The 204,527-nt window shown below is 56.7% G+C and carries 163 protein-coding genes, 3 tRNA genes and 1 other RNA gene; 79 read left to right on the top strand and 88 right to left on the bottom strand.

Going from position 1 to position 204,527, the window contains the following annotated elements:
• The 4 genes from ACN080_RS02110 to ACN080_RS02125 all read right to left on the bottom strand — a co-directional run.
• Positions 1–1,610: PP2C family protein-serine/threonine phosphatase (locus ACN080_RS02110; RefSeq protein ID WP_419112924.1), on the bottom strand; the 1,610-nt coding region annotated here is incomplete at its 3' end.
• Between the two features lie 3 nt (positions 1,611–1,613).
• Positions 1,614–2,105 carry an FHA domain-containing protein FhaB/FipA gene (locus tag ACN080_RS02115; RefSeq protein WP_419111189.1) on the bottom strand — a complete coding sequence of 164 codons (492 nt, stop codon included), beginning with the start codon at positions 2,103–2,105 and terminating at the stop codon, positions 1,614–1,616.
• A 3-nt stretch (positions 2,106–2,108) separates the two neighbouring features.
• Positions 2,109–2,915, bottom strand: coding sequence for an FhaA domain-containing protein (locus ACN080_RS02120; protein WP_419104995.1), 807 nt, complete (start codon positions 2,913–2,915; stop codon positions 2,109–2,111).
• 221 nt (positions 2,916–3,136) lie between these two features.
• Positions 3,137–3,436 carry a YrhK family protein gene (locus ACN080_RS02125; RefSeq protein WP_419100772.1) on the bottom strand — a complete coding sequence of 100 codons (300 nt, stop codon included), beginning with the start codon at positions 3,434–3,436 and terminating at the stop codon, positions 3,137–3,139.
• 135 nt (positions 3,437–3,571) lie between these two features.
• Between ACN080_RS02125 and ACN080_RS02130 the strand changes: the two genes are divergently transcribed.
• Positions 3,572–3,658 (top strand) — tRNA-Leu (locus ACN080_RS02130).
• Between the two features lie 258 nt (positions 3,659–3,916).
• Here the strand turns inward: ACN080_RS02130 and ACN080_RS02135 are convergent.
• Positions 3,917–4,312 carry a type II toxin-antitoxin system death-on-curing family toxin gene (locus ACN080_RS02135; protein ID WP_419100773.1) on the bottom strand — a complete coding sequence of 132 codons (396 nt, stop codon included), beginning with the start codon at positions 4,310–4,312 and terminating at the stop codon, positions 3,917–3,919.
• Positions 4,313–5,372: 1,060 nt separating this feature from the next.
• Between ACN080_RS02135 and ACN080_RS02140 the strand changes: the two genes are divergently transcribed.
• From ACN080_RS02140 to ACN080_RS02150, 3 genes are all read left to right on the top strand, one after another.
• Positions 5,373–5,642: a hypothetical protein gene (locus ACN080_RS02140; RefSeq protein ID WP_419104994.1), complete on the top strand. Its 270-nt coding sequence runs from the start codon at positions 5,373–5,375 to the stop codon at positions 5,640–5,642.
• A gap of 3 nt (positions 5,643–5,645) precedes the next feature.
• Positions 5,646–7,880: an alpha/beta hydrolase gene (locus ACN080_RS02145; protein WP_419104993.1), complete on the top strand. Its 2,235-nt coding sequence runs from the start codon at positions 5,646–5,648 to the stop codon at positions 7,878–7,880.
• Between the two features lie 123 nt (positions 7,881–8,003).
• On the top strand, positions 8,004–8,456 hold the full coding sequence (locus ACN080_RS02150; RefSeq protein WP_419112925.1) for a hypothetical protein: 453 nt from the start codon (positions 8,004–8,006) through the stop codon (positions 8,454–8,456).
• 306 nt (positions 8,457–8,762) lie between these two features.
• Here ACN080_RS02150 and ACN080_RS02155 read toward each other — a convergent pair whose 3' ends face one another.
• The gene (locus tag ACN080_RS02155) at positions 8,763–9,701 is read right to left on the bottom strand and encodes a DUF808 domain-containing protein (RefSeq protein WP_419100352.1); all 939 of its coding nucleotides are present in this window, start codon (positions 9,699–9,701) and stop codon (positions 8,763–8,765) included.
• A 178-nt stretch (positions 9,702–9,879) separates the two neighbouring features.
• Here ACN080_RS02155 and ACN080_RS02160 point away from each other — a divergent pair, with 178 nt between their 5' ends.
• Positions 9,880–10,956 carry an alkene reductase gene (locus ACN080_RS02160; protein ID WP_419104990.1) on the top strand — a complete coding sequence of 359 codons (1,077 nt, stop codon included), beginning with the start codon at positions 9,880–9,882 and terminating at the stop codon, positions 10,954–10,956.
• 90 nt (positions 10,957–11,046) lie between these two features.
• Here the strand turns inward: ACN080_RS02160 and ACN080_RS02165 are convergent, their stop codons facing one another.
• The 9 genes from ACN080_RS02165 to nhaA (ACN080_RS02205) all read right to left on the bottom strand — a co-directional run bounded on the left by ACN080_RS02165 (position 11,047) and on the right by nhaA (ACN080_RS02205) (position 23,936).
• On the bottom strand, positions 11,047–12,111 hold the full coding sequence (locus tag ACN080_RS02165; RefSeq protein ID WP_419104989.1) for an NAD(P)-dependent alcohol dehydrogenase: 1,065 nt from the start codon (positions 12,109–12,111) through the stop codon (positions 11,047–11,049).
• A 59-nt stretch (positions 12,112–12,170) separates the two neighbouring features.
• Positions 12,171–12,458, bottom strand: coding sequence for a PLDc N-terminal domain-containing protein (locus tag ACN080_RS02170; protein ID WP_419112926.1), 288 nt, complete (start codon positions 12,456–12,458; stop codon positions 12,171–12,173).
• A gap of 244 nt (positions 12,459–12,702) precedes the next feature.
• The gene (locus ACN080_RS02175; RefSeq protein ID WP_419112927.1) at positions 12,703–15,132 is read right to left on the bottom strand and encodes a 5'-nucleotidase C-terminal domain-containing protein; all 2,430 of its coding nucleotides are present in this window, start codon (positions 15,130–15,132) and stop codon (positions 12,703–12,705) included.
• A gap of 136 nt (positions 15,133–15,268) precedes the next feature.
• Complete coding sequence (locus ACN080_RS02180) at positions 15,269–16,726, bottom strand: TIGR01777 family oxidoreductase (RefSeq protein WP_419112928.1); 1,458 nt, start codon at positions 16,724–16,726, stop codon at positions 15,269–15,271.
• Between the two features lie 30 nt (positions 16,727–16,756).
• Complete coding sequence (locus tag ACN080_RS02185; protein ID WP_419104985.1) at positions 16,757–17,197, bottom strand: hypothetical protein; 441 nt, start codon at positions 17,195–17,197, stop codon at positions 16,757–16,759.
• A gap of 227 nt (positions 17,198–17,424) precedes the next feature.
• The gene (locus ACN080_RS02190) at positions 17,425–18,927 is read right to left on the bottom strand and encodes an APC family permease (RefSeq protein WP_419104984.1); all 1,503 of its coding nucleotides are present in this window, start codon (positions 18,925–18,927) and stop codon (positions 17,425–17,427) included.
• Positions 18,928–19,182: 255 nt separating this feature from the next.
• Entirely contained in the window at positions 19,183–20,733 is a 1,551-nt protein-coding gene (locus ACN080_RS02195) for an alanine/glycine:cation symporter family protein (protein ID WP_419104983.1), read from the bottom strand.
• Between the two features lie 304 nt (positions 20,734–21,037).
• Positions 21,038–22,399, bottom strand: a complete 1,362-nt coding sequence (gene nhaA, locus ACN080_RS02200; RefSeq protein WP_419100343.1) for a Na+/H+ antiporter NhaA — start codon at positions 22,397–22,399, stop codon at positions 21,038–21,040.
• 187 nt (positions 22,400–22,586) lie between these two features.
• Complete coding sequence (gene nhaA, locus ACN080_RS02205) at positions 22,587–23,936, bottom strand: Na+/H+ antiporter NhaA (protein WP_419111179.1); 1,350 nt, start codon at positions 23,934–23,936, stop codon at positions 22,587–22,589.
• Between the two features lie 321 nt (positions 23,937–24,257).
• Between nhaA (ACN080_RS02205) and ACN080_RS02210 the strand changes: the two genes are divergently transcribed.
• The 3 genes from ACN080_RS02210 (at position 24,258) to ACN080_RS02220 (ending at position 27,291) form a co-directional block, all read left to right on the top strand.
• On the top strand, positions 24,258–24,788 hold the full coding sequence (locus ACN080_RS02210; protein ID WP_419100341.1) for a MarR family winged helix-turn-helix transcriptional regulator: 531 nt from the start codon (positions 24,258–24,260) through the stop codon (positions 24,786–24,788).
• A gap of 781 nt (positions 24,789–25,569) precedes the next feature.
• Positions 25,570–26,202 carry a superoxide dismutase gene (locus tag ACN080_RS02215; RefSeq protein ID WP_419100340.1) on the top strand — a complete coding sequence of 211 codons (633 nt, stop codon included), beginning with the start codon at positions 25,570–25,572 and terminating at the stop codon, positions 26,200–26,202.
• Between the two features lie 165 nt (positions 26,203–26,367).
• Entirely contained in the window at positions 26,368–27,291 is a 924-nt protein-coding gene (locus tag ACN080_RS02220; RefSeq protein WP_419104982.1) for a thermonuclease family protein, read from the top strand.
• A 40-nt stretch (positions 27,292–27,331) separates the two neighbouring features.
• Here the strand turns inward: ACN080_RS02220 and ACN080_RS02225 are convergent, their stop codons facing one another.
• Both ACN080_RS02225 and ACN080_RS02230 read right to left on the bottom strand, forming a co-directional pair.
• Positions 27,332–28,192: a thermonuclease family protein gene (locus ACN080_RS02225; RefSeq protein ID WP_419112929.1), complete on the bottom strand. Its 861-nt coding sequence runs from the start codon at positions 28,190–28,192 to the stop codon at positions 27,332–27,334.
• A complete protein-coding gene (locus ACN080_RS02230) occupies positions 28,189–29,019 on the bottom strand; it encodes an NUDIX hydrolase (protein WP_419100337.1) in 831 nt (276 codons plus the stop codon). Before ACN080_RS02230 ends, ACN080_RS02225 begins: the two co-directional genes overlap by 4 nt.
• 370 nt (positions 29,020–29,389) lie before the next feature.
• On the opposite strand from ACN080_RS02230, the gene ACN080_RS02235 reads away from it, so the two are divergent.
• Positions 29,390–30,589, top strand: a complete 1,200-nt coding sequence (locus ACN080_RS02235; RefSeq protein ID WP_419112930.1) for a hypothetical protein — start codon at positions 29,390–29,392, stop codon at positions 30,587–30,589.
• 91 nt (positions 30,590–30,680) lie between these two features.
• Here the strand turns inward: ACN080_RS02235 and ACN080_RS02240 are convergent, their stop codons facing one another.
• Complete coding sequence (locus tag ACN080_RS02240) at positions 30,681–31,001, bottom strand: putative quinol monooxygenase (RefSeq protein ID WP_419100331.1); 321 nt, start codon at positions 30,999–31,001, stop codon at positions 30,681–30,683.
• Positions 31,002–31,198: 197 nt separating this feature from the next.
• Between ACN080_RS02240 and ACN080_RS02245 the strand changes: the two genes are divergently transcribed.
• From ACN080_RS02245 to ACN080_RS02255, 3 genes are all read left to right on the top strand, one after another.
• Positions 31,199–31,414 carry a helix-turn-helix transcriptional regulator gene (locus ACN080_RS02245; protein WP_419100330.1) on the top strand — a complete coding sequence of 72 codons (216 nt, stop codon included), beginning with the start codon at positions 31,199–31,201 and terminating at the stop codon, positions 31,412–31,414.
• A 2-nt stretch (positions 31,415–31,416) separates the two neighbouring features.
• The gene (locus ACN080_RS02250) at positions 31,417–31,905 is read left to right on the top strand and encodes a hypothetical protein (protein WP_419112931.1); all 489 of its coding nucleotides are present in this window, start codon (positions 31,417–31,419) and stop codon (positions 31,903–31,905) included.
• Between the two features lie 133 nt (positions 31,906–32,038).
• On the top strand, positions 32,039–33,100 hold the full coding sequence (locus tag ACN080_RS02255; protein ID WP_419100325.1) for a zinc-dependent alcohol dehydrogenase family protein: 1,062 nt from the start codon (positions 32,039–32,041) through the stop codon (positions 33,098–33,100).
• 82 nt (positions 33,101–33,182) lie between these two features.
• Here ACN080_RS02255 and ACN080_RS02260 read toward each other — a convergent pair whose 3' ends face one another.
• From ACN080_RS02260 to ACN080_RS02280, 5 genes are read right to left on the bottom strand one after another with little or no spacing between them, the layout of a single operon-like run.
• The gene (locus tag ACN080_RS02260; protein WP_419104974.1) at positions 33,183–34,043 is read right to left on the bottom strand and encodes an anchored repeat-type ABC transporter permease subunit; all 861 of its coding nucleotides are present in this window, start codon (positions 34,041–34,043) and stop codon (positions 33,183–33,185) included.
• Positions 34,040–34,762, bottom strand: a complete 723-nt coding sequence (locus ACN080_RS02265) for an anchored repeat-type ABC transporter ATP-binding subunit (protein WP_419112932.1) — start codon at positions 34,760–34,762, stop codon at positions 34,040–34,042. The genes ACN080_RS02260 and ACN080_RS02265 overlap by 4 nt, the downstream gene beginning before the upstream one ends.
• Complete coding sequence (locus tag ACN080_RS02270; RefSeq protein ID WP_419112933.1) at positions 34,759–35,772, bottom strand: choice-of-anchor M domain-containing protein; 1,014 nt, start codon at positions 35,770–35,772, stop codon at positions 34,759–34,761. Before ACN080_RS02270 ends, ACN080_RS02265 begins: the two co-directional genes overlap by 4 nt.
• Positions 35,773–35,815: 43 nt before the next feature.
• Positions 35,816–37,393 (bottom strand): anchored repeat ABC transporter, substrate-binding protein, encoded by a 1,578-nt coding sequence (locus ACN080_RS02275; protein ID WP_419112934.1) that lies wholly within the window; start codon positions 37,391–37,393, stop codon positions 35,816–35,818.
• Complete coding sequence (locus ACN080_RS02280) at positions 37,386–39,536, bottom strand: TIGR03773 family transporter-associated surface protein (protein WP_419112935.1); 2,151 nt, start codon at positions 39,534–39,536, stop codon at positions 37,386–37,388. The genes ACN080_RS02275 and ACN080_RS02280 overlap by 8 nt, the downstream gene beginning before the upstream one ends.
• 157 nt (positions 39,537–39,693) lie before the next feature.
• On the opposite strand from ACN080_RS02280, the gene ACN080_RS02285 reads away from it, so the two are divergent.
• The gene (locus tag ACN080_RS02285; protein WP_419112936.1) at positions 39,694–42,516 is read left to right on the top strand and encodes a choice-of-anchor M domain-containing protein; all 2,823 of its coding nucleotides are present in this window, start codon (positions 39,694–39,696) and stop codon (positions 42,514–42,516) included.
• Positions 42,517–42,704: 188 nt separating this feature from the next.
• Entirely contained in the window at positions 42,705–43,940 is a 1,236-nt protein-coding gene (locus ACN080_RS02290; RefSeq protein WP_419112937.1) for an NRAMP family divalent metal transporter, read from the top strand.
• Positions 43,941–44,059: 119 nt separating this feature from the next.
• Here the strand turns inward: ACN080_RS02290 and ACN080_RS02295 are convergent, their stop codons facing one another.
• From ACN080_RS02295 to ACN080_RS02305, 3 genes are read right to left on the bottom strand one after another with little or no spacing between them, the layout of a single operon-like run.
• On the bottom strand, positions 44,060–44,752 hold the full coding sequence (locus ACN080_RS02295; RefSeq protein ID WP_419112938.1) for a GntR family transcriptional regulator: 693 nt from the start codon (positions 44,750–44,752) through the stop codon (positions 44,060–44,062).
• A 21-nt stretch (positions 44,753–44,773) separates the two neighbouring features.
• Positions 44,774–46,528 carry an acetyl/propionyl/methylcrotonyl-CoA carboxylase subunit alpha gene (locus ACN080_RS02300; protein WP_419112939.1) on the bottom strand — a complete coding sequence of 585 codons (1,755 nt, stop codon included), beginning with the start codon at positions 46,526–46,528 and terminating at the stop codon, positions 44,774–44,776.
• A gap of 8 nt (positions 46,529–46,536) precedes the next feature.
• Positions 46,537–48,300: a carboxyltransferase domain-containing protein gene (locus ACN080_RS02305; RefSeq protein WP_419112940.1), complete on the bottom strand. Its 1,764-nt coding sequence runs from the start codon at positions 48,298–48,300 to the stop codon at positions 46,537–46,539.
• Positions 48,301–48,465: 165 nt separating this feature from the next.
• Between ACN080_RS02305 and ACN080_RS02310 the strand changes: the two genes are divergently transcribed.
• A complete protein-coding gene (locus ACN080_RS02310; protein WP_419112941.1) occupies positions 48,466–49,419 on the top strand; it encodes a DUF559 domain-containing protein in 954 nt (317 codons plus the stop codon).
• A gap of 22 nt (positions 49,420–49,441) precedes the next feature.
• Here the strand turns inward: ACN080_RS02310 and ACN080_RS02315 are convergent, their stop codons facing one another.
• Positions 49,442–50,203 (bottom strand): LamB/YcsF family protein, encoded by a 762-nt coding sequence (locus tag ACN080_RS02315; protein ID WP_419112942.1) that lies wholly within the window; start codon positions 50,201–50,203, stop codon positions 49,442–49,444.
• A gap of 88 nt (positions 50,204–50,291) precedes the next feature.
• Between ACN080_RS02315 and ACN080_RS02320 the strand changes: the two genes are divergently transcribed.
• From ACN080_RS02320 to ACN080_RS02335, 4 genes are all read left to right on the top strand, one after another.
• Positions 50,292–51,530, top strand: a complete 1,239-nt coding sequence (locus ACN080_RS02320; protein ID WP_419100312.1) for an MFS transporter — start codon at positions 50,292–50,294, stop codon at positions 51,528–51,530.
• A gap of 462 nt (positions 51,531–51,992) precedes the next feature.
• Positions 51,993–53,429: an efflux RND transporter periplasmic adaptor subunit gene (locus tag ACN080_RS02325; RefSeq protein WP_419112943.1), complete on the top strand. Its 1,437-nt coding sequence runs from the start codon at positions 51,993–51,995 to the stop codon at positions 53,427–53,429.
• Positions 53,430–53,433: 4 nt separating this feature from the next.
• The gene (locus tag ACN080_RS02330) at positions 53,434–54,276 is read left to right on the top strand and encodes an ABC transporter ATP-binding protein (RefSeq protein WP_419111159.1); all 843 of its coding nucleotides are present in this window, start codon (positions 53,434–53,436) and stop codon (positions 54,274–54,276) included.
• Positions 54,273–55,571: an ABC transporter permease gene (locus ACN080_RS02335; RefSeq protein ID WP_419112944.1), complete on the top strand. Its 1,299-nt coding sequence runs from the start codon at positions 54,273–54,275 to the stop codon at positions 55,569–55,571. The genes ACN080_RS02330 and ACN080_RS02335 overlap by 4 nt, the downstream gene beginning before the upstream one ends.
• Positions 55,572–55,663: 92 nt before the next feature.
• On the opposite strand, the gene ACN080_RS02340 is transcribed toward ACN080_RS02335, so the two are convergent.
• Positions 55,664–57,313 (bottom strand): thiamine pyrophosphate-binding protein, encoded by a 1,650-nt coding sequence (locus tag ACN080_RS02340; protein WP_419100305.1) that lies wholly within the window; start codon positions 57,311–57,313, stop codon positions 55,664–55,666.
• Between the two features lie 177 nt (positions 57,314–57,490).
• Here ACN080_RS02340 and ACN080_RS02345 point away from each other — a divergent pair, with 177 nt between their 5' ends.
• A complete protein-coding gene (locus ACN080_RS02345; protein ID WP_419111156.1) occupies positions 57,491–58,507 on the top strand; it encodes a hypothetical protein in 1,017 nt (338 codons plus the stop codon).
• A gap of 98 nt (positions 58,508–58,605) precedes the next feature.
• On the opposite strand, the gene ACN080_RS02350 is transcribed toward ACN080_RS02345, so the two are convergent.
• Complete coding sequence (locus ACN080_RS02350; RefSeq protein WP_419112945.1) at positions 58,606–60,027, bottom strand: sodium:solute symporter; 1,422 nt, start codon at positions 60,025–60,027, stop codon at positions 58,606–58,608.
• Between the two features lie 173 nt (positions 60,028–60,200).
• Complete coding sequence (locus ACN080_RS02355; RefSeq protein WP_419112946.1) at positions 60,201–60,734, bottom strand: HXXEE domain-containing protein; 534 nt, start codon at positions 60,732–60,734, stop codon at positions 60,201–60,203.
• 300 nt (positions 60,735–61,034) lie between these two features.
• Here ACN080_RS02355 and speB point away from each other — a divergent pair, with 300 nt between their 5' ends.
• The 3 genes from speB (at position 61,035) to ACN080_RS02370 (ending at position 64,038) form a co-directional block, all read left to right on the top strand.
• Positions 61,035–62,087, top strand: coding sequence for an agmatinase (gene speB, locus ACN080_RS02360; RefSeq protein WP_419111153.1), 1,053 nt, complete (start codon positions 61,035–61,037; stop codon positions 62,085–62,087).
• Between the two features lie 12 nt (positions 62,088–62,099).
• A complete protein-coding gene (locus ACN080_RS02365; RefSeq protein ID WP_419112947.1) occupies positions 62,100–63,368 on the top strand; it encodes a PLP-dependent aminotransferase family protein in 1,269 nt (422 codons plus the stop codon).
• A gap of 94 nt (positions 63,369–63,462) precedes the next feature.
• Positions 63,463–64,038, top strand: coding sequence for a hypothetical protein (locus tag ACN080_RS02370; protein ID WP_419104956.1), 576 nt, complete (start codon positions 63,463–63,465; stop codon positions 64,036–64,038).
• A gap of 15 nt (positions 64,039–64,053) precedes the next feature.
• Here ACN080_RS02370 and ACN080_RS02375 read toward each other — a convergent pair whose 3' ends face one another.
• The 6 genes from ACN080_RS02375 to ACN080_RS02400 all read right to left on the bottom strand — a co-directional run bounded on the left by ACN080_RS02375 (position 64,054) and on the right by ACN080_RS02400 (position 66,959).
• The gene (locus tag ACN080_RS02375) at positions 64,054–64,551 is read right to left on the bottom strand and encodes a hypothetical protein (protein ID WP_419104955.1); all 498 of its coding nucleotides are present in this window, start codon (positions 64,549–64,551) and stop codon (positions 64,054–64,056) included.
• A 5-nt stretch (positions 64,552–64,556) separates the two neighbouring features.
• A complete protein-coding gene (locus ACN080_RS02380; protein ID WP_419104954.1) occupies positions 64,557–65,783 on the bottom strand; it encodes an MFS transporter in 1,227 nt (408 codons plus the stop codon).
• Positions 65,784–65,855: 72 nt separating this feature from the next.
• On the bottom strand, positions 65,856–66,047 hold the full coding sequence (locus ACN080_RS02385) for a hypothetical protein (protein WP_419104953.1): 192 nt from the start codon (positions 66,045–66,047) through the stop codon (positions 65,856–65,858).
• Positions 66,048–66,270: 223 nt separating this feature from the next.
• Positions 66,271–66,459: a hypothetical protein gene (locus tag ACN080_RS02390; RefSeq protein ID WP_419112365.1), complete on the bottom strand. Its 189-nt coding sequence runs from the start codon at positions 66,457–66,459 to the stop codon at positions 66,271–66,273.
• 24 nt (positions 66,460–66,483) lie between these two features.
• Entirely contained in the window at positions 66,484–66,705 is a 222-nt protein-coding gene (locus ACN080_RS02395; RefSeq protein ID WP_419104951.1) for a hypothetical protein, read from the bottom strand.
• Positions 66,706–66,752: 47 nt separating this feature from the next.
• Complete coding sequence (locus ACN080_RS02400) at positions 66,753–66,959, bottom strand: hypothetical protein (RefSeq protein ID WP_419112366.1); 207 nt, start codon at positions 66,957–66,959, stop codon at positions 66,753–66,755.
• 282 nt (positions 66,960–67,241) lie between these two features.
• On the opposite strand from ACN080_RS02400, the gene ACN080_RS02405 reads away from it, so the two are divergent.
• The gene (locus ACN080_RS02405; RefSeq protein WP_419100294.1) at positions 67,242–68,012 is read left to right on the top strand and encodes a glycerophosphodiester phosphodiesterase family protein; all 771 of its coding nucleotides are present in this window, start codon (positions 67,242–67,244) and stop codon (positions 68,010–68,012) included.
• A gap of 112 nt (positions 68,013–68,124) precedes the next feature.
• Positions 68,125–69,618, top strand: a complete 1,494-nt coding sequence (locus ACN080_RS02410) for a DUF1846 domain-containing protein (protein WP_419100293.1) — start codon at positions 68,125–68,127, stop codon at positions 69,616–69,618.
• An 89-nt stretch (positions 69,619–69,707) separates the two neighbouring features.
• Here ACN080_RS02410 and ACN080_RS02415 read toward each other — a convergent pair whose 3' ends face one another.
• The 3 genes from ACN080_RS02415 to ACN080_RS02425 form a co-directional block, all read right to left on the bottom strand.
• On the bottom strand, positions 69,708–70,091 hold the full coding sequence (locus ACN080_RS02415) for a cupin domain-containing protein (protein WP_419100292.1): 384 nt from the start codon (positions 70,089–70,091) through the stop codon (positions 69,708–69,710).
• A 106-nt stretch (positions 70,092–70,197) separates the two neighbouring features.
• The gene (locus ACN080_RS02420; RefSeq protein WP_419100291.1) at positions 70,198–70,815 is read right to left on the bottom strand and encodes a lytic transglycosylase domain-containing protein; all 618 of its coding nucleotides are present in this window, start codon (positions 70,813–70,815) and stop codon (positions 70,198–70,200) included.
• Positions 70,816–70,952: 137 nt separating this feature from the next.
• A complete protein-coding gene (locus ACN080_RS02425; protein WP_419112948.1) occupies positions 70,953–73,817 on the bottom strand; it encodes a multicopper oxidase domain-containing protein in 2,865 nt (954 codons plus the stop codon).
• A 97-nt stretch (positions 73,818–73,914) separates the two neighbouring features.
• Here ACN080_RS02425 and ACN080_RS02430 point away from each other — a divergent pair, with 97 nt between their 5' ends.
• The 5 genes from ACN080_RS02430 (at position 73,915) to ACN080_RS02450 (ending at position 78,740) form a co-directional block, all read left to right on the top strand.
• On the top strand, positions 73,915–74,418 hold the full coding sequence (locus ACN080_RS02430; protein ID WP_419112949.1) for a DUF456 domain-containing protein: 504 nt from the start codon (positions 73,915–73,917) through the stop codon (positions 74,416–74,418).
• A gap of 21 nt (positions 74,419–74,439) precedes the next feature.
• Positions 74,440–74,922 (top strand): hypothetical protein, encoded by a 483-nt coding sequence (locus tag ACN080_RS02435; protein WP_419112950.1) that lies wholly within the window; start codon positions 74,440–74,442, stop codon positions 74,920–74,922.
• 6 nt (positions 74,923–74,928) lie between these two features.
• Positions 74,929–76,263, top strand: a complete 1,335-nt coding sequence (locus ACN080_RS02440) for a glycosyltransferase 87 family protein (protein WP_419112951.1) — start codon at positions 74,929–74,931, stop codon at positions 76,261–76,263.
• 88 nt (positions 76,264–76,351) lie between these two features.
• Entirely contained in the window at positions 76,352–77,416 is a 1,065-nt protein-coding gene (locus ACN080_RS02445; protein WP_419112952.1) for a lysostaphin resistance A-like protein, read from the top strand.
• 10 nt (positions 77,417–77,426) lie between these two features.
• Positions 77,427–78,740, top strand: coding sequence for a M18 family aminopeptidase (locus tag ACN080_RS02450; RefSeq protein ID WP_419112953.1), 1,314 nt, complete (start codon positions 77,427–77,429; stop codon positions 78,738–78,740).
• Between the two features lie 314 nt (positions 78,741–79,054).
• On the opposite strand, the gene nadE is transcribed toward ACN080_RS02450, so the two are convergent.
• On the bottom strand, positions 79,055–79,876 hold the full coding sequence (gene nadE, locus ACN080_RS02455; protein ID WP_419112954.1) for an ammonia-dependent NAD(+) synthetase: 822 nt from the start codon (positions 79,874–79,876) through the stop codon (positions 79,055–79,057).
• A 184-nt stretch (positions 79,877–80,060) separates the two neighbouring features.
• On the opposite strand from nadE, the gene ACN080_RS02460 reads away from it, so the two are divergent.
• On the top strand, positions 80,061–80,783 hold the full coding sequence (locus tag ACN080_RS02460; RefSeq protein WP_419112955.1) for a DUF4870 domain-containing protein: 723 nt from the start codon (positions 80,061–80,063) through the stop codon (positions 80,781–80,783).
• A 203-nt stretch (positions 80,784–80,986) separates the two neighbouring features.
• On the opposite strand, the gene ACN080_RS02465 is transcribed toward ACN080_RS02460, so the two are convergent.
• Positions 80,987–81,412, bottom strand: a complete 426-nt coding sequence (locus tag ACN080_RS02465) for a low molecular weight phosphatase family protein (protein ID WP_419112956.1) — start codon at positions 81,410–81,412, stop codon at positions 80,987–80,989.
• A gap of 297 nt (positions 81,413–81,709) precedes the next feature.
• Here ACN080_RS02465 and ACN080_RS02470 point away from each other — a divergent pair, with 297 nt between their 5' ends.
• Both ACN080_RS02470 and ACN080_RS02475 read left to right on the top strand, forming a co-directional pair.
• The gene (locus ACN080_RS02470; protein ID WP_419112957.1) at positions 81,710–81,892 is read left to right on the top strand and encodes a hypothetical protein; all 183 of its coding nucleotides are present in this window, start codon (positions 81,710–81,712) and stop codon (positions 81,890–81,892) included.
• 172 nt (positions 81,893–82,064) lie between these two features.
• Positions 82,065–82,766: a hypothetical protein gene (locus ACN080_RS02475; RefSeq protein ID WP_419112958.1), complete on the top strand. Its 702-nt coding sequence runs from the start codon at positions 82,065–82,067 to the stop codon at positions 82,764–82,766.
• A 110-nt stretch (positions 82,767–82,876) separates the two neighbouring features.
• Here ACN080_RS02475 and ACN080_RS02480 read toward each other — a convergent pair whose 3' ends face one another.
• Positions 82,877–84,853 (bottom strand): M13 family metallopeptidase, encoded by a 1,977-nt coding sequence (locus tag ACN080_RS02480; RefSeq protein WP_419112959.1) that lies wholly within the window; start codon positions 84,851–84,853, stop codon positions 82,877–82,879.
• 263 nt (positions 84,854–85,116) lie between these two features.
• Between ACN080_RS02480 and ACN080_RS02485 the strand changes: the two genes are divergently transcribed.
• The 3 genes from ACN080_RS02485 (at position 85,117) to ACN080_RS02495 (ending at position 88,560) form a co-directional block, all read left to right on the top strand.
• Positions 85,117–85,908: a hypothetical protein gene (locus tag ACN080_RS02485; protein ID WP_419111134.1), complete on the top strand. Its 792-nt coding sequence runs from the start codon at positions 85,117–85,119 to the stop codon at positions 85,906–85,908.
• Between the two features lie 158 nt (positions 85,909–86,066).
• Positions 86,067–87,563 carry an MDR family MFS transporter gene (locus ACN080_RS02490; RefSeq protein WP_419105257.1) on the top strand — a complete coding sequence of 499 codons (1,497 nt, stop codon included), beginning with the start codon at positions 86,067–86,069 and terminating at the stop codon, positions 87,561–87,563.
• 10 nt (positions 87,564–87,573) lie between these two features.
• On the top strand, positions 87,574–88,560 hold the full coding sequence (locus tag ACN080_RS02495) for an aldo/keto reductase (RefSeq protein WP_419100275.1): 987 nt from the start codon (positions 87,574–87,576) through the stop codon (positions 88,558–88,560).
• Positions 88,561–88,585: 25 nt separating this feature from the next.
• On the opposite strand, the gene ACN080_RS02500 is transcribed toward ACN080_RS02495, so the two are convergent.
• Positions 88,586–89,530 carry an Ltp family lipoprotein gene (locus ACN080_RS02500; RefSeq protein WP_419100274.1) on the bottom strand — a complete coding sequence of 315 codons (945 nt, stop codon included), beginning with the start codon at positions 89,528–89,530 and terminating at the stop codon, positions 88,586–88,588.
• A 423-nt stretch (positions 89,531–89,953) separates the two neighbouring features.
• Between ACN080_RS02500 and ACN080_RS02505 the strand changes: the two genes are divergently transcribed.
• Positions 89,954–91,246 (top strand): adenylosuccinate synthase, encoded by a 1,293-nt coding sequence (locus ACN080_RS02505; protein ID WP_419112379.1) that lies wholly within the window; start codon positions 89,954–89,956, stop codon positions 91,244–91,246.
• A gap of 3,257 nt (positions 91,247–94,503) precedes the next feature.
• Positions 94,504–95,535, top strand: a complete 1,032-nt coding sequence (locus ACN080_RS02510) for a magnesium and cobalt transport protein CorA (protein WP_419100269.1) — start codon at positions 94,504–94,506, stop codon at positions 95,533–95,535.
• Positions 95,536–95,545: 10 nt separating this feature from the next.
• On the opposite strand, the gene ACN080_RS02515 is transcribed toward ACN080_RS02510, so the two are convergent.
• Together ACN080_RS02515 and ACN080_RS02520 are read right to left on the bottom strand one after the other, a co-directional pair.
• A complete protein-coding gene (locus ACN080_RS02515) occupies positions 95,546–97,090 on the bottom strand; it encodes an MFS transporter (RefSeq protein ID WP_419112960.1) in 1,545 nt (514 codons plus the stop codon).
• 47 nt (positions 97,091–97,137) lie between these two features.
• Complete coding sequence (locus ACN080_RS02520) at positions 97,138–97,731, bottom strand: TetR/AcrR family transcriptional regulator (protein ID WP_419112961.1); 594 nt, start codon at positions 97,729–97,731, stop codon at positions 97,138–97,140.
• 92 nt (positions 97,732–97,823) lie between these two features.
• Here ACN080_RS02520 and ACN080_RS02525 point away from each other — a divergent pair, with 92 nt between their 5' ends.
• A complete protein-coding gene (locus ACN080_RS02525; RefSeq protein WP_419112962.1) occupies positions 97,824–98,540 on the top strand; it encodes a GAP family protein in 717 nt (238 codons plus the stop codon).
• On the opposite strand, the gene ACN080_RS02530 is transcribed toward ACN080_RS02525, so the two are convergent.
• Positions 98,537–100,192, bottom strand: a complete 1,656-nt coding sequence (locus tag ACN080_RS02530) for an alpha,alpha-phosphotrehalase (RefSeq protein WP_419112963.1) — start codon at positions 100,190–100,192, stop codon at positions 98,537–98,539. The two genes, ACN080_RS02525 and ACN080_RS02530, sit on opposite strands and share 4 nt — an antisense overlap.
• A 155-nt stretch (positions 100,193–100,347) precedes the next feature.
• Complete coding sequence (gene treR / locus ACN080_RS02535) at positions 100,348–101,082, bottom strand: trehalose operon repressor (RefSeq protein ID WP_419100267.1); 735 nt, start codon at positions 101,080–101,082, stop codon at positions 100,348–100,350.
• 187 nt (positions 101,083–101,269) lie between these two features.
• On the opposite strand from treR, the gene ACN080_RS02540 reads away from it, so the two are divergent.
• The 3 genes from ACN080_RS02540 to ACN080_RS02550 all read left to right on the top strand — a co-directional run bounded on the left by ACN080_RS02540 (position 101,270) and on the right by ACN080_RS02550 (position 104,950).
• The gene (locus tag ACN080_RS02540; protein ID WP_419105252.1) at positions 101,270–101,446 is read left to right on the top strand and encodes a hypothetical protein; all 177 of its coding nucleotides are present in this window, start codon (positions 101,270–101,272) and stop codon (positions 101,444–101,446) included.
• A 258-nt stretch (positions 101,447–101,704) separates the two neighbouring features.
• A complete protein-coding gene (gene ilvD / locus ACN080_RS02545) occupies positions 101,705–103,543 on the top strand; it encodes a dihydroxy-acid dehydratase (RefSeq protein ID WP_419112964.1) in 1,839 nt (612 codons plus the stop codon).
• 201 nt (positions 103,544–103,744) lie between these two features.
• Positions 103,745–104,950: an RNase H family protein gene (locus ACN080_RS02550; RefSeq protein WP_419112382.1), complete on the top strand. Its 1,206-nt coding sequence runs from the start codon at positions 103,745–103,747 to the stop codon at positions 104,948–104,950.
• 88 nt (positions 104,951–105,038) lie between these two features.
• On the opposite strand, the gene ACN080_RS02555 is transcribed toward ACN080_RS02550, so the two are convergent.
• Entirely contained in the window at positions 105,039–105,668 is a 630-nt protein-coding gene (locus ACN080_RS02555) for a DedA family protein (protein WP_419100263.1), read from the bottom strand.
• Between the two features lie 911 nt (positions 105,669–106,579).
• On the opposite strand from ACN080_RS02555, the gene ACN080_RS02560 reads away from it, so the two are divergent.
• The 4 genes from ACN080_RS02560 (at position 106,580) to ACN080_RS02575 (ending at position 109,913) form a co-directional block, all read left to right on the top strand.
• Positions 106,580–107,434 carry an NlpC/P60 family protein gene (locus tag ACN080_RS02560; protein ID WP_419112965.1) on the top strand — a complete coding sequence of 285 codons (855 nt, stop codon included), beginning with the start codon at positions 106,580–106,582 and terminating at the stop codon, positions 107,432–107,434.
• A 200-nt stretch (positions 107,435–107,634) separates the two neighbouring features.
• On the top strand, positions 107,635–108,459 hold the full coding sequence (locus tag ACN080_RS02565) for a transporter substrate-binding domain-containing protein (protein ID WP_419112966.1): 825 nt from the start codon (positions 107,635–107,637) through the stop codon (positions 108,457–108,459).
• Positions 108,460–108,493: 34 nt separating this feature from the next.
• Complete coding sequence (locus ACN080_RS02570) at positions 108,494–109,171, top strand: amino acid ABC transporter permease (protein ID WP_419111114.1); 678 nt, start codon at positions 108,494–108,496, stop codon at positions 109,169–109,171.
• Positions 109,164–109,913 carry an amino acid ABC transporter ATP-binding protein gene (locus ACN080_RS02575; protein WP_419112967.1) on the top strand — a complete coding sequence of 250 codons (750 nt, stop codon included), beginning with the start codon at positions 109,164–109,166 and terminating at the stop codon, positions 109,911–109,913. Before ACN080_RS02570 ends, ACN080_RS02575 begins: the two co-directional genes overlap by 8 nt.
• 111 nt (positions 109,914–110,024) lie before the next feature.
• On the opposite strand, the gene ACN080_RS02580 is transcribed toward ACN080_RS02575, so the two are convergent.
• The gene (locus tag ACN080_RS02580) at positions 110,025–110,546 is read right to left on the bottom strand and encodes a hypothetical protein (RefSeq protein WP_419100256.1); all 522 of its coding nucleotides are present in this window, start codon (positions 110,544–110,546) and stop codon (positions 110,025–110,027) included.
• Between the two features lie 87 nt (positions 110,547–110,633).
• Here ACN080_RS02580 and ACN080_RS02585 point away from each other — a divergent pair, with 87 nt between their 5' ends.
• The 9 genes from ACN080_RS02585 (at position 110,634) to ACN080_RS02625 (ending at position 121,977) form a co-directional block, all read left to right on the top strand.
• Positions 110,634–111,053 (top strand): GNAT family N-acetyltransferase, encoded by a 420-nt coding sequence (locus tag ACN080_RS02585; protein ID WP_419100255.1) that lies wholly within the window; start codon positions 110,634–110,636, stop codon positions 111,051–111,053.
• Between the two features lie 267 nt (positions 111,054–111,320).
• Positions 111,321–111,527, top strand: coding sequence for a cold-shock protein (locus ACN080_RS02590; RefSeq protein WP_419100254.1), 207 nt, complete (start codon positions 111,321–111,323; stop codon positions 111,525–111,527).
• A gap of 298 nt (positions 111,528–111,825) precedes the next feature.
• Positions 111,826–112,104 (top strand): WXG100 family type VII secretion target, encoded by a 279-nt coding sequence (locus ACN080_RS02595; RefSeq protein ID WP_419100253.1) that lies wholly within the window; start codon positions 111,826–111,828, stop codon positions 112,102–112,104.
• A gap of 135 nt (positions 112,105–112,239) precedes the next feature.
• The gene (locus ACN080_RS02600) at positions 112,240–114,060 is read left to right on the top strand and encodes an RDD family protein (RefSeq protein ID WP_419105238.1); all 1,821 of its coding nucleotides are present in this window, start codon (positions 112,240–112,242) and stop codon (positions 114,058–114,060) included.
• A gap of 773 nt (positions 114,061–114,833) precedes the next feature.
• Entirely contained in the window at positions 114,834–116,114 is a 1,281-nt protein-coding gene (locus ACN080_RS02605) for a hypothetical protein (RefSeq protein ID WP_419105237.1), read from the top strand.
• Complete coding sequence (locus ACN080_RS02610; RefSeq protein ID WP_419112968.1) at positions 116,114–120,439, top strand: FtsK/SpoIIIE domain-containing protein; 4,326 nt, start codon at positions 116,114–116,116, stop codon at positions 120,437–120,439. Before ACN080_RS02605 ends, ACN080_RS02610 begins: the two co-directional genes overlap by 1 nt.
• A gap of 30 nt (positions 120,440–120,469) precedes the next feature.
• Positions 120,470–121,255 (top strand): hypothetical protein, encoded by a 786-nt coding sequence (locus ACN080_RS02615; protein WP_419105235.1) that lies wholly within the window; start codon positions 120,470–120,472, stop codon positions 121,253–121,255.
• Positions 121,256–121,642: 387 nt separating this feature from the next.
• Positions 121,643–121,828 carry a hypothetical protein gene (locus tag ACN080_RS02620; RefSeq protein WP_419105234.1) on the top strand — a complete coding sequence of 62 codons (186 nt, stop codon included), beginning with the start codon at positions 121,643–121,645 and terminating at the stop codon, positions 121,826–121,828.
• Between the two features lie 5 nt (positions 121,829–121,833).
• Positions 121,834–121,977, top strand: a complete 144-nt coding sequence (locus ACN080_RS02625) for a hypothetical protein (protein WP_419105233.1) — start codon at positions 121,834–121,836, stop codon at positions 121,975–121,977.
• 234 nt (positions 121,978–122,211) lie between these two features.
• On the opposite strand, the gene cls is transcribed toward ACN080_RS02625, so the two are convergent.
• Entirely contained in the window at positions 122,212–123,711 is a 1,500-nt protein-coding gene (gene cls, locus ACN080_RS02630; RefSeq protein WP_419112396.1) for a cardiolipin synthase, read from the bottom strand.
• Between the two features lie 97 nt (positions 123,712–123,808).
• Between cls and ACN080_RS02635 the strand changes: the two genes are divergently transcribed.
• Together ACN080_RS02635 and ACN080_RS02640 are read left to right on the top strand one after the other, a co-directional pair.
• The gene (locus ACN080_RS02635; RefSeq protein ID WP_419112969.1) at positions 123,809–124,513 is read left to right on the top strand and encodes a TetR/AcrR family transcriptional regulator; all 705 of its coding nucleotides are present in this window, start codon (positions 123,809–123,811) and stop codon (positions 124,511–124,513) included.
• 22 nt (positions 124,514–124,535) lie between these two features.
• The gene (locus ACN080_RS02640) at positions 124,536–125,498 is read left to right on the top strand and encodes an NAD(P)-dependent oxidoreductase (protein WP_419112970.1); all 963 of its coding nucleotides are present in this window, start codon (positions 124,536–124,538) and stop codon (positions 125,496–125,498) included.
• 243 nt (positions 125,499–125,741) lie between these two features.
• Here the strand turns inward: ACN080_RS02640 and ACN080_RS02645 are convergent, their stop codons facing one another.
• Positions 125,742–127,496 carry an ABC transporter ATP-binding protein gene (locus ACN080_RS02645; protein ID WP_419112971.1) on the bottom strand — a complete coding sequence of 585 codons (1,755 nt, stop codon included), beginning with the start codon at positions 127,494–127,496 and terminating at the stop codon, positions 125,742–125,744.
• A 77-nt stretch (positions 127,497–127,573) separates the two neighbouring features.
• On the opposite strand from ACN080_RS02645, the gene ACN080_RS02650 reads away from it, so the two are divergent.
• Positions 127,574–128,194 carry a PH domain-containing protein gene (locus tag ACN080_RS02650; protein WP_419100365.1) on the top strand — a complete coding sequence of 207 codons (621 nt, stop codon included), beginning with the start codon at positions 127,574–127,576 and terminating at the stop codon, positions 128,192–128,194.
• A 103-nt stretch (positions 128,195–128,297) separates the two neighbouring features.
• On the opposite strand, the gene ACN080_RS02655 is transcribed toward ACN080_RS02650, so the two are convergent.
• The 9 genes from ACN080_RS02655 to purS form a co-directional block, all read right to left on the bottom strand.
• Positions 128,298–129,485 carry an ABC transporter permease gene (locus ACN080_RS02655; protein WP_419112972.1) on the bottom strand — a complete coding sequence of 396 codons (1,188 nt, stop codon included), beginning with the start codon at positions 129,483–129,485 and terminating at the stop codon, positions 128,298–128,300.
• Positions 129,485–131,017, bottom strand: a complete 1,533-nt coding sequence (locus ACN080_RS02660) for an ABC transporter permease (protein WP_419112399.1) — start codon at positions 131,015–131,017, stop codon at positions 129,485–129,487. Before ACN080_RS02660 ends, ACN080_RS02655 begins: the two co-directional genes overlap by 1 nt.
• Positions 131,018–131,176: 159 nt before the next feature.
• Entirely contained in the window at positions 131,177–132,925 is a 1,749-nt protein-coding gene (locus ACN080_RS02665) for an ABC transporter substrate-binding protein (protein ID WP_419112973.1), read from the bottom strand.
• Between the two features lie 351 nt (positions 132,926–133,276).
• Positions 133,277–133,756 (bottom strand): GNAT family N-acetyltransferase, encoded by a 480-nt coding sequence (locus ACN080_RS02670; RefSeq protein ID WP_419100369.1) that lies wholly within the window; start codon positions 133,754–133,756, stop codon positions 133,277–133,279.
• A gap of 285 nt (positions 133,757–134,041) precedes the next feature.
• Complete coding sequence (locus ACN080_RS02675) at positions 134,042–136,141, bottom strand: glucose PTS transporter subunit IIA (RefSeq protein WP_419112974.1); 2,100 nt, start codon at positions 136,139–136,141, stop codon at positions 134,042–134,044.
• A gap of 271 nt (positions 136,142–136,412) precedes the next feature.
• Complete coding sequence (locus ACN080_RS02680; RefSeq protein ID WP_419112975.1) at positions 136,413–138,959, bottom strand: HAD-IC family P-type ATPase; 2,547 nt, start codon at positions 138,957–138,959, stop codon at positions 136,413–136,415.
• 495 nt (positions 138,960–139,454) lie between these two features.
• Positions 139,455–141,761 carry a phosphoribosylformylglycinamidine synthase subunit PurL gene (gene purL, locus ACN080_RS02685; protein WP_419112976.1) on the bottom strand — a complete coding sequence of 769 codons (2,307 nt, stop codon included), beginning with the start codon at positions 141,759–141,761 and terminating at the stop codon, positions 139,455–139,457.
• 26 nt (positions 141,762–141,787) lie between these two features.
• A complete protein-coding gene (gene purQ, locus ACN080_RS02690) occupies positions 141,788–142,597 on the bottom strand; it encodes a phosphoribosylformylglycinamidine synthase subunit PurQ (RefSeq protein ID WP_419100373.1) in 810 nt (269 codons plus the stop codon).
• 3 nt (positions 142,598–142,600) lie between these two features.
• A complete protein-coding gene (gene purS, locus ACN080_RS02695; protein WP_419100374.1) occupies positions 142,601–142,852 on the bottom strand; it encodes a phosphoribosylformylglycinamidine synthase subunit PurS in 252 nt (83 codons plus the stop codon).
• 232 nt (positions 142,853–143,084) lie between these two features.
• Here purS and ACN080_RS02700 point away from each other — a divergent pair, with 232 nt between their 5' ends.
• The 3 genes from ACN080_RS02700 to ACN080_RS02710 all read left to right on the top strand — a co-directional run bounded on the left by ACN080_RS02700 (position 143,085) and on the right by ACN080_RS02710 (position 148,288).
• Complete coding sequence (locus tag ACN080_RS02700) at positions 143,085–145,970, top strand: S-layer homology domain-containing protein (protein WP_419112977.1); 2,886 nt, start codon at positions 143,085–143,087, stop codon at positions 145,968–145,970.
• 118 nt (positions 145,971–146,088) lie between these two features.
• Positions 146,089–146,763: a hypothetical protein gene (locus ACN080_RS02705; protein ID WP_419111087.1), complete on the top strand. Its 675-nt coding sequence runs from the start codon at positions 146,089–146,091 to the stop codon at positions 146,761–146,763.
• A gap of 85 nt (positions 146,764–146,848) precedes the next feature.
• Positions 146,849–148,288: a PepSY-associated TM helix domain-containing protein gene (locus ACN080_RS02710; RefSeq protein WP_419112978.1), complete on the top strand. Its 1,440-nt coding sequence runs from the start codon at positions 146,849–146,851 to the stop codon at positions 148,286–148,288.
• A gap of 107 nt (positions 148,289–148,395) precedes the next feature.
• Here the strand turns inward: ACN080_RS02710 and ACN080_RS02715 are convergent, their stop codons facing one another.
• From ACN080_RS02715 to ffs, 5 genes are all read right to left on the bottom strand, one after another.
• Complete coding sequence (locus ACN080_RS02715) at positions 148,396–149,352, bottom strand: 3-methyladenine DNA glycosylase (protein WP_419112979.1); 957 nt, start codon at positions 149,350–149,352, stop codon at positions 148,396–148,398.
• Between the two features lie 573 nt (positions 149,353–149,925).
• The gene (locus ACN080_RS02720) at positions 149,926–151,218 is read right to left on the bottom strand and encodes an aspartate kinase (protein ID WP_419100379.1); all 1,293 of its coding nucleotides are present in this window, start codon (positions 151,216–151,218) and stop codon (positions 149,926–149,928) included.
• Between the two features lie 139 nt (positions 151,219–151,357).
• Entirely contained in the window at positions 151,358–152,437 is a 1,080-nt protein-coding gene (recR, locus tag ACN080_RS02725) for a recombination mediator RecR (RefSeq protein ID WP_419112980.1), read from the bottom strand.
• 12 nt (positions 152,438–152,449) lie between these two features.
• Positions 152,450–155,146: a DNA polymerase III subunit gamma and tau gene (locus ACN080_RS02730; RefSeq protein WP_419112981.1), complete on the bottom strand. Its 2,697-nt coding sequence runs from the start codon at positions 155,144–155,146 to the stop codon at positions 152,450–152,452.
• 161 nt (positions 155,147–155,307) lie between these two features.
• Positions 155,308–155,404: signal recognition particle sRNA small type (ffs, locus tag ACN080_RS02735), an RNA gene on the bottom strand.
• Positions 155,405–155,565: 161 nt separating this feature from the next.
• Here ffs and ACN080_RS02740 point away from each other — a divergent pair.
• The 3 genes from ACN080_RS02740 (at position 155,566) to ACN080_RS02750 (ending at position 158,745) form a co-directional block, all read left to right on the top strand.
• Positions 155,566–155,650, top strand: a tRNA-Ser gene (locus ACN080_RS02740).
• A gap of 402 nt (positions 155,651–156,052) precedes the next feature.
• A complete protein-coding gene (locus ACN080_RS02745; protein ID WP_419112982.1) occupies positions 156,053–158,347 on the top strand; it encodes a S8 family serine peptidase in 2,295 nt (764 codons plus the stop codon).
• A gap of 68 nt (positions 158,348–158,415) precedes the next feature.
• A complete protein-coding gene (locus ACN080_RS02750) occupies positions 158,416–158,745 on the top strand; it encodes a type II toxin-antitoxin system VapB family antitoxin (RefSeq protein WP_419100385.1) in 330 nt (109 codons plus the stop codon).
• A 229-nt stretch (positions 158,746–158,974) separates the two neighbouring features.
• Here the strand turns inward: ACN080_RS02750 and ACN080_RS02755 are convergent, their stop codons facing one another.
• Positions 158,975–159,643: a TetR/AcrR family transcriptional regulator gene (locus tag ACN080_RS02755; RefSeq protein ID WP_419105468.1), complete on the bottom strand. Its 669-nt coding sequence runs from the start codon at positions 159,641–159,643 to the stop codon at positions 158,975–158,977.
• Between the two features lie 276 nt (positions 159,644–159,919).
• Between ACN080_RS02755 and ACN080_RS02760 the strand changes: the two genes are divergently transcribed.
• A complete protein-coding gene (locus tag ACN080_RS02760) occupies positions 159,920–160,600 on the top strand; it encodes a queuosine precursor transporter (RefSeq protein ID WP_419112983.1) in 681 nt (226 codons plus the stop codon).
• A 7-nt stretch (positions 160,601–160,607) separates the two neighbouring features.
• On the opposite strand, the gene ACN080_RS02765 is transcribed toward ACN080_RS02760, so the two are convergent.
• On the bottom strand, positions 160,608–161,063 hold the full coding sequence (locus ACN080_RS02765) for a hypothetical protein (protein ID WP_419112984.1): 456 nt from the start codon (positions 161,061–161,063) through the stop codon (positions 160,608–160,610).
• Positions 161,064–161,583: 520 nt separating this feature from the next.
• Between ACN080_RS02765 and ACN080_RS02770 the strand changes: the two genes are divergently transcribed.
• On the top strand, positions 161,584–163,890 hold the full coding sequence (locus ACN080_RS02770; RefSeq protein ID WP_419112985.1) for an N-6 DNA methylase: 2,307 nt from the start codon (positions 161,584–161,586) through the stop codon (positions 163,888–163,890).
• A 105-nt stretch (positions 163,891–163,995) separates the two neighbouring features.
• On the opposite strand, the gene ACN080_RS02775 is transcribed toward ACN080_RS02770, so the two are convergent.
• From ACN080_RS02775 to ACN080_RS02805, 7 genes are read right to left on the bottom strand one after another with little or no spacing between them, the layout of a single operon-like run.
• Positions 163,996–164,406 carry a DUF6262 family protein gene (locus ACN080_RS02775; protein ID WP_419112986.1) on the bottom strand — a complete coding sequence of 137 codons (411 nt, stop codon included), beginning with the start codon at positions 164,404–164,406 and terminating at the stop codon, positions 163,996–163,998.
• A complete protein-coding gene (locus ACN080_RS02780) occupies positions 164,399–165,349 on the bottom strand; it encodes a hypothetical protein (protein ID WP_419112987.1) in 951 nt (316 codons plus the stop codon). The genes ACN080_RS02775 and ACN080_RS02780 overlap by 8 nt, the downstream gene beginning before the upstream one ends.
• On the bottom strand, positions 165,342–167,522 hold the full coding sequence (locus tag ACN080_RS02785; protein ID WP_419112988.1) for a tyrosine-type recombinase/integrase: 2,181 nt from the start codon (positions 167,520–167,522) through the stop codon (positions 165,342–165,344). The genes ACN080_RS02780 and ACN080_RS02785 overlap by 8 nt, the downstream gene beginning before the upstream one ends.
• Before the next feature lie 5 nt (positions 167,523–167,527).
• On the bottom strand, positions 167,528–168,694 hold the full coding sequence (locus tag ACN080_RS02790) for a tyrosine-type recombinase/integrase (RefSeq protein ID WP_419112989.1): 1,167 nt from the start codon (positions 168,692–168,694) through the stop codon (positions 167,528–167,530).
• A gap of 15 nt (positions 168,695–168,709) precedes the next feature.
• Positions 168,710–169,951 (bottom strand): XRE family transcriptional regulator, encoded by a 1,242-nt coding sequence (locus ACN080_RS02795; protein ID WP_419112990.1) that lies wholly within the window; start codon positions 169,949–169,951, stop codon positions 168,710–168,712.
• Positions 169,911–170,342 (bottom strand): hypothetical protein, encoded by a 432-nt coding sequence (locus tag ACN080_RS02800; RefSeq protein ID WP_419112991.1) that lies wholly within the window; start codon positions 170,340–170,342, stop codon positions 169,911–169,913. The genes ACN080_RS02795 and ACN080_RS02800 overlap by 41 nt, the downstream gene beginning before the upstream one ends.
• A 36-nt stretch (positions 170,343–170,378) precedes the next feature.
• Positions 170,379–170,642, bottom strand: a complete 264-nt coding sequence (locus ACN080_RS02805; protein WP_419112992.1) for a hypothetical protein — start codon at positions 170,640–170,642, stop codon at positions 170,379–170,381.
• 982 nt (positions 170,643–171,624) lie between these two features.
• Here ACN080_RS02805 and ACN080_RS02810 point away from each other — a divergent pair.
• From ACN080_RS02810 to ACN080_RS02820, 3 genes are all read left to right on the top strand, one after another.
• Entirely contained in the window at positions 171,625–173,082 is a 1,458-nt protein-coding gene (locus ACN080_RS02810; protein ID WP_419112432.1) for an amino acid permease, read from the top strand.
• Positions 173,083–173,279: 197 nt separating this feature from the next.
• Positions 173,280–174,650, top strand: a complete 1,371-nt coding sequence (locus ACN080_RS02815) for an amino acid permease (protein WP_419100440.1) — start codon at positions 173,280–173,282, stop codon at positions 174,648–174,650.
• A 137-nt stretch (positions 174,651–174,787) separates the two neighbouring features.
• Entirely contained in the window at positions 174,788–175,228 is a 441-nt protein-coding gene (locus ACN080_RS02820; RefSeq protein WP_419112993.1) for an acyl-CoA thioesterase, read from the top strand.
• Positions 175,229–175,341: 113 nt separating this feature from the next.
• Here the strand turns inward: ACN080_RS02820 and ACN080_RS02825 are convergent, their stop codons facing one another.
• The 6 genes from ACN080_RS02825 to ACN080_RS02850 form a co-directional block, all read right to left on the bottom strand.
• On the bottom strand, positions 175,342–175,845 hold the full coding sequence (locus tag ACN080_RS02825) for an SRPBCC family protein (RefSeq protein ID WP_419100390.1): 504 nt from the start codon (positions 175,843–175,845) through the stop codon (positions 175,342–175,344).
• 2 nt (positions 175,846–175,847) lie between these two features.
• A complete protein-coding gene (tgt, locus tag ACN080_RS02830; protein ID WP_419112994.1) occupies positions 175,848–177,347 on the bottom strand; it encodes a tRNA guanosine(34) transglycosylase Tgt in 1,500 nt (499 codons plus the stop codon).
• Between the two features lie 167 nt (positions 177,348–177,514).
• Positions 177,515–178,000 carry a TspO/MBR family protein gene (locus ACN080_RS02835; protein ID WP_419112995.1) on the bottom strand — a complete coding sequence of 162 codons (486 nt, stop codon included), beginning with the start codon at positions 177,998–178,000 and terminating at the stop codon, positions 177,515–177,517.
• 17 nt (positions 178,001–178,017) lie between these two features.
• Complete coding sequence (locus ACN080_RS02840) at positions 178,018–179,286, bottom strand: glycoside hydrolase family 76 protein (RefSeq protein WP_419112996.1); 1,269 nt, start codon at positions 179,284–179,286, stop codon at positions 178,018–178,020.
• A 261-nt stretch (positions 179,287–179,547) separates the two neighbouring features.
• Positions 179,548–180,681: a pseudouridine synthase gene (locus ACN080_RS02845; RefSeq protein WP_419112997.1), complete on the bottom strand. Its 1,134-nt coding sequence runs from the start codon at positions 180,679–180,681 to the stop codon at positions 179,548–179,550.
• A gap of 446 nt (positions 180,682–181,127) precedes the next feature.
• Complete coding sequence (locus tag ACN080_RS02850; RefSeq protein ID WP_419112998.1) at positions 181,128–182,012, bottom strand: DNA-formamidopyrimidine glycosylase family protein; 885 nt, start codon at positions 182,010–182,012, stop codon at positions 181,128–181,130.
• Between the two features lie 277 nt (positions 182,013–182,289).
• Here ACN080_RS02850 and ACN080_RS02855 point away from each other — a divergent pair, with 277 nt between their 5' ends.
• Positions 182,290–182,424 carry a hypothetical protein gene (locus ACN080_RS02855; RefSeq protein WP_419100396.1) on the top strand — a complete coding sequence of 45 codons (135 nt, stop codon included), beginning with the start codon at positions 182,290–182,292 and terminating at the stop codon, positions 182,422–182,424.
• A 90-nt stretch (positions 182,425–182,514) separates the two neighbouring features.
• Here the strand turns inward: ACN080_RS02855 and ACN080_RS02860 are convergent, their stop codons facing one another.
• From ACN080_RS02860 to ACN080_RS02875, 4 genes are all read right to left on the bottom strand, one after another.
• Positions 182,515–188,139, bottom strand: coding sequence for a DEAD/DEAH box helicase (locus ACN080_RS02860; protein WP_419112999.1), 5,625 nt, complete (start codon positions 188,137–188,139; stop codon positions 182,515–182,517).
• 25 nt (positions 188,140–188,164) lie between these two features.
• Positions 188,165–188,926, bottom strand: coding sequence for a DUF4232 domain-containing protein (locus ACN080_RS02865; protein ID WP_419113000.1), 762 nt, complete (start codon positions 188,924–188,926; stop codon positions 188,165–188,167).
• Positions 188,927–188,931: 5 nt separating this feature from the next.
• Positions 188,932–189,252, bottom strand: coding sequence for a 2Fe-2S iron-sulfur cluster-binding protein (locus tag ACN080_RS02870; protein WP_419100399.1), 321 nt, complete (start codon positions 189,250–189,252; stop codon positions 188,932–188,934).
• Positions 189,253–189,435: 183 nt separating this feature from the next.
• Positions 189,436–189,508: transfer RNA gene (locus ACN080_RS02875), tRNA-Arg, on the bottom strand.
• Positions 189,509–189,964: 456 nt separating this feature from the next.
• On the opposite strand from ACN080_RS02875, the gene ACN080_RS02880 reads away from it, so the two are divergent.
• Positions 189,965–191,791 carry a phosphoenolpyruvate carboxykinase (GTP) gene (locus tag ACN080_RS02880; protein ID WP_419113001.1) on the top strand — a complete coding sequence of 609 codons (1,827 nt, stop codon included), beginning with the start codon at positions 189,965–189,967 and terminating at the stop codon, positions 191,789–191,791.
• A 298-nt stretch (positions 191,792–192,089) separates the two neighbouring features.
• Positions 192,090–193,577: a sugar ABC transporter ATP-binding protein gene (locus ACN080_RS02885; protein ID WP_419111072.1), complete on the top strand. Its 1,488-nt coding sequence runs from the start codon at positions 192,090–192,092 to the stop codon at positions 193,575–193,577.
• Between the two features lie 97 nt (positions 193,578–193,674).
• On the opposite strand, the gene ACN080_RS02890 is transcribed toward ACN080_RS02885, so the two are convergent.
• Entirely contained in the window at positions 193,675–194,043 is a 369-nt protein-coding gene (locus ACN080_RS02890; protein WP_419100402.1) for a hypothetical protein, read from the bottom strand.
• 326 nt (positions 194,044–194,369) lie between these two features.
• Here ACN080_RS02890 and ACN080_RS02895 point away from each other — a divergent pair, with 326 nt between their 5' ends.
• From ACN080_RS02895 to ACN080_RS02910, 4 genes are all read left to right on the top strand, one after another.
• Positions 194,370–194,849, top strand: coding sequence for an RrF2 family transcriptional regulator (locus tag ACN080_RS02895; protein WP_419100403.1), 480 nt, complete (start codon positions 194,370–194,372; stop codon positions 194,847–194,849).
• A 121-nt stretch (positions 194,850–194,970) separates the two neighbouring features.
• Positions 194,971–196,155 (top strand): FAD-binding oxidoreductase, encoded by a 1,185-nt coding sequence (locus ACN080_RS02900; protein WP_419105333.1) that lies wholly within the window; start codon positions 194,971–194,973, stop codon positions 196,153–196,155.
• A gap of 348 nt (positions 196,156–196,503) precedes the next feature.
• Positions 196,504–196,995, top strand: a complete 492-nt coding sequence (locus tag ACN080_RS02905) for a hypothetical protein (protein ID WP_419100405.1) — start codon at positions 196,504–196,506, stop codon at positions 196,993–196,995.
• A gap of 97 nt (positions 196,996–197,092) precedes the next feature.
• Positions 197,093–197,830 (top strand): Abi family protein, encoded by a 738-nt coding sequence (locus tag ACN080_RS02910; protein WP_419100406.1) that lies wholly within the window; start codon positions 197,093–197,095, stop codon positions 197,828–197,830.
• A 145-nt stretch (positions 197,831–197,975) separates the two neighbouring features.
• Here ACN080_RS02910 and ACN080_RS02915 read toward each other — a convergent pair whose 3' ends face one another.
• A complete protein-coding gene (locus ACN080_RS02915; RefSeq protein WP_419100407.1) occupies positions 197,976–199,379 on the bottom strand; it encodes a phosphomannomutase/phosphoglucomutase in 1,404 nt (467 codons plus the stop codon).
• A 137-nt stretch (positions 199,380–199,516) separates the two neighbouring features.
• Between ACN080_RS02915 and manA the strand changes: the two genes are divergently transcribed.
• From manA to ACN080_RS02930, 3 genes are all read left to right on the top strand, one after another.
• Positions 199,517–200,722, top strand: coding sequence for a mannose-6-phosphate isomerase, class I (manA, locus tag ACN080_RS02920; protein WP_419113002.1), 1,206 nt, complete (start codon positions 199,517–199,519; stop codon positions 200,720–200,722).
• A gap of 100 nt (positions 200,723–200,822) precedes the next feature.
• Positions 200,823–201,092 (top strand): ACT domain-containing protein, encoded by a 270-nt coding sequence (locus tag ACN080_RS02925; protein WP_419113003.1) that lies wholly within the window; start codon positions 200,823–200,825, stop codon positions 201,090–201,092.
• Positions 201,093–201,105: 13 nt separating this feature from the next.
• The gene (locus ACN080_RS02930; RefSeq protein ID WP_419100410.1) at positions 201,106–202,464 is read left to right on the top strand and encodes a PFL family protein; all 1,359 of its coding nucleotides are present in this window, start codon (positions 201,106–201,108) and stop codon (positions 202,462–202,464) included.
• Between the two features lie 114 nt (positions 202,465–202,578).
• Here the strand turns inward: ACN080_RS02930 and ACN080_RS02935 are convergent, their stop codons facing one another.
• Both ACN080_RS02935 and ACN080_RS02940 read right to left on the bottom strand, forming a co-directional pair.
• Positions 202,579–203,691 (bottom strand): alginate lyase family protein, encoded by a 1,113-nt coding sequence (locus tag ACN080_RS02935; protein WP_419100411.1) that lies wholly within the window; start codon positions 203,689–203,691, stop codon positions 202,579–202,581.
• A gap of 62 nt (positions 203,692–203,753) precedes the next feature.
• Positions 203,754–204,527: hypothetical protein (locus ACN080_RS02940; RefSeq protein WP_419113004.1), on the bottom strand; the 774-nt coding region annotated here is incomplete at its 5' end.

The raw sequence follows: 204,527 nt of genomic DNA on the forward strand, positions 1-204,527 counted from the left end.
GAGGGAACCTGCTCCCGAAGATTTTTTACAATCTGTTCGGCATCAGCCTGATTCCTTGCAGTAATCGTGCTGGTGAGCCTGGTCTGCGAATGTTCGGGCAGCGAACTGACCTCAATATCAGTTTCCTCAACCACAGAGTGAAGAGTGATAGGCCCAAGGGTCTGGTTAATACCGTTAAAGACCGCGACGTGGTTGTCTTTAACCCCCACGTAGTACTGTTCACCGGTCCAGGCGACAAAGCTCCAGACAGTAGCAAGAGCGACAGCCAGGGTTAGTACAACCACAAAAATGCGCATGGGCCAGCGGTGGGGGGAAGGTTCCACCAGACTACTGAGGGCAGCCCGGTACTCCTCGGGTAGCTCAGCGGGCTCCACAGACTGGTCCTCTGCCGGATGCGACAGAGTGCTCAGTGTTTTCGCTGTTCGCGCGGTAACCGCCGGAATCATGCCGGTCTGGGTAGCGTTCGCAGCTGATCCCACCAGGTCGTGGGGGCGCTCAGAAAGTTCCTGACGAAGAATAGAAGCGGGGGTCGGCACATCCTCGGCACCATCAGTTACCGGGTGCGAAGTATCCACGCCGGCTTTAACGCTCATAGTATTGAGCACGCCGTCTGTAAAGGACTCACCACGCCACTTACCATGACGCAGGGCGTTGTGTACCTTAGCGTGCTGCGGCATCCGCCGCCGCCAAGGAGCCTGATGGCGAGAACTGCCCCCGTTGATACTGTCATCGGTGTTTACGTTTGTTTCTTCGACGGTTTGCTCAGATAGCTGAACACCAGATTCCTGCTCAAGGGTGGGATGAACACCCACAAGCTTGCCGTCAGCCCCGTACTTACGCACCGGAATAATCGGTTGTGGTGCAGTGACCGCCGCCGACAGGGAGTCCTCATTAATGACCGACAGGGCGACAACGGTGACATTATCGGGGGCACCGCGCTCTAGGGTCATATCAACCAGCACATCAACCATCTGGCGCAGGTCACCGGTTGACCGCATAACAGCCTCAATCTCCTGGACTGAGACCACAGCATCCAGCCCATCGGAACTCAAGAGCCACTTCTCGCCCACCTGGGCATCTAAAGTGCGAAGCTCCAGCTCAGGGGAGGCATCGACATCGCCCAAGACGCGCATAATCACATTCTTGTGCGGGTGAAGCTCAGCCTCATCGGGGCTAATCCGCCCCTCCTGCACAAGACGTTGAACAAAAGTGTGGTCGGTCGTGATCTGCTCAAAAATGCCGTCACGCAAACGGTAGGCCCGCGAGTCGCCGATATGAGCCATCTCAATCTGGTCACCGTCAATCAGCAAGGCCGTGCAGGTGGTCCCCATGCCGGCCAGCCGAGGGTTGAGGCCCACTAGCTCATTCATGATGATATTGGCGTTCACAATCTCATCGGCCAGGTAGATTCCTGCATTGCCCTCAAAACCTGCACGGTCAAGCGGAGCCAAATCGAGGACCGTAGTAGCAGATGCGACATCGCCACCAACATGGCCGCCCATACCGTCGGCAACTACCGCTAGGTAGTGCCCGGCGTAGCCGGAGTCATCGTTCTTAGAGCGCACACGACCCACATCGGATCGAGCCGCAAAACGGAAAGCGATACTCATTAACTAGTCTTTCAACTGCATGGTTGTGCGACCCACACGGAAAGGCTGCCCCACCTGAACAGGGGTGGCGCGGGTGAGTCGCTGATCGCCAATAAAGGTGCCGTTGGTGGAACCCATATCCTCAAGGAACCATCGGGACCCTTGCGGAAAGAGACGGGCGTGACGACCCGAAGCGTAGTCGTCCTGTAAAGAAACCTCAATGTCGGTGGCACGACCGATCGTCACCGGGGAATTACCCAGTCGCATGCTGGCACCTGCCTGGGCGCCGTCAACAATAGTCAAGAGTGAAGGTCGAACCGGGGGTACTGTGGGAGCTGGGTGGGCCGGGGTCGGCGGGACAGCCGCCATCGGCGCGTCCATCTGGGCTCGGGTAGTACGAACATTACGCCCCACACCCAAATCACGGCGAGAAGCGGCAAGCACCATAAAGACAAAAAGCCACAGCAGAATAAGGAAGGCAAAACGCAAAACCGTCACGGTTATTTCAGATGCCACAAGCTACCCCTTACGGACCATGAGACGGAAAATGATACGAGCACGACCCATTTCAATCACCGCGCCGTTTTTAATTTCAACGCGGCCAATCAAACGCCGCCCATTAACGTAGGACCCGTTGGTTGACCCCAAATCAACAGCCAGGTAGGTGTCATCCTGCTGAACGATTTCAAGGTGACGGCGGGAAACGCCGGTGTCCTCAACAGTAATATCGGCATTTGAGCCGCGCCCCAGAGTGACGGGCAGATCCTTTACAGCAAGGCGCTCGCCGTTAATTTCAAGCACAACCTGTGGCTTGGGGGCCGGTCGCTTGGGCTGGGGGAGCTTGTGAGCCGGGACTGGCTCGGTAGGAGGTGGAGCGGCTGGCTTGCTGATACGCGAGGGCAGGGAATCTTGGGCAACAGCAGGCGGAAGGTGCTGTGCCGGGGCCTCCTGGGGGGAGGCAACCTTCTGCTGGGAACCCGTGACTTCAAAATCACCGGGTTCTAGCTGCTCACCCAGGGTGAACGTCACGCGCACAGAACCGCGCAAGGAATAGCCCTGGTCGCGGGCGTGGCGGATAACAACATCGCACAGCTCCTCAGCTAGGGGCACACCCCACTGCTGGGCCCGTGAAAAATCGGGGGCTGAGAACTCTACGGTAAAAACGTTGGGTGCCAGGGTGCGGCCATTGGATACGGCGTAAGCCTTGTTGTCCATTTCGGTACGCAGACGGTTAGCGATATCAACCGGCTCAAAGGTGCCACCCTTGCCGAAGGTGCCGCGCACGGCCTTTTCTAGGCCCTGTTCAAGTTTGTCGATGAACCCCATGCTTGCCTCCTTCAACATCACATATCAGGCTTACCACCCTGAAGATAGCGGGCGCTCTGAAACTGGTTAATACGCAGGGTTAGCGTATAGCCTAAGCATCTAGTCTAGTGGATAACCGTAAAAACTCCCCGAGACAAGCTGGTAAATACCTGCTACTTACCCCTCTTAAATCTGAGGGCCCTATGGGGTTATAGCCAGGGTGGCTGGTCACCCCCATCTCATTAGTTATCAAAAGCTCCGGGCTGAGTCGCCTGTAGCCCACTGGGTGTCCCATGAAGTTTTTTGAGATGGATTCTCCTGCTGATCCGTATGCAGGGGCGTACGAGCATGAGAGCTGAGCCGACAACAAAAAACCAGGTCCCTGTCTCAACGGTTTCTTGCGAGAAAAAGAGAAAGGACCCGATGAGGAAAATAAGTCCGATGAGGATATCGTTACAGATTGAGAGCGTTTCGTAGCGGCCTTGAATAATGAGCTCGTCACGGCCGAAAGTCAGTCTTATATCCTGGGCTGAGTCATTCATTGTTCCATCATTTCACGCCTTACAACCAGAAGGCCCCTAATGTGCTGGATGCCATAAGACCCTCAAGTAGACGTGTCGGTCTCTAGCGTGTATAGTTATCTTCGTTGCCCATTGAGCAACTCAAAAAAGAATAATGCGCAAGTGGCGGAATTGGCAGACGCGCTGGCTTCAGGTGCCAGTGATCGCAAGATCGTGGGGGTTCAAGTCCCCCCTTGCGCACCACGAAAATAAACCCGTTTCCCCAGGTGAGAGCCAGGGAAAACGGGTTTTTCTCTGCCCTAAAACAGCTCTGTGATACTGATTTGATACTCGTTTGCCCAGCAACCCTGTATCAAAGCAGGTGAGAACCAGGGCTAGAGAACCCTGCCCGATGCCAACAAGGGGCCTATCTTAGAAGCCTGCGAGCGCTGGGAACTGTGGGCTGGTGCTCATGGCTCCCAGATTAACAGAGACCCACAACACGATGGGTCAGTTCTTGGTTTACCTGCTACGAGGCACTGACCAGCTTTCTAGTTGCTGGGCTATCTGCTCAAAGGTCAGGGCGTGCTCTGCTACCTGAACAACGAACTGGGCCTGCTGGCTGTCTTCTAGCTCCTGCGGGGAAAGAATATCCCAACCGTTCAGGTACATGAAAAGGACGGTGCAGGTGTAGGCAGTGCGCTTATTGCCGTCCGTGAAAGGGTGATTCTGGACCAGTGCTTCTAGGAGAGCTGCGGCCTTATCGAAGATACCAGGGTAGAGTTCGTGCCCTGCGTAGCTGGTGGCTGGTCGGGCGAGAGCGCTTTCTAGCAGATGTTCCCCACCAGGTTTTAGATGCTGTCCGGGTGCTAGACGGGCGTGGACTGTTAGAGCATCTGTGAGGGCTATGTACCGCATGAGAGGGGCGGCTGGGCTACTGGGTAGCCAGGATAGCGTTTACTCCTTCCAGCCTGTCGAGAACTGTCTCTAAGGCTTCTTGGAAGTCCTGGCTGGTGGTGGTTTCTGGTGCGATGGTAGTCATGTTGGTGTGCCTTCTAGCAGGCTAGGGGTTGGTGGTCTCCTTGTGAGATGTGCTTAAGCCTAGCGTTAAGGGTGGCGATGTGGCTAGGGGTTGGTGGTGTGTTGTCGGTATCTGCGAGAGCTCGCAGTGATGCTGAGGTTGCACCTAATAATGAGCTTGGGGTGTCTTGGTGCCTGGTGAGTTTTTCTCTGGGGTGGGTAGTTATTCCTATGTCTATGTCTTTATCTATACGGCGTGACGTTATCTATGGGGTGGCATAAAAAGAGAGAGCAGACGGTTTAGGTCTGCCCTCTTGGTTATTGCAAGATTCCCCCGCTGCCCGGTGTGGCTGTGGCCCATTGGGAGTGTGGGTTATACCCTGGCGGGTAATCTCCTATCCCGGTTGTGGGGTTTGTGGCCTCTGATGGTAGGAAGTTCTCTGCTTGGTCTTGCTCTGCCTTTTTCTGTTTCTCTCGCTCTCTGTCAAAAGCACTTTTCAGGCTTTCATTAGGGGGTCTATAGGGGTTCAAGTCCCCCTGCGCACCAAGAGCCTTTATTCAAAGGCTGTAAACCCGGGTTCGAGAGTTTTTCTTGGGCCCGGGTTTTGTGTTCTAGGGGCATTCAATGATGGGCGCCTTGGGCTTTCTCGAGTAGCTACAGGGTGTGTGCAAAGAGGTCTTACTGTATGTTTCCTCTTGTTTTAGGCTCTTTGGGGGTGGCTGGGGTGGCGCGTGTGCTCGTGGTACGGTGGTGCTGATGTTCTGTGTGAGTTGACCGTTTCTGGCGAAGAGCTAAGCGTATATATAGATATAGCTAAGACGCGTACTACCTGAGCGCTTTGATAAGAAGTGCATGGTGGTGGTTCCTCAACCTGAAACTGGGCTTGCTCCGGCGGGTGATGATGAGCTAGATGCTGAGCGCCGGAATTAGCTTCGGGAAGACAATAGAAGGATTGGTATGGCTGATATCAGATTCAGTTATGAGCTTTTGCAAGAACTCATCGATACATTCGGGGACCTTAAAACAGTGTTCGAAGGCTACGGTACATCAACGGCGGGTACCGTGGATAGTGATGACCCAGTAGCTCATCATCATGCTGATGTTGTGAAGGGCCAAGAGGGTCAGTTGATGGCGGCAACTGTAGCTTCGTTGGGTAATGCTCGTGATGGCGCGCAAGCGGTTTTCGATGATTTTAAGAGCGCTGATTTAGCGGGAGATGGGAAGTAAAGAATGAGCACTCGTCCTTCTGACTGGTCCCCCTTAACTGGTGGGGACCCATGCCCCGGTGATCCTGCAGCGTATACATCAGTGATTTCTCATTGGCTAGAGCGTGCGACGGGTGCCCAGGCACAGGCTAATAAGTTGCAGGGTATTACCTCTGTTGATGCTGAGTCGAATCGTATTCGCCGTATTGAGCAGGTTGCTGCCGAGGGGCAGGTGGCTTTGGGGAACATGGCTGATACTTTTGTTGCGGTGAGGGATGTGCTACAGGGGTGGCAGACCACATTAAGCGATTTGCAGGCGCGTGCCGACGAGGCCTTGGGTAAGGCACAGAGAGCGCACACGACTGTGGTGGATTCTTCTGCTCAGATTGGGACTTTAGGCGCTATTGCCGGTAAGCAGAGTGAGCAGGATCGGGTGAGGATGGCTTTACTGCAGCAGGAGGTAGCTGTTTCTCAGGGTGTGATTGCCTCAGCGCAGCTTGAGGTGGATGGTATTCGTGCTGAGTATGCGCGGGAGTCTGCTGCTGCGGTGGCTGCGTATGTGTTGAATGTTGAGGGCCTGTGGACTGCCGGTGGTAGTGCGTCTTCTAGTGGGGGTGGCTTTGGTTCTTCAGTGGATGATGTGAAGGGCACTTTACTGGGGGATTTGAGTGATGAGCGGGTGCAACAGTTAAAGGATTTGGCGGCGGCTGCTAATAACGGGCCGGTTGAGTTCGAGGCGTTTTTGGGAGCGTTGTCGGAGCTGGATGCAGGTTCTATCGCTGAGTTTTTTGGTGAGTATCCTGAGCTGGCGCGGTACCCGTTGGGTGGTACGGGTGATGATGTGTGGGATGCTGCGGTGTCGAAGTCTTGGTGGGCTAGTTTGGATGCTGATCAGAAGGCTGCCCTGGCGCATAGTGCTTGCGGTATGGTGGGTAATTTGAATGGTGTGCCGTATTCTGACCGGAATGTGGCCAATCGTTGGTTGTTGGATGATTTGTTGGCTGATGAGTCTTTGGATGATGCGACACGTGCGGCCTTAGTGCAGTTGCAGGAAGCGTCAGCTTATAAAAAGGGCAAAAAAGCTCCTCGCCTTATTCTTTCGTTGGATATATCGAACTCTCGTATTGATGATGGTTTTGATGAGAATAATGTTCTGGCAGTTGTATCTGTTGGAGACGTAGATTCGGCTGATGCTACGACTGTTATGGTTCCTGGTATGGACAACAGTGTGGGGCGTAGTATCAAGGATTTAACGCTGAACGCCCAGGATATGCACAGGCAACAAATGGATGGTTTACAAGTGGGGGATTACCAAAAATCCCAGAAACGCATAGCTGTAGTCGCGTATTTAGGGTATGACACGCCAAATATTGAATCAACACTTGACGGCAGGTCTGATTCAAGTGGATATCGAGAGCGAAGCGCAGCTATGCGAGGGGTCCCAATTTCGAAAAAGCCAACACAAAGTGTGTTAAGCCCTGAAATGGCTCAGCAGGGCGGTCAAAAACTTGCTAGTTTCTATGACGGCTTGAACGTCACTAAATCTTCTAACACTGATATCCCTGAATACGGGGCGGGCAAGACGGACGCTTATAACGACCCATTTGTTTCTATTAACGCCCATTCCTACGGTACGACCACAAGTGCGGAAGCGCTTGGGCTCTCTCAGACAAGCGTGAACAATGCGGTGTTTTATGGTTCCGCTGGTTTAACGTGGGATGCCGTGAGGAAAGCTAACGCTGGTGAGTGGATGCTAGAGCGTGATGCCCAGGGGCAGCAACACCTGTCGTATGTGCATTCTCCGCATGACTGGCTGGCACCTATCGGTGCTTTTGGCGCTGGGCGTAAGGGGCCTGGTGATATTGATTTTGCGCAGGAGTTTAGTGATGCTGCGGTTATCGATAGCGAGGGTAATTATTGGTATAACGTGGAGCATCATCCGGTGAATACTACTACTCAGAGTTGGGGTTGGAGCTTGGTGACAGATCCAGGGTTTGGTACTCAGCGAGGCTATTGGTCTAATGATTCTGCGACTATATTGTTTGGGTCTCAGCGTTCTTTGGGCGGTCTAATATCACAGAGTGACTTGGTGACGGTAGAGGCTTTTTACACGGTCAAGGGTGACGGTACTGGTTATGGTTCTGACACAGTGAGTGTACGTATTCCTGTATCTGCTTGGCAGTGGGAACATGCTTCTGATGAGGAACGTAAGGAGTTATTGCAAAAGATGATGGCCTCGCAGGGAATTTCTGGGCAGTAGGTAGTTGGGTAGGCTGATGATGTGGTTTTGCTGTTCTTATGAAAGGGGCCTGTAATGGTGTCTTCTATTATTCGGTTTTGTGCCGTGTTAGGTATGGTTTTTCTTATGACAGGGTGTGGTTTTATGCAGGGTTCTTCTCGGGTTGCTTCTGCTGAGCAGCAGCGTGTGATTGTGGATGAGTTTTGGTCTTTGTTCCCTGGTACGGTGGAGGCTACGGGTACTGATCCTTCTCATTTTGTGTATGCCGGTGGGGCTATTTACACTGCGGAGCGTATTGCTGAGCGTGGTCTTGATTATCGGTCGTGTTCGAATGATGTTGATGGGACGTCTTTGTATATGTTGTCTGCTTTGGTGAGGGATACTTCTCAGCGTAATTCGAAGGATGAGTATCAGCAGAAGGTGCAGGGGATGCGTGATTTGTGGGAGTCTCAGGGGCATGAGGTTTTGAGTGTGGGGCCGGTGAGTGCTGGTGCTGAGATTAAGTTTGTGACGGATGCTGGTACTGAGGTTCGTTATAGTGCGGGGGAGCACGCTGAGATTATCCAGGTTCAGACGGCGTGTGTTTTGTCGAAGTAGTTGGTTTGGGGCGTTGTTGTTTGTAGCCCGGGGGTGGCTGTGTCTTTTCTGTTTCTTGGGTGTTTTGGTGGGGGTGTCTGTGAGCTGATGGGCAGATGGTTCGTTGGGGGTCTTTGTTGAGGGGTTGTGTACCTGGGTTTGAGAGTGTTTTCTTGGGCCCGCCCTTCTACCAGCCTGAACCACCGCTGTGCTGCCTGATGACCTAGCTTTTAGATACACCGCGGCCCCGCACCTTCTGTGTGAAGTGTGCGGGGCCGCAAAGCATCGGAAAGGGAGAGTAACCTACCCTCGGTATGCCTCAGCAGGCTAGTGGTGCTTCTTACCTATCGGCAGGAAGTGCATAACCAGGGCAATGAAACCGCCCCAAATCGTACCCAAAACCATGGAGCAGAAAGTATTAATGCACCAGGTCAGCGCACCGCTCAAAGCAGGAACCAGGGTGCCATAGTGCTCCAGGTGGTGAACAAAGCCGTAAGGAGCATGCCAGCCCAGCTCATCCAGGCCAACCAGAATAATGTGGCCACCCACCCACAGCATAGCGAAAGTACCAACAATAGAAATGATGTTCATCAGGACCGGCATGGCCTTGACCAAGCCCAGGCCAAACTTCTGGGCACCAGCAGACTTGCTCTGAGCCATATGCAGGCCGATATCGTCCATCTTGACCAGCAGGCCCACCGCACCATAAACCGCTACGGTGATAGCGACACCAACGATCGCCAGAATAATAGCCCGCGACCAGAAACCCTCACTAGCAACCTCATTGAGCGCAATCACCATGATTTCCGCGCTCAAAATAAAGTCGGTGCGTACCGCGCCGGAAACAACCTTCTTCTCGGCCTCCGGGCCTGCAAGGAGGACTGGAGCCTCAGCCTCTATGTCTTCCTTCGGGGAAAGTAACTCAATAACCTTCTCAGCGCCCTCAAAGCACAGGTAGGTACCGCCGATCATGAGTAAGGGAGTGAGGGCCCAGGGCAGGTACTGGCTGAGTACAAGAGCCGCTGGCAGAATAAAAATCAGCTTATTCCGCAGTGAACCCACCGCGATCTTCCGAATAATCGGTAGCTCACGTTTAGGCTCAACACCCTGCACATACTGAGGTGTTACTGCCGCATCATCAACCACCACGCCAGCAGCCTTAATGCTGGCTCGACCGGTAGCTGCCACAATATCATCGGTGCTAGCTGCCGCCAGCTTAGCCAGAGCGGCAACATCATCAAGTAAAGCGGCTAAACCACCGGCCATAGTAACTCCTTGGAAAAAGTGAATATCTGCCTCTAAGAATAGTGCCCCACCTGCGAGAACCCACTAGGGCCCTGGGCACATTTTCGCTCCCGGGGTATCTTATGCCAGCTCTGAGGGAATAAGCGTGGCATGAAAACAGTTATGCACTGCGTACATTAGACTCACGAAAGGCACCCCATTGACCACCCTCTTTGAACCAGCACAGGCTGGCTCACTTACCCTCAAGAACCGCATCACCATGGCCGCCCTCACCCGCTCCCGCGCGGGACTAGACGGGGTGCCCAGCGACCTACACGTAGAGTACTACACCCAGCGAGCCAGTGCTGGCCTCATCGTCACTGAAGGCACCCGCACCAGCCACGTTGGTCAGGCCTTCCTCGGCCAACCCGGTATCCACACCCAGGACCAGATCGCTGGCTGGCGCCGTGTAGCTGACTCCGTACATTCCGCCGGTGGTACCATCGTCATGCAGATTATGCACGGTGGTCGCCTAACCCTGCCCACCATCAACAAGGGTGAACAGGCTGAAGCGCCCAGTGCCATTGCCCCCGGCGTTACCCTGCACGGTGCTAACGGCCGCGAAGACGTACCCACCCCACGCGCCCTTGACTCAGATGAACTGCCCCGCATTGTGGAAGAGTTCGTGACAGCTGCCCGCAACACTATTGAAGCCGGTATGGACGGCGTAGAAATTCACGGTGCCAACGGCTACCTCCTACACGAGTTCCTTGCCCCCTCAGCCAACCAGCGCACTGACTCCTACGGTGGTTCACCCGAAAATCGTGCCCGTCTGGTTATTGAGGTGGTCCGCGCCGTTGCTGATGCTATTGGTGCCGACCGCACCGCCCTGCGTATCTCACCCGAGCACAACGTCCAAGGCAACATTGAAGATAACCGCGCCGAGACTCTAGCAACCTACGACGCTCTCCTGGCGGGAATCAGCGACCTGGACCTGGCCTACCTCTCAATCCTGCACGCAGATATTGAGGGGGACTTTGTTGCCCACCTGCGCCAGGCCTTCGGTGGCTTCACCCTGCTCAACAGCGGGTTCGCTGAGGTAACCGACCGTGCCGAGGCAGAGCGTATCGTTGAGGGTAACCTAGCGGATGCCGCAGTAGTTGGCCGCCTGCTCATTTCCAACCCGGACCTGGTACGCCGCTGGCAGGCAAACCTAGAAATCACTGCTCCCGACATGGCAACTTTCTACACCCCCGGCGCTCAGGGCTACACCGACTACCCCTTTGCCGGCTCGTAAATATAACTATTCAGGCATATAAAAGAGCCGCCCTCTTTCCCCTTGATATCAAGGGGAAAGAGGGCGGCTCATGAGATCTGAGCAGACGTGCTAGGCGCTGACTTCTGCCTTCTCAAAGGTTGCCGTATCAATGACTACGCGAAACTGGACATCGCCCGCGGCGACACGTTCGTAGGCCTCATCGACCTGATCGACACCGACCTTCTCAATCACAGCGGCAATACCGTGCTCGGCGCAGAAATCCAGCATCTGCTGAGTCTCGGGAATACCGCCGATATTGTTGCCGGTCAGTACCTTGCCGCCGCCAATCAGACGGTTCATGTGGAGGGAGAGAGCCTCCGGCGGCAGGCCCACCACGCTCATAATGCCACGGGGCTTAAGTAAGCCCAGGTAGGAATCCAAATCAATGGGGGCAGAAATAGTGTTGAGGATCAGGTCAAACTCCCCGCGGTGCTCCTCAAAGAAACCTTCCTCGCTGGTTGCCAGGGTACGGGAAGCGCCCAGCGCGGCGGCGGCCTCAGCCTTCTTCAGATTGCGGGAGAGAACCGTTACCTCAGCACCCATGGCGGCAGCAATCTGCACACCCATATGCCCCAGCCCCCCCAGGCCCAGAATAGCGACCTTAGCGCCGGGCTTAAGGCCCCAGCGAGCCAGAGGCGAGAAGGTGGTGATGCCAGCGCACAGCAGGGGAGCGGCCACATCGAACTCAAGAGCATCGGGAATATTCAGCACAAACCGCTCATTGACGGTGATCTTCTGGGAATAACCACCCTGGGTGATAGAGCCGTCAACATCCTTGGAATTGTAGGTTCCCACGGCCCCGTTCAGGCAGTTGTTCTCAAACCCGGCGGTGCACTGCTCGCACTCACCGCAGGAATTGACCAGACACCCCACACCTACGCGGTCGCCTACCTTGAACTTGGTAACAGCCGAGCCTACCGCCTCAACGGTGCCGGCAATCTCATGCCCCACCGCCAGGGGGAAATGGGCTTCACCCCACTCGTTATGAATCGTGTGAATATCGGAGTGGCAGATACCTGCTGCCTCAATCTTGATGACAACATCATCTTCACGGGGGTCCCGGCGCTCAAGCTCAGTGACCTTAAAAGGCTGGTCGGGGCCAAATTTTTGCAGGGCTTTGACGGTATAGGGCATAACTTTCCTTTGTGTGAATCTGCCAGGTTAGCTCTAACTCTACGCCCTGCTCGAGACTTTTAGGCCTCGAGTTCACCCTCAGAGTGACCAGGTGCTGCCAAGAGCTGCTGCCGGTCGGCCCGCAACCGCAACCAGTAGGCCAGCGGACCCACCAGGGGTAGGAAAAGGGTGAAGAGAACCCACTTGAGCTTCTGTATCTCGGTCAGGTGGCTCTGGCGGTGAATAGTGAACACACAATACAGGGCCAAACCTAAAGACAGAAAAAGAATGGGGTAGAAGAACCAGCCGAAAACACTGACGGTGGAGCTGGTTTCTGCGGCAAGAAGGGTCACGGTGGGGTGAGGCATACCCACCATTGTAACTACCGGGCTTAAAGAAAGCGCGGGTGCCCGCTCCGCTGGGGAGAGGGCACCCGCTAAGGGTTTACCTCAGAGGGCCTTGGCAGGGGGCCTATTCCTAAGGTGCTCCAGGATCACATCGAAGTTGCTGGCTCCGGGGCTGGCGTGAATCACCTTGTGAACGCTAGCGAACCAGGTGAGAGGGCCAGCAACGAGCCTGAGCCTGCCTTACCTACCCCTGATGAACAAGCCTCTATGCCTTGCGGCGACCTGCCCGAAGAACAGCTACACCAGCTAGCAGAGCCAGGCCGCCAGCGGCGGCAATCAGGCTGGCGGTAAAGCCGGTGTTAGCCAGGCGGTTTGACGAAGCAGAGCTTGATTTAGTAGCGCCAGATGAGGCGTTCACCGTGCTACCGTCCTCTGCCCTATTGGTGTAGTTGGGGTTCAGCTCGCACCCGAGCTGGTCACCATCGGCGTCCAATCCCTTGTGGAAACCGGCTTCGTCGGAGCCAATGGGGCGACCTAGCTTATCCCAGACAGCGGCACAGTTCTCGTAGGTAAAAGGGGTTTCAGGAGCGGTGGGGGCCGGGGCGCTGCTTGTCTTCGGAGCCGGGGTTACTGCCCCTTGACTGGGGCTAGGAGCCGGCTGGTCTGTGGGCTCAGCGGTGGGAGTAGGCTGAGGGGGCTCAACCGGTGCAGGGGGCTCAGCGGAGGAGCCTGTGAACTTGGCGCTCAGGCGAACAAGGGTGCCTGTGACATCGCTGGGATCGGCCAGTTCAATCTCATGCTGCCCGGCGGTAATGCCCTGACCCGCCAAATCTAGAGCTACAGTTGCGGTGCCGTCTGTGGCTACCTCAACGGTGCCCACCTCAATACCATCAATGGTGACCTTAAGTTCGGTCAGTGCAGGGACGCCGAAGCTCCTTACATTCAGGTCAGCCAGCGAGAACGTGAGCTGGCCATTGACGTCGTAGCCGGCTGCCAGGTCCTGGACCTTAACAGCCTGCTTGGCATAGTTGGGGTTCACGGTTCCGTTTGCCTTGAAATAATTCACGAAGGCATCAGAATCCACCAGTGCCGTATCCTTGGGGTTGGTGCCCTGGGCAAAAGTACTGAAGTTATCGCCGCCACCGAGCAGGAAGCTGGGGATAGCGACGGTAAAGGTATCGGTATCTTCTACCTTCTTACCGTTCACATACACATCGAGGATATTTGAGCCGCGAGTTGCGTACCCGGCTGCATCGGTAGACCCGGTGTAGGTGTAGGTGACGTTGGACGAGAAACCTAGCTGCAGGTAGGGGCGGTTAGCCATCTCGCCTGCGGCGTTCTGCTGCCACTGCTCTTCCAGCACAGCCTTAAGCTGTTGGCCGGTCAATTCGGTGGTCCACAGGTTGTTAGCGAAGGGGGTGACATTGACGATATCCATGACCCGCACGTTCTGGTTAGCGGCCAGACCCAGGCTGGTGCGCAGGCCACCGGGTAGCTCATCGCGCAAGCCACCGGGGTTGACAATGCCGATATCGGCGGGTGTGCGACCGGTTGAGTTCGCGGCTGCCAGGTACATATCGGCAACCAGGTGGCCCATAGTGGATTCGTAGTTGCGCATATCGAACCCACCCCGCGCCTCCTTGCCAGCATCGAAGCCAGTGGTAATAGGGGCGCCGACCTGCCCAGCAAGGACTGAGCCTTGCTCAGTTGCATAAGAATTAGCTTGGCTGACAATAGTGTTAACCTGGGCCAGTACCGGATCAGCGGCAATCTGATCGGCAGTGGGCGCATCCATACGTTTGACCAGCTCAGAAGAATAGGCTGTTACCTCACCTGCATCATTCAACCTCAGGACAACCTTACCCAGGTTATCACCATAGTTACCGGTCTGGACCACGGGGCGAGTCTTGCCCGGCTGCCCGGGAACAGCGCCGTCAATCACGTACTCCTGGTGCGTATGGCCTGTGAAGATAACATCAACATTTGCGCTGGTCTGGTTGATAATGGCATCACCGGCAGGATCAGCAGTATTGACACCCTCATGGTACTCGGCAACAATGACTTGGGCCTCACCATTGGAGGGGTCCCCGTCAGAGAGCTGGGCGGCGTATTTATTGACCGCAGCAACCGGGTCGGTGAACTGTAGAGAGGCAAGCTGGGACGGGTCAGTCAGCTGAGGGGTCTCGGTAGTGACTGCACCAATCACAGCAACAGAGGTGCCGTTGACCTCGGTGATGTAATAGGGTTCCAGGGCAGGGGAGCCGTCCGTCTTGAGGACGTTAGCGCCCAGGTAAGAAAAAGATGCGGCGGGGATAATGCGGTTGAAGAGATCCTGAGCGCCGGCATCGAACTCGTGGTTACCTACAGCGCTGGCTCTGAGGCCGAGGGCATTGAGGTACTCCAGGGTGGGCTGATCCTTTTGTACGCTTGAAACATAGAGGGAGGCACCCACGTTATCACCAGCGGCGAGCAGGAGTGAACCCCCGTGCGCTTTCGACCGCTCAGCCTGAACCGTGTTAGCAAGGCCCATAGCGATGCTAGTAGATACACGGCCGTGGAAGTCGTTGATGTTGAGCAGGGTGAGAGTTGTTGAATCTGCGGCACCAGCACCCGGTAGGGGAGCTACAACCAGGGCAAGAACAGTGGCACCGGTTGCGGTAATACCGGCAAGGCGGCGTGACAGAGAGGAAGCCATGCTTATCTTTCGTGTGTTTTTGGGAGTGTGCTACACAACAGGATAGCCCGAAGTGGCGCACAAGCCCGGCAGAAGGCAGTGACTTTTAGATGAAATGCCATTGCCGGCAGGCGGTCTATGGACTTCTTGGGGGAAACTAGGAAGCCAGTTCGTGCTCAAGCGCCGTGCGGAGCTCTGGCTCAAAAAACACATAGCCACTCGCCAGGAGCTTTTCTGCGCTAGCGTTCTGGCTTGCTAGGGCAAGCTCCTGTGCGCCCTCGGCTCCCAAGAGTAAGGCTGGGCCGAACTTTGGGACAGGCAGGAAAACCGGGCGTTTGAGTGCCGCACCCACTGTCTTAGCAAGCTCCCGGGCCGTAACAGGGTCTGGAGCGACCGCATTGACCGGCCCCCTGAGCGACTCGGTCATCACCGCGTGCACATAGATACCGGCAATGTCATCTAGGCTGATCCAGCTCTGCACCTGCTGACCGTTCCCAACCCAGCCACCCGTCCCGGTTGCAAAGAGAGGTAGCTGGAGGCGTAGCATACCGCCCAATACCGACTGCACCAGGCCTGTGCGCACATTGACCACGCGCACCCCGGCATCCCGGGCGGGTTGGCAGGCAGCCTCCCACTGCTGACATACCTCGGCCAGGAAGCCGTTCCCAGCTGGCATATCCTCAGTCAGTAGCTCATCACCCCTGCCCAAACCGTAAAAACCGACAGCCGACGCACACACAAAGACACGCGGCCCCCTGCCCTCAGCGGCCAGCCGAGCAAGAGTCTGCGCCAGCACCGTTGTAGAGCCTACCCGTGACTGAAGAATCGCTTTTTTATTCTGCGCCGTGAAGCGCTGGCTAATACTGACACCGCCCAAATGAATCAGCGCATCGGCACCCTCAAAAACAGCCTCATCAATCTGCCCGCTCTCAGGATCCCAAGCAAACTCGTTCTCGCTGGTTACGTTACCGCGCACCAGCGTGCGGACGGTGTGCCCACCGCCGGTCAGCAGGGCTGTTACCTGCTTGCCTACCGTGCCGGAGGCCCCAGCTACCACCACGGTCATCGGCTCCCTGGCATAGCGCTGCTGAAAGCTTAGGTCGGCGGTGATACGGCGCTCGCGGGCGGTAAAGACACGCTCTAGCTGACGCTCAATAGCAGGTCCGGTGACCTTCTCGCCCCCGCCCAAGATAGCCTGAAGTGCCGAGTCCGCGCCCGTGAGCACTCGGTTACTACCGTCTGAACCAGCAAGGCTGTAGTCGGGCAGAACCCGGAACTCAACCGCGTCACGAACCAAGGTACGCTCATGACCTGCGGAGAAACTATGAGTATGCTCCCACAGAGTAAAAGGCCCGCGAGCCATCTCATCTGTAAAAGAGTTGGCTTCAGCAGCTGTATGGCGGGCCTGCCAGGGAAGGGTAAGCAGGCCATAGGTCAGTGGTAGCGCAACGCTAGTACGCGCTATGCTCCCCGGAGCCTGAGGGTTACCTTCCTGCTGAACCTGACCAGCCCAGTGAGGGGTTGCTCGGGTCAGCGCGCCCGGGCGATGAAACCAGGTACGCACCGTCTCAAGATCAAAGGGATAGGTTGAGGTATAGCTAAAATTGCCGGTCATGAGGACTCCTAAAATGGTCAATAAATGTCTTTAGAGAGCTAGCGCCCTCAGCTTGGCCTCAACCTCTTCAATCAGGTCAGCCAAAGTGGTGATGTAATACTTCTCAGCCAGAGTGATCGCGTTCTCACTCGGTAGGCCATCAGTGGCAAATGAACCCATAGCAAAACTATGAGACTGCCCCAGGGAGCTCCTTGCTTCTTTGCTAAAACTTGCCCCAAAACTAGGTGCCTGAGGGGCGCTCGCAGCTTCGCGGGTGAGGGTAAATCCGTAGGCCGTGCTATCTGCATAGCTGATATTGAGGACGTACTCCACCTGGGTGCCGTCCTCTGGCCGCTCAATGGACAGGTCAGCATCGTCAAGGAATTCGCCGTCCAGTTCTAAGCCACCGTTGTACTCTAAAGCCCAGCCAAACTTACGGGCCAGTGCGAAAGCGGTTTCTTTAATCTGGGTATTGTTTGGGTCGATAGCCACGGTTCTCCTTCTGGGCGGGTTTGTCTTATGTCTTCAACTGTACCCGCCCCGCACCTAGGAGCCACCCAGCAGAGGTACTAGTAGCGCCTTATTTCACCATGGCAAGGAAAAATAAGTACTTAAGCCTGATGAGATGGCCAAAAACTTGGCAAATACACCAGCTCTTGGCATCTTGTGAAAAGACAGACAGGGCCTATCTGGGTGAAACCAGCGCTAGAGTTACCGGCCTAGAGCACCTCATCCAAATCGACAGACTCAGGCACCTTCACACCGGTATTCATGTTCAGAGTCTCCCCCCTGAAGAAAGGCTTAAACTCATCCCGCCTCATGAGAGCAACCATGAGCGCAAAACCAATAGCGAAAGAGGTCACGGCAGTAATAAAGACCCCGCTGGTCCCCAGCATCTTGGTGTAACCGTAGTCGGGGTCAGCCATATTGAAAAGTGAGACAGCCAGAATACAGGTCATCATGAGCCCGCCGGCTAGCGGGATAATCAGGCGGAACACTACGTTACGGGCGCTTGTAAAGATACTGCCACGGTAATACCGAATACAGGCAAAAGATGAGACCGCATAGTAAACAGCTACCGCTACGCTGGCAGCTTCGATGGTGTCAGCCAGCATGTTCTCACTGATGTAGGTCATTCCCGTATAGAAGACCGCGGAGCAGACACCCATATAGATGGTGGCAGTCTTGGGCGTCTTAAACTTGGGGTGCACATCGCCAAACTTTTTGGGTACAGACCGGTAGACGGCCATAGCAAAAACACCCCGAGAAGAGGGCAGGATAGTGGTCTGACAGGTAGCCAGCGCAGAAACCGCAACCGCCAGGATAATAACCCAACCCCAGGACCCGAGAGCGGCGTCCTTGAAGGGGGTAAAGACATCATCGGAGTTATCTGGGTTAGCGAGGCCAATCCCTTCGGATCCCGCACCCGCGTACATTAAGGCCACGACGGTTACAAAGACGTAGGTGACCACCAGAATAGAGCTGGAGAGCACTGCTGCGCGGCCGGGTGTGCGGTGGGGGTCTTTGGTTTCTTCGCTAATAGCTAGGCAGGTGTCCCAGCCCCAGTAGATGAAGATTGAGATGAGCACCGCCTGCACCATACTGCTGAAGCTGGATTCAAAGGGGTTGAACCAGCTCATCTCAAACTCATACCCGCTCGTGGCCCCGGAGGCTAGCGCCTTAAAAACACCCAGGGCGAGCAGAGCAATAGCAAGATACTGGATTCCCACGAGGAGCCACTGGGTCAGCGAACCCGCTTCGATATTGCGGTAGGAAATCCAGGTGGTTAGAGCTATGACCAAAACACCGGTGAGCACCACTATGTGCTTATTGTGGGCAAAATCTTCCCGCCCCAAAAAAAGCCAGAGGTAGATAGCTGCAATCTGGGTCTGATTAGCCATAGCTATGACACCAGCAACAATAACTCCCCAGCCGGAAATCCATCCAACCTTGGGGCCAAAGGTTTTTGTTCCCCAGGTAAATATGGTCCCGGAGTCGGGGACAGCTTCGTTGAGTTCCTTGTAGGACAGCGCTGTAATCAGCATGGGGATAAAGCCCAAGACAAGGGCGATAGGGGCCTGGTAGCCAACAGCTACCACGATGAAGCCAACAGATGCGGCCAGTGAGTACATGGGGGCGGTCGAGGCTACCCCGATGACGGTTGAAGAAGCCAGCCCCAAGCGCCCCTCGGCAAGGCCTTTATGGTGAAAGTCTTTGGTCATTATCGCTAAAGATCATCCTCTGCAGGGAGGCACGCACCAACAGCCTCCACACCCCGCAGCTCAGGGGAGGTGACGTGCAGGTGGATAGCTGGGTGGGGCCTTCAGACGGTAGGTAAGAATAAACAAAGTCTCAGTATAGGACTCAATTACCTTAAAGACGAAAGGACCGGCTCAATCAGAGGGTGCACTTTATGCTCTTGTCTCTGATCTGCCGGTCCTTTGTCGTGGCTCTAACCCCTACAGGGTATAGCCTGTCTACTTGCGCCTTGCCGCTTGTTTTTCAAGCTGTAGACGGTCGTAGTTTTCCCAGTAGCTACGCTGGGTCAGCTGGTCTGTGCCATCCCAGGCATCCAGGTTCTTGATTTCGGGCAGATCACTGGCTTGGAAGACGGGTTCCAGGCCGGCCTTGCGCTGAGCCTCGTAGTTGCGAAGTAGCTTCATGACGTTGGGCATGAGCAGGCAGACAGCGGTTAGGTTGACAATGACCATGCCGCCGTTGAGTAGGTCAGCTAGGTTCCAGAGCAGATCCAGTGATGCAATGGCACCGAAGAAGACGAAGCCGATGACAATCACACGGAAGATATTCATGGGCAGGTGCTTCTCAGTCACAAAACGGATGTTGGACTCACCGTAGTAGTAGTTACCGATAATTGATGAGAAAGCGAAGAGAGCGATAGCCACAGTCAGGAAGTGAACGGCCCAGCCTCCCAGGTGGGTGGAGAGCGCGGTCTGAGTGAGGGTACCTGCCTGGCTACGGTCCCCGTAGGGAACATTGCCCGCAACCAGTACGATAAAGGCGGTCACCGAGCAGACCAGAACGGTATCGAAGTAGACACCCAGAGACTGAACAAAGCCCTGCTTAGCGGGGTGGGAAACAGAGGCGGTTGCGCCGGCGTTGGGGGCTGTACCCATACCTGCTTCGTTGGAGAGTAGGCCTCGGCGCATGCCCTGGGTAATCACACCGATGACGCTGCCGGTGACAAATTCACGGATACCAAAGGCACCGGTAATGATTTCAGCAATAACATCGGGTACGGCACCAATGTTGAGCACAACTACAATCAGACCCAGCACCAGGTAGAGTACGGCCATGAAGGGCACGAGAATTTCGGTGACCGATGAGATGGCGCGGATACCGCCGAAGATGATGAAAGCAGAGAGCAGGGCGATCACCGCACCAATCGCGATACGGAAGCCCATACCGTTGGTTTCAGCAATATCAACGTTAAAAGAACCCGCTACGGCACCGACAATCGCGTTGGTCTGAACGGCAACAAAGACGAAAGCGTAGGTGATAACAATGAAAGCAACAAAGATCAGGCCGAGCCAGCGGGCGTTCAGGCCGCGAGCCATGTAGTAGGCAGGGCCACCGATATAGGAGTCCTCACCTTTACGTTTGTACAGCTGACCTAGGAGTGATTCTGCGAAAGCAGAAGCTGCGCCAACAGAGGCGATGACCCACATCCAGAAGACGGCACCGGGGCCGCCCATGGTGATAGCCAGGGCTACACCGACGATGTTACCGACACCTACTCGGGAGGCCGCTGAGACGGTGAAAGCGCGGAAGGCTGAGATACTTTTCTTGCCGTTGTATTCGGTGCCCGCCGGATCCTTGAGGGTGCGGAACATCTCACCCAGGGACCGGAACTGAACGCCACGGGTTGCGATGGTAATGCCCAGACCTGCAAGGACCAGGGCATACATCAGGAAGTTGGTCCAGAGGGAATCTGAAATTGAGGTAATGACCTCTGTGGCCCCAGCGGTGGATTCATTAATCCAGTTCACTGCGTCGAGCAGAAAATCCATGCGTGCTCCAAATCGTTAAAGGGTACAACTGCTCTGATGTGTATGGGCTGGCAGCTGTCCCTGGTGGTTGACTACCTGTTGCGGCACGGGTGGGCAACAGGAGCGGGCTTTCACCTGCTGTATGGTGCGGTGAATACTCAGGTAATTCTCACAGGTCGTGCACCAATCTGCAAAATACCCGCAAGTGTGATGTTGCCGGGTCGCTGCTTGGCACAGCTGTCTCAGGGCCGGAAACCCTAAAATTTAACCCCACCGACAGGCTAAGCCTTGGTATTGGCCTGGGCCCTGTCGGTGGGGTTCATTCTTACTTGGGGCTTGGCGCTGGTGCCTCGGTGTTGTCGCTGAAGACATCGGGGATGCCGTCGTGGTTGGCATCCAGGCTTTCTTTCTGCGCAATGAGCTTGTAGTTCTTATTGCGGATGGAAAGAATGATGGCTCCGAGAACAGCAGCAAGAAGCGAACCAATCATAATGCCAATTTTGGCGTCTTCCGTGTGCATGCTCCCCTCTTTAAAGGAGAGCTCGGCTACCAGCATAGAAACTGTAAAACCGATACCGCCGGTGACGGCTAGGCCTACAACATCAATCCATTTGATATCGGGGTCAAGATTGGCGCCGCGGAAGCGGGTAATCAACCAGGCTGTGCCTGTAATGCCTACGGTCTTTCCAAGAACAAGACCTAGCATGATGCCGATAGCTACAGAGTCAGCTAGTGCGGTGGTGAGCCCCTCCCAGCCGCCGATAGCGACACCAGCCGAGAAGAAGGCAAAGAGGGGTACACAGATGCCGGTGGATAGGGGGCGGAGGCGGTGTTCAAGGGTTTCAGCCAGGCTGGAATCTGCATCTACCTGATTGGCCTGAGCTGTCATCCGCACGGGTACGCAGAAACCGAGGATGACACCTGCGATGGTAGCGTGGATGCCTGATTCTAGGAAGAGAGCCCAGGTAATCAGACCCAGGGGGAGCAGAATTACCCAGGCCGCCCACCCTTTTTGGTGGAAAAGTTTCTCGTGCTTGTGGGTCAACCAGAAATATGCGCCAATAGGAATAATTGAGGCAATAAGGTACCAGGGGTGGAAATTGCTGGTGTAGAAGAGGGCGATAATAACGATGGCAATGAGATCATCAACGACAGCTAGGGTGAGCAAGAAGGTGCGCAGGGCGGCTGGAAGAAAAGTGCCTACCCCTGCAAGGACAGCTACCGCAAAAGCGATATCGGTAGCGGCGGGGATAGCCCAGCCACTTACTGCGCTTGGGCTGTTGTGATTGATAGCGAAGTAGATGATAGCCGGAGTCATGGCTCCACCGAAGGCTGCGGCTACGGGGACAATAGCCTTACCCGGATCACGCAAATCACCGACCACAAACTCTCTTTTAAGCTCCAAGCCGGTGAGGAAGAAGAAGACGGTGAGTAGCCCGTCTGCGGCCCAGAGATGGACGTTCATCATCAGGTGGCTAAAGCCCGGTATGGCTAGACCGATTTGGCTATCGCGGATGCTTTCATAGAAGTCGGCTGCTTGGGTATTAGCCAGCACGATAGCTAGAACAGTGGCGGCAAGCAGAATGAACCCGCCCACTGACTCCTTGCGTATGATCTCTGAGATGCGACTTGTTTCGGCGTAGGATCCGCGTGAAAAAAGAGGATCTGTCTGAGGCGTTTGGGACATGCCTCTCCTTCTGTCGGGTGGGTTTCTCGTCGGTTTAGTTTCCATTATGCTCCCTAAGGCTGTTTCCAGCCCGTAGTTAAGGTGCAGAACTGTAAAATAAGCCTACGAATTATCCCAGGGACTGAAAACCGCCCCCTGTGTCTTGTGGAGAGGGGGCGGTCGATGAAGAGGTGGGCCAGGCTTCTTGTTACTGGGAGTCTTGAACCCTGGCGCTGTCATCGCTAAAGACATCGGGGATGCCGTCCTGGTTTTCATCCAGGCTTTCCTTCACTTCAACCTGCTTGTAATGCTTATTACGGAGTGACAGGATGGTTGCCCCACCTAGGGCGGCACCTACGGAAGCGGTTAAGATAGCAACCTTGGCGGCATCGTTGTGGGGGGAGCCCAGGCCGAAGGACAGCTCAGCAATAAGCAGGGAGACGGTAAAGCCGATCCCGGCCAGAGTTGCAACGCCTATAACGTCAATCCAGGCAATGTCTGGATCCAGATTGGCATGGCGTAGGCGGGTCACCAGCCAGGTGGAGGCGGTAATGCCGATCATCTTGCCTAAGATCAGGGCGGCAATGATGCCGTAGGCAATGGGTTCGCTGACCGCGTCCATAAAGCCCTGGACACCACCGATAGCTACACCTGCTGAGAAGAAGGCAAAGACGGGGACACAAAAGCCTGCGGAGAAGGGGCGGATACGGTGCTCCATGACCTCGGCTAGGCCGTGGTCGGCATCGGCGGCCTCGGTGCGCTTGTTATGGCGCACGGGAATCATAAAGGCTAGGATAACGCCGGCGATGGTGGCGTGAATACCAGAGTTGAGGAAGAGTACCCAGGTCACAAAACCGATGGGAAGTAGGATTAGCCAGCTCGCGGTAGGGGAGAGATGGAAGAGCTTTTCGCCCTTGCGAGCAATCAGGGCGTAGAGGGCAATCGGAATGATGGACAGTGCCAGGTAGCCGATTTGCAGGTCGCTGGTGTAGAAGATGGCAATAATCGTGATGGCAATGAGGTCATCGACTACGGCCAGGGTGAGCAGGAAAGTACGCAGCGCGCTGGGCAGGTGTGAGCCGATAACGGCGAGGACGGCTACTGCAAAGGCGATATCGGTTGCCGCAGGGATAGCCCAGCCCCCGATTGCCTCATCGCTACCTCGCAGGTTAATAACGGTGTAGATAATAGCGGGTAGAGCGACACCGCCGGCTGCGGCCACAATGGGGACGAGGGCTTTGCCGGGGTTGCGTAAATCGCCTTCGACAAACTCTTTTTTGAGTTCAAGGCCGACTAGGAAGAAGAAGACAGCTAGCAGGCCGTCGGCGGCCCAGTGTCCGATGGAAAGCTTAAGGTGCAGGCCCCAGAAGTCGGCACCCAGGTAGGTATCGCGCAGGCCAAAGTAGTGTTCGGCGGCAGCTGAGTTGGCAAAGATGAGGGCCGCAATAGTTGCGACCAGCAAAATGATGCCGCCGGTAGATTCCTTGGAAAGAATCTCGGAGACACGCTGAGACTCCCTGTAGGAGCCGCGCGATAGGACGGTGTTTTCTGAGGACATAGGGCTAACCTTTGGGGTCGATGACAGATGTATCACCGCTGATTTCTAACTACCAAGGGGAGTGAAGCGATAGACAGCTTCGTCTTGTGAGCTCGCCTGGTGTTGAGAGAGTCAGCGAGCCGACCAGTCTTCCCGGCACACCTTTAGTGATTAAGCCTATCAAATGGTGGAGCGGGGTAAAAGCTTGGTGATGGCGGTGGTGCCGGTCATTCTCATGGGGTGAGCAACACATTGAGCACGGGGGTGGCTAGAGCGGGCCCATCTTTCAATGAAACTATAGACTTGTTGAATAGATGATTCTGCTGATTACCTTGAGGAACCATGAGCACAGAAAACTCCACGCCTGTTGGTGTTGATACCACCCGCTGGTTATCTGAAGAAGAACGTGAAGGCTGGCTGTTTATATCGTCCATGATGTTTAAATTGCCGGGGCAACTGGAAAGTCAGCTTCATAAGGACTCGGGGCTGAGCTTCGTGGAGTATATGGTCTTGGCCATGCTCTCAGAATCCAAGCAACATAAGCTCACTATGACCGAGCTGGCTTGCCAGACAAACACTCTTCTACCGCGCCTTTCTCGCGTGGTGACCCGCTTAGAAAAGTGGGGTTTTGTAGATCGCAGCATCTGGGAAAAGGATCGCCGCGTGTCTATCTGTCACCTTTTGCCTGCTGGTCTGGACAAGGTGCAGGAGGCCGCGCCGGGGCATGTTGAGGCCGTTCGGAGTATCATTTTTGACCGGCTCAACGCCCGCCAGGTCAAGTCACTTGCCAAGATCGGTGAGGCCGTTCTGGGTGATAAGCCCAGTGCCGTCATCAACGTAGCGAATATTTCTTCTCTTGATGAGGATGAATAGTCTCACCTGTCGGACATCATAGAGACTTTTTAAAATATAAAGAACCTGCCCCACCGCACACAGTGGTGGGGCAGGTTCTTTGTGCGTGTGAAAACTTATAGTTTTTATCCACAGGTCTTATCCACAGTGTTAATAAGTTCCAGGGTTGTGATTACAAGCTTGTTATTTTGAGGGATCGGGTTCAGTACTTTTTGAACCGTGGCCCTCTGGTCCGTGCAGAATCAGGGGCACCTTGTGCTGCCCATGAGGTCACTCATGCGCCAACCATAAGATGTTGGGCTGCCGCCTACCCATTTTATCCCCACCTGTGGATAAGTCTGTGAACAATTTCCACTTAAGGTGGGGAAATCGCTAAAAGCCTGGGGAAAAGCCCTCTCTAGAGCCTTAATGACCATGCTTTTCGTGGCCTTTTAACGCTTTGTCCACAGGCTTTCTCCACAAGTGGAACCCCCAGGGACAGTCTAGCTCTTCGAATAACACCCTTGTATTTTCGAAGATTGAGGGCCTAATGCTTACCCCTGTGGGTGGTGTGGTATCGAATATCTTCGAAACTCACGCTCCTGTAATTCGAATATCCCCAGTTTTATCCCCACCTGTGGATAACTTTATATCCTGCCCGGTGGAGAATTGTGGATAACTGCTTCCACGGGGCTCCCCTAGCATCAGCGCAGGAGCAATCCCGCAGACAGATAGGAGCCGCCCCGTGACCGCTTGGCCCCGAGTGTGTAGAGTTAAACCCAGAAAGACCCTAAGACAGGGCCTTTAACGAAAGGAACACACCATGGCAGAGAAGTACGCTCTTCCTGAACTCGACTATGACTATGCGGCGCTAGAACCCCACATCTCAGCACGCATCATGGAGCTACACCACTCCAAGCACCACGCCACCTACGTTGCTGGAGCCAATACCGCCATCGAGAAGATGGAAGAAGCCCGCGCAAACGGCGACTTCGCCAACATCGGCAAGCTCTCCAAGGACCTGGCCTTCAACCTGGGCGGCCACACCAACCACTCCATCTTCTGGAAGAACCTCTCACCCGAGGGTGGCGACAAGCCCACCGGCGAACTGGCCGCAGCAATCGACAACGACTTCGGTTCCTTCGACGGCTTCCGTGCCCACTTCGAGAACGTAGCCCTCACCATCCAGGGCTCTGGCTGGGCAATCCTGGCCTGGGACACCGTCGGTAAGCGCCTGGTCATCGAACAACTCTACGATCAGCAGGGCAACATCTCCGTAGCCCTCATCCCCGTCCTGCAGCTGGACATGTGGGAGCACGCCTTCTACCTGGACTACCAGAACGTCAAGGGCGACTATGTCAAGGCATTCTGGAACATCGTCAACTGGGCAGACGTTGCAGCACGCTTGGACCGCGCTGTATCCCAGACCAAGGGCCTCATCATCCCCGAAGCTTAAGCCCAAGAAACTAGGCTCAAGCAGGCACCCGCGCCCCTCCCTGACTGGGGAAGAGCGCGGGTGCCTTCGTCATCAGTGGGCCAGACAAGCCGGTCGCGGCACAAGAAGGACGGAGCCGCCCCACCTGCTGGCTGCTATGGTCTTCAACCCTAAGGAGTAAAACCCATGCGCCCACACCGCTACACCACACCCATGACGGCTCTGGCCCTCGGTGCGCTCACTTTTACCGGCTGCGGTCTGCTGGGCGGTGGCCAGGAAGAACCAGCTGAAACCACCCCAACTGCCACCCCCACCGAAGACCTCACCAGCGCTCGCATTATCTCGGTAAAAGATGCAGATACCATTGTGGTGGACCGTGATGGCGCCACTGTAATCGTTGACCTGATGAACCTAGCCACCCCTCAGACCAGGCACGACAACCCCGATATACACTGCCTGGCAGAAGAATCCACCGACTACCTCACCCGTATGCTGCCGGTGGGCTCACCTGTGGAACTAACCTACGATACCGCCCTAGGAACCGGCACCAGGCCCAGCCCCACCGAGTCAGCAGCTACCGAGCCACCGCCCACTGTCACGGCCGGGGTCACCCTACCTAACGGCAAACTGGTCAACGCTGAGATAGCCAGAGCGGGCTACGGGGTGGCAACCCATGACGGTGCTAGCCTCTACTACGATCAGGTCAGCCAAGCCCAAGACGAAGCTGACCAGAAACAAGCAGGCCTCTACAGCAGGGATATGGCCTGTACCCTGCCAGCTCAGCTCAAGACCGCGACCAATAACCTCACCGGGGCACAGGGGCTAGACCTCAAAGACCCTCTGGAAGAGGCAACCCAGCTCACTGGAACTCTCGCAGGCTACGAGAAAAACCCCGACCTGCCTCTGCTTGCCTCCATCGTTGAAACCCAGTCTGTCAAAACCCAAAGAGCGGCCCTCACCCGTGCCCACGAAAGCAAAAGGGTTGCTTACACTGTTGCCGAAGAGGCTGAACGGGAGCAGAAAGCTAAAGAAGCCAGCGCCTCCCCGCCCCCTAGCGCTAGGGACCAGGGCAAAAAATCAGCCTCCGGTGAGCCCTCACCCAAAAAGTGAGGCCACCGGAGGCCAAGAAAAAGTAGTAAAGCTGTAGGTTTTAGGAGCCGGGACGTGCCGGGGTGCTTTGCGCCCCGGACTTCTTCTGCTGGTTTACACTGGTGCCATTCTGTGGATAGAAATCATCACCGAGGGTCTGCTCCAAATCTGTCAGTTGCTGGGAGACAGAATCCAGAGTGACGATAGAGCCCACCCATTGGGCCGGTGACTTAACCTGATCCTTGAGTTCCCGGTAGAAAGCAGAGGCATCTTTGTAGATTTTTTGACGTTCTGCCTCCTTCTGCTGGTCCTCAGCAGAGGCGTCCTGGCCGGTATTGACCTCCCAGGTTTTGGCGTCGTCAACAGCCTTCTTCTGCTCCTGGATCAGCGCGGGGATAGCGCATTTAAGGTCGCGGGAATAAAGGCCCAGGCCCTCGTTGGCGGCATCCTGTTGGGCTTGAGAAATCTCGGGGTAGAACTTATCGCTGGCAGTGGAGAAAGTTGTGGCTACCATACCGGCTCGTGCCATATCCCGGTTGATGAAAGCGTCACCCGAGTAAACAGCGGCCTCAACATAGCCGGTCTTGCCGCGCTGGTTCTCATCAAATTTGAGCGTCACCTGGCTGTTGGCAGGTAGTTTCTCTGCAAGAAGGGCTTTTGACTCATCGACCAGGCAGTCACTAGAAAGTGCCAGCCCGTTGGGGGAAGGCGCAGCAAGATTAACTAGACGGACCTGCTTTTTAAGACCCTCGATCTCTGCGGTAAAGGTGTTCGCTGATTCAACGGAAACAACGGTAACGGTCATACCGTCCGTGTAACTGATCGTGGGAGAAGACGTCGCCGTGCTGTTGGCTTGATCGTTCTGGCCGCAACCGGTCAGAACAAGCAGCGCACTAGCGACTAGGGGGATAAGACGCTTCATGAAAGGGTGCCTTCCTGGGCTTTATAAGCGGCCTCGCGGTACATGCCCAAGGGGCCTTGATCCGCAAATGCGCGCGAATGGTTATAACGGTAAAGACGCGGCGGGCGGTGGCGGGTTCCCTCAACCCGCTTGCCGGTGTCAATGATTGATTTTGAGGCCGCAATCTGCCGGCGGAAGTTAGCCGGGTCTAGGGGGCGCCCCAGGATAGCTTCGTAGACCTCACGCAACTGGGCAAGAGTGAATTCTTCCCCCAGGAAAGAATGTGCGATACGGGAATACTCCACCTTATTCTGCAAACGGTAGAGGGCGTATTCAACGATTTCATTGTGGTCAAAAGCAAGAATGGGGAGCTCATCGATGGGGAACCACCGAATGTTCTCGTGGACGCGGGTGCGCTTGACCTCGGTCTGGGGGATAGAGGCCCAGTAGATGATAGAAACTACCCGCTCGTGGGCGTCCTCTTCGGCGGGTACGGGGAGTGACCCGCCCTCACGCATAATCTTGTAATCGGGGGTGCGGTGTACGTCGCCAAAGGCGTAGAGCTGTTCAAGATAGCCCGGTACCAGCCCCGTTGCGCGCTTGAGAGTGGACCCTGCGGCTTCTTCGAGCGAGAGCTCCGGGTGTAAGGGCCCACCGGGTAGAGCCCACTGGCCCTTGTAGGGTTCGCGTAGACGGCGTACAAGCGGTAACCAGAGGGAGTGGTGGCTTTGGCCCTCCTTGCGGCGCAAGGCCAAAATCACTGTAGAAACAGCAAGCGAAACCGAGGTGTGATCGGCATCGAGGTGCTCTTCATGGTGGCTCTGGGCAGCCGGCTCAGGCAAGGTCATAGGGTTCCCCACGGTTAGCGATGGTCTTGTCTCCTACATTCTAGTCAAGAAAAAGGGGCAGAGTTCGTGCGGGAACGGAAGAGCAACCTTTCGCGGGGCTTCTTCAAGCGCGGTGGGCCCTGCAAGCTACCGGTCTTGAATCGGTAGCTGGAGACATCATTAATTGGTTTCGGGGAAGAAATGTACTTATGGAAAGGCGCAATCGGAGGGCGGGTTCACTGCCAGTCGGGGGAGCTACATCAGGGTTGTGTGAAGCAGATACATATAATTATTATTAATTTATAATCCGCATTGTTTTATCGTGGTGAATTTTCTGGGGAAGGTACTCCACAAAAATAATGGGGACAGGTATCAACAAAGAAGTTGAGAAATGATGAAAAAAATAAAATTATTTTCTTGTCTTTCAGCCATTGCCCTCCTGACTGGGTGTGGCCTGTTCTCACCGACCATGCCCCAGTATTCGCCTCAGGAACAACTATCCGATGGGGCTTTCGCCGTGTATCTCGCGGGGCGGTATGATTCGCCGCTGCCGCAAAATCCTGGGAGCGGGATCCTCTTTTACCACCCCGAAAAACAGGAGTGGTCGCGGCTGGACCTTAAAGGTCTGGACGGCGGGGCCCTTAGTTTTGATGGTCAAGAGCTTCACTACAAAGATAAGGTGAACGACTACATCTTGAGCGCCGACGGGGTAAAAACCATAGAGCACCCCCAACAAGAAATGCTCACTATCTCTGAACAGATACCCCTACCCGGTGAAGGAACTGGATCTATCGCCCTTGTAAATTCAGGGAACCCCACCCAAATTATCACCGTACAGGGCCAAGAACGCACCCTCCACGAGGTACCTGATTCTCTTTCCATGATGGCGACCTGCCCCGACGGTACGGTGTGGGCTATGGGCCAAAGCGGGGAGATGAAGGCAGACCCCGTTGAGTCAGCGTACCCACCGGATCGGCTTTATAAGCTCTACCCAGAGTTCTCAGCTACCCCCGTCGCCGAATATAAGAGTGAGCAGCCGGCGAACACTACCCAGCATTTTGTCTGCTCTGACAATGTCATCTACTACATTATTGACAGCATCACCCCGCCTGCTGAGGGCCTGGCCTACGCTGGCCCCGAGCACTACACCGGGTCAAAGCTGGTCTCCTATGACACGCAGACCGGCGAGTATCGGGAGCAGGACATAAGCGGGGACCTGGCCACCCGCCTAAATGACCAGATGTGGAGCCCCACCCTCTCACCGCTCTATCTATACGATGGGCACCTGTGGTGGGTATCGGGGTACGGCAAAGTGGTGAAAACCGACCTGGCAACCGCCCAGAACACGGTAGCTTTCGACCTGGGCGACTTCGAGCCGAGTAAGGATATCGGCTACCTGATGCAAGAAGATAAATACCTCTTCCGCTTTATATTAGACCTTTCGGGGGAGACCACCATCTACCGCTACAATCTAGAGACTGAGCAGCTAGAATCACGCGCTACCGTACCTGGTGTGGGTGATGCGACCCCCAGCGACCAGCACCCTTTTACCGTTGAGGTCCTGGACCTTGAAGCACTGCTTAAGCTGTGACGCCTGCGCCCAGTAATTTTCTGACGGAGCCAGGTCAAAAGGGGCGGCCACATGCGGTGGCCGCCCCTTGCCTGTGTTGGGGTGTGCTGGATTAGTCGATAGTGAGTTCGCCCATGCGGTCCCAATCATTGCCCTCAATGAGGCGGGAGATAATCTTGGGGGTCTCGGCCAGCCAGGGGCGCATACTCTCCATGCCCTTGGCGAAGTGCTCGGACTTAACGTGGGCTTCTGCTGCGTCGTCCTTGAAGGCTTCGACCAGGACTACCTCGTTGGGGTTCTCAACGCTCAGGGACCATTCGTACCACTTGTTGCCCGGCTCTGCGCGGGTGGCCAGGGTGAAGTCGCGGGCGGCTTCTAGGAATTCTTCACGCTTGCCGTCTTTAACCTGGAATTTAACCACAATAAAAATCATGCTCGGCTGTCCTTTGCTTGATGGTGTCTTGCACCTTTAACCCTAGATCTACTGGGTATCTGGCTCAAGCCTTAAGTCGGGGGTGTGGGGAAAGGCTACAGGCGCTGAGGGAGCCCGCCACCTCTCAGTCAAATATAGTTGTTCTTATGTAAAGAATAGTTTACATTTAAGGGGAGGCCTCAACCCGAAAGAACACTATGACACCACAACCAAGCACCAACCTGGTGCGAAAGTACCGGCGGTGGAAGGAACTATCGCAGGCAGAACTTGCCCAACGGGCAGGGGTGTCCCGCCAGACCATCGCCAATATTGAAAAGGGCAACTATGCTCCCTCGGTCTACCTGGCCCTGATGATCTCAAAGATTCTGGGCAGGTCGGTGGAGGACATCTTTGACCCCCGAGAAGGTGACTAAACATGAGTATCAACCAGAGAATCTTGGACCGCTATGACGCATCTATGGATGATGAATTTGAGCGGCAGGCCCTCTATAGGGCTATCGCAATTTCCTATGCCTGGGTCATCAACTTAATGTTTGGGGCTTGCGCAGTTCTGGCCTGGGTCTTGCCCGGTTGGTATGCCATGTGGGCTGTGCTCCCCCTGGGGGTGCTTATCTTCTCAATGACGATCAGAGACTTCTGGCTACGTCAGCACGCTCCCAGGCCTCGAATTACCCCATACTCAAAAGTTGGGTTGGTGTTCGCCCTTGTGGTTTCCATGCTCATGATGAGCGGAATCTACCGCAACATTCTGGGGCTTGTAGACCCCGATATGTCACGCGGAATGATTGTTGGTGGTGTAGTGGGCGCCATAGGGAGTCTCTTTGTACTGCGTGATATTTCTACCAAGCAGCGCCAACGGGACCGCCAGCGCCTGGATGCCCAACTGGAGGAAGAAGGTAATTAGGGGGTACGCTCAGGCGCTCTCTTAGGGTGGAACTAGCCTTAATATAAAAAATTTTTGATGTGTAGCCATACCAATGCCCTTACAATGGTGATTGGGAGCACATCCCTGCTTCCTTTTGTCCCAAGGAGAACCCATGAAAGCCCTCGTCTACCACGGCCCCGGCAAGCGCAGCTGGGAAGAAGTACCCGACCCCACCATCATTGAACCTACTGACGTCATCGCACGAGTAGATACCACCACCATCTGCGGAACCGACCTGCACATTCTCAAAGGCGACGTACCCGCCGTCGAGCCCGGTCGAATCCTAGGCCACGAAGCTGTAGGAACCATCACCGAGGTCGGCTCCGCCGTCACAGAGCTCAAAGTCGGGGACCGCGTTATCATCCCCGCCGTCACCAACTGCGGCAAGTGCTCCTACTGCAAGAAGGGCCAGTACTCCCACTGCCAGACCGTGGGCGGTATCGGCTGGATCTTTGGGCACCTGATTGATGGCACTCAGGCTGAGTATGTCCGCGTACCCTACGCAGAGACCTCCCTCTACCGGGTTCCCGAAGGCTTGGCCGATGACCAAGTACTCTTCCTGACCGATGCCCTGCCCACCGGTTTTGAAATTGGAATCCTCAACGGCAACACCAAGCCCGGTGACACCGTGGCTGTTGTTGGTGCTGGTCCCGTTGGTCTGGGCGCGATCATGACCGCTAACCTGGCCGGTGCCGGTACCGTTATTACCGTGGACATGGATGAAAACCGTATGGACACCGCCCTAGAACTGGGGGCAACCCATAAGGTTAATGCTTCAGAGCCCGATGCTGTCGAAAAAATCAAGGCTCTATCCCCAGATGGCCTAGGTGTGGACGTTGCTGTTGAAGCCGTGGGTGTACCCGCAACCTTTAAAACCTGCACCGAAATCGTACGGCCCTACGGCACAATCGCTAACGCCGGCGTCCACGGTAAGGCTGTGGAACTACCCATCCAGGACATGTGGATCTCCAACGTCTGCATCAACATGGGCCTGGTTAACTGCAATACCGTGGAAAACCTGCTCAACATGGTGCGCTCAGGTCGCCTGAACGCTAAGGCTATGGCCACCCATTACTTCACCTTTGACCAGTTCGAAGAAGCCTACGACCTCTTTGCTCATGCCGCAGAGAACAAGGCCGTCAAGGTTGTCATCTCCCGTGAAGCCTTGAAATAACAGTTCACCGGGTGTCTGTAGCTCATGGCTACCCCGCGGAGAAAGCGGGGTAGCCATCTCCATACCGGTCACAGGCTAAGGGTCAGCCCGTCATGAGCGCTGGCCCTTTTAGTTTTCCTTTCAAGGCGCTGACAGCAGAGCTCACCAAAAACCCTGCAATCATGGTCAGTACAATCACGCCTCCGGTTGGCAGGTTAAAAGCCCAAGAGAAGTAAAGCCCGGTAGCTGATGTCAGCACGCCAAAGAGCGGCGCAAAAACCATCATGCGCCCCAGCGTTCGGCAGACCAGTCGAGCGCTGGCCGCAGGGATTACTAGCAGAGCTAGAACCAAGACATTGCCCAGGATCTGCAAGGAAATAACTACAGATACCGTTACCACCACATAGAGCAAGACATCGAGGGCCAGGACAGGCAGGCCTGCTGCCCGCGCGCTCTCCTTATCGAGAGATACCGTCACAATCTCCTGATGAAAAACACCTAAGACCAGTATGAGCGTAGCTGCAATACCGGCTGCTTGAGCAACATCTGACCCTGAAATACCTACGATTGAACCAAAGAGAAAATCCTGAACCGACCCTGAATACCCCGGTGCCAGCGAAATAAGCGTGATACCTAAAGCAAATGAACCGGCAAAGAAGATACCGATGACCGAGTCCTCTTTAAGCTTTTGATTCTGGCTAAAAAGCGCGACCATTATTGCGGTAATAACCCCAGCTAGCAGGCCCCCCAGAGCTAAAGAGCCTCCCATCACAAAGGCAATAGCTAGGCCGGGAAAGACAGAGTGCGCCACTGCATCACCAATAAAAACCATGCCGCGCATGACCACATGGCAACCAACAATTCCGGTTACCACCGAGGCGATAACCACTGCGGCCAAGGCGCGAGTTAAAAAGGCTAAGTTTGGATTAAAAAGATCTTGGACAAACTCAAAGGGGCTAATCATGCTGGGCTCACTCTGTCGTGATGGAGGAAGGTATAGAGTTCTTCTACACTGTGCTGGGAGGCGGGAGCATCAAGAACGAGACACCGCTGAAGCCCAATAATGCGTGAGCAGTAGGCGCGGGCTGCCACCATGTCATGAGTGGACATGAGAATAGCCAACCCGCTGGCGGCTAGTTCTTGATAGAGACGGTTGAGACAGGTCTGGGTGGGGGCATCAATCCCTGTAAAAGGTTCATCCAGTAAAAGTAATTGCGGATCGGATGCTAACGCTCGTGCTAGCAGAACACGTTGCTTTTGCCCGCCTGAGAGTTCACCTATAACCCGGTTCCTCAAAGGAGTCAGTTCAGTCCGATCTAATGCCGAGTAGACAGCCCGCCAGTCAGATGTGCCTGCCCTACGGAACCAACCTATAGCTTTGGTGCGACCGCTGAGTACAGCTTGCTCAACGGTGATGGGGAAGTCCCACTGGAAGAGATGCTTTTGGGGCACATAACCAATCTGGGCGCGGGCTGTGATGGGGGGTTTCCCGAGTACCTGGATACTGCCACAGTGGATTGGTACCAAACCTAAAATTGAGCGCAGGAGGGTGGTCTTGCCCGCACCGTTAGCGCCGATAAGACCCACAAGTTCACCGGCTTCCAGATCCAGGTTAAGACCTTCTAAGACCGGTTGCTGAGGGTAGCCTGCGGTGAGGTTGCGGATGGATAGAGGGAGAGTCATGAACGCTCCCCAGAGTTCTCACTGAGGGCCCTTGAACGGGCACCTACAGAGCGCCGGAGCAGGTAGAATGAGCCAGCAAGCAGGAAGAGCACCAGCAGCCCTATTCCGGTAAGGAGCGCTGGGGAAAGAGCCTGCTGTGGGCTGACAGAGCTATCTTCTCTAGGGGTCTTACTAGCCTGAGCCGGTACAGTTGAGGGCGCTGCTAGGTTGGTGCCCGAATCTTTATGCTGGTCTTTTGTGCTGAGGACTCTCGCCCCAGAGAATACCTGTTCTGTCTCTACCTCGGAGCCAATTGCAAAGAGTAGCTGGGCGGTATCGCTAACCTGCCTTCCATCTGATAGTTCAGCGTGCGCCCGCACCGTAAGGTAGTAGGCACCGGGGCGGGTAAAAACCCAATTGGCGTGAACATGAGTATTCGGTTCCACAAAAATATCTTGAGGTCCTGCACTGTTTGAGTCCCAGAGGACCTCGGGAGCGGCAAAATTACCGTTCTCAAGGTAGAGGAAAAAATCTCCAGGGCCCTCAACTTTTTCCAGGGTGAGGGTGACCCCGCGCCCAAGCTCTTCCACAACCTGCGGGTTCTGAGTATTCCAGCCGGGCCACACTACCCCAGCCGCTTCGGTTTGGGGGATGACATAGACCTGCTCACCCGGTGGAGCATGGACAAAAGAATAGCGGGGATCATCGGGTACAGCCATGAGAGAAGTGTCATTGCCACGAAGCACCACCTCTGCCGGATCACGCCAGACAGGTGAGAGACCGGAATCATCGCGAAACATGAGTTCCCAAGAACCGTCAAATAAAGTAGGGCCTAAGTCGATATGACCTTCCGAAATTTCGTGTTGGCCTGTCACGGTGGGTTCATCGGACGAAAGGGTCTGTTCTAGTGCGCGCTCCTGGGCGCTCCTGTTATCTTCTGCGGCAAAGGAGGCTGACCCTAGAGGTGTGCCTGGCAGGAGGAGAAAAGTAGTAAGAGTGAGCGCTGTAGCGAGACGAGATATACGGTTCATAACTGTCCTCGGTAGGGGTGCAGGTGGGCTGGTGGTGCAAGGCTCAGGATCTAGCGGAGCACTGAGCAATTGTGTGTGCGTTTTTTAACATCATGTGGCTGTAGGTCGGGGCGGCAGAGTCTATGGTGTCGGAGTAGAGTTCACATACTTTTACCCCTAGCTCTTCACTGACCTGTTGGAGTACCGGCGTCCTTGTAAGGTTTTTGTGTTCTGTATAAAGGGCCGGTACTCCTAAGTCGGTGATAGTGCGGCGGAGACGTTCTCGTTGCTGGATACTGGGTTCTACCCCCGGGCCGGCAGAGACATACCCGGCTACGGTGAGGCCGTAGGTTGAGGCAAGATAACGGTAGCCGTCGTGGGTGGTCACCAAGTTAGTTTGGCTACTGTTAAGCCCTCCGTAGATTGCTGTGAGTTCCTGGTGGGTGGAGGAGAGCTCTTCGAGAAGAGCATGGGCATTAGCTCGGTAGGTGGAGGCACCGCTTGGATCTGCTGTGCTGAGGGTGTCTCGCATCAACTCAACAGCTGCCATGGCGTTAGGTACTGAATGCCAGATATGGGGGTCTATCTCACCGTGAACATGCTTGCCGAGTACAGCCTGGGCCAGCAGGTACACCTTGGTCCCCGGCTTGCCAAGAAAACGGTACTGGCTGCCAGCGGGTACTTCTTGCAAAGTGCGTGAAGGTACCGCGATAACAGTGGTTGCCGGATCATGGTTCTCTATCTGGCCATCTGAATCTGTGCGTATTGTTAGGGTTCCGGTGGCCAGATCAGCATTCAGGTCGGCATGGCCATTATTGAGTACGGTCACGGGGCTACCTGTCTGTTCTTGAAGTTGCTGAGCTAACTCCTGGGGGTCAACCCCCACCGCAAAATGAATAGTGGTGGCAGGTACTTCTTTGAGGCCGGTGAGGCTTTCCCCCTGGGCTGTGTGGGCGCTGGCTTCAAGATCAAGCTCATATATACCAGGTTCTGCATATGACCATGACAGGTGGGTGTGGGCCTGCAAGGGGAGGGTGGTCTCCAACTGCCGGTTCTCGTCGGATGCCTCCATATGGGTTGAGTCTGCCACCATTTCTACCGACCCAAAGGTGCCGGTAATAAAAGCAGCTAACTGCCCGGGACCCTGAGCGCGACTTGCCCGGAAGGCGACAGACGCATCTCTTGCCAGGTCTAGATCCTTAGGTGATCCTGATGTGCGTAGCCCCAGCCAGATGGAATCCAGCGAAGCATCTTCTACCAGAGGCAGCAGGGTCCCACCGTAGCTTTCAATTTTTTCCGCTACAGCTACCGAAGTGGCTCCTGCAGGCAGGTTGGCATCTATAGTACGGACGAGTTTCTGCTGCTCAAGAAGCAGGCCATTGGTAAAAGCTACATCTGCGTAAGCTATATCGCGCACGTTCCTCAAGGAGGGCTCATAGGTATGGGGGTCAGCCCCCGCCGGAATCAGTGAAGTAACCTGGGCCCTATCGCCGGCCACGGCTCTAGCCAAGTCAGCCATAATGGGCGTTGAAGTTACTATATGGAACCCTTTTTGCTGCCCAGCATCCCCAGCGCTGCATCCTGCCACTAAGGGCAGGAGCAGAGCTAGGATGCTAGCTACCACAGGGTAGGACCTATTCATGGGTGCTGACCCGGCGGGCTGAACGGCGTTTGATCAGCAGTAGCAAGGTGCCCAAGGTTACGGTTGTAAGCCCACCCGCTAGCAAGCTCTTGGCTGTGGAGCCGGTGTAGGCTAACTCCCCGCGGGCAGATTTTCGCTGTGCGCTCGCTAGCTGTTCGGCGCTTAGATCACAGTTTTCGCCCTGAGCGGTCTTGCCTACAATGCGTACCTTGGTTCCATCGGGGCGGGTGACGATATCTGCCTCATTCTTGATGGCCTCTGAGCTCTTATTCTGCTCTGTCTTCTGATCGGCTTGCTGCTCTGGTTTCTGATCTGCACTCTGTGAGGTATCACCTACTTCAAAGCGTAAGGTGCCGGAGGCTGTTGCCCTCTGCCCATTTTTGAGTGGTACTGACCAGGTGAGGGTGGCGGTATACACACCCTCTTCTGTAAAGATCCAGTTACCGTGCTGGTGGGTGTTGAGTGGCACCGAATATGTGTCCCCCACCTTGTTGAAGACAGTGGTTCCCGCGGCCCCGAAGTTGCCCGAGAGGAAGACTGATAGTTGCCCAGGTCCTTGGAGCTCACTGAGCCTTAGCTCCACGGGGCCGGCGGCCTGGGCGACGAGCTCAGGGTCTTGGGTGTTCCAACCTAGCCAGGGAACATGGGGTTCTTGGGTGGCACCGATTAGGTAAATTTCACTGCCTGCTGGGGCGATATGTTCCATCCCGGCAGGTAAGGAGGTCTTGGCATCTTGACCAAGGATAAAGGTCAGAGCGGCGGGTTCTTTCCAGCGGGCAGGGGAGGTGCGGTCATCTTTGACGCGGGCGGAGAGGCTACCTGACTTTAAGACCGGCCCAAAATCGAAATGCCCGCTTGAAACGCGGTCGGCCTTAGTGTTCACAGCTCGCATCACACTAAGAGCTGGCTTCTGGGCTGAGGTAGAAGAGGCCCTAGCTTGTGCAGAGGTTGGCCTACCCTTGGATGCTACTGCTGTATGAACCTGCTCCTCAGTGGCATAGCACTGGGGCGCGATCGTGGCCTGTTGCCTGTCAGCTCTAGTTCCTTGCTCCTGAGCGCTTGGCTGGGAATGGGATGTTTGTGCAGGGGAGGGCTGGGCGGCCGGGTTGGCCTGCTGGGAGACTGTAGCTTCTTCGTCAACGCGCTCTTGGGTTTGGGGTGCCGGGTGGGGTGCCGGGGGATCGGCAAGATCCTTCTCCATGCTTTGTGGGCTGGCTGCCGGGAGCCTGCTAGCTTCTTTCTGGCCAGCGGTGGTGCTTGCTTGCTCACCAGCTTCAGGCTGAGGTGGAGCGGCGGCAGCTACAGGGGGTTCAACTGCAGCGGGTTCAGCTACCTGCTTGGTGGGCTCTGGGGTTGCCGGCTGTGAGGGGTCAGGTTTTCTTGGAGTGCTGTGGTCCTTGGCATCTTCCCCTTCGGGATTTGCTGAAAGTTCTCCTACGACAAAGGTGTATGTCTGTTCTGCAGAAACAGGGCTACCGTCTGGGTAGGAGCCGCTGGCCCGGAAGGTTAGTTGGTAGGTTCCGGGGGTGGTAAAGGCCCAATTGGCATGAACATGGGAGCCGACAGCTTGCTGGTGGGCAGCTAGCCTCTGCTGGGAGCTAAATATTCGGGTGGTTCCAGTGAGTGATGACTGGAAGACCTCTACAGCACCATTTTCAGGGGTCCGCGCCTGGATAAGTTCAAGGTTGAGCTTATCCCCTGAGAGCTGCCCGGGGCGGATATCTTCAGTGTTCCACCCGGGCCAGAGGACACCTTTGACCTGGGTTTGGGGGGCTAGCCAGATAGTTTCACCCGGTTTTCCAAGAAAGTCGAACCCCTCAGGGATGGGTAAGCGCGTCTCTTCTCTATCTTCAAGGTTAAAAACTGTCCTTGCAGGGTCGAGCCTACTTCTGGGGGCCTGGGGGAGGTCTGCGTAGGTAAACATATCAAGGCCGTCCTGGCCTAGAGCTAGGGCCAGGGCATCCGTATGTTCAGTGTGCAGGACGGTCTTCGATGCTTGGTTTATGTCTTGTCCCTGGATGGAAGATGAGCTGTTGATTTCTAGGGGGGAAGGTTGATCCTGGGCAAGTGCTGGGGCGAGAGGGCTCAGGCTGAGGGCAAGAGCCAGGGCGGTTACAGAGAGGGGGCTTTGAGGGCGGTACATGGGTGTGCTTTCTATTTGCCTAAGTATGGGACGGATGGGTTCTGAGGGGAAATCATTTGATTTTTATCAGAAGTCAGTTTATCTTTAATGATAATCATTCTCAAATAAGGGTGGGTTGTTGATACACCCTCCCGGCAAGCGACACAGAAAATACACCGTGATAGTCAAGAAACATACACCTCGCAAGAGCCTTTCTAAGGCCCGTCTTCTGACCCTGTCCTCACTCGTGCTGGCCTCTCTTGTGGCAGGCTCGCTCCCGGCTACAGCCGGGCCTGATGACGGAAAAATTATTACAAGTCGGGCACACATTGATGCCCCCAAGACAGCCTGGATCGATAACCATTTTGTGCTCCGTAATGAAGCCCCTGCTCAAGGGGATAAAGAGGGCCCCTATAGCGCTGATGAAAGCATCATCTGGTTAGGCAAGGGCTGGTCAGAAATGACAGGTAGGAGCCAGTACACCTTTACCGTCGATGAATCGGCAGAGCAGAGCTTTTTGGGTAAGCCAGGCGATACTCTCTACATGGCACCGGGCCTGCCGGAGGGGAACCATGACCCTGCTTGGGTTGGTTTTGGTGCAGAGACTGATATCCCCGTAGAGGACTTTAGAGATGGAACTTTCGCCCTGGATATCATGGATGTTAACGGCCCGGGCGAAATGGAACTCTTCCGCTACCACCATCAGTGGGATCCATCTGCTCTCAGGCGTATGATGAGCTCCAAAACTCCCGGCCTTAATTCGTCCTTGCTTCGCCCCGGTAGCCATACCCACAACGCAACCACCTTTACGACCGCTGGTCGCTATGAGGTGACTTATCGGACCGTTGCCCGTGGCCTTGAGGGCCAGCTAATTCAATCAGAACCCACCAAAATTATTTGGCAGGTCGGAGGCCGATCCCCCCAGCCGGGAGATGGCATCCCCCAGGGTCTCAGCACCCTCGAACGCTACCAGCAGGCTCCAGAAGGCAAGCTGGCAGATATGGACTACAGGCTCAGCATTCGCCCCTACAGGGAAGGCCAACGCTCCGGCGATCAGAACCTCACCCATATTGCTTTTGAGGCTGATAACAGCTCTCTTGAAGGGACTTTAACGCTTTTTAACAACGGATACTTTTTGACGGATTTGCCGGTTTCGCAGGGTAGGGCCAGCTGGGATGAGCTTCTGGGGAGCACACCTGGGCAGCTACAGGCTGTCTTTACCCCAAGTAGTGAGCATGATCAGGCGGCGCGCTGGATCTCTCAGCCTCTTGACTACGCCCCCGGTGTAGAAGCCTCCAGAGATTCCTCGGAAGGAGAAGGGAGCTGGCCGCAAGAGCACAGGGACCCAGATAACTTCACGATGACCGGTGAACTTTACCGACCCAGTAGCGGGGACTTTACCCTTACCCTTGAGCCTACAGAGCGGGAGGGGTACAGCAAGCTGATAGTGCAAGCGAAAGACCCCAACTTCCGAGGCTTCCTAGCTGGTGGTTTTAAGGAGGCTGACAGCCAATACTATGACTCCACTTTTGAGGGGCATTTTGTCAACGGTATCGCTGAATACGTTTACCAAGATAGCTGGTTCTATGATGGGGAAAGTGTTATTGCTCAAATTATCCCCCACCCCGATATGCAGGCTCAGGCAGCAAGTATTCAGGTAACAGACTCCTATGCCCAGGGGAAGAGCTATCAGGCTCAAGGAAGTATTACCCTGCTTGATGAGCCAGACCCGGTAGAACCTCAAGACCCGGCACCCCCGGCTGATCCTGCGCCGGCTGATCCTGCGCCGGCTGACCCTGCCCCCGAGACCCCAGCTTCAGCCCCACAATGTTCCATAGAACCCTACAAGGGAAGGTACATCCTGACAGAGGGCCATGTAGATATTAAGGCTCAGCTCGGAGAGCAGGGACTCAAGACATTCTTAAAAGATGAAACCCGACAGATCTCCCGTCAGGCAACTGAGCGATCACTTGATGAGGTCGTCTTTGCCGTAGGTAACCAGGCAAGAAATCTACGTCAAGGACCGCTCACAGCCCCGGAGCTAGATTTTCTGGGTAAAGCTGGAGACTCCTTCTATGGCCTACCCCAAAATCAAGAGCCGGGCATCATCTGGCCAGGGTGGAATACACAAGATATTGACTACTCACGTCTTGAAGGCCCGGTTGAGCTACACCTGAACCCGGTTCACAAACCGGACGGTAGCAACTTCGCTATCTATCAAGAGTCCCCCTTTACCGGGGTGAACCTACTTGCGGATTCCCGTAAAGGTGATTATCTCATCCCGGTAGACTTCCCCACCCACGTACACGCTTACTGGGTGTTCACGGCCCCCGGCATCTATGAATTTGAGGCCTACTACAGTGCCAGAACCCTTGACGGTGAGCAGAAAGCATCCCAACCCCAAAAGCTTGTATTCCTTGTAGGAGATCAGGCTATTGAGGACTGCCAGCAGGATGGAAAGCCGGTCGAAACTGGCACGGACCCGGCTCCTTCTGAGGGAGCTACCGCACCAGCCCCGTCTCCAGATCCCTCAGCTCCGTCTCCTGACCCCTCAGCCCCGTCTCCTGACCCCTCAGCTCCGTCTTCTGACCCCTCAGCCCAAACCCCAGAGCAGGGAAGCGAAACCAAAACCCTGCAAGGCCCCGCGGACAAGGGGGAAGGCCCCAGCGGTAAAACCCAAGGAGCTAGCGGACCCGAAAGCCCCAGCCCCAAGGAGGAAAGTCACCATAAATTCCACCAGCTAGAGACCAGTGGCACTATGAATCAGCAACCAACCAGCACGTCCCCCGCAGCCCCAAGCGAACCCGGGAAGACACAGTTGCTGGCCCCTCATAAGGAGCAGGAACCGGCTCAGCAAGCTCAAGAAGGGGGAGCTCAGCTTCCACCATCCTTAGCATCCACAGGCGTATCAGCAGTGGGGCTCCTGGTGGGTCTTGCCGCCCTGGCCCTGCTCACAGGAGCAGTATGCCGAAGCTACCGCAAGGCTAAACCCTCAAGATAAAACCAGAGCATGTAGCCACCCCCTGAGCAGGGGTGGCTACACGCTAAGAAACAGACCGCCCGGCAGCTCCGGGTCCACGCTTTCGCAGCTTTCTCCCACGCCAATAAGCAGTCATTCTGTAATCTATGTCTATAAACCGAGCACTCATGCCCTCCCTTACCGGGGCATGACAACCTCCAAGGAGAGACATGGCAGATGCACAAGCCCTGATCACTGACCAAGAGCAAGCCGCCAAGGGCCGCCGCACCGCCCTACTCGGCTCACTCTTTCTCATGGCCACCAGCGCCATCGGCCCCGGCTTCATCACCCAAACCGGGCAATTCACCTACACAATGGGCGCGGCTTTTGCCTTTGCCATCCTGATCTCAGTTCTGATCGATGTCGCCGTTCAGCTCAACGTCTGGCGCGTCATCGGTGTCTCCGGACGCAAAGCCCAAGAACTGGCTAACTCCCTGATCCCCGGCCTGGGCATCTTCCTAGCTATCCTGGTAGCCCTGGGTGGCTTCGTCTTTAACGTGGGCAACGTAGCAGGTGGCGGCCTGGGCATGAACTCCATGCTCGGCATGGACGCCACCACAGGCGGCATCCTCACCGCCGTCCTCGCTATCGGTGTCTTCCTCTCCAAGCGGGCAGGTATGGCCCTGGACCGTATCGTGGTTATTCTGGGTGCCATCATGATCCTGGCAACCCTCTACGTTGCCGCTGTCTCCAACCCGCCCGTAGGGGACGCCCTCAAAAACACCGTACTGCCCGAACAGGTTGACTTCACCGTCATCACCACCCTGGTCGGCGGCACCGTAGGCGGCTACATCACCTACGCCGGTGCCCACCGCATGTTGGAGGCCGGAATCCACGGCGCAGAACACGTCAAAGACATCTCCCGCTCATCGGTCACCGGCATCATCATCACCGGTGTGATGCGCTTCCTGCTCTTCCTCGCCATCCTGGGTGTTGTCGCCACCGGCGTTGCCATGGACACCGAAAAATCTATTGCCGCCCAAGCCTTCGGCATCGCGGCAGGCGAAATAGGCATCCGCATCTTCGGCCTAATTCTCTGGGGCGCTGCTATCTCATCGGTCATCGGTGCGGCCTTCACCTCCGTTTCCTTCGTGACCAGCTCTAAGACCTCCGTCACCGTCAAGAACGCGCTGACCATCGGTTTTATCGTTATTTCAACTGTCGTCTTTATCATTGCCGGTAAAGCACCCTCCACCCTGCTGATTGTGGCCGGTGCAGTCAACGGTCTGATTCTGCCCCTTGGTTTTGGTGTGATCCTCTTTGTGGCAACCTTCCGTGCCAAGACCCTGCTAGACGGCTACAAGTACCCCATCTGGCTGATTGTGATTGGCTGGGCCTCCTGGCTCCTGACCATCTACCTGGGCTTCAACTCACTCAGCGGTATCGCCAAGCTCTGGGCCGGCTAAAACCAACCCGCTCAAAAAGCACCGTGCCTGTCAGCGCTCAACTAGCCGACAGGCACGGTGCTTTTGTGTTAAAAAGGCTGATTGAGTTAAATCCTGTAGCACTGCTTTGGCACAAGCCCTTAGAGTACAGGCTCCTGCAAAAAACGGTCACGCGAAAGATCCAAATAGGCCCGCAAAGCCCGATGCGCCGCCTCCCGTTGCCCACCCTCAACCAGGGCAAGCAACTCGGCGTTCTTCTCGATAAAAGGCGCATGAAAACCCATATCGTGTGACAACTCAAAGAAAATCAGCCGCATCTCCGCCAAAATACGGGACATAGCCCGATTCAGCCGCTGCGACCGAGCCGAAGCCACCAGAGCACGGTGGAAATCCTGGTTAGCGCTCGCCATTTGGGGCACCTGCCCCCGGGCCTGGGTGGTACGGGCCCGGTCAATAGCTGCACGGGCATCACTGTTCTCCCCAAGCGGGGCGAGGCCAATCGCGGCGGACTCAACAGCCCACCGCTCAATAAAGAGCTCCCGCACCTGCTCAGCATCCGGCTGAATCACGAAGACTCCCCGGTAGGGGATCCTCTGCACCAGGTTCTCAGCTTCAAGCTCAGTAAAAGCCTGGCGCAGGGTGTTGCGGGAAACATCGAGCAGGGCGGCTAGCTGTTCTTCGACCAACTGGGTGCCGGGGGTCAGCGCAGCGGCATCCATAGCGGAACGCAAGGCAGAAGCCGCCCACTGGGGAGCCTGCATATCGGCGGGCCGATGGGTCGCTAGGGTGCTCAGCTCCGGGGTAAAGGCGGCATCAAGGGATTGGGAAGTCACAGCACTATCCTACGGGTGCCCCTAGTCAAAACGGATGAGAGCAGAACCCGCGCTGACACGCTCACCAGGCTCAGCCAGTAGCTCAGCCACGGTTCCCGCAGACTCCGCCAGCACCGGAACCTCGGTTTTCATGGCCTCCAGCAGAGCTACCTGGGTGCCTGCCCCCACACGGTCTCCTAGCTGCACGGTAAAGCGCAAAAGCGACCCGCTCATAGGTGCAAGAACCTGACCGGGCCCTTCTACCTCGGCTGTACCTGCCGGTGCCCCTGCGCTCCCCAGGGACGCAAAAACAGAATCGGGGAGGCCCACCCGGTGCGGAGTACCGTCGATCTCCAGGGTAAAACGGGTGACCCCGCTCCCCGGGAAGGTCCTAGCACCCACCGGCAGCAGGGGCTGGTGGTAGGCTACATCTGGCTCACCGCTACCCTCTGCCAGGAAGACGTCCTCAATCCAGGTGGTGTAGACCCCGAATTCGCCGCCCTCGGCGGTAAAAGCCGGCGCTTCTAAGACCTGCCGATCAAAGGGGAGCACGGTAGCCACCCCAGAAATCTCAAGCTGACGCAGGGCAAACCGCGCCCGCCGTAGCGCCTGCTCGCGGGTAGCACCAGAAACAATGAGCTTAGCCAGCATAGAATCAAAATCCCCGCTGACTACAGAACCCGGGCGCACACCGGCGTCCCAGCGGATACCGGGGCCAGAGGGCAAGCTGATGGACTCGATTCTGCCAGCGGCAGGTAGAAACCCCCGGGCCGGGTCCTCCGCGTTGATACGGAATTCAAAAGCATGCCCGTGTGCTACAGGGGTTTGGGTCATGGGCAGAGGCTCCCCGGCGGCCACCGACAGTTGGAGAGCCACCAGGTCTAGGCCGGTGACCTCCTCGGTCACGGGGTGCTCCACTTGAATACGGGTATTGACCTCAAGGAAGGAAATAGTGCCGTCCTGGGCCACCATAAACTCAGCTGTACCCACACCCACATAGCCCGCCGCCCGGAAGATATCGGCAGAAGCCCGCTCAATAGCGGCCCGCTGGTCATCGGTCAGGAAGGGGGCCGGGGCCTCCTCAATAAGTTTCTGGTTGCGCCGCTGTAGGGAACAATCGCGGGTGCCCACTACCAGGACGTTGCCCTGGAAGTCAGCAACCACCTGCGCCTCAAGGTGGCGGGGCCTCTCCAAAAAGCGCTCAATAAAGCACTCCCCATTGCCAAAAGCGGCCTGGGCTTCGCGTGTTGCAGAGGTGAAAGCCTCTTCAACCTCATCCAGGTGCCGCACGATACGCATACCGCGCCCGCCGCCACCGTGCGCCGCCTTAATGATGGAAGGCAGGCCGTTCTCCTGCGCAAAGGCACGGGCTTCTGCCGCGCTGGCTACTGGCCCGTCTGACCCCGGAGCCAAAGGCGCACCCACCGATAGCGCCAGCTCACGGGCCTTGACCTTATCGCCCAGAGCTTCAATAGTCTCGGGGGCCGGGCCAATCCAGGTGAGGCCAGCGTCAATGACCGCACGGGCAAAATCAGCGTTCTCAGCCAAGAAACCGTAGCCGGGGTGAACATCGGTGGCCCCAGAAATACGGGCAATCTCTAGAACCTTATGCATATCCAGATAGGTTTCAGCCGGTGTCGACCCCTCTAGGGCGTAGGCCTCATCAGCCAAAGCCGTGTGCAGAGCTTCGGCATCGGAATCTGCGTAGATAGCCACAGAAGCGATCCCCTGCTGCGCGCAGGTGCCAATGATACGGACGGCAATCTCGCCGCGGTTAGCAATCAAAACTTTACGCATTGTAGAACTCACTTCTGTGGGGTCAGATGGTCAAAGGGAACGAGGCAGAATTGGAGTTTAGTGCCGGGAGGGGCCTGGGCTATCAGGCGCAGGTCATCGGGATGAACCGTTGCAATCACCGGGTAGCCGCCAGTAACCGGGTGATCGGCCAGGAAGATAACAGGCTCCCCGCTGGGGGGAACCTGCATAGCTCCCGCCACCATGCCCTCACTCGGTAACTCCTTGTCGCTGAGACGGGCCAGGACCTCGGTGGGTTCTGGCCTTTCACCGCCACCCTCAGGCTCGGATAGCACCAGGCGGGCACCGATACGGTCGCTGGATTGCGAAATCTCCCAGATTGCCTCTGTGAAACGGGTCAGCGATTCCGGGGTGAACCAGTCCTGGCGGGGCCCCGGCACCGCACGAATCGTTAATATCTGCTCGCCGGGTAGAGGGAGCGGGGGAACGGGGTTGCCCACTAGTGCTGAACTTTCTGCTGCTAGGGCCAGTAGGTCACCGGGGGCTAGGGGCTCCGGGCCCAGGCCAGCCAGGGTATCGCGGGAAGAACTTGTCGCCTGCTGGGGCGCCGCAAAACCCCCACGCACAGCCAGGTAGGTGCGCAGGCCGCGTTCGGTAGCCCCTAGAGTCAGAGTTTGCCCCGGTTTGAGGGCAAAGGGGCGGTAGGAGGTGACAGCTAGCGGTTCCTCCTGGGTAGGGCTTTCTGCATCTACCGGGTTATCTTCGCTGATCCGCGCAGGAAGCTGCGCTCCGGTAAGGGCAAGAACCACATCGCGGTGGGCCGTAAGGGCCAGCCCACCGGCAAGATTCTCCAGGACGGTTGCCTGCAACTGGTTACCTACCAGCCGGTTAGCTTCTGCAGCGGCGGCGCGGTCCACCGGCCCTGATGGGGAAACACCCCAGTGGCTCAGGTCGCTGCGGCCGGCATCCTGAAAAAGGGTAAGCATACCGGGGGAGCGCACCTTCAATCCCGCAGCCAGCTCGCTAAGTGCAGGCTTACCCGGGTGCTCTTCTGCTGGGGACCTACCGGCTACCGTAATCAGTTCCCGGACCGCCTCAAACTGGACCTGCATACCCGGCTCCAAAAGCGCCGGAGGGTTCTGCGCTAAGTCCCATAGGGGCGCATTAGTGTGCCCGATTAACTGCCAGCCACCCGGCGAAGAGCGCGGGTAGATACCCGAAAAATCACCGGCTAACCCCACCGAACCCGCCGGGACGCAGGTGCGCGGTCTGGCACGGCGGGGAACATCCAGCACCTTATCGTTCCGGTGTAAGTAGAAGAAGCCGGGAGCAAAACCCGCGAAGGCCACCGACCAGCGGCCCGTGGTGTGGGTGTAGATAAGAGCCTGCTCGCTCATACCCAGGTGGGCGGCAAGATCGGACAGGTCCTGGCCGTCATAGATCACGGGAATGGTGACCGTGCGACCGTGGGCGCGCACATGACCGATTACCGGCGGCAGGTCGGGAGCGGCCAGAAAGGCGGCGGTGTAGTCGTAAGTGCTAAAGCGAACTAGGACGGTGCGGGCGGCCGGAATCAGCTCAGTTTGGCCTGCGGCGGGGTACCTGCTGAGGTGCAGGTGCAGGTACAGGGCATTTTCGAGGGTGCGGCAGTCCACCAGGGCTGCGAGGGCGCCAAAGGGCTTGACCGTGTAGATGTCTGCGCCGTCGTGTGGGCGGTGAATCATGGGCACCCCTTTACGTCCGTTCATCAAAACCGTAGATTGTTCAACAATTCTGGCAGGTGTGGCGGTGCCCACGCAAGGCCAGCTACCCATGCGGTACCTAATACGGAGTGAACGCGGCGCAAACCTTCCAAATGCCGTTCAAAGAACACGCAGATGAAGGTTTGCGCCGCACAAGCTACTGCACCAGGGCAGACTTATCCACAGTTTCCTCCAGACCCCTTGTCAAGGCACATCTTCTGAACAATTTTGGGTCCTATGAAAGACCTCTTTACCACCATCAAAACATCGGCTGAGCTACGGCATCAAGGCGTAAGCTCCGCCGCAATTACACGAAAAAGTAAAAACGGCGAGCTCATCAAAATATGCTTCAACGCCTATGTTGAAGCCAACCAATGGAAAACATGGGATGCCACTCGCCGTTGCTTGGCCCGTCATGTGGGTTTTCTCAAAACTCATCGAGGATATGTGCTGAGCCATGTTTCAGCGGCACTTTGGTGGCGGGCACCTACCCTAGATCTGCCCCTAAAAGTTTGGGTAAGCCACCCTCACCCGTCAGCCAAGGTTGCAGGGAATGTGCATTTGAGCCGTAACCGTTTGCAGGTATGTGAGCAAGCTGTTTTCCGGTCAGGTGCTTTTGTCACAACCCCTCTGCAAACAGCTCTGGACTGTGCGCGGGTGCTCCCGTGCCCCGATGCTCTGTGCATCATTGATGATCTGCTTCACCGCGATCTTGTGCAGGAAGGGGAACTATCTCAAGCTCTGAAAACTTTGGAGGGGAGGGGTGCTCTGAGAGCTCGAGAGATCGCTAAATATATGAGCGCGAAAGCCGAATCACCTGCGGAGTCCTTAGCCCGTTACTGGATTCTGCTCTGGGGTTTTACTGCCCCTGTAGAGCAGGTTCAGCTCTGGGTTAAGGGGAATGTATATAGACCGGATTTTCTGTGGGAGGATACCAGGGTGATTCTGGAGGTAGATGGAATGGTCAAATACTCAGGAACCTATGGGAGCCCCGTTGAGGTCATTCAGAAAGAGCGCCGTCGTCAGCATCATTTGGAGCTGCTGGGGTATACGGTTATCCGAGCCCAGTGGGAGGATGTTGCCCGTAACCCCGAGAACCTGCGGGCAAAGCTACTGCCAGTCCGGTGTGCGCTGATGGCTTGTGAACGCGGCGTAAACCTTCCAAATGCCGTTCAAAGAACACGCAGATGAAGGTTTGCGCCGCACTTGAGGTTTAGACGAAGGCCGCGATACGGACCCCGGCCCCTTCCAGGGCGGCCCGTACCTGCTGGGCAATAGCCACAGCCCCAGGGGTGTCCCCGTGGACGCAGATGCTGGCGGCATCCAGGGTCACGCGTGAGCCGTCCACAGCGATCACCTCACCGTCAACGGCCATACGGACCACCCGCTCAGCAACCACCTCGGGGTCATGGATGACCGCACCCGGTTCCCTCCGGGACACCAGGGTGCCCTCTGACGTGTAGCCCCGGTCGGCAAAAGCCTCATAGAAGACAGGTAGGCCCAAGGCGCGGGCGGCGCTCGCTACCGCAGAACCGGGCAGACAGAGGATAGGCAGGTCTCCCAGCTCGTGCAGGGCAGTGGCAACCGCCTGCGCTTGTGCTGTGTGGTGAACGATGGCGTTATAGAGACCCCCGTGCGGCTTGCAGTAGCTCACCTGTGCGCCCTCCACCTGCGCGATAGCTTGGAGCGCCCCCACCTGGTAGATGACGGCATCGGTGAGTTCGGTGGCGGTCATATCCATAAACCGGCGGCCAAAGCCAGCCAGGTCGGGGTAGGAAACGTGAGCCCCAACGGTTACCCCCTTCTGGTGGGCGGCTCGGACGGTGGAGCGGGCTACGCTGGGGTCGCCCGCGTGGAAACCGCAGGCGATATTGGCAGAGGAGACGGTCTGCATCATTGCAGTGTCATCGCCCATGACCCAGGAGCCAAAAGACTCCCCGCAGTCAGAATTGAGGTCAATGGAAAGAGCAGTCATACTCCTAGCCTACCGGGCACACAAGCTACCTCTTTTATCACCGGGGCGTAGGGGCTAGAATTGCTCTGGTCTCTACCAAGGAGTGCACATGAAACAGACTGCCGACCCCCGCCGGGTCACCCTTTACACCTGGATCATCTCGGTCGGTGGTTTCCTCTTCGGATATGACACCGGCATTATCAACGGTGCCCTGCCCTTCCTCCAGCAGGATTTCACGCTGTCCCCGGCGGCTGAAGGGTTGGCTACCTCCGCCTTGACGCTGGGCGCGGCGTTTGGTGCACTGACTGCGGGCCAGCTGATTGACCGGTTCGGCCGCCGCCGCATTTTGCTGGTGCTGGCGGTTGTTTTTGCGGCTGGTTCCTTGGGGCTGACATCTGCCCCCAACCTGGCGGTGTTCATCGCTTTCCGTGTATTGGTAGGCTTGGCTGTCGGTGCGGCCTCAGCGGTGGTTCCTATCTACCTGGCAGAGATTTCCCCCGTTAACCGGCGCGGGGCTATCGTTACCCGCAACCAGTTCATGATTGTTTTCGGCCAGCTTGCTGCCTACGTTATGAACGCCGTACTGGGTAATCTCTTTGCCCAGAACGTCATGATTTGGCGGGTCATGTTCGCTATCTCCGTGGTCCCTGCCCTAGTGCTTTTCCTGGGTATGCTCCTAGTTCCCGAGTCGCCCGGCTATAGGAAGTCTACGGCTACCGCCCGGGGAGTACTTGGCCAGCTCTGGCAAGAACCGGCCCTGCGTACCACCCTGCTTCTGGCCTGCGCTATCGGTATCGTCCAGCAGGCAACCGGCGTGAACGCCCTGATGTACTACGGCACCCAGGTACTCCGCGAAGCCGGGTTCTCTACCGATGCCGCCCTGACCGCCAACATCTCTAACGGTGTTCTTTCTGTCATTGGTGCGGCGGTGGGGCTCTGGTTCGTGGGCCGCTTCCCCCGCCGCCTCGTCCTCACCCTGGGTCTGGCAGGCACCACGGTGTCTCTGATGCTGCTGGCCTTGACCTCTCAGTTCCTTGATGCCTCCGCCCGCCCCTGGGCTACCCTGCTGATCTCGATTATTTTCCTTGTTTTCCAGCAGGGGGCGGTGTCCCCTGTAACCTGGGTGCTCATGAGCGAACTCTTCCCGGGCCGAGTGCGCGGTGCCGGTATGGGTGTTGCCACCTTTGTCTCCTGGATGGCGAACTTCTGCGTCTCCCTCTTCTTCCCCCAGATGGTTGCCGCCCTGGGGCTGGGGGCAACTTTTGCGGTCTTTGCGGTCATCGGTGTGGGGCTGATTGCCTTTACCCGCCGCGCTGTGCCCGAAACCGCCGGAAGAACTATGGACTAGCGACCGCTCCAAAACCCACAGCCTACCTACAGGCATGGCAGGGTTAGGGCATAGACTGCTGGGCCGTACTGGTACTAAGAGTAGTTGTCGGGCGGAGATAAGCGAAGAACTCCAGATGTGTGTACCTATTGCCTTAGAAAAATGTGTTTCATTCTGCAAAGGGCGCTAGCCGTGAGGGGGCAAGGAGTGCGTGTTGAGGGCGGACCGGAAAGAGCCCCCCTTTTCTATGCCCTCAGCCGGAGCTCGGTGGGCGTCTCACGTCATAAATCATTCTGCGGGATGATTTATGGGTTTCTGAGTATCCACTCGGTGTTTTCTGGGTAGGTCGAATCTACACTAAAAGATAGATACACCACATTTACCCCCGCTCAGAAGGGTCAGACGATGGACACTCCTACCCTGCCAATGGATCAGCCTCCCGCCCCTCCGGTTCCCGCCCACCGGCCACGCAAGAAAAAGAAGATGTCTACTCTCACCAAGGTCCTCATCGCTATCGCAGCCGGTGTCGTAGCCCTCATCCTGGTTGGGGTTCTCGTCTTCAGCAGTCTTTTCGGTGCTAGCTCGACAGCCTCCGGCGGAGCCATCCCCGCCACCGACTACATGATTCTGAGCAAAGAAGGGGTCAGCAACAAAGTTCGTGTGGAGGGCACAATCCAGCCCGGTGAAATCCGTAGCGTCACCACCCACCTGACCTCACCCATCAGCGCCGTCAACGTGGCTGTGGGCGACCGGGTTGAGATGGGCCAGACCCTAGCCACCATTGATACCTCGACTCTGCAAGGGGAACTAGACACCCAGCGCGTTCAGCTTGAAGGAGCGGTCACCACCGCCCAGACGGCGCTTAAGGCAGCACAAACCGCCTACGACCAGCACAACCAGGGCATCAACAACGGTACCAACCCAGAAATCCTTGCTGCACTCGCCGCCCAGCGCACTGCGGCTGAGCAGCTCACCCAGGCTAATAACAGCCTGGCGACTGCTCGGACTCTACGCGACCAAGCAGCTGCCGAAGGTGCTGACCTGACCGCTCTAAACGCCGATCTCGCAGCCGCCGAGTCAGCCCAGCGCTTGGCCGCTGGCGCAAAGTCCGATGCGGATTCCGGTGTTAGCACTGCCCGTAACGCCGCCTCAACCCAGCTTGCAACCCTCGAAGCGGAACTGGGTAACGCCCGGACCTCCCTAACCAGCGCCGAAAGGGCCCGCGACCAGGCACTTACCTCCCTGCAAGAGGACATTGATGGCGCAACCATCACCTCGCCCATTAACGGTGTAGTCATGACCGTTGCTAAGCCCGGTGCCCCCGCAACCGGCCCCGTAGTCACTATCGGTGACGATTCAAAACTGACCATTACCTCAAGTGTGCGCGAATCTGACCTCCCCAAGGTCAAAGAAGGCAACAAGGTCACCTTCACTGCAGGCTCAAGTGGCACCAAAGAATACACCGGAACTGTTACCTCGGTAGCCTCTATTGCGGACTCAGCCCAGCAGGCCGGTAGCGAAGCCGCAGGCACTGCCGTAAGCGGTGTGGGTACCGGCAGTAGCCCCACCTTCACCGTCACTATCGAGGTCACCGGCGACCGCGAGGGCCTCTACCTGGGCTCCAGCGTCAAGGCCAACATCATTACCGCCGAGGAAACTGATTCTCTGGCTGTACCCGTAGACGCCGTGTACACCAATGACCTGGGGGCCAAGAGTGTCGTGGTAGCTGTACCCCAGGACGGCGGGAACTACGTCCTTGAAGAACGCACTGTAGAAACCGGCCTTGCCAACGACATCGATATTGCTATCACCGGCGGTGAGCTGGCCGAAGGGGATATGGTTCTGACCTACGGTGAGAACTACCGCTACCGTGTGGGCGAGACAGTGACTTTGGACGCCGGCGTGAGCTACGGCTGGTAAAACCATGAGCCAGCAACTAGTACAGCCTCCAGAAACCCTGCTGGATATGCGGGGCATCGTCAAAACCTTTAACCTGGGCACCCCCAGCGAAATCACCGTTCTACCTGGCATTGACTTTCACGTCAATCGTGGGGAGTTCGTATCGGTTGTGGGGCAGTCCGGTTCCGGTAAAACCACCCTCATGAACATCATTGGTCTGCTGGACCGGGCCACCTACGGCTACTACACCTTTGATGGCGAGAACATCCCCAACCTGAGCGATGATGAACTGGCTTTCTACAGGAGCCAGAATATCGGGTTCATCTTCCAGAGCTTCAACCTGATTGGGCGCATCTCGGCGCTCAAGAACGTTGAGATGCCTATGATGTACGCGGGCATGAATGCTCGTGACCGCAGGGAACGAGCCGCCTACCTGCTGGAGCAGATGGGCATAGCTGACCGGATGGAGAACAGCCCAGCGGCCCTCTCCGGCGGCCAGAAACAGCGTGTAGCCATTGCCCGTGCCCTGGCCAATGACCCGCCCCTGCTCCTGGCCGATGAGCCTACCGGTGCTCTCGATAGCCAGACCGGGCGCATGGTCATGGACCTCTTTCATCAGCTCAACAAAGAGCAGGGTAAGACCATCGTTTTTATTACCCACAACCCCGAGCTGGCCGCAGAAACTGACCGCATTGTCACCATGGTTGATGGCCGTATCGTCGCCGGTAAAGAGGCCGCCGCCCCTTATATGAGCGCCAATGGACTTACAGACCCTACCGGTCTTCTATCGGCTCCGGTGGCTAGCGCAGCGGTAGTTCCGCCCGCACCGGGCGGCACTGAGCCCACCCCCGAGGAGGTCCAGCCGTGAACATCAAAGAGTCAATCAGCCTAGCGCTGGGTAGCCTGCGCAACAATAAAATGCGCTCTTTCTTGACCCTTTTGGGCATCATCATGGGTATCGCCTCAGTGATTGCGATTCTGACCCTGGGTCACTCCCTGCAAACCCAGGCTAACCAAGCTGTTGTGAGTTCGGGAGCCAATGACCTCAATATCCAGGTGAAAGAACGGCCCCGTGAGGACGAAGGCCAAACTTCTGCAAACATATCTAGCCCCTATGGAATGATGGGTAGCTCAGGCCAAATGCCCACCGGGGACTCCCTTATCAGCATTGATGACATTAACACCCTCAAAGAGGTTATGGGTGATAATATCGCCGGTATTCCCCTGGGGAACTCAGCCTCCTATGGTGCTGAGCTTACCTATGAGGGCCAGACCAACTCGGAGAGTCTCATAAATTTCGTCAATATGGACTACTTGGAGCTTAACCCCAAGAACCTGGTGGCCGGCCGGGCTATCACCCAAACCGATATTGATAACAAGCGACCGGTCATCATGATTTCTACCGACCAGCTGTCACTTCTGGGAGGCGACCCTGTTCAGGCGGTGGGGCAAGAAGTAGAGGTTAGCTCGGGTGGCTCCAGCACCATCTATGCTGTTGTTGTAGGTGTTTACCAACCTGATAATACTGGCGGTCTTTTGGGCATGTCGGTGCCAGGCGCGGTCTTGATGCCTTACACCTTTGAGGGTCAGTTCAGCAGCATGAATGCAGATGGCTGGTCCTACCTGAGTGTACGCCCTGCGGAGGGTAAAGACCTGGCCCAGGTCAAGGCTCTGCTTCAGGCGCACCTCACCAATATGTATCGTTCCGATGAGCAGTTCATGGCTGAAATTATGGATTACTCAGCGGCCACACAGTCCTTCAACGATGTGCTGGCCGGTATTAGTGCGGCTATCTCGGCTATTGCCGGTATCTCACTGCTGGTCGGTGGTATCGGTGTCATGAACATTATGCTGGTGACCGTGACCGAACGTACCCGCGAAATTGGCATCCGTAAGGCCCTGGGCGCTACCCGGGGAGCTATCCGTCTGCAGTTCGTGGTGGAAGCCATGATTGTCTGCCTGGTCGGTGGCATCTTGGGCGTAGTGGTCGGCGGCGGGCTCGGTATGCTGGGCTCAAATATGCTGGGGACCTTTGTGTTCCCGCCGCTGAGCGCTGTCACCCTGTCCCTGGGGTTCTCGCTAGCTATCGGCCTCTTCTTTGGCTACTACCCGGCCAATAAGGCGGCTAAGCTGGACCCCATTGACGCCTTGAGATACGAATAGATCCCTAGCCGCAGTGTAAAGCACCCCCTGCTCTCTTCCGCATACTTGCCAAAGAGAACAGGGGGTGCTTTTGTGCGCTGAGAGTATCTGCCTTAGCGCAGGGTTTCACCGATCTTAAGGTGAACCACCGAGGGGCCGCGTGTTTCCAGGGCCTTCTGAACAGTCTCCGTAAGGGTGTCCATGGTGGCGGTGAAACCTGTGGCACCGAAGCCCTCAGCCAGCTTGACCCAATCAGGCTGAACCAGGTCTACCGCAACCGGCGCGATGCCACGGTCGCGTTCGTTCTGGCGAATCTCACCGTAGCCACCGTTCTCTACACAAATGATGGGCAGATCCAACTGCTGCTCAACAGCGGTCATGAGCTCCTGAATAGCGAACATGAGCGCACCGTCACCGAGCAGACAGACCACCGGACGCTCGGGCGCTGCCACCTTAGCGCCAATGGCAGCAGGCAGGCCGTAGCCCAGGGTGGCGTAGGTTGCCATGTAGAGCAGGGAATTAGGCCGGGGTGCCCGGTAGAAGGTGGTGGTGCCCATGTAGGTTACCTGTGAGGAGTCACCGGCAATGATGGTGTCCTGGGGCAGAATCTCCATGATGCGCTCGTTAAGCTCTGCCAGCTCGGGGGCGATAGCGCGCCCCTCGTTATCCAGGGCATCGAAGATGCCCTGGAGATTGCGCTCTTGGCGGGAACCGGGGGTGACACCCTGCTCCGCCAGAGCTTCAAGGAGCTGGGGGATAACAGCCCGAGAGTTCCCGGGTAGCTCAAGGTCCGGGGTGATGTTGGTGAGCATCTGGTCGCGGGTAATATCAATGCGGATGACCGGGCCTGCGGGGCGGATATCGCCGTCCCAGAGCTCAGCTTCACCGATCTTAGAGCCAATAATAAGCATGGCATCGGCTTCCCGGCAGAAAGCGTGAGCGGCGCTCAGGCGCAGGTCAGCGCCCAAGGAAAGACGGTGCTTCTCGGGGATAGCGCCTTTACCATTGACGGAAGTAATAACCGGTGCTTCGAGAAGTTCAGCCAGGGTAAGCAGGTCATCAGCGGCAGAGATAGAACCGCCACCGGCCACAATCAGCGGCGCTTTAGCTTCTGCCAGAATACGGGCGGCTTCGCGCACATCATCGACCGGTGCAGGCTGAGGCTTGCCCAGGGGGCGGGCCTGCAGAATTGCGGGGTCAAGCTCAACTTCGCTTTCGAGGACATCCAGGGGCACCTCAATGTGAATGGGGCGCGGGCGGTTGTGGGTGAAGGAGCGGAAAGCGTTGTGGATAATATCCACTGCTTCCTCTGCCGAGTTTACGCGGCGGGAGAACTCCACAATGGAGTTGACGGCACCGGTAGGGTTTTTAGTCTCGTGCAGGGCGCCGATATCGCGGAACTCCTGGCCTACCGGGCGGCCGGGGGAGAGGATAATCATGGGGCGGGACTCTGCGTAGGCGGTTGCGGCTCCCGAGAGGGAGTTCAAGAGACCGGGGCCGGAGGTTGTAATGACAACGCCGGGCAGGTTGCGGGTCTGTGACCAGCCATCGGCACCGTAGGAGGCACCCTGCTCGTGGCGGGTGGTGACCGGGTGGATGCCGAGTTCTTCGAGATGGCGGTAGAACTCTAAGTTGTGGGTGCCGGGAATACCAAAGACGGTATCGACGCCGTAGTTACGCAGGGTTGCCAGGATGGCGTAGCCAGCGTTGCGGCGCGGCTCGGTTACTTCGGTGCTACGGTCAGGCAGGGAGGGGTGGGTCATGGGTACCTTTCAGCTTGAAATATTCTTTTAACGTCCGCTCTAGCATACGGGTTTTTAAGGTCTCGGGGCGGGAGGCTGACCTGTGAAATGTTATGCACAGCACAGTATTCTTATGAGGTTCTGTGGGGTGAGTCAGGCAGGTGGGCGGCAGAGAGGGATAAAATATTAAGTAGACTTATGAAAATGGTCAAACAGGTCCCCCTCCCCCAAGATAGCCAGGATGCCATGCCCCTCTCCACCCCACGTCGTCTCAGGATACTCACCCTTACCACCTGCACGCTCTTAGCCGCGGCCGCCTGCGGTGGTCCTGGGCAAGGAACAGAAAATCCCTCAACCCCTCAGGGCCCGGCGCCTTCCACCCAGAAAGCCCAGCAAACATCACCAAGACCGCAGGCCCAACCCCAGGAAGTCATAGGCGGTGGCCAAGAAATCTTTGCTCACCGCTATGTTGCCCTTTACGGCAACCCCAGCGGCCCCTCTCTGGGGGCATTGGGGGAGCAAAGCCCAGAAGAGTCGGTTACAAGAGTCAAAGATTTAGCTAGCCAATACCAGGGGTACAGCCAGGAGAAAGTTATCCCGGCCTTTGAGATCATTGCTACCGTCGCCAGCTCAGCACCGGGTGTGGACGGCGATTATTCAGACGAAGCCAGCCTGGAGAGCCTGCGCCCCCTCGTAGACCTGGCCGCCAAGGAGGGGATCTACGTCATTCTTGATTTCCAGCCCGGGTATAGCAGTTTTACAGAGCAGGTCAAAGACTATGAAGAACTGCTCAAAGAACCTCACGTGGGCATTGGTATAGATGCTGAATGGAGAATCTACCCCGGCCAGGTGCACCTGCAACAGATCGGGAGCGTAGATGCCAGCGAAATCAATGAGACCCTGGACTATCTAGCTGAGCTGACCCAGCAAAATCACCTGCCCCAAAAAATGGTGGTTCTGCACCAGTTCACCCTGTCCATGATCGCTCATAGATCCCAGCTTGAGAGCAAGCACCCTGAGCTGGCCCTGACCCTCCACGCCGATGGGCACGGTAGCCCCGAACTTAAAGAGGCAACCTATCAGCAGCTACTAGCCGGTCTGAACCCCGAGATTAAGCCCTCCTGGAAAAACTTCTATGACGAAGATACCCCCATGCTAAGCCCGGCAGAAACCTACGCCCTGGAACCTAAACCCTTTGTGGTGACCTACCAGTAAGAAAGCAAGAGCCCGGCCTATGCCTTCCCCAGGCCTAAGATGGCCATGTGAGAAGGTAAGCCGGGCTAGCTAGGGTTCGGGGCAGTTCGCCCAGGACCTTAGGATTTTAGCCGCTCCTGCCAGGTCTTGATGACAGCAGGATCTGTGGGCTTGGTGGCCATCGAGGCCACCACATAGACCACCAGGGACACCGCGATACCGTAGTAGATAGGTTCGTTAGCCAGTACCCCAAAGATCGGCATGCAACCTAGGGTCACCAGGGAGCCAACCGCCATGGACAGGGCTGCAGCTACCCCCGTACCCCGCTTCCAGAGCAGGCCACCCAGGATAGCTACCATGAGCCCTCCAACCAAGATGTCGTAGGCAATGGTCAGGGAGGTGACCGTATCGGTCAGGGCAATAGCAAGAGCGGTGGTGATGACACCCAGGATGAGCAGGTAGATACGGTCAGCCTTGAGGGCTGTATCGCTTTCGGGGTCCTCTTCCTGCATGGCAGGCTTACCGGTGAGGAAGGGGATGACATCGACCCGAGCTACGGTAGCTGCTGCAATCAGAGCGCCGGATGCGGTGGACATCATGGCAGCAACACCTGCCGCCAGGACAATACCGCCGATACCTGCGGGCAGGAAGTTCTGGGCAACGGTGGCAAAAGCGTCGTCCTTGCTCTCAAGCCCAGGAGCCAGGGCGGCGGCAGCCATACCGATGACAGCGCCAGCAATACCGTAGAGGGCAATGTAGATACCGGCACCGGCCCCACCCCAGCGGGCTACCTGCGGTGAGCGAGCGGAAAAAACTCGCTGCCAGATGTCCTGGCCCACCAGGATGCCCAAAGTGTAAATCACGAACATGGTGATAATGGTGTCCATACCCATGGCCCCGGGGGCAAAGAAGCTGGAGTCCAGGCGTTCCGTCAGGCCCTGCCAGCCACCGGCCTTGTTCAGGGAGAAGGGGAGCATGAGCAAGAAAATACCCACGGTCATGATGGCGAACTGCATCATGTCGGTCAGGGTAATGGACCACATACCGCCTAAGAGGGAGTAGCCGATGACGACCAGGGAGCCCAATAGGATAGCGCTGGTACGGTCCATATCTAAGAGGACCCTGAAGACGGTGGCGTAGGCTGCAGTGGAGGTCACGGCAATCATGACGGTGTAGGCCAGCATGACGATGGAGGAAACCTGGGTAGCCCGCACACCGTAGCGCAGGGAGAGCATCTGGGAGACGGTGTAGATTTTCAGGCGGGCAATGATGGGTGCAAAGATGAGGGACAGTAAGAGTACACCGACCGCGATAGCCACAACCAGCCACATGCCTGAAATGCCGAACTTGTAGCCCAGGCCCACGCCGCCCACAGTGGATGCGCCGCCCAGGACAACGGCGCACATGGTGCCGGTGTAGAGTGCGGGGCCCAGCCTGCGGCCTGCTACTCGGAAGTCTTCGGCGTTCTTGGCTTTTCGTTTGCCGATGTAGCCAAAGAGGATCAGTGCTGCCAAATACAGCAGAATAATGGCCAGGTTCATGCGTGTTCCTTTGTGTTGAGGCCGTGTGTGCTTGACCAGTGGGGTCGTTGATGTGGCTAAGCCCTCACGGTGGTGAGTTGCAGGCCACAGTTTATTGTAGCCGTCTCTTGAAAAAACATGCACATTGACCCCGGCCCGTACTTTGGGGAGGGGCGGTATGGGATACCTTTTACCTACTTTGAATAGGCCTGGGGCGAAAGGGCTATTGGTAAGAGCGGGCGGACTCTTTTGCCCGCTGCAAGAGCCACAAAAATCAAGGGAAGAGTTGCTGCGTTAGACCCGATGTAGATGCCCCAGCGGGTGCGGGTAGGAAGCCCCGCCCCTGCCTTGGTGATCAAGCGACCCGCTATGCCCGCCATGAGGGGTGCGGTCATCAGCCCACCGTTATAGCGGCGCTGGATAAGGCTCCGGCAGATATGGCTCATCGCGTTACCCACCAGAGCAGATGGGGGGCCTAGCACGAGAACCTGCTGAAGTTTACCGTGGGGCAGACAGGCCCCTGCTACCAGTGCAAGAGCAGATGCTCCGGTGAGAAGGGCCGTAGCTAGGGCAAAATCCTGCTGGCTTGACCAGGGACCGCACTCTCTAATGCGGTGGGGGAGAGCTTCGATATCTTGGTAGAAGTGCGCTACTTCCTCGCAATTATGGGCGGCAAAGACCCCAAGCAGTGAAGCTATAAGCGCTGTCTTGCGTGGTTGCATGGTCATAACCTCTCGGGGGATCTGCTTGCGCTGAACTGCTTCCTGCGTAAGCGTCTTACCTAGCTTTCATTTTTGCAGACCTTCGGTGCAAAAAGATACGGCCCCCCTTGTGCCAGGGAGCAGTGCTTCAAAGCCGTCGTGTATTAGGTTTGCCCCCACCTGTATATGTATGAGCGCCGGTATAAATAATCAGGGCAAACAGCTCAAAAGGCCCCCGCAAACGGGTTATAGTTGAGTGAAATCTCGTGTCAGCGCTCACAGGAGCCTGCTTGACCCCCTCTTCCGTTGCCCCAAGGAGCCCTCACCATGGCAGAAGCCTTTTTCTCGTCCAAACCCAACCGCGTCATCGCCACCGGCGCTGACGGCGTAGAACGCCTTGGCCCCGTCAACGCCGCAGAAGTACCCCGCTGGGCCGGAACTGCCACCTTCGCCCGCCTACCCCGCCTGGACGAGGTAGAAAAAGCAGATATCGTAGTCGCCGGTATGCCCTGGGACTCCGGTGTCTCCTACCGGCCCGGCGCACGCTTTGGCTCCAACCACGTGCGCGAATCCTCCCGCCTGCTCCGCCCCTTCAACCCCGCCGCCAACATCTCCCCCTTCAAAGAAGCCCAGGTAGCAGATGCCGGGGACATCATCGGCAACCCTTTCAACATTGAAGAAGCCCTCGAAATGTTCGAGGCCGGTGCCCACGAACTCACCAAGGACGGCGCGCAGCTCGTGACCATCGGCGGTGACCACACCATCGCCCTGGCCAACCTGCGCAACCTGCACAAGAAACACGGCAAAATCGCCCTGCTCCACTTTGACGCCCACCTGGACACCTGGGACACCTACTTCGGGGCCGAATACACCCACGGCACCCCCTTCCGCCGCGCCTTTGAAGAAGAACTACTGGACACCGACGCCCTCTGCCACGTAGGTACTCGCGGCCCCCTCTACGGCACCGAAGACCTAGAAGACGACGCCCGCTTCGGCTTTGGCATCGTCACCAGCGCCGACGTCTACTACCTGGGCGTTGAGAGAGTCGTCCAACTGCTCCGTGAGCGCATTGGCGACCGACCCCTCTACGTCTCCATCGACATTGACGTGCTCGACCCCGCCCACGCCCCCGGCACCGGCACCCCCGAAGCGGGCGGCATCACCTCCCGCGAACTCCTGGAAATCCTGCGCGGTCTGCGCGGGCTCAACCTGGTCGGATCTGAGGTTGTTGAAGTAGCCCCTCCCTACGACCACGCCGAACTGACCGGTATCGCCGCCGCCCACGTGGTCTACGAACTCATCAGCCTGCACGCAATCGGTGCCACCGACCAGCCCGCCTCACCGGCAGCTGGCCTTGCTGGCACTACCTACAACGGCTAGAAAGGCAGACCCGTGAGTAAAATAGCTAACCTGCTGGCAGAAGCGACCCCCGCTGAAGCCCGCATCATGCACCACTTTGCCGACCGTGCCGCCGGTTTCCGCCCCTCGGCAGTGCGCGATGTTTTTGAGGTCGCCATGCGCCCCGGCATCATCTCCCTGGCCGGTGGAAACCCCGACCTGGACCTGCTGCCGCTGGAACAGCTCGGTGCTATGAGCGCCCGCATCATTCAAGAAGAGGGCCTAGAAGTTCTGCAGTACGGCTCCGGCGCGGGCCTGGAAGAACTGGCTGAGCTGGTCTGCCAGTTCATGGAATCTGAAGGTGCCCGCCCATCCGTGGACGATATTCAGATGACCGCAGGCTCCCAGATGGGACTGGACCTGGCCACCAAACTTTTCGTCAACCCCGGGGATGTCATTCTGGCAGAAGGCCCCACCTACACCGGTGCCCTGGGCGTTTTTGAGGGCTACCAGGCTGATGTGCGCCAGGTCGCACTCGACCAGGACGGCCTGGACCCCGCCGCTGTCGCCCAAGCCATTGCTGACATCCGCGCTGAGGGTAAAGAGGTCAAGTTCCTCTACACCATCCCCAACTTCCAGAACCCCACCGGCATCACCCTCTCGGATGAGCGCCGTCAAGAGCTGGTGCGTATTTGCCGCGAAGCTGACGTACTGATTGTGGAAGATAACCCCTACGGCCAGCTCTCCTTTGACGGGGTGCGCCGCCGCTCCCTCTACTCCCTGGACCCCGAGAACGTGCTCTACCTGGGCTCCTTCTCTAAGGTCTTCTCGCCCGGTGTGCGCGTGGGCTGGATGGTCGCGCCCTTCCGCGTCCGCAAGTTCTTGCAGATTGCCGGTGAAGCCGTCACCATCTGCCCATCGGTGCTCTCTCAGCGCCTGGTGCTGGGCTTCATGAGTGAGGGCCTGTGGGAGTCCCACACCCGCCGCACCGCCGCCCTCTACCAGGCCCGTTGCCAGGCTGTGTTGGATGCCTGCCAGAAGTACATGCCCGCAGGGACCACCTGGACAGTGCCTGAGGGAGGCTTCTTCACCTGGCTAACCCTGCCCCAAGGGTGCAAGTACGCCGATGCCACCGACGCCCTAGCCCCGGCCATTGAAGCCGGTGTGGTCTTTATCCCCGGCTCAGCCTTCTACGAGCCGGTAGAGATTGACGGGAAACTGGTCAACCCCGGCGCTAACCAGCTCCGCATCGCCTTCTCCGCTATCGAACCAGAAGCACTGACCGAAGGCGTCAAGAGGCTGGCTGAGGTGCTTGCCGGGTAATCCCCGCCGAGGGTAATAGGTGCGGGGCGCAGGGTGAGGCTTGCGCCCCGCACCTTTATATTCGTAGCAGATCGCAGGAGAAGAGGTGAAGCCTATGTTAGAGAAAGCCAGCAAAGCCGCTACCGAAATCTTCTCGCCCTTTGTGCTCTCCGGGCTGTTGCTGGCCATCATTGCGATCGCCACAGACCCCACCTGGGTCGTACCTGTGGCGCTCTCACTCCTCTTTATCGTGGCTATCCCCCTGGCCCTTTCCCTCTGGATGCACCGCACCGGCAGGGTAGGGGACCGCTTCATCCAAGACCGGGCACAGCGCACCCCCTTCTACGCGGGCACCCTGCTCTCTTTCACCGCCGGGGCGCTGGCCCTGAACTTCGTGGATACCAGTAGCCAGGTGCCCCTGGCCCTCAACCTGTCGGTGGCTATGTTGCTGGTCGTTGCCCTGGTCAACCTCAAAATTAAGGCCAGTATGCACGCACTGGTGGCCGCCCTCTTCGCCCTGGTCTTCCCGCTCTACATACCCCTGCCCACCCTGGGTTACCTGGTGGGTGCAGGAGTGTGGGCTAGCACCGTCTACTCCCGCTACTACCTGCGCAAACACACCGTCCCTGAGCTGGCCCTGGGCACGCTCTTTGGGGTCGCGCTCGCGGCTGTCTTCCTGGGGCTGAGGTAGGACTTTATAGGGTTTCTACACGCTCGTGTGGCCGCTGTCTTTTCTGGCCTGCTCCAGGGTCTGCACGAGGTCTAGGGCCTGCGCTTGATCCTTCATGACAACCTCATAGGCGCTACCGTCCTTCACGGTGAGACTCACACGGAACTTTCCGCCCATATTGACCCGGTATCCCTGCGCGGTCTTGACAACAGGCCAGTTAATAGCCCCGGAATTGAGCCCAGAATCTTCTTCCGTCTGGACGGCCACGATATCCGAGTAGGCTATGTCCCTGCGCCACAGGGGTGCCCTGATTTCCAGGGCGGAGCCGAGGTGCACCTGCACCTTAAAGAGCGAAAGGTAGGCCGCATCCAGGAGTACTAGCACAAAGATAGAGGACAACAGGGCGGGCAAAATGTTCCCCGTCCTGTCCGTCAGAAATAAGGGAAGTCCAAGAGATAGTACAAGGACAAGAGATACAAGACCTAAGGAGGCTATAACCATGGTGCCCGGACGGGCAAGGTACTTTTTACCCATGTCACTCAACTTTCGGTAGTCCCGGGGGTGCTAGTGTCCTCATCAAGGTAGCGGTGAGCGATTGGTAGCCACAGGAGCGCCATGAGCGCCAGCACAAGCGCAAGCGCGGCAACAGTACCGCCCGGGCTGGCTCCGGCACCCCACCCAATCAGCGGGTTCACAGCTATACCCACCAGGCTACCAAGAGTGCTAGCAACATTGAGTACCGTGGCTCGACGGTGCGCCGGGATAACCTTATTAGCCACAGCCCGTGTGATGGGGCCTCGCGCGTGCATACCAAGAACCACCAGCACAAACCCCGCAATCACAGCAGCAGGGTGCGGGACAACCATCAAACCGAACCCTGCAACCCCGTAGCCCATAGCCAAGAGCAGACTGTTCCTGCGGCCCAAACGATCAACCACCGAACTGGCATAGTGGTTGTAGAGAGCGGCCAGCAACTGTGCCGAACCGCCGATGATTCCCCAGGTGGCGACCGGTACCTGCGCAGCCTGGAACAGTGGCTGGTTGAGTGTAAAAACAGCGTTAAAAATGACGAAGGCCGCGCTGGAAGCAACCGCCGTATAGAGCAGAACAGGGTTGGTCAAAAGCAAGCCGGCACCACCTCTAAGGCTTGCCCAAGTGTTCTCAGGCTCCGGGCCATTAGCCTTTGTAGGTTGCTGGCCGGGCAGGAAAGCAACAGCCACAGCGGCACCAAACGCAAAGACAGCACTGACGGTAGCCGGTAGCCAAAGGCTATGCGCCGCCATCAAACCGCCGGCAACAGACCCAACCACCCCGGCCCCCAGTTCTAAGGAACTCAAATGACCCCATACACCTACCGAAATATCGTCGGCGGTCTCACCCAGCGAGTCATAAATATAGGCGTCCTGCACACCGGTGAGCATGGCAATGCCCAGCCCACTGAATACGAAGGATAAGGCAAAAGCGCCTAGGGAGTGCCCAGCGGCAAAAAGTATCTCGGCCACCGCGTTGAACACAAAACCGGTCAGGATGACCCAACGCCGATCTACCCGGTCTGCCACCAGGCCAGAAGGCACCTCGGCTACGAGAATACTGGCCAGTAGGATGCTTTCCAGCAGGAAAATATCCTCTAGGGACAGCCCCCTGGATGTCAGGAACAGGGCGCTGACCGGGACGTAGAAGGAAAATCCCGCTGCGACAGTTGCTAGGGCAATAGGTAGCAGGGAACGGTCTTTCCACACGCGGGAGGCAGCGGTGGGAGCACCCATGAGGACCTCCATATCCGTGGGCAACGCAAACTTCAAAGAGCGGGGGAGCCCAGAGCTCCCGTAGCTTACCTGCTAGGTGTCCTGCCGGTTCCGGTAAGCAATGAAAGCTAGAGCAACAAGAGAGGCAAGGCAGGCAACATACAGGACAACAGACTTGTAGCTTTGGTCAACAAAAGCAAGAACGACAAAGATTATTGCCAGGAGGGTAATAAGAACCCAGGCAACAATACTATTGCTGATCTTGGCCCGATTCTTTTCATTCATACCTAGCATGTTATCGGGTAGCGCTATTGGGGGAGTAAAAAATTACCTCCGGATTGTTGAAACAGAAACGCCGGAGGTCACCCCAAAAGAGCCTCACGGGGAAGGTAACGGCCCGATTTACTCCGGTATGGCAGTCGGTGCAGTTCTGGGTCTGATGGCCTATGTGAAGGGCTGGCTCTAGGTAGCGGCAGGTAAAGGGAGGGCGGGAGCTACCGCTAACATTTTATGAGTCCCGGTTTCTTGCTTTGCTTGATAGCCTGCCAACGGCATACACAACTGCGGTTCCGGCAGCCGTCATGAGAATCCCAAAAATGATGTGCCCGTGGCCGGGGTCGCGGATAATCATCTGGAGTGAAAAGCCTGCCAAAATGAAGGCAGTCCAGAGAACGTAGAACATATACGGTTTGCGCATACCTACATCCTTTCATGCGGTGTTTTAAGGAGTCCGCTCCGACCTCTGCGCGTGCTTCCGAAGAGAGGGAGCAAAGACGACCCCCAGCCCCATCGCAGAGATGACCGAGACGGGGGTAAAAATAGCGACCGGGTCACTGGCTATGGCAGAAATAAGCAGCCACTCAACCGCCAGTAGTGCAATCACTGCGGCCGCAAGAAAAGCTGAGTAAGTAAACATGTGGCCCATATCCAGTTTCTGATGCATGAGGCCAACCTTTCGTAAGAGGGGAAGACACCTGGGGTTCTGGGAGCTTACAGCTCCGGAGCCTGGTGTGATGATGGGGCGACCAAGGCCACCGCCAGGGTCGTGGCAAAAGCCAGGCCAAATGAGGCTACAGCGAGGAAAGAGCCAAGGCTCGGGTCGGCATCCGGCCGGTTCAGCAAGCTGAACCCTGCAGATATGCCAGCCAGTGAGAGGACCCAGGCAACCGCTAGAACACGCGATACTTTTGATCTCATACCTACAGTATGGCGTGACTTGGGTCTCGTTTGTGGCATGTTGATGCCGTGGCGAAGCTCTGATCTGCGGACCCGGTGCTTAGTGTGCGGCGCAAACCTTCATGCGCGTGTGCTTTGAACACGCTGGTGAAGGTTCTCACCGCATTCAGTTTGTGGTGGGTGGGGGGGGGAAGGCTAAGCCCGTAAGGAGACGTAGATGAGCTATGTGGGTATGGGTAGGCCGGCAAGGGGTGGCTCCGGCACTGAACTGCTACCCACCGTTCACCCGCGCTTTGCCCGCACGTGAGCGTCCCCACCGCCGCCCTGCCCCATAATGGTGCTATGCGTATCTTTGCCCACCGGGGAGCCTCCGGAACCCGCCCCGAAAACACCCTCACCGCTTTCACCGCCGCCGCTGACGCCGGTGCCACCTGGGTTGAAACCGACGTAGACCTAGCCGCCTGCGGCACCCCCGTCCTCCTGCACGACACCGACCTAGACCGCACCAGCAACCTGACCGGCTCCCTCTACACCTACACCGCCGCCCAGCTTGCCACCGCAGACGCCGGCTCCTGGTTCTGCCCCGATTACGCCGGTGAGCCTGTACCCACCCTGGACCAGCTCGTCACCCTGGCTAACGAGCGCGGGCTGAGCCTCAACATCGAACTTAAATCCAACGAACAGGGGGCAGAACGCTCCCACCTGCTCATTGACCGGGTCATTGCTGAGCTAGCTCAGCTCAGCCCAGAGCGGCAGGTTATCGTGTCCTCCTTCAATCACCTGCTCTTAGCTGAGTTCAAACGCCGCGCCCCGCAGTACGCCGTGGGGGCACTCTTAACTGCCGAGACCTTCCAACCGGATTGGCTATCGGTCCTAGAGCTAATTGATGCTCAAGCCGCCCACCTGGAGGACCGGGGTCTGACCCGCGCAAGCGTGCGAGCCCTGCGCCAGGCCGGCTACGGGGTCAATGTGTGGACGGTCAATAGCGCCGCCCGCGCCAATGAGCTCAAAAACTGGGGTGCCACGGGCGTTTTCACCGACTACCCGGAGAGGCTTCTGCACCTGGAAAGCTAGGCCGGAACAGGCATGAGGTTAGCTTAGTCCCGACCCACCACGGGCTTAGAGTGCCTACTCTCACCGCGCCGTCCCTGCCCTGGGCGGTGCGGGCTTGCTAGGCTTGAATTCCATGGTGAACAAAATTGGTTTTGACCGTGAAAAATACATTGAGATGCAGTCCCGGCATATCCAGGAGCGCCGCGAGCACATCGGCGGCAAGCTCTACTTAGAAATGGGCGGCAAACTCTTTGACGATATGCACGCCTCCCGCGTCCTGCCGGGCTTCACCCCGGACAACAAAATTGCCATGCTGGAGCAGCTACGCGACGAGGTAGAAATCCTGATCTGCCTAAACGCCAAGGACCTGCAACGCAACAAGATTCGCGCCGACCTGGGCATTACCTACGAGGATGATGTTCTGCGTCTGGTCGATGTCTTCCGCGACCGTGGTTTTCTGGTTGAGCACGTTGTGCTGACCCAGATGGAGGACGATAACTCCCAGGCTCTTGCCTTCAAGCAGCGCCTAGAGCGACTGGGGTTGAGGGTGTCGCGCCACCGCGTCATTCCCGGTTACCCCACCAACACCGACCTGATTGTGTCCGAAGAGGGGCTGGGCCGTAACGAGTTCGCGGAAACCACCCGTGATCTGGTGGTTGTCACCGCACCCGGCCCTGGTTCTGGCAAGCTGGCTACCGCGCTCTCGCAGGTCTACCACGAGAACAGGCGTGGGGTTAAGGCGGGCTACGCCAAGTTTGAAACCTTCCCTATCTGGAACCTGCCCCTAGAACATCCGGTCAACCTGGCCTATGAGGCCGCCACTGTGGACCTTGATGACGCTAACGTCATTGACCACTTCCACCTGACCGCCTACGGCCAGTCCACGGTTAACTACAACCGTGACGTTGAGGCCTTCCCCCTGCTGAAGGTGCTCCTGGAAAAAATGACCGGCACCAGCCCCTACCAGTCACCCACCGACATGGGCGTGAATATGGCCGGTAACTGCATCACTGACGATGCCGCCTGCCGCTACGCTTCGGAGCAGGAGATTATCCGCCGCTACTTTAAGGCCCTGGTCGATGAGGCTCGCGGTGGCCTGGACTCCACCCAGTCGGATCGTGCCGCTGTGGTTATGGCTAAGGCCGGGCTTAAGCCTACCGATCGCCCGGTGGTAGAGCCTGCCCGTGCCCGCCAGGAGTCCACCGGCGCACCCGCCGCCGCCCTGGAACTGTCCGATGGCACCATCATCACCGGTAAGACCACCGATCTGCTGGGCTGTTCGGCTGTTGCCCTGCTGAACGCTCTTAAGCACCTGGCCGGGCTGGACGATAACAAGCACCTGCTGTCCAACGAGGCTTTAGAACCCATCCAGCGTCTCAAGACCCTGCACCTGGGTAGCCAGAACCCGCGCCTGCATACCGATGAGGTGCTGATTGCTCTCTCAACGTCAGCGGCCCATGATGAGGATGCCCGCGCCGCCCTAGAGCAGCTTAAGAACCTGCGTGGGGTGGATGTTCACACCACCACGATTCTTGGGTCTGTGGATGAGGGTATTTTCCGTTCCTTGGGCATGCTGGTGACCAGCGACCCTAAGTTTCAGAAGAAGTCGCTCTACCAGAAGCGCTAGATTCTGAGCGCTCATAGAGTGAGCTGGCCCCGCCCCTTATTCTGGCACCCGCACGGTGCAGAAGACCGGGCGGGGCCTTTGCTGTATAACTAACCCCGGTAAGTGGCGTCGTCCACGGGTTCACCCCAGGTGACGAACTCACCGGCCTGGTTGAAGGGGGTTACCGCAATGTGGGTCATGGGCCCTTCTGCGGTGGCCCCGTGCCAGTGGTTAACACCGGGTTCAAAGAAGAAGGCCTCGCCCGGGGTGAGGGTGCGGGGTTCTTGGCCCTCAAGCTGGTAGATGCAGCTTCCGGAGGTCACCACAATGAGCTGGCCAACATCGTGGGTGTGCCAGTTAGTGCGGGCCTCAGCTTCAAAGGTGACGGCTAGTGACTGGAGCTGGCTACTGGGGGCCAGCGGGTGCATGTAGGCTTTGCCGGTAAAAGCGCCTTCGGGTGCGGGCTTGCCCAGGGGGAAGAGGGAATCAGTCATGGGATCTCCTTACAGTAGGTTTAGCTCCATTATCCCGCGCTGACTTAGCCTAGGCACTCTATTTCATGCTCTGCTCAGTGTGTTCTGCAGGCAGGTGCGGCAGGTTTTAGCCAACCAGCCTGGCCTGTGTAAATTCAGGGGAGGGGGAGCAGGTCACTGCATATTTGGTGGCGGCCAGTTCATCAATTTTTGCCACATAGTTCTGGGTTTCAAAGTAGGGGGGAATACCCTCGTATTCTTCTACCGCGCCGGGGCCAGCGTTATAGCCAGCTAAGACGAGATCTTGCAGAGGAGTCTGGTCCTTAGCGTAAGGAGCTAGCCGCTCTGAAAGATAGGCCAGGTAGCGGCCCTGCGCGGCAATAGAATCTTCGGGGCTATCAATATCGCCCTTGCCCCAGATGTCCCAGGTGTCCTGGGTGAACTGGGCCAGGCCGTGCGCACCCGCGTGGGAACGCGCGGTCAGCCGCCAACCAGATTCGGTTTCGAGCTGGGCCGCTAAAACACCCGGTCGCAAACCGGCTACCTGAGCGGCCCCTTCAATATCATCACGAAGCTCAGTGGGGGCGTAGGTCAAATCGGTGCGCCCGCAGTAGTCCTCGTAGGTAGCAGAAAGCCCCACGACACCGACACCCATCAGCACCGCTGATGAAAGAATGTGCCAGTGCGCAAGCAACCCCGCGCCGATGCGCAGGGCGATTTTGGGCTTGGTGCGTTCAGTAGTCATTAGTAACAGCCTACTTGAAAACCGACCCTGAGAGCGGGCCAAAAGCCCCCTGATACCCCCGAAGGTGACGTACCCAACCCCCACAAGATGCCCCCGGCTCTAGTAGAGCCGGGGGCATCAGGTTTCTTATCGAATGACTAGTCGGTGACCTTAATCTGACCGCGAGCGCCACGTTCGGCGGCCGCGAAGTCGTGGTTGACGAAGGTATAGGTGCCTGCCTCGGTGAAGGTCATCTCCACGAAGCCACCTTGGGCGGGGGCTAGGTCGAGGGCTTGGGAGGCCCCCTTGGTGGTGCCGAAAGCGTCCCTTCCGCCTTGGAGTAGGTAGCCGCCCTCCTTGTAGACGGTGTCGAATTGGCTACCGACTATGTGGAAGCTGAGGTCGCCTCCGGGGCCGGCGTTGAGTACCCAGATGCGCACGCGCTCACCGGTTTTTGCTGTCAGGGGGTCGCGTAGGTATTGGGTGGCGTGGCCGTTCCAGAGGGTGAGGGTGGGGGTGCCTGCCGCCAGGCCTTCGGGTGAGATGTTGGTCAGTATGCCTTCGGGGGTGTCACCGGCCTGGGTGAGCGCGACTTCGCTTTGGACGAGCAGGTATTCGCGGTCTACCGGGGGCAGGTCCGGTGGGTCGATGACTACCGCGCCGAACATGCCTGCGGCTAGGTGGGTGCTCATGGGCATGGTGGAGCAGTGGTAGAGCCAGATGCCTGAGGCGGCAGCCTCGAAGCGGTAGACCAGGGTTTCACCGGGGGCTATGGTGCGCATGGGCTGGTCGGGGGCTACGGTGCCGGCGTGGAAGTCGATGGAGTGCCCCATACTGCCCTTGTTGACCAGTGTAATTTCAAAAATATCGCCGACTTTGCCGTGCAGGGTGGGGCCCATGTAGGAGCCCTTGTAGGTCCAGGCGTTCAGGGTGGTGCCGGGGGCTATCTCGCGGGTGAGTTCTTGAACCTCGAAGGTTTGGCGGTGGATGGTGCGCCCGTCGATGTTTTCGCCCTCGGGGACGGGTTCTAGGGCGGCGTCCCGGCTCTGGTAGTTTGCTGAGATGTCGCCTTGCAGGTCAATGTCGGTGGGGGAGAGTACCTGGCCTGCGGCGGTGTGCCCGGCCTGCTGACCGCCGGTGCCCTGAGTGCTGGTAGCGCCGGTGGCAGTTACCTGAAAGGTCATGCCCATGGCCCGGTGGCCCATGACGGAGCACCAGCCTTCCAGATCCTGGGTGATGGTGCCGACCTCTACGGTCTTTGTTTCCCCGGGGTTGATGCGCCCGGTGGAGGTGCCGTTGGCAAAGGTCAGGTCGTGGGCGTTCTTGGTATCGGTGTTGTGGACTTCGATGACCAGCCGGTTGCCTGCGGGTACCTCGGCGGTGTTGGGGGTAAAGCGCATGTCGGCGGTTGCCTCAACGGTCAGGGTGGTGGTCTGGCCGGTAGCGGCGGAACCGGTCCCGCCTGCCGCCAGTCGTGCCCGTGCGGCGGGATCAGCTGCCACTCCCAGGCCTACAACCAGCACCACTGCCAGCGCACCGATGAGGGCATGGCGCAGGTGGGGTACCGGTTGGGGGTGCTGTGCTTCCGGGTCTGGGACGGGGGCTTCACCCCGGGCGCGGGCCTGAATCATGGCTTTGCGGATAGCTACTGACTGTTTGACCCCGCGTAGCATGAGCGGGATAAAAGCGAAGAGGGTGAAAGCTCCCAGCAGGGAGGCCGCTGTGCGTACCCATGAGCCGGTGATGTTCACGGGCAGAATAAAGACCAGAAGAGCCAGGTTAATCATGGTGACTCGGCCGGCTGAGAAGCGGTTGAACTCCCGGTTAGAGGCACGCACAGCCTTAGGCCCACCGCCCATACGCGCGGGGAGCAGGTAGCTCATGGCGCCCAAGAGCACCTGGGCTAAGAAGCCTGCCACAAAGACGGGGGTGATGGGGCGTAGGCTCAGGCTCTCTAGGCCCTGGGTGAGTACCAGGACGGCGGCCCACAGGACACCCACCAGCAGCCACACCATACCGGCAGCCACCGAGAAGGTGGGGTAGTCAGAGGGTTTCTTGGCGGCGGTGGCTCCTACCATGAGCACACCCACCAGTATCAGGGCGGCGGCGTACAGTATCAGGCCGGATGTAGCCAGGGGAACATTCCCCATGAGGGCACCGGTGACGGTGAGCGTGAGCCCGGCGCACATGAGCACCAGCGCGCGGGAAGAACGTGCCACAGCATCGGGGAGCATGACGGTGCGGAGCATCGTGGGCCAGAGCGTCATGAGCGTGCCGACCACGGTGATGCCCACAAAGCCTAGGACGTTCACTGCCTCATGGGCCAAAAGTAGGCGGGAATGCCAGGTGGCACTGGTGCCGTCGTAGGCCAGGAGTGCACCGAAAGTAGCACCCAGGGGCAGGAGCCAGGAGGCGGCAATGTAGTACCTAATGCTGGTACCAAAACGGGCAGGCAGGGCAGAACGCATTTGCTGAAGTAGGGCCAGCCCATGCCAGGCCACCACAAGCCCCACCCCGGTCGAGCCAATCAGGGTCAGGGGGTAGAGGTTGAAGATGACCCCCACCATGAGCACAACTATCGAAGCGTTGAGCGTGTAGATGCGCACCAGCTGAACCGGGCGGGCGCTGTCGGGCAGCTTGTTTTTGAGCAGGGCCTCGGTAAAGTGCTGGGACCAGACCAGAATAGAGTTGGTTATCAGCCCCAGGGTCACCATGTGCACCATCAGCCAGAGCGACTCGGGAATCCACCGGTGGGTCATGAGCACCGCAAAAAGCGCAAACATCCAGAGGGAGACGGGTTTGGAGGCCTTGCGGTGCCATGTTGCTCGGCCGGTAGCTATATCGCGGGCCTGTCGCTCGCTGATAGGGGCGCCGGGTGCATCTACGGGGCGGGTCCCGATGCTGAGTTCCTGCCGGTAGCCACGGGTGGGTGCGGTGGGGGAGTTCCCTGACCCCTGCGGGCCTGGTGCCTGATGCGGCTTAGGTGCGTTCTCTGGTTGCTGGGGGGTGGGCTCCGCCATCATCACTCCAAAATATCGTATGCGTCATGCCGATTATAGCAAGCCGCTAGGTCACTCACCTAGGGCGGAGCTAGCCCCCAGCCCGACTAGACTGGAAGATATGACCCTAGCCATCATCATTACCATCGGGGCCGCTCTGCTCATTGCCCTAGGCTGTATCGGTATTGTTTACCCGGTTCTGCCCGGCTCCCTGGCCGTCCTGGCAGGAATCCTGCTCTGGAGCCTCACCCTGCGGAGCCCCGAAGGGTGGTGGCTTCTAGGGCTGGGCGCACCCATCGTCCTTGCCGGTATGATGGCTCAAGCCCTCCTGACTGGGCGCACCCTCAAACGCAGGGCTATCCCCAACTCATCTATCCTCTGGGGAGTGGTCGGTGCCGTAACCGGCATGTTCCTTATCCCCGTGGTTGGCCTGTTCGTGGGGTTCGCACTTGCCCTCTTCCTGAGCGAAACCACCCGCAGCGGCGGTGACCTTACTACCTCGCTGGCAAGCACCTGGGCCGCCCTCAAATCTATGGGTCTAGGTATGCTCATCGAACTAGCCGCCGCCCTCACCGCCGGCAGTATCTTCACCGTTACCGCCATCATCTACTTCGTCACTGCCTAAAGAACGGTAAAGTAATCTCTCGTGAAAACTCTGCCTGCCTCCCTAATCCTGGCCGCCACCGCAATCATCCAAGCTCTCGGTATCTTCCGGTACACCGATGACACCATGGCGCTTTCTGGCCAAATCTTCTTCCCCGTCCTCTTTGCGCTCATGTCTATCTACATCAGCTGGCGTAACCGTGAGGGCACCGGTAAGTTTTCACTGGCCCACATCATTATTCTTGCCCTGGCCGTTGTTGCCCTGGGCGCAACGGTTGCAGGATGGAACGCCAGCCTCTACTACTTCTACCCCTCCTACTACGTCTTCTACGCGGCCCTGGGGCTTCTGGTACTAGAACTAGCCCTGCGCATAGTGGCTCTACCCAAGAAGGAAACCAGCACGAAAGAAGGGGTGGACAAGCGCCTACCCGGTAGAGCCAAAGCCCGCAGGGGAACCAAGCTGGTCGCCGTCCGCAAAGACTCGGCCACCAGGGACCGGGGAACGGCTGCTGACCCCCAGGAGTAGCTAGTTGTGAACATTCTTCGCCTGAGCGCCACGCTACCGGCTCGCCACCGTATCTGGCCGATCCTGACCGCTATTTTCTGCCTAGCGGTCATGCAGTGGCACATTCGCCACTCCATCTTTCTCAACGGCCAGGACTTCGAGGTCTACCGCACCGGCGCAGGCGTGGTCTTTGGCGACCTTTACCCGGGTAAAACCCTCTATAACTACTACCTGCAAGAGGGCAAGCCCATTGCCCTGCCCTTTACCTACCCACCCTTTGCGGTCATGGTCTTTGCCCCCTTTGCTTTCCTGCCCCTGGGCGTCGGCGCTGGAGTGATGACGCTCCTGGCCATGAGTGCAGCCCTGTGGATTTCGGTTCTGGTGCTCAACTACGCCCGCTTACGCGGGGTAACCGTACCCGGTGAGGCCCTACTCGGTAGCCGCTCACTGGTTCTTGTTCTGGCTACCTGTATCACCATGTTCAGCCCCTGGGACCGCAGCATCGGCCTAGCCCAGATTAACGCCCTGATTCTGCTCTTGGTCATGGCTGACCTGCTCCGCCCTGCCAGCCGTCTGCCGCGCGGTGTCCTGATCGGTATTGCCGGCGGTATCAAACTCACCCCGCTGGCCTTTGGCCTGATTCTGCTCATGCGCCGGGATATCAAGGGCGTACTCACCCTGGGTGCTACCTTCCTGGCAACGGTAGCCGCAGGCTTTATCTTTATGCCGGCTACCGCCCATGAATTCTGGTTCTACGCTATTTCTGACCCCTCCCGCGTGGGTAACATCAATTACGTGGATAACATCTCCACCCTGGGCTGGCTCCTGCACTTAGGTCTTAGTGAAGGCCCCCTGCTGACCGCCCTGCGTGGGGGCATCATCCTGGCTCTGCTGGTGGGAGTTGCCTACCTGATTCCGGTTCTTCACCGCCGGGGCATGGTGCTGTCACAGATAGCCCTCAACGGCTTCCTCATGCTAGCCATGTCACCGATTTCCTGGTCCCACCACAACATCTGGCTACCCCTGCTCATGGCGGGCCTGTGGCTGGACGCCTTCCCCGTCTTCTTCGCCCTAGCTACCAAACCGGTGCGCTGGCTGGCGGCAGGTCTAGCGGTACTGGGCTGTGCCGGTCTGATTTACGGGCCGATGCGCATCGGTATCCGCATGGACCCGGCCGCCCACAACCTGGACGAGCTCAGCCACCTGGCGCTGAGCCTCTCCGCCCTGCCCATCATCTGCCTGAGCGCCCTGGTGCTGCTCTGGGCTCTGGTGGCCTTCCGCTACCGTCAACAGTTAGCGAGCACCCCAAACCAAAATCTAGGGTCAAGCCCCTACGGGCCTCCCCAAAAATGTCTAGGGTAGATACTATGACTAGTTCGCAGATGCCTCACCAATACGGACCCGCCCAAGAAACCACACCCCCTGCTCAGACCCAGCAAGCGGTGCCTTGGTGCGCCCCGTCATTCCGCAGACCCCGAACACTCAGCCGCCACCCTACCTACCCCCGGTAGGCTGGCGGCCCGGCTACCGGCAAGAGCCCCAGGAGTTGGGCTACCACCGCCTAGCCCTGACCGACCCCAAGAGCCGCTGGTGGAAACCCCTGGTTGAGTCAGTAATTGGTGCTCCCCTCTACCTTGTTCTGGCCCTTATCTTGAGCATAGCCCTGCTCATACCCAGCCTGATGAGCGCCCTCAAGGAGCAGGCCGCCTCCGGGCAGATGACCATCGATGCCACCGCCACAGCCAGCGACATGACCGCCCAGCTCCAAGCCCAGGCCCTTACAGACCCCCTTATCTTCACAGTGCTCTTCGGGTCGGTAGCGCTCATGTTCCCCTGCCTCTGGTTGGCCCGCCTCATCATGGGCCCCAAGCCCTGGGGTCTGATTCACTCCGTTGCGGGCCGTATGCGCTGGGGCTGGCTCATGGTATGCCTGGGCCTGTCCACACTCATCATGGTTCTGATCCCCCTGGCCCTTGAGGCAGCTACCGGGAGCACCTACCAGCTCGCACCCCAAGCTCAGGGCACAACCCTCATAGTGCTCCTGATCTGCATTGGCCTCGTTGTTCCCTTTCAGGCCTATGCCGAAGAACTGGTCTTCCGGGGTTTTCTCATGCAAAGCATCGGCCGCTGGCTCAAACACCCGGCCTGGGCTATCGTCCTGCCCGCCCCACTCTTCATGCTGGGCCACATGTACGACCTCTGGGGTCAGCTGTCCGTCCTGACACTGGGGATCGCCGCAGGCTACATCACCTGGCGCACCGGCGGGCTTGAAGCCGCAATCGCCCTGCACACGGTCAATAACCTCATCGCTATGACCTTCGGGGTCTTTGGCCTGGCTGACCCCTTCCTGCAAGAAGGCTCTAACCTAGCAGGCTTTACCTCATCACTGATCACCAACGGTATTTTCGTGCTTGTGGTTGTGCTCCTTGCCAAGAAGAAGAACCTAGCCCGCACCCGCCGCGCGCAGGTCTGGGTCAAAGAACAGCCAACACCCCGCCCCGCCCCCGTCCGGTAAAATGTGTCCCATGACTCTTCCTGCTGATACCCCGCTTGACCCCCGCACCAACATCGATGACCTGGCGGCCTTTATTACCGCCTCACCCACCTCCTTCCAGGCCGCCGCAGAAGCCGCCCGCCGCCTAGGCAGCGCCGGCTTCACCCCGCTTGATGAAGAAGCAACCTGGGATAGCTCCGCAGCAACCGGCAAACACTTTGTGGTGCGCGACGGAGCGATCATCGCCTGGGTTGGTACCCAATCCCATACCGGCTACCGTGTGCTCGGTGCCCACACCGACTCACCGGGGTTCAAAGTCAAGCCTAAGTCATCCATCCGCACCCTGACCTGGAACCAGGTAGGAGTCGAAGTCTACGGCGGACCCCTACTCAACTCCTGGCTCGACAGAGAACTGCGCCTAGCCGGACGCCTGACCCTACTGGTCGACGGTCACCTAGAAAACCGGCTGGTCGCCACCGGACCCATCGCCCGCCTACCCCAGCTCGCCATCCACCTGGACCGAGAAGCCAACAACGGTTTTAAGCTGGATAAGCAGGGCAACCTCTACCCGCTCTGGGGCTTCGGAGACTCCACCGGAGACGTCCTGGCCTACCTAGCAGAACACGCCGATGGCGGGCCGGTAGACCCCACCACCATCGTGGGCTACGACCTCATGTTCGCCGATGCAACACCCCCCAGCGTTTTCGGCGAAAACCAGGAACTTTTTGCCTCGGGCCGTCTGGATAACCTCAGCTCCGTGCACGCCGGGCTGACCGCCCTCACCCGCTACGCCGCCCACCAGCCGAACAACCCCCAGCACACCGTCATGCTGGCCGCCTTCGACCACGAAGAAATCGGCTCAGAAAGCCGCTCCGGTGCCGCCGGGCCCTTCCTCGAAGACGTACTGGTTCGACTCTCCCAGGCCAGGGGAGAAACTGTTGAGGACTACCGCCGAACCCTGGCCGCCTCCATCTGCCTCTCATCCGATGCGGGGCACCTGGTCCACCCCAACTACACCGGCCACCACGACCCCACCGTTCGCCCCCTGCCCGGTGGCGGGCCCCTGCTCAAAATCAACGCCAACCAGCGCTACGCCACCGATGCGGTGGGGGCCGGTATCTTCGCTCAGGCCTGTGCGCTCGCTGGGGTTCCCTACCAGGAGTTCGTATCGAACAACAATGTTCCTTGCGGCTCTACCATTGGGCCTATCACCGCCACCCGCCTGGGTATGCGAACGGTCGATGTGGGTGTTGGACTCTTGTCTATGCACTCGGCCCGGGAGCTGACCACCGTAGCTGATATGGCCTACCTGGCCCGCGCTATTGAGGGTTTCTACCGCCTGTAAAAGCACAGCTGAATGGGTAGAACTCTGTGCCCTTGGCTTCGCCAACACCCTTAACGCCAGCCCCGAGCCAGTTGGCTCAACCAAGGGCACAGCGCTTGAATACCAGGCCTATGCCAACACCCTTGACACCAGCCCCGAGCCAGCCGGCCCGGCCAAGGGCACAGAGCCCAAGACACCAACCTCTCCAAGACCCTTAACGCCAGCCCGAGCCAGTTGGCTCAACCAAGGGCACAGCGCTCAAGGTTCCGCTCCGATAAGACTTTAAAAAGTCAGCCCCGCACCAAACCGGGCGGGGCTGACTTCAAGCAAAAGTGTTACCTGTACCAGGTATCAAAGACGGTGACGGGGGTGGTGCGTTTATGGCGTGAGCGCAAGAAACGGCCCTCAATATTCTCAGCAGCCGCAGGGTCAATCTCTTTACCCTCAAGATAGTCATCAATCTGGTCGTAGCTGACACCCAACTCGTCCTCATCGGTACTGCCCGGCTTGCTATCGAGCAGGTCAGCGGTGGGCACCTTCTCCCAGAGCCTCTTTTCAGCCCCCAGAACCTTGAGCAGCTCACGGTTTTGGCGCTTGTTGAGGCCAAAGAGAGGCATTATGTCGGCCCCGCCGTCCCCGAACTTGGTAAAGAAGCCGGTCACAGCCTCCGCCCCGTGGTCGGTCCCCACCACGAGCAGGTTCCTCTCACCGGCTAGGGCGTACTGGGCGATCATACGGGCGCGCGCCTTGACGTTGCCCTTATTGAAGTCCGAAATCGGCTGGCCGGTGGCATCGGCAAATGCCGACTCGAAACCATCAACAGCCGCCGCAACGTTATAGGTCACGGTCTGCTGGGGCATGATAAAGCGCAGGGCGGCCTGGGCATCCTCCTCGTCGGCCTGCACCTTATAGGGTAGGCGCACGGCAATAAACTCGGCCTGGATATCCTCAAGTTCCAGCGCCTCCACCGCGAGCTGGCAGAGCCTGCCCGCCAGAGTGGAATCTAGTCCCCCGGAAATGCCCAGCACGAAGCCGCGGGTCCCGGTAATTTTGAGGTAGTCAACCAGGAACTGCACGCGTTTGCGGATTTCCTCGGTGGGATCGATAGTGGGTTTAACACCCAGTTCTTCAATAATGTGAGCCTGTAGTTCGCGCATGACTCCATGCTACTCGGGAGCCCTCTCCTTGCGCCTTATCTAGCCCCAGAGAATGAGAAAGAGGTCTTATCTTCTCATCTGTGAGGATGATTTCAGAGCAGATGAGGCCCCTCAACGGTATAAACCTGTTGGGGTTGACTTAGAGTATTAGGTAGAAGTAAATAACCCCGCGAAAGGCTTCAGCGTGACTGAGCAGAACAATCCTCACCTGCCCCACCAGAACAGCAATTCATCAATCGGCCCTGAGGGTGAGGCTCCCCAGTCACCGAACCACCGGGCTGAGCCGGAACCAGTCGAGCAGGCCCCCAACGCGCCCCAGCAGGACACCCCGGTGTACGGTCAGCCCAGCCAGCAGACACAGGACTACACCGCTCAGCAACCCGATTCTGCCCAAGCTGACCCCTACGCACCGCAATCACCCGGTTACGGCCAACAGCCTTCCGGCCAGCCTGGTGCCTACAGCGCACCTGGTTACGGTCATTCCGGCCCCAGCCAGCCCGGCGTTGGTCAGCCAACCTTTGATGCCTACGGCAACCAGATTCCTTCTGATGCCAAATCTATGGCTTTGTTTGCCCACCTTTCAGGTCTGATTGGGCTGGTAGTTACGGTCTCATCCCTTAATTTTATTGGGCCTCTGATTTTCTGGTTCATTTACAAGGACAAGCCCGGCTACCAATTCGTGCGTTACGCAGCGGCTGGGGCCTTTAACTTCTCCTTCACCATGTGGCTTATCAACGTGGCTGTCTGGATTCTTACCATTGCCACGCTTGGTATAGCAGCGGTATTTACCTGGATTATCCTGCTTGCTGTTTGGGTAGCCCTCATTGTTCTGCACATTATTGCCGCTGTTAAGGCAAATAACGGGCAGGTCTACGACTACCCCATGGCCATCAAGGTCCTGAGCTAGTAGGCCTTTAACGCTCAAAGGGACTGGAAGCACCGGGCTAATGCGGTGCGTTCCAGTCCCTTTCCCTTATAAGGGGTAGGCCAGACTCATGCTCCTTGCTGACCTTTTCACCTGGTTCGCTATCGCTCACACGGCGATTCACGCCCGCTCCGAGCCAGCAACTTCGCTGTGAGCCTTCTGCTACCACGGATGAAAGGTAGGTATTAGCCGGTCAGCTCGTCCAACAGGGCCAGGACACGCTGGTTGATGTCATCACGGATCAGCTTCATGCGCTCAGCTCCCTCAATCCCGCGCAGGGACGGTTCATCGGTTTCCCAACGCTCGGTCTTAGCTTCAATCTCGGGGCTGACCCCTTCAAGGTGGGTGGCGGTACCAACAATAATGATGCGGTCGGCCTCCTGTAGCTCCTGCTCGCTCGCGTACTTGGGGTAGCCGGTGCTCATATCGGCCCCTAGCTCAGCTAGTGACTCAGCAGACTCAGCGTTTACAGCACCACCAACCGCGGCCTGAGTTCCCGCTGAGGTGGCGACCACCTGCCCCTGGGCGTGCAGGTTCATCAGGGCCTGCGCCATCTGTGACTTTCCCTTGTTGGACTGGCAGACAAAAAGGACGCGGGGTGGGGTTGCCATAGCTCTCCTCAGCTTGAGTTCGGTGACTAAAGATAAGCCTAGCGCCCAGGGCGGCTGGCCAGCTGTACCCTGCAAAAATATGCACAAGTGAACCTGGCTGGGTGCGAAAGAAGAGGAAACTTCTCCAGGCAGATTAGACCCTGCCTAGATACCGTGAATACCATCTAGCTGGTGTTGAAGATGTCGCCGCCTGCACTGACGACATGGAAGAAGCCCCTGCCCTCCAGGCGCGCGGTGACTACCCTACTGGCCGAGCACCTGGACTAGGGAATTTTTGGCCCTGAGGTTGGCAAGCTGGTGGATAATGCCGGCATGTACCATGCCTGGGCCGAGGGAACCGAGCCAGGCAAGTCGCACAACCACCTGTCCATTATTGGGTGCAAGTTCAACGACCGTATCCATAACGGGCAGATGGACACCTCTGAACTGCGCGGTATGGGGCTGGCCTTGAAGCACCCCGCCCCCGAGGACTCTAGATAGAAGCAGATGAGTGTCGCCAAGAGTCGGCTAGTATCGCTTAATGCTCTACTAATATTTGGGCAAGTGGAGTCATCCCACACTGAGATGCTACGGGGAAATATAAAAGCCCCGTTTGCAATACTTAAAGCAGAGGCAAGGCCGGGGCGTTCTCCTCAACGCTAGCATCAATGATATGAGCAGTAAAGAGACGTTCTCAGGTGAGAACGTTTGCGATAGCTTTTCTCTTCCGCGGATGGAGCCTTTTCGCCAGGAAGCAAAAGGTGATGTTGAGCTTGCGCTAAAACTTTATGCTTGGAATGCTCAAATGGTAGCTGCTTCCTTGGAACAGATTTCGTATCTAGAAGTCCTACTGAGAAATGCTATCGACAAGCAGCTCGCCAAAGAGGTCAAGGAAGATAAAAACGGCATACCTTGGTTTTTACTCCACCCCTATAATACGGTGGCCGTTCCTGCCACAGATGACTGGCCCTTCTATGAGGAAGATTCTGCATATATTTGCCAAGCCGGCAGGTATTTCCAAGAGGTTAAACATATTGCTTTCTATGCGGATAAGGAGATTAAGCCTAACATTCCCTGCATTGTGGCCCGTTACGATAACGTTGAGTGGAATGAGGCTGAAGCAAATCGCTTAGTGAACAGCGGCAACCGTGAATATAAAAGGTTGGGTCAAGTCATGAGGAAAGGTCTTGAAGCTGGCCGGCAGGGCGGGCGCTACCAGGTATTTATCCTGACCCGCGAAGGGGACCCTAGACAGGTATCTTTATCAAGCCCATTCGTGAATAAACGTACCGGAAAGGGTTCTGCTTTTGTTCAGCGGCAACGGTACACTAGCGTGCATCAGCTTAGACATGCGCAAGATATATGGGAGCTATAGGTTCAGCAATAACGTAGAGGAATTTTGTACTTTTCCGAAGAGGCTACATTTAGGGCGCTACTACACCTTCAAGTAGGTGTGGCAGCGCCCTGTATTCTGCTAGTACCCTACTACCAGATCTTAACCCGCTCTTCGGGGGCCAGGTAGAGGGCATCACCCGGCTGAACATCAAAGGCCGTATAGAACTCGTCAATATTGCGCACTACGCCGTTGACACGGAACTCCTCGGGGGAGTGCGGGTCAATAGCCAGGAACATCTCGGCGGTCTGGGGGCGGGTCTTCATACGCCAGCCCTGCGCCCAGGCCACAAAGACACGCTGGGTGGCGGTCAGGCCGTCAATCACCGGGGCAGTCTCCAGGGTCAGGCCCTGACGCTCAAGCGCAATTTTGTAGGCCTTCAAGGCAATAGAAAGACCACCCAGGTCACCAATATTTTCACCCAGGGTCAGCTCACCATTAACCGTGAATTTTTCGGGGTCAAGGCCGGTGGGGGTGTAGGCGTTGTACTGCTCCACCAGGGCCTTAGTGCGCTCGGTGAACTCTGAACGGTCAGCGTCCGTCCACCAGTTATTGAGGGCACCGGTGCCGTCGTACTTAGAACCCTGATCATCAAAGCCGTGCCCAATCTCGTGCCCAATCACACCGCCGATTGCACCGTAATTAACGGCATCATCAGCCTCAGGATCAAAGTAAGGTGGCTGAAGAATGGCCGCAGGGAAGACGATCTCATTGGCCGGTGGCATGTAGTAGGCGTTGACGGTCTGCGGGGTCATCAGCCACTCGTTCTTATCGACCGGTTCGTTGATGCGACCCACCTGGAACTCGTGTTCAAAGACCGCCGACCGGCGCAGATTCTCAAAGAGATCATCGGTCAGTTCCAGCTCAGAGTAATCCCGCCAGGTGTCGGGGTAACCAATCTTTGTGACAAAGCTACCCAGCTTTTCCAGGGCGCGGGCGCGGGTCTCATCGGTCATCCAGTCCAGGGTGCCAATCGACTCGCGGTAGGCCGCCAGCAGGTCATTGACCAGTTCCAGCATCTTAGCCTTGTGGGCTGGCGGGAAGTGGATAGCAACGTATTCCTTACCCAGCTCCTCACCCAGGGAACCTTCTACCAGACCAACTCCGCGCTTCCAGCGCTCGCGCAGTTCTTGGGAACCCGAAAGGGTACGCCCGTAGAAGTCAAAGTTCTCAGCCACAATCGCTTCGGTTAGGTAGGGCGCACGGGAATGAGCCATATGCCAGATGTACCAGAGCTTCCAGATAAACAGCGGGGCAGTGGCCCACATCTGGGCGGCGGCCTCAAAGTAGGAGGGCTGGTTAACCACCACGGTACCCGCTTTCTCCAGAGAGATGCCCATACCCTCAAGCCAGCTGCTAAAGGGGAAGCCTGGGAAACTGCCCTCTAGCTCCGATGCCTGAATTGGGTTATAGCGCAGATCGGCATTGCGGGACTTAACGTTATCCCAGTGGTGGGAGGCAATCTCGGTCTCATGGGCAAAGACAGCTTTAGCGGCATCGGCGGCTTCTAGCCCAAAGTTCTCGGCCAGGCCGGTCAGCTCAAACATGCGGGCGATGTGCTGAAGGTAGGCATCACGGATCTCGGCGTACTTTTCGTCGCGATAGTAGGACTCATCAGGCAGGCCCAGACCGGTCTGGGACAGGTAGAGCACATATTTCTCGGGGTTCTTAGCGTCAATGCTGGTGTACCAGCCAAAGGGGCCGCCGTGGCCCTGAACATCGAGCGCTGCCATGACCCGCACCATGTCATCGGGGGTGGCGGCGGCCAAAACCTGCTCGACTTCGGCAAGTAGGGGAGTGAGGGCGTCCTGCTCAATTTTCTCGGTATTCATGAAAGATGAGTAGAGCGCACCGATACGGGAGCGGGGCTGTTCGGCGGCGAACTTTTCGATAATCTCACGCACATGCTTTTCGGCGGCATCGCGCAAGAAGTACATGCCACCGTCACGTGAACGGTCGGCGGGAATCTGGTGGGAGTCGTACCAGGTGCCGTTGACGTAACGGAAAAAGTCGTCGGCAGGGTTGGTGGCGGGGTCAAGGAAGCTGGTATCAATACCTGAATGTGTCATGCTTCTCGGTTTAGAGGTCTGCTGATATCTTCTTGACCTGATTTAGTGGGTTTGGCTCAGGGCGTGACCAGCCTATCAACAGAACTACCTACAATGCCCACTCTTATCGCCACAAATTGGAGTTTCCTCTAGTTATCAGCACTTTTCTGGAGAAAAATGATGTGTGAGCAAGCGAGCTTAGGACCCTTCAAAGGGTACCTGCGCCCCAGCCTCACCGCACCCATACACGTGTGACACACCACTATTTCTCTAGGGAGAAAATCATGACTCTTTCTACAAATCGCCGTACGGCTCTTAAAGGTCTGGCTATTGCAGCACCCCTGATGGCAGTAGCCCCAGCTGCATTTGCTGATAGCACCACCCCACCCGGTGGACAACCCCAGCCCACGCCCACTCCTCACCCCGGTCACCCCCACCCCACCCCTAACCCCGGTAATCCCAACCCCCCCAGCACCGGCGGTGGCGGCCAGGTACCCCTGCCCCCGGGCTGCCACGACGGTAACTGGATGAGCCAGATTCCCTGTGCACACTTCACAGACCAGAGCAACGGTGAAGGCTGGTGCTTTGGCAACACCACCACCCTGACCCTAGATGCTTCCGCAGGTAGCGCAGGCTACGACGTTCAGTGCTACCTGGTGCCCGTGTGTGGCGATGGCTCACGCGCCAACACCCACGGTAACGCCGCCGAACGTTTCCGCTGCATCAGCCGTGGCTACTACAGCAGCGGCAATTTTTTTGCCGGTAACTGGACTAGCCCCTGTGACGTCAGCGGGCTTACTATGCCTTACGCCTTCGACGGTTGTAGCTCCGGGCCCTGCACCATCACCCTACCCCAGGGGTCCATCATGGTTCAGTCCAACAACGTCTGCTTCAGCAACACCCACGGGGTCGGCAAACTACAGATTAAAACAGCTAACCGTTGGTTTAGCTCCTGCCAAAGCTGGATCAAGGCTATCTGGGTTATCAGGAACAAGGCTACCGGCCACTGGCACGTACTAGATACCGTTGGTATTGCCGGTAACACCTGGCGTAGCGGTTACGACGGCAAGTTCTAAGGTTTTTCTACCTAGATACCCGCAGAAGACGTTAGGGCTAGTGGCAAAAGCTACTAGCCCTAGCGTTTTTTCTTGTACCTACCTGACCTCAAGGTCAGCTGGCTGTGAGCAAGATTTTATAGCTAACTAGGTCATCCTTTAGGTAGGGTTAGTAGCCTATGCCTTCATCTCAGCCTGCCCAGAGCAACCCATCAGAACATCTAAGACCCCAGGCTAGTCCTCAGACTCAGTCGCTTGAACGTCATGAGTTCCTACTACTTGCCATCATGGTTCTGTCCGCTTTTGTTCTGATTCTCAATGAAACCCTACTGGGGGTGGCTCTTCCCAACATCATGGAAGACCTCAACATCGCGGCGGCAACTGCCCAATGGACCTCCACCGGCTTTATGCTCACCATGGCTGTGGTGACCCCCGCATCGGGCTTCATTATTTCCCGCTACTCCATTCGAGCGGTCTTCCTGGGAGCTATGGCCCTCTTCTCGCTAGGTACTCTGGTATCGGCTACAGCCCCCGGCATTGCTCTACTCCTGGTAGGGCGAGTGCTTCAGGCGGGCGGAACCGGCATCGTGATTCCCTTGCTGATGACCACCATGATGCGTCTGGTTGCACCCAGTAAAATCGGCCAGGCTATGGGCATCATCGGTATGGTCATTTCAGCGGCCCCTGCTGCTGGCCCCACCGTCTCTGGCCTGATTCTGAATGTTGCGAGCTGGCGTTGGCTTTTCTGGCTCATTCTGCCTATTGGTTTGATTGCCCTTGCTGTGGGTTCCCGCCTGGCACCTGCCGGTAAGCCCCAGGGCAAGAGCCAGCGTCTTGATCTGCTCTCCATTGTTCTATCTACCGCAGGCTTCGGTGGCCTGGTCTTGGGTCTCTCCTCGCTTGGCGGGGAATCAACCCACGGCGGTGCCCACCTGCCGGTTAGCCCCTGGCTGGTCATTGGTTTTGCCGCCGTCATTATCGCCGCTTTTGTGGTGCGCCAGATTAAGCTCCAAGAACGCGGCCCCTTCATGGACCTGCGTATCTTCAAGGCACGGCCTTTCACCCTCACCGTTATGATGAGTTCGGTGGGTATGGGTGTCATGCTGGGTACCGCTATCCTGATTCCGCTCTACACCGTGAACGTCCTGGGCCTGACCCCGCTGGAGACCGGTATGATGCTCCTTCCCGGTGGCCTGCTCATGGCCGTACTCAGTCCCTTTGTTGGCCGCCTGGCTGACCGTCTGGGCGCTCGTACCCTGGTGATCCCCGGTGCGGTTCTCTTTATCGCATCTATCTGGCTGATGAGCACCTTTAGCCAGGACACCGCTGTCTGGTACGTGGTAGCAACCTACATGCTCATGAGCTTCTCGCTACCCCTCATTAACACACCCATGATGTCGGTGGGCCTGGGGTCGCTCAACGGCGAACTGCAGGCTTTTGGCTCATCGGCTATGACTACCTTCCAGCAGGTTTCGGGCGCTGCAGCTACCGCCAGCTTTGTGGCCCTGCTCGAGCTAGGAAAAGCTACCAGCAAAAAGACCGATCTGGCCGCCTATATGGACGGTGTACACCTGGCCTTCTTCGCTGCCGCCTGCCTGTCACTGGTCTGCCTGGTCGTTGCTCTTCTGGTACCTGCGGGCAAGCAATCCACCGGAGCCGCACCCGCAGCCCGCTAAGGTAGAGGCTATGAGTATTGAATATCGCCAAGTGGGTAAGAGCGGGCTAACCGTATCAGCGGTCGGCCTGGGGTGTAACAACCTGGGACGCAGTAAAACCGCAACGGAAACACAGGCTGGCACTAACGCCGTCCTTGCCGCTGCTGTAGCCGAGGGCATCACCCTCTTCGATGTTGCCGATATCTACGGCGCCGAGCCCGGGGTTTCCGAGACCATGTTTGGCCGTGCCCTGCGTGAGACTGGGATAGACCGGGACGACATCGTGATTGTCAGCAAGTTCGGCATGGATATGGGCGGTGTGAATGGGCGCGACTACGGTGTGCGCGGGTCCCGCCGCTACATTATGCGCGCTGTTGAAGCGTCACTGACCCGCCTGGGCACAGACTATATTGATCTCTACTTCCATCACACCCCCGACCCCGCCACCCCGGTTGAGGAAACCCTCTCTGCTCTGGGTACCCTGATTGAGCAGGGCAAGGTGCGTTATATTGGCTCCTCTAACTACGCTGGCTGGCAACTAGCCCACGCTGAGCACTTAGGTCGCGCCTTGGGCCACCGTTATATAGCTGCTGAGAATCACTACAACCTACTGGACCGCAGGGCTGAACTGGAGGTTCTACCGGCAGCCCGCGAGTTCGGGCTGGGCCTGCTGCCCTACTTCCCCCTAGCTAACGGTCTCTTGACCGGTAAATACACCCGTACCCAAGCTCCTGCTGATGGCCGTTTGACTCGCATCAAGCCCGCCCTCTTAGAGGGCGCCAACTGGGGGCAGTTGGAGGCTTTCTCTGCTTTTGCCTCCGAGCGTGGTCTTACCGAGGTGCAGGTTGCCTTTAGCTGGCTGGCCCAGCAGAACCCGGTGGCGTCGGTAATCGCGGGAGCAACGAGCCAGGCACAGGTCAAAGCGAATGCGGCGGCCATCGTGACCCGTCTGAGTGACGTCGACCTGGCGCAACTCGACGCGATCTTCCCGGCACCTCCCAAGGTCGCGCTGTTCTAATCACGTCACAAGAGGGGCTTCCCGGTTAGAGGTGGTCGATAGCGTACTGGGCCTGTTCGGGGGTGAACTGTTCACCGTGCTTGCTGGTGAGCTGGTCGTAGAGACTGTCGGTGCTCATGTCCATCAGGTCCATGTAGCTCCGGGCTGACTCTAGTGCTTCGGCATTCCAGTCAACCTTGACCTGATCCACCGCGTACTGGGCCTGTTCGGGGGTGAACTGCTCACCGTATTCATTAGTGAGCTGGTCATAGAGCCCGGCATAGGAGAAGGACATGATGTCAATGTAGTTCTGTGCTGCTCCTAAGGCTTCGGCATTCCAGTCAACCTCCAGATTATCCAGAGCGTACTGGGCGGCCTCTGCCGAGTGCTTTCCGCCGTATTCACTGGTGAGCTGGTCGTAGAGCCCGGCATAGGAGAAGTCCATAATTTTGACGTAATTGCGTGCTTCTGCCAGAGCGTTCTCGTAGCCGTCAGGGACGTTGCCCTTTGACTGTGATTCTGCCTTTGAGGGGGTTGTGGTTGTGCTTGGCTGAGCCGAAGATGAGGCAAGGCTGGAATCGGCGGGTTGCATGAGCGCCGGTGCTGACAGCGAAGATGAAGCGACGGGGGATTCTGCCTCAGTTTCGCTTGCTGGCTGTCTAGCTGCTGGCTGATGCGAAGCGGAGAGGACCGCTGTAACCAATAGTACGATGCCACAAATGACGGTGCCCAGAAAGGAAAGAACAATCGCCAGAATTGAGGTAACTCTTTCCTTTGATTTTTGGAAGAGACCTGCGATTCCGGCACCAAAGCCGGCGGGTAGCAGGATCCAGCCCAGGACCGAGGTTGCCGGAAAAATGCCGAAGATGAGCCCCGACACGGAAAGTGTAAGGGCTATAAGTCCTATGCGGTTTTTAGGTTTATGAGTCTCCGGTTGTGGGGGTGCTAGTTGGGGGGAATCTGGGGCGCTATTGGGGGGAAAGCTGCTCATGCTACCCATTCTAATTTATTAAAAATTACTGGGCGGTATTGCTTGGGGATTTATGGTGTTTGTGGTGGAATGGTGATTAGTTTTATGTGACTTGTAAAATTTACAATTTTTAAATAAATATAGAATATTTTACTTGTAAAACATCTTTCTTGGAGAATTGCGATGTCCTATGATTTTTTAGGCTTCGCATAATGGGTTCTGACCCACTGAGCGCTGTATGAGTCCCCTGTATATAGGGTGCCTACCGAGGGAGCCTTCTACTTTTGTTCTTGCCAGAAAACCGCGCCGACCCTCTCAATACTGTGCCGCCTTGGTATTCTTAAAAACGGTGTGCTCTGCGCCAAACCGCATACACAGCTAGCTCAGCGCCACCCCACCGCCGTGAAACCCGGCAGGTGACACCTATTCAGGAGTAAGACTTTTATGCCAGCAATCGTGATTGTAGGCGCCCAGTGGGGCGACGAAGGTAAGGGCAAAGCAACCGACCTGCTTGGCGGTCGCGTTGACTATGTCGTCAAGCCCAACGGTGGCAACAATGCCGGGCACACCGTCGTCGTCAACGGCCAGAAGTTTGAGCTCAAGCTCCTTCCCGCCGGTATCCTCTCAGAAAACGCTGTCCCAGTGATCGGTAACGGTGTTGTGGTGAACCCCGAGGCCCTTTTTGAAGAAATTGACGGGCTTGAAGCGCGCGGGGCAGACACCTCCAAACTCAAGATTTCAGCCAACGCCCACCTGGTGGCTCCCTACCACCAGACCATGGATAAGGTGACCGAACGGTTCCTGGGCAAGCGTGCTATCGGTACCACCGGTCGCGGTATTGGCCCCACCTACATGGATAAGGTGGGCCGCCTGGGTATCCGTGTGCAGGATATTCTCGATGAATCTATCCTGCGTCAGAAGGTTGAAGGGGCCCTGCGCCAGAAGAACGAACTGCTGGTCAAGGTCTACAACCGCCGCCACGTTGAGGTCGAAGAGATCGTTGACTACTTCATGAGCTTCGCCGATCGGCTAGCGCCTATGATTGTGGAATCAACCCAGCTCCTTAACAAGGCGCTGGATGAGGGTAAGACCCTGCTCATGGAGGGCGGCCAGGCCACCTTCCTGGACGTTGACCACGGCACCTACCCCTTCGTGACCTCATCGAACCCCACCGCAGGCGGCGCTTCGGTTGGTTCCGGTGTTGGCCCCACCCGCATTTCCCGCGTCATCGGTATTCAGAAGGCCTACACCACCCGCGTGGGTGCTGGACCCTTCCCCACAGAACTCTTTGACGAGATGGGCGAGTTCTTGCAGAAGACCGGTGGAGAGTTTGGGGTCAATACTGGCCGCCCCCGACGCTGTGGCTGGTATGACGCGGTGTTGGCTCGTCAGGCCGTACGCATTAACGGCTTTACCGACCTTTTCATCACCAAGCTGGATGTGCTCACCGGGTTGGAGAAAATTCCGGTCTGTGTGGCCTATGATGTGGACGGCGTTCGCTTTGATGAGATGCCTATGACTCAGTCGGACTTTCACCATGCAAAGCCTATTTATGAGTACTTTGACGGTTGGACTGAGGACATTACTGAGGCTAAGACTCTCCAAGAGCTGCCCGTCAATGCCCGTAGGTACCTGGAGAAGCTCGAAGAGATCTCTGGCTGTCGTATCTCGGCGATTGGTGTTGGCCCGGGGCGCGAGCAGACTATTGTGGTCCGCGACCTGATTGAGGAAGACTAACTTGGACTAATCCGTATGGAAGGTGAGGCCCGCTCCTGGTAGGGGAGCGGTCCTCACCTTTTAAGAGATTTGTTGACTTTTTCAAAGGACAACACCTCAAAATTTTTTCTGACCGCGGTGGTTCAGTGACTGGCTAAAGTGGAATAATTCGGCGTAAGCCCGGTTGTGGTCGGCGATGGGACGGGTTATTGCTTAATTTATATCTGGCTTATTTTGCTTATTGGGTTTGGCTATCCGCTGGTGCAGGGCTGTATATGAGAGCTGGGATAAGATCGTAGACCTTGAAAAGTTACCCAAATTTTTTTTGGGGTTTTGACTCTGTGGAGATAGCAGTGTCTTGGTTAGTTCCGCAAACTTGGAGGTTGGCTGTAGATTAATACTTACTTTTTAAAATATTTTATTAATATGTATATATTTGCGATTAGTGTAAATAATATTAAAACCGCAAGAAAAATTCCCACAGGGGTTTTTAGGTAAAAATATGAAAATCCTAAAAGCGCCACCAGGTAAAAAAGGGATCCGAGTAGTAGAAGGATTCTAGAGTATTTTTTACGACTCGTACATTTTTCTTTTAGAGACATGTTAAGCCTGCCATTCCTAACGATCCTAAAAAGGCTATGCCTGAGCCAATAGCTGTTAGAGTTGTTGCCCCAAAAGTCTCGGGTAAGGCAATAATGCTGCCCGCAAAAACAAGCCCAGATCCCACAAGACCTATAACGCTAAGTATACACATGCCCCATTATAGTCAGGCGGCGAACCATCATCCTTCACCAAACGAATATCAGAATCAATCAGATCAGAAATATATATAGGCACACTGGCCCTATCCGTATCGCGTAGAAAGAGAGGGGCACCAGTTGCAGGGGGTGTTCAACATAAGCAGTTTACCCTCATGATGAATCTTCTCAACATGAATGTCAATTATTTTTTGTGTTTCGAAATATCACAAAATGGTTTCGATATTTCTACTTATTTTTCTTTTTGAATGTAAATAAATTAGAAAGAATCCTAATTCCATAAACCAGAAAAATTAAATAGGAAATTGCAGTAAAAATAAATAGCATATAGAACACAAAAGATTTTTCGTTTTGAAAAAAGGGTATCAATGAAGTGGATAAAAATCCTATTATCCATGCAGATAGAAAAATTTTATAATCCCTCTTCATGGTCTTTTCATCAATTCACTAATAATCCATACGAGCCCCATGATCCCAAATCCTAGTGATGACCCTATATACCACATTCTATCTATAAATGATCCGGCTTCTACGCCGGGCAGAAAAATACCTCCCCGCTTCCCACTTTCCCGATCTGGATATACTCTTATTCGATATATAGAAAGTATTGTCCCCACTATAAAAGCCAATGCTCCGACTATAATTACTAGATTATTCATTACTACATACCCCTACTTTGCAGGCCAAAATTTACCATACGTACGAGACCAGCTCGCCCCAATACCAAACGTTACTCCTCCATATAAGTCGTTATCTCCCGGTTAATAGATACGGTTTAGGATATCCATGTATGTGTTTTGCGCTCATTTCTTTCTTCTTACTCATGCGGGTCAGATTCCCTGACGGTATCTTGCTTTCTTCGCGCAAAAGCTTTCAAAACTTGATACCAAAAGATGATAAGAAAAACAATTGAAATTGCGATACTAATGAAGAACCATACTCCTTTGTCATGTGTGACCGGCGGAAGGAATATGCCAAAAATAGCAAAGCCAATCCACGAAGTGATAAATACGGGGCGGTTAACATGCTCGAATATATTAAACATAAGTATTTCCTTTGTTGCTTTCGTGCAATCAACGTATAGAAAAAGGTGAAAATAAAACATTTTTTATAAAGAGATTTTCTTTATTGCTAAATGAATGCCTCCGATAAATACAGCTTTAGGGGATCCAATATATAAAATTTTATCCGCAAGGGACCCTGGTGGGATTCCTGGAATGAATATTCCTTTTTGGTTTCTTACCCGTGAGGGTATTTAATTATTCGGTAGATACTAAAGGAATCTCCTAGTAGGGCAAAAAACATTCAAAAAATACATCAACACTATTGATCGGTATCATTTCACTCCCCAGTCCCATGAAAAACTTTGAGAACACCCTACTCCAACACCGAATAAAAACCCATTGGAGGTTGGTCCAGGGCTTCCATCGATAGGTACCTGCATTCCGCTCTTCCAACCTCATCCGTACGCGGCCTGGCAAGAACTATTATATGCTGTGCTGTACTCAGGAGTTGGGTCCCCGGAGGTTCTTCCAATAAATGTATCAGCGCTAAGCTCCCCACCAGCACCTAATTCAAGACCCAATGATACATCATCGTCGTTATCTGAACTAGTGATATTAAAAGAGAAACAAATAGCTCCACATAGGCCAAAACTAAATTGCCAGGCATCCCTACCTGCGCAGCCACCTGCTCTACCACCGCCCGACGTAAATTAATGAACCTGTTCACCGCCTTCACATCCGCAGGTGTCTTGTGGACTTTACTGTCTCTGACTAAAATGACTAGGCCTAGCTCGATATAACCCTTAGCAGCCAAGATAGATGAATCCGGCCCCCGGTCCAGCCCATGATGCTTAAAAGTGCGCGAATCATGCTTGGCCCTGGGTATAGGGTCAGTGATAGTCAAGAGTTCCCCCCGGGGGCAAATGACATGATGGTTGAACCAGCCTGTTTGCCCTTACAGAAGAAGTTTTGTTGTACCTTGGGAGCACCAATTCCAAGGAGGAATCAGGGTTCTGCCAATCGCCAAAGGCCCCGTGTTTTGAGTGAGCTGGTTTAAGGGTGGATTGAGCGGGGAAAGAGATTTTGGGGCGCTTTCTTAATGCTGTTGATGGTCCGCGCGATGGTGGGGTGAGAGGTGTCGAAGAGTTCAGTAGGGAGCTCTTCAGTGAGATTGCGCCGGTGGTAGGTTAGCGGGGCTTTGAGGGCTTGGGTGAGGGTGAATGCTGGTGGTTGGCTGCTTGGTTTTGCCCAGATGTTGGGGGTGGTGGGGCTCTTGGTGGTGTGGTGAATTGTTGAGGTGTGAGTCCTCTTGCGCGCTGGTGGAGTAATGGTTCTTTCGGTGGGTTTGAGATTATTTGTGATGATTTATCCTCATTGATTGTCATTTGCTGGTGCCGTTATCTAGTTGGTGGGTATGGGGTGTGTTCCTACTTTTGAATAAGCCTCATGGCACCCCTCAGGCTGAGTTACCCGGCAAGTTCATGTCGGTGGGGCAGACTCCTATAGCATGGTGAGCATGGCTCTTCTCCTCAGCAAAATTGTGCGCGCCAATGGCGACATCGAAGAATACGGCACCCTGAAAGACTTCGCGGAGCTTCAACCACAGGTGGGCGACCGTACATTTGTTGGCCTTCTTGAGGCCAGTCACCAGGATCTAGAGGTTCTGGCGGCTCTCTTTGACCTGCACCCGCTGGCTATTGAAGACTCAGAGCACGGCCACCAGCGCGCCAAAATAGACCGCTATGGCGACACTTACTTCCTGGTTCTGCGGCCCATCGTCTACCTGGACGACACCGAGGAGCTTCGGCTGGGGGAGACCCACCTCTTCGTTGGTCCTCACTTTATGATTTGGTTGGTCAAAGACTCACTGCGGTCAGCCGAGAAAACCCGTGCCGCCATGAACCAGAACTTTAATGAGCTGGTAATGCAGACTTGCGCCACCAGTGCCCAGACCATGTTTTTCTTGCACGGAGTCCTGGATAGCCTGGTTGATAGCTACTACCCGGTCATAGACGGGCTAGAAAATGATGGGGACGAAATCGAAGACACCCTCTTCTCTTCCGGCGGGGAAGCCTCCGAAATCTCCCAACGCATTTACGGCCTGCTCAACGAGGTAGCCGACTTCAAACGCGCGGTAAAACCCCTGGTGCCCATGCTGGACCTGCTCATGGGCCGCCTCCGCCTGATGGAAACAACCGGTCGCACCACCGGAACCGAAGAGGGCGTAGAGCTCATTCGCCTCTTCCGCGACGTCCACGACCACGTCCTACAGATTAACGAACGGGTCGATGACCTAAAAGCATCGCTTGAAAATGCTCTGGCTGTTAACTCCACCATTGTTGCCGAACGGCAGAACGATGACATGAAGCGTATCTCCGCCTGGGCGGCGATCCTGGTCGTCCCAACGGTCATTGGGTCTATCTATGGAATGAACTTTGATGAGATGCCAGAGTTACACTGGGCCTGGGGCTACCCTGCCTCTTTGGGGCTCATGGCCCTTGTCTCCCTGATCCTCTGGGTGGTCTTCCGCAAGAAGGGCTGGCTCTAGCCCTCGGCCTTTACCTAGGGGCTGTCCGTAGGGTCTGAGTTACTAGCACAATACACAGGAGCATGAGCACACCACCGATCCCGGCGGTATAGAGAACACCCGCGTCAAAGGCCTGCTGGGCTGACTCTAGGAGCGCGCTACCGGCCTGCCCGCCAACCTGATCCGCCACGGCAACGGCACCGCCCAGGGTTTCGCGGGCCAGTGCGGCATCAGGCTCACTGACACCTGCGGGTATGACAAGGTGGGCGAGATAGGCGGCATTGAGGATAGAACCCAGAACCGCGATACCGAGCACAGCCCCGCTTTCGTAGGCGGTTTCAGAGATGGCGGAGGCGGCCCCCGCTTTTTCAGGCGGGACTGCTGACATGATGATGTCGTTGGTCAGGGTCTCAGCGAAACCTATGCCGGTTCCTAACAGGGCGAAAGCGATCAGAATACTGGTGTCCGAGCCGGTGTGGGCGGTGAGCATGACCAGTGCGAAGGCTATCACCATGAGGCCCAGAGCCATGCAAATCATGACCCAGAGCCGTACGAACTTGACCAGGTAGACCACCACCAGGCCCGCGATAACGGAGAGCGCCAGACCGGGGAGCAGAACCAGGGATGCTTGGAGCGGGGAGAGCCCGCTCACCAGTTGCAGGTGCTGGGAAACGAAGTAGAGGAAGCCGACCAGGGAAAATACCGTCATAAGGTTAGTCAGTGCCGCCCCGGTAAACCGCTTGTTGGTGAAGAGCCTCACGTCCAGCATGGGATTCGTGCGGGTTAGCTGGCGGCGGGTAAAGATGAACCCGCAGAGCAGGGCCAGGATGAGCATACTGGCGGTGAGTAGGTCCAGGCCCTTGTGGGCAAAGTGCTTGATGGCGTAGACGGCCGGGGTCATGGTGGTCATAATGAGCACGATGCTGAGCGGGTCTATGGCACCGGGGTTGGGGTCCTTGGAATTGGGGATGAGCCAGGGCCCGAGGATGAGCAGGGGCAGCATAATGGGCAGGGCTATGAGGAAGATGGAACCCCACCAGTAGTGCTCAAGCAGGATTCCGCCGGTGATGGGTCCAAGGGCCGCGCCGGCGGCGTAGCCAGATGCCCAGATAGCTATGGCTGTGCGCCGTTCGGTGGCATCGGTGAAGATGTTACGGAGAATGGAGAGGGTGGAGGGCATGAGGAGTGCCCCGAAAACAGCCATTCCTGCGCGGGCGGCGATCAGCCATTCTGCGCTGGGGGCAAAGGCTGCTGCGGCTGATACGAGGGTGAAACCTGCACTGCCTATCAGGAGCATGGTGCGGCGCCCGTAGCGGTCGCTGAGACTTCCTGCTGGTATGAGTAGGCCGGAGAGCACCAGGGCGTAGCTGTCATTAATCCAGAGAAGCTGGGGGCCTGTGGGTGTTAGGTGGGCGGAGATTTCGGGCAGGGCGAAGGAGAGCACCGTGTTATCGATGGAGACCAGGAGGACCGGGAGCATGAGTACAGCCAGGGCGGCCCAGCGGCGCGGGTGCGGCGGGACTGAGTTGTTGTGTGAATCTGTCAGGGTGTTTAATGGTCCGGTTGTGAGGTGCATTCTCTATCTTCTGAGAGTGAGCTTCTTGGTCTTACGAGTGCTCGCGGCTAGGCAGACTGGAGGATTCTGCTGATTCCGTGAGTGAGATCGTTTTGAATTTGGGCGGTGAGTTGGGGGCTGGGGCTGGCGTGGAGGTAGTCCAGGGTAAGGCCGTTGACTAAGGCTGTGATGAGCCGGGCAGTGAGAGTCACCCGCTGGGCGGTGGGTTTTGCCCCCTGACTCTGAAGTAGGTCTGTGACTCCCTGTGCAACGTGCTCTTGGAAGCGCAGTAGCTCTTTTTGGTATATCTCTGTAATCCAGCTGTGGGCTGAGGCCGCCGCACCCAGTGTGACCCAGAGGGCGGCATCTTCTCGTTGGACTTTTCCGGTAGGCAGGAGTTCACAGAGGCTGAGGCAGGCTCTCTCCAGGGGATCCTGTGTGCTGGGCAGGTTTTGGATGCGCTGGTTTTGCCGTTGAATGGAGCGTTCTAGGGCACTGTGGAGTAGGTGTCGGCGGCTGCCGGTGTGGTACTGGACGGTACCGGGCGCGATACCGGCTTCTTGGGCAACTTTGCGGACGCTGACCTGGTCGAACCCCTGGTTCACAATAACGCGGATGGTGGCCTCTGCGATAGCTACTTCTTGAGCTGATGTCTCCTGCATAGAGCTAGTCTTCCAAGCTAGAGGGCCTAAGCAAACCCGTTCTCATACGTTCGTATGATAATCTATCATACAACTGTATGAAAGGCTGTGTGGTGATTGATTACTTGCTCCTCGTGGGTCTATCCCTCATTGATAGCTTGAGTGTGGGAACACTGGTGATTCCCCTTGTGCTTATCATCAAATGGCAAGCGATGAAAACCGCCCACTATACCACTTACCTCACGACAATCGTCTGTGCCTATTTCATGATTGGTTGTGCACTTTTTATGGGGCTTGGCTGGGTGATTGCCGCCTTCAGCCAGGTCACCGCAATGGCATGGTTCAGGTGGATTCTTTTGGTGCTAGGGGTAGCCCTCGTGCTTTTCGGGGTGCTCTCACCGAACCCCACACGACGTAGTGTTGAAGAGATTGTAGCGGCCCGGTCGGTGCAGGTGCAGAGCAAGCGGGGGAAAAATGTGGGCTTACTTTCTATGGTGGTCCTTGCGCTGGGCGCAGCGGTGGTAGAGAGCGCAACTATGCTGCCCTACCTTGCGGCGCTGGGTATTATCCAGTCTCAAGAAATCCCCTTTGTAGCTCAGCTAGTGGTACTTGCTCTGTACTGCATGGTCATGGCGCTTCCGGCTATCTCACTCGGGGTCGCGGTGAAGGTTCTGGGCAACCGGGTCTTTGAGCGCATACTCGGTGTTTTACCCCGCCTTGAATATGAGGCAAAAATAACCCTGCTCTGGATTGCAGCCATCGTCGGTGCGAACATTGCCCACCGAAGCGCTATCCAGCTTGGTCTGCTGAGTTGGGGACCCCTTTTTTAGTCCACCAGTACCGCTACGGTTTCGTAGGGGCGCAGGGTCAGTCGGCCTTCTGCGGTGGTGAGGTCAGGGCAATTCTTGTAATTACAGACCAGCACCTTCCCCGCCGCGAATTCTGCGGCTAGCTCTACAGCGGTATCTGCCCCGTAGAAGTTGCAGAGCACCAGTAGCTTCTGCCCCTGATATTCGCGGATAAACCCGTAGACGCTCTGGTGCTCGCGGGCAAAAGGCTCGTAGCTTCCCTCCGCAATCAGCGGCATCTGGTGGCGCAGCTCAACCAGGCGGCGGTAGAAAGGCAGAATCTTGCCCTCTGCCTCCTGCCGCTCCACACTCATGAGGGCCTGGGAGGTGGGGCGTAACCAAGGCTGGACGTCGCTAAATCCAGCAAACTCAGAAGCATCCCACTGCATGGGGGTGCGAGAATTATCCCGCGACTTAGAAGCCACAACACGGAAAGCCTGCTCGGGGCTCAGCCCCCTATCCACCAGCGTACGGTAGGCCTTGTGGGACTCAATATCTACATAGTCGTCCATAGATTCATAGGCAGGGTCGATCATGCCGATTTCCTCGCCCTGGTAGATGTAGGGGGTGCCCCGGCTCAGGTGGATGGCGGCGGCCAACATGGTCGCTGATTCTTCCCGGTACAGCCCTGGATCGCCAAAGCGGTTGATAGCGCGCGGCTGGTCATGGTTATTCCAGAAAAGGGCCTGCCAGCCCCCACCCGCTTGAATACCGACTGACCAGTCGGTCAGCACCCCCTTAAGGGCCATAAAATCGAAGGGTACATCTGACCACTTCTCACCCCGGTCATAGTCCACTTTCAGGTGGTGGAAGGAGAAAACCATGTCCAGCTCCCGGCTGTCGGGCCGGGTGTAGCGCACGCTGTTCTCGATGGTGGTGGAGGACATCTCGCCCACGGTAAGCAGCCCCGGGGTGTCCCCGAAGGTCTGCTGGTTGAGTTCCTTAACCCAGGTGTGTACCTGTTCTGTGTCGGTGTAGAGCAGTTTCTCATTCTCGCCGGGGGTGGCATTACGCAGTACCTCGCTCTTGCCGATGACATTGAGAACGTCAAAGCGGAAGCCCCGCACGCCCTTGCTCTTCCAGAAGTTCACAACCCGGTGCAGTTCAGCCCGAACCTGCGGGTTGTGCCAGTTCAGGTCAGCCTGGGTGGTGTCGTAGAGGTGCAGGTAGTAGAGGTCGGTGCCCCCGAAAGGTGACCAGGCAGGCCCGCCGAACTTTGATTCCCAGGTGGTCGGCAGGCTCCCGTCGGGCTGGGCCGGGCGCAGGTAGAAGTAGTCCCGGTACTTTTGTTCACCGGCCAGTGCCCGCTGGAACCATTCGTGCTCCGTAGAGACATGATTGAGCACCATATCGACCATGACCCCGATACCGTATTCACCGAGGGCAGCTACCAGTTCCTGAAAGTCCTCCATGGTGCCCATATCCGGGTCTATGTGGTAGTAATCGGCAATGTCGTAGCCGTTATCGTTCTGGGGTGACACATAAAAAGGGTTGAGCCAGACCATATCGACCCCCAGCGAGGCAATATAGGGAACCTTCTCAAGTACACCGCGCAGATCCCCCACACCGTTACCGCTCGAATCGCGGTAGGACTTGGGGTAGACCTGGTAGATAACCTGATCATGAAAGCTCATGGTGCGCTGCTCCGTTGTGTGGGTTCCGGTAGTCGTCTGGCTAGCTGGTTCTGTGCATAGATAGCAGAAAGGGGGCGTGACAGCCTGCTGGCTGGCACACCCCACTCTACCTGTCTGACAGGTTGCCCTGTTTGGGTTATAAGAGATTTGGAACTTTATTCAGAAACTGGAATTCCCCGGCGCCGGTGGGCGAAGTCCAGGTAGCGGAACTTATCTGCCCGGTGACGAGAAATGGTGTACTGAAAGGCCGTGCCGTCGTCCAATGCGGTAATGGACGTTGTCACCGCAACGTATTCCCCAGCGTGCAGATTCAGGTACTTGGCATCGTTGGGTGTAGCCGGCTCAACCGTGATCTGCCTTGAGGCTGAGGCGATGTTCAGCCCCAGTTCTTGCTCAAAGTAAGTGTAGAGCGAGTCCCTGGCTACCTCCCCCGATATATTGGGAACAACAGCTTTGACAATATAGTCATGGTCAATAATCGCCGGTGCGCCATCCATGTGGCGTACACGCATCACATGGGTAACTGGCACCTGCTCAACAGTGCCTTCTGCCAGTGCCTGGAAGGGAACCGGAGGCAACACAGCATCTTCTAGCTTAATAAGCTCGGTGAGTGTGCTGCGGCTAGCTGACTCAGCAAATTCCTTATAGCTCAACAACGATGAAACGGGTATGGAGTACCGTTTGTGATCAACCACCAGCGAACCCTTCCCCATAATGCGCTGGATATATCCCCGGTCAACCAGAATAGCCAGGGCTTTGCGAACGGTCTCACGGGATACCTGATAGCGCTCAGTCAGCTTCATCTCACTGGGCAACAAATCCCCGACACCGTATTTACCCTCATCAATGTCACGAGCCAAATCGTGGTAGATACGTTCAAATTTTCCCATTGGGTTCCCCTAAATAACATGTGCGATAGCACTCTGTGCCAAATAAAGTGAGAGCTTTTACACGGCGGTCGTGTTTCCCTATAGTCTAGGGGGCTTATCCAGGGTTTTCGAGGGAACCACCCATAAATAAATGTCACACGTTTGATGGGAATCTGAACTGAAGGAGTAGAGAAAAGTATTCCTGGGTTTGACCTACTGGAACAGTGGTTTGAGCGAGCAACCCCAAGGGGTCTGTCTAGCGCGAAAGGCACCTGCCTGGCGCGGGGTGCGCTTCGAGCCTCTGGCCCATGAAATGCAAGAGAACCAGCCAGATGATGCCTACCTCAAAGAAGCGGAGGGCTGGCAGAGCGATCCATGGAGTTAGCAGAAGTTCGAGGGGGAGAAGTCCGGTGGGCGACGCCTGAATACTACGGTTGGCCGCGAGCAGGCGGTGCGTCGCCCTGTGCTTGCCGTGAGTAACTCTTCCTAGACAAGGCTTATTCAACAAAATCTGGGGAGAAAAACCTATCACTGTCTAAAACTCCACTATCTGAGAACACTCAGCGGTTGCATCTACCCTCACCAGCACCCGGCGTAAACTAGATACCCAAGACGACTACCACCAGTTATCAAGGGGAACACGATGCCAGAACTGCGCTCGCGCACATCCACCCACGGCAGGAACATGGCAGGAGCCCGCGCGCTCTGGCGGGCAACCGGCATGGGAGAAGACGACTTCGGCAAGCCCATTATTGCTATTGCCAACTCTTTCACCCAATTCGTTCCCGGCCACGTGCACCTGAAAAACATGGGTGAGCTGGTGGCCGGTGCTATCCGCGAAGCCGGCGGTGTAGCCAAAGAATTCAACACCATTGCGGTCGATGACGGTATCGCCATGGGCCATGACGGTATGCTCTACTCCCTGCCCTCCCGCGACCTGATTGCGGACTCGGTAGAGTACATGGTCAACGCCCACCGCGCCGATGCCCTGGTCTGTATCTCCAACTGCGACAAGATCACCCCCGGTATGCTGCTGGCCGCTATGCGCCTGAATATCCCCGTCATCTTTGTATCTGGCGGGCCCATGGAATCGGGTGCCGCCATTGACGGCGTAGTAGAGCACCGCCTGGACCTGGTAGACGCTATGGTCATGGCCGTTGACGACTCCGTGAGTGATGAGGCCCTAGCCCAGGTCGAACAGAACGCCTGCCCCACCTGCGGATCCTGCGCCGGTATGTTCACCGCCAACTCCATGAACTGCCTCAACGAAGCCATTGGCCTGGCCCTACCCGGTAACGGCACCACCCTTGCCACCCAGGTAGCCCGTAAGCAGCTCTTCCTAGAGGCCGGTGCCAAGATCGTTGAGTTGGCCAAGCGCTACTACGAGCAGGACGACGAGAGCGTCCTGCCCCGCTCCATTGCCAGCAAAGCCGCTTTCGAGAACGCTATGGCCCTGGATGTTGCAATGGGTGGCTCCACCAACACCGTCCTGCACATTCTGGCGATTGCCCACGAGGCCGGTGTGGACTTTACCCTGCGCGATATTGACGCGATTTCCCGCAAGGTGCCCTGCCTGGCTAAGGTTGCCCCCAACTCCACCCAGTACCACATTGAGCACGTCCACCGCGCCGGTGGTATCCCAGCCCTGCTGGGCGAACTTGACCGGGGTAGCCTGCTCAACCGCGACGTCCACTCGGTTCACTCCGATTCTTTAGAATCTTGGCTTTCTGACTGGGATATTCGTTCCGGCACGGCCACCGAAACCGCTAATGAACTCTTCCTGGCTGCCCCCGGAGGTGTTCGCACCACCCAGGCTTTCTCCACCGCTAACAAGTTCGACTCGCACGAGACCGACCCCGAAAAGGGCTGTATCCGCTCGGTTGGGCACGCCTACACCAAGGACGGCGGCCTGGCGGTGCTCTACGGCAATATCGCTGAGGACGGCGCAATCATCAAGAGCGCCGGTATCGACGAGGAACTCTTCCACTTTGTGGGTAAGGCTTTTGTCGTGGAATCTCAGGATGAGGCCGTGTACGAGATTCTCTCCAAGAACGTTAAGCCCGGGGATATCGTGGTCATCCAGTACGAGGGCCCCAAGGGCGGGCCGGGCATGCAGGAAATGCTCTACCCCACCTCCTACCTCAAGGGCCTGGGCCTAGGCAAGCAGTGCGCACTGATTACTGACGGTCGTTTCTCGGGCGGCACTTCGGGTATCTCCATCGGCCATATCTCACCCGAGGCCGCCGCTGGTGGCGCCGTGGGCCTGATTGAGCACGGCGACGAAATTGAGATTGACGTCCATAACCGGATTCTGCGCGTGAATGTACCCGATGAGGTCCTAGCCGCCCGCCGTGCCGCTAAGGGCCCTGCCCCCTGGAAGCCCACCAAGCCGCGTGAGCGCCAGGTGTCCAGTGCCCTGCGGGCCTACGCTTCGATGGTAACCAGCGCCGATAAGGGTGCTGTGCGCATCGTACCCGAGTAAGGGGTAGCTTCTGAGGTTTTCCGGTAAAGCCGGGGTGGCTTCAAGCCCCCCGGCTTTTTCGTCTTTTGAGTTACCGGTGAGTAGGAGTTTTACTGTTGAGAGAAAGGCTGCTCTGTCCAGTGGGTGGGGCGCCGGTAGCAATTAGTCAGTCTCCTGAGATAGCTTTAAGGGGTAAGCATAATACCGACAACCCCATAGGAGATGAATAATGTGGACATCACGCCCGCGCATATTAAGAAATGCCAGTTAACCTGGGAGCCGCCAGATTACACCAGCTCTTACCCGGCGGGCTTCACTGAACAGGGTGTAGCCGTCATCGCCGTGGTCATGGACCAGATACGGGTTGCCGGTGACTGCCATGTTGGGCTCACGGCTTTTGTGTTTATCTCTCGGGAGAACGGGGACCGCGAAGTTCTAGAGTGCGAACCTATCGCGGAATCTCTCACCCACTGTCTGATGGAACCCTGCGATACGGTACACACCGACATGCTGGGCCGCGCCATCCTGGCCGCTATGGATGTTATCCCCGAAGAATACAAACAGAACCTGATGACCGTAGCTGCAGATAAGCACTACCTTAAACTGCTCTTCCGTAAGTTCACTGCCTTCCGCGACTTCATGGAATACCGTTCCTTGGATAAGGTCATGAACCCCTATGAGTCTCACTCGCTGGGGGAAATTCACGTGAAACTTCTGGGCACCCCGGCGGCAGAACTTATGCCTCACTTCTTTGATGAGGCTTCCCGACTAGCCCACCGTGAACTTGAGCAGAACACCGCCCAGCTCCCCCTGGAAAAGCTGGCGGAGTACAGTGTCTTTACTGACTGCTCTTACCGCTCTACCAACAACAAGCGCTACCATAAGGGTGGCCGCATGGGTATTGGTGGGGTGAGTGAGGACGGCTTCTTCTTTCACTCCCACTACGATGCCACCAACATTATGACCGGGGAGCTCTCGGCCATGCTGGCGGCTTTCAATATCTTCTACCACGGCGGTCGGCAGCTGATTATTCACACTGACTCCCTGGGGGCGCTTACCTTTGTGTTGCGTCTGGCCCATAACCGCTGGGTCTATAAGACTTGGACAACCGAGGGTGTGCAGAACCAGCAGGTCTTGGACGAGATGGAGCGGCTCACTGCGGCTATCCGTGAGCGTCGGGTGCTGGTTAAGCATGTCCCTGGGCATTCAGGGCACGGGCTTCAGGAGTCATCCGACTCGGTTTCTAAGATGCACCGTCATTTCCCCGGGCAGATCGTGGAAAAGGGGTACGTTTCTGAGTTCAACCAGCGGTGCGAGTCGATTATTACCGCGCTCTCCGGGTGCGAAAAAGCGCTCCGGCTACCGTGTGCTGAGTGGATTCAGATTAAACCCTCGGTTGTTCACGCCCGTAACCGGCTCTGGAAGTAGGTAGGGATCCACAGCAAAGAGGCCACCTGTTTTTACCTTCATTGGAGGGAGAAACAGGTGGCCTCTTGAGGCGCGGTAGGGGAGAGCCCTAGAGAGCTTTTGCCTTCTTATCTTTCTGGGCACGGAGGATGAGCCACACGAAAGTGCCTACCAGGGCAAGAGCGACTAGGGCGTACACTACCTTGGAGTACCGATCAATGAACCCTTCAACAACAGGCCAGTTTTCACCGAGTATCCAGCCGCAGTAGATGAGCAGGGCGTTCCAGATAGCTGAACCCAATAAGGTGTAGAGGCCAAAAGTTATGGGGTTCATGCGGTGAACACCGGCAGGAATGGAAATAAGGGAACGGATACCCGGGATAACACGCCCGATCAGGATAGAGGCTTTACCGTACTTGTCGAACCAGATAAGTGCACCATCGACGTCCTCCACTTTGACCAGCCACATCTTATCTGCGATACGGCGTAGGCGGTCAGCTCCGATTGCCGCCCCCAGATAGTAGAGGAAGTAGGCTCCTGCCAGTGAACCGATGGTAGCCCAGATAAAAGCTGCAAAGATATTCATGGACCCCTGGGATGCAGTGAAACCGGCCAGCGGCAGAATCACCTCAGAGGGAATGGGCGGGAAGACGTTTTCAAGGAAGACGGCCAGGCCAACACCGGGTGAGCCGATGGCTTCCATGATAGAGATAACCCAGTCGATGATGTTCTGGAGCACAGGGGCCCTTTCGTGGGGTGGCGGTGAGGGGCGTTTAAGCAATGTCCCCCAGTTTAGCTGAGGGCGTCTGACTTAGCATAGGCGCTAGGGCCTTAGGCCTCTTTCCCCCAAGGAACTGTGATAGCGGAACCTACTTTGAGTTTCTTCTTACCGGGGCGGGTACTTCCGGTGGTGAGGGCGGTGTTGGTGCTGTGCCTAGCTACGGCAAAGACTTTTTGGGTGTCCCCGCTTAGGGGGGAGAGCCTATCCCTACGGCTGGTAAGGCGGGGAACACAGAAATACCCCGCCTACGCGGGGAAGAGTCACGCGAAAGCATCCAGGCTATTTTTTCAACGGAAATACCCCCTGGGCGTAGGAAATTCTGAGCTGATCTACCAGCTCCCTGCGATTTCCTCCCACGGGGACCAGGGAAAAGCGCGGGTAACTATTCATGAGTTTGTGCAAAACCACCTCATGGCTCCTTCCGTTAAGGAGGTGCCTACGGTTCCTGACCGCCAGGCATGGCTCAAGGCTGTGGGACGGGATCTTAAACGTCGCAAAACGGTAACGGCCTAACCCTGCTTTGTGGAGACGGTGTGCATCAGTGCGGTGCACACCGTCTTTGTGTCAGCTGGATTGAATTACTATTCTGCTCCTATCAGTGAATGCAGGGGGCTGATACTAAGCGGCCTGTGGCGGGCGGTCTTACCCAAAAACCGGTATCTGGAACCTCACCTTGACGAGCTGGTAATTGGTGCAAAAGTAACTTTTATAACGATATGGTATACATCGTTACCAAATCGTTATAAAATTATTCGGGTCCAATCAGCTTCCGAGGGAAGCATGGGAGCTCCGCTTAAGAAAGGCGGGCCGCCCAGCATGTAGCAGCAACCCGGCTGCGAAGATCTCCAGAAGAGACGAAAGGTACAAGATTGCGTCGTTCACTCTCCGTAGGTGCGGTAGGTGTCATCATGTCAGGTGCTGTTTTTGCAGCAGCTAACGCAACCAACAATGAAGCCCCGCAGACCACCGTAGACAACGGTGCAGTAGTTACCACCCCCCAGCTCAAGGCATTCGACCTTGCCGGCGAGACCAAAATTGGGCAGTGGGGTGTTCCCGAATACGTTGTGGCTCCCGAAAAGCCGGTTGAATCCACTCCCGCACTTGAATCCACTCCTGCACCTGAAGAAGCACCCGTTATTGACGAGCAGGCTCCTACAGAGGCAGCACCTTTTGCAGAGGCTCCCGCTCTTGAAGAAGCAGCCGTCACTGTGCAGTCAGAAACTGTAGGGGTTCTTGAGGACGCGCCCGCACCTGTAGAGGAAACACCTGTACCGACAGCAGAAGAGCCTGCCCCCGTTCAGTCGGCCGCACCTGTTGAGGTCGCAGCTCCCGTTCAGGAGTCCGCACCTGCCCCCACCCTTGCTGTGGCTACTAACCAGGCAAAACGTGATGCCGTTGTTGCGGCGGCTCTGGCAGCCGCATCTGTCAACGCGCAGACCGACTGCACCGCGCTGGCCACCAACTCCCTGAGGGCCGCTGGCATTAACTTCCACGGTTGGCCCATGGATTATATGTCACTGGGTACCGTGACCTCCAACCCCCAGCCCGGCGACCTGGTTATCTACGCCTCCAATGGTTTTGGCCAGCAACACATTGCTGTTTACATTGGTAACGGCCAGGCTGTTCACGGCGGCTGGAACGGTATGGGCACCAGCGTCTTCTCTGTGAACCTGCCCAACGCATCAGCACCCATTTTCGTGTCCCCTGCAGGTTACAACAGCTAATACTTACCGGCTACCGAGCCAATAAATAAGTCCTGATAAACCCCACCCTTCTAGGGTGGGGTTTATGCCTTGTGGGTGATGATGTGACTGCCTCCCCTAGAAGTGCGTAATAAAGGCGTAACAATAATTCTTTGACTTGTTGCCAGCGGGTATAGGCTCAATGGGCGTAAGATCAAGCTCCTCGAAAGGAAAACCAACCCATGAAGGCCCTCACCCGCCGTAGCGCTCTGTCACTGACCGGTGCATCTTTGGTGACGCTTGCCCTGTCTGCCTGCGGCTCACCCCCTCAGACCAGCTCAACTGATGCAGGAGATAAACTCCAGGCCATCAAAGATTCCGGAACTCTCCGTGTCGGCCTAGAAGGTACCTACGCGCCCTGGAACTACCACAATGAATCCGGCCAGCTGGTCGGTATGGAAAAGGATCTTGCCGACCTCATCGCCGCCGATCTGGGTGTCAAAGCCGAATACATCGAAACCCAGTGGGATTCGCTGATTGCCGGTGTGGACTCCAACCGCTACGACCTTGTCATCAATAATGTCTCCCCCACGGAAGAACGCAAGCAGAAGTACGATTTTTCTACCCCCTACCTTGCTTCTGAGGGCAGGGTCGCTGTTCTGGAGAGTTCTTCCCTACAGAAGATTGAGGATCTCAAGGGCGCGACTGCCGCATCGAGTGAAACCTCCAACTTCCGCACCCTACTAGAGGCTGCAGGCGCAAAGATGACCATTGTGACCGGCTTCGACGAGGCCATTGAGCAGGTACTCACCGGCCGTGTTGATGCCGTAGGCAACGATGCCGTCACCTTCGCCTACTACAAGGAACAGCACCCCGATGCCCCCATTCGCCTGCTTGACGGGTTGCTGGGGGAGGCATCCCAGCCGGCTATCCTCATGCCCAAGGGCGCGCTCAGCCTCCAGAAAGCCATCAACGACTCCATCACCAAGAACCTGGAAAATGGCAACCTTAAGGCTATCTACCAGAAGTATGTAGGTCTTGATCTCAGTCCTTCGGCTAAAGCCTAACCGGCCCCGCCCGGAGAAAGATCTCTAGGACATCATGGACCGCTACCTAGAACTGTGGGCAGAATCTCTGCCCTCCCTCTTGCTGGCTACCGTGCAGGTAACAGTACCTCTTACCCTGGTTGCCTTTGTGCTTGCGCTGGTGCTAGGTCTGCTGGCGACAGCCGCCCGCAACCTGAGCCGGTATAACCCCCTCAACTGGTTGGCTACCGCCTTTGTCTGGTTCTTCCGGGGTACACCACTTTTGGTGCAGTTGTTCCTGGTCTTCTACGGGCTACCCAGGCTGGGCATCACTCTTGATCCCTGGCCTGCTGCGGTTATTGCCTTGAGCCTGAATACCGGGGCCTATGTGGCTGAGACTTTCCGCTCGGCTTACGCTTCTATACCGCGTGGCCAGTTTGAGGCCGCCCGTACCCTGAATCTGACCCGCAAGCAGACCCTGCGCCACGTGGTGATACCTCAGGCTACCCGCATCGCCCTGCCGCCCCTGGGAAACGACCTGATTGATCTGGTTAAGGGAACCTCACTGGTGTCGGTCATTTCTATGGTTGACCTCTTTCAGTCCGGTAAGCAGGTCGCTGCCCGTACTTTTGAGCCCCTGGCTATGTACCTTGAAGTTGCCCTTATCTACCTGGTTATTTTTACCGTCCTGTCGGTTGCCCAGCAGGCCCTCGAAAAGCGCACCAGCCGCTATCTAAGGAGCTCCCATGCTTAGTGTGCAGAACCTGACCAAGAGCTTTGGTGAGCAAACTGTCTTGAACGGGGTTTCCCTAGAGCTCACCAGTGGTGAGACCACGGTGATTCTGGGCCCCTCAGGCTCCGGTAAATCAACACTTTTGCGTTGTTTCAACCTGCTAGAGGTACCGGAGGCTGGTGTACTGGATCTTGCGGGGGATTCGGTTGATTTTTCCAGCAAATTGACCGATGAGCAGGTGCGGAGTATCCGCAAACACTCGGCTATGGTCTTTCAGAATTTCAACCTTTTCCCGCACCTGACCGCTGTTCAGAACGTGGCTCTTGCCCCGGTCCTGAATGGGAAGGTAGGCAAGGGCGCTGCCCATCAGTATGCCCTGGAGCTCTTGGACAAGGTGGGGCTGGGAGACAAGGCTAGTTCTTACCCAGATAGTCTTTCCGGTGGTCAGCAGCAGCGGGTGGCTATTGCCCGCGCCCTGGCGGTGTCCCCGGAATACCTACTCTTTGACGAACCTACCAGTGCCCTTGACCCGGAGCTAGAAGCCGAGGTCATCCGGGTTCTGATTGATCTAGCGCGAGAGAAGCGCTCCCTGGTGGTGGTCACTCACAACATGGCTTTCGCCCGCCGGGTTGCGGACCGCATCATCTTTTTGGACGGAGGGAAGGTGCTCTATAACGGTGCGCCCGAGCCTTTCTTCCAATCCACCAATGAGCGTATCGCCCGCTTCTTGCAAATCTTTGAGATGACGGACTACCGCATCTAGCTATTTTCGTCACCTAGCGCCCTATTGGGTCTGACCCTGGCTGGTTATGCGAACCTGCACAGGCCGATATGGCTAGCCGCTGGGTGAGTACGCGTGGGTTAGGGTAGCTTGCTAATGCGTCAGCAGGGCCTTGAGTAGGGCCACTACTAGACCGAGGCTGGCGAAGAGGATTCCACCAAGTAAGGTCCGGAAGCTGGCTGCTTGCTGCTGGTAGCGCGCTACTACAAACCCCATGGAGGCCAGCCGTAAGAGTAGCACTGTGACCGCTAGGAACCAGGCTGTGGGGGGAGCGAGAAAACCCCAGGAACCTAGGGCAATAAAGAGAGCCGGTAGTAGTGTCGAGCTCATGATGGGCACTGCGTTGCGTAAGGCTTTTATGATGTCTTGACCTGTGAGTGCCTTGCCGTGCAAGAGGCGGTGCTCCTGGCTTTCTGCTAGAAAGTGAGCCAGGTAGGTGGTGAGCCCGGTTGCTAGCAGAACAGTGAGTGTGTGGCCCTGAGCAATCTGACCGGGTTTGGTGAGGATGAGTGCCCCTAGGGCCAGGATATTGCCGTAAGTATAGGCCGAAACACGGTGGGCTACGTCTTGGGGTTTTAGTTTGCCCAGCTGGTCTATCTGTGATTTTTTCTGCATAGTTTAATACTAAGGTGATTTTCTGGCGGTACAGTTGGCTGCTGTTCCCCAGGCCTAGCGAGCGGCCCATATCGGTGAGGGGGCAAAATGTTTGATCTAGTGCTGGGGCTTGTCCCTGCCAGGGATGAGCTTGAGGAGCTTTACTCTTCGGTGGGCTGGTCCGCCTACACTGAAAAGCCTGAGAATCTGGTCGCCATGTGCAGAGGGTCGCACTATCTGGCCTGCGCGCGTGACTTTTCTGGTCGGTTGATTGGCTTGGTGAGAACGGTCGGGGACGGCGTGACGATTACCTACATCCAGGATCTATTGGTGCACCCGGACGCCCAGGGGCAGGGCGTGGGTAGCTCTCTTCTCGATGCCGCCCTGGAGGCCGTTGGTGGGGTGCGTCAGGTTTATATTTCTACAGATGCCCATGAGGGTAACAAGCATGTTATTGACCTCTACCTTTCCCGTGGTTTTAGGCCCGTGGGTGACTATAACTGCCTGACTCTGGCCTCCTTTAAGTAAAAACCGCTAGATTTCTTGGCTTTCATCAGGGGCTTGGCGCCTAAGAGTCGGGGTATCGTGCTGCATTTTGCAGCCACAAAGGAGACCTGCGACACATAATGCATACAAAGCTGCCGGGGTGCTGTAGAGTCAGAGACGTGCCCACCGGTTGGTGTAGTAAGAATTTAGAATTTTGTTTTTAGTTTTGCGTTTCATCTCCTTGGGAAAAGAGAGGGCACACCTTAAGCGTTCGAGGTTTGGACGCATTTTCCAGAAGGAATAAAACACATGGCTACTGGCACTGTAAAATGGTTTAACGCTGAAAAAGGCTACGGATTCATCCAGCCCGACGACGGCTCAGCAGATCTTTTCGCTCACTTCTCAGCGATTAACTCAAACGGCTACCGCTCACTCGAAGAAGGCGACTCAGTTGCTTACGATCCCGAGCAGAGCGATCGCGGCATGCAGGCCGCGAACATCAACGTTCTCAGCTAAGCATTGCGCTAACTGATAAAGGGTTCGGCCCCCGTCCACTATGGACGGGGGCCGGACCCTTTATATCCCCAAAGTTTTTACGGCTTCCGGTAGCTGTTCAATGGTGGGATATCTTCACCCGGTATTTAGCTGTGGATAATCCCGTTAAGTGCTGGATTTAAGGTCTTGAGTTGGTAGGATGAATCAGAGTGAGTGATTCTTAAGATTTACTCACTACCGTAATATGACTATTCGCTGCAGATGAAAAGCCTGGTTCCAGCCAGGGGAGTTTGCAGGCTAAAGAAAGGTAGCACCTTTAATGTCTATCAAGATTGATTATGCGGCCATGGAAGCCGAAGCGGCCAACCTGCAGTCTGCAGCAACGGATTTTGAAGTATCGCTGTCCAACCTGCTTAACCGCATCAACAACCTGACTTCACCCGAGGGTGGCTTCTCCACTGAGGTATCCAGTGGTGCTTTCGGGACTAACTACCAGGACTTCAATACCAAGGCTCACCAGCTCATTCCTGCCCTGCAGGCTTTCCAGCAGGATCTCAAGAGCACTATTGAGCGCTTCAAGGCAGCTGACGGCGCCTAATATCTTAGCGGGATATAACCCCATATCAGCGCCTATATAAGATGTTTGCCAAGTTGGCGGAGATAAGGATGAACTTATCTTCGCCAACTTTGTCTGTAGTTTTACTTTTCTTCGCGCTTCGAGGGCACCTCACCTATGAATAGTTTTTTGCTTGTGCCTGCCCCCTTGTACAAGCGGGCTCTTGCCTACTTTGTTGATCTTTTGATTGTGGCAGCTCCTGCTGGGTACGCAATGTGCTTTGCTATCAGTTTTTTGTTTGAACCGTCCCCATTAGTGGGCTGGTTAACCTGTTCAGCTCTAGCGCTTATTGTTCTTGCCTACACCTTGATCCTTGCCGCGCAGAACGCATCTTCCGGGCAGACTGCGGGTAAGCGCTTGATAGGTATCAGAACCCTTCGCGCTGAGTCACTTAGGCCGGGCGATTTCTCGGATGCTTATGCACGTGGTTTCTCTTTCTTGCTTGGGTTACTGGGGCTTGGTATCAGGCCCTTCCTGATGGCTTATAGGTTTAAGACCCAAGTTGAATCTGAGTCTTGGCCCCATAAAGCTGGTAATACTAGGGTTCTTGATGTGAGAGCTGGTAAAGACCCTCTGAATGTGGAGAAACGTTTTTTCCCTCTTTACCCTGAAGAGTGGTCTGGCAATACTGCAACACCTGTGGACCAGGTATTTCCACCTCGAGCTACGGGCCAGTCAGCAACCGCCGACATTTCCTCCGGGCAATCTGATTCTGGTGTGGCACGGGTGACTGTTTCAGACCACCTAGAAGTGGCTCGTAAAAGACGTCGGTCTGAGGGTTTTAGATCAGCTGGCCAGGGGCTTATAACCATTGGAGCAAGCTGTTTAACGGTTGCGGCGCTAGTCTTCGCTGCCAATGAACTTAACCCAGAGATGCCTAAACCCCAAGATCAACGAGAGGTCTTGGCGGCATCTCTGACGCAGAAGCTTCCTGTGGCTGGCTATAGCGGGCAGGGTTTTCCCGGTTATAAAGAAAAACCTGATTGGAGCGAGTCAGTAAGTCCCGATGCCAAAGTGTTCTCCACCGTGGCGAACGTTTTCTCTTTTGAAAGCCGTAGACTGACGGTCTTCTCGGTGGATACAGGTGAGCAAGTAGCTAACTTCCCACTTGACCAGGCTGTTGAGGTGTCTGCCCAGACAAGTTTTAGCGGCACCCCTGGAATTTACTGGTCAATCGGTGATACTGCTTTTGGTTGGAGCTCAGGTACGGGGGCAGATAAGCCTTTTAGCGCCAAAATTCCCGCTGGGGCACAGCCATATGCTGCGGGGAATGAGCTTCTCTTTGCGGCTGAGGACGAAAAGAACGGACAATACAAGGCCTGGCGTTTTAGCCCCGATGGCTTTCAAGAGATAAAGATTCCTTCGGGCTTCGTTCCGGGGTCTTTTTCCGGGCAAAATATGGTCAGCTATAGTCTGGGTGGAGAAATTAAGGTAACAGACAGTCAAGGCCAAGAAATTTCGGCCTATCCTCTTGCATCCCCCAAGGACTCTTTGCCTTTCGACAGTATCGTTTCTGTTGGACACCAAAGGATTGTGGCGACTTGGTCTCCTTACCCCGATAGTGTTGCTCCAACTACGCCGGTTACAGTGGCTTTTTACGATACCGAGTCGGGGAACCTCCTCTCCTATATTGAAACAACTCAGGAGCGTATCTCTGCATACCCAGATTTGTTATGGGGCCCCGATGGGCATTCCGCTCTTTATGCCGGCTACCTATTCGATGTCGAAAAAGGTAGAGCAGATGCTGATCTCATCGCGCAGGGTATTGAGCCGATCACCGTTATCGGTCAAGGTGCTCTGGGCAGCAGTAATCTAGGTAATGTTTACATGGAGCCTGACGAGGTACAGTCAATTTCAGGTATCACACCCTTGTTGGCTAACCAGGACATTGCCATAATCAGAACTCACAACAATAAGCTTGAAAAATACACCAAATAAAACACGCACTTGTAGAGGACAACATGAGAGCACAGAGGCCGAAGCAGCTGATATTTAACACTGGGACAGCTACGCTGGCACTTCTCCTGGCTTCAGGGATGCCAGCATCGAATGCTACGTCTCTTCCGGAGGCAACACCGTCTACTCTTTCGCATTCAGACTCACCGGCTGACCCCGCACCTGTCGCACCTACACTGAGTAAAACTGAGGTTGTCACACCGAGGGAGGTAGCTGAACCAGTTTTTGCAACTGACCCTGCAAAACAGGATGCTTCCGTTGCCAATGATTCTCCGGGAGGTACTACCGAGACACCTGTGCCCTCAACGACGGTAGATAACCAACCTGCGAGCCCATCTGAAACTACCCCCTCGCCGAGTGCGAGCCCATCTGAAACTACCCCATCGCCGAGTGCGAGCCCTACTGAAGCTCCCGCAGATCCTATTCACTTATTAGTTAAGGCTGATACATCCGAGCTTAAGCCTGGTGAGATTTATAAGGGGTCAGTAGAAGGCATCCCTGAAGGAACACACGTTAAAGCATCTCTAACTCCTGCCAAAGAACTTGAGACAGACCCCGTACAGTGCTCTGTTAGTGGGAAACCCCCTGCACAAGCTTTTGAGTGTCATGTTCCGGAGGACCAAAGGACCGGTAAGTACACCTTAGAAATTAGGCTTTTTGATGAGAAGGACCAACCGGTTCTTGCTGACGGTACCGAGATCCTTGATACCTCACAGAGTGTAGTCATTGCCGATGGCACAAGAGAATATAACCCTATGATTGTAGCCCGGTATCCGATTACTGCAGCTGGGTATGTCATGCCTATTGCGGGTGGCGGGTATGAGCCCAATTCTGAAGTTCAGGTGAGCGCTCTTGATGAAAACAACAACCCCATCCCGGGTATTACTTTTGCGACCTGGGCTGCAGAAAGCACACCTTCAGCCGGTGACCTTGATAATGCAGCAGGTACTCTCAAAGTCACTACCGATGCCGATGGCTTCTTCAGCGCCTACCTCATTACTAGCCCATACATGTCGAGCGCTAGCGTAAACCTTGTTGCGCAGGATGAGAAGACTCAGGTTTCAGCATCAGACCGGCTCGGTATTTTGGGTGAATCTGTGGCTAGGTTGGGTACCTCTGTAGGCAGTATTGTTGCTGGGGAAGATGTCACTGTTGAGATTTCAGGTGACCAGTTTGCTCCATCGTATAAGGATTACCCCGTGACCCTGCAACTTGTTCGTGGTGGGGAAGTCATTACACGTCAAGATATTGAACTGTCACGTCCCACCGGCGATAGTCTATGGAGCTCATTCCAGAAAGTGACTCTGGAGCAGACTGCTTCTCTTGAGGCAGGGGAGTACTCGATTCAGGCTATTGTGCCTACCCAAGATAATATTCCGGTAGATTTTCAGGGACGGTTGTTGGCCTCGAAGGCATTCAGCGTGGTGCCTGCTAAGACTGAGCCCCCAGTTATCACTGACCCAACTCTTCCCGCAGAACCGGTCCCGGGTGACCCCGCAGAACCGGTCCCGGGTGACCCCGTAGAACCTGATTTGCCTGCCGAACCTGATCCGGCAGAAACGGCAGAGCCCACAAGGGAAGCTGAAGAGAAACCGCTTCCTGACCCTTCGGAGGATGCAGAAACTGTTCCTGCCCCCAGCATCGTACCCGCTGAAGCGCAGGTGAGACCTGTTATCGAACAGGAGAAAGAACCTGAGCCTACGGAGACTCCTATCGACCAGAACCCCACGTGGATTCAGACCAGCTCAATTAAAGCTGAAGACCCACGCGTTGCACAGGAACCGAATAAGCAACTCAAATCAAGTGTCCTAAACGCTCAGGGAACCAAGAATGTTGAAGGTCGGATTAATCCTCGGTCAGGTGTAGCTGCCCCAGAGGGGACTAATGCCGCGGAGGGTGCAACTGCGGTGGTGAACCTGAACAAGTCGGCCCCTAAGTGGCCTGTGCTACTGCTCATTCTTGTAGCACTCGGCGTTGGGGCTTTCACTGGCGTATCCATCGCAAAAACTGCTAAAGCAACTGATAGTAAGAGATAATGACATCGATCCGTCTCTCCATGGAAAACGCTCAATCCGCAGTCTCACACCTGGTCGTTGACGCGGATCCTCAGTCACCTATTAGTTCAGTCGCGTCAGCCATTGAAACGACGGTGGGTGAGCCTGTTCCCCTCTTGGCCGAGAAGAGGGGAACATGGGGCGAACTTGAACTTACTGAGGGCGTAGTGCTAGGTGCTAAAGCCTTTGAAAGTAGCTCCCTAGAGGAGTCCCTTAAGGTTTCACCCTTCTTCTTGATTGAGCAGGTGAGTGGCCCTGGCGCGGGCACTATTCGCTCCTTGGCACCTGGGAAATACACTTTGGGCGCTGATCCCTGTTGCTCTATCGTTTTAGAAGGCGCTGGTCTTCCTCAAACAGCTGCTTTGCTCAGCTTCAATGAAGCCGGTCAGTGCACTGTTGAAAATACTACTGAGGAATCGGCTCTGCAACTTGAGGGGCAACTTGTCACAGAACCTCAAGAGTGGCTTCAGGGCCATTCCCTGCGGGTTGGTGGGTATGTTTTTGAGCTTCTTACAGAGGCTCCTTTGGTCGCTTCGGTAACACCCTCGGAGAGATTTGGGTTGCTGGATTTTAACCGGCCTCCCAGGCTGATGCCGAAAGATCGTGCAAAGGAGTTCAAATATCCGAGTGAACCCGAGATGGGTTCGCGTGGTGCCCTGCCGATTATTGCTATGTTGGCTCCCCTGTTGCTTGCTATAGTCATGGCTACTGTCATGAAGCGACCTTACTTCCTTATTTTTGGGTTTATGTCACCTGTGATGATGCTGGTGAGTTACCTGAGTAACCGTAAGAACGGTAAGGTGACCCACCGAGAAAAGAAAGCAAAATACCGTAAGGTGAGAGCGCAGATTGACGGGGACCTTCACCAGGCCGTCGTGGATTTTGCGAATGAGCAGCGTTTGTATAGTCCGGATCCTGCAACAGCCGGGCTCATTGCGAGTCTGCCCAGCCCTAGACTGTGGGAGCGTCGAAGAAGCGACCCCGACCATCTGAATATTCGCCTGGGTGTATCTGAAGTTGAGTCCGATGTGAGTATCTACCGGCCTGAAGAGGTCGATCACCTTCGTAATCAGCTGATGAAAGCTCAGGAGGTCCCGGTAACGGTTTCGCTTAAACAGTTTGGGGTTATCGGATTTTGCGGTGAGAAGACCGTGGTTCACCGAAACGTTGCCTGGGCGATTGCGCAATTAGCTGTATCTCAGAGCCCACGAGATCTTGGAGTTGTCGTGCTTACTGATGGGGCTTCTGCTCGGGAGTGGGAGTGGGTGCGGTGGCTTCCTCACGCAGCAAGTTCTAAGGGTTCTATCGCTACTATCGGTAATGACACCCGTACAGTGGGACAGCGCCTTAATGAGCTGTCCCAGATGATTGAGCAACGGCAGGAACAGGGAACTGAGAAGGACACCGATATCTTTCGCTCTATTGTCGTGGTCTTCGACGGTGCCCGGAAGCTCCGTCAATGGCCGGGTGCTTCACGAGTGCTGGCCGAAGGCCCCTCTGTGGGCATTTATTCTTTATGTATCGACAGCGAAGAACGATTCCTACCTGAAGAGTCACGGGCTGTTGTAACTGAGACGGGTGGGGACTGGACCCTCAAACGGGACCGCGAGAACTCTCTCGGGCATATTACCCCTGATCTGCCTGAATGGGATTGGTTTGAAGGTATTGCCCGCCCGATGGCTCCTCTGCGAGATGCTACAGATGAGGACGATTCCGCGATTCCTACCAGTGCTCGTTTCTTGGATACCGTCATGATGCAGGACCCTGAGCCGGAACTCGTTATGCAACGGTGGGCACTTTCGCCTCGTTCCACGTCCGCTGTTATCGGTGAGTCCTTTGATGGGGCTTTTGAGATTGATATGAGGAAAGACGGCCCTCACGCTCTCATCGCGGGTACAACGGGCTCTGGTAAGTCGGAGCTCTTGCAGACCCTGATTGCATCGCTGGCTTTGCGTAACCGACCCGATGAGCTGTCTTTTGTGCTGATTGATTATAAGGGCGGTGCGGCGTTCAAGGATTTCGTTAATCTGCCACACACGGTTGGTATTGTTACTGACTTGGATAATCACCTGGTGCAGAGAGCTATGGACTCCTTGGCAGCCGAACTGCGCCGCCGTGAGCATCTGCTGGCTACCGTGGGCGCTAAAGATATTGAGGATTTTACCTCTGCCCGTGAGCGCGGTGAGACAGAGCTCTTGATGCCTCGCCTTGTCTTGGTGATTGATGAGTTTGCTGCTCTAAAAGCTGAGCTCCCTGACTTTGTGGCGGGTATCGTCAATATTGCTCAGCGTGGTCGCTCGTTGGGTATTCACCTGGTGATGGCGACCCAGCGCCCACAGGGTGCTATTACAGCCGATATTCTGGCTAACACTAACTTGCGTATTGCCTTGCGTATGGCTGATTCGGTGGAGAGCAAGGACGTCATTGGTACTGCTGATGCGGCTGAGATTTCTACCTCTACTCCCGGGCGTGCCTATGTGAAGTCCGGGTCAAGCCCCCTCTTGCCCTTCCAGTCTTCGCGTATTGGTGGTGCTCGGGTTGAGAGCACTGTGCAGGATATTCCTGACCCGGTGGTGCATGTGGTTCCTTGGCCTCAGGTAGGGTATGCCCTCCCGGTTCCTCCTAAACAGAAGCAGACCGAATCTGCTGTGACTGACTTGCAGGTGCTGGTTGGGGCGATGGAGCAGGCGGCTGAACAGCTCAAGATCCCTGCGCAGCCTAGCCCCTGGCTACCGTCTATGGGTGATGACGTGGTTCTTACCGATATTGTGGCCCAGGTGCCTTCTGATGCAGGGAGCGACATCCCTAAAATTCCTTTCGCCCTTCAAGATTTCCCTGCAGACCAGAGCCAGAGGCCTCTCTGCCTGGACTTCGAGGATTTTTCGCACCTGTTTATTGTTGGCTCACCGCGTACCGGTCGAACCCAGGCGCTACGAACTATTGCCGGTGCAATAGGTCAGAACAGCTCTCCTCGTGATATTCACCTGTACGGTGTTGATTTTGGCAACGGTGGTTTGCGCGGTATTTTGCAGCTTCCTCACTGCAATACGGTGATTTCTCGAACGCAAGGGACTCTGCTGACACGTTTTATTAATCGGATGGAAACCGAGATTAACCGCCGTCGTACGGTTCTTTCTCAAGCGGGTTTCACCTCTGTCGCCGAACAGCGTAGGAACTCTCCCGAGGACCAGAAGCTTGCGCATATTGTCATTTTGTTTGACCAGTGGGAGGGGTTCCTGAACGGTATTGGTGATAACTGCCAGAGTAGCGTGGGCCAGTCTGTCCTGGCTATTTTGCGCGAGGGCGCTTCGGCCGGGGTTCACCTGATTATTACCGGTGATCGTTCCCTGCTCTCAAGCCGCACAAACACTTTGGTTGAGCATAAGTTGATGCTTCGACTGGCTGACCGTACGGACTACACTATGGCGGGCTTGTCCCCTCGTGAGCTGCCCGAGAAAATAGGCCCGGGGCGGGCTTTTGCTTCTGGTACTTCGCGGGAAACCCAGATCGCTCTGCTCAATGCAGACACCTCATCGCAAGCCCAGGTCAAGGCGCTGGGTGCTATTGGTGAGCACGCTACTCAGCGTCATAGCGATATTCCGGAGTCGCAGCTTCCGCTGGCTCTGCGGGATCTGGCCGCTAAGGTGACCTACAGTAGCATGGTTGCGGCCGGTGCGCCGGCGCTCCCGTGGAAACCTCTGCTAGGTATCGGTGGCGACGAGGTACTTCCGGTTCCCGTTGATTTGGTTGAAATACCCACATTTGTGATTGGTGGTGCGAGCAGGAGCGGTAAATCCACCGGGCTTAGGGCACTGGCCCAATCGTCCTTGGACGCTGGTGTGCAGGTTGTCCTGTTGACGCCTCTCCGCTCTCCTGTAGGTGACCTTGCGGGGCATGAGAATGTTGTGGCTCATTATGCAGGTGCCGATATTACAGCCGAATCCGTGCGTGAAGTGTTGAAGATGCGAGACATCCTACTGGTGATTGACGATGCTTCTGCTATCTCTGACTTCACGGTTATTGATGAGCTGAAGAAGATTGGTTCTGCGATAAACAGCCAGGGGGTCCGTGCGGTGGTGGCTGACGGCCTTGATGAGCTGGACCGTGTAGGTGCTATGTCGTGGATGAATGAGCTGGTTAAGCGCCGCCACGGGGCCGTTCTTAATCCCGCCTCTATTTTTAGTGGTAAACCCGTAGGGCTGTCCTTAACCCAGGAAATTTTGGCGCAACCTCGCCCCGTTGGGCGGGCCTTAGTCAATCTTGGTGATGGCCGGATAACAAGTGTGCAGATCGCGTGTGAAGGATAAGCAGGAATGAAGAAAATAGCTCTTGTATGTATGTCTAGTATGGTAGTTCCTCTCTTTCTTGTTGGCTGTTCTTCTGAGGCCTCGCAGGAGGCATCTGCCGCAGATATTGAGCAGGCCGCTGTTGCCGCTGTGAGAGCAACCTACCAGCAGGAGTCCCAGGTGGACTGTGGGGGTAAGACCTTGTCGGTAGAGGCTGGGGCGAGCGTAGATTGCGCGATTACTTTAGCGGGTGAGCCGGTTAGCCGTTCAGCATTGGTGCAGGTTGCCTCTCTTACGGATGAAGGCTACACCGTTGATGTGGCTATTACCCCTGAAATCGAGGAGCCTTTGAGCGATATTTCTGCCGATGAGGTGCGGTCACAGGTGCTGCAGTCTTTGACAAACGAGGCTCAGGTTGAGCCGGCTGTAAATTGTTTGCAGGGGCTGGAACGTGTTGTGGGGGCGAGTGTGACCTGCTCGGCCCGGTTTACCGGTGAAGACCAGACGCGGTCCGCTCAGGTAACGGTGAAGAGCGTTACTGCCGCTGGTAGAGCAGAGCTGGGGACGACTCTTAGCCCCAGCATTAAGGAGAAAGCGCTTTCCGATTCACGTGATTCTGTAGCTGCAGTTGTTGCCTCAGCTTTGGAGGGGCAACTGGGAGCAAAACCTGATGTTTCGTGCGGTGATGGCTATATTGAGGTTAGGGGCGGCTCTGCTCTTACCTGTAGCGTTACCTCAGCTTCGGGTCAGGTTCTGGGGGATGCCCAGGTTAAGCTCCGTGATGTTTCTGGTGGTGCCTACGGTGTAGATGTCGCCTTAGAGCAGGCTAGCTCGTAGGGGAAGTGTGGAAGGAAAGCTGATTTTCTGATGGCAGACATTAGATTAAGTTATGAGCTATTGCAGGACCTCATCGATACCTTTAGGGAGGTCAAGGATTCTTTCACTACATATACCTCCTTTTTGATTGGTCTCCGCTGACTGGTGGGGGATCCTTGCCCTGAACCCCCTAGCGACTCCAGGGGATGTTGTGTGAGAGACAGCCTATACCCCGTCAGTGGTGGGAGAACCTTCCAGATAACTTTAAAGAAGCTTCGATTACTTACGCGCCTGGCCTGGTGAGCAATTTGAATGGGGTTCCCTATTAAGGAGCGTGACAAGGCGAGCCGCAAGTTGATTGATGATTTGTTGGCTGACTCCGATATTTCTCAGGAGCATTAGGATGACTTGCAGGAGATCAAAAAGACTGCTGCCACAGACAAAGAGTCCGGTGCGCAGAAGTATATCCTCTTCCTGAATATTTCCCATATGGAGGATAAGGGCGGTACAACGGAGAACGACTTTTTGACTGCAATCTCGGTGGGGGATACGGCTACGGCCACCACGGTTATGATACCCGGTAGGTATGGATAAATAACGTGGGTTCTAGTATCAACAGCTTGGTCGTTAACGCTCGAGACATGTATGTGACTCAGGAGCGTATGAAGAAGGGGGATAAGGAACTGGTTGCTGTTATCGCCTATCCTTGGCTAGGACACCCCCGGATCCTGGGGCTTCTATGAGATTAGTAGGGCCAAAGCAAGAGGCTGTCGACACGGCTAAGGCTGGGCTTTGGCCTATCGAGCGGCGGCAAAATTTCTGGTTCGTTCACTCACCTGATGACCTCTTAGCCCCAGCGGGTGTCTAAGACCTTTGATAGATAAGCCCTCTGGTGGGGGATGGCCGGCAAGCCCCATAAAAGCTGCCCTCACCACCAAGGCTAAGAGCACAAAATCTGACTCTCCTCCTCACAAGCCCTAGAGCAGGGCACTCCACAAGCGGCAAAGATTCTCTGTCACCTTATGGCGCAATGGCCGGTAAATCCACTCGTCATAGCGTAACTTCTTACACACAGCGATATACTCGTGGGCCACCTGCTCCAACTCCTTGACCATATCCGAGCTAACAATGAAAGTTGAGACCTCAAAGTTCAAGGCAAAAGAGCGCGGGTCCATATTTGACGACCCAATGAAAGTGATCTCCTGGTCCACGATCATGAACTTGGAGTGCAGAACGGTTGGCCCAGGGTACTGCTGAATATTAACACCGGCCCGTAGCAGTTCCTCATAGTAGGAACGCTGGCCCATAATGGGCAGAAACTGGTCTCCCTTTTCGCAGACAATCAGGGTTACCTCGATACCGGAGAGCGCCATATTGGTGAGCGCCTGCAAAAGCGTTGACTCGGGCACAAAGTAGGGGGAGCAGATAATGATTCGCTCCTCCGCGTTGTAAATCAGGTGGTTAATCAGGCGCAGATTATTTTCGGTCTCATAGCCCGGCCCTGAGGGCACTATCTGCGCCAGGGGCGGTTGGGCGTCCAGGCTCGCATTATCCTGGGCCTCGATATCCGCATCAATCTCGTTGAGCAGTAGCTCCTTAGTTTCTGCGTACCAGTCAGAAACAAAAACAGCATTAAGCTCGTGCACAACGGGGCCGGTGCAGAAGAAGCACAGGTCTTTCCATTCCAGCCCCTTCTGCAGGTTCTTCTTGAGGTTATAGGTGCGGTCGATAGCGTTTTGGGAGCCGGAGAAAGCAAGCTGTCCATCAATCACCACAATCTTTCGGTGATTACGTAGGTCAGGGCGCTGCCACTGCCCCTTCCAGGGTTTCAAGGGCAACATCAGATGCCAAGGGACCCCCGCCTGAGTCAGCCGCTCTTGAAGCTCCCGCCAGCGCGGGTACTTACGAGAACCAATATGATCAATGAGGATGCGGACAGCAACCCCACGCTGGTGGGCACGAATCAGTGCCTCCCAGAGAGGCTCAGTCGTGGCATCTAACCCGGCGATATAAAACTCTAGGTGAACGTAGGTCCGGGCTCTATCAATATGTTCAGCTAACTCCTGGATGGATTCATTGTTGTGGTGGCGTAGCTCAAAACTGTTGCCCCCAATCAGGGGAAGGGCCCCCAGCTTGTAGTTGAGCTTGGCAGCCACCCGAGCCGGCTCCGAAAGAGTAGCATGACCCAGGACCGCCTGATCGCCCTCAATAGCGTCCTTAATGATCCTGTTCATGGTGCGTTGCCGGCTCAGACGATGCTTAGGGACCAGGTTAGAACCAAAAATGAGGAAGGCAAGTAGCCCCACATAGGGTATGTAGAAAATAGCCATCAGCCAGCCCAGCGCGACCACCGGCTTACGGTTATAGGGCAACCAAAAGATGACGGTTAGGCGGATGATGAGATCAAAAACTACTAAGGACACCGAAAGCCAGTCCGGCAGGTTGGTGATATTGAGGAAGGGCAGACCAAGATTCACCCTCCCAGTCTACCGGCTAAGATACGGTGGCCAGCGGAATCACAGGCCGGAACCCTTGGGGTAGGCTCCGAGCGGGCCCTGCACTAGACTAAGGGGAGTGAACACCTCTGCGCAGGAAACAAGGCCAGCTCCCTCCGCCCGCCAAAGGCGGCGCCAACGCACCCACGCCGCCATACATGGAGCGGCTCTTGACCTGGTCGCTGATAAAGGCTTCAAAGCAGCCACCACCGACGAAATCGCCCAGAAAGCTGGCGTCAGCCCCCGCACCCTCTTCAACTATTTCGCGGCCAAGGAGGACGCCGTCCTGGGGCTACGCCCACCGGTTCTGACCGACCAGATACTAGAGCAGGACCAGACCAGGAGGAATCTCTACATTTTTGAGCGGATCGCTCACTTACTGGTTGACATACTGGTGACTTCCATAGACGGACCCAGCTACCCCCAGCTGAGGCTACTCCTAGATACCTACCCGGAACTCCGCTTCCGCATGCGCACCCACCACCTAGCCTGCGAGAACGTTCTGGCTGACTTCCTGCGCTCAGTGGACTGGCAGGCTTTCTCCCAGCAGGGCCGCAAGGGCCCCTTCATCTACCGGCCCTGTGGTTCACCTACCCCGCTCAGGGAGCACAACGTTCAAGCTGCCCTCTGCATTACCTCCGCTCTGCTGCGCTACATTGACCTCACCCAAGGCATACCGGACGGCCCCCAACGAGATACCCTCATCAGAGAAGCCGTATCAACCTTCCGCCACCTACTGCGCGAAGACACACCAACAGACCCGCCCTCACAGGGCACCCCCTAACCCCGGATCAAAGGAGAACCTCATGAAAATACTTGCCCCCACTTCCATTCGCCTCAAGGAAGAGCTCCTAGGCCTGACCGCCCAGGACCAGCTCATCAGCTACGACCCCGCCGCAAATATCTCCCCCGAGAACTACGACGCCGACGTACTGATCGCCTGGGGCAACACCAACGACCAGCTCAAAGACGCGGCAACCAACCTCCACAAGGTAGAGCTGGTTCAGGCGCTCCTGGCTGGCCCCGACCAGGCCCGCGCCGCAGGTTTCCGCCCCGAAGCTGTTATTGCCTCCGGTAGCGGCCTGCACTCAAAAACCGTTGCTGAGCATACCCTAGCGCTGGCCCTCAACTTTGTGCGTTTCCTGCCCACCCTGGCTGAGCATCAGGCTCAGAAGCATTGGGCCGGTGAGCTGGGTGGCCCCCAGGAGCTACACCCTGCCCACCAGGTCACCACCTTACTCGGCGCCAACGTCACCATCTGGGGCTTTGGCTCCATCGGCACCGCAACCGCCCGTCTCTTCCAGGCCTTCGGTGCCAATGTCACCGGTGTAGCCCGTAGCGCAGGGGAACGCGAGGGCTTCCCGGTTCTTGCTACTGAAGACATCGACAGGGTTCTACCCAGCACCGACATCCTGGTCATGATTCTGCCGAACTCGGAAGAAACCCAGAAGGCTTTGGATGCCGCCCGCCTAGCTCAGCTGCCGGAACGTGCCTATGTGATCAATGTGGGCCGTGGCCCCACCCTGGACCAGGGCGCTCTCATTCAGGCCCTTAAAACCGGTTCTATTGCCGGTGCGGCCCTGGATGTTGTGGAAGAGGAACCTCTTGATCCTGCCGATCCGCTCTGGGATGCCAAGAACCTGGTTATTACTCCTCACTCCGCTGGTGGTCGCCCCGTGGAACCGGAGCCTTTGATCGCTCAGAACCTGCAAGCTCTGCGCGACCAGCGAGCAGGCAAGACCGCTAACTGGCGCAACAAGATGAACTAGTTACCTGCCCTTCTAGGCCTCAGCGCCAGGCCTCCCTGCCCCTTTCGCCTGCTAAGGCTCACACGGTTTTACACGCCCGTAGGCGGTGCTCCCGTTAGCACCCCTTAACGCCAGCCCCGCCGAGCCAGCTAAGGCTCACACCGCCTGCGGGCTGAGCCTTGCTCTCCAAAGCTCATAGAATAAGGCCGCTCCACCCGTCATGGGTGGAGCGGCCTTATCTCTGAACGTGTCTAAAGATCCGTTCTAGCTAACGACCGGCCCTGTTTCTTCCAGTAGCTTGGCGCGAAGCTCACGGCGCTGGGCCTGAGCATCGGGATCAGGTAGGGGAACAGCAGCCAGCAGACGCTGAGTATAGGCCTGTTTGGGGTGGCGCAGGATCTGCTCACGCGTCCCCTGCTCCACAATCTCCCCTCGGCGCATGACCGCAATACGGTCGGCCAGAGCGTCAATAACAGCCAGGTCGTGGGTCACAAAGAGGCAGGCGAAGCCCATCTCCTGCTGAAGCTCCTGGAAGAGTTCCAGCACACGAGCCTGCACAGACACATCCAAGGCACTGGTCGGTTCATCGGCGATCAGGAGCTTAGGCTTGAGCGACAGCGCACGGGCAATACCCACACGCTGTTTCTGCCCGCCCGAGAGCTCATGCGGGTAACGGTTACGGTAAGAGCGGGGCAACTCAACCCGGTCGAGTAGCTCCTCAATCCGCTTCTGTAGGGCATCGCCCTTGGCCTCACCGGCCAGCATCATAGGCTCCCCAATAGATTCACCAATGGGCAGTCGGGGGTTCAAGGAAGAAGAAGGATCCTGGAAGACCATGCCAACATCCTTACGCACCTGGGCCAGGTCCTTACGGCTGGGTTTGCGCATATCAACACCACAAACGTTCAGCTCACCCTCGGCAACCTGCAAGAACCCCACGGTAGCGCGGCCAATGGTGGACTTACCGGAGCCGGACTCACCCACCAGACCCAGCACCTCACCGGCCCGGATCTGAAGGTTAGCGTCGGTAACCGCTCGGAAGGGACCAACCCGACCCTGCTTGGGGTATTCCAGGGCAACGTTCTTAAGCTCCAGGATAACCTCACCATCTGCCTTGGGCGGGGGGAGTACCTGGTTGATGACAGCCGTTGGCGGGCGCTGGCCTTCAGCGGCATCGTCAATGGCTGCGTTCACATCAATCTCATCACCGCCCAGGTGGAGTACCGAACCTAGCAGAGCCTTGGTGTATTCGTGCTGGGGGTTATTGAAGATATCGTGGATTTCACCGGTCTCCACAATCTCCCCTCGGCGCATAACCGCTACCCGGTCAGCCAGGTCAGCAACAACACCCATGTCGTGAGTAATCAGAATAATTGCTGAGTTGAGCTTCTTCTGCAAGTTACGCATGAGCTGAAGAATCTCAGCCTGCACGGTCACATCCAGTGCCGTAGTGGGCTCATCGGCAATCAGGAGCTTGGGGTTGGTGGACAGCGACTGGGCGATCATAGCGCGCTGGCGCTGCCCACCGGACATCTGGTGCGGGTAGGAATTAAAGGCCTTGACCGGGTCAGGCATCTCCACCAGCTCAAGCATTTTAAGAGCTTCGTCTTTAGCCTGAGCGGGTGAGATGTCCTTGTGAATGCGGAGGGTCTCAATAATCTGTTCCCCCACGGTCATGACCGGGTTCATAGCGGTCATAGGTTCCTGGAAGATGACCGCGACCTCTTCACCGCGCACGCTGAGCAAGTCGGTATTAGAGAGCCCAATCAGTTCACGGCCGTTGAGCTTAACGGATCCAGTGACCCGGGCGTTCTTGGGGAGCAGGCCGATCATACCCATAGAGGAGACGGACTTACCGGAGCCTGATTCACCCACAATAGCGAGTACCTCACCGGCATGAACCTCGTAGCTGAGGTTAATGGCGGCGGGAACCCACTTGCGTTCGACACCGAAGTCGACGCTGAGGTCACGAACTTCAAGCACCGGGCTAGCGGTCTGCTGAGTTACTGGAGTATTCACTAGTTTTCCCAACTCTTAGGTTTGGTTAAGGAGTTTTATCTTGTAGAGCGGTTTTTATCTGAGAGAATCTAAAGACTATGAAGTCTCAGTATTTGCAGAACCCCCCGGTACGTTTTCGGACCAAGACAGCTGCCCTCTACACCTGGTGTGCGGGCCTTGTTGCTCTTAGCGTCCTGCTGGCTTTGGCCTACAGCGGCGGCCCCTTAGCCCTTCTCAAGCAGGGGTGGGGTGCACTGCTGATAGCCTACGCCATCTGGTACCTGCTGGGCCGCTCGGATGTCCTTGTTGACCAAGACGCAATTACCGTGCGCAACCCTTTTGTGAACCATACCGTTAACTACGCGGCCCTGATTGATATCTCGACCAGGTACCACCTGACCCTGGTGACAGCCACTAAGCGCTATCAGGCCTTCGGGGTGCCCGCCAGCGGTATGCTTGCCTCCCTCACGGCTCACCGTCAGGACTTACGCAATCTTCCCGCGATCACCTACGCTGTCGGCTCTGCTGTGCGGACTTCGGATTTACCGAACTCAGCGGCAGGTGCCCTGGCCCTGATGATTCGGGGCTACTGGCAGGAGCAGGTAGAAGACGGTGCCCTTGACGGTGTTGAGCCGGTTCAGATATCCACCCTTGATTTGCGGGGGATCCTCACTTGCGGCGCCCTGGTCTTCTTGACTGTGGTAGGGCTCTTCCTTTAGCTAGGAGGGGGTCTGCTTTTTCTCTATAGGTTTATGGGTGGCGGTGGCTGCTTGTTCAGTCACCGCCACGGTTCTCAAAGCTACCGGGGCTGGCTACTGAGCCTCAGAGTTTACCAGCACCGGGTGTACCGGAACCGGGAGCGTCAGGGCCGACGGTCTCCGAGGGGCCTGAGCCCTGCTGGGTGAGCTCAGCATCCAGGCTGGTCCGTGCTAGGCCTGCCTCAGCCGGGGCTGGCTGACCGCTTACCCCCACACCGTTCTCCGCTGAGTGGGCGGTACGCTCGGTGGCTTTCTTGGGGTTGAACTTCTTCTGGCGAGGATCAAAGGCATCTCGCAGACCATCACCCACAAAGTTGATAGCCAGTGAGATTACTAGGATGAAAAGCCCGGGGAACCAGAAGAGCCAGGGGCGGGTTGAGAAAGCTGACTGGTTAGCTGAAATCAGTGACCCCAGCGACCAGTCCGGCGCTTTAATGCCGAAGCCCAGGTAGGAGAGGGCGGTTTCGGTCAGGATGGCCGTACTCATCATCAGGGACACATTCACGGTTACTACACCAATAGCGTTGGGCAGAATGTGCTTAAAGATGATCCGCAAATCAGAGGCACCCGCTAGACGGGCGGCATCAACGAATTCGCGTTCACGCAGGGAGAGGAACTCGGCGCGCACCAGACGGGCCAGGGAAGCCCAGAAGAGCAAGCCCACCACTACACCGAACATGATGGTATTCCAAATACCGTTAAAGTAGCTACCGGCTAGCTTACCCAGTACGGCGGTCAGCAGGATCAGGGGGATGATGATCACCATGTCGGTAAAACGCATGATCAGGGTTTCAACCCAGCCCCGGTAGTAACCTGCCAGGCCCCCAAAGAGTACCCCCAGGAAGGCCGCGATGGCGGTAATGAGGGTAACCACTAAGAAGGTATTTTGAACACCGCGCATGGTCATGGCAAAGAGGTCGCGGCCGGTAGCGTCCTGGCCGAACCAGTGCTGGGCGTTAGGGGCGGCCCCGTTGACGGTGGGGTTCATTTCTGTGTAATTGTAGCCCCACCAGCCGGGCACCGGGCCCACCCCAATGGAGGTGACAGCCAGTAACAGGATCAGCCCCAGGAGAACCAGGGAGATAACGGCACCGGTGTTCTGGCGGAAGCGCTTGCGGACAATCTGCCCCTGGGTTTTACCCACCGACTCCTGGGCCCGGATGTCCACGTTGGTCTCTAGGGCCCGCATAGCGGTGGTTTCGGTGGTGGGCTCTGCGACCGAGCCCTTGTTGGTGGTTTCGTTGGTGCTCATTATGCTTTCACCCTCACGCGCGGATCGAGTGCTGAGTAGAGAAGGTCAGCAACCAGGTTAAAGGTCAGTGCCATGATGCCTGTCAGCAAGAAGACACCCATGACGGGGTTGGGGTCCGTTTGGGCCAGCGCGTCCAAGAAGAGGGTACCCATACCCTTGAAAGCGAAGATGCGTTCGGTGATAGCTGCACCACCGATAATCGACCCAATATCCATAGCGATAATGGTTGCGAGGGGGATCAGCGCGTTGCGGAAGGCGTGCTTCATGACCACGGAACGTTCGGAGACACCCTTGGCGCGAGCCGTGCGGATGTAGTCCTGGTTCATGATCTCCAACATAGAGGCACGTGAGTACCTGGAGTACGATGCCAAGGAAATCAGGGTCAGGGCGATAGTGGGCAGGAGGATATGGGTCATGGTGTCAATCCCATGGATCCAGAAGTCACCCTGCAAGTTGGGGGTGGAGGCGTTAGCCGTTGGGATAGGGCGACCCTTGATACGGCCGCTGTTGAGGTAGCTGGGCCAGGCCTGCATGAAGCGATCTGCAATAATCAGCAGCGCCATAGCTAGGCCGGTGAGCATACCCACACGGGCCCCCTGGCCCTTGTCGTAGCCACCCCAGCCCAGGCCCAGAATGACACCCAGGGCCATAAAGGCTGCCGTGACGATGACGACCATCAGCAAGGTAGCTTGCGCCAGCAGACCTTGAATGGGGAAGTAGGCCACAAGACCGACTACCACCATGCTCAGGCCAGCTCCCAGGGCACGGCGGTTGCGCAGGCCGGAGACCAAAACGGTGAAGGTCAGGGCGGCAACCAGGCCCAGGGGAAGAATGAAGGGGATCCCCAGGAAGGGGGTCAGGAACCAGTGGGTGGCAGACACAAAGATGATGGCCCCAGCGGTTAGGGTGAAGCCCACCAGACCCATGAGGTAGCGGGTCTTTTGCTTGCCGAAGGAGGCCGCATACCAGAAGAGGCCGGCTAGGGCCGAGATCAGCAGGGTGGTGGGAATAGTTACCACGGGGTTTCGCAGGAAGTCGTTAAAACCAATGGCCAGGAATTCCTTGAGCAGAACTGCGATCCAGAAGGAGGGCAGGGAGAAGAAGAGAAAGCTGGCGAAAGTAACGGTGTAATCCAGCCCGGAGTACTGGCGCAGAGCCGAGACAATACCCAGGCAGACACCGATCAGGATAGCCAGAATTGTTGCGGCAAGCACCAGGGTCAGGGTCTGGTAGACGGCGTTAGAGAGCAACTGGGTGACCGGGGTGCCAGCCAGGTTCTGCCCGAAGTCACACTTACCGGCAAAGCAACCCAGCACACCACCTAGCCACTTGAAGTAACGCAGAGGGGCTGGGGTGTCCAGGTCGAGGGCCGCAATGCGCTGGGCAATCAGGGCCTCTTTATTGGGGGAGGTGGAGACTCGTAGCTCTTCTAGGGGATCACCGGCAATAGCTACGAGGTTATAGATCAGAAAGGAGGCACCAAAGAGAATGAAAACCGCGGTAATCAAGCGCCTCACGGAGTACATGAGCATGATAGGTTCCTGGTGGGTTGGGGAGTTAGAGGTGCTGGGGTTGCCAGCCTAACTCAATAGCCAGAAGGCGCGGACGCTGCTTGAGCGTCCGCGCCGGGGAACAAGCTACAGGGCTAAGAAGTTCAGCCACTGTGGCGTGAGCTGAGCATTTGCTAGCTACTAGTTAGCAATATCCCATTCTTCAATGTTCCAGGTCAGGGGCTGAGCGCCTGCCTTAGGCTTGACCCCGCTCAGGAAGTCGCTGTAGGAGGTAACAGCAATGGACTGGAAGAGGGGCAGACCGTAGCCGTCCTTGAAGGTTTCGGCATCGGCAGACATCTTGAGCTCGTTGATCTTAGCTTCATCGGTGGTCTTCATGATCTGATCAGCAGAAGCATCCACGCTGGCGTTGGAGTAGCTGTTGAAGTTGGATGAAGAGCCTGTCTTGAAGATCTGGCCCAAGGTGCTGTTACCTACACCGGGGGATACCCAGCCGAAGATGGAGGCCTCGTAGTCACCACCGGGAAGCAGGGTGCCCCACTGCTCGCTACCGGCGTCCTCTACCTTGAAGCCAGCCTTCTCCGCGGATTCCTTAATCATCTGGAAGGAGTTCACGCGGTTGGAGTTCTTGGAGTTGTAGAGAATGCGGATGGTGGGGGTCTTACCGTCCAGCAGTTCCTTGGCCTTGGCGATATTGGCGTCCATATCATCCAGGGGGTACATGTCGGAGTTGTTGCTCTCCACAGTCTTCTTGTAGTTATCGGCATCCGAAACTACGTAGAGCTGGGAGTTGAGAACCTCAGCCTTATCGTCCATGGGCTTAATGAGCTTGTTGACGATGTCCTGGCGGGGAACGGTCAGCAAGAAGGCCTTGCGCACGTTCTCATCGGCGAAGGGGGAGCCTTCCTTCATGTTCAGGTCCAGGTGATCGTAGGACTGGTCGGGCTGGGTCTCGGTGACAACGTTCTCCAGGTTTTCTAGCTGGCTGACGGTGTCGATGGAGGCCTGGGGGGCAACAGCGTTGACGTCGCCGTTCTGCAGGGCCTGTACCTGGCCAGCGGCATCGGGCAGAACCTTGAGGATGACCTCGTTGATGGCGGGCTTGGTCTCGCCCTGGTATTCGGGATTGGCGGTCAGGGTAACTGACTGGTTCTCCTGAACACCGGTCACCAGGTAGGGGCCGTTACCTACGGTCAGGGCCTTGTTGCTGGGCATGGTGGTGGTGTCAAACTTAGTTTTCCAGGCATCAGCAATCTTGCGGAGGTTTTCGTTCTCCTCGCCGGGGGTGGCGCTTTCCAGGGTCTGGACCAGGGTTTCTTCGTCCATGCCAGCCAGTTCAGCTACCACGTGAGCGGGCTTGCCGATGTCGTAGGCAATCTCCCAGTCAGCAAAGGCCTGGGGGTAGTTGAAGGTAATGGAGCGGCCGTCTTCACTGAGGGTGGGCTTACCGGCTTCCTTGAGGCCCTGGGTGTCACCGGCGTACTCAAAGTAGCTAACGGCGTCTTCGCCTTCACCGTCAAAGTAACCTGACTGAGAAGCCCAAGCCAGCAGCAGGTCACCCTTGTCGATCTCGTTGCCGTCGGACCACTTCTGGCCCTCGTTGACGGTGTACTCGACCTTGATGCCGTCGCCGTCATCCTTCTTCTCGTAGCTGCCGAACCAGTCATTGTGGCGGACCTTGAGCTCATCGGTGATGGTGTAGAAACCGGTGTTGGTCATGGTAGCAACAATGGCGTTGGTGTCAGTGTTACCCGTGGCGGTTCCAATGTTGAGGGACGAGAACACGTTAGTGATCGCAATGGATACAGACTTATCACCCGATGAACCTGAACCACCACCGGCGGTGTTTGATGATCCGGCGCAGGCCGAAAGGGCGAGTGCGGCAACGGCTGATAGGCCGAGCGCTGATGAGATACGGGTTGTACGCATTGGCGTCTCCTCGTGTGAAGGGGAAAAATTCGGTGGCTTGTGGCCCACACTTAGCCCGGCCTGAGCCGGTCTAGCACCAACCAGAGGGATGGGGTGTGGTGAGTCACAAAACCTGTACTCTATATATTAGGCTACTTCTTAGGGCACCCGCCACCTGAACCCTCCTTTGGCTGAAAAACTTTCATAAAAAGTCAAAAAAGTTTTGACAGTCCCCTGAAAACTAGAGGAAGAACCAATCATCTTTATGCAGGGCTCTACATGAAAATAAATTATTGGTAAGCTGTGGCGGCTGGCTTCTGACCCCCTTAGCATGCTGATATGTTGGCGCTGAGCTAGGCTCTCTCGGCGGGCCTAATCACCTAGCGAGCGGACCATCTGAATATGCTCGATCCCAGCTTCGAGGTAGGGGGAACCTACCTCTTTAAAGCCGGCTGGCCCGTAGTAACCATCTTTGAGGTAGGCCTGGGCGCTGATTACAACTCGTTCGGCCTCCGTATTCTCTTCTAGCCAGGTGAGGGCCTGAGCGAGGAGCTTTTTGCCCAGACCGGTGCCGCGGACGCGGGGGTGGACAGCAACCCGGCCAAGTGTCCAAGCAGTAGGGTCTGCGGGGTGGCTGCCATCGGAGTAGGTAGACAGGTCAAGCATACGCAGGTAGGCCAGTACTTCGCCTTCTTCTGTTGCCTGGTAGAGATGGAAGGCGTGACGGTCGGCGCGGTCGATCTCGTTTTCTTCGGTAATCTTTTGGCCGACCACAAAGACCAGCCCGCGGAGCAGGTAAATCTCGTTGAGCTCATCAAGAGTCAGCTCATAAAAGGGTTTCACGGTAAACATGCCCCTATTCTAAAACCCGTCCAGGGTGGGGCTATCACCGGTGGGTAACTGCAGCGGTAGCTTGTCTATTGAGTGGGGTCTGCCGGTGGGCGCTGATGCGCGGGGCTGGCCAGTGAGGGTGCCTTGGGGTTTTTAGCCCTATCAAGGGCAGAACCAGCCGAAAAAACTTCCGCCAGCTCGGGGGCACCAGCTGCGGGAAGCTAGGGCAAGCAAATCTGACACCCACCACAGAAAAGCCCCGCCCCTCTTAGAGAGGGGCGGGGCTTTCTAACAGCCAGTGGAGGACTACTTGGTAGTGACCTTCAGCAGTTCGCTACCGGGCTGAACGCTGCCGGTAGTTCCTTCAACCTCGGCAAAGCGGTTGGTGTTGGTGACCAGAATGGGAGTCACCAGTGAGTAACCGGCGTTCTGAATGACCTGAGGGTCAAAGGTCATCAGGATGTCGCCGGGAGCAACACGCTGACCCTTTTCGACCTTGACATCGAAGCCTTCACCGTTGAGGTTAACGGTGTCGATACCAAGGTGAATGAGGAGCTCAATGCCGTTATCCAGCTTAAGGCCAACAGCATGGCCAGAAGGCATGGTAACGGATACCTTACCTGCGGCAGGAGCTATGACGGTGTTACCGCTGGGGATAATAGCGGCACCCTTACCCAGCTTCTCTGCGGCGAAGATAGGATCCGGGGTCTCGGACAGAGCCACAGCCTGACCTTCCAGGGGAGAAGCCAGGGTCAGGACGGTACCAGCGGCAGGAGCCTGAGCCTCTGCTTGGTCGTTGGACCAGGGGGTAGCAGCTGAGGCGCCGGTTGCAGCACCAGCAACGGCAGCTGCACCTGCGCTAGCGCCGGCAGTAGCAGGAGCGGCGGCTGAAGCCCGCTGCTCAGCCTTTTCCTCAGCGGAGGTTTCGCCGGCCTTGGGCTTGGACTCGTAACCGAAGACCAGTACGCCTGCCATAGCACCAAAGAAGGCAATAGCCAGACCGATAGCGTACAGGTGGGTGGGCTGCATAGCGGGCAGCGAGATCAGTGAGGTGAAAGCAAAAGCGTAGGACTTAACACCCAGCGCCGAGATGGTTGCGCCACCGATGATAGCGGGAACCAGGATGAGGGGGAAGACACGCTTGTAGCGCAGAACAACACCGTAGAGGGAAGGCTCAGAGATACCACCGAGCAGACCGGATACAGCGGCACCGGTCGCGGTCTGACGCAGTTCCCTATTGTGCTTGGCGCGGATAGCAACACCGGTAACCAGGCCGAAAACAGCGAAGTTGTAAGCACCCATGGGGGACTGGATGAAGTCGGTACCGGTGGTCTGCAGGTTATTAATCATGATGGCGTTCAGAGGCCAGTGCAGACCCAGGGGCACCATGAAGAGGTAGAGACCAGCAATCAGGCCACCGACCAACCATGGAGCAACCTCGTTGACGTTACCGATGATATCGGAGATAGCAAGAGCGAACTTAATGCCGATGGGGCCAATCAGGAAGGCGGTCAGGGGGACCAGAACCATAACAGAAATCATGGGCACGAAGACCATGTGCAGCATGGTGGGGATAATCTTCTTGAGGAAGCGCTCTAGGGGTGCCAGCAGGGCTGCGGCGAAGAGCGGCGGGAAGATCTGGCCGGTGTAGTTCATAACGTAAAGGGGGAGGTCCAGGCCCAGGAAGGGGACGTTGACAACGCCATCAACGGCGATGTTGTTAAAGCCCTGGAAGGTGCCGGTCGTGAGGGCGGCGGGGATAGCTGCACCAACCCACATGTTAGCGCCCAGGCGCTTAGCGGCGGTGGCGCCAATCATGATGGGCATGAACTGCAGAACCGACAGCGAGGCTGCCATGAGGATGAACCAGAAGGGGAAGGTTGCGCGCCACTCGTCTAGCATAGCGGCGGCGGCATCGGGGTCAGCCAGGCGGGGACCGTTAACAATATCAATGTTAACCATCTTGCCGGTGAGGTCAGTGTACTGGCCGAAGTAGCCGAACTGCTGGAGGAAGACGATCAGGGTCAAGATCATGGAGGTGCCCAGCAGAGCCCACAGGATGGGGCGGAAGGAGTCTGAGAGCACATCGAAGACGCGGGTCAGAACGCCGGCCTTCTTCTGGTTGGGGTCAGCCTCGCCCTTGCCCTCGCCAACGGTGCCCATGCCGGGGAGCTTGAGCATCTCGTTGTAGACAGACTCGACCTTATCGCCGAGCACGACCTGGGTCTGGCCGGACTGCTCAATGATGGAAAGAACACCGGGGATGTTCTCAATCTTGGTGCGGTCAATAGCGCTATTGGACTTGGGAGTTACGCGCAAGCGGGTAGCGCAGTGGGTAAAGTGCGAGATGTTCTCGGGGCCGCCCAGGCCTTCAAGAATTTTCTCACCCATTTGTGAATTATTCACGAGTGAACCTTACTGGTATGTGTGCGGTTTGCCCTGGCCCCTTAAGACAAAAAGACCCGAGTTGCCTATCTATACGGTCTTCCCCCAGAGGGCAGACTCATGCACTTAAAACCAATCCGGTGCCTAGACCGGACCTCATCTAAGAGCTGATAGCAACTCAGGTCTTGCCTGCTGAACCAGTAACAATCCTGATGATTGACTAAAATTGCGGGGACGAACCCCGTTACCCATTCACCCTACTATTCCTTGCGGTAAGACGCAAGCGCCCCTGTTAGGAGCCTTCTTTTGAGATGGCCTGGCTTGCTTCGATGACCTCACGGTGGTGAGTTCTGAGCCATCTGTTGTGCAGTTGCAGATTGACTTCGATGAGCAGGCACCCCATGATTGCAGCACCTAGCGTGACCAGCAGGTAAGAGCCAGAGGGAAGGGTGAACTGGTGGTACCAGAGAGAGGGCGGCAGAACCAGAACCAGGGCAAGGCCCAGGTACATGCCCGCAACAATGAGGAGCCTGACCCCGCGAAGTGGCCTGGTGACGGTGGTGATGTTGTAGACACCCATGAGGACCAGGGCAATAAAGGTCGCGGTCTGAACCTCCGAGGTTGCTATACCCGCATGGCTGTGCCCGTAGCCAATCACCAAGACCAGCACGGCAGTGATGACCAGGGCGCTGGGGATAGCGTAGTGCAGGGCCCTACTCAAGAAACCGCTGACATAGCGGCGCTTATTGGGCAGCATGGTCAAGAAGAAGGCCGGGCCACCTACAATCAGTAGGTCAGCGGTGGAGTACTGGCGAGGCAGGAAGGGGAACTGCCAGCAGAGGATGCCCAAAGTCAGGCCCAGGAAAATTGCAAAGGCCGTCTTGGTGAGGAAGAGGTTGGTCACCCGCTCGATGTTGGCGATAATCTTACGGCCTTCAGCAAGCACACTGGGGAGCCTATCAAAACGACCATCCAGCAGAACCAGACGGGAGACGGCCTTGGTTGCTGGTGCGGCGTTACCCATAGCAATGCCCAGATCAGCGTGTTTGAGGGCAAGAGCATCGTTAATACCGTCACCGGTCATAGCAACTACTCGACCCGCTTGGCGTAGACCCAGCACCATGTTCTTCTTCTGCTCCGGGGAAACCCGGCCAAAGACACTGTGGGTCAGGGCAGCCTCAACCAGTTCGGGGCCTTGCTCAGGCAGGGTGGAGGCATCTACTGCGCCAGCTGAGGTATCCATGCCTGCGGCCTGGGCGGCGGCGGCCACCGTGCGGGGGTTATCACCGGAAAACACTTTCAGGTCGATACCCTGCTCCCGGAAGTAGGCTAGGGTGGCGGGTGCCTCGGAACGAACTTGTTCCCGGAAAATCACAAAGAACTGGGGGTCTAGACCCTGCGGAACCTGCTGGGCCACACGGCCCGAAGAATCACGGGTCAGGGCGGGAGCATGACCGAGAACCATCACCCGCAGGCCGGAGGCCGCAAGCTCACCTGCTCGGAGCGCGGGCGCTGAACCGGGAGAGAGTAAGACCTCGGGGGCACCCAGAATCCAGGCGCCACTACTGGCGAACTCCACCCCGCTAAAGCGCAGAGCCGACGAAAACGGCAGGAGCGCCTGAGCCTCTTCAAGGCCCTGCCCCTTGGTCAGCTGCGCAAAGGGTTCTTTCAGGGCGGCGGCGGTAGGGTTGGCGTTATCATCGGCACCGAACCAGGCTAAAGCGCCCTGCCAGCCGGGATTTTTACCCACGTCGTGGCCTTGGGCAAGCCGGACCTCTTGTTGGCCCTCTGCACGGGCCAAGACTGTTCCATCGAGCAGACGGGCCGACTCAAAGCGCACCCCACCCTCGGTCAGGGTGCCGGTCTTATCGAAGCAAACCGTATCAACACGGGCTAGCACTTCAACCGCAGGCTGTTCCTGAATCAGCACCTCAGATTTGGCGAGCTTGACCGAAGCAACCGCAAAAGAGATGGTGGTCATCAGAGCCAGACCCTGAGGAATCATGGAAGCAACCGAGGAAACAGAGGTAATCAGGGCATCACGCCAGCTCCCGGTCTCCAAGGCCACCTGCCAGCCACCGGCCGCCTGCATCTGCCCGTTGAGGACCACCGCAATAATCGGTACCAGAGCCCAGGTAATCCAGGTAACTACCCGCTCCATACCCGCGCGCAGTTCGGAATGAATGGTGGTGAACTGGCGGGCCTCAGCGGTAATTTTTGCGGCACGAGATTTAGCACCCACCGCAGAGAGCCTTACCCTGCCGGAGCCGCCAATAACAGAGGAAGCAGAAAGTACCTGATCACCGGGCTTCTTACCCACCGGGTCGTTCTCACCGGTCAGCAGAGACTCATCCACATCAAGGCCGTCACTGGTCAGGACCACAGCATCGGCGGGAACCTGGTCACCACGTTTGAGCAGAACAACATCGTCCAGCACCAGCTCATCGAGCGGAACCCGAACGAGCTTGCCATCACGCAGGGCGCTCACCGGGTCACGCCGTAAGAGAGCGATTTTATCGAGCTGGCGTTTAGCGGAGAATTCCTGCGTAAAGCCAATGACAACGTTGGCGATAGCTGCCAAGAGAAAGAGCGTATCGAGCCAGCTTCCCAGCATAATTACCGCAAGACCGCACAGCCCAAGAACCAGGTTAAACATGGTAAACAGATGGGACCGGACGATGGCCGCTGTCGTTCGAGAGGTCGCGGTGTTCTGGGTATTGACGAGCCCTGCCTGCTGACGCTCAGCCACCTCTTGCTCACTCAGGCCCTGCGAGGCCAGGACGCTATCGGGCTGGGTGCTCACAGCGACACGGTGGCGGGTACTTGCGGCACCAGACATGCAAAGGGCTCCTCGGATAGGTGATGGGCGTCCTTTCTAGTTTAGTTCAGCAAGTGCCCGCAGGACTCAGCCCAGGGTATGAAGTCTTGATCTCTGCACACCTTCATTCTGTACTCGGCTCCAGCTAGGGCGGGGCCCAGCCATATACAAAAGAGAGTTGAATTTTGTTGGTGGTCGGCTCTGGCTAGGGTTGGGTCCAGCAAAACCCCGGCGGGTCCACAAGATTATGGACCACGCAGAAAAACTGGTGCCCGGTCTCTGGAGCTAGCGGACGCCTGCACTCACCAGCCTTTGCCCTAGGGTGATGGGCTGCTGCATGAGCTCACTCCACTGCGTCCTGACGACTTTCTAGCCCCAAGAACTCTTTTCAAGCCCCAAGAACTCAAAGCAGAATCTCCGCTGATCCAAGGAGGAAAAACAAACATCCGCCCCCTTGCTCCACAGAGGAGTCGGGGCGGATGCCTGATTCATCACAGCGGGAATCCCGAGGTGATGCTAAGAAGCGAAATAGCCGGGCAGCGTGCCTTCGTGGGCTTGACGTAGCTCATCGAGGTCAAGAGCTACCTGGCCCTGAATATCCAGGGTCTTGGAGACAGCATCCACGACACCGATACGGGCGAAGGGGTAGGAGCGGGCAGTGCACATGTCCTTGAAACGTACCTCTTCGGAGCGGGGTACCGAAACCAGTACACGGCCCAGGGACTCTGAGAAGAGCAGGGTGAAGATGTCCACGCCGTCACGCTCCGCCAGTTCACCCAGACCCACACGGGCACCGACGCCAAAGCGCAGGCAACCCTCTACCAGGGCGGCGGCCAGGCCACCGGAGGAAAGGTCGTGGGCGGCATCAATCATGCCGTCCCGGCTCATGTTCACCAGCATGTCACCGAGCAGGCGCTCAGCGGCCAGATCTACCTGGGGAGGCAGACCGCCCAGGTGCCCCTTGTACCGGGCCCACTCGGAGCCATCCAGCTCATCGCGGGTAGTGCCCAGCAGGTAGAGAGCCTGGCCGTCATGCTCAGCAGACCAACCGGAGGGGGTCCGGCGACTGACATCGTCCATGACACCCATCATGGCTACCACGGGGGTGGGGTTAATGGCCTTACCACCGGTCTGGTTGTAGAGGGAGACGTTACCTCCGGTCACGGGAACCCCCAGTTCCATACAGCCGTCCGCCAGGCCGCGCACAGCCTCGGCGAACTGCCACATGATGTCCGGGTCCTCGGGAGAACCAAAGTTCAGGCAGTCAGAAACAGCTACGGGGCGCGCACCCACGGTAGCCACGTTGCGGTAGGCCTCAGCCAGGGAAGCCCGAGCACCGGTGTAGGGGTCCAGCTTGGTGAAGCGGGGGTTGGCGTCGGTTGCTAGGGCCACACCCAGGCCGGTCTCTTCGTCCACACGGATGATGCCACCGTCATCGGGCATAGCCAGGGCGGTATTGCCCTGAACATAGCGGTCGTACTGGTTGGTGATGTAGCTCTTGGAGCACATGTTCGGGGAGGCCATGAAGTTCTTGATAGCCTCACCCAGCGCTTGACCGGTGGGGCGTTCATCATCTGCTGCCGAACCGGTGAAATGGTCAGCTTGCAGGGCGTCCTGCCAGTCGGGGCGACCGTAGGGGCGCTCGTAGGTGGGGCCCTCGTGGGCAACCGTCTTGGGGTCAACGTCCACAATGATTTCGCCCTGCCACTCAATCGTGAGGCGGCCAGAACCGGTGACCTCACCCAGAATGGAGTATTCCACATCCCACTTGTGCATAATCTCTTCAAAACGGGCCAGGTTCTCGGGGGTTACCACCGCCATCATGCGCTCCTGGGACTCCGACATGAGAATCTCGCCGGGGGTGAGGGTGGGGTCACGCAAGAGGACCTTGGTCAAATCAACGTGCATACCACCGTCCCCGTTAGAGGCGAGCTCGCTGGTGGCACAGGAGATACCAGCAGCACCCAGGTCCTGAATGCCCTCAACCACCGATCCCTTGAAGAGCTCTAGGCAGCACTCAATGAGGACCTTCTCGGCAAAGGGGTCGCCCACCTGAACGGCGGGGCGCTTGGAGGGCTTGGTGTCATCAAAAGACTCAGAAGCTAGCACGGAGGCACCGCCAATACCGTCACCACCGGTGCGGGCACCAAAGAGGATGACCTTATTGCCAACACCGGAGGCATTCGCCAGGCGGATGTCTTCGTGGCGCATAATGCCTACAGCCAGGGCATTGACCAGCGGGTTTGCCTGGTAACACTCGTCAAATTCCACTTCGCCGCCAATATTAGGCAGGCCCAGGGAGTTGCCGTAGCCGCCCACACCGGAGACTACGCCGGGTAGGACGCGGGCGGTGTCGGGGTGGTCTATTGCCCCAAAACGCAGGGGGTCCATGACCGCTACGGGGCGCGCCCCCATGGAGATAATGTCACGCACGATACCGCCCACACCGGTTGCCGCCCCCTGATAGGGCTCAACGTAGGAAGGGTGGTTGTGGGACTCAATTTTGAAAGTGACAGCCCAGCCCTTGCCAATGTCGGTCACACCGGCGTTCTCGCCGATACCGACCAGCATGTCCTTCTTCATCTCTTCGGTCACCTTGGCGCCGAACTGCTTGAGGTGGACCTTAGAAGACTTGTAGGAACAGTGCTCAGACCACATGACCGAGTACATGGCTAGCTCGGCGGCGGTGGGGCGGCGGCCCAGGATCTTCTTGATGTCCTCGAACTCGTTTTCTTTCAAGCCCAGTTCGGCCCAGGGGAGTTCGGTGTCGGGGGTGGCGGCAGCGTGCTCGACGGTGTCGAGGTTAAACTTCTTGTCGTTCAATGGTGTGAATCCTTCGGTGGGGCCCGCTAGGCCTTGACCAGCTTCTTAAGAACAGAGGTGAAAACGCCCAGGCCATCAGCACCCTGACGCAGGCCCACGGGGCCAAAACCAGAGGATGAGGGCCCAAAACCGGGTTCAACGGCGTGTTCGGGGTGAGGCATCAGGCCAACCACATTGCCTGCCTCATTACAGATACCTGCAATATCGTTGCGTGAGCCGTTGGGGTTATGGCCCACATAGCGGAAGACCACCCGGCCCTCAGCTTCAAGAGCGTCCAGGGTCTTGGTATCGGCTACATACTGGCCGTCCTGGTTCTTGAGAGGCACCACAATCTCCTGGCCCTGCTCAAAATCGCAGGTCCAGGCGGTCTGGCTGTTCTCGATGCGTAGAATCTGGTCACGGCAGATGAACTTACGGTGATCGTTCTTAATCATGGAGCCGGGGAGCAGGTGCGTCTCGGTCAGAATCTGGAAACCGTTGCAGATGCCCAGAACCGGCAGGGGGGAGGAGCCGGATGTACCCGCTGCGCTCGCCGCTTCAACGACCTGAGCCATCACCGGAGCCTTGGCGGCAATAGCCCCGGCGCGGAGGTAGTCACCGTATGAAAAACCGCCGGGAACAATGACTGCATCTACCTGGTGTAGGTTTGCGTCATTGTGCCACAGCGGTAGGGGGGTGCCACCGGCTAGACGTACGGCGCGGGCTGCGTCGCGGTCATCGAGGGTGCCGGGGAAGGTCACCACACCAACTCGGATACCCGCTAGAGCGGTATCGGGGCTGGCGGTGGAGAAATCGCCAACCAGGGGAACGTCGTGTGCTGCGAGAGATTCTGCCACCGTTTAGTCCTCCAGCGCCTGGACGTTGATGACGTCTTCGATGACCGGGTTAGACAGCAGTTCTTCTGCTGCCTGGCGGGCCTGGGCGAGGAGCTCATCGGTCAGGGGGCCATCAACGGTCAGCTCGAAACGCTTGCCCTGACGGACATCGGTGAAATTGGAGAGGCCGATGCGGGGAAGCTCATGGGCGATGGCCTTGCCCTGGGGGTCGAGGATCTCGGGCTTGAGCATAACGTCAACAACAATACGGGCCATGAAGGGGCACTCCTTGGGTGCTGGAATCTAATTAAAGCCAGCTCTCATTTTACACGGGGGTGGAGTGTCGCGGGGCACATTGGGGTACCTGTAGATGGGTTTCAGGAGCCGAAAAATAGCCCCTGGGTCTGGAGGTAGGATGTCTTAGGCTGTAGGGTATTGAGTGAACCTGTGTCTTGAGACACACGTTTATTTTTGAGAAAAACCAGGCACCTACCCTCAGGAGCTACCCTTGAGACGCACACTCGGTCGTTTTCTGACCATACCCACCCTTTCTGTCATGGCCCTGGCCGGCACACTCCCAGCCCAGGCGCTCCCCGCTCCCCTCCCAGGGCCCACCGGAGCCCCGGGCAGCTACACCGAGCAGAACCTAGCAGACACCCTCTTCGGGGATGCCTCAAATTACCGCATCCCAGCCCTAGCCGACCTCGGTGATGGCGTTGTCCTAGCTGCCTGGGACGGCCGCCCCAATAACGCGAGCGATGCACCTAACCCTAACTCTATTCTCATGCGCCGTTCCACCGACTACGGTGCTAGCTGGTCAGAGATCAGTTACATCGCCCAGGGACAGCTACCCACCGCCGGGACCAAAAAATACGGGTACTCAGATCCCTCATTTGTCGTGGACCGGGAAGCTGGCAAGGTCTTTGCTTTCTTCGTCTACTCCCAGGATCAGGGTTTCCACCACAGCGAGTACGGCAACGATATAGCCAATGACCGCAATGTCATTGGCGCTGTTGTCACGGAATCTAGCGACGGGGGTATCACCTGGAGTAAGCCCCGGGATATTACCCCCATTGCCAAGCCCGGAACCAGCAAGGCTAACCCCCTGCCCGGGGATGTCAAAAGCACCTTTGCTAGCTCGGGCGAGGGAATCCAGCTTAAATACGGCCCACACAAGGGCAGGCTCATACAGCAGTTTGCAGGTAAGGTCAAGCAAGCTGATGGTTCAGAGGCTATCCAGGCCTACTCTCTCTATTCAGATGACCACGGTCAAACCTGGCAGCGCGGTAACTTTGTGGGAACCGGTATGGATGAGAACAAAGTGGTCGAGCTTTCAGATGGCCGGGTCATGATGAACTCACGCGATAGTTCCAACTCCCACCTCCGTAAGGTGGCTATCAGCTCCGATGGCGGTCAGACCTGGGGGCCTGTAAGCCTAGATGCCGAGCTGCCGGACCCCACAAATAACGCCTCAATTATCCGCATGTATCCCAATGCCCCCCAGGGAAGCAAGGACGCCCAGAAGCTCATCTTCACTAACTCCTATAACGGGGCTAACAGCCAACGTAAGAACCTCACCGCCAGGGTTTCCTGCGATGACGGTCAAACCTGGCCGGGCATCCGCCAGTTCCAGCCAGGATCTGGTGCCTATTCCTCCGCCACCGCTCTCTCTAACGGCAACTACGGGGTTCTCTACGAGGCCAGCTACAAAACCGATATCCGCTACGGCACCTTTAACCAAGACTGGCTTAACGTGGTGTGTGCACCGCTAAGTGCTGAGCCTGTGACGGTGGAAGCGGGCCAGAGCGTGAACCTTCCGGTGACGATCACCAACCAGGAGGACAGGGCAATTAGTGGCAGGCTGACCTTAGCTGACACCGCTGATCTGACCGGTAACCAGAGTGACCAGATCACCCTTGCCCCCGGTGAAAGTCAGACCGTCACCTTAACTCTGACCGCCGCAGCTGCCGCCCGTTCAGGCTCCATTGACGCCGTCTTTACCGGTGAGGACGGCCGCCAATCCCGCTACAGTCTGGGGGTTAGCGTCAGTGGCAATAAGAGCCTGGGTGTGGAGATTTCTCAGGCCTCGGCTCAGACTCGGGATACCGTAGCAAACCCCTACTCTGTGGGAGAACAAGTGACCTATAACTTCTCGGTCACTAACACCTCACCGGAAACTGTTGACGTGGTACCGGTCGGGGGGAATCTGGATACCGGGTTCCTGCCACCGGCACCCCATGAAGCCAAACGGAAGAACTGCCGTTATTTGAAACTTGCGGCAGGTGCCGGTTACAGCTGTGGCACCGGTAAGCACACGGTTACTCAAGAAGACCTCGATCGCGGCTACTTTGTGCCGGAGTTAAAATTTAGTGTCAGGGCCACAGCAGATCCCAGTCGAAGCCAGGAAGTAACCCACACCGGTGCCCCGGTACGCCTGGGCAAAACAGAAGTAGTTCCCACCCTAGCTATTTCAGGCCAGATGACTTCACAGCCTCAGCAGTACTATGCCCAGGGCGATGTCATTGCCTACAGTTTCCAGGTCAAAAACGAATCCGCTCTTACTCTTACTGCCCTGCCCACATCCAGTAATTTTGAGCAAGGCTTCTCCCTCCCGGCCAAACCTAACTGCCGTTGGATCGGGCTCAAACCTGCAGGCACTTATACCTGCTCTACAGCGCGTCACACCCTTACCGCCCAGGACTTGGAGCGTGGCTACTTCCAGCCAGAGGCTACTTTCACCGCAGTCAGTTCTCTAGACGGTAGCGAGAAGACCTTTAGCTTTACCGGCGAGCGAATTGCCGTGCCTGCTGCCCCTGAGCCGGAGACCCCCGGTAACCAGGACCCTATCTTCCGTGATGTTAAGGCAGATAACATGTTCTACACCGAGATTCAGTGGGTTGCCCAGCACGGTATCGCTCGCGGCTGGCCTGATGGCACTTACCGCCCGCTAGCCGATATCGAACGCGCTGCTATGGCGGCCTATCTCTTCCGTCTGACAGGCCCCCAGGACTACCAAGCCCCGGAAGTTTCACCTTTCAAGGATGTGCCCACGAGCCACCCCTTCTACCGTGAGATCGCCTGGATGTACCAAGCCGGTATCGCACGCGGTTGGGAAGACGGTACTTTCCGGCCCCAGCAAAGTGTCAACCGTGATGCAATGGCCGCCTTCTTCTACCGTCTATCGGGGGCCCAGGGCTACCAGGCACCGGCTACCTCGCCCTTTACCGATATCAGCACCGACGACATCTTCTACACAGAGATCTCTTGGCTAGCTGAACAGAAGATCAGCACAGGTTGGCCCGATGGCAGCTACCGCCCCGTCCAGCCCATTAAGCGTGATGCTATGGCCGCTTTTGTCTACCGCTTTGACCGGTCTCTTACAGACCAGAAGTAGTCGGACATTATGCGCTAGAGATAGCTCTTTGTAGGGCCTGCGACAAGTAGAAATAGGGTTCCTCACCCGGCCGGGTGAGGAACCCTACCTGCTTAAAAATCTATTAGAATTGACTATCATGCAGGCAGAAAACCGTCACCGAAGACTCACCCGAGGGGTGCTCTCTGCCTGCTTTGCCCTCTTCATGGGCCTGTGCTTTCACCTGGCAGGCGGTGGGCAGGTGCCGCCTACACCTACAAGGCTCCTGGTACCTTTAGCACTGGCTATCCTGGTCTGCACGCTCCTTGCTGGAACACGTAAGAGTCTGGTGCGTCTTACCGCCGGTGTGGCTCCAAGCCAATTTGCTTTCCACACCTTTTTATCTGCGGCTGAATATGCGCCCTACCATCCGGCTCATGTGATCCCCAGCCAAGCTATAGGACACGCAACCCATCATGGGGTTGCCCTGAGCCAGGCGGTTTCCGCAGAGGCACCGGCTCATATGCACATGGTTGCGCCGGGCTATCTGGGTATCTTCCCGGCAGAAACTCAGATGTTCCTGGCGCACGCGCTTGCCACGGTCATTACCGTAGCGGTCTTTTACCGCTATGAGCTGGTCCTAGAGAAACTTGGCACCTGCCTCACCTACCTGTGGGCAAGGCTCCTTAGCTCCCTGGGTCTGCTTGTGCCCTTGGGCTACCCTCGTACTTCTGCACTGTGCTCGGTGCACCAGCCAAAAGCACTCCCCGCTATTACGCTGACCCCTCACCTTCTGCGGGGGCCACCTCTATTCTCTTTCGCCTCACCCCTCTAAAAATACACATCAGGCGGTGCTGTATGCACCGCCTGTCAGAGAGCCTGCCCTTTTAACAAGGCAGGCCAGACGAAAGAGATTTACTGTGAACACCACTTCTGCGGGCACCGCTGTGCCCTCAGCGGCTTCGCCGCGCCCATCTACCAGCACCTGGCTCTATGCCCTCTTGAGGAGAATTCACTTCTACGCGGGAATCCTGGTCGCCCCCTTTATCTTTATCGCGGCGGCCAGCGGTGCGCTCTACGCCCTTGCACCGCAAGCCGAAAAAATGATCTACAGCCATGTACTCACCGCCCCGGAAAGCACCACCCGGCTGAGCCTTGATGAGCAGGTGGCCGCCGCTAACGCCTACCAGGGTTCAGACAAACCTGTAGCTGTTCGCCCTGCGGTGGCTCCCGGTACCACTACCCGCATCATGTACGCCGATGAGAGCCTGCCAGAATCCACCTACCGAGCAGTTTTCATTGACCCCGCCAAGGGCCAGGTCCTGGGGGATTACCCGGTTTATGGCAGTAGCGGATCCCTGCCCTTCCGTACCTGGGTCAGTAATCTGCACAAGGACCTGCAGCTGGGGGAGCCCGGGCGAATCTATAGTGAGCTAGCCGCCTCCTGGCTCTGGGTTCTGGCTCTAGGTGGCCTGGTGCTCTGGGCCCAGCGCGCCCGGCGCATGAAAAACAAGCGCCAAGCGATCCTGCCGAGTTCAAAAGGCCGCGGATACCTGCGGACTCTTTCACGGCACAGCGCCCTGGGCTTCTGGCTTGTTCTGGCTATGCTTTTTCTTTCAGCAACCGGTCTGACCTGGTCAACCTATGCAGGGGAGAACGTCAGCCAGGTTCGTCAGGCCCTGAGCTGGACCACACCGAGTATTTCCAAGGAGCTGCAACCCGGTAGCTCAAGTGCAAGAGGTGGGGAGCACGCCGACCACAGCTCACAGACCGCTCAAACTCAGGCCGACTCAGGAGCAGCTGCCGCTGTTTCCTACGACAAAATCCTAAGTACAGCCCGGGGCATCAATATCGACTCAGCCTCTGTGGAGATTCGTCCGGCCCCCGATGATCACACCGCCTGGGTGGTGCGCGAGCTGAAACGTTCCTACCCTACCCAAGCTGATTCAGTAGCCATTAATGGTGGCACATTGGAGGTAACTGACCGAACTGACTTTGAGGATTTCCCCCTGCCAGCCAAACTAACTAGCTGGGGCATTGCCTTACATATGGGCCTTTTTCTGGGGATCGCTAACCAGCTGGCGCTTTTTCTTGTGGCCTTGGCGCTCATGCTCATGTGCGCCTGGGGCTATATCATGTGGTGGCAGCGCCGCCCCAAGGGGGAGCGAGGCTTGGGGCCGGCACCGTCCCGTTCATCGCTAGGGCAGGTCCCCCTATGGGCTTGGGGGCTCACTGCTGTCTTTACGGTAGCTCTTGGCCTCTTCATCCCCCTGCTGGGTCTGAGTCTGCTGGTCTTCTTGCTCCTAGATGCACTTTTGGCTGTGCTAGCTGGGAAAAGGGGAGCTGAGAAGGCAGGTTAGGGGCTGAGCTCAGAAGGGGCTCACGCCCCGAGAAGCTGGTTAAACCCAGGGGCCTTACCCGCCACCTCTGGTGGGTAAGGCCCCTGATAGGTACTGAAGAATCGGGGCTAAGCCACCTTTTCTGCTGAGCAGGCCAACTCAGTGAAGTAGGGGTCTATCTTCTCCAGTAGCTTGTGACGCAGTACCTGTGAGCGCTGAGCAAAGTCTTTCTGTAACTTGACGTAGCTGGCCTTACCCTTGGGGGTCTCAATAGCGATAGGCTCATAGCCCCATTCACGCAGGTCATAGGGTGAAGCCTTCATATCAACTTCCCTAATATCCCGGGCGAGCTCAAAACAATCCATGAGGAAGTTTGAGTCCACCAAGGGCAGGAGCTTATAGGCCCACTTGTAGATGTCCATATTGGCGTGAAGGCATGACGGCTGTTCCAGATTCCGCTGAGCCTCACGGGTGGGCTGGATCTCGTTGAGCTCAGTGGCCTGAGGCATGAAGAAGCGGAAAGCATCAAAGTGCGAGCACTTAATCTTGTGGCTTTCTACGACCTGGTCTGTACCTTGCGCCCCTAAACGCAGATTCAGGTAGTCATGGCGGATATCGTTTTCCACTGACTTATAGGCCATAGCCCATTCGTGGAGGCCGAAGCAGCTGAATTCGCCGGGCTTTTCGGCGGTGTTGGAGATAATGGTGCGCGTGAAATCAAGAGCTGACCTACGTTCTTGGGCAAAGAGCTGGTGGTCAACCGTAACTGCCGTCCCCGAATCAGCATGCCTCCGGGCTTCCATGAGAGGCATGCCGGCCCGCATCAACTCTGAGGCTGTGGCTGGCCGGTAGTACTTCCACCTCAAACGCTCTGGGGCATCGAGAAGGATAGTGCCTGCCCCAGGGTGCCAGCGCATAAACTGACCGGGTTTGAGGGTGTAGTAGGTGAAGAGGAAATCTTCAACCGGGTGGACGTGACCGCGTTCTCGGCGGTCGGTAAAAGGAAGAGCGTAGGTGCCTGCGCGCTCCTCATGAGCGGCGGCTTGGGCGCGCCACTCACGCGAACTGAGAATTTGTAAAGGCATGCCACCAGTTTAGGTGACAAATTTGGACTTACAACCTCTCTTTTGTGTTTTTGGGATGCGTTTGGGGTAGTGGGCGCGTGTTTTTGACTGAGAGATGCTGTGCTATTGAGTGGAGCCGGAGAGACATTACCCGCCAGTAACTAGGGTAAACGTTTTATAAGGAATGTGTTGCCCTTTCCTGTGTGCAACTTCTGGCAGAAGATTTTTGAGCCCTAAATAATTTGAAAAAATTTTCTGCCTGAGAAGGTCTTTTGTAACAAAGTAAACCGGCTTCTCTCTTTGTTTGAAGTCTATCTACTCATGAGTAATATAGATACATTTCCCCTTGTCAGAGGCGATAATGGTTGTTTATATGGGATTATTGGATAAAGATTTTGTAGATATGTTTAAAATTTATTGAAAAAACAAACGGTTTGTTGCAAATAGGGCCTTAAGTGCCTTCTAACAAGGTCGGATACTCGGCCGGACCCATCCGTAACAAAAGCTAGCTCAGCCTTGCTCTTGGAAGAGCCCCGGCTTGACCAGCGGGGACACTGCTCAGGCCGGGGCTCCAAGACAAGGGGCCGCAAGAAATTAGCGGCCGGTGCCACCGTAGACGGTAGCTTCACCTTCAGCATCCAAACCAAAGGCGCTGTGCACAGCACTCACAGCCTCATCCAGCTTCTCCAGCTCGGTGATAACCGAGATACGAATCTCGGAGGTAGAAATCATCTGGACGTTAACCCCGGCCTTGCTCAGGGCCTCAAAGAACTTGAAAGAGACACCCGAGTTAGCCTTCATGCCGGCACCCACCAAGGAGAGCTTGCCAACGGCCTCATCGTACTCCACCGCCTCAAAGCCCAGCTCAGCCTTGCGGGCCTCCAGCAGTTCAAGAGCCTGGCGGCCCTGCGCCTGATCCAGGGTAAAGGTAATGTCAGTGACGTTTGGGCGGTCAGTGGGCACATTCTGAACAATCATGTCCAGGTTAATCTGCTCTTCGTTCAAGAAACCAAAGAGCTGGGCCGCTGAACCGGGAACATCCGGCACACCCACTACGGTGATCTTAGCCTGCGAACGGTCGTGGGCAACGCCGGAAATGAGGGGCTGTTCCAAAGGAATCTCCTTAGTAGTGTGTTCAAAGCCGTCCGGGGCATCGGGAATGACGATAGTACCTTCAAGATCAGAGAAGGACGAACGGACGTGAAGTTTCAGGTTAAAGCGGCGGGCGTACTCGACCGAGCGCAGGTGCAAAATCTTGGCACCGTTAGCGGCAAGTTCTAGCATCTCTTCGCTGGTGACGGTATCGAGCTTATGGGCTGTGGGGACGATTCGGGGGTCGGCGGTAAAGACGCCGTCCACATCGGAGTAGATTTCGCAGACATCGGCCTTGAGTGCTGCTGCTAGTGCTACGGCGGTAGTGTCCGAACCGCCACGGCCCAGGGTTGTGATGTCGCGGCTGTCGCGGTTCATACCCTGGAAGCCAGCAACAATGGCGATATTGCCCAGGTCAATAGACTCCTGGATCCGCTGGGGGTTAACCTCAACCAGGCGGGCGGCACCATGAACGCCGTCGGTAATCATGCCAGCCTGGGAGCCGGTAAAGGACTGCGCCTTAGCACCCAGATCATTAATAGCCATTGCCAGCACCGCCATAGAGATACGCTCACCGGCGGTCAGGAGCATATCCATCTCGCGGGAGGGGCCGGCACCGGGGGAAACTTCGGCGGCAAGGTCGAGGAGCTCATCGGTGGTATCACCCATCGCGGAGACAACTACAACAACGTCATTGCCTGCCTTGTGTGTATCCACAATCCGGCGGGCAACACGTTTGACGCCTTGGGCATCAGCGACAGAGGATCCACCGAATTTTTGGACAATCAGACTCATTTGAATTATCTCCAGTACAGGTGCGTGATGTGATAGGGGGTTTTTGATCCAGCTAGAACAATCTTACGTGCCCACAGCACCCAGGGTGAAACTCCTACCCATCGTGAAGCCGTATGACATAAAGCCCGTAATGATTCGCTTAGACCCAGGGGTTAACGTAGGTTTTACCGGGAATCGGAGGAACCTTGGGCGCTACTGTACGTAGGGGAGTTTTCTTGAGCTCTTTGAGCTTGGATTGGTAGGCCTCCTGGCGTTCTTCAGTCAGGCCCTCATCAGGCTGGCCGGCTTCAGCCTCAAAGGCAGCTGCTGCTAGACGTTCGGCTCGCTCTTCTGGCGAGAGGTCACCGGGGATAGCCGCAACCTCCTGGCTGAGCAGAACCTCGTTCAAATCCCCCTGCTGGGCTTGGACCGGTGCTTCTGCGCCGGGCTGAGCGGGCGCATGGGCTGGCTCCTGAGCCTGCTCCGGTGCGCTGGTCTTCTCTGCATCAAGGTCTTCAAACATTGATCCCGACCAGCGGGCACGGGGAGCCTTAGTTTGCGGGGTAGCTTGTGCCTGCTGGGCTTCAGCCTCAAGAGCGGCCTGGAAGTTCTCGGCAGGGTTGGCGGTCTCAGCCCGGTTGCCCTCACTGATAATGCGGCGCCCCTCCAAAGCACGACCCAGAGTAATCTCATCGGCGTACTCAAGGTCGCCACCCACCGGCAGGCCGGAGGCCAACCGCGAAACCCTAATGCCGATAGGCACCAGCAGGCGGGATAGGTAGGTTGCCGTGGCCTCACCCTCAAGATTGGGGTCCATAGCCAGAATCAGCTCGCTAATACGCTCATCGGAAAGGCGAGCCACCAGCTCACGGATTCGCAACTGCTCAGGGCCAATACCGGCCATAGGGTTAATAGAACCGCCCAGCACATGGTAGCGGCCGGTAAAGGAGCGGGTGCGTTCCACCGCGACCACGTCCTTGGACTCCTCTACAACGCAGAGGATCGCGGGGTCACGCTGCTCGTCCCGGCAGATAGCGCACAGCTTGGTTTCCGAGACGTTCCCGCAGATTTGACAGAAGCTCACGGTCTTCTTAACTCGGGCGATAGCGTCGGTCAGTTTAGCCATCTCACTGGCATCGGAGTTCAAGATGTAGAAGGCAATGCGCTGGGCCGATTTAGGGCCCACTCCGGGTAGCCGGCCAAGCTCATCAATTAGGTTCTGGACGGCACTTTCGTACACAAAAACTCCTTGCTAGCCCTGGTGCAGGGGCTGTTCGTCAATAACTTTTCCACCCAGTATTTTTTCAACAGCCTTCTGCCCAATGAGGACGGCAGATTCGAGGGCGGCATCGTCGTCGCTGGGGGTGAAGTCTTCTGCTTCTTCTACCGGGGCTTGCTGCTGGGACTGAGTAAGGGCCTGCTTACCTGCGGCTATTTGTGCTGCGTGACGTTCCCGGAAAGACAGCTTGCGTTCTTGTGTCTGATGCTGGCCTTGCTCGGCAGGAGCGGGTGTCTGCTCTTGGTGCTGGACCGTTGCCTGGGCTGTTGCCTGTGGAGCCAGCGGTGCTACTGCCGGTCTTGCAGGGGCAAAGCCAGTGGAGGGCTCGTCCGGGTCTTCCGGTTCCTGCTTGGGGGTGGGCGCAACCTCAGGGTCTTCCTGCCTTTGGGGCGCTACCGCAAAGGCGTTGCGTTCATGTGCGCCCTGGGAGGGGTGCTGAGCCTTAGCGATTTCTACGGGATCAGCATCACCTTCGATGACGCGCAGGTGGGGGCTGTGTGGGGTTTCCGCAGAGCCTGCGGCTTCTTCTTGGGCGGGAACCTGCTGGTCTTCGCTGGGAATTGCCGCCACGTTCCACGAGGTGACCGGGGCGCTCCAATCATCGGGACTCCATGAGGGGGGCTGGTCTGAGAGCGGCTGGCCGTGGGCCTCCCAGGCCTGGTCGCCACCGCGGGGTCCCTGGGCTAGCTCAACCGGTGGTGGGGAAGCTAGCCCCTGGTTCTGCCCCTGGGCAGGAAGATCGGGGCGCTCTGTATTTTCTGGTGGCAGCGGCATTGCTTGTGAGGTCGGATCCTGTGACGGCTCCGGGGAGGGCTGATGAGGAACCGGGCCGCTGGGCGTGGGCTTGGTGGGTGTGGGCTCGGTGGGTGTGGGCTTGGTGGGTGGTGCTGACCCTCCGCCCGGACGCTTGATTTCACCACGCAACTGAACCTGTAAGCCCAGCACGTTGAGAAGTGCCTGCTGGAGCTGAGGTAGGTAGTCCTTGACGGACTTAAGCACGGGTAGCTCAGCTAGCAGGAAGAGGGAACCGTTTTCAAAACGCACCGGCTGGCATTGGGCAAACTGGGCACGGGCCAGAGAGGAGGGCACCTGGCTAAGAATATCGGACCAGGAATTGAGTACCAGGTTGACCGTGTTTTCACCGGTGGTTGCCGCTGCTAGGGGAGCCTTGGTGGGGGCCGGCGTAGCGGGGGCCGGTGCGCTCGCTTGGGCTGCAGGCTGGGCCTGTGCCGGAACCCCGGCCGGGGGCTGTGCCGGGGCCCTCAGGGGAGGGGCAGCTAGTGGCTTACCAGCTAGGGGAGCGCCGGCAAAGGGCGCACTTGCTAGGGGTTTAGGTGCCTGCTCGGTAGCAGAAGAGCTCTGGGTAGCCGGAGCGCTCGCGGACGGGCCGGAACCCTGCTCTTGCGCTGTGGGGCCTGAGGTAGCGGGCATCGGGTGCTTTAACGACGGCCCTGTTTGAGTACCCTGCCTACCCGCTGCCCCCTGGGCGGGTGTAGCCTGCGGGACAGAAGCTATTTTGCCTTCCAAGCGTTCCAGGCGGGCCGCTAGAGCACCAAGGCTCTGCTCGCCCGAGGTGAGCAGGATACGGGCGCAGAGCAGTTCTAAGTGGAGTTGGGGGTTCATCGCCCCGCCCATCTCGTTCAGGGCCTCGTTGGTAAGGTCTGCGGCGCGCGAAAGTTCGGCAGAGCCAAGCTTCTTGGCCTGCGCTCTCATGCGTTCTAGCTGGTCAGCTGCAAGGCCGCGCAGAATGGAACCGGCGGTGTCGGGAACAGCTTTGACAATAATCAGGTCGCGGAAGCGCTCAAGTAGGTCCTCCACAAAACGGCGGGGGTCCTGACCGGTCTGAATTACCCGATCCACCGATGCAAAAACCTGGGCGGCCTCACCGCCAGCGAAAGCGTCTACAACCTCATCAAGTAGCTCACCGTGGGTAAAGCCAAGGAGGGCAACGGCCAAATCGTAGGTAATGCCCTGCTCACTAGAGGCACCGGCCATGAGCTGGTCCAGAATGGAGAGCGAGTCGCGCACCGAGCCACCACCGGCACGCACTACGAGCGGGATGACCCCTTCAGCTACCTGCACGCCCTCTTCTGAGCAGAGCTTACTCAGGTATTGGCCCAGAATTTGGGGTGGTACCAGCCGGAAAGGGTAGTGGTGGGTGCGGGAGCGGATAGTGCCTAGCACCTTGTTAGGTTCGGTGGTCGCAAAAATAAACTTAATGTGAGCCGGTGGCTCTTCCACAATCTTTAGGAGGGCATTAAAGCCCTCCCTGGTCACCATGTGGGCTTCATCGATAATAAAAATCTTGTAGCGGTCACGCACCGGGGCGAAAGTGGCTCTCTCGCGCAGGTCTCGGGCGTGGTCTACACCGCCGTGGCTGGCCGCGTCCATCTCGATCACATCGAGTGACCCGCCACCGTCACGGGAAAGATCGCGGCACGATTGACATTCCCCGCAGGGAGTGGGTGTTGGCCCCTGCGCGCAGTTGAGGCAGCGGGCAAGAATACGGGCTGAGGTAGTCTTACCGCACCCGCGCGGCCCCGAGAACAGGTAGGCGTGATTGACCCGGTTCTTTTCGAGGGCAGTCATGAGAGGTAGGGTCACATGCTCTTGCCCGATGACGTCGGCAAAGGACTCCGGGCGGTAACGGCGGTAGAGGGCAGTGCTCACATTAAACCTTCATTCGAGTGCTAACAGCTGAGCCCAACCGTGCAGGTCCGGGCAGATACAGAACCAGCGGGGGAACTGTTTTTAACAGTCTAGTAGGGGTGGCTGACATTCTAAGAACTGTGTACGCTGAGCATAATGGGTTGACTGCCAGTTTTTGGGCATAAAAAGACCCCCTACGCACCCGTCAGAGCCCAGATACCCTTGCTGCCTTCCGGCCCTGGGGGAGTTCTCCAAGATAACGCCACGTAAGGGGCTTCATCTACTGTAGCGCACCTGCGGGGTAGATGGCAAAGCGCTCTCTGCTGGCCTTAGCCTCCCGGTAAGAGGTGCCCGTGTTGCGTTAGTGGGTTGTGTGGGGTATGCTCGTATCTGTTCGCTTTCGTGAAGCTACAGTTCGCTGTAGCTAAAGCAAGACACCTGGAGGATTCGCCTAGCGGCCTATGGCGCACGCCTGGAACGCGTGTTGGGTTCACGCCCTCGGGGGTTCAAATCCCCCATCCTCCGCTAGCCGGTCTCATCGCCCACTTGATGAGACCGGCTTTTTATCTGCCCAAAACATGCACACCCAAAATGCTGACCCCGGCCTGCGCCGCTCATCCACCCCTCAAAGGTGACCATGCTGACTGCCATCTGGAGGAGCCTGAGCCTAGGGAAGAAGGCTTTTTCAAAGGGAGTACGCCCCGAGAAGAGACCCAGCGAAAATTCGCTGGTAAGAGAACGTCATGATGATGTCATAGTTGTTTTTCTGCCGTGGGCTTGGAAGCGACCGGCAAGGGGAGAAGGCCGCATATCTTCATAGGGCCTTAATGACCTTAAGTAAGTTTCGATATAGACCTCCAGCGGGGGATAGTAGCGCGACCGATACAATTCAAATTACCGAATACACATTCTCGTGACAGGACCCCCATGTTCCCCCTCACCCGCCGGGCTGAGCGCCACCACAAGCGGTGCCTCCTGCCCCTCGTCTTACTCTTTTCGCTCACCCCCGCACTGCCCGCGCAGGCCGAGCCCGCACCCCCCAACGAAACAGCCAGCTATCTGCCCGGGGACCCCACCCTGACCGGCGGTGAGCACGCCGAGCGAAGCGTCCTGCAAGAATCAAGGGTCGAAGAAACCACCGATCAAATCATCGTCCGTTTCACACCGCACGTCGCACCCACCCAACAGCAAGCCATCGCCCGCGAAGAAGTCGAACAAAGCCCGTTGGCAGACACTCTCCAGGCAGAAAATACCCGCGAGATTATTGACGGTACAGCCGTTATCCACCTCAGCCACGACCTGGACGCCCACGAACAAAAAGCACTGATCCAAGAACTCGAAAGTCGCCCCGACGTCCTTTCCGCCGAACCCGACCTGCGCGTCAAAAACATGGCCGCTGCCCACCCCGGCAACCCACCCAGAGACCCTTACTGGGACCAACAATGGAATATGCGCGAAGCCAAGGTACCGGTGGCCTGGAACCTGGCGACAGGCAAGGGGATTATCATCGGCATAGCCGATGAAGGCACCCGCTACCACCCCGACCTCACCCCGCAAGAAATCCCCGGCTACGACTTCGTCAGCCGGGACTATTCAAAAGACGGTGACGGCTGGGACCCGGACCCCACCGACCCCGGCGACTGGTACCCCGGCTCTTACTCCCTCTGGCACGGAATCCACGTCGCCGGAATCGCCGCCGCAAAAACCAGCAACGGCATAGGCGTAGCCGGTGTAGCCCCCGACGCCAAAATCCAGCACACCAGAGTCATGGGCCAATACGGACGCAGCTACATCTCCGACTACGCCGCCGGGCTCATGTGGAGTGCGGGTGTGCCGGTCAAGGGCGCACCGCCCAACCCCACCCCCGCAGACGTCGTGAACTTCTCCGAAGCCATCAACATGGGTACCTGCCCCCAGATCCTCCAAGACGCTATCAACCGCGCCGCCGCCCGCCAGGTCCCCATCGTCATCTCAGCCGGCAACAGCGCAATCAATGCAGCAGGGGCAACCCCGGCTAACTGCTCAGGCGGCATCGTCGTGGGCGCAACCGGCAAAGGCAAAATCATGGCCGGCTACTCCAACTGGGGGCACCGCCTCGACATCCTTGCCCCCGGCGGTGCCTCAAATGGGAGCGTTATCTCCACCTACAACAGCGGCCCCACCGACCCAGGTGACCCCTCCTACGGCTACCTGAGCGGAACCTCCATGGCCGCACCCCACGTCAGCGGAACCATCGCCCTCATGAAAGAGCGCAACCCCTCACTGACCATCGAACAGATCCGGTCAATCCTCAGAACCAAGAACGGCGGCTGGATCAAGGGCTACCCCTTCCTCAACACCGCAGCCGCAGTAGAAGCCGCCGGGAGCGGCTACAGCCTCATCGGCGCTATTGGCGCCCACTACTACGCCACCGGTGGCCAAGCAGTCTACGGAAAACCCACCGGCAACGAATTCCCCACCAGGCTCGGTGGAGCCGTCCAAAACTTCGCCCGCAGCCGCACTATCTACTGGACCGAGGCTACCGGCGCCCACACCATTTTCTGGCCAGGAGCCATCGGCGCGCGCTTCCGCCAGGCCCACTACGAATGGGGCTACGGCTACCCCACTATCGACGAAGAACCCATCGGCCACGGTGCAAAACAACACTTCCGCAACGGTAACTCCTACACCGCCGTCTTCTGGTCACCCCAAACAGGGGCCCACAGCATGAACCACAGAGGCGGGCTCTACTACAAATGGGTCGAATCAGGTCACGTCTACGGGTACGGCTTTCCCACTATCGACGAAACTGCCTTCGGTGACGGCGCCAAACTCTACTTCCGTAACGGCAACACCTACACCGCAACCTACTGGTCCCCCTACACCGGCTCCCACGCCCTCAACCACAGGGGGGCAATCTTCGCACTCTGGGTAGCAAAGGGACACATCGACAGCTACGGGTTCCCCGCCACCGACGAACTCGCCCTGCCCGGCGGAGCCGTCACCTACTTCCGCCACCGCAAGGGCACAGAAACCGCAATCTTCTGGTCACCCCAAACCGGGGCTCACAGCCTCAACTCCACAGGTGCCATCTACTATCACTGGCTCCATAATGGCTACACCACCGGGTACGGCTTCCCACTTGAGAATGAGGGCCCGGCTGTCAACGGGGTCGTGAGCGTCAAGTTCAGCGGCGGAAAAACAATCAACTGGTCTGCCAAACGCGGTATCTGGGAATCCTAATACCTAGCGCTCACCCTAGAGTGGACGAGTGCGCCGGTAGTAGCGGTCAGGACGCTTAGAATAGGTTCATGATTTTCAAAGGCGTCGGCGATACCCGCCCCTACCCCGACCACGGCCTCACCCAGCGCAGCTGGGGCTCTATAGCGCCCTCCCAGGTGCGCCTTGACCGCCTCATCACCACCCAAAAGAACCTCAACCTCGAAACCCTTCTGGCCGAAGACTCCACCTTCTATGGTGATCTCTTCCCCCATGTAGTGCGCTACCAGGGTGAGCTCTATCTGGAAGACGGCGTACACCGTGCCCTGCGTACGGCGCTCCAACGCCGCGCGGTCATGTACGCCCGCGTCCTGGATCTTGACGGGTTCGCACCGGGGCTACTGGCTAATGCTGACAGCTAATCATTCCCTGCGGGCGGGGCGGGTTTATCGCAGGGCCCAAGTTGGGGTGCTCAGCTAGCACCCCTTAAAGGCCAGCCCCGAGCCAGCTAGCAGGCACCCCAACTGCGGGTTTAAGTCAGGCCGTGAACCCGCTTGCTTGCGCCCTGGCTGTAGCGCACCAGCAAACATGAGCGCAGACAAAAGGGCCACCTCCCATAAAAGGAGGTGCCCCCTACCCAGTGAAAAATTTTTAGGAAGCCTCTACCAGGTGCACATCGGGGGAGCCGTCCAAACGGATAGGCCGCCCCAGCTCATCAAAACGAGCACCCAAGCCAAGCTGAATAAAACGAATCGTATGCTCAATATGGCGCTCGCGGGCATCGTTGCTGGCCGCATCCTCAGTACGGTCAGCCGTAGAGGACAGCGACCCATGAACAAGCTGAGCCAGCTCCTGAATATCGTTATCCGGCAGGTAGCCACGCTCAATAGCGCTCGAGAGGATACCGGCAAGCACCATCTGCAATTCGCGCACATGGGCACCTAGCTTAGCGAAAGCGTCAGGAGAAAGTACCGATCGCATGGCTGGCCCCGGGGGCATGTGCCGCCGGGAAAGGTCTTCAATCTGCAGTCGCACATAGACGGCAAGCTGGTCGATGGGGTTCTCAAAGCCAGCAAGAGCCTCACGCAAGTCAGTTAAGAAACGCTCGGTCTCATCGAGGGCATAGGCGATCAGAAGCTCACCCATATCGGCAAAATAGTTATAGACAGCCGTGCGCCCAATACCTGCGTTCTTAGCAACATGGGTCATGGTGAGCCCTGGCAGGCCCCGCTCATAGAGCAGGCGGCCGAAGGAGTCGAGGATGGCGCGTTTAGTGTTCTCGCGCTGGGCGGCATTCGTTGCGGCTGAAATTCTGGGCATACTGACACCTTACTCTAAAATGTCACCAAAACCTATCAGGGGCGACCGGCGGCTCAAAAACGTCAGAAAAACAGTCGGCCATGACCTCAACCTCCACCCCACAGGATGCCCCCAAAAAAAAGACCGGGTCAGGGCACCGGGGTGAGCTAGGCTCGCAGGCTCACTCTCAGCAGCCTCATGCAGGGCGGGTGCCACCACCTTTAGTGTAAAATACTGATGGCCCAGGTGGCAGGTGGGCACACTCGAACTCAACTCAAGATAATCCAGGGGAAAACTGTGTCTACACCCGCACCCGGCGATACCGGCTACGCCCGCCCAACCCGCACCTACTACGACCTGCTCCTGGCGGCAACCTGCGTGGTCTTTATCCTCTCCAACATTGGGGCGACCAAGGGTGTGACCTTTGGTCCCATCATTACCGACGGCGGCTTCTTCCTTTTTCCCCTGGCCTATGTGCTGGGTGATGTCATCAGTGAGGTTTACGGCTTCAGGCTGGCCCGCCGCGCCATCGTTACCAGTTTTGTGGCTGCCGCTGTAGCTGCGGCCTCCTTCTGGATCCTCATTGCGCTACCGGTTGCAGATTTCTACGAGAATCAGAGAGCTCTTGAAAGTGTGCTGGGGCCTGTTCCTCAGATTCTGGCCGGTTCCCTGCTGGGCTTCCTGGTGGGGCAGACCCTTAACTCCTGGGTGCTGGTCAAGCTCAAAGCGGCAACCGGCGGTAGGCACCTCTGGGGCCGGCTCATGGGTTCCACCCTGGTTGGCGAACTGGCAGATACCCTCATTTTCTGTGCTATTGCGGCACCCATTATTGGAATTACAAGTTTTGGCGACTTTATGAACTACGTGGTCGTCGGCTACATCTACAAGTGCGCTATTGAGTTCGTCCTGCTCCCTGTCACCTACCCGGTCATTGCCTGGTTCAAGCGTCACGAGCCCACCTACGGGGTGCAGGCTTAGGGGTACTCTAAGACCCGGTATAAGACCAGTCTGGCGCTGTGAAATCAATGGTGCCCAGGGGGAGGCACCAAAGCAGAAGTTCCTCCCCGTATAACTCTTCTCTGCGGGCTATTTCCTCGATAGCTCTGCCCCTATCTGCATAGGCGGCGACCGGTGAGGGGCTGGAATATGCTGTGGGGCTAAATGGGCCACCCTGAATGAGTACCCACAGAAGGGAGTCTGGAGCAGGCATCTCGATTGCATCCGAAACAGCAATTTTTTCCCAGGAAATCTTATGTTCTGGGTGGCGGTGAAAAAGCTTTAGGGCAGTGGCTTCATCGGCAACAACTCCCACGATCGGATTGTAGTTAGAAGCGAAGTCCCCAATAAAGACCAGTTGGACGCTCGCGTCTGCCCCTTGAAAAGGGCCCCTGCGGAAAAGGGGCAGAATCGGTGGTGGTTTTCCATCCTCACAGGCCACCATTCTGACTAGCTGCTTCAGCAGTCCAAACATGCTTAGACTCCGCAGTTAAGGGTTATCGTAGGTTTATATGTATAACTAAACTACTTGTATTTCATGTAATCAAAGGAGATGCGGTTGAGTGAAAAGGTGTCAGATTACAGATTATTTGGTAGTTGTAATCTATGTTTAGAATCTTCATCTGGAACTGCCTGATAGCGAGAAGAGTGACCAGGTAAAGGCATCTTCCTCCTCATAGTCATAGATCGTCTCTAACTTCAACACGGACCTAGAGTATAGGAAGGCAGGCGCGAAAATCGTAAAATTGACCATAGGCGTAGCCAGCTAGGATGAACATGAGACGCTTTCTCATGAGTGTTAGACGTTCAGGGGGAAGCCTAGAGGTCATATCCTCATAGACCGTTTTAGTTCGTAGCACCTCAGAGTTTGGGGTCTGGTCTACCTCCTACGTTCTTAGCCTGTCTGTGATTGGGTGTATGCCCGCACCAGAGACAACCCCAGCCCACCTCGAATAAGGATAGAGATGCCCACCGAAGATACAGTGAGAAATAATGCCGGAAAAATCCTTGGGTTTGATGAAATCGAAGCGGAGGTAGTGCAGGGAACAGGACAAATCACTACATTTAATCAGCTTGGCTTCCGAAAAGTTGCCGATAAGCCAGATGGTTGGTATCTCCCTAAAAATAAAACTCTCCCGGCGATTATCCTGGAAGCGAAGTCAAGCTCCGTGGATATTGGGAGGCAGGAATGGGTCGATGAGCTTAAAAAGAACGTAAATATAGCCCTAACTAAATATGAAAAATGTGTAGGTATTCTATATAATCACGAAGAAATCAGAGTCTTTCTTAATAATATTGAACTCGATTCAGTGTCTTCCACGCTTGAGCGCAAAGAATATTACATTAAACTTGCTACCAATAAACCTATTGATAAAATGAGAATTTATGTATTAACCTCTCGAATCAATAATAGCCTTCACTTTAAATTTGGTATAAAAGACTTGTATCAACGTATGATCTTCACTGCTTGTGCTCTTGTTGCTTTGCGAGAAGGTGCCCTGATTAGTCGAGGAATGGATTTTTCTCTATTTCATACTTCGATACTGAACCAGCTCAATAAATCGCTCGTTGCTTCGAAGGTGAAAAATTTTAAGCTAACTATCCTGTCTGAAGAATTTTCCAAAATTCAAATGAACTACCCCGATAACCAGGAGGCTATTGATGATTTCATTGGCTGGGTTAAGGATATATCAGAATTAGTAAACTCTGATAACTGGGCTGGTGAAGATGTCATGGCGATATTCTTTAATGAGTTCAATAGGTATCGAGGAAAGAGTGAGCATGGTCAGGTTTTCACTCCTGATCATATTACCGGTTTCATGTCGCGTTTAATCGACCTTAACGAAGACGATCGGGTATTAGACGCGGCATGTGGTTCTGGCGCATTTCTCGTCAAAGCCATGAATATAATGATTGAAAAATCTGGAGGTGTAAATACCAAAAAAGCCGCTGAAATTAAAAAAGAACAACTCTATGGTATTGAACTTGACCGCCAGATTTTTGCTCTGGCGGCAGCGAATATGTTGATCCATAAAGATGGAAAAACAAATCTTGAGCAGCTTGATACGCAGACGGCGGCGGCATCTACATGGATCTCGGAAAGAGATATTACTAAAGTGCTGATGAACCCACCTTTTGAAAGAAAGTATGGGTGTATAAAAATTGTTAAAAATGTCCTCGATAGTGTTCCTAGAGGTACGAAGTCAGCGTTTATCCTTCCAGATAAAAAACTGGAAAAGGATGGAGGGAAAGGCCTCCTTAAAAAACATCGCCTAGAAAAGATTATTAAGTTGCCAGAGGGGACCTTCCCCGGCATTGGTATGACTACCTCAATTTTTATATTCACCGCAAAAGAGGAGCATGGTGATCGGGAAATTTTTGCATGTAATATCGAAGAAGATGGCTTGGTAACCATTAAAAATCAAGGAAGGCAGGATATTCACAATAAATGGTCAGCCATTGAAGATAGATGGTTGGATATTATCCGAAAGCAATCCGGGCATGCCTCTATTCAATGGATAGACCCTAAAAAACATCTATCTTGGCAGGCTCCAAAGAAAGAGTTTGAAATATTCGAAACGGATATATTTAAACATCTATCTAACTATGAACTATATAAACAGGGAAGAGATGCCAGAGAGCTTCAAATTAAACTTGGCCAGCTTTCACTCTATAATGAAAAATTCCCAGCGATACTTGAAAGTATAGGAAAAATAAAAAACTCATCCCGTGCAAGTGTAGAAAAGTTGAATAACTCAAATTGGAGTGAATTTAAGATTTCTGATTATTTTGAGGTATCTCCACCAGAAGTTAGATCGGTAAACAATTACGATAACGGTGATATGCCATTTGTTTCGACAAGTGACTTCAATAATGGCGTTGTTTCTTATCTTAGCCCTCACGATGATGACGATTTTGAACAGGGCGGATGTATTACAGTTTCTCCCCTAACCGGAGCCTCGTTCTATCAGTCCAAAAACTTCTTGGCGCGGGGTGGGGCAGGATCCTCTATATCAATCCTAAGACGAGTGGGGCTTACGGAGGAATCTGCGTTGTTTATCTGTTCGGTTATTGAAGCAACAAGTAAGCAATTTGGGTACACTGATCAGCTTTCTAAATCAAAGCTCAGAAATTTAGAAATTAAGCTACCTAAAAATTCTCAAGGTGATCCAGACTGGGAGTATATGGGTGAGTATATTAAAAAATTGCAAAAAAACGTTTCAGCACATCTGGAAAATATTAATGAGGCTTTAAGAATAATATCGCTCTAGCCTAAGTATTTCCGCAAGCGGTACATTAATTTTATCTAAGAGAGTTGCCCCCATTCTAAAATGGGGGCAACTCGTATATATTTCGAAGACTAACTCTATAAATTTCTATTTATATTGCAACATGACAATTTGCCCGGTGAGTTTTTCGATGCGTTGGTTTGCAGTCTTGAGTTCGTTTCTGATGGCTTTGATTTCGTTTTGGTGCTGGGTTTCTATGTTGCGTATTTTCAGACGTAGAGCGGCCACGATGTTCTCTTGACCGGTATCTGGGGTAGCTTGTAGAGACCGGTCGCTGCGGGTGCTGGTTTTGAGTTTTTCTATCTGTGCCCGTAGCTCTGGGTGCTTGTAGAGATAGTTGCGGGAGACTCCTGCTTCCTGCGCGACGGAGGCGAAGTTGATAGGTTTTTTCTCGCGGGTCAGACGGCGGATAGCTGCTTTGGCTTGTTTCTCTTTTTCTGCGGCACGGTCTTTAGCAGCTTGGGCGAGACCACTGGTGTTGGGGGCGCTGTTAGCCATCCTGGTTTCCCATCGGTGCAAAAGTTTCAGCGGTTACCTTAGCGTTGAGGTAGCGCTTGTTCTGGGTGCCAATAAACCATGTCCCAATCGCTAAAACACGTTGGTGTTTTTCCAGTTTTGAAGCTCCTTTATCTGGAGTGTAGAGGCGAACCGTAATCGTTTGTTCATCCCCCGGGATAGGGGCACGGGACCTGTTGAGAACCCAGATAGGGTACTGCCCCTTCTTATTAAGTTCTGGTTTTCCCCCCACTGTCCCGTAAAGCACCAGAGGGCGGGAGATACCCTTTTGCTTATCGAGCTGTACCGTCTGATAGAGCTTCTGGACATCGGTATCAGCATTAAAGAAGAACTCATCCCAGCCGTATTCAGCTCCTACGTATCGGACGCGAAACAGCTTGCGTAGCTTATCGTCATCTTCAAATCGTTCGAGCAATTCAATGATAGATGTAGCTGCCATACGGACACGCTGGAGCTGCTGCCGGGACTTCTGCGTTGATTTTGAGGTATGGATTGAAGGCAGTTCACTTTTTCTCGTGGTGGCTTTTTGCTGATCGCGGGAAGAATCCCAAGGTCTGCGAGAAGAAGGAATAGTAAGGAGGAAGTGGTTTTCTTCTTTGACAATCACGTTCTGGTAGGTGGTGTGAAGCTGGTGGGCTTGAGATACAAAGTCAAAGCTGCAATCTGCTTGGTGGGTTGAACCTGGGGCGAGGTAGAAGTTTCCGCTTACAGGTACAGTCTTGCCGTTCATGGTCTTTTCGTACTTGGTCTTTGCGCAGGCTTTCGCCCGACAATGAGCATTACCTGGTATCTTGCCGTAGCAGAAGAAGTTTTGAGTGAAGAACGCTGGGTTGTCTTCTATTTTGGGAATGTTGCTGCCTTTTAGCTTGGTATCGTGTGAGTCCAGCACCCTTGGGATAGCGATTTTCCTGTTGGGCTTAGGCATCGTTGGCGGTCCTTTCTTCTGCTGGGGTTTGGCGGGGGCAGGTTCCTGCGCCTTTGATCGGGCCGTTAGCGGTGTTGAGAGCGGTGATGATGGAGTCCAGTGACTGGACTTCTTTGGGGTGCGTGCGGGCTACGAGCCATACGTTGTCATCTGGCATCTCGCGGCCGTGTTTTTCTTTGACCAATTTCTTGCGGTCAGTGATGAGCTGCAAGGTGACTTTGCGTTGGGTTTCGAGAGTGTCGAGGTGGGTTGAGTCGGTGGCGAAAGCAGTGCAGGTTAGGCAGGCGTTGCCTTTATCGCAGGACTGGGTGGGTGGGAGCATACACATGCCGTTGGGCAGTATGCGGTCCATGCGTCCTTCGAGCTGGGCGATTTGGTAGGCGTCTTGTTTCGACATTTCGAGGGGTTTGCCGAACGCGCCGGTTGAGGCGGCTTTGAGGAACTCTGCTTCTGCTGTTTTGGCGAGGGTTTTGGCGTAGTGCATGGTCATTTCTGGGGATCGGTGCCCGAGGTAGTCTTGCACGACGTGGATGGGTACACCTGCGTTCAGCAGTGTGGTGGCGCGGGTGTGGTGGAGCCGGTGAGTAGCTGAAAAGGATAGAGGGTTGCCGAACTTATCGTGGAGTTTTACAGCGTCGGTGAGTCTGCGCATGACTGCTGCGTGGGAGGTGTAGGAGCGTGGTCTGAGACCTTTGTAGTCTTGTCTGGGGTTGGTAAAGAGGTATTCGGGGTCTGGGTCTTCATCGGTGAGTTCTAGGTGGTCTCGGAGCCATTTTTGTTGGGCGGTGATAAGTTCGACCACGTATTGTTCGACCAGGATGGTGGGGTCTACTCCGGCTACTTTGGTTTGCTGGTAGGAAAGACGGGCTACGAAAGCGTTAGGGGAATCGTCTGCGGCTCCTTCGATGGGAGTGAGGCAGTTGTAGTTGAGCATAAGGATCTCTGAGACACGGCGACCTGTGGCTGCTTGGAGAAGCCAGCAACGGGCTGCTTGTGGGTCGTAGATACCTTTGACGGTGATAGGTTCCCTACCTACAGGTTCTAGAGTGATTGTTTCTGCGGTGGGGGTTAGGAGGGCTTTGATGCACGCTGCCATGGCGGAGAGGTCTTCTGCGGTGATGTATTGGTCTTTAACAGCGGTGTAGCGGCTGTGTTTGGTTTTGACCAGGTTGGTGGGTGCCCAGATGCGAAGGTGGTCTGGGGTGAGTTTTTCCCACCGGTCATCCCCGGTGGTGAGGGTAGCAGTTTCTTTGTTTTCGTACATGTAGTTGTAAAAGGTTTGTACGTGTGATTGTGCTGCGGCAATAGTATTCGAAGAGATGAGTTGCCCGTTGTGTTTGGAACGGTAGGCACGGAGCCAGGAGAGGTGTTCTGTGGAGAGCCGGCGCAGGTGGGCGTGGTCTGCGGCTAGGAGCGGCGTGCTGATGGCTTGGTATTCTAGGAACTCTCCGAAGTAGTTAGAGATGCTTTTGATGCGTGTGCCGAGGGTGGTCCAGGTGAAGTTTTGGTGGATGAGTTCTTGGGCGAGGTAGAAACTCAGTCCTTCGCGTAGCCAGGTGGGGCGCACGGTGTTGAAGTTGAGGTTTTTATGGGCGTGGGGTTCGTTGGGGCGTCGGGGGATGCGGTCATCTGCTTTGAGTGACCAGATGTTTGATTCCCACCAGGGGCTATCGGTGGTGCGGGCGTTGAGGTAGAGGTAGATGTGTTCTGTGATTGATTCGAGATTGCGTTTGTTGTTGGGGGAGGGTAATCGTTGGTTGCGGGCGTAGAACTGGGCTGTTGCTTCTCGGATGATGAGTCCGGGTTCTAGCTCTCTGAGGGAGAGGATTGTGTCTCCGATGCGGTATCGGTTAGCGACAAGGGCTGAGACTGCTTTTTGCCACCATTTGAGCATTGAGGGTTCGATTTTGCGTAGACCCTCGTTCCAGCAGGTGTAGACCCACCAGGCGAGTTCTTGACCTAGCCGGGGGTTTCCGGCGGGGCGGAAGTCGAAGGTCTGCCCTGCGGGGTAGTTGGCGTTGAAGGTGAAGACTTCGCGGTTGAGGGGCGTATCGAGTTGGCAGTAGCCGGTTTGCCATTGGGCTGGTACTGCTGCCCAGCGGTTTTCCCAGGCGGTAGGGCGTTCGGCGGCAATGGAGAGGTGCCGGTCAGGTTGAGGTGAAGGGGTGTTCACGGTGTTTAGAGTCCTCTCCAGGTTTCGGTTACGTTTTTCCAGCCTTCCCAGGCTTGCATCTCTGCATCATCTGTGACCCACCCGTAGGTATTCAGGGTGGTTTGAACGTCAGTGTGTCCAAGTCTGCGCATAACAACGTGTGGCTGCGTTCCTGCCAGTAGGAGGGCGGTTGCGTGGGTGTGCCTGAACCAGTGCGGGGTGAAGGCTGGTAATTCTGGGGTGTGTTTGCGGATAGCTCGGATCCGTTGGTAGACCGATTCAACGCGCATGGGGGCAAAGAGCGGGGCTTTATTGACGTTTACGAAGATGTAGTGCCCGGCAACATTGGGTATATCTAGGTCGATGCCAGCATCAATGAGTTCCCATAGGTATTCAACGTAGGCGTTCTCTAGTTCGTCAGAGATGTAAATTCTGCGGGGTATGAAGGTTTTTCCCCGGATGCCGTGGGGGTGCTCTTTGCGGGGTACGACATCAACGAACGGGGTTTCACCTTGACCGGTGTTCATATCTTGGTGGGTGAGGTTCAGAGCCTCACCGATGCGCATACCGGTTTCCCATAGCAGGGTGAAAAGTAACTGGTCACGTTTGGTTACTCGGGGGTTATGGGAGGTGGTGGCGGTGGCTTCTAAGATCTGGTGGACTTGTTCAATGCGTAGGATGGGTTGGCGGGATTTATTGCCAGAGCGGATAGAATAGGCCAGTTTCGTTGTTCTACCCGTGGGGGCTATACCCGTCAGGAACCCCTGGTAGGGGGCGCGGCGGGCGGAGCTACGGAAGTGGAGCTTGTTATAGGCGGTAGTGAGCCCGTTGGCATCCGCATGGTAGGTGTAGAAGGCTGAGACGGCTGCGGCGTGCTGTTGCACAGAGGCAGATGAAAGCCACACCGTTGAAGACGGGTGCAACGCCCGCACTTGATTCCCTTCTCCGGTGCTCAGATATTGGAGGAAGTTACCGAAGAAGGTTGTAGGGAAATCAAGCCAGGTGTGGTTTGTAGGGGCTAGGAACTCAAACCAGCGGGCAATAGCGCGAGAGTAAGCCTTCAACGTGTTCGGGGAGGCTGTTTGCCGTAGGTATTTGAGGTACTCTTCTATCTCCGGCACCGGTAACCCGAACTCATCGACCACCGTAAAAGACGGTGACTGTCCTTCTGCCTGGAACCGTTGAACGTGCATCACTGGCCTCGTTACCTACCGTTGTGCCCGGAACTGGGCTAGAGACACAACATTATCCTCCTGCCCCATATGCAGCTGTTTTTCTGCTGCTTCAAGGCGCATCTCAACGTTGAGATCTTTTGACCACTGCAAATCGAAGTTAATGAGCATGGACTTATACCAGTTATTATGCTCAGCGGGCAGGGCTGCTAGAAGCTCATCAATACGAGGCGGTTTACCATAGGCCTTCCCGATAGCCGAACCGAGCATCATAGGGCGCTCTACGCGGCGATCATCAGCCCCCGGCTCACGGGTGCGCCACGACTCACCGGTATCACTATTCTTACGAGCAGAGAGCTGTTTGATAAGGCTCTTTTTCCTCAGCTCATCAATGATGCCCGCTCGTCTAAGGTTCATGACCAGGGCCTGTAAAGACATGCCCCATTTGAGTTTGAGCGGCAGAAGCGAAGCCAAGGTAATAGGTTCTGGGACTTCTTCCCAGAGGGTATTAGCTGGAAACAGGAACTCACCGGCAAAACGATTAGCCTCAATCTCCTTATCGGCCCCACCACCATAACGGTGCATCACCAAATGCCCTAGCTCATGGGCTACAGAGAAGCGGGTGCGTTCCCAAGAAGAGTGAGTGCGTACCATCATCAACGGTACGGTCGGGCCACTGGCTAAAGAAGCCCAAGTCGAAGAAGCATCATGATTTTTCAGATGCAGTTCATCATCAAAGTCATGGGTCTGCACAAAAACACCCAGCTTTTCAGCAGCACGGATAACGTGATCTACCGGCATATGGGTATTGATACCCAGAGCTTTACGAGTTTCAACTGCTGCCAGCTCAGGGGTCATCACCTCAGAGAGGGAAACGCTTGGAAGGGAAACTGGCATGAACCGCACCTTCGAACTCAGTGAATCAATCAGCTCAGCCATCAAGGTTTCCCAGACCGCTACAGTCTGCATATGGGCAGCCTTCATCTTGCTGGTCTTACGGAAGTTCATGCTCTGCGCTGAGATTACTGCACGCGGTTTCTCCAATAACCAGTTGCGAGAAACCCCCAAAGCTAGAGCTAAACGAGTTAGCTCATCATCAGCAATAGGGTAGGAATCAGGGGCGTTCTCGATACGGCTCATCTTCGAGACAGACAGCTTGGCTCGCTCGGCAATGGCATTAGCTGGCTCACCCAACAGAGCGCGGGCAGACTTCACCTTTTCACCAAAGATACGGTACTCAGCTTGTAGAAGCTGATTCGCCTCCTGATTCTTCTGCATGGTCTCCTGATGTCCCCTCATAGGTTTCAATATCAATGGCTTTGTTCTCTTCGAGATCATCTTGACGTTCAAGGAACTGGTCAAAGAAGTCTTCATCTTCTGCTGTCGCAGCTTCTTCGGCGGTAGTATCAATAACAGTAGTAGCTAGTAGCTCAGCATCAAGTTCGGCGCTAGCGATTTCCTCTTCGCCATGCATATCCCAGCCTCCGTGGTAGTTCGTCAAAAGCACCAGCGAAATAGACTTCGGCTGAAAGCTATCTGCGCCGCCTTCGACCTGCAAATAGAGGTTTCCGCTCTGGGCCTCTTCTAGCCCAGGAATTTCAATGACAGACTGCCCAATGATTTCCAGGTTAGCCTTCGGTAGTGCATTACGACCACGAGGCTTTGACACCAGATGAATTTCGCCCGGGACACCCTCGATGGTAAACTAGAACTTCTCTTTATCAGTCGGGCTATTGACTACCTTGATACCTAAAGCCTCAGCCTTACGTCTCTTGAATGTGCCGGCTGCCAGCTGCTCGTTAATATCCTGCCGTACAAGCGTCATCACAACTCGGTTAGAGTCTCGGGCCAGGGGCGAGGCGAGGTGGTGGAGGTTGGTGTTCTGCCAAGCAAGGGTTACAACATCGTTGAGGAAAGCGAAGGCTTCCTTGTTGTTCTGGACGATGACTTTCGGGTGATTTCTGCGCATCAGCGCCTCCTCAATCAGTAGTGAAATTCCATACTGAAATTTTCACCCACTTTCTTCACTTAAACAAGACCTGAATCGAACGCATGTATCAATAATGACATGGAATTAACGATATGAGAAGAGAGAACAAGGAAAAAATTAATATACATACAAATAACCAGATGGGTGTAGACGTGCATAGTAGGTCTTTCCCTGATGCACGATTGTCCCTGCGGTAGTACCAGCCCACACTGTGCTGTTTTTATTCTTGCAGGGAAACGCCACATTTTGCTGGTAGAGAGTGCGTTCTTGCCTATTTGAGCTGGAGGTGGTGCTGCCCGCCTTTAACCACCAAATAGCGGATCTATAACGCCAATCGGTATCGTGGCCAATACTTTCTACAATGACACTAGAAGTTGTTCTGGTGATATTAGAGAGTCGAAAATGGGGGGCGGGGGAAGCCCGGGCAAGAGGCAGGCGTGAAACCCATGGTAAAGCAGTAAAAGTTGCAAAAAGTTGTTTATGGTATATGAATTTCACGGGGTACTCCTTTGAGTGGCTTGGTCAACCGTCTTTGGATGAACTTGGGGATCAAAAGGATTATTTAGTTCTTAACGTACTGATTCGCTCTGTACGCGGCAAGAGTTATTGATGATATCGATTCAATAATTTTTTCAATGGGGGTGTGCATTCATCAGGAAGGGGTATTTCATATGTGAGTAACTGTGTTGGTTGTGCTGATAAGAGTTACAGGTTGCTTAACTTTCAATAGTTGCTGTCCAGTCTGTCTGGTCGGCTAATAACCTCTACTTCTGTAGATGCTCAATATAATTACATGGCTAGTCACTCGGTTCTCATCGCCCAAGAGCTTGCACTAACAACCAAGAGGGTGAGCTGCATCTCATTGCATAATGGTCTTTCAGTAAGGCACGTTTTTGCAGGGGAAACCTGTGTAAACTTGCGGTTCATTACATACACCACATACTGACAAGAAGGGGAGGGGATAACCGTGGCACATTCTCACGCAGACCAAGCCTCAAACGGCCAACTCAGCCGCTCACTCTCACACGGCCAACTGACCATGATCGCCCTGGGCCTGGCCGTAGGTACAGGCCTCTTTCTAGGCTCCGGCCCAGCCATAGCTATCGCTGGGCCCGCCGTCATCATCTCCTACGCTATCGGCTCGCTCATAGCCGCTATCATCGGCGCCTGCGCCGGAGAAATGGCGGTGCGTTACCCCGTGCGCGGTGGCTTCGGTACCATCGCCGGTAAATTCCTGGGCCCCTACGCCGGCTACCTAACCCGCTGGGCCTACTGGATGACCACCGTCACCCTGGCCGGCGCGGAAGTCGTTGCCGTAGGCAAATACATGGCCTACTGGTACCCCCAAGCCCCCCTCTGGATCTGGGTGCTCATCGCCGGTGGCGCTATCTTTGCCCTCAACCTGACCAGCGTCAAATCCTTTGGTGTCGTGGAATTCTTCCTCTCCTCCATCAAAGTCACTGCCGTGATCCTCTTCATCATCTTTGGCCTAGCCCTGGTCTTCTTTGGACTACCAGGCCAAGAGGCCGTAGGCACCGCCAACCTGACCAATGATGGCGGCTTCATCCCCAACGGCCCGGCCTCCATCTGGCTAGCCCTGGCCATAGTCATGTTCTCCTTCGGCGGTATTGAACTGATCTCCATCTCCGCGGCAGAAGCCAAAGACCCGGTCCGCTCAGTCCGCTCATCAGCTAAGGCCATGATGTGGCGACTAGCCACTTTCTACGTGCTCTCCCTCCTGGTGATCGTGGCAATCATCCCCTGGCGGAACGCATCTGAGCTCGGCAAAGAAATTGAGGGCTCCCCCTTTGTAACCGTCTTTAGCGAACTAGGTATCCCCTATGTTGGTGGTATCACCAACTTCATCCTGCTCACCGCAGCGCTTTCTGGTGCTAATGCAGCCCTCTACGCTGCCACCCGGCTACTGCACTCCCTGGGGCACGAAGGCATGGCCCCACGAGTTCTAGCCCGAACCAGCGGCCAGGGCAGCCCCGTTCTAGCCCTCACAGCCTCATCCGCTGGGGCCGTGGTAGCTATGATTATGGCGATTTCCGGTGTCGGTAACATCTTCGGTTACATGATGGCCCTGGTGACCGTCAGCGTTCTCGTTGTATGGTCTATGATCTTGCTCTCCTACATTGCCTATAAGAAGAGCGAAAAAGACCCAGCCCCCTTCCAGGTCTTTGGCGGGGCCGCCACCGCAGCCCTGGGACTCACCGGTATCGTCGCCACCTTCATCGCCATGTTCTTTGTCGATAAATCCATGCTGACCTCCGTCCTGGTGGGCCTCTCCTTCTTCGCCCTTGTCACCCTCACCTACTTTGCCGGGGTCAAGAAGAACGTCCGCTCCTCAGACGATGCCTTTGAGGATGCACGGGCCGTTACTACCCAGCTGCCGGTGACCGAGAAACGCCCCTAGTTCCCTCCATAGTCACATAAGATATGAGGACGCTGGTTCTAGCCCCGACCCCAGGTTGGGAGCTAGAACCAGCGTTCTGCCGTAGAATCACATCAATAGACACACAAGCTCTAACAGGGATAGGTCCATTTACTGTGGCACAGCAAGCCGACGCGGGTAAGACACACAACCTCAAACGTTCACTAACTCACCACCAAATGACCATGATTGTGCTGGGCTCTGCCCTGGGCACCGGTCTTTTTCTGGGATCCAGTGGAGCTATTAGCCTGGCCGGGCCCGCCGTTATCCTGGCCTACGCCATCGGCTCACTGGTGGCCGCCATTATCGCCGCCGCCACTGGTGAAATGGCGGTGCGTTACCCCGTGCGTGGCGGCTTCGGCTCCATTGCTGGGCGCTACCTGGGCTCTTACGCGGGCTACCTAACCCGTTGGGCCTACTGGACGGTTACCGCCGTCATTACCGGTATTGAGCTGGTCGCTGTGGGCACCTACCTCCAGTACTGGTGGCCCGCCCTGCCCCTGTGGGCGGGGGTCGCCTTCTTCGGGCTGGTCATTATCGCCCTGAATGTGCGCAGCGTGCGCTACTTTGGCACCATGGAGTTTTTCCTCTCCTCCATCAAGGTCATTGCCCTGCTCCTCTTCGTCCTGATAGGTCTAGCCCTCATCTTTGTCGGCGCCCCTAACCACCCCGCAACTGGTATAGCTAACCTGACCAATGACGGCGGGTTTATGCCTACTGGCTTCCACGGTATATGGCTATCCCTGGCAGTTGTGATGTTCTCTTTCGGCGGCATCGAGATGCTCTCTATCTCCGCGGCAGAGGCCAAAGACCCGGTTCGCTCGGTGCGGGCCTCCACCAAGGCCAATATCTGGCGGCTTTCCACCATCTATGTGATCTCACTTTTTATCGTGGTATCGATTATCCCCTGGCAATCAGCGGCCCAACTGGACGGTTCGGTAGAAGCCTCACCCTTTGTGCTGGTCTTCTCCGAAATCGGGGTACCCGCAATTGCCAGTATCACTAACTTCGTGATTCTAGTGGCCGCGCTCTCTGCCGCTAACGCCAACCTCTACGCGGGCACCCGCCTGCTCCACTCACTGGCCACTGAAAAGATGGCGCCCCGCCAGCTGGCCAGAGTGAGCGCCCAGGGTATTCCCGTTCCCGCCATGTGGGCCTCAACCTCCGGGGTGCTCCTGGCAATCCTGCTTGCGGTCTTCCAGCCGGGGCAGGCCTTTGGCCTGATGATGACGCTGACCATGGTCTGCGCCCTGACCGTATGGGTACTGATTCTTCTGGCCTACATTGCCTTCAAGGGCGTTGAGGGTAACTCCTCAGCCTTCCGCATGTGGGGTGGCAGGGTCACTGCCGGGGCCGGTATCTTGCTCCTGCTCGCCATCTGGGCGGCCCTCTTTGCCCGCACCGGAAACGCAGCACCTGCAAGCATCGGTGTTACCTATTTCTTCATCCTGACCATGGTTTACTTTGGCGTGGTTAAGCGCGTTCACACCGGCTTTGAAGATGCCTTTGCCGAAGCGGATGCCGCCGTGGCAGCAAATTCCCAGGACTAAGACCGCCCAGAGACTAACCGGTTGCTGTCGGGTGCCCCACTGATGCTCACCGGTTCCCTAAGAAGATAGGTGACTCCTCAAGGCAGTGACCGGTAGCGGGGCAGGTTTTTTACCGTGACCTGGGTACAGTAAAAGGTATGAGCACTACCTACACTTTTGAGATTCCGCTCCGCTGGGGAGACATGGATGCCTACGGGCACGTCAACAATGTGACTATCGTGCAGATCCTTGAGGAAGCCCGTGTGGCTCTCTTGGGGTGCCCGCCCTCATCGGGGCAAGCGGGAAATCATCAACCGGTGCTACCGCTCTTTGCTGACTTACCCGAGGGTACCAAGGCCCTGGTAGCTGAGAACCACATCAAGTACCGCAGCCCCCTGGCTTACCGGGGCATGCCCGTGACCGCCAAGGTACACGTCAGTAAGGTCAGCCCGGCCTCCTTTACCCTGGCCTACGAGCTTTACGACCCTCTAGAGGGCACCCACTGCGTTTCTGCCACCACTACTTTAGCTTTCTACAGCACAGCCACCGGCTCACTCATGCGGCTGAGCGCCGAACAGCGCCAAAAGCTGATGGCCTGACCGGGTGCCTCCAAGCGGGCATATCCGCGCATAAAATGAGGGGGAGTGCGCCCAAGGCTGTATAAAATCTACTGCCTTGGGTACATTCCCCTTACACTCGCTTGCTCTGGAACCTAGCGGGCGGCCAGCAGAGCGGCTAGAGACTCAAAGGAACCCTTCCAGGAGTCCAGGGTCTGCTGGTGCACGCCCTGGGGGAGGGGCCCCTGGGTGAGCTTGAGGATAGTTCCTTGGCCCACGCCGTCTTCGGTCACAGCGGTACCCGCCTCAAACTCAAGACGCAGACCGATGAGAGTGTCGCTGGGTTGACCCTGGGGAGTCGGTAGAGCTTCGCGGTACTCCAGCAGATGCGGCTCCTGCATAGTAATAAAACGCATGTACATAGGAGCCTGGAAAGTCTTCTGCTGGCGGTGGCGCATGACGAACTGCTTACGCCCGCCAATGACCGGCTCCAGGGTCAGGGTGCTGGGAATAATTTTCCAGTCCTTGGGGCCAAACCAGCGCACAAACAGAGCCGGATTGGTGAAGGCCTCGTAGAGCTGTTCGGGGCTGGCGGCAAACTCGTGCCGGTAGGTAATGGTTTCCTCAGGTGTGAGGTCTTCGAGCGTGAAATCCTGCATGGTTAGCCCTCCTGCTTGGCCTTGGTCTCTGTGGCATTGTGTTCGTCAGCTTGCGTGGCAAGAGCGGCCTGTGCCGCGCGGCGGGCCTCGGCCTCTGCCTTGGCTTTCATATTGGCTTCCCAACGGGCCTGAGCCGCGGCAGCTTTCTTAGCCTCTCGCTCAGCCCTAAGCGCCCGCGCGGCCTCCTGCTCTACCTGTTGGGCCACCTTCTTGGCGTAATACTTCCCCAGGAAGTGATCTCGATAGTCAAAGTAGCTACCGTCGTCAATGGCCTGGCGGGCATCATCGACCATCTTGACGATAAACCGCTCGTTGTGAATGGAAGCTAGCGTGGCTGAAAGACGCTCGTCAGCCTTAAAGAGGTGGTGCAGGTAGGCCCTGGTGTAGTGGGTACAGGTGTAGCAGTCACAGCCCTCAAAGATGGGGTTGAAGTCCATCTTGAAGCGGGCATTGGTCAGGTTAAAGCGACCATTGGGGGTGTAGACGGCGGCGTTGCGGGCAACGCGGGTGGGTGAGACACAGTCGAAGGTATCTACCCCGTTCTCGATACCCACAAAAATATCGTCCGGTTCTGAGATACCTAGCAGGTGGCGGGGCTTATTTTCGGGAAGTTCCTCGGTGCACCAGCGCACAATGGTGCCCAGGTTTTCTTTTTCCAGGGCGCCGCCCAAGCCGAAACCGTCAAAGGGCATGGCCCCCAAATCGCGGCAGGCCTTGCGGCGTAGATCCTCGTATTGGGCGCCCTGAATGACCCCAAAGAGAGCCTGGTAGGGCTTGCCCACCCGCTCAGCGGTCAGTCGCTGGTGCTCAGCAATACAGCGCAGAGCCCACAGCCGTGTGCGTTCCAGGGCCTCTTCCTGGTAGGCACGAGAATTGTAAAGCGTGGTCAACTCGTCGAAAGCGAACATAATATCAGCACCAATCTTGTGCTGAACCTGCATGGATACCTCGGGGGTAAAACGGTGCATGTCCCCGTTGATGTGGGACTTGAAGTTAACTCCGTCATCGTCCACATGGGCCATACGTTCTTTGCCGGCGGCTACGTCGTCATCACCGATGGGCCGCCCATCGGCACCCACAGCACCGGCGACCGTGCCCATATCGATGACTTTCTTAAAGCCAGAGCCCAAGCTCATGACCTGAAAACCGCCGGAGTCGGTTAAAGTAGGGCCGTCCCAGTTCATGAACTTGCCCAGACCGCCTGCGGCGTCGAGCACATCGGGGCCGGGCTGGAGATAGAGATGGTAGGCATTAGCCAGCAGGGCCTGGGAGCCGAGCTCTTTCATGGCTTCGGGCAAGACTGCTTTGACGGTTGCCTTGGTGCCCACGGGCGTAAAGGCGGGGGTGGCAATGTCGCCGTGAGGCGTGTGAATGATGCCGGTGCGCCCCTGGAAGTCCCCACCGTTTGCGGTGCGGTGGGCAGCGGAGGGGGCGGCTGTTTCGGTCAGGCGGTTACCCAGCTCAAAGGAGAAGCCGGGATCAGAAAATTCGGTATTGAGCACAAGCCCTAGTCTACTAGAGCCTTTCCACAGCCTGGAGTGGGCGGGCTTGCGCCCGGTTGAGAAAGCCAGTCCAAAAAGTCATGAGACCAGACTAGCCAATGGGCTCATCGGGTCGGAAACCCTCCTGCCTCTTGCACCCCCGGGGGCAGAGCAGTATGGACCAACCGCTAGTTCTTGTTATTAAGCCACCAGATGCTACCTGAAAGAGCCGTAGCAAAAGCGGTCCAGCCCGCGTAGGGGGCCAGAAGGGCGCCAGCGGATTTACTGATCCGGGCAGTCCGCCGCACCAGATCAGCAGAACTAAGGGCCAAGACACCTGCGTGCGCAGTTGCTAAACCTAAACGGTGCGACCGGAAGAATGTATAGCTCCAGGAAGCATTGAGCGCCAGATTGGTTGCCAAGGCTGCTGAGTAGCGCCCTGCCTCTTCAGTGTTACCGTCTTGCTTTAAACGGGCCAGGGTGTAGCCACTGGTCCCAGCTATGCAGGCGTAGAGCGATGTCCAGGCAAGCGGAAAAACCCAGTTGGGCGGGTTCCAGGCTGGTTTAGTGAGGTTCTTGTAGTAGCTACTGTCGGGGTCTGAGGCTAGCGAACCAGCAACCGCACAGGCACAGGTAGCTGAAGTTGTCAGAAGGTAGGGTGAAAGCCGAGCCATGGGCTACTCCTTTGAATCTAGTCTGAGGCAAAAACTCTTTGTGCTGCTTCTATGATAGTCCAGGCCTGAATCTGGGTGGAAAGATCCACCGGCTGACCGGGCTTGAGCAGATCGGAGATATGGCGTTCAACATGGGGGGAGAAAAGCGCAACGGCCTGCCCACGAATCTCGGTGGGGTCAATGCCCGGCTCGCTCATGGGCAGATCGGGGTCAAACTCGCGCCGGCCGTCCCACAAGACCTCAGCGGTTGCCAGAACAAGCCCCCGCGCTGTGGCGCAGGTAGCCTCGGGCAGGGCGCTATGCAGAGCCACATCGGCTAGGTAGCGCACGAGGATCCCGGTAAAGAGTCCGCCGTCACCACCACCCTGGGTGCGGAGTAGGCGCAGGCTCTCGGTGCTGGAAACCTCAAAATCAAGGCCGAACGTACGGTCAACAGAGTCAACCAGCTCGGCGATATGGGTGACCGGGTCAAGAACTAGCCGGTCTGTAGCCCCGGCATCGAGTAAGGCCAGATAAGCGCCCAAAACCGGGCCCTGGTTGTAGGTGTAGAGACCTCGCTCAACCGAGGAGATGCCTGCCTGTTCACCGCTACCGGTAACTTTGACACCGTCCAGGTAAAGACCGCTTTCGGGGTCCAAAAGGTGAGCTTGCAACCAGTTCAGCAAATCTGCGGCTTCCTTGTACCGGTGAGCGCGGGCAAAGGCCAGCGCTATAGGAGCGGTAGCAGGGGTGTTCTTAAAGTCGTGATCCTTAGACCAAAAAGCCCCACCGCCCACCTCAGCGGTGCAGGCTGAGGTCAGCTCCCGGTAGAGGCGTTGACCAGCGTCCTGAGCAGCGCTGTCACCGTCACCCTCCACCGCCAGAGCTAGCCGGTTGAGACGCTCACAGGCCAAGGTCAGCCAGGCCATGTCATCGTAGAAGTCATTGGGGTAGGAGCCGTAGTTGCGTACCTGGATACCGCGTAGAAGAGCCCGGGCCTGTTTGAGAGCCTCCTGGGCTTCGTCTCCTTGCCCCGCGGCCTGCTGGCGGAAACCGGTATCTACCAGCGCATCCATGAGGTGGGCCTGCCACCAGTAGTGCCATTCCCTTGCCCGCTGGCGGCGGGGGCGGGTATCGGGGTGGGCTACGCGCCCAATGAGCGTTCCGGGGAGTGCCGCAGCCTTGGACCCAAAGAGTCGGAGTATAGAGTGGCGTGCGGTGTCTGCTCGGTTGGCCAGGGTCAAACAGTGCTCGGCGGCCAGGGTATTGAGCTGGTCAGGGGAGGTGTTTGAGTGTCTGGGGCACATAGTTGCCTTTCGCGGGAGGCTGGGGCGAATTGATGGTACTGTCTGTTAGTTTACCCACCGGTAGGTGCATGTAAGCAAGGGCAAGTACCTCATGCGGGTCTTTGGCGGGCGGTTTTTCCGGCGGCCATTCATGGTGGTGTGCAACCGGGCTTCTTTTCTGGGGGTGAGCCTGGTTGAGGCGGTCCGTCTTCTCATGTGCGCTAAACCTTCATGGGAGGGTTCTTTGAACGCACATGTGAAGGTTTGGGCCACAGCACGGGCTTAGGGAGCCCCGCTGGGGCCTGGGGCTAAGGTCAGCTGCCTCTGGCTCTTCACCAGCACCGCCTGGCCGGTTACGGGGTGGGGGAAGCTCAGCGACCGGGCCAGAAGCTGGAGGGGCAGGGCCGGCTCGTCCTCAGCGATAGGGAGGACCTCGGGGTAAACAACGTCCCCCAGAATCGGTGCCCCCGTTGCCGCAAGGTGCACACGCAGCTGGTGGGTCTTGCCGGTGTGGGGCTCCAAAAGATAGCGGGTTAGGCGTCTGCCCGGTGCCGGTAGCGGCAAAGCTGGATTAGCTGTGGAGGCGTCGGGTAAAAGGCCCGGTGCAAGCTCGAAGGTCTCTAGACAGGTGATGCGGGACTGGGCATTCTGCCCAGAAAAACCGGCACCAGAGCGCCGCCGCTCCCTCAACTGAGCCTTGGTTTCAAGGGGCAGGGCCGGGGCGTCACCAGCTAAAAACTCTATATCGGTTTGGGCTACCTGCAAGGAGCCGTGGGCGTTCTCAATTCGCGAGCGAACCGTCAGACTTTCCCCCGGGGCCAGCTCTGTGCCCCCGGTGCTCAGCGGTGCTGCGATGGCCTCATAGGTTTTGGTGGGTTCACGCCGCTGGAACATGGTTTGGAAAGGGGCTCGGGCCTCTGGCACTTTGGCAAAGAGGACCACTCCGGCGGTGGCTCGGTCCAGGCGGTGGATGGGTATGAGGGCCGGGTTGTTCTCGCGTACCCGCAGTTGGGTCAGGGCCGTGTGCGCGACAAAGGAGCCGTTGGGTGTGGTGGGCAGAAAGTGGGGTTTATCGATAGCCAGCACCCACTCGTCCTCATAGAGCACAGGCATGTCGAAGGGGACGGGCTTTTCTTGGCCTAGCTCCCGGTAGTACCAGATTTTCTGGCCGGTCAGTGGTGCGGTGGGGGCTACCGGGTTGCCCTGAGCGTCCCTCACTTCCTTGCGCTCAAAACGGCTGGCAAAAAGCTCGTACTGGTGGGGGTAGAAACGGGCCACCAGGTAGTCCAAGACGGTGCTGGTGCCTAGAACATTATCTGTGGGGTCGCTAGCATCGGGCAGGGTGAAGGAGACAGCATCGATGCCCTTGCGTTGGGGTAGGGGCTGGGGCGTGAGGTGGCGGTTGACTCGGCGCATGCCCCCTATTATTCCAGGAGCGTGAACCGGATGAGACCTTGCAAAATCTCTACCCAAAATACGAAAGAATAAGAAGGAATAATAAAAGGATGAGGAAACAACCATAGGTCGCACCCCCTTTACTCCTACATTCGGTGTCACACCGCCGCTGTTGGTTGGGTGTGGTCAGCTACTTGTTGATCTCGCTGAAGCTACCAAAGACGGTATTGGTTGAACCGGCACGCACTTTACTCATGACCGGAGCCCCAAGGGCAGGTAAGACAGTTCTACTTAAGGCTTATAAGGATTTAGCTTTAGAGCGTGGTTGGGGGCACTCCTCAGTAGGCGAATACCTATAGGTCCCGACTCATGAGCTATGAGCTGGCCTTGCCACGGGTATGTAGATTTTACTATTCCTTATGTGCGGGAGTACTTGCGTGAATATGCCCCGCCAGTGATCGCCTGCCTTAGCTCAAAAGTATTTGGCAGCCGGGGCACCGGTAGCTCAGGCGGTCTATGTCCTCGGGACGGGCGATCAGGTGGCCGGGTGTATAGCGGCTAGCCCCCACGCCAGTATCTGAGAGGTCTTCTCCTACGATGGTTGCACCGCAGCGGTAGCAGGGGCGTCCTACCCGCCCGTAGCACCATAGGGGTTCGGTAGTGGTACGGGTGACCCGGTGGGGCCTGGCCCGGTTAGCATCAAGGAGCAGGTGGGCGATAGAGACGAGCCCGGCCAGGTCAGGGATTGCGCCGATCGGGGTGCTCGGGTCAATCCCGGCAAGAAAGAGGGTTTCAGCCCGGTAAATGGTGCCTATCCCCGCTAGGTTCCTTTGGTCGAGTAGGGCTGGCCCGATGGCGCGGTCGGGTTGGCTGGACAAGCGTGCTACAGCCTGAGATAGCGACCAGTCAGGCCCCAGAATGTCCGGACCCAGGTGGGAGAGCCTGCTTTGCTCTTGGCTGGTGGGGAAAACTTCCAGGACACCGAGGTTGAAGCCGACCGCCGTGATAGGCCTACTCCCCTCAAGAGGTGTTCCGTCGGGGTTTAAACGGGCGTTAGCCTGGATGATGGCTCGGGCGGCGGTTGCGGGTCGTTTCCAGGGGTCGGAGCGGCCATCGAGTCCCGTTCCGTAAATGTGCCAGATACCTTCCATTTTGAGGTGCGAATGGACGGTAGTATCGCCGATGCGTAGCAGGATATTTTTGCCGCGTGCGAGCGCGCCGTGGATAGGTTGACCGCTGAGGTTGATGCCAGCAGATGAGGGAACTCGAAAGTCTGTCGTGTGGGCTATTCTGTGGGCAAGTGCGCGGTGGAGGGACCGGGCTTGCCTCCATACGGTGTCTCCCTCGGGCACGGTTTTACCTTTCTTGTCGCACCAAAATTTGCCTCATTCTACGGTAGCTACCACCGGCCTCACCCTCAGGGTCAGCTGACATGAAAGATAGAAAAACTGTAGAGTTGCAAGCCACAATAGAAAGCGGTGTATAGTTTTCTGTGTTCAAAGTCTCACAATCGATGCTTCGGACATGTCCCCTTACCTTATGCAAAAGGGTGCACTCCTGCTATTTTGCTTGAGTCTACCCGCCCCCAGGCGGCCCCTACCGCCTGTCCCCTAGATGGAGGTCAAAGCGGTGTACCTACTTTTCATGCTTGTTCTGGCTATGATGCTGGTGATGTCACTCGGCGCTCTCTATGTGCACCTTATTCGTAGCGTACGAGAGTTTCGTGCAGGCTACCATGATTTCGACCAAAGACTGAGCATGTAGCTTAATGTACCTGTTTGCATAATGGCCTTCCTGCCCCCTAACAGCAGGGCCATTTTTACGCCCTTTGAGCGGGTTCGGAGGTCCTGTAGTTTAGTAGTCTTTCCGCATACGGACACCGCGTGGGGTGGTGTAGAAGCCAGCTGCTAGAAGTGCTCGCCGGAGAGCCTGCACCGGGTGTTCAGCCGCGGAATCGGCGGCGCTAGCTGGCTGAGCCTTTGCCGCTGGAGTCAAAGGCTCGGGTGTGCTGAGTAGCTCAATACCACCGGCGCTTTCAATCACAATCTTGTCGGCTACGCCCAGGCGCACCAGCTGGCCTAGAAGCGGGGTCGCCACTTCAACAAGCACCGGGTCCTCGGTAAAGGGTAAGAGAGTTTTGCCGCCGCGTTCTAAGTAGAGCACCGGGGTACCGTCTACCAGGACGAGGCAGGCACCGGCTTTGCGCCCCGGCTTGTGTTTAAGCGGGGTGCGGTTAGCATCCCAGGGGGTGGGTGTAGGCCAGGGGAGGGCCGCCCCGTAAGGATTAGCCGGGTCGGTTGCCGCTAGGAGCGTGACAGCACGCTGAGTGGTCCGAACCGGTGAGTAGGTAGCCTCAGGGGCGGCACTGTGCTTAATATGCTGAGCAGGCAGCGGATCTGAGGTGGCTCGGTCGGCCTGTCTTAGCCGATCTACCGTGGCAGAGGTTGAGAACTGGGCAGCTCCCAGCCCCTCAATAAAGTAGCCTCGGCGGGCTAGCCCCTTTTCTTCGGCTGCGGATAGCACCCGGTAGACCCCGGCAAAACCTCCGACCGTTCCCTCAACGGCAACGGCACCCCGTGTGAGTATTCCGTAGCGGTCCATGAGAAGTTCGGCTCGGGCTGCTGCGGCCACGGTCGGGTCAAGCGGTTCAGCATCAACTCGTGCCCAGCGCCCAGCGTTGATGGGGGCTACCTGGGCCGGTGCCTGGACAGTAGGCCCGGTTCCTAAGCCCAGCCGGGAGGACGACAGTCTGCTGGCCCCTCTACGCATACCCACGCCACGGGCACGGGGTGGTGGGCTAGCCACCTTATGAGCTGATGAGCCGCCGGCCAGGAGGGCGCGTACCGGTGCGTAGGTGTCACCGGTAACCAGGCCAGCCCATACCAGGTTCCAGAGGGCATCGGATGTCTCGCGGTCGCTGGGCGGCTGATTTCCCAGGGAAGCTGTGAGAGCCGCCAGTTGAGCCTGAATCTGGGTGAAGAACAGCCCACCGCTCAGGAGCGAATAGATCGTTTTTTCTAAGGGCCCCAGCGCAGCCAGGGCTTCTTGCCGCTCACCTTCATCGGGCAGGGTCAGGGGGGCGCTCTCTGCCAGGTGCAGGGCAACCCATCCGTCGTCCCCGGTAAGTTGGCCCGCCCCTGTCCACAGCACATCACCGGCACTCATGGCAGAATCCAACAGAGCCGGGGCGTAGTCGGTAATCCTGGCCCGCATAATGAGCGATTCCAGGGCTGATGCCGGTAGGCGCACCCCCGCAAGCTGGTCAACCACCGTGAGCAGGCCGTCGTAGCCTGAGAGCATGGCGCTTGTATCCTGGCGGGCGACAATAGGCTGGGCCGGGACACCGAAGGTACCGGGTGCGGCGGTGGTTTCTGTGATTTGCCATGAGCCCACATGCTGCCAAGAAGGCAGGAACCTGGCGTAGGTTGTCGGTGGTACAGGCTCAACATCGGCTCTCAGGGCCGCCAGCGACCGCGAGCGCAGGGTGCGCAAAACCTGAGCATCTACCCATTCGGTACCGGCCAGGTAGCTGGGGTCATCAGAACCGGTGCGGGCACGGGCTAGCTCAGCCCGGAGTTCTTCGGGCAGGAACTCACCGGAGAGTACCCGCCGGTCAGCGGCCAGAGCCCGCAATGCGTTCTCGACCACGGAGATACCCAGAGCTAGCGTGTGGGCGGCCTGGGCGGTGGTGAAAGGTGCGTGGGTGCGGGCGTAGCGGGCTACCAGGTCAAGGAGGGGTTCTTTGACCGGTTCAAGGAAGGCCAGCGGCACCCCGATGGGCAGAGGCACGCCCAGGGCATCGCGCAGGCGACTGGAATCTTCCAGGGCGGCGTAGACCTTGCGCCCGTGCAAGCGGAAGCTTAGTGCCCGCCCGGCGGCTACCAGGGCCTCCAGGTGCTCCTGCGCCTGGCTTGGGGTGATTGTCGGATCGGGGGCAGCCTCATCAGGAGAAGCTCCCGGCAGACGGAGCCTAGCGGCGGCCTCTTCGGCGGTGAGAGGGCCTAAGAGCCGGAGCAGGTCGGCGGCGCCCTCCACTCCGTGCAGGCGGTAACCGGGGGCAAGGCGTTGTAAGCGGGCTTCGGTACTACGAATCACCCCGGCATCCAGAAGCTCCCGTAGCTCGTCTTTGCCTAAGAGCTCAGCGAGCAGAGCCGGGTCCAGCGCCAGCGCGGCGGCTTTGCGCTCAGCAAGAGGGGAGTCACCCTCGTAGAGGAACTGGGCGACGTAACCAAAGAGCAGGGTACGGGCGAAGGGCGAGGGCGTATCGGTCTCGATTTCTGAGACCTTGACCTGCTTGCTCTCAATCTGCCGGTGCAGGGCCAGGAGCTCGGGTAGGTCGTAGACATCTTGCAGGCACTCGCGAGCGGTTTCGAGCAGGATTGGGAAAGCCGGGTACTTTCGGGCAACGTCGAGGAGTTGGGCGGCCCGCTGGCGCTGCTGCCACAGGGGTGTACGGCGGCCGGGGTCCTTGCGGGGCAGGAGTAGCGCCCTAGCGGCGTTCTCCCGGAAGCGGGAGGCAAAGAGCGCAGAATTCCCTACCCGCTCGGTGACTATATCCTCAAGCTCCTGAGGGTCAAAGAGGAAGAGCTCGGCACCCGGAGGCTCAGCTTCCATAGCGGGAATACGCAGCACAATACCGTCATCAGCGGCCATGGCCGATGCGTTCACACCGTAGCCTTCCTCGACCCGGGCACCTACAGCCAGCGCCCAGGGGGAGTGCACCGGCATACCTAGCGGGGAATGGAGAATAACCCGCCAGTCGCCCAGCTCATCACGGAAACGCTCAACTAGCAGGTGCTTATGGGAGGGCACACGACCGGTTGCCTGGGTCTGCTCACCGATATAGGCCAGCAGATTATCGGCGGCCCACTCATCAAGGCCCAGCGCCCCTACCTGCCTGTGGGCCTCTGCCCGGTCTTTGGCAAGGGTCCGCGCCAGATCGCCGGTGAAAGTGCCGAGTGCTCGCCCCAGCTCAGCCGGTCGCCCGGGAGAATCCCCGTGCCAGAAAGGCAGACGGCCCGGCACTCCGGGAGCCGGGGTAACGGTTACCCGGTCGTGACTAATATCTTCAATCCGCCAGGAGGAGGCACCCAGGGCGATAACATCCCCCGCACGGGATTCGTAGACCATTTCTTCATCGAGTTCACCCACTCGCTTAGGCGCCTTGGAATCCTCTGCCCCGGCAATATAGACGGGGAAAAGGCCCCGATCAGGGATTGTACCGCCGCTGGTGACTGCCAGCCGCTGAGCGCCGGGCCGTCCCTCAATAGTGCCCGCGACGCGGTCCCAGATGATGCGAGGGCGCAGCTCGGCGAACTCATCGGAGGGGTAAAAGCCCGAGAGCAAATCGAGGGTGGCTTCAAAAGCCGCCCGGGGCAGGGTAGCAAAGGGCGCAGTAGCCCGGAGCGCTTCAAACCAGGCCTCCACGCTGATAGGCCCCAGGGCGCAGGCGGCAACGGTCTGTTGGGCCAGAATATCTAGGGGATTAGCCGGTATGGACAGCGGCTCAATCTTGCCTGCTAACATTCGCTGGACGGTGACGGTGGCGTTGAGTAGGTCGCCCCGGTGCTTGGGGTAGAGGTAGCCACGCGATACTTCGCCCACCTGGTGCCCGGCACGGCCCACCCGTTGAAGCCCGGACGCTACTGAGTGGGGAGCCTCCACCTGGATTACCAGATCAACCTGCCCCATATCAATGCCCAGCTCGAGCGAACTGGTAGCCACCACACAGCGGAGCTGGCCCGATTTCAGGGACTCTTCAATGAGGGTGCGTTGGTCCTTAGAGACGGAGCCGTGGTGGGCACGCGCCAGCAGGGGTGGGGCACCTGAGGCGCTTGCCGAGGCCCCCATTATCTGGGCCGGTGAGCTTGTGCCCGCAGTAGGAGTAGCGCGTAAAGGGAGTTTAGGGTCATCTGTTTCTAGCTGCGCGGGGTTGGCCTGAGCCAGCTGTTGGGCCAGGATATCGGCTACGGTGCGCGGTTCGGTGCTCCCGCTGGGCCCGGTTACCGTCGAAGGCTCGCCGGTAGGGCTAAGGTCTTGGCGGGCCTGGCACCGTTGCAGGTAGATTTCGTTCAGCCGTGATGTTAGCTTCTCTGCCAGGCCACGGGAGTTAGCAAACACGATGGTGGAGCGGTTGGCCTCTACTAGGTCAACAATACGCTCTTCAACATGGGGCCAGATAGAAGCCTGGTAGCCGGATGCCGGTGAGGGCGGGGTGGAATCGTCGGAGCCCTCTACCTGTTCTGCGGCCCCCGCTTCTTCAGCTATTTCTTGGATGGTCAGTTCGATGGGCTGGCGCGGGTGCCTAGGGGCGCCCTGCTCGCCCGGGTAGGTTCCTACCGCCTCCCAGAGAGCCTGATGGGGGCCGTTCTCACTCACGGTGGGCAGAGGCTGGTCAAAGTAGCTGTCTCTTGCTTTAGCCGGGGTTTCTTCCTCCGGTTCTGGGGAACCTAGGGCGGGGCCCGCCAGTGGGCGGATGCCCAGAGCATCAGCCAAGGTGAGGTCTTGGGGCAGGGTTGCTGCGCTATCGACCTGCTCGGGGCGGAGCAGACCCTCATCGGCTAGGGAGTCAGCTAGCGCCAGCCCATCATTGAACTCGGTAGCTGAGTTTTTAGCGGCTTCGCGGGCACGATTTTTTGTGCTGCTGCCCTGATGCCAGGGTGTGCCAGCTGGCATCTCACCGTAAGCGTTGGGGCCGCCCAGGGCTGTCATATCGGGCACGGGTACGGAGAGGGTGAGCTCCCACTGTTTTTCTGAGGGTGGTTGCACAACCTCCACCGGGACGGGGCCGCCCAGGAACCGGGCAACGGTTTCTACCGGTTCTACGGTGGCAGAGAGCCCCACGCGCTGGGCGGGGGATTCTAGGAGCTGGTCTAGTCTCTCTAGGGTTACCGCTAGGTGGGCACCGCGTTTTGTTCCTGCTACTGCGTGTACCTCGTCAATGATGACGGTGTGAACCGAGGTGAGCGTGGAGCGGGCCTTAGAGGTCAGCATCCGAAAGAGGGATTCCGGTGTGGTAATCAGAATATCCGGTGGGTTGCTGATGAGCTGGCGGCGTTCTTTGGCGGGGGTGTCCCCGCTGCGTACCCCCACGCGAACCTGGGGAGGTTCCATCTTGAGGGAACGGGCGGTCTGGGCTATACCGATGAGTGGGGAACGCAGGTTACGTTCGACGTCCACACCCAGGGCTTTGAGCGGTGAAATGTAGAGGACCTTGGTCCCGCTCACGCTGGGTTCCGGACTTGTTGTGTCATTGGATGCGGCGGTGTGATCAAAGTGCAGGCGGTCTAGCGCCCACAGGAAAGCTGAGAGCGTTTTACCGGAACCGGTGGGGGCCACAATTAGGGCATGCCGGCCGGCGCTGATAGCCGCCCAGGCGCCGGCCTGGGCGGCAGTGGGGGCTGTGAAAGCCCCCCCAAACCAGCGACGGGTTGGCTCCGAGAAAAACCTCAGAGCCCGGGAAGTGTCCTCAGAAGCCATAGCCCTCTTAGCCTGTAGAAACCGCTTAGGGCGCGGCACCTACAGCACCCACCGTGAGCTGGGTGATGTCCGTATTGGAGCAGGCTTCGGACGCAAAGTTGAGCACGAGTGCCTGGGACGCTCCGGGGGCCTGGATGGAGTAGCCGGTCGCCGCGACGCTCTGGCAACGACCCGCGTAGAGTCCGGCGCGTGTTTCACGCAGGATGGCGGTGAGAGACTCACCGGTGGCTAGTACCCCTCCTGAGGATGACAAGTCGGTGGCGTTTGCGGCGCTTGCACCAATTTGTTGGCCAGCAGAATTCACGTAGTGAACGGCGGGGTAGCCGCCGATAGAGCAGGGGGCGGAGCCGGTGTTAGTGAAGGTGAGGTTGATATATCGTGAGCCTGCGGCACCTCCACCGGGGGCTACGGCCGCCTCAATGTAGAGCTGGTCGTAGTCGCATACGGCAACGCCTGCCATAGAGCTGGGAGCCTGCCCTGCGGCCCCTGTTGGTTGATCAGCAGGGCTGGGAGTGGGGCTGGGTTCGACAGTGATAACGGTTCCCGTAGGGACGGGTTCGGGGCTATCTGGGACGCTGGGTGTCGGGGCCGCGGCTGTCTGAGTTGGGGAGCTCGTTGCTGTGGGGCTTGGGCTGGCGGAGGTTGTTGTTTGGGAAGTCGCCACCGCGGAGGCACTTGTGCCTTCCGAAGTCTCTGCTGGTTGGCTCGGCTTATTGGAGCCACAACCGGTAAGGGCCAGCAGGAGGCTCAGGGCAGCAAGGGGGATAAGGGGTTTGGGGGTTTTCATGCCATTTACATTCCTGGTTGCAGGGTAACGTGTGCCCCGTCCATTCCTTGGGAGTATTCCGTCTGGCAGCTGAGGCGAGAGCACTCGTTGGCGATGTCATCGATCATATCGAGCAGGTCTTCTTCGGCTTCTTCGCGTTCGCCCGATGCGGCAAAGTGCTCGGGATCGATAAAGGCGTGACAGGTGGCGCATGAGGCATTGCCGCCGCAGGTAGCAAGTACCGGGAAGCCGGCTGCTAGGACAGCGTCGAGCATGCTCTGGTGGGGCTCCCAGGTCACGTCTTTGGTGGTACCGTTTTCATCGGTGACCGTGATGTTTACGCTCATATCTTCTCCTGTGCTGATGCGGCAGTGAGGCCGTCTGGCCTTCTTGTCTTCCCCTATTTTATGGGATAGGCAAGAGCAAGCCCGTTTTTGTGGTGAAAACTACCCCACCGTCATGGGGTTCTGCGGCCTCTTGATGTAACCGCAATAAAAAAACCGGCCCCACAAGGAGGCCGGTTTCTGGTGTGCGCCCGAAGGGATTCGAACCCCCAACCTTCTGATCCGTAGTCAGATGCTCTATCCGTTGAGCTACAGGCGCATTGTGCCTTGGCTGACTATCTCTAGCCCGTCTTGGCAACAGGTAATACTCTACGCAGGTTTTTGGAGGTGTGCAAATCGAAAGCGCGTGACACTGCTCTCACTTATGGTGGGTGCCCTGTCTGCTCAGTTTGGTCTCAGCCTGGTTAAGGCCACCGGGGGCGCTCCGGGGCTGATGTGGCTGTATTGTGTCATGCCCAAATGATTTTTAGGTTTTGCTACGGGGGTGTGAGGAAGATCGGAGCGAAATATTTGTACTAATTCTGACAAAAGACCTATATCTGGGTAGGCTAGACGTACACGATGAAGTGAAAGTGCACCGCACAACGCGTTTATTCATTGCTAATGAGTGGCGCGTTTTTCTGTTTTCGCTCTGCCGGCGGCACAGAAAATGGGTGGGCACCTGCTTCCGGTACAGAGAGGTACCGGGGGAACCGATACATAAGGGGAAGCGTCAGTGACTGACATTTCAATCGACAATTTAATTGCACAGGCTCCTACCAACTACGAGGAATTACTTGCTTGGGTCGCTGAGGTTGCTCAGCTTACCCAGCCCCATGATATTTACTGGGCTGATGGCTCACAGGAAGAATACGACCGGCTGGCCGCTGAACTGGTTGAGGCCGGTACCCTCCGCAAGCTCAGTGATCATGAGTTCCCTAACTCTTACGTTGCTTTTTCGGATCCCGATGATGTGGCCCGTGTTGAAGAGCGTACCTTTATCTGCTCACAGACCCAGGATGGTGCTGGGCCGACCAACAACTGGCAGGACCCAGCTCAGATGCGAGCGACTCTGACCGATCTCTTTAAGGGTTCCATGCGGGGCCGTACCATGTACGTGATTCCCTTTGTGATGGGTTCACTCGATGCGACCACTCCTAAGTTCGGTGTCGAAATTACCGACTCTGCCTATGTGGTTGTTTCTATGCGGATTATGGCCACTATCGGTTCCGATGTTCTTACCAAGATGTCCGAGACCAAGGCTTTCTTTGTGAAGGCACTGCATTCGGTGGGAGCTCCGCTTGAACCCGGCCAGCAGGATGTTCCCTGGCCCTGTAACCCCGAGAAGTACATTGTGCAGTTCCCCGAAGACCGTGAAATCTGGTCCTATGGGTCCGGTTACGGTGGTAATGCCCTGCTGGGTAAGAAGTGCTACGCACTCCGTATCGCTTCAGCAATTGGCCGCGATGAAGGTTGGATGGCAGAGCACATGCTGGTGCTCAAAGTAACCAACCCTGAGGGGCGTAGCAAGTTCATATCCGCGGCCTTCCCCTCAGCCTGCGGTAAGACCAACTTTGCCATGATGGATCCCACCATTGAAGGCTGGAAAACCGAGATGGTTGGCGATGACATCGCCTGGATCGAGTTCCGCGATGGCAGGCCCTACGTGGTGAACCCCGAGGCAGGCCTGTTTGGTGTCGCCCCCGGCACCGGCTGGTCCACCAACCCCAATGCAATGCGCGCAATTGCTCGGGGTAACACCATCTTCACCAATGTTGCCCTCACCGATGACAACTCTGTGTGGTGGGAGGGTAAGACCGATGAGGTCCCTGATCATCTGATTGACTGGCAGGGCAAGGACTGGACCCCTGATTCAGGGCGTCCGGCGGCTCACCCCAACTCACGTTTCTGCACCCCCATCGCCCAGGCTGACACTCTGGCCGAAGAATACTATGCACCCGATGGTGTACCGCTGTCAGCCATGATTTTTGGTGGCCGCCGCAAGACCACTATCCCGCTAGTTTCCGAGGCCACAAGCTGGGAGCAGGGTGTCTTCCGTGGCGTGACCCTCTCTTCAGAAACCACCGCCGCCGCCAAGGGCCAGGTGGGCCTTGTGCGCCGTGACCCCATGGCTATGCTTCCCTTCATCGGCTACAACGCCGGCGACTATATCCAGCACTGGATTGATCTGGGTAAGAAGCACGGCCAAGAGAACATGCCCAAGATCTACTACGTCAACTGGTTCCGCCGCACCCCCGATGGCGGGTTCGCCTGGCCCGGATTTGGTGAGAACAGCCGCGTGGTCAAGTGGATTTTCGACCGTTTGGAGGGCACCGCTGGTGGCCAGGAAACCTTCTTGGGCCTTGTCCCGACACCAGCGGACCTGGACCTGACCGGTCTTGAATTGAGTGAGGAAGAACTAACCGCTGCTCTTACCGTTAGCCGCGAAGAATGGGAAGAAGAACTGCCCGGTATTGACGAATGGCTGGTATTCTTAGGGGATAGAGTCCCCGCCGAAGTGCACGCTCAGCGCCAGGCCCTAGCTACTGAGCTAGGCAAGTAACCCCCCGCGGTTTCATATGTGAGCCCTTGAATTGATAAGGGTGTAGCTCATCTCAAAGTAGCCCGCAAGAGCCTAGCTCTTCCGGGCTACTTTTCTTTGTGCAGGATTAACACCTAGACGCCCCTAAATTGGGGGAGGAAGCTACCTTATATATTCTGTAGAATGCTATAAGAATGGCTGAAGACTGTACTGTATAGCCCTGTGCCCTCCCGAACAAAAACTGCCGGTTAGCCACCGGCGAGGTGAGTTGCGTAGCGGTGAGCGAGCTACTGCTTGCTTGTGTGGAAGGAATACAAGAGTGGGAAATTTGCTGAGCGTTAAAGAACTCACCAAGAACCACGAGCACCTCCGCGCCCTCAAGGGCGTTAACCTGGAGGTTGCCGCCGGTGAAATCGTAGGTCTTCTCGGCGAGAACGGCGCAGGCAAGTCGACGTTACTGTCCATCCTGGGGGGCTGGGACAGCCCCACGGGTGGCACCATTACCCTAGATGGTAAGAGCTACACCCCAAAGAATCCCGAAGAAGCCTTGGTGGCCGGTGTAGGCTCTATCCGCCAAAAATTTACTGTGGATTCTGAGCTGACCGTTGCCCAGGCAATCTTCCGCTCCACCCAGTATGCCGACGATGCTGAGGACGCTCTGGTAGCTCGCGCCCAAGAACTACTCTCCGAAATTGGTCTTGCTGTTGACCCCCGCGCCAAGATGGGAGATCTGGTGCGTGCAGAGCAGGCCCTGGTTGAAGTCGTCCGCATGGAGGCCGAAGAGACCCGCCTAGTCCTCATGGATGAAGTTGCCGCAACCTTCAACGACTTTGAAATCTACCAGCTTCATGAGGTGACCCGTAAGCTGGCAGCTGAGGGCCGCGCAATTATCTACATCACCCACCGTATCGATGAGATCCGCTCCCTGGCTCACCGTGCAGTGATTCTTTCTGAAGGCACCATTAGCACTGAAATTAACCCAGGTGCCATGACTACCGAGCAAATCGCCTTCAAGATGTTCAACCGCGAAATCGAGATGGGCGGTCGCCCCGATGACTTCGCTGGCCAAGACGCCAAGCTCATCGTCGAGAATCTCACCAGCTCCAAGGGCTCCCTAAATAAGGTGTCCTTCTCGGTTGACCGGGGTGAAATCTTTGGTCTGACAGGGCTACGCCGCTCCGGTATTAACGAGGTTGCTGCCGCCCTAGTCGGTGTTGACGAAACCGCCACTTTCGGCACTCTTAAAGTCAACGGGCAGGACGTCACCATTAGCTCACCCGGTGACTCTGCAGCACTCGGTATCGGCTACCTCTCCGATAACGATGACGAACTGGGCCTTGCCAACGAACGCTCTATTGCAAAGATCCTGATGGAAAGCGCAGGCCTTAAAGAACGACCAGAAGGCTTCTTGCACGAAGTATCCGCCTTACGGGAGGTCGCTGAACAGGTTCAGAAGCTCCGCATCAAAACCACTAACATCCAGGGCCAACTGGGTAAGCTCTCTGGCGGTGATCAGCAGAAAGTCGCCCTCGCCCAATGGATTACTACCGACTGTGAAATCCTGATTCTCAACCACCCTACTCGTGGCATTGACATGGGCTCTAAGAGTGAAATTTACAAGATGCTCATGGAGCTGACCGAAAAGGGGACCTCTATTATCCTCATTGGGTCAGACATGTCAGAACTTATCGGCCTGTGCCACCGCATTGCTGTTATGCGCTCCGGTGAAGTCGTTTCGGTCCAGCAGAATAAGGTAGCCACCGAAGACACCCTCATGGGCGAAGCCCTGGGGGAGGATCTGGTCTAGAGAGCTCGACCATAACTGAAAACAGGAGGGCTCCCGGCTCATCATAGCCGGGAGCCCTCCTGATTTAGGCTGGTGTGCCTTGGGGGATGAGGCCAGCTTACAAGGAAATCCTTGAAGCGATGGCATTGAGTTTGTGGCGTGCTAGAGCCAGGTTGGCAGTGTTGCGCTCAAGCACCAGGTAGACGAAAAGACCTGATGTTTCTGAAGTGTTAAGAACGTTGATCAGGTGGTACTGGGAGGAAAGAGTGATCATAATGTCCTCAATGTTCCCCTTGACATCAAGGTCAGCCATGGTCTTGAGCTTAGCCCGAACAACATTTGAGTTACCGGCAGCAGCTACCGTGAGGTCAAAACCAGGGGAACCACCAGCGGCAAGAGCCATACCCGATGAAATATCGACAAGAGCGGCACCGGTAGCGCCTTCAATGGAGAGCAATTCCTGAATGGAGGCATCAAGCTGTGACAAGATAATTCCTTTATCTATGTACCTGCCAGAAGAACACGACATCAATGGAGGAGTGCACCAGCAGGAGGCGGTACGGACGCAACCACCTACCCGCACCCTTGGCGTATGTGCGATGAAAAGGGTTGCGCCCTCGAGTTTTTACTTACCTATCATACTACTTTGCCACTCTCACACACCCCCAACATGTGCAGGAAACCCGGCTAAAGTAGAGTTCAAGCGCCAGAAGTCGGCTGATGACAGCCTGGCTTGAAACCTGAAACCATATAGCTGAAACTTAAGGTTGAAGCAATAATCGCCCCATCACTATGTCTAAGGAGCTGGACCTTGTGCGCCTCACTGCCTTTTCAGATGTTTCCCTGCGCGTACTGATGCTACTTTCTGGGCTGGACGGTCACCAAATCTCAACCCAGAAAATTGCTGAGGGTGTAGGAACCCCCTATAACCACGTTGCCAAATCTGTAGCCTTCCTGGCAAATATGGGTCTGCTCGAATCAACCAGAGGCCGCACCGGCGGCATCCGCCTCTCCGAAAAAGGCGCTTGTGCAACCGTCGGGCAGGTCCTCCGTGCCACCGAGGGCGACATACCTATGGTTGAATGTGAAGGCGAAACACATACTTGCCCCATGCGCAATTCCTGCTCCTTGCGCGTAATCCTAGCTAACGCTCGTGAAGAGTTCTTCAAGATTCTCGATCCGGTCGTTATTTCTGAGCTACCCAACGAAGCCCAGATGGGCCCGGTTTTCCTTGAACTCGGACTTGGCCCCCTTGGCTCCGCCAGAAAAACCACGGCCGGTAGCTTAAACTAACAAAAGCACCGAGGCCGCTGTCGGTTTTAAAACCGGCAGCGGCCTTTCCAATCCCTAATACTGGTATGAAGTATGCTAAATTGAAAGTGGTTTATCAACAACCTGTCACTAAGGAGCACTCATGCTATCTGCCAAATCCCGCCCCATCATCGAGGCAACCCTCCCCGTCATCGCCGAACGCATCAACGACATCACCCCCGACTTCTACCGCCGCATGTTCGCCGCCCGCCCCGACCTCATGGACGGCATGTTCTCACGCTCATCCCAACTCGAAGGCACCCAGCCCAAAGCACTAGCAGGCTCCATCGCAGTCTTCGCCTCCTACATCCTGGCCAACCCCGACAGCTACCCCGACGAAGTCCTCTCTCGCGTAGCCCACAAACACGCCTCACTGGGCCTGCGCGAAGAAGAATACCCCACCGTCTACAAGTACCTCTTCGAAGCCATCGCCGCCAACCTAGGCGACATCCTCACCCCCGAAATCGCAGAAGCCTGGACCGAAGTCTACTGGCTCATGGCCGACGCCCTCATCAAACTTGAAAAAGGCCTCTACGCCTCACAAGCCAATGAGGTCATGTTCGCCCCCTTCCGCCTCCTAGAGCGCAAAGAAACCGGCGAGAACGTCATCGACTTCACCTTCGAAGCCGCCAACGCCGTAGCCATGACCGACGCCGTAGCAGGCCAGTACGTCTCCATCGTCACCAAAGCAAAAGATGGCCTCCGCCAGGCCCGCCAGTTCACCCTGCTCCCCTCCCAGAAGAACCAGCGCCGCGTAGCCATCAAACTCGACACCGCAGGCGAAATGACCCCCATCCTGCACGAACTCGCAGTCGGCGACATCGTCGAGGTCTCCAACCCCTACGGCGACGTCACCCTGGGCGCTTTTGGCGATGACGCAACCAAACCCCTCTACCTCTTCTCCGCAGGTATCGGTGTAACCCCCATGATCGCCTTCCTCTCCGAACTCGCCGCCAGCGGCTCAGAGCGCGAAGTCGTCGTAGTTCACGCCGACCGCTCAACCGCTACCTGGCCCCTACGCGAGGAGATGGCCAGTTATGTTGAGAAACTCAAGAACGCCCGCCTGATTTCCTTCCTCGAAACCACCGGTGAAGGCGACTACGAAGGTCGCGTTGATATCTCCAAGCTGGAGGTACCCGCCAACGCCTCCGCCTACCTGTGCGGCCCGTTGCCCTTCATGCAGGGTGTACGCTCACAGCTCGTTGAAGCGGGTGTACCCGGCCAGCAGATCCAGTACGAGATCTTCGGCCCCGACCAGTGGATGCTCCACGACCAGGCCCGCGCCTAACCCTCCGGCCTAGGCCCGCGCCTAACCCTCCGGCCCAGGCCCGCGCCTAACGGTTAAAGATAGAGCGCGGTGAACCTACCTTCGCCTGCTGACCCTCTCAGGTGCTCGCGCTGGGGTGCTCGCCCCTGATTCACGCCAGCCCCGAGCCAGCAGGCTCCCGGTAGGTTCACCGCGCTTCTACATCTTCATACAAAAGCGCCCGCCCTGTTTCCTAGCCCCGCAGATGAAGCGACTAGAATTTAGCTAGACTTTATAAAGAATTTTTCTAGAATTGAATAAGAAGTTAGGCTAAAGCTAGAAAGGTAGAGCCGGGATATGGCCAAGGAAGCTATTTAGGGGAGATCGATTATGCCCACCAGAGCGCAGGAAGCGTTTGAACGATTCGGAGCTGTTCTTGACCAGGAAGCTGGACGGTACGGTATTGAGAATCTAGAGGCCTTGCCAGGGGATTACTATCTGGCCGAGATTGACGGTGACAGGGTTGCCGTAGCATCTACCTACCGGACCATCAAAACTGGGTCATCACAGATCTCGATTTCAAACAAAAAGGTCGAGGGCCTGCTGGAGGTAGCGGAGGATTACAAGGCAACTCCAGTCCTTGGCTATTACGTTGAAGACAATGGTCGAGGAGCAAAGGACTTAGTTCTGATTAAACTTGCTTTCTTCTCGGAAGAAAGCAAGAGGCTGGGGCCAGGGCGGGTCTTCAACTACACATTGTCAGGAGGATATTACTACGGACACGAAGCATTCCGTTCCCTCGATCTGGAAGCATACCGAGACTTTCTTTACTGCGCGGTCCGCTTCTCAACTACTGACAAGCCCGAAGTAAGGTACGTTTAGCCGCGAGGAAATAAAACAATAGCTCCGGGGGTATATCCTCTATTTCAGGACAGTCGACCGTTCCGGAGCTCTCACCTATACCCTAGCAGGTGTATCAATGAAGTCAAGAAGAAAATATCAGCTGAGTGATTTAGAGCGCTGGTTTTCGGCACCGCGTATGTCACGCTTCAAGAGCTCTGACAAGGCTGAAGACCTTTATGTGTGGAATACTCGAGTTGCGAAGGCGCTCCTTGAAGATATTCAACACATAGAGGTCTTGCTTCGCACCACAATCGATAGGGCCATGAGCGCCGAAAATGGCGACGACTGGATAGTTGATATCTCTTACTTTGACTCAAACTATAGAGGTCGTGGTAGGGTCTCAAACGGTCATGACGCAAGCTATACGAGAAATGTTTATAAAGCGATTCAGCGTTCTGGTCAGCCCTATTCCACCGCCACAAAGGGAAGAATCATCGCCGAATTGTCTTTCGATCATTGGCGCTTCTTACTGACTGCGTCTAAGGAACCCACTGCTTGGATGTACATCAAACGACATTTGCCGGACTACACTGTAGGCGGCAAGCCTCGTCAGGATTTTGAAAATGCCGTGATATATGCGTTGTATCTGAGAAACCGGCTATCACATCATGAACCTGTCACGCGAAGAACACTCCGCGAAGAGTACCTGTATCTTCGTGAAGCTACCCAGAAACTGAATCAGTTAGCTCAGTGGCTTGATGCTGATGCTGCTGTGTGGATCCGGTCTCACTCACGAGTCCAAAAACTATGGAGAAGCCGGCCAAGGGATGAATTGCGAGATGCACTATGGCTGCGTAAACATCCTCTGTATTGAGGCATAAAGCCATAGTTATACTGACTTTTAAAGAGCAGATAAGTCGTAGGCAGACCCATCAGATAAAAGCGCCCGCCCTGTTTCCTAGCCTCTCAGCTAGAAACAGGGCGGGCGCTCTTTGCCTTCAGAAAAAGCAGGAGGTTCCTTAGCCCTCGCGCACAATCTTCAAAATAGTGTCACGCACACGCTCCATCGTGGCCACATCGGGAGCCTCAAGATTCAGACGCAGGAAAGGCTCAGTGTTTGAGGGGCGCAGGTTAGCCCACCAGCCCTCAGTCTTATGCTCAAAAGTGGTACCGTCCATATCAGAAACCTCAACGGTATCACCAAAGTGAGCGGCAACGCGGGCAACAGCACCAGCCTTGTCCTCAATCTCAGAGTTAATCTCCCCGGAGGCAACGTAGGGAGCGTACTTCTCAGCCAGCTCGCTCAGCGGAACCTCAACCTCACCCAGCGCCGCCAGAACATGCAGAGCAGCCAGCATACCGGTGTCAGCGTTGAAGAAGTCCTTGAAATAGTAGTGAGCCGAATGCTCGCCACCAAAAACACCCTTTTCATCTGCCATAACAGCCTTGATGAAAGAGTGACCCACACGGGTCTTAATGGCACGGCCACCCAGCTTCTCAACCAGCTCAGGCACAGCCTTAGACGTAATCAGGTTGTAAATAATGACCGGGTTATCGTTACCTTCAGCCTGGGCACGCTTAATCTCGCGCTCAGCAACCAGTGCGGTAATAGCCGAAGGCGTGACAGGCTCACCCTTCTCATCAATCACGAAGCAACGGTCAGCATCGCCATCGAAAGCCAAACCAATGTCAGCACCGTGCTCCACAACAGCCTTCTGCAAATCCACCAGGTTAGCTGGCTCCAGCGGATTAGCGGGATGATTGGGGAAGGTGCCGTCCAACTCAAAGTAGAGGGGAAGGATTTCCAAGGGCAGGCCAGGCAGAATGGTATCACCCAAAACAGCGGGAGTAGTCAAACCGCCCATACCGTTACCGGCATCGACAACAACCTTGAGCTTACGGATACCCGAAAGATCCACCAGATTGCGCAGGTACTCGGCATAAGCCTGAAGCACGTCCTTCTCAGAGACGGTACCGGTAGCCTCAACAGCGGGGATAGCGCCCTCATCCAGGTACTTCTGGGCCAGGTCACGAATATCGTACAAGCCGGTTTCAGAAGAAAGCGGAACAGCGCCCGCCTTGGACATCTTCATACCGTTGTACTCAGCGGGGTTATGCGAAGCAGTAAAGGTAACGCCAGCGGCATTCTCAATGCCACAGGCAAAATAGAGCTCGTCAGTAGAAATCAGGCCAATATTAATGACATGAGCGCCTCGAGCGGTTACCCCCTCGGCAAAAGCCTGCATGAACTCGGAGCCGGAGGGCCGCATATCCGCGCCCACCAGCACATTCTGACCAGCTAAATCGAGAACGTCCACGAAAGCGGCACCGGTCGCACGAACGGTCTCAGCGGTAATGGTTTCACCTACGATACCGCGAACATCGTAGGCCTTAAAAGATGCGGTTAAATCAATAGTATTCACAAGAGCCAAGTTTACGGGGCGCCAGCGGCTTTAGACAGTTTCCATGCGAATTTGTCGGGGATTTATGGCAATAAACACCAGCAATTTAGATAATAATTTTATGCCTATGGCACCTAAGGCATGGTTGTATGGTGTACATGGCTGAACTTTTTTCTCTTGATAACCCGATTCAGAATTATGCCTGGGGTTCATACGAGACCTTAGCTCTCATGCGCGGGGCCCCAGCCCCCACCGAACAACCCGAAGCAGAGCTCTGGGTAGGTGCCCACCCCGCAGCTCCCTCCGTAGCACACGTAGACGGCGGCACCTACACCCTTGACGCACTGGTTGCAGAGCAGCCCAACCGCTTCCTCAACGCCCAGCGCACCAATGATGTCTTCCCCTTCCTCTTCAAAATTCTGGCTATTGAATCGCCTCTTTCCATCCAGGTGCACCCCACCGACGAGCAGGCCCAAGCAGGCTTTGCCGACGAGAACGCCCGTGGCATACCCCTGAACGATCCGGCACGCAACTACAAGGACACCTTCTCCAAACCTGAAACCGTCATTGCCCTCTCAGAGATGCGCATCCTAACCGGCGTGCGCAAGTTCTCTGAGCTCTCGGCTATCGCCGAGCATTTCAAGCTCCGCTGGCTGGCTGGCGCCTTAGATGCCTCCAAGACCCCCAAACAGCTTCTCACCGCAATTATCCGAATGTCACCGCAAGCCTCCGCCACCGCCCTTGAGCAAACCCTTGCAGCAGCCCGCAGCTGGGCACAAAAGAACGGAGCCGTGGACGGGCGCGAATCACTGGCCGCTGGCGTAGCCGAACTAGTCAACCTCATTGACTCTAAATACCCCGGCGACCGCGGCCTGCTGGTTGCCCTGGTCATGAACCTGGTCTACCTGGCACCGGGTGAATCGGTCTATACCCCCGACGGGCAGGTGCACGCTTACATCTCCGGCACCGCCATCGAACTCATGAACCCCTCCGATAACGTCATGCGCGCAGGGCTAACCCCCAAACACCTTGACGAGGAAGAACTCATCAAGATTCTGGGGGAGCGACAAGACGCACCGGTCATTCAGCGCCCAACCCCCACCAGCGACGGCACCGCAGAATACTCCATGTGGGACAAACGCCTCAGCATCACCCACCTGGTCCTTGAGCAAGGTCAAGAAATTGAACTCCCCCTTAGCGGTGTTGCGATCGCCCTGTGCACCGCTGGTACCATGGTGGTTCGCGATGACGATAAGACCTTCACACTAGGCGGAACCCAAGCCGTGATGTACACAGGAGAATCCGCTACCCTAAGCCTTAGCGGCCAGGGCCAGCTCTACATCGCCTGTCAGAGAGCATCATAGGTCAGGTCCCCTCCAAAGGGCCCCCTCGAAGCCTGGGCAAGGACAACCTGACGCCCCAGCCGGTGGCTAACCAGCTAAAAACCAGTACCTTAAGGAAACGATGAAAATTATTTTAACTGTGACCGGCCTAGACCACGAGGGCATCATCGCCGGTGTGACAGGCAAGCTCGCTGAACGCAAAGTCAACATTGAAAACCTCTCCCAGACCCTCATGCAGGGTTACTTCACCATGATTCTGCAGGGCAGCTTCGATGAGACCAGCCAGTCCATCACCGAGCTGCAAGAAGCCATGAAACCGGTTCAGGAAGCTCAGCGCGTTCAGATTCGTATTCAGTCTGATGCAATCTTCCAAGCCATGCACAACCTCTAGGAGCTACCGCACCATGTTCCGCTCCGATAATATTCTTGAAACCCTACAGATGATCGAGGAAGACAAACTCGATATTCGCACAGTCACCATGGGCATCTCACTGCTGGACTGCGCTGACTCCAGGGGCGCTATTGCTCGCCAGAAAATCTACGACAAAATTACCTCCCGCGCCGCCCGCCTGGTTGAAGTCGCTGAAGGCATTGAGGCTGAGCTCGGTATCCCCATCATCAATAAGCGCATCTCCGTCACCCCTATCGCTCTGGTTGCCGGCGCCTCCGACGACGAGGACTATGTAGAGTTCGCAAAAACCCTGGACGCTGCGGCAAAAGCCGTGGGGGTGAACTTCATCGGCGGTTTTACTGCCCTGGTTGATAAGGGCTCCACCCCCGCTGATGAAAAGCTCATGCGTTCTATCCCACGTGCCCTCAACGAGACTGACGTGGTCTGTGCCTCTGTCAATATTGGGTCTTCCCGCGCCGGTATCAACATGAGCGCGGTCAAAACCATGGGCGAGGTTATCCGCCAAACAGCCGAGGGCTCGGCAGAAGCCCACGGCTTTGGTTGTTCTAAACTGGTTGTCTTTGCCAACGCCGTATCCGATAACCCCTTCATGGCCGGTGCTTTCCACGGCGTGCAGGAAGCTGACGCTGTGATCTCCGTAGGTGTTTCGGGCCCCGGCGTGATTAAGCGCGCCCTGGAAAAGGTGCGCGGTGAATCCTTTGATTCCTGCGCTGAGGCCATTAAAAAGGCAGCCTTCAAAATAACCCGCATGGGCCAGCTGGTTGGCACCTTAGCCGCTGACCGCCTGGGTGTTGACTTCGGCATCGTAGACCTTTCCCTGGCTCCCACTGCTGAGGTGGGCGACTCCGTAGCGCACGTGCTCGAAGAGATGGGCCTGGAATCCGTGGGAACCCACGGAACCGTTGCCGCCCTGGCCCTACTCAACGATGCCGTCAAGAAAGGCGGGCTCATGGCCTGCTCCCATGTGGGTGGACTTTCTGGCTCCTTTATCCCCATCTCTGAGGATATCGGCATGATTGATGCCGCCGCAGCCGGGAAAATCACCCTGGATAAGCTCGAAGCTATGACCGCCATCTGCTCGGTCGGCCTGGACATGGTCGCTATCCCCGGTGATACCACCGCAGCTACCATCTCAGCCATGATTGCCGATGAGGCAGCTATTGGCGTGATGAACCACAAGACCACCGCTGTGCGAGTTATCCCCGCAATCGGTCTTGAGGTGGGCCAGATGGTCGAGTTCGGTGGACTGCTAGGCCGCGCACCGGTCATGCCCGCCCACCCCGAATCCGCTGAGGCTTTCGTGGCTCGTGGTGGGCGGATCCCGTCCCCGGTTCACGGCTTCCGTAACTAAAGACAAAAACAGAAGGGGCCGGCCAGTTACGCACTGACCGGTCCCTTCCGCTTTAAGAGAGCTCAGAGCTGCGGGGCTCAACCCAGTTAGCGCCCACTAACACAGAGCAGGCACCTAGAAGCTGGGGAAAAGCTCCAAGGTTTGCAGGCCGTTAGAACCCAAAGAACCGTCCGCGAGGGCTTTCTTGCCTGCAGGGTCAGGGTAAACACGGCTGAGTAAGGCAAAGTAGGCGGCATCACGCACGCCATCGAGTTGCCCCTTGTTGCTCTCATAGTAGGGGAAGCTAGCGGGGTTGTTAGTCCACCGGGCAGCTACACCGTAGGCCTGCTCCAGCTTCTTGCCGCCGGGGGTGGCCCAGGCAGGCAGGCCCAGATCAACAAAGATCTTAGCTGCGTGGCTGGCAGGGAGTAGAGCATAGTGCGTGTAGGCAATTCCCTTCTTGCCCTTATCGGGGCCCCCATGCCAGTTAGAGGTTGCACTGCGATCGCGTTCCAGGGGCATCTCGCCCTTGTCATCAACACCTTTAATGAGCAGTGTTTCCCAACGGTCCTTAGCCTGCTGAAGCAGAACCTTATCGCCCAGGTAACCGGCTACGCAGGCCTCCGTCAGCACCCCCCAGAAACCGTGGTTATTATCCCTGTCAGAGGTGGAATGAGGCAGAACCAGGTTACGGAGGAAGTCTTTGAAGGTTGCATTATCCCATTGGCCGCATACCTGAGCCCAGTAGGCTGCCAGAATCATGTGCGCTGAGTTGAAATTCAAGTCAGCCTCCCCCTGGCGAGTACTTACCGCGGTGAGGGTACTGGCCCAGGCATCAATAATCTGGAGTGCCTTGAGCGCATACTCCGTCTCCCGAGTGATGCGGTAGCGGATAGCTAGGCGGTAGGCTACGCGGACATCACGGCTAAAAATGGCACCACTTTTAGGGCTGGTGTTAACACCGTTCGCGTCATAGTGAGGTGCAGGTGCCAGGTCTGCTACCGGGCTAGGCTGATAAGACAATTCACGGGCGCAACGGTTCAAGAAAGTAGCCAGCTTGTCCTGGTTCTGGCGCAGGTAGGCGAAGTCCTTTTCGTGGACCAAGATGCTGGGGTTGGCTTTAATAATCCGGTCAGGATTGATAGCGTAGCTTGCCTGTGCTGGGTCTTGGACCAGGGTTGTTCCTAGTCCTGCTAGGGCCACAGAGCTTAAGAGGCCGCTGAGGGCTTGACGCCGAGAAGCGTACATACTAAATCTCCTCCTAGTGAGGGGTTGAGGGGTAGACCTAAGCTGATATTTCTAGGGCAGTCTTATTTGGTGTAGAGCTTGATATTGTCAATGGTTGCCGAACCCTCGTAATAGTTCAGGTGCGGGATACCAATGACAAAGTTATCCGGGTAAGCCGACCCCTCAGGCCACATATCCTTATCAAAGCTACCGAAGGGGCCCTCAAAGGTGAGAGTCTGGTTCAGAGAACCATCGTACTCATCAGCGGTCTGGTTGTAGTGCCAGATGGAGTGCTGTCCGTCCTGATCTACGAAGGGGCGCTCATTGCGGATCGTGGTGTGGCCGATGTAGCGGAAATTGCCGGTCAGTTCGGTGACGTAGCTGTCCTTGGTGCGCTCAATAGCAATGGTGTAGGTTTCTTTAGGCATCAGTTCAGGCTCAAGCTCAGCGGTAGCAACAATCGTTGCACCGGGAACATCACCAACACGCAGGCCACAGGGAGTGGGCATGACGAACTGGTTGTAGGCGAAGCTCGGGTCACGGAAGCTGTTGCCGTCAAAGAAGATCTGGTTGATACCGTTTGCCTTTGAGAGGCTATAGGGGTATACCTCCTGGGTGGCGGGGTTGCAGACAGAATAGTTCTTAGCCCATGAGGCATCAACAGAGTAGGTATCCATGCCTACCTTGCGGTGGCTGTGGATGAAGATGTTGTTGTGGGGAGCCGGGCGGGCGTAGTCCATGATGGAGAGCAGATAGTAGCCGTTCTCCTTGGTCACATCGCCCCAGGGTGCGGCGCAGGGGTCAACGGTGCCTGAACCACCCTGAGAGTAGTCACCACGGCGAACCCAGGGGAAGTT

Origin of the sequence: Rothia sp. CCM 9416 (assembly GCF_048513535.1) — a bacterium.
GTDB lineage: Bacteria > Actinomycetota > Actinomycetes > Actinomycetales > Micrococcaceae > Rothia.

Bases quoted from the DNA above. Each gene is read 5' to 3' on its own strand.
- ACN080_RS02175 (WP_419112927.1), bottom strand. From the start codon at position 15,132: ATGGCTTCCTCTCTGTCACGCCGCCTTGCCGGTATTACCGCAACCGGT.
- ACN080_RS02590 (WP_419100254.1), top strand. From the start codon at position 111,321: ATGGCTACTGGCACTGTAAAATGGTTTAACGCTGAAAAAGGCTACGGA.
- ACN080_RS02900 (WP_419105333.1), top strand. From the start codon at position 194,971: ATGCTATCTGCCAAATCCCGCCCCATCATCGAGGCAACCCTCCCCGTC.
- ACN080_RS02655 (WP_419112972.1), bottom strand. From the start codon at position 129,485: ATGAGCACCAACGAAACCACCAACAAGGGCTCGGTCGCAGAGCCCACC.
- ACN080_RS02425 (WP_419112948.1), bottom strand. From the start codon at position 73,817: ATGATGGCGGAGCCCACCCCCCAGCAACCAGAGAACGCACCTAAGCCG.
- ACN080_RS02250 (WP_419112931.1), top strand. From the start codon at position 31,417: ATGAGTATCAACCAGAGAATCTTGGACCGCTATGACGCATCTATGGAT.
- ACN080_RS02485 (WP_419111134.1), top strand. From the start codon at position 85,117: ATGACTCTTTCTACAAATCGCCGTACGGCTCTTAAAGGTCTGGCTATT.
- ACN080_RS02530 (WP_419112963.1), bottom strand. From the start codon at position 100,192: ATGAGCTTTCATGATCAGGTTATCTACCAGGTCTACCCCAAGTCCTAC.
- ACN080_RS02475 (WP_419112958.1), top strand. From the start codon at position 82,065: ATGAGCAGTAAAGAGACGTTCTCAGGTGAGAACGTTTGCGATAGCTTT.
- ACN080_RS02650 (WP_419100365.1), top strand. From the start codon at position 127,574: ATGAAGTCTCAGTATTTGCAGAACCCCCCGGTACGTTTTCGGACCAAG.
- ACN080_RS02860 (WP_419112999.1), bottom strand. From the start codon at position 188,139: ATGGCTTCTGAGGACACTTCCCGGGCTCTGAGGTTTTTCTCGGAGCCA.
- ACN080_RS02340 (WP_419100305.1), bottom strand. From the start codon at position 57,313: ATGACCCACCCCTCCCTGCCTGACCGTAGCACCGAAGTAACCGAGCCG.
- ACN080_RS02220 (WP_419104982.1), top strand. From the start codon at position 26,368: ATGCGCCCACACCGCTACACCACACCCATGACGGCTCTGGCCCTCGGT.
- ACN080_RS02390 (WP_419112365.1), bottom strand. From the start codon at position 66,459: ATGCGCAAACCGTATATGTTCTACGTTCTCTGGACTGCCTTCATTTTG.
- ACN080_RS02505 (WP_419112379.1), top strand. From the start codon at position 89,954: ATGCCAGCAATCGTGATTGTAGGCGCCCAGTGGGGCGACGAAGGTAAG.
- ACN080_RS02595 (WP_419100253.1), top strand. From the start codon at position 111,826: ATGTCTATCAAGATTGATTATGCGGCCATGGAAGCCGAAGCGGCCAAC.
- ACN080_RS02410 (WP_419100293.1), top strand. From the start codon at position 68,125: ATGGTGAACAAAATTGGTTTTGACCGTGAAAAATACATTGAGATGCAG.
- ACN080_RS02145 (WP_419104993.1), top strand. From the start codon at position 5,646: ATGAGCACTCGTCCTTCTGACTGGTCCCCCTTAACTGGTGGGGACCCA.
- ACN080_RS02170 (WP_419112926.1), bottom strand. From the start codon at position 12,458: ATGCCTCACCCCACCGTGACCCTTCTTGCCGCAGAAACCAGCTCCACC.
- ACN080_RS02400 (WP_419112366.1), bottom strand. From the start codon at position 66,959: ATGAGATCAAAAGTATCGCGTGTTCTAGCGGTTGCCTGGGTCCTCTCA.
- ACN080_RS02815 (WP_419100440.1), top strand. From the start codon at position 173,280: ATGACCATGATTGTGCTGGGCTCTGCCCTGGGCACCGGTCTTTTTCTG.
- ACN080_RS02825 (WP_419100390.1), bottom strand. From the start codon at position 175,845: ATGCAGGATTTCACGCTCGAAGACCTCACACCTGAGGAAACCATTACC.
- ACN080_RS02745 (WP_419112982.1), top strand. From the start codon at position 156,053: ATGTTCCCCCTCACCCGCCGGGCTGAGCGCCACCACAAGCGGTGCCTC.
- ACN080_RS02910 (WP_419100406.1), top strand. From the start codon at position 197,093: ATGAAGTCAAGAAGAAAATATCAGCTGAGTGATTTAGAGCGCTGGTTT.
- ACN080_RS02450 (WP_419112953.1), top strand. From the start codon at position 77,427: ATGACTCTTCCTGCTGATACCCCGCTTGACCCCCGCACCAACATCGAT.
- ACN080_RS02255 (WP_419100325.1), top strand. From the start codon at position 32,039: ATGAAAGCCCTCGTCTACCACGGCCCCGGCAAGCGCAGCTGGGAAGAA.
- ACN080_RS02660 (WP_419112399.1), bottom strand. From the start codon at position 131,017: ATGCTCATGTACTCCGTGAGGCGCTTGATTACCGCGGTTTTCATTCTC.
- ACN080_RS02805 (WP_419112992.1), bottom strand. From the start codon at position 170,642: ATGCGCAGAAATCACCCGAAAGTCATCGTCCAGAACAACAAGGAAGCC.
- ACN080_RS02345 (WP_419111156.1), top strand. From the start codon at position 57,491: ATGAAAATGGTCAAACAGGTCCCCCTCCCCCAAGATAGCCAGGATGCC.
- ACN080_RS02385 (WP_419104953.1), bottom strand. From the start codon at position 66,047: ATGAATGAAAAGAATCGGGCCAAGATCAGCAATAGTATTGTTGCCTGG.
- ACN080_RS02670 (WP_419100369.1), bottom strand. From the start codon at position 133,756: ATGTTTACCGTGAAACCCTTTTATGAGCTGACTCTTGATGAGCTCAAC.
- ACN080_RS02180 (WP_419112928.1), bottom strand. From the start codon at position 16,726: ATGACCGGCAATTTTAGCTATACCTCAACCTATCCCTTTGATCTTGAG.
- ACN080_RS02140 (WP_419104994.1), top strand. From the start codon at position 5,373: ATGGCTGATATCAGATTCAGTTATGAGCTTTTGCAAGAACTCATCGAT.
- ACN080_RS02260 (WP_419104974.1), bottom strand. From the start codon at position 34,043: ATGATTAGCCCCTTTGAGTTTGTCCAAGATCTTTTTAATCCAAACTTA.
- ACN080_RS02835 (WP_419112995.1), bottom strand. From the start codon at position 178,000: ATGGCTCGGCTTTCACCCTACCTTCTGACAACTTCAGCTACCTGTGCC.
- ACN080_RS02770 (WP_419112985.1), top strand. From the start codon at position 161,584: ATGCCCACCGAAGATACAGTGAGAAATAATGCCGGAAAAATCCTTGGG.
- ACN080_RS02840 (WP_419112996.1), bottom strand. From the start codon at position 179,286: ATGTGCCCCAGACACTCAAACACCTCCCCTGACCAGCTCAATACCCTG.
- ACN080_RS02415 (WP_419100292.1), bottom strand. From the start codon at position 70,091: ATGACTGATTCCCTCTTCCCCCTGGGCAAGCCCGCACCCGAAGGCGCT.
- ACN080_RS02715 (WP_419112979.1), bottom strand. From the start codon at position 149,352: ATGCCTTTACAAATTCTCAGTTCGCGTGAGTGGCGCGCCCAAGCCGCC.
- ACN080_RS02190 (WP_419104984.1), bottom strand. From the start codon at position 18,927: ATGACCAAAGACTTTCACCATAAAGGCCTTGCCGAGGGGCGCTTGGGG.
- ACN080_RS02350 (WP_419112945.1), bottom strand. From the start codon at position 60,027: ATGAACCTGGCCATTATTCTGCTGTATTTGGCAGCACTGATCCTCTTT.
- ACN080_RS02395 (WP_419104951.1), bottom strand. From the start codon at position 66,705: ATGCATCAGAAACTGGATATGGGCCACATGTTTACTTACTCAGCTTTT.
- ACN080_RS02680 (WP_419112975.1), bottom strand. From the start codon at position 138,959: ATGTCTGGTGCCGCAAGTACCCGCCACCGTGTCGCTGTGAGCACCCAG.
- nhaA (WP_419100343.1), bottom strand. From the start codon at position 22,399: ATGTCCCAAACGCCTCAGACAGATCCTCTTTTTTCACGCGGATCCTAC.
- ACN080_RS02865 (WP_419113000.1), bottom strand. From the start codon at position 188,926: ATGAAAACCCCCAAACCCCTTATCCCCCTTGCTGCCCTGAGCCTCCTG.
- ACN080_RS02580 (WP_419100256.1), bottom strand. From the start codon at position 110,546: ATGCAGAAAAAATCACAGATAGACCAGCTGGGCAAACTAAAACCCCAA.
- ACN080_RS02775 (WP_419112986.1), bottom strand. From the start codon at position 164,406: ATGGCTAACAGCGCCCCCAACACCAGTGGTCTCGCCCAAGCTGCTAAA.
- ACN080_RS02495 (WP_419100275.1), top strand. From the start codon at position 87,574: ATGAGTATTGAATATCGCCAAGTGGGTAAGAGCGGGCTAACCGTATCA.
- ACN080_RS02150 (WP_419112925.1), top strand. From the start codon at position 8,004: ATGCAGGGTTCTTCTCGGGTTGCTTCTGCTGAGCAGCAGCGTGTGATT.
- ACN080_RS02565 (WP_419112966.1), top strand. From the start codon at position 107,635: ATGAAGGCCCTCACCCGCCGTAGCGCTCTGTCACTGACCGGTGCATCT.
- ACN080_RS02925 (WP_419113003.1), top strand. From the start codon at position 200,823: ATGAAAATTATTTTAACTGTGACCGGCCTAGACCACGAGGGCATCATC.
- ACN080_RS02210 (WP_419100341.1), top strand. From the start codon at position 24,258: ATGAGCACAGAAAACTCCACGCCTGTTGGTGTTGATACCACCCGCTGG.
- ACN080_RS02605 (WP_419105237.1), top strand. From the start codon at position 114,834: ATGATTGTAGCCCGGTATCCGATTACTGCAGCTGGGTATGTCATGCCT.
- ACN080_RS02370 (WP_419104956.1), top strand. From the start codon at position 63,463: ATGTTAGAGAAAGCCAGCAAAGCCGCTACCGAAATCTTCTCGCCCTTT.
- ACN080_RS02750 (WP_419100385.1), top strand. From the start codon at position 158,416: ATGATTTTCAAAGGCGTCGGCGATACCCGCCCCTACCCCGACCACGGC.
- ACN080_RS02765 (WP_419112984.1), bottom strand. From the start codon at position 161,063: ATGGTGGCCTGTGAGGATGGAAAACCACCACCGATTCTGCCCCTTTTC.
- ACN080_RS02570 (WP_419111114.1), top strand. From the start codon at position 108,494: ATGGACCGCTACCTAGAACTGTGGGCAGAATCTCTGCCCTCCCTCTTG.
- ACN080_RS02265 (WP_419112932.1), bottom strand. From the start codon at position 34,762: ATGACTCTCCCTCTATCCATCCGCAACCTCACCGCAGGCTACCCTCAG.
- ACN080_RS02780 (WP_419112987.1), bottom strand. From the start codon at position 165,349: ATGCCTAAGCCCAACAGGAAAATCGCTATCCCAAGGGTGCTGGACTCA.
- ACN080_RS02720 (WP_419100379.1), bottom strand. From the start codon at position 151,218: ATGAGTCTGATTGTCCAAAAATTCGGTGGATCCTCTGTCGCTGATGCC.
- purS (WP_419100374.1), bottom strand. From the start codon at position 142,852: ATGGCCCGTATTGTTGTTGACGTTATGCTCAAGCCCGAGATCCTCGAC.
- ilvD (WP_419112964.1), top strand. From the start codon at position 101,705: ATGCCAGAACTGCGCTCGCGCACATCCACCCACGGCAGGAACATGGCA.
- ACN080_RS02790 (WP_419112989.1), bottom strand. From the start codon at position 168,694: ATGCACGTTCAACGGTTCCAGGCAGAAGGACAGTCACCGTCTTTTACG.
- ACN080_RS02225 (WP_419112929.1), bottom strand. From the start codon at position 28,192: ATGAAGCGTCTTATCCCCCTAGTCGCTAGTGCGCTGCTTGTTCTGACC.
- ACN080_RS02315 (WP_419112942.1), bottom strand. From the start codon at position 50,203: ATGACTGCTCTTTCCATTGACCTCAATTCTGACTGCGGGGAGTCTTTT.
- ACN080_RS02270 (WP_419112933.1), bottom strand. From the start codon at position 35,772: ATGAACCGTATATCTCGTCTCGCTACAGCGCTCACTCTTACTACTTTT.
- ACN080_RS02930 (WP_419100410.1), top strand. From the start codon at position 201,106: ATGTTCCGCTCCGATAATATTCTTGAAACCCTACAGATGATCGAGGAA.
- ACN080_RS02430 (WP_419112949.1), top strand. From the start codon at position 73,915: ATGACCCTAGCCATCATCATTACCATCGGGGCCGCTCTGCTCATTGCC.
- nhaA (WP_419111179.1), bottom strand. From the start codon at position 23,936: ATGTCCTCAGAAAACACCGTCCTATCGCGCGGCTCCTACAGGGAGTCT.
- ACN080_RS02845 (WP_419112997.1), bottom strand. From the start codon at position 180,681: ATGCGCCGAGTCAACCGCCACCTCACGCCCCAGCCCCTACCCCAACGC.
- ACN080_RS02705 (WP_419111087.1), top strand. From the start codon at position 146,089: ATGCAGGCAGAAAACCGTCACCGAAGACTCACCCGAGGGGTGCTCTCT.
- ACN080_RS02165 (WP_419104989.1), bottom strand. From the start codon at position 12,111: ATGCCCTATACCGTCAAAGCCCTGCAAAAATTTGGCCCCGACCAGCCT.
- ACN080_RS02135 (WP_419100773.1), bottom strand. From the start codon at position 4,312: ATGCGGTACATAGCCCTCACAGATGCTCTAACAGTCCACGCCCGTCTA.
- ACN080_RS02320 (WP_419100312.1), top strand. From the start codon at position 50,292: ATGAAACAGACTGCCGACCCCCGCCGGGTCACCCTTTACACCTGGATC.
- ACN080_RS02465 (WP_419112956.1), bottom strand. From the start codon at position 81,412: ATGGCAACCCCACCCCGCGTCCTTTTTGTCTGCCAGTCCAACAAGGGA.
- ACN080_RS02280 (WP_419112935.1), bottom strand. From the start codon at position 39,536: ATGTACCGCCCTCAAAGCCCCCTCTCTGTAACCGCCCTGGCTCTTGCC.
- ACN080_RS02195 (WP_419104983.1), bottom strand. From the start codon at position 20,733: ATGGATTTTCTGCTCGACGCAGTGAACTGGATTAATGAATCCACCGCT.
- ACN080_RS02585 (WP_419100255.1), top strand. From the start codon at position 110,634: ATGTTTGATCTAGTGCTGGGGCTTGTCCCTGCCAGGGATGAGCTTGAG.
- ACN080_RS02820 (WP_419112993.1), top strand. From the start codon at position 174,788: ATGAGCACTACCTACACTTTTGAGATTCCGCTCCGCTGGGGAGACATG.
- manA (WP_419113002.1), top strand. From the start codon at position 199,517: ATGGCTGAACTTTTTTCTCTTGATAACCCGATTCAGAATTATGCCTGG.
- ACN080_RS02610 (WP_419112968.1), top strand. From the start codon at position 116,114: ATGACATCGATCCGTCTCTCCATGGAAAACGCTCAATCCGCAGTCTCA.
- ACN080_RS02290 (WP_419112937.1), top strand. From the start codon at position 42,705: ATGGCAGATGCACAAGCCCTGATCACTGACCAAGAGCAAGCCGCCAAG.
- ACN080_RS02935 (WP_419100411.1), bottom strand. From the start codon at position 203,691: ATGTACGCTTCTCGGCGTCAAGCCCTCAGCGGCCTCTTAAGCTCTGTG.
- ACN080_RS02870 (WP_419100399.1), bottom strand. From the start codon at position 189,252: ATGAGCGTAAACATCACGGTCACCGATGAAAACGGTACCACCAAAGAC.
- ACN080_RS02600 (WP_419105238.1), top strand. From the start codon at position 112,240: ATGAATAGTTTTTTGCTTGTGCCTGCCCCCTTGTACAAGCGGGCTCTT.
- ACN080_RS02325 (WP_419112943.1), top strand. From the start codon at position 51,993: ATGTCTACTCTCACCAAGGTCCTCATCGCTATCGCAGCCGGTGTCGTA.
- ACN080_RS02310 (WP_419112941.1), top strand. From the start codon at position 48,466: ATGAAAGACCTCTTTACCACCATCAAAACATCGGCTGAGCTACGGCAT.
- treR (WP_419100267.1), bottom strand. From the start codon at position 101,082: ATGGGAAAATTTGAACGTATCTACCACGATTTGGCTCGTGACATTGAT.
- ACN080_RS02550 (WP_419112382.1), top strand. From the start codon at position 103,745: ATGAATAATGTGGACATCACGCCCGCGCATATTAAGAAATGCCAGTTA.
- ACN080_RS02245 (WP_419100330.1), top strand. From the start codon at position 31,199: ATGACACCACAACCAAGCACCAACCTGGTGCGAAAGTACCGGCGGTGG.
- nadE (WP_419112954.1), bottom strand. From the start codon at position 79,876: ATGCGCGAACTACAGGCTCACATTATTGAAGAACTGGGTGTTAAACCC.
- speB (WP_419111153.1), top strand. From the start codon at position 61,035: ATGGCAGAAGCCTTTTTCTCGTCCAAACCCAACCGCGTCATCGCCACC.
- ACN080_RS02905 (WP_419100405.1), top strand. From the start codon at position 196,504: ATGCCCACCAGAGCGCAGGAAGCGTTTGAACGATTCGGAGCTGTTCTT.
- ACN080_RS02515 (WP_419112960.1), bottom strand. From the start codon at position 97,090: ATGCACCTCACAACCGGACCATTAAACACCCTGACAGATTCACACAAC.
- ACN080_RS02275 (WP_419112934.1), bottom strand. From the start codon at position 37,393: ATGAATAGGTCCTACCCTGTGGTAGCTAGCATCCTAGCTCTGCTCCTG.
- ACN080_RS02500 (WP_419100274.1), bottom strand. From the start codon at position 89,530: ATGAGCAGCTTTCCCCCCAATAGCGCCCCAGATTCCCCCCAACTAGCA.
- ACN080_RS02375 (WP_419104955.1), bottom strand. From the start codon at position 64,551: ATGGGTAAAAAGTACCTTGCCCGTCCGGGCACCATGGTTATAGCCTCC.
- ACN080_RS02215 (WP_419100340.1), top strand. From the start codon at position 25,570: ATGGCAGAGAAGTACGCTCTTCCTGAACTCGACTATGACTATGCGGCG.
- ACN080_RS02380 (WP_419104954.1), bottom strand. From the start codon at position 65,783: ATGGGTGCTCCCACCGCTGCCTCCCGCGTGTGGAAAGACCGTTCCCTG.
- ACN080_RS02300 (WP_419112939.1), bottom strand. From the start codon at position 46,528: ATGCGTAAAGTTTTGATTGCTAACCGCGGCGAGATTGCCGTCCGTATC.
- ACN080_RS02155 (WP_419100352.1), bottom strand. From the start codon at position 9,701: ATGGCCGGTGGTTTAGCCGCTTTACTTGATGATGTTGCCGCTCTGGCT.
- ACN080_RS02120 (WP_419104995.1), bottom strand. From the start codon at position 2,915: ATGGGGTTCATCGACAAACTTGAACAGGGCCTAGAAAAGGCCGTGCGC.
- ACN080_RS02755 (WP_419105468.1), bottom strand. From the start codon at position 159,643: ATGCCCAGAATTTCAGCCGCAACGAATGCCGCCCAGCGCGAGAACACT.
- ACN080_RS02520 (WP_419112961.1), bottom strand. From the start codon at position 97,731: ATGCAGGAGACATCAGCTCAAGAAGTAGCTATCGCAGAGGCCACCATC.
- ACN080_RS02230 (WP_419100337.1), bottom strand. From the start codon at position 29,019: ATGACCTTGCCTGAGCCGGCTGCCCAGAGCCACCATGAAGAGCACCTC.
- ACN080_RS02575 (WP_419112967.1), top strand. From the start codon at position 109,164: ATGCTTAGTGTGCAGAACCTGACCAAGAGCTTTGGTGAGCAAACTGTC.
- ACN080_RS02420 (WP_419100291.1), bottom strand. From the start codon at position 70,815: ATGACTACTGAACGCACCAAGCCCAAAATCGCCCTGCGCATCGGCGCG.
- ACN080_RS02490 (WP_419105257.1), top strand. From the start codon at position 86,067: ATGCCTTCATCTCAGCCTGCCCAGAGCAACCCATCAGAACATCTAAGA.
- ACN080_RS02615 (WP_419105235.1), top strand. From the start codon at position 120,470: ATGTCTAGTATGGTAGTTCCTCTCTTTCTTGTTGGCTGTTCTTCTGAG.
- ACN080_RS02640 (WP_419112970.1), top strand. From the start codon at position 124,536: ATGAAAATACTTGCCCCCACTTCCATTCGCCTCAAGGAAGAGCTCCTA.
- ACN080_RS02355 (WP_419112946.1), bottom strand. From the start codon at position 60,734: ATGACCATGCAACCACGCAAGACAGCGCTTATAGCTTCACTGCTTGGG.
- ACN080_RS02665 (WP_419112973.1), bottom strand. From the start codon at position 132,925: ATGCGTACAACCCGTATCTCATCAGCGCTCGGCCTATCAGCCGTTGCC.
- ACN080_RS02330 (WP_419111159.1), top strand. From the start codon at position 53,434: ATGAGCCAGCAACTAGTACAGCCTCCAGAAACCCTGCTGGATATGCGG.
- ACN080_RS02480 (WP_419112959.1), bottom strand. From the start codon at position 84,853: ATGACACATTCAGGTATTGATACCAGCTTCCTTGACCCCGCCACCAAC.
- ACN080_RS02235 (WP_419112930.1), top strand. From the start codon at position 29,390: ATGATGAAAAAAATAAAATTATTTTCTTGTCTTTCAGCCATTGCCCTC.
- ACN080_RS02305 (WP_419112940.1), bottom strand. From the start codon at position 48,300: ATGGGTAGCTGGCCTTGCGTGGGCACCGCCACACCTGCCAGAATTGTT.
- ACN080_RS02510 (WP_419100269.1), top strand. From the start codon at position 94,504: ATGGCTCTTCTCCTCAGCAAAATTGTGCGCGCCAATGGCGACATCGAA.
- ACN080_RS02240 (WP_419100331.1), bottom strand. From the start codon at position 31,001: ATGATTTTTATTGTGGTTAAATTCCAGGTTAAAGACGGCAAGCGTGAA.
- ACN080_RS02795 (WP_419112990.1), bottom strand. From the start codon at position 169,951: ATGCAGAAGAATCAGGAGGCGAATCAGCTTCTACAAGCTGAGTACCGT.
- ACN080_RS02125 (WP_419100772.1), bottom strand. From the start codon at position 3,436: ATGAATGACTCAGCCCAGGATATAAGACTGACTTTCGGCCGTGACGAG.